The 230686-nt window shown below is 72.6% G+C and carries 183 protein-coding genes and 7 pseudogenes (1 of these 190 cut by a window edge); 98 read left to right on the forward strand and 92 right to left on the reverse strand.

The window, feature by feature from the left end:
* Positions 1 to 430 precede the first annotated feature (430 nt).
* On the forward strand, positions 431 to 1318 hold the full coding sequence (locus AB0E98_RS22410) for a S1 family peptidase (RefSeq protein WP_361705317.1): 888 nt from the start codon (positions 431 to 433) through the stop codon (positions 1316 to 1318).
* A gap of 42 nt (positions 1319 to 1360) precedes the next feature.
* Here AB0E98_RS22410 and AB0E98_RS22415 read toward each other — a convergent pair whose 3' ends face one another.
* Positions 1361 to 2245 carry a helix-turn-helix transcriptional regulator gene (locus tag AB0E98_RS22415; RefSeq protein ID WP_361705320.1) on the reverse strand — a complete coding sequence of 295 codons (885 nt, stop codon included), beginning with the start codon at positions 2243 to 2245 and terminating at the stop codon, positions 1361 to 1363.
* 119 nt (positions 2246 to 2364) lie between these two features.
* On the opposite strand from AB0E98_RS22415, the gene AB0E98_RS22420 reads away from it, so the two are divergent.
* Positions 2365 to 3417, forward strand: coding sequence for an NAD(P)-dependent alcohol dehydrogenase (locus AB0E98_RS22420; RefSeq protein ID WP_361705323.1), 1053 nt, complete (start codon positions 2365 to 2367; stop codon positions 3415 to 3417).
* A 198-nt stretch (positions 3418 to 3615) separates the two neighbouring features.
* Here the strand turns inward: AB0E98_RS22420 and AB0E98_RS22425 are convergent, their stop codons facing one another.
* From AB0E98_RS22425 to AB0E98_RS22435, 3 genes are read right to left on the reverse strand one after another with little or no spacing between them, the layout of a single operon-like run.
* Complete coding sequence (locus tag AB0E98_RS22425; protein WP_361705325.1) at positions 3616 to 5853, reverse strand: MMPL family transporter; 2238 nt, start codon at positions 5851 to 5853, stop codon at positions 3616 to 3618.
* Positions 5850 to 7076, reverse strand: a complete 1227-nt coding sequence (locus tag AB0E98_RS22430; RefSeq protein ID WP_361705327.1) for a beta-ketoacyl-[acyl-carrier-protein] synthase family protein — start codon at positions 7074 to 7076, stop codon at positions 5850 to 5852. Before AB0E98_RS22430 ends, AB0E98_RS22425 begins: the two co-directional genes overlap by 4 nt.
* Positions 7073 to 7363, reverse strand: coding sequence for a phosphopantetheine-binding protein (locus AB0E98_RS22435; RefSeq protein ID WP_361705330.1), 291 nt, complete (start codon positions 7361 to 7363; stop codon positions 7073 to 7075). The genes AB0E98_RS22430 and AB0E98_RS22435 overlap by 4 nt, the downstream gene beginning before the upstream one ends.
* 294 nt (positions 7364 to 7657) lie before the next feature.
* Here AB0E98_RS22435 and AB0E98_RS22440 point away from each other — a divergent pair, with 294 nt between their 5' ends.
* The 10 genes from AB0E98_RS22440 (at position 7658) to AB0E98_RS22485 (ending at position 19490) form a co-directional block, all read left to right on the forward strand.
* On the forward strand, positions 7658 to 8392 hold the full coding sequence (locus AB0E98_RS22440) for a Mut7-C RNAse domain-containing protein (protein ID WP_361705332.1): 735 nt from the start codon (positions 7658 to 7660) through the stop codon (positions 8390 to 8392).
* Between the two features lie 87 nt (positions 8393 to 8479).
* Entirely contained in the window at positions 8480 to 8749 is a 270-nt protein-coding gene (locus AB0E98_RS22445; RefSeq protein ID WP_311608455.1) for a DUF1876 domain-containing protein, read from the forward strand.
* Between the two features lie 91 nt (positions 8750 to 8840).
* Positions 8841 to 9281: an MscL family protein gene (locus AB0E98_RS22450; RefSeq protein WP_361705335.1), complete on the forward strand. Its 441-nt coding sequence runs from the start codon at positions 8841 to 8843 to the stop codon at positions 9279 to 9281.
* Between the two features lie 139 nt (positions 9282 to 9420).
* Positions 9421 to 11130: a histidine kinase gene (locus AB0E98_RS22455; protein WP_361705338.1), complete on the forward strand. Its 1710-nt coding sequence runs from the start codon at positions 9421 to 9423 to the stop codon at positions 11128 to 11130.
* A gap of 32 nt (positions 11131 to 11162) precedes the next feature.
* Positions 11163 to 11816 carry a response regulator transcription factor gene (locus AB0E98_RS22460; protein ID WP_361705341.1) on the forward strand — a complete coding sequence of 218 codons (654 nt, stop codon included), beginning with the start codon at positions 11163 to 11165 and terminating at the stop codon, positions 11814 to 11816.
* Positions 11817 to 12111: 295 nt separating this feature from the next.
* The gene (locus tag AB0E98_RS22465; protein ID WP_361705343.1) at positions 12112 to 13383 is read left to right on the forward strand and encodes an AMP-binding protein; all 1272 of its coding nucleotides are present in this window, start codon (positions 12112 to 12114) and stop codon (positions 13381 to 13383) included.
* Entirely contained in the window at positions 13380 to 14690 is a 1311-nt protein-coding gene (locus AB0E98_RS22470) for an MFS transporter (RefSeq protein ID WP_361705345.1), read from the forward strand. Before AB0E98_RS22465 ends, AB0E98_RS22470 begins: the two co-directional genes overlap by 4 nt.
* Positions 14687 to 15832, forward strand: coding sequence for a GNAT family N-acetyltransferase (locus AB0E98_RS22475; RefSeq protein ID WP_361705347.1), 1146 nt, complete (start codon positions 14687 to 14689; stop codon positions 15830 to 15832). Before AB0E98_RS22470 ends, AB0E98_RS22475 begins: the two co-directional genes overlap by 4 nt.
* A complete protein-coding gene (locus tag AB0E98_RS22480; protein ID WP_361705349.1) occupies positions 15829 to 16986 on the forward strand; it encodes an acyl-protein synthase in 1158 nt (385 codons plus the stop codon). Before AB0E98_RS22475 ends, AB0E98_RS22480 begins: the two co-directional genes overlap by 4 nt.
* A complete protein-coding gene (locus AB0E98_RS22485; protein WP_361705352.1) occupies positions 16986 to 19490 on the forward strand; it encodes an acyl-CoA reductase in 2505 nt (834 codons plus the stop codon). The genes AB0E98_RS22480 and AB0E98_RS22485 overlap by 1 nt, the downstream gene beginning before the upstream one ends.
* Before the next feature lie 66 nt (positions 19491 to 19556).
* Here AB0E98_RS22485 and AB0E98_RS22490 read toward each other — a convergent pair whose 3' ends face one another.
* The gene (locus AB0E98_RS22490) at positions 19557 to 21107 is read right to left on the reverse strand and encodes a Na+/H+ antiporter (protein ID WP_361705354.1); all 1551 of its coding nucleotides are present in this window, start codon (positions 21105 to 21107) and stop codon (positions 19557 to 19559) included.
* 256 nt (positions 21108 to 21363) lie between these two features.
* Between AB0E98_RS22490 and AB0E98_RS22495 the strand changes: the two genes are divergently transcribed.
* Entirely contained in the window at positions 21364 to 23931 is a 2568-nt protein-coding gene (locus AB0E98_RS22495; protein WP_361705356.1) for an ATP-binding protein, read from the forward strand.
* On the opposite strand, the gene AB0E98_RS22500 is transcribed toward AB0E98_RS22495, so the two are convergent.
* Positions 23932 to 24639: a triacylglycerol lipase gene (locus AB0E98_RS22500; protein WP_361705358.1), complete on the reverse strand. Its 708-nt coding sequence runs from the start codon at positions 24637 to 24639 to the stop codon at positions 23932 to 23934.
* 165 nt (positions 24640 to 24804) lie between these two features.
* Here AB0E98_RS22500 and AB0E98_RS22505 point away from each other — a divergent pair, with 165 nt between their 5' ends.
* Complete coding sequence (locus tag AB0E98_RS22505; protein WP_361705361.1) at positions 24805 to 25332, forward strand: hypothetical protein; 528 nt, start codon at positions 24805 to 24807, stop codon at positions 25330 to 25332.
* Positions 25333 to 25341: 9 nt separating this feature from the next.
* Here AB0E98_RS22505 and AB0E98_RS22510 read toward each other — a convergent pair whose 3' ends face one another.
* The 4 genes and pseudogenes from AB0E98_RS22510 to AB0E98_RS22525 form a co-directional block, all read right to left on the reverse strand.
* A complete protein-coding gene (locus AB0E98_RS22510) occupies positions 25342 to 26205 on the reverse strand; it encodes a hypothetical protein (protein WP_361705364.1) in 864 nt (287 codons plus the stop codon).
* 115 nt (positions 26206 to 26320) lie between these two features.
* The gene (locus AB0E98_RS22515; protein ID WP_361705366.1) at positions 26321 to 26731 is read right to left on the reverse strand and encodes a nuclear transport factor 2 family protein; all 411 of its coding nucleotides are present in this window, start codon (positions 26729 to 26731) and stop codon (positions 26321 to 26323) included.
* A 64-nt stretch (positions 26732 to 26795) separates the two neighbouring features.
* Positions 26796 to 28256 (reverse strand): NADP-dependent phosphogluconate dehydrogenase, encoded by a 1461-nt coding sequence (gene gndA, locus AB0E98_RS22520; RefSeq protein WP_361705369.1) that lies wholly within the window; start codon positions 28254 to 28256, stop codon positions 26796 to 26798.
* A gap of 589 nt (positions 28257 to 28845) precedes the next feature.
* Positions 28846 to 29700 (reverse strand): annotated as a pseudogene (locus AB0E98_RS22525) (IS110 family transposase); the annotation flags it as partial.
* A gap of 420 nt (positions 29701 to 30120) precedes the next feature.
* Between AB0E98_RS22525 and AB0E98_RS22530 the strand changes: the two are divergent.
* Together AB0E98_RS22530 and AB0E98_RS22535 are read left to right on the forward strand one after the other, a co-directional pair.
* Positions 30121 to 30351, forward strand: a pseudogene (locus AB0E98_RS22530) (transposase); the annotation flags it as partial.
* Between the two features lie 142 nt (positions 30352 to 30493).
* Positions 30494 to 30748, forward strand: a complete 255-nt coding sequence (locus AB0E98_RS22535; RefSeq protein WP_361705371.1) for a hypothetical protein — start codon at positions 30494 to 30496, stop codon at positions 30746 to 30748.
* A gap of 19 nt (positions 30749 to 30767) precedes the next feature.
* Here AB0E98_RS22535 and AB0E98_RS22540 read toward each other — a convergent pair whose 3' ends face one another.
* Complete coding sequence (locus tag AB0E98_RS22540; protein WP_361705374.1) at positions 30768 to 31220, reverse strand: peptidoglycan-binding protein; 453 nt, start codon at positions 31218 to 31220, stop codon at positions 30768 to 30770.
* Between the two features lie 212 nt (positions 31221 to 31432).
* Positions 31433 to 32767, reverse strand: a complete 1335-nt coding sequence (locus AB0E98_RS22545; protein WP_361705376.1) for a hypothetical protein — start codon at positions 32765 to 32767, stop codon at positions 31433 to 31435.
* 256 nt (positions 32768 to 33023) lie between these two features.
* Here AB0E98_RS22545 and AB0E98_RS22550 point away from each other — a divergent pair, with 256 nt between their 5' ends.
* From AB0E98_RS22550 to AB0E98_RS22570, 5 genes are read left to right on the forward strand one after another with little or no spacing between them, the layout of a single operon-like run.
* The gene (locus AB0E98_RS22550; RefSeq protein ID WP_361705378.1) at positions 33024 to 36572 is read left to right on the forward strand and encodes a CHAT domain-containing protein; all 3549 of its coding nucleotides are present in this window, start codon (positions 33024 to 33026) and stop codon (positions 36570 to 36572) included.
* A 31-nt stretch (positions 36573 to 36603) separates the two neighbouring features.
* Positions 36604 to 37029 carry a hypothetical protein gene (locus AB0E98_RS22555; RefSeq protein ID WP_361705381.1) on the forward strand — a complete coding sequence of 142 codons (426 nt, stop codon included), beginning with the start codon at positions 36604 to 36606 and terminating at the stop codon, positions 37027 to 37029.
* Positions 37026 to 37991, forward strand: a complete 966-nt coding sequence (locus AB0E98_RS22560; protein WP_361705384.1) for a hypothetical protein — start codon at positions 37026 to 37028, stop codon at positions 37989 to 37991. The genes AB0E98_RS22555 and AB0E98_RS22560 overlap by 4 nt, the downstream gene beginning before the upstream one ends.
* Positions 37988 to 38278 carry a DUF1330 domain-containing protein gene (locus AB0E98_RS22565; protein WP_361705387.1) on the forward strand — a complete coding sequence of 97 codons (291 nt, stop codon included), beginning with the start codon at positions 37988 to 37990 and terminating at the stop codon, positions 38276 to 38278. Before AB0E98_RS22560 ends, AB0E98_RS22565 begins: the two co-directional genes overlap by 4 nt.
* A complete protein-coding gene (locus tag AB0E98_RS22570) occupies positions 38188 to 38778 on the forward strand; it encodes an IS3 family transposase (RefSeq protein ID WP_361705390.1) in 591 nt (196 codons plus the stop codon). Before AB0E98_RS22565 ends, AB0E98_RS22570 begins: the two co-directional genes overlap by 91 nt.
* Positions 38779 to 38953: 175 nt before the next feature.
* Here AB0E98_RS22570 and AB0E98_RS22575 read toward each other — a convergent pair whose 3' ends face one another.
* The 4 genes from AB0E98_RS22575 to AB0E98_RS22590 form a co-directional block, all read right to left on the reverse strand.
* A complete protein-coding gene (locus AB0E98_RS22575) occupies positions 38954 to 41908 on the reverse strand; it encodes a galactose oxidase-like domain-containing protein (RefSeq protein WP_361705392.1) in 2955 nt (984 codons plus the stop codon).
* A 981-nt stretch (positions 41909 to 42889) separates the two neighbouring features.
* Positions 42890 to 43132 (reverse strand): hypothetical protein, encoded by a 243-nt coding sequence (locus tag AB0E98_RS22580; RefSeq protein ID WP_361705395.1) that lies wholly within the window; start codon positions 43130 to 43132, stop codon positions 42890 to 42892.
* Positions 43133 to 44292: 1160 nt separating this feature from the next.
* Positions 44293 to 45894, reverse strand: a complete 1602-nt coding sequence (locus tag AB0E98_RS22585; protein WP_361705396.1) for an alpha/beta fold hydrolase — start codon at positions 45892 to 45894, stop codon at positions 44293 to 44295.
* Positions 45895 to 46071: 177 nt separating this feature from the next.
* The gene (locus AB0E98_RS22590) at positions 46072 to 46242 is read right to left on the reverse strand and encodes a hypothetical protein (protein WP_361705397.1); all 171 of its coding nucleotides are present in this window, start codon (positions 46240 to 46242) and stop codon (positions 46072 to 46074) included.
* 280 nt (positions 46243 to 46522) lie between these two features.
* Here AB0E98_RS22590 and AB0E98_RS22595 point away from each other — a divergent pair, with 280 nt between their 5' ends.
* From AB0E98_RS22595 to AB0E98_RS22620, 6 genes are all read left to right on the forward strand, one after another.
* A complete protein-coding gene (locus AB0E98_RS22595) occupies positions 46523 to 47416 on the forward strand; it encodes a DUF6545 domain-containing protein (protein ID WP_361705399.1) in 894 nt (297 codons plus the stop codon).
* On the forward strand, positions 47377 to 47589 hold the full coding sequence (locus AB0E98_RS22600; RefSeq protein WP_361705400.1) for a DUF6545 domain-containing protein: 213 nt from the start codon (positions 47377 to 47379) through the stop codon (positions 47587 to 47589). The genes AB0E98_RS22595 and AB0E98_RS22600 overlap by 40 nt, the downstream gene beginning before the upstream one ends.
* The gene (locus tag AB0E98_RS22605; RefSeq protein ID WP_361705403.1) at positions 47586 to 48767 is read left to right on the forward strand and encodes a cytochrome P450; all 1182 of its coding nucleotides are present in this window, start codon (positions 47586 to 47588) and stop codon (positions 48765 to 48767) included. Before AB0E98_RS22600 ends, AB0E98_RS22605 begins: the two co-directional genes overlap by 4 nt.
* Positions 48768 to 48931: 164 nt before the next feature.
* On the forward strand, positions 48932 to 49135 hold the full coding sequence (locus AB0E98_RS22610; protein WP_361705406.1) for a hypothetical protein: 204 nt from the start codon (positions 48932 to 48934) through the stop codon (positions 49133 to 49135).
* 589 nt (positions 49136 to 49724) lie between these two features.
* Positions 49725 to 52679 (forward strand): AfsR/SARP family transcriptional regulator, encoded by a 2955-nt coding sequence (locus AB0E98_RS22615; protein ID WP_361705408.1) that lies wholly within the window; start codon positions 49725 to 49727, stop codon positions 52677 to 52679.
* 227 nt (positions 52680 to 52906) lie between these two features.
* Entirely contained in the window at positions 52907 to 55774 is a 2868-nt protein-coding gene (locus tag AB0E98_RS22620) for a BTAD domain-containing putative transcriptional regulator (protein ID WP_361705410.1), read from the forward strand.
* A gap of 98 nt (positions 55775 to 55872) precedes the next feature.
* Here the strand turns inward: AB0E98_RS22620 and AB0E98_RS22625 are convergent, their stop codons facing one another.
* The 3 genes from AB0E98_RS22625 to AB0E98_RS22635 are packed head-to-tail and all read right to left on the reverse strand — an operon-like array spanning position 55873 to position 58807.
* Positions 55873 to 56919, reverse strand: a complete 1047-nt coding sequence (locus tag AB0E98_RS22625) for a basic secretory protein-like protein (protein ID WP_361705412.1) — start codon at positions 56917 to 56919, stop codon at positions 55873 to 55875.
* A 39-nt stretch (positions 56920 to 56958) separates the two neighbouring features.
* Positions 56959 to 57885, reverse strand: coding sequence for a peptidoglycan-binding domain-containing protein (locus AB0E98_RS22630; protein ID WP_361705415.1), 927 nt, complete (start codon positions 57883 to 57885; stop codon positions 56959 to 56961).
* 25 nt (positions 57886 to 57910) lie between these two features.
* Positions 57911 to 58807: a CAP domain-containing protein gene (locus AB0E98_RS22635; protein ID WP_361705417.1), complete on the reverse strand. Its 897-nt coding sequence runs from the start codon at positions 58805 to 58807 to the stop codon at positions 57911 to 57913.
* A gap of 376 nt (positions 58808 to 59183) precedes the next feature.
* Between AB0E98_RS22635 and AB0E98_RS22640 the strand changes: the two genes are divergently transcribed.
* Positions 59184 to 60206, forward strand: a complete 1023-nt coding sequence (locus AB0E98_RS22640) for a peptidoglycan-binding protein (RefSeq protein WP_361705419.1) — start codon at positions 59184 to 59186, stop codon at positions 60204 to 60206.
* Positions 60207 to 60348: 142 nt separating this feature from the next.
* Positions 60349 to 60864: an isochorismatase family protein gene (locus tag AB0E98_RS22645; RefSeq protein ID WP_361705421.1), complete on the forward strand. Its 516-nt coding sequence runs from the start codon at positions 60349 to 60351 to the stop codon at positions 60862 to 60864.
* Between the two features lie 37 nt (positions 60865 to 60901).
* On the opposite strand, the gene AB0E98_RS22650 is transcribed toward AB0E98_RS22645, so the two are convergent.
* The 3 genes and pseudogenes from AB0E98_RS22650 to AB0E98_RS22660 form a co-directional block, all read right to left on the reverse strand.
* Complete coding sequence (locus AB0E98_RS22650; RefSeq protein WP_361705423.1) at positions 60902 to 61462, reverse strand: BlaI/MecI/CopY family transcriptional regulator; 561 nt, start codon at positions 61460 to 61462, stop codon at positions 60902 to 60904.
* Positions 61459 to 61821, reverse strand: a pseudogene (locus tag AB0E98_RS22655) (ATP-binding cassette domain-containing protein); the annotation flags it as partial. The gene AB0E98_RS22650 and the pseudogene AB0E98_RS22655, both read right to left, overlap by 4 nt.
* Positions 61785 to 61925: a hypothetical protein gene (locus AB0E98_RS22660; protein ID WP_361705425.1), complete on the reverse strand. Its 141-nt coding sequence runs from the start codon at positions 61923 to 61925 to the stop codon at positions 61785 to 61787. The gene AB0E98_RS22660 and the pseudogene AB0E98_RS22655, both read right to left, overlap by 37 nt.
* 572 nt (positions 61926 to 62497) lie before the next feature.
* On the opposite strand from AB0E98_RS22660, the gene AB0E98_RS22665 reads away from it, so the two are divergent.
* Both AB0E98_RS22665 and AB0E98_RS22670 read left to right on the forward strand, forming a co-directional pair.
* Positions 62498 to 66508, forward strand: coding sequence for a GDSL-type esterase/lipase family protein (locus AB0E98_RS22665; RefSeq protein ID WP_361705955.1), 4011 nt, complete (start codon positions 62498 to 62500; stop codon positions 66506 to 66508).
* Positions 66509 to 66691: 183 nt separating this feature from the next.
* Positions 66692 to 67267: a cupin domain-containing protein gene (locus AB0E98_RS22670; RefSeq protein ID WP_361705426.1), complete on the forward strand. Its 576-nt coding sequence runs from the start codon at positions 66692 to 66694 to the stop codon at positions 67265 to 67267.
* On the opposite strand, the pseudogene AB0E98_RS22675 reads toward AB0E98_RS22670, so the two are convergent.
* The 3 genes and pseudogenes from AB0E98_RS22675 to AB0E98_RS22685 all read right to left on the reverse strand — a co-directional run.
* A pseudogene (locus AB0E98_RS22675) lies at positions 67235 to 67654 on the reverse strand (SsgA family sporulation/cell division regulator); the annotation flags it as partial. The gene AB0E98_RS22670 and the pseudogene AB0E98_RS22675 overlap by 33 nt on opposite strands.
* A gap of 23 nt (positions 67655 to 67677) precedes the next feature.
* Positions 67678 to 70458 (reverse strand): AAA family ATPase, encoded by a 2781-nt coding sequence (locus AB0E98_RS22680; protein ID WP_361705428.1) that lies wholly within the window; start codon positions 70456 to 70458, stop codon positions 67678 to 67680.
* A gap of 93 nt (positions 70459 to 70551) precedes the next feature.
* Positions 70552 to 71040 carry a TetR/AcrR family transcriptional regulator gene (locus AB0E98_RS22685; RefSeq protein ID WP_361705958.1) on the reverse strand — a complete coding sequence of 163 codons (489 nt, stop codon included), beginning with the start codon at positions 71038 to 71040 and terminating at the stop codon, positions 70552 to 70554.
* A 228-nt stretch (positions 71041 to 71268) separates the two neighbouring features.
* Between AB0E98_RS22685 and AB0E98_RS22690 the strand changes: the two genes are divergently transcribed.
* Positions 71269 to 72711: an aldehyde dehydrogenase gene (locus tag AB0E98_RS22690; protein ID WP_361705429.1), complete on the forward strand. Its 1443-nt coding sequence runs from the start codon at positions 71269 to 71271 to the stop codon at positions 72709 to 72711.
* A gap of 81 nt (positions 72712 to 72792) precedes the next feature.
* Here AB0E98_RS22690 and AB0E98_RS22695 read toward each other — a convergent pair whose 3' ends face one another.
* A complete protein-coding gene (locus AB0E98_RS22695; RefSeq protein ID WP_361705431.1) occupies positions 72793 to 73152 on the reverse strand; it encodes a hypothetical protein in 360 nt (119 codons plus the stop codon).
* 407 nt (positions 73153 to 73559) lie between these two features.
* On the opposite strand from AB0E98_RS22695, the gene AB0E98_RS22700 reads away from it, so the two are divergent.
* Positions 73560 to 73985, forward strand: coding sequence for a peptidase inhibitor family I36 protein (locus tag AB0E98_RS22700; RefSeq protein WP_361705432.1), 426 nt, complete (start codon positions 73560 to 73562; stop codon positions 73983 to 73985).
* A 144-nt stretch (positions 73986 to 74129) separates the two neighbouring features.
* On the opposite strand, the gene AB0E98_RS22705 is transcribed toward AB0E98_RS22700, so the two are convergent.
* Positions 74130 to 74561, reverse strand: a complete 432-nt coding sequence (locus AB0E98_RS22705) for a winged helix-turn-helix domain-containing protein (protein ID WP_361705960.1) — start codon at positions 74559 to 74561, stop codon at positions 74130 to 74132.
* Between the two features lie 96 nt (positions 74562 to 74657).
* A pseudogene (locus tag AB0E98_RS22710) lies at positions 74658 to 74804 on the reverse strand (helix-turn-helix domain-containing protein); the annotation flags it as partial.
* A gap of 183 nt (positions 74805 to 74987) precedes the next feature.
* Here AB0E98_RS22710 and AB0E98_RS22715 point away from each other — a divergent pair.
* A complete protein-coding gene (locus AB0E98_RS22715; RefSeq protein ID WP_361705434.1) occupies positions 74988 to 76178 on the forward strand; it encodes a cytochrome P450 in 1191 nt (396 codons plus the stop codon).
* A 28-nt stretch (positions 76179 to 76206) separates the two neighbouring features.
* On the opposite strand, the gene AB0E98_RS22720 is transcribed toward AB0E98_RS22715, so the two are convergent.
* From AB0E98_RS22720 to AB0E98_RS22740, 5 genes are all read right to left on the reverse strand, one after another.
* A complete protein-coding gene (locus AB0E98_RS22720) occupies positions 76207 to 77223 on the reverse strand; it encodes a sporulation-delaying protein SdpB family protein (protein ID WP_361705436.1) in 1017 nt (338 codons plus the stop codon).
* Positions 77217 to 77756: an SdpA family antimicrobial peptide system protein gene (locus AB0E98_RS22725; protein WP_361705438.1), complete on the reverse strand. Its 540-nt coding sequence runs from the start codon at positions 77754 to 77756 to the stop codon at positions 77217 to 77219. The genes AB0E98_RS22720 and AB0E98_RS22725 overlap by 7 nt, the downstream gene beginning before the upstream one ends.
* A 213-nt stretch (positions 77757 to 77969) precedes the next feature.
* On the reverse strand, positions 77970 to 78659 hold the full coding sequence (locus AB0E98_RS22730; RefSeq protein ID WP_361705440.1) for a hypothetical protein: 690 nt from the start codon (positions 78657 to 78659) through the stop codon (positions 77970 to 77972).
* Positions 78660 to 78866: 207 nt separating this feature from the next.
* Positions 78867 to 79229, reverse strand: a complete 363-nt coding sequence (locus AB0E98_RS22735) for a GntR family transcriptional regulator (protein WP_361705443.1) — start codon at positions 79227 to 79229, stop codon at positions 78867 to 78869.
* Between the two features lie 2 nt (positions 79230 to 79231).
* Complete coding sequence (locus AB0E98_RS22740) at positions 79232 to 80221, reverse strand: DUF1648 domain-containing protein (RefSeq protein WP_361705445.1); 990 nt, start codon at positions 80219 to 80221, stop codon at positions 79232 to 79234.
* 463 nt (positions 80222 to 80684) lie between these two features.
* Between AB0E98_RS22740 and AB0E98_RS22745 the strand changes: the two genes are divergently transcribed.
* The 3 genes from AB0E98_RS22745 (at position 80685) to AB0E98_RS22755 (ending at position 85099) form a co-directional block, all read left to right on the forward strand.
* Positions 80685 to 81497, forward strand: a complete 813-nt coding sequence (locus AB0E98_RS22745) for an SDR family NAD(P)-dependent oxidoreductase (RefSeq protein WP_361705448.1) — start codon at positions 80685 to 80687, stop codon at positions 81495 to 81497.
* 198 nt (positions 81498 to 81695) lie between these two features.
* Entirely contained in the window at positions 81696 to 82496 is an 801-nt protein-coding gene (locus AB0E98_RS22750; RefSeq protein WP_361705451.1) for a GNAT family N-acetyltransferase, read from the forward strand.
* A 122-nt stretch (positions 82497 to 82618) separates the two neighbouring features.
* Positions 82619 to 85099 carry a DUF4118 domain-containing protein gene (locus AB0E98_RS22755; protein WP_361705454.1) on the forward strand — a complete coding sequence of 827 codons (2481 nt, stop codon included), beginning with the start codon at positions 82619 to 82621 and terminating at the stop codon, positions 85097 to 85099.
* Between the two features lie 67 nt (positions 85100 to 85166).
* On the opposite strand, the gene kdpC is transcribed toward AB0E98_RS22755, so the two are convergent.
* From kdpC to AB0E98_RS22790, 7 genes are all read right to left on the reverse strand, one after another.
* Positions 85167 to 85820 (reverse strand): potassium-transporting ATPase subunit KdpC, encoded by a 654-nt coding sequence (gene kdpC / locus AB0E98_RS22760; protein WP_361705457.1) that lies wholly within the window; start codon positions 85818 to 85820, stop codon positions 85167 to 85169.
* A 27-nt stretch (positions 85821 to 85847) separates the two neighbouring features.
* Positions 85848 to 87938, reverse strand: coding sequence for a potassium-transporting ATPase subunit KdpB (gene kdpB, locus AB0E98_RS22765; RefSeq protein WP_361705460.1), 2091 nt, complete (start codon positions 87936 to 87938; stop codon positions 85848 to 85850).
* Positions 87938 to 89602, reverse strand: coding sequence for a potassium-transporting ATPase subunit KdpA (gene kdpA / locus AB0E98_RS22770; RefSeq protein WP_361705463.1), 1665 nt, complete (start codon positions 89600 to 89602; stop codon positions 87938 to 87940). Before kdpA ends, kdpB begins: the two co-directional genes overlap by 1 nt.
* Positions 89602 to 89691: a K(+)-transporting ATPase subunit F gene (gene kdpF, locus AB0E98_RS22775; RefSeq protein ID WP_361705466.1), complete on the reverse strand. Its 90-nt coding sequence runs from the start codon at positions 89689 to 89691 to the stop codon at positions 89602 to 89604. The genes kdpA and kdpF overlap by 1 nt, the downstream gene beginning before the upstream one ends.
* A 439-nt stretch (positions 89692 to 90130) precedes the next feature.
* Positions 90131 to 90760: an ABC transporter substrate-binding protein gene (locus AB0E98_RS22780; protein WP_361705470.1), complete on the reverse strand. Its 630-nt coding sequence runs from the start codon at positions 90758 to 90760 to the stop codon at positions 90131 to 90133.
* Positions 90761 to 91006: 246 nt separating this feature from the next.
* Positions 91007 to 91231 (reverse strand): translation initiation factor IF-1, encoded by a 225-nt coding sequence (gene infA / locus AB0E98_RS22785; protein ID WP_311608363.1) that lies wholly within the window; start codon positions 91229 to 91231, stop codon positions 91007 to 91009.
* A 53-nt stretch (positions 91232 to 91284) separates the two neighbouring features.
* A complete protein-coding gene (locus AB0E98_RS22790) occupies positions 91285 to 92082 on the reverse strand; it encodes a GNAT family N-acetyltransferase (RefSeq protein ID WP_361705473.1) in 798 nt (265 codons plus the stop codon).
* A 317-nt stretch (positions 92083 to 92399) separates the two neighbouring features.
* Here AB0E98_RS22790 and AB0E98_RS22795 point away from each other — a divergent pair, with 317 nt between their 5' ends.
* Together AB0E98_RS22795 and AB0E98_RS22800 are read left to right on the forward strand one after the other, a co-directional pair.
* Complete coding sequence (locus tag AB0E98_RS22795; protein WP_361705962.1) at positions 92400 to 92684, forward strand: hypothetical protein; 285 nt, start codon at positions 92400 to 92402, stop codon at positions 92682 to 92684.
* 52 nt (positions 92685 to 92736) lie between these two features.
* The gene (locus AB0E98_RS22800) at positions 92737 to 93411 is read left to right on the forward strand and encodes a hypothetical protein (RefSeq protein ID WP_361705475.1); all 675 of its coding nucleotides are present in this window, start codon (positions 92737 to 92739) and stop codon (positions 93409 to 93411) included.
* A 9-nt stretch (positions 93412 to 93420) separates the two neighbouring features.
* On the opposite strand, the gene AB0E98_RS22805 is transcribed toward AB0E98_RS22800, so the two are convergent.
* The 5 genes from AB0E98_RS22805 to AB0E98_RS22825 all read right to left on the reverse strand — a co-directional run bounded on the left by AB0E98_RS22805 (position 93421) and on the right by AB0E98_RS22825 (position 98052).
* Complete coding sequence (locus AB0E98_RS22805) at positions 93421 to 94377, reverse strand: hypothetical protein (RefSeq protein ID WP_361705476.1); 957 nt, start codon at positions 94375 to 94377, stop codon at positions 93421 to 93423.
* 34 nt (positions 94378 to 94411) lie between these two features.
* A complete protein-coding gene (locus tag AB0E98_RS22810) occupies positions 94412 to 95119 on the reverse strand; it encodes a hypothetical protein (protein ID WP_361705479.1) in 708 nt (235 codons plus the stop codon).
* 228 nt (positions 95120 to 95347) lie between these two features.
* A complete protein-coding gene (locus AB0E98_RS22815; protein ID WP_361705480.1) occupies positions 95348 to 96103 on the reverse strand; it encodes a PE-PPE domain-containing protein in 756 nt (251 codons plus the stop codon).
* Between the two features lie 147 nt (positions 96104 to 96250).
* Entirely contained in the window at positions 96251 to 96985 is a 735-nt protein-coding gene (locus tag AB0E98_RS22820) for a DUF6585 family protein (protein ID WP_361705483.1), read from the reverse strand.
* Positions 96982 to 98052, reverse strand: a complete 1071-nt coding sequence (locus tag AB0E98_RS22825; RefSeq protein ID WP_361705486.1) for a BTAD domain-containing putative transcriptional regulator — start codon at positions 98050 to 98052, stop codon at positions 96982 to 96984. Before AB0E98_RS22825 ends, AB0E98_RS22820 begins: the two co-directional genes overlap by 4 nt.
* Before the next feature lie 223 nt (positions 98053 to 98275).
* Here AB0E98_RS22825 and AB0E98_RS22830 point away from each other — a divergent pair.
* Positions 98276 to 98365: pseudogene (locus AB0E98_RS22830) on the forward strand (helix-turn-helix transcriptional regulator); the annotation flags it as partial.
* 693 nt (positions 98366 to 99058) lie between these two features.
* Positions 99059 to 101161, forward strand: coding sequence for a hypothetical protein (locus AB0E98_RS22835; RefSeq protein WP_361705963.1), 2103 nt, complete (start codon positions 99059 to 99061; stop codon positions 101159 to 101161).
* 25 nt (positions 101162 to 101186) lie between these two features.
* Here the strand turns inward: AB0E98_RS22835 and AB0E98_RS22840 are convergent, their stop codons facing one another.
* Genes AB0E98_RS22840 through AB0E98_RS22850 form a run of 3 tightly spaced genes read right to left on the reverse strand, consistent with a single transcriptional unit; the run spans position 101187 to position 103551 of the window.
* A complete protein-coding gene (locus tag AB0E98_RS22840) occupies positions 101187 to 102422 on the reverse strand; it encodes a beta-ketoacyl-[acyl-carrier-protein] synthase family protein (RefSeq protein WP_361705488.1) in 1236 nt (411 codons plus the stop codon).
* On the reverse strand, positions 102419 to 102688 hold the full coding sequence (locus AB0E98_RS22845) for an acyl carrier protein (protein ID WP_361705490.1): 270 nt from the start codon (positions 102686 to 102688) through the stop codon (positions 102419 to 102421). The genes AB0E98_RS22840 and AB0E98_RS22845 overlap by 4 nt, the downstream gene beginning before the upstream one ends.
* Positions 102689 to 102711: 23 nt before the next feature.
* On the reverse strand, positions 102712 to 103551 hold the full coding sequence (locus tag AB0E98_RS22850; RefSeq protein WP_361705493.1) for a class I SAM-dependent methyltransferase: 840 nt from the start codon (positions 103549 to 103551) through the stop codon (positions 102712 to 102714).
* Between the two features lie 216 nt (positions 103552 to 103767).
* Between AB0E98_RS22850 and AB0E98_RS22855 the strand changes: the two genes are divergently transcribed.
* The 3 genes from AB0E98_RS22855 to AB0E98_RS22865 all read left to right on the forward strand — a co-directional run bounded on the left by AB0E98_RS22855 (position 103768) and on the right by AB0E98_RS22865 (position 109625).
* Complete coding sequence (locus AB0E98_RS22855) at positions 103768 to 105129, forward strand: hypothetical protein (protein WP_361705495.1); 1362 nt, start codon at positions 103768 to 103770, stop codon at positions 105127 to 105129.
* Between the two features lie 37 nt (positions 105130 to 105166).
* Positions 105167 to 106582, forward strand: coding sequence for a condensation domain-containing protein (locus tag AB0E98_RS22860; RefSeq protein ID WP_361705965.1), 1416 nt, complete (start codon positions 105167 to 105169; stop codon positions 106580 to 106582).
* A 385-nt stretch (positions 106583 to 106967) separates the two neighbouring features.
* A complete protein-coding gene (locus AB0E98_RS22865; RefSeq protein ID WP_361705496.1) occupies positions 106968 to 109625 on the forward strand; it encodes an amino acid permease in 2658 nt (885 codons plus the stop codon).
* 3 nt (positions 109626 to 109628) lie between these two features.
* Here the strand turns inward: AB0E98_RS22865 and AB0E98_RS22870 are convergent, their stop codons facing one another.
* From AB0E98_RS22870 to AB0E98_RS22880, 3 genes are all read right to left on the reverse strand, one after another.
* Positions 109629 to 110135 carry a CAP domain-containing protein gene (locus AB0E98_RS22870; RefSeq protein ID WP_361705498.1) on the reverse strand — a complete coding sequence of 169 codons (507 nt, stop codon included), beginning with the start codon at positions 110133 to 110135 and terminating at the stop codon, positions 109629 to 109631.
* A 277-nt stretch (positions 110136 to 110412) separates the two neighbouring features.
* The gene (locus tag AB0E98_RS22875; RefSeq protein ID WP_361705501.1) at positions 110413 to 110604 is read right to left on the reverse strand and encodes a hypothetical protein; all 192 of its coding nucleotides are present in this window, start codon (positions 110602 to 110604) and stop codon (positions 110413 to 110415) included.
* 123 nt (positions 110605 to 110727) lie between these two features.
* A complete protein-coding gene (locus AB0E98_RS22880) occupies positions 110728 to 110940 on the reverse strand; it encodes a DUF6480 family protein (protein ID WP_361705504.1) in 213 nt (70 codons plus the stop codon).
* Between the two features lie 402 nt (positions 110941 to 111342).
* Here AB0E98_RS22880 and ctaD point away from each other — a divergent pair, with 402 nt between their 5' ends.
* Complete coding sequence (ctaD, locus tag AB0E98_RS22885) at positions 111343 to 113025, forward strand: cytochrome c oxidase subunit I (protein ID WP_361705507.1); 1683 nt, start codon at positions 111343 to 111345, stop codon at positions 113023 to 113025.
* Positions 113022 to 113411, forward strand: a complete 390-nt coding sequence (locus AB0E98_RS22890; protein ID WP_361705509.1) for a cytochrome c oxidase subunit 4 — start codon at positions 113022 to 113024, stop codon at positions 113409 to 113411. The genes ctaD and AB0E98_RS22890 overlap by 4 nt, the downstream gene beginning before the upstream one ends.
* 24 nt (positions 113412 to 113435) lie before the next feature.
* Here AB0E98_RS22890 and AB0E98_RS22895 read toward each other — a convergent pair whose 3' ends face one another.
* Positions 113436 to 115070 carry a cytochrome bc complex cytochrome b subunit gene (locus AB0E98_RS22895; protein ID WP_361705968.1) on the reverse strand — a complete coding sequence of 545 codons (1635 nt, stop codon included), beginning with the start codon at positions 115068 to 115070 and terminating at the stop codon, positions 113436 to 113438.
* Between the two features lie 216 nt (positions 115071 to 115286).
* Between AB0E98_RS22895 and AB0E98_RS22900 the strand changes: the two genes are divergently transcribed.
* Positions 115287 to 115865: a hemerythrin domain-containing protein gene (locus tag AB0E98_RS22900; protein WP_361705512.1), complete on the forward strand. Its 579-nt coding sequence runs from the start codon at positions 115287 to 115289 to the stop codon at positions 115863 to 115865.
* A 144-nt stretch (positions 115866 to 116009) separates the two neighbouring features.
* Positions 116010 to 116246 (forward strand): hypothetical protein, encoded by a 237-nt coding sequence (locus AB0E98_RS22905; protein ID WP_361705514.1) that lies wholly within the window; start codon positions 116010 to 116012, stop codon positions 116244 to 116246.
* Positions 116247 to 116269: 23 nt separating this feature from the next.
* Here the strand turns inward: AB0E98_RS22905 and AB0E98_RS22910 are convergent, their stop codons facing one another.
* The 3 genes from AB0E98_RS22910 to AB0E98_RS22920 all read right to left on the reverse strand — a co-directional run bounded on the left by AB0E98_RS22910 (position 116270) and on the right by AB0E98_RS22920 (position 119080).
* Positions 116270 to 116605: a thioredoxin family protein gene (locus AB0E98_RS22910; RefSeq protein WP_361705517.1), complete on the reverse strand. Its 336-nt coding sequence runs from the start codon at positions 116603 to 116605 to the stop codon at positions 116270 to 116272.
* 106 nt (positions 116606 to 116711) lie between these two features.
* Positions 116712 to 118352 (reverse strand): glutaminase A, encoded by a 1641-nt coding sequence (gene glsA / locus AB0E98_RS22915; protein ID WP_361705519.1) that lies wholly within the window; start codon positions 118350 to 118352, stop codon positions 116712 to 116714.
* A gap of 179 nt (positions 118353 to 118531) precedes the next feature.
* Entirely contained in the window at positions 118532 to 119080 is a 549-nt protein-coding gene (locus AB0E98_RS22920; RefSeq protein ID WP_361705522.1) for a hypothetical protein, read from the reverse strand.
* 238 nt (positions 119081 to 119318) lie between these two features.
* Between AB0E98_RS22920 and AB0E98_RS22925 the strand changes: the two genes are divergently transcribed.
* From AB0E98_RS22925 to AB0E98_RS22935, 3 genes are all read left to right on the forward strand, one after another.
* Positions 119319 to 119708, forward strand: coding sequence for a hypothetical protein (locus tag AB0E98_RS22925; protein WP_361705524.1), 390 nt, complete (start codon positions 119319 to 119321; stop codon positions 119706 to 119708).
* A gap of 97 nt (positions 119709 to 119805) precedes the next feature.
* Positions 119806 to 122331: a DUF6185 family protein gene (locus AB0E98_RS22930; RefSeq protein ID WP_361705526.1), complete on the forward strand. Its 2526-nt coding sequence runs from the start codon at positions 119806 to 119808 to the stop codon at positions 122329 to 122331.
* Positions 122332 to 122414: 83 nt separating this feature from the next.
* A complete protein-coding gene (locus tag AB0E98_RS22935) occupies positions 122415 to 123269 on the forward strand; it encodes an aldo/keto reductase (protein ID WP_361705529.1) in 855 nt (284 codons plus the stop codon).
* Positions 123270 to 123286: 17 nt separating this feature from the next.
* On the opposite strand, the gene AB0E98_RS22940 is transcribed toward AB0E98_RS22935, so the two are convergent.
* The 4 genes from AB0E98_RS22940 to AB0E98_RS22955 form a co-directional block, all read right to left on the reverse strand.
* Positions 123287 to 123574: a DUF1876 domain-containing protein gene (locus AB0E98_RS22940; RefSeq protein WP_361705531.1), complete on the reverse strand. Its 288-nt coding sequence runs from the start codon at positions 123572 to 123574 to the stop codon at positions 123287 to 123289.
* A gap of 65 nt (positions 123575 to 123639) precedes the next feature.
* Positions 123640 to 123909: a dsRBD fold-containing protein gene (locus AB0E98_RS22945; protein WP_361705970.1), complete on the reverse strand. Its 270-nt coding sequence runs from the start codon at positions 123907 to 123909 to the stop codon at positions 123640 to 123642.
* Positions 123910 to 123936: 27 nt separating this feature from the next.
* Positions 123937 to 125304, reverse strand: coding sequence for a phosphoribosyltransferase (locus tag AB0E98_RS22950; protein WP_361705532.1), 1368 nt, complete (start codon positions 125302 to 125304; stop codon positions 123937 to 123939).
* A 140-nt stretch (positions 125305 to 125444) separates the two neighbouring features.
* Complete coding sequence (locus AB0E98_RS22955; protein WP_361705534.1) at positions 125445 to 125858, reverse strand: HIT family protein; 414 nt, start codon at positions 125856 to 125858, stop codon at positions 125445 to 125447.
* A 45-nt stretch (positions 125859 to 125903) separates the two neighbouring features.
* Between AB0E98_RS22955 and AB0E98_RS22960 the strand changes: the two genes are divergently transcribed.
* From AB0E98_RS22960 to AB0E98_RS22985, 6 genes are all read left to right on the forward strand, one after another.
* Positions 125904 to 126668 (forward strand): DUF72 domain-containing protein, encoded by a 765-nt coding sequence (locus AB0E98_RS22960; protein ID WP_361705536.1) that lies wholly within the window; start codon positions 125904 to 125906, stop codon positions 126666 to 126668.
* 94 nt (positions 126669 to 126762) lie between these two features.
* Positions 126763 to 128055: a cytochrome P450 gene (locus tag AB0E98_RS22965; protein WP_361705538.1), complete on the forward strand. Its 1293-nt coding sequence runs from the start codon at positions 126763 to 126765 to the stop codon at positions 128053 to 128055.
* A gap of 213 nt (positions 128056 to 128268) precedes the next feature.
* The gene (locus AB0E98_RS22970; RefSeq protein WP_361705541.1) at positions 128269 to 129816 is read left to right on the forward strand and encodes a CocE/NonD family hydrolase; all 1548 of its coding nucleotides are present in this window, start codon (positions 128269 to 128271) and stop codon (positions 129814 to 129816) included.
* Between the two features lie 130 nt (positions 129817 to 129946).
* Entirely contained in the window at positions 129947 to 131398 is a 1452-nt protein-coding gene (gene zwf, locus AB0E98_RS22975) for a glucose-6-phosphate dehydrogenase (RefSeq protein WP_361705973.1), read from the forward strand.
* The gene (locus tag AB0E98_RS22980; protein ID WP_361705543.1) at positions 131395 to 132135 is read left to right on the forward strand and encodes a beta-phosphoglucomutase family hydrolase; all 741 of its coding nucleotides are present in this window, start codon (positions 131395 to 131397) and stop codon (positions 132133 to 132135) included. The genes zwf and AB0E98_RS22980 overlap by 4 nt, the downstream gene beginning before the upstream one ends.
* Entirely contained in the window at positions 132132 to 134510 is a 2379-nt protein-coding gene (locus AB0E98_RS22985; RefSeq protein WP_361705545.1) for a glycosyl hydrolase family 65 protein, read from the forward strand. The genes AB0E98_RS22980 and AB0E98_RS22985 overlap by 4 nt, the downstream gene beginning before the upstream one ends.
* A 125-nt stretch (positions 134511 to 134635) precedes the next feature.
* Here AB0E98_RS22985 and AB0E98_RS22990 read toward each other — a convergent pair whose 3' ends face one another.
* On the reverse strand, positions 134636 to 135880 hold the full coding sequence (locus tag AB0E98_RS22990; protein ID WP_361705975.1) for an FUSC family protein: 1245 nt from the start codon (positions 135878 to 135880) through the stop codon (positions 134636 to 134638).
* Between the two features lie 122 nt (positions 135881 to 136002).
* Between AB0E98_RS22990 and AB0E98_RS22995 the strand changes: the two genes are divergently transcribed.
* Positions 136003 to 136659, forward strand: coding sequence for a PhzF family phenazine biosynthesis protein (locus AB0E98_RS22995; RefSeq protein ID WP_361705547.1), 657 nt, complete (start codon positions 136003 to 136005; stop codon positions 136657 to 136659).
* 29 nt (positions 136660 to 136688) lie between these two features.
* Here the strand turns inward: AB0E98_RS22995 and AB0E98_RS23000 are convergent, their stop codons facing one another.
* Complete coding sequence (locus AB0E98_RS23000; protein WP_361705548.1) at positions 136689 to 138536, reverse strand: glycoside hydrolase family 15 protein; 1848 nt, start codon at positions 138534 to 138536, stop codon at positions 136689 to 136691.
* A gap of 96 nt (positions 138537 to 138632) precedes the next feature.
* A complete protein-coding gene (locus AB0E98_RS23005) occupies positions 138633 to 139016 on the reverse strand; it encodes a hypothetical protein (RefSeq protein WP_361705553.1) in 384 nt (127 codons plus the stop codon).
* A gap of 312 nt (positions 139017 to 139328) precedes the next feature.
* On the opposite strand from AB0E98_RS23005, the gene AB0E98_RS23010 reads away from it, so the two are divergent.
* The 3 genes from AB0E98_RS23010 to AB0E98_RS23020 all read left to right on the forward strand — a co-directional run bounded on the left by AB0E98_RS23010 (position 139329) and on the right by AB0E98_RS23020 (position 142482).
* Positions 139329 to 140255, forward strand: coding sequence for a DMT family transporter (locus AB0E98_RS23010; protein ID WP_361705556.1), 927 nt, complete (start codon positions 139329 to 139331; stop codon positions 140253 to 140255).
* Between the two features lie 82 nt (positions 140256 to 140337).
* Positions 140338 to 140709 (forward strand): VOC family protein, encoded by a 372-nt coding sequence (locus AB0E98_RS23015; RefSeq protein ID WP_361705559.1) that lies wholly within the window; start codon positions 140338 to 140340, stop codon positions 140707 to 140709.
* Positions 140710 to 140805: 96 nt separating this feature from the next.
* Positions 140806 to 142482, forward strand: a complete 1677-nt coding sequence (locus tag AB0E98_RS23020; protein WP_361705561.1) for a bifunctional 3'-5' exonuclease/DNA polymerase — start codon at positions 140806 to 140808, stop codon at positions 142480 to 142482.
* A gap of 2 nt (positions 142483 to 142484) precedes the next feature.
* On the opposite strand, the pseudogene AB0E98_RS23025 reads toward AB0E98_RS23020, so the two are convergent.
* The 3 genes and pseudogenes from AB0E98_RS23025 to AB0E98_RS23035 form a co-directional block, all read right to left on the reverse strand.
* Positions 142485 to 142769 (reverse strand): annotated as a pseudogene (locus tag AB0E98_RS23025) (IS5/IS1182 family transposase); the annotation flags it as partial.
* A gap of 556 nt (positions 142770 to 143325) precedes the next feature.
* Entirely contained in the window at positions 143326 to 144855 is a 1530-nt protein-coding gene (locus AB0E98_RS23030; protein ID WP_361705563.1) for an AMP-binding protein, read from the reverse strand.
* Positions 144856 to 145077: 222 nt separating this feature from the next.
* On the reverse strand, positions 145078 to 145599 hold the full coding sequence (locus tag AB0E98_RS23035) for a TerD family protein (RefSeq protein WP_361705565.1): 522 nt from the start codon (positions 145597 to 145599) through the stop codon (positions 145078 to 145080).
* A gap of 393 nt (positions 145600 to 145992) precedes the next feature.
* Here AB0E98_RS23035 and AB0E98_RS23040 point away from each other — a divergent pair, with 393 nt between their 5' ends.
* Positions 145993 to 147075 carry an SH3 domain-containing protein gene (locus AB0E98_RS23040; protein WP_361705977.1) on the forward strand — a complete coding sequence of 361 codons (1083 nt, stop codon included), beginning with the start codon at positions 145993 to 145995 and terminating at the stop codon, positions 147073 to 147075.
* Positions 147076 to 147191: 116 nt separating this feature from the next.
* Positions 147192 to 148337 carry a methyltransferase gene (locus AB0E98_RS23045; protein ID WP_361705567.1) on the forward strand — a complete coding sequence of 382 codons (1146 nt, stop codon included), beginning with the start codon at positions 147192 to 147194 and terminating at the stop codon, positions 148335 to 148337.
* Between the two features lie 62 nt (positions 148338 to 148399).
* On the opposite strand, the gene AB0E98_RS23050 is transcribed toward AB0E98_RS23045, so the two are convergent.
* Positions 148400 to 149422, reverse strand: coding sequence for a peptidase (locus AB0E98_RS23050; RefSeq protein WP_361705569.1), 1023 nt, complete (start codon positions 149420 to 149422; stop codon positions 148400 to 148402).
* A gap of 258 nt (positions 149423 to 149680) precedes the next feature.
* Between AB0E98_RS23050 and AB0E98_RS23055 the strand changes: the two genes are divergently transcribed.
* Entirely contained in the window at positions 149681 to 151024 is a 1344-nt protein-coding gene (locus AB0E98_RS23055; protein WP_361705571.1) for an NAD(P)/FAD-dependent oxidoreductase, read from the forward strand.
* Between the two features lie 40 nt (positions 151025 to 151064).
* On the opposite strand, the gene iscX is transcribed toward AB0E98_RS23055, so the two are convergent.
* Positions 151065 to 151280: a Fe-S cluster assembly protein IscX gene (gene iscX, locus AB0E98_RS23060; RefSeq protein WP_311608225.1), complete on the reverse strand. Its 216-nt coding sequence runs from the start codon at positions 151278 to 151280 to the stop codon at positions 151065 to 151067.
* A gap of 295 nt (positions 151281 to 151575) precedes the next feature.
* A complete protein-coding gene (locus AB0E98_RS23065) occupies positions 151576 to 152190 on the reverse strand; it encodes a TetR/AcrR family transcriptional regulator (RefSeq protein WP_361705573.1) in 615 nt (204 codons plus the stop codon).
* A 173-nt stretch (positions 152191 to 152363) separates the two neighbouring features.
* On the opposite strand from AB0E98_RS23065, the gene AB0E98_RS23070 reads away from it, so the two are divergent.
* Positions 152364 to 153236 (forward strand): NAD(P)-binding domain-containing protein, encoded by an 873-nt coding sequence (locus AB0E98_RS23070; protein WP_361705575.1) that lies wholly within the window; start codon positions 152364 to 152366, stop codon positions 153234 to 153236.
* 73 nt (positions 153237 to 153309) lie between these two features.
* Here AB0E98_RS23070 and AB0E98_RS23075 read toward each other — a convergent pair whose 3' ends face one another.
* The 3 genes from AB0E98_RS23075 to AB0E98_RS23085 form a co-directional block, all read right to left on the reverse strand.
* Positions 153310 to 154737 (reverse strand): FAD-dependent oxidoreductase, encoded by a 1428-nt coding sequence (locus tag AB0E98_RS23075; protein WP_361705578.1) that lies wholly within the window; start codon positions 154735 to 154737, stop codon positions 153310 to 153312.
* A gap of 182 nt (positions 154738 to 154919) precedes the next feature.
* On the reverse strand, positions 154920 to 156095 hold the full coding sequence (locus tag AB0E98_RS23080) for an acyl-CoA dehydrogenase family protein (RefSeq protein WP_361705580.1): 1176 nt from the start codon (positions 156093 to 156095) through the stop codon (positions 154920 to 154922).
* A gap of 208 nt (positions 156096 to 156303) precedes the next feature.
* Positions 156304 to 157353, reverse strand: coding sequence for a questin oxidase family protein (locus tag AB0E98_RS23085; protein ID WP_361705582.1), 1050 nt, complete (start codon positions 157351 to 157353; stop codon positions 156304 to 156306).
* 219 nt (positions 157354 to 157572) lie between these two features.
* On the opposite strand from AB0E98_RS23085, the gene AB0E98_RS23090 reads away from it, so the two are divergent.
* The gene (locus AB0E98_RS23090; protein WP_361705584.1) at positions 157573 to 158823 is read left to right on the forward strand and encodes a cytochrome P450; all 1251 of its coding nucleotides are present in this window, start codon (positions 157573 to 157575) and stop codon (positions 158821 to 158823) included.
* Positions 158824 to 158858: 35 nt separating this feature from the next.
* Here the strand turns inward: AB0E98_RS23090 and AB0E98_RS23095 are convergent, their stop codons facing one another.
* Positions 158859 to 159599, reverse strand: coding sequence for an acyltransferase (locus AB0E98_RS23095; RefSeq protein WP_361705586.1), 741 nt, complete (start codon positions 159597 to 159599; stop codon positions 158859 to 158861).
* A gap of 204 nt (positions 159600 to 159803) precedes the next feature.
* Between AB0E98_RS23095 and AB0E98_RS23100 the strand changes: the two genes are divergently transcribed.
* From AB0E98_RS23100 to AB0E98_RS23115, 4 genes are all read left to right on the forward strand, one after another.
* Positions 159804 to 160361: a L,D-transpeptidase family protein gene (locus tag AB0E98_RS23100; protein WP_361705588.1), complete on the forward strand. Its 558-nt coding sequence runs from the start codon at positions 159804 to 159806 to the stop codon at positions 160359 to 160361.
* A gap of 150 nt (positions 160362 to 160511) precedes the next feature.
* The gene (locus tag AB0E98_RS23105) at positions 160512 to 161474 is read left to right on the forward strand and encodes a hypothetical protein (protein ID WP_361705590.1); all 963 of its coding nucleotides are present in this window, start codon (positions 160512 to 160514) and stop codon (positions 161472 to 161474) included.
* Between the two features lie 7 nt (positions 161475 to 161481).
* Positions 161482 to 162210, forward strand: coding sequence for a hypothetical protein (locus AB0E98_RS23110; RefSeq protein WP_361705593.1), 729 nt, complete (start codon positions 161482 to 161484; stop codon positions 162208 to 162210).
* Positions 162194 to 163093 (forward strand): inositol monophosphatase, encoded by a 900-nt coding sequence (locus AB0E98_RS23115; protein ID WP_361705596.1) that lies wholly within the window; start codon positions 162194 to 162196, stop codon positions 163091 to 163093. The genes AB0E98_RS23110 and AB0E98_RS23115 overlap by 17 nt, the downstream gene beginning before the upstream one ends.
* A 13-nt stretch (positions 163094 to 163106) precedes the next feature.
* On the opposite strand, the gene AB0E98_RS23120 is transcribed toward AB0E98_RS23115, so the two are convergent.
* A complete protein-coding gene (locus tag AB0E98_RS23120; protein ID WP_361705599.1) occupies positions 163107 to 164309 on the reverse strand; it encodes an SLC13 family permease in 1203 nt (400 codons plus the stop codon).
* Positions 164310 to 164379: 70 nt separating this feature from the next.
* Here AB0E98_RS23120 and AB0E98_RS23125 point away from each other — a divergent pair, with 70 nt between their 5' ends.
* Entirely contained in the window at positions 164380 to 170352 is a 5973-nt protein-coding gene (locus AB0E98_RS23125; protein WP_361705601.1) for a TIR domain-containing protein, read from the forward strand.
* A 16-nt stretch (positions 170353 to 170368) separates the two neighbouring features.
* On the opposite strand, the gene AB0E98_RS23130 is transcribed toward AB0E98_RS23125, so the two are convergent.
* A complete protein-coding gene (locus AB0E98_RS23130; RefSeq protein ID WP_361705603.1) occupies positions 170369 to 171580 on the reverse strand; it encodes a hypothetical protein in 1212 nt (403 codons plus the stop codon).
* A gap of 236 nt (positions 171581 to 171816) precedes the next feature.
* On the opposite strand from AB0E98_RS23130, the gene AB0E98_RS23135 reads away from it, so the two are divergent.
* Positions 171817 to 172221 (forward strand): hypothetical protein, encoded by a 405-nt coding sequence (locus AB0E98_RS23135; RefSeq protein WP_361705606.1) that lies wholly within the window; start codon positions 171817 to 171819, stop codon positions 172219 to 172221.
* Positions 172222 to 172275: 54 nt separating this feature from the next.
* Here the strand turns inward: AB0E98_RS23135 and AB0E98_RS23140 are convergent, their stop codons facing one another.
* Together AB0E98_RS23140 and AB0E98_RS23145 are read right to left on the reverse strand one after the other, a co-directional pair.
* Positions 172276 to 174423 carry a 3-hydroxyacyl-ACP dehydratase gene (locus AB0E98_RS23140; protein ID WP_361705609.1) on the reverse strand — a complete coding sequence of 716 codons (2148 nt, stop codon included), beginning with the start codon at positions 174421 to 174423 and terminating at the stop codon, positions 172276 to 172278.
* A 272-nt stretch (positions 174424 to 174695) separates the two neighbouring features.
* Positions 174696 to 180701: a beta-ketoacyl synthase N-terminal-like domain-containing protein gene (locus tag AB0E98_RS23145; RefSeq protein ID WP_361705612.1), complete on the reverse strand. Its 6006-nt coding sequence runs from the start codon at positions 180699 to 180701 to the stop codon at positions 174696 to 174698.
* Positions 180702 to 180987: 286 nt separating this feature from the next.
* On the opposite strand from AB0E98_RS23145, the gene AB0E98_RS23150 reads away from it, so the two are divergent.
* The 3 genes from AB0E98_RS23150 to AB0E98_RS23160 all read left to right on the forward strand — a co-directional run bounded on the left by AB0E98_RS23150 (position 180988) and on the right by AB0E98_RS23160 (position 183120).
* Positions 180988 to 181524 carry a hypothetical protein gene (locus tag AB0E98_RS23150; RefSeq protein WP_361705614.1) on the forward strand — a complete coding sequence of 179 codons (537 nt, stop codon included), beginning with the start codon at positions 180988 to 180990 and terminating at the stop codon, positions 181522 to 181524.
* Positions 181525 to 181692: 168 nt separating this feature from the next.
* Positions 181693 to 181980, forward strand: a complete 288-nt coding sequence (locus AB0E98_RS23155) for a hypothetical protein (RefSeq protein ID WP_361705617.1) — start codon at positions 181693 to 181695, stop codon at positions 181978 to 181980.
* 150 nt (positions 181981 to 182130) lie between these two features.
* On the forward strand, positions 182131 to 183120 hold the full coding sequence (locus tag AB0E98_RS23160; protein ID WP_361705619.1) for an alpha/beta hydrolase: 990 nt from the start codon (positions 182131 to 182133) through the stop codon (positions 183118 to 183120).
* A gap of 50 nt (positions 183121 to 183170) precedes the next feature.
* Here AB0E98_RS23160 and phsA read toward each other — a convergent pair whose 3' ends face one another.
* From phsA to AB0E98_RS23175, 3 genes are all read right to left on the reverse strand, one after another.
* Positions 183171 to 185033: an O-aminophenol oxidase PhsA gene (gene phsA, locus AB0E98_RS23165; protein ID WP_361705622.1), complete on the reverse strand. Its 1863-nt coding sequence runs from the start codon at positions 185031 to 185033 to the stop codon at positions 183171 to 183173.
* A 112-nt stretch (positions 185034 to 185145) separates the two neighbouring features.
* Positions 185146 to 186582 carry a glycoside hydrolase family 47 protein gene (locus AB0E98_RS23170; RefSeq protein ID WP_361705625.1) on the reverse strand — a complete coding sequence of 479 codons (1437 nt, stop codon included), beginning with the start codon at positions 186580 to 186582 and terminating at the stop codon, positions 185146 to 185148.
* Between the two features lie 112 nt (positions 186583 to 186694).
* Entirely contained in the window at positions 186695 to 189088 is a 2394-nt protein-coding gene (locus tag AB0E98_RS23175) for an MMPL family transporter (RefSeq protein ID WP_361705979.1), read from the reverse strand.
* Between the two features lie 244 nt (positions 189089 to 189332).
* Here AB0E98_RS23175 and AB0E98_RS23180 point away from each other — a divergent pair, with 244 nt between their 5' ends.
* The 3 genes from AB0E98_RS23180 to AB0E98_RS23190 all read left to right on the forward strand — a co-directional run bounded on the left by AB0E98_RS23180 (position 189333) and on the right by AB0E98_RS23190 (position 193986).
* Positions 189333 to 189740, forward strand: a complete 408-nt coding sequence (locus AB0E98_RS23180) for a rodlin (RefSeq protein WP_361705627.1) — start codon at positions 189333 to 189335, stop codon at positions 189738 to 189740.
* Positions 189741 to 190246: 506 nt separating this feature from the next.
* The gene (locus tag AB0E98_RS23185) at positions 190247 to 191728 is read left to right on the forward strand and encodes an amino acid permease (protein WP_361705630.1); all 1482 of its coding nucleotides are present in this window, start codon (positions 190247 to 190249) and stop codon (positions 191726 to 191728) included.
* A gap of 200 nt (positions 191729 to 191928) precedes the next feature.
* The gene (locus AB0E98_RS23190) at positions 191929 to 193986 is read left to right on the forward strand and encodes a phosphocholine-specific phospholipase C (protein ID WP_361705632.1); all 2058 of its coding nucleotides are present in this window, start codon (positions 191929 to 191931) and stop codon (positions 193984 to 193986) included.
* A 65-nt stretch (positions 193987 to 194051) separates the two neighbouring features.
* On the opposite strand, the gene AB0E98_RS23195 is transcribed toward AB0E98_RS23190, so the two are convergent.
* Positions 194052 to 195098, reverse strand: a complete 1047-nt coding sequence (locus AB0E98_RS23195) for a type III polyketide synthase (protein WP_361705633.1) — start codon at positions 195096 to 195098, stop codon at positions 194052 to 194054.
* A 510-nt stretch (positions 195099 to 195608) separates the two neighbouring features.
* Between AB0E98_RS23195 and AB0E98_RS23200 the strand changes: the two genes are divergently transcribed.
* The 4 genes from AB0E98_RS23200 (at position 195609) to AB0E98_RS23215 (ending at position 199779) form a co-directional block, all read left to right on the forward strand.
* Positions 195609 to 196601, forward strand: coding sequence for a TauD/TfdA family dioxygenase (locus AB0E98_RS23200; RefSeq protein ID WP_361705634.1), 993 nt, complete (start codon positions 195609 to 195611; stop codon positions 196599 to 196601).
* A gap of 66 nt (positions 196602 to 196667) precedes the next feature.
* Positions 196668 to 197435, forward strand: coding sequence for a TSUP family transporter (locus AB0E98_RS23205; protein WP_361705636.1), 768 nt, complete (start codon positions 196668 to 196670; stop codon positions 197433 to 197435).
* Positions 197436 to 197469: 34 nt separating this feature from the next.
* The gene (locus AB0E98_RS23210) at positions 197470 to 198555 is read left to right on the forward strand and encodes an alpha-hydroxy acid oxidase (protein WP_361705637.1); all 1086 of its coding nucleotides are present in this window, start codon (positions 197470 to 197472) and stop codon (positions 198553 to 198555) included.
* Positions 198556 to 198675: 120 nt separating this feature from the next.
* On the forward strand, positions 198676 to 199779 hold the full coding sequence (locus tag AB0E98_RS23215; protein ID WP_361705638.1) for a PLP-dependent aminotransferase family protein: 1104 nt from the start codon (positions 198676 to 198678) through the stop codon (positions 199777 to 199779).
* Positions 199780 to 199830: 51 nt separating this feature from the next.
* Here AB0E98_RS23215 and AB0E98_RS23220 read toward each other — a convergent pair whose 3' ends face one another.
* Positions 199831 to 201663: an FAD-dependent oxidoreductase gene (locus AB0E98_RS23220; protein ID WP_361705640.1), complete on the reverse strand. Its 1833-nt coding sequence runs from the start codon at positions 201661 to 201663 to the stop codon at positions 199831 to 199833.
* Positions 201664 to 201984: 321 nt separating this feature from the next.
* Between AB0E98_RS23220 and AB0E98_RS23225 the strand changes: the two genes are divergently transcribed.
* Both AB0E98_RS23225 and AB0E98_RS23230 read left to right on the forward strand, forming a co-directional pair.
* Positions 201985 to 203163, forward strand: coding sequence for an Ig-like domain-containing protein (locus AB0E98_RS23225; RefSeq protein ID WP_361705643.1), 1179 nt, complete (start codon positions 201985 to 201987; stop codon positions 203161 to 203163).
* Positions 203164 to 203282: 119 nt separating this feature from the next.
* Complete coding sequence (locus AB0E98_RS23230; protein ID WP_361705646.1) at positions 203283 to 204485, forward strand: damage-control phosphatase ARMT1 family protein; 1203 nt, start codon at positions 203283 to 203285, stop codon at positions 204483 to 204485.
* Positions 204486 to 204506: 21 nt separating this feature from the next.
* On the opposite strand, the gene AB0E98_RS23235 is transcribed toward AB0E98_RS23230, so the two are convergent.
* Positions 204507 to 205175, reverse strand: coding sequence for a phosphatase PAP2 family protein (locus tag AB0E98_RS23235; protein WP_361705648.1), 669 nt, complete (start codon positions 205173 to 205175; stop codon positions 204507 to 204509).
* 82 nt (positions 205176 to 205257) lie between these two features.
* Here AB0E98_RS23235 and AB0E98_RS23240 point away from each other — a divergent pair, with 82 nt between their 5' ends.
* Both AB0E98_RS23240 and AB0E98_RS23245 read left to right on the forward strand, forming a co-directional pair.
* Positions 205258 to 205677, forward strand: coding sequence for a BlaI/MecI/CopY family transcriptional regulator (locus AB0E98_RS23240; protein ID WP_361705651.1), 420 nt, complete (start codon positions 205258 to 205260; stop codon positions 205675 to 205677).
* The gene (locus AB0E98_RS23245; protein ID WP_361705653.1) at positions 205674 to 206630 is read left to right on the forward strand and encodes a M48 family metalloprotease; all 957 of its coding nucleotides are present in this window, start codon (positions 205674 to 205676) and stop codon (positions 206628 to 206630) included. The genes AB0E98_RS23240 and AB0E98_RS23245 overlap by 4 nt, the downstream gene beginning before the upstream one ends.
* A gap of 123 nt (positions 206631 to 206753) precedes the next feature.
* Here AB0E98_RS23245 and AB0E98_RS23250 read toward each other — a convergent pair whose 3' ends face one another.
* Positions 206754 to 207896: a ricin-type beta-trefoil lectin domain protein gene (locus AB0E98_RS23250; RefSeq protein ID WP_361705655.1), complete on the reverse strand. Its 1143-nt coding sequence runs from the start codon at positions 207894 to 207896 to the stop codon at positions 206754 to 206756.
* A 401-nt stretch (positions 207897 to 208297) separates the two neighbouring features.
* On the opposite strand from AB0E98_RS23250, the gene AB0E98_RS23255 reads away from it, so the two are divergent.
* The 7 genes from AB0E98_RS23255 to AB0E98_RS23285 all read left to right on the forward strand — a co-directional run bounded on the left by AB0E98_RS23255 (position 208298) and on the right by AB0E98_RS23285 (position 215469).
* On the forward strand, positions 208298 to 209119 hold the full coding sequence (locus AB0E98_RS23255; protein ID WP_361705658.1) for a hypothetical protein: 822 nt from the start codon (positions 208298 to 208300) through the stop codon (positions 209117 to 209119).
* A 138-nt stretch (positions 209120 to 209257) separates the two neighbouring features.
* Positions 209258 to 210301, forward strand: coding sequence for a ketoacyl-ACP synthase III (locus AB0E98_RS23260; protein ID WP_361705661.1), 1044 nt, complete (start codon positions 209258 to 209260; stop codon positions 210299 to 210301).
* On the forward strand, positions 210298 to 211047 hold the full coding sequence (locus AB0E98_RS23265) for a glycosyltransferase family A protein (protein ID WP_361705663.1): 750 nt from the start codon (positions 210298 to 210300) through the stop codon (positions 211045 to 211047). The genes AB0E98_RS23260 and AB0E98_RS23265 overlap by 4 nt, the downstream gene beginning before the upstream one ends.
* Positions 211047 to 212534: a class I adenylate-forming enzyme family protein gene (locus tag AB0E98_RS23270; protein WP_361705665.1), complete on the forward strand. Its 1488-nt coding sequence runs from the start codon at positions 211047 to 211049 to the stop codon at positions 212532 to 212534. The genes AB0E98_RS23265 and AB0E98_RS23270 overlap by 1 nt, the downstream gene beginning before the upstream one ends.
* On the forward strand, positions 212531 to 213727 hold the full coding sequence (locus tag AB0E98_RS23275; protein ID WP_361705668.1) for a cytochrome P450: 1197 nt from the start codon (positions 212531 to 212533) through the stop codon (positions 213725 to 213727). Before AB0E98_RS23270 ends, AB0E98_RS23275 begins: the two co-directional genes overlap by 4 nt.
* Entirely contained in the window at positions 213724 to 214686 is a 963-nt protein-coding gene (locus AB0E98_RS23280; protein WP_361705671.1) for an NAD(P)-dependent oxidoreductase, read from the forward strand. Before AB0E98_RS23275 ends, AB0E98_RS23280 begins: the two co-directional genes overlap by 4 nt.
* 192 nt (positions 214687 to 214878) lie before the next feature.
* Complete coding sequence (locus AB0E98_RS23285) at positions 214879 to 215469, forward strand: hypothetical protein (protein WP_361705674.1); 591 nt, start codon at positions 214879 to 214881, stop codon at positions 215467 to 215469.
* A gap of 23 nt (positions 215470 to 215492) precedes the next feature.
* On the opposite strand, the gene AB0E98_RS23290 is transcribed toward AB0E98_RS23285, so the two are convergent.
* From AB0E98_RS23290 to AB0E98_RS23305, 4 genes are all read right to left on the reverse strand, one after another.
* Positions 215493 to 215708, reverse strand: coding sequence for a DUF5133 domain-containing protein (locus AB0E98_RS23290; protein WP_361705676.1), 216 nt, complete (start codon positions 215706 to 215708; stop codon positions 215493 to 215495).
* Positions 215709 to 215815: 107 nt separating this feature from the next.
* The gene (locus tag AB0E98_RS23295) at positions 215816 to 216262 is read right to left on the reverse strand and encodes a nitroreductase family deazaflavin-dependent oxidoreductase (RefSeq protein ID WP_361705679.1); all 447 of its coding nucleotides are present in this window, start codon (positions 216260 to 216262) and stop codon (positions 215816 to 215818) included.
* A gap of 155 nt (positions 216263 to 216417) precedes the next feature.
* Positions 216418 to 218778 carry a collagenase gene (locus tag AB0E98_RS23300; protein WP_361705682.1) on the reverse strand — a complete coding sequence of 787 codons (2361 nt, stop codon included), beginning with the start codon at positions 218776 to 218778 and terminating at the stop codon, positions 216418 to 216420.
* 260 nt (positions 218779 to 219038) lie between these two features.
* Positions 219039 to 220004, reverse strand: a complete 966-nt coding sequence (locus AB0E98_RS23305) for a LysR family transcriptional regulator (RefSeq protein ID WP_361705684.1) — start codon at positions 220002 to 220004, stop codon at positions 219039 to 219041.
* Positions 220005 to 220105: 101 nt separating this feature from the next.
* On the opposite strand from AB0E98_RS23305, the gene AB0E98_RS23310 reads away from it, so the two are divergent.
* A complete protein-coding gene (locus AB0E98_RS23310; protein ID WP_361705687.1) occupies positions 220106 to 221305 on the forward strand; it encodes a M6 family metalloprotease domain-containing protein in 1200 nt (399 codons plus the stop codon).
* A gap of 78 nt (positions 221306 to 221383) precedes the next feature.
* Here AB0E98_RS23310 and AB0E98_RS23315 read toward each other — a convergent pair whose 3' ends face one another.
* The 5 genes from AB0E98_RS23315 to AB0E98_RS23335 are packed head-to-tail and all read right to left on the reverse strand — an operon-like array spanning position 221384 to position 227079.
* Positions 221384 to 222376: an ABC transporter ATP-binding protein gene (locus AB0E98_RS23315; RefSeq protein ID WP_361705688.1), complete on the reverse strand. Its 993-nt coding sequence runs from the start codon at positions 222374 to 222376 to the stop codon at positions 221384 to 221386.
* The gene (locus AB0E98_RS23320) at positions 222373 to 223392 is read right to left on the reverse strand and encodes an ABC transporter ATP-binding protein (protein WP_361705691.1); all 1020 of its coding nucleotides are present in this window, start codon (positions 223390 to 223392) and stop codon (positions 222373 to 222375) included. Before AB0E98_RS23320 ends, AB0E98_RS23315 begins: the two co-directional genes overlap by 4 nt.
* Positions 223392 to 224378 (reverse strand): ABC transporter permease, encoded by a 987-nt coding sequence (locus AB0E98_RS23325; RefSeq protein WP_361705694.1) that lies wholly within the window; start codon positions 224376 to 224378, stop codon positions 223392 to 223394. Before AB0E98_RS23325 ends, AB0E98_RS23320 begins: the two co-directional genes overlap by 1 nt.
* Positions 224375 to 225313, reverse strand: a complete 939-nt coding sequence (locus tag AB0E98_RS23330) for an ABC transporter permease (RefSeq protein WP_361705696.1) — start codon at positions 225311 to 225313, stop codon at positions 224375 to 224377. The genes AB0E98_RS23325 and AB0E98_RS23330 overlap by 4 nt, the downstream gene beginning before the upstream one ends.
* Positions 225314 to 225327: 14 nt before the next feature.
* Positions 225328 to 227079: an ABC transporter substrate-binding protein gene (locus AB0E98_RS23335; RefSeq protein ID WP_361705698.1), complete on the reverse strand. Its 1752-nt coding sequence runs from the start codon at positions 227077 to 227079 to the stop codon at positions 225328 to 225330.
* 131 nt (positions 227080 to 227210) lie between these two features.
* Here AB0E98_RS23335 and AB0E98_RS23340 point away from each other — a divergent pair, with 131 nt between their 5' ends.
* The 4 genes from AB0E98_RS23340 to AB0E98_RS23355 all read left to right on the forward strand — a co-directional run.
* Entirely contained in the window at positions 227211 to 228581 is a 1371-nt protein-coding gene (locus tag AB0E98_RS23340) for an aminopeptidase P family protein (RefSeq protein WP_361705700.1), read from the forward strand.
* An 84-nt stretch (positions 228582 to 228665) separates the two neighbouring features.
* Entirely contained in the window at positions 228666 to 229814 is a 1149-nt protein-coding gene (locus tag AB0E98_RS23345) for an FAD-binding oxidoreductase (RefSeq protein ID WP_361705703.1), read from the forward strand.
* A 140-nt stretch (positions 229815 to 229954) separates the two neighbouring features.
* A complete protein-coding gene (locus tag AB0E98_RS23350; RefSeq protein ID WP_361705705.1) occupies positions 229955 to 230269 on the forward strand; it encodes a (2Fe-2S)-binding protein in 315 nt (104 codons plus the stop codon).
* On the forward strand, positions 230250 to 230686 hold the start of the coding sequence (locus tag AB0E98_RS23355; protein ID WP_361705707.1) for an NAD(P)/FAD-dependent oxidoreductase. It continues 1117 nt past the right edge of the window; 437 of the gene's 1554 nt are visible here — the first part of the coding sequence; the start codon lies at positions 230250 to 230252; its stop codon lies off the right edge, out of view. The genes AB0E98_RS23350 and AB0E98_RS23355 overlap by 20 nt, the downstream gene beginning before the upstream one ends.

The following is a 230686-nucleotide window of genomic DNA, read 5'->3' on the forward strand; positions in this document are numbered from 1 at the left end:
GGGGGGGGGGGGCGCCCGCCCGCCCCCGGGGGGGGGGGGGGGGGGGGGGCCGCCCCCCCCCCCCCCCCACGCCCCGGAGGCGCTTGCCACAGAGATCGGGGCGGGGGGAGCGGCGGTTACCGGACAGTCGCGGCCTTCACCGTCCGTTATGCGCACAGGGTGCGCGAGGTGGTCCGTCATGCGCGATCGTGCGCATGACCTCTGAGGCTCGTCCGGCGGTCCATCGGCGGAGCCGGGTCGGATGCGCGTTTCTGAGTGGTCGTGCGCGACCGGATGTCTTCTTGTGCGTCGGCTTGTCCGGACGGGACACTCATCCGGCAACTCTTGGCATGCACGCGACGTGCGGTCGCTGCTGTGCCGTACGAATCCTCCGGGCCCGGACGCGCGGTGCGCGCGACGGGCACACCCCCACTCGCAGGAGGTCGACGAGTTGAACCACTCACGCATACCCGGGCGCCGCGCCGCCCTGGCCGTCGCCGGAGCCGTGGTCCTGACCACGGCCTCCCTCACCCTCCAGAGCGCCCAGGCGGTGCCCGTCCCCTCCGCCGCCGAGCTGGCCTCCGCCAGAGCGGAACTGAACGCCCACGCCGCCGTACCCGGCACCGCCTGGGCGGTCGACCCCAAGCTCCACAAGGTCGTCGTGACCGTCGACAGCACCGTCAAGGGCGCCCGCCTGGACCAGGTGCGCAAGGCCGTCGCCGACCTCGGCGACAAGGCGGCCATCAAGCGGACGGCGGGCGTCCTCCGCCCGCTCGTCGCCGGCGGCGACGCCATCTGGGGCAGCGGAGTGCGCTGCTCGCTGGGGTTCAACGTCAGCAAGGGCGGCCAGCCGTACTTCCTCACCGCCGGGCACTGCGGCAAGGCGTCGGGCGACTGGTCCGACTCGCAGGGCGGCGGGTCGATCGGCTCCACCGAGACCGCCGAGTTCCCCGGCCACGACTACGCCCTCGTGCGCTACACCGCCGACGCGGACCACCCCAGCGCCGTGGACCTCTACGGCGGCGGCCAGCAGAGCATCGCCAAGGCCGGCGAGGCGCGCGTCGGCGAGCACGTCCGGCGCAGCGGCAGCACCACCCAGGTCCACGAGGGCGTGGTCACGGCCCTCAACGTCACCGTCAACTACCAGGAAGGCCAGGTCGACGGCCTGATCGGCACCAACGTCTGCGCCGAGCCCGGCGACAGCGGCGGCGCGCTCTTCGACGGCGACACCGCGCTCGGCCTCACCTCCGGCGGCAGCGGCGACTGCTCGTCCGGCGGCGAGACGTTCTTCCAGCCGGTACCCGCCGCCCTCCAGGCGACCGGGGCCCAGCTGCCCTGACCCCGACCCCGTACTCCAGGGAACGGCCCCGGCGCGCGACCGCTACGCGCCGGGGCGCGGCACGGGGAGCGAGGACTCCGTACCGCCCGGAGCCGTCTCCATCGTCCAACTGGCCAGCAGGCGCAGCGACTCGGCGGACCGCGAGCCCGGCTCGGCGTGGTAGGTCACCATCACCTGGTCCTGATCGGCGGGCAGGACGAACGTCTCGCACGCCAGCGTCAGCTCGCCCACCACGGGGTGCAGCAGCCGCTTCACGCCATGGCCCTTGTCCCGCACGTTATGGGCCGCCCACAGGTGGCGGAACTCCTCGCTCTTGACGGACAGCTCGCCCACCAGGGCCGCCAGCTTGGGATCGTCCGGATGCCGCCCGGCCTCCAGCCGCAGACAGGCGACGAGGTCGGCCGCCTTGGCCTCCCACTCCACGTACAGCTCGCGCGCGGCGGGGTCGAGGAAGAGCTGCCGGATCATATTGCGCTGCTGCGGCGGCACGGAGGGGAAGTCGCCGAGCAGCGCACACGCCAGCCGGTTCCATCCGATGACGTCCGTCCGCCGCCCCAGCACATACGCCGGCACACCCTCCATGGTGTCCAGCAGATGCTGCACGGTGGGCCGGACGCGCTGCGGGCGCGCGACGCGCGAGCGGCTCGGGACGGGCCGGACCAGATGGCCGAGGTGCTCCCGCTCCGTCCGGGTGAGCCGCAGGGCGTCGGCTATCGCCTCCAGCACCGCCGCGGACACGTTCTGCCCGTGCCCCTGCTCGAGCCGGGTGTAGTACGCGACGCTCACCCCGGCCAGCTGCGCCAGCTCCTCGCGCCGCAGCCCCGGCACCCGGCGCCGGCCGCCGTACGGCGTCAGCCCGACGTCCTCGGGCCGCAGCCGGGCGCGACGGGAGCGGAGGAACTCGCTGAGCTCGGTGCGCTGATCCATACCCACCAGTATGCGGGCGGCGCCCGGACCGGAGGGTGTCCCTGCCAGTGGTAGGAACGGCGAACGTACTCTCAGCCGGGTTCTGGTTACCCGGGAGAACCCGCCGGATGATCGACCGTATGACGCACAACACTGTCCACGCATACGCGGCACCCGCTCCCAAGGCCCCCCTGGAGCGCACCACCATCGCCCGCCGCGCGCTGGGCGAGCACGACATCCTGATCGAGATCAAGTACTCCGGCATCTGCCACTCCGACATCCACACCGTCCGAGGCGAGTGGGGGCACGAGACCTTCCCGATCGTGCCCGGCCACGAGATCGCGGGCGTCGTCGCCGAGGTCGGCACCGGGGTCACCCGCCACACGCCCGGCGACCGGGTCGGCGTCGGCTGCTTCGTCGACTCCTGCCGCGAGTGCGACAACTGCCGGGCCGGACTCGAGCAGTACTGCACCGGCGCGAGCGGCCCGGTCGGCACCTACGCCGCCACCGGCCACGACGGCGAGTTCACCCAGGGCGGCTACTCCACGCACATCGTCGTCGACGAGAACTACGTCCTGCGCGTACCCGACGGCATCCCCCTGGACGCCGCCGCGCCCCTGCTCTGCGCGGGCATCACCCTGTACTCGCCCCTCGCCCACTGGAAGGCCGGCCCGGGGAAGAAGGTCGCCGTCATCGGCCTGGGCGGCCTGGGCCACATGGGCGTGAAGATCGCCCACGCCATGGGCGCCGAGGTGACCGTCCTCAGCCAGTCCCTCCGCAAGAAGGACGACGGCCTGCGCCTGGGCGCCGACCACTACCACGCCACGTCCGACCCGGCCACGTTCGAGGACCTGGCGAACAGCTTCGACCTGATCCTCAACACCGTCTCGGCCGACCTGGACCTCAACGCCTTCCTGGGCCTGCTGCGCACCGACGGCGTCATGGTCCAGCTCGGCGCCCCCGAGAACCCGCTGCCGGTCGTCTCCGGCTCCCTGTTCCGGCAGCGCCGCACCCTCGCCGGGTCGATGATCGGCGGCATCCGGGAGACCCAGGAGATGCTCGACTTCTGCGCCGCGCACGGCATCGCCGCCGACATCGAGCTGATCGGCGCGGAGCAGATCAACGAGGCGTACGAGCGGGTGCTCGCCAGCGACGTCCGGTACCGCTTCGTCATCGACGCGGCGACGATCTGACGCCTGCCCGGACGGACGCCGGCCGAGCCCGGAACCGGTGGGAGGGTGCGGGGCGGGGCAGGCCCCGGTGGGGGCGTGAAGCGCTCTTCGCCGCCGGGGCCGGGTGCGGGGCATCCCGTACGCATGACCAGGCCCCGCGAAGAGCGCGGCCCCCATCGGGGACCGCCCCGACCCGCACCCGCCCCGGGGGCGCCGGGCTCAGCGCCCCCGGCCCGCCCACGCGGCGACCCGCGCGTGGAACCGCCCCAGCCATCCCGGCGCCCACCAGTTCAGCCGTCCGGCCACGGTCAGATACGCCGGTACGAGAACGCCCCGCACCAGCACCGCGTCGACCAGCACCGCCGTGGCCAGTCCCGTCCCCAGCAGCTTGAGCTGGGTCACCCCGGAGGTGACCAGCGCACCCGTGACCACGGCCACCGCGAGCGCCCCCGTGGTCACCAGCCGCCCGGTCCGCGCGACGCCCTCCACCACCGCCCCCCGGTTGTCACCGGTCAGCAGATAGTGCTCCCTGACCCGGGAGAGCAGGAAGATCTCGTAGTCGATCGCCAGCCCGAACGCGATGGCGAACAGCAGCAGCGGCATCGTCATGTCCACCGTCCCGGTGGCCGTGAAGTCACCCACCACGGGGCGCAGATGGCCGTCCTGGAAGCCGAACACCATCGCCCCGAAGCTCGTGCCCAGGCTCAGCGCGCCGATGAGCAGCGCCTTCAGCGGGAGCACCACGCTGCCGGTGAGCACGAACAGCATCGCCCAGGTCGTGGCCGCCGCGATCCCCGCCGCCAGCGGCAGCCGGGCCAGCACCGCGTCCTTGGTGTCTGCCAGCAGCGCCGCCCGCCCGGTGACCAGGTGCTCGCCCGGCGGGCCCGGCAGGGCGCGCAGCGTCCGCACCAGGTCCTGCGCGGCCTTCGCCTGCGGCTCCCGCGCCCCGGCCACCAGCAGCACCGCGCCCCTGCCGGACCCGGCGGTCGCCTCGGACCGGGCCCAGCCCACCGAGCGCACCGACCGCTGGTCCGACACGTCGCGCTCGTACGCCCACAGGGCCGCCGCGTCCCGCATGGGATCCACGTCCGGCAGCACGATCGCGAGGGTGCGGTCGGCGGGGGCGGCGAAGCCCGCGCGGATCGCGTCGGCGGTGCGGTGCGCCTCGGAGCCGGCGGGCAGCACCCGGTCGTCCGACAGACCGAAGCGCACATGGGCGAACGGCGAGGCCATCAGCAGCAGGACCGCCGCGCAGACCCCGCCGAACAACAGCGGCCGCCCCGTCACCGTACGCGCGACCCGCCGCCAGAACGGGCTGTCCGGGCGCGGCGGCCCCGCCGCCCGGTCCCGGCGCAGGGCGCGCAGCGGGTCCCAGCGGTCGATCCGGGTGCCGAGGAGCGCGAGCACGGGCGGCACCAGCAGCGTCGCCGCGGCCGCCGAGAACAGCGCGACGGCCATGCCCGCGCAGGCCATCGACCGCAGGAAGGGCAGCGGCAGCACCAGCAGGGCCGACATCGACAGCGCCACCGCGCAGGCGGACACCAGGACCGTGCGCCCCGCCCGGCGCGCGGTGCGCCGCACCGCGTCCTCCACGGGGTGCCCGGCCCGGAGCTCCTCCCGGTAGCGGGTGACGAGGAACAGTCCGTAGTCCACGGCCAGCCCGAAGCCGAGGGCGCTGGTGAGGTTCATCGCGAACACCGACACCGGCATCGCGTAGGTGAGCAGCCGCAGCACGGCGATCGTGCCGACGACCGAGACGGCGCCGATCAGCAGCGGGACCAGCGCGGCCACCAGCGACCGCAGCGCGAGCACGAGCAGCAGCAGGGTCAGGGGGGCCGCCACCAGCTCGGCCCGCACCAGGTCCGTTCCGCTGTAGCGCTTCGCCTCCACACTCACCCACGCCGGCCCGGTCGCGGAGACGGTCAGCGCGCCGTGGCTGCCCGTGAGGCCCGGCACGAGCGCCTCGGCGGTGCGGGCCGCGTCCCGGTCGGCCCCCGCCAGATCGGCCGTGACCAGCGCCGCCGTACCGTCCTCGGCCCGCAGCCCCGCGTCCTCGCCCGCCCAGTACGACCGGACGCTCGCCACCCCGGCGGAGTCGGCGAGCCGTCGCGTCAGCCGCAGCCCCTCCTCCCGCGCACGCTCCGCGTCCACGCCGCCCTCGGCCCGGACGAGCAGGACGAGGTCGGGCGCGCCGGCGCCGAAGCGGTCGGCCAGCAGCCGGTCGGCGCGCGCCGACTCCGTACCGGAGGCGAAGTAGCCGCCGTTGGCCAGCCGCCCGGAGGTGCCCGCGCCCACCGCCGCCAGCAGCAGCGTGAGCACGGCGGCCGCTGCCGGGACCAGCCACGGGCGCGCCCGCCGCAGCCTTTCGGCTGCGGGCCCGCGGGCGCGCGGAGGGGCCCCGCCACCGAGGGAACCCGGTGTCAGGGCCGCCGCGTCGAGGTCCCCGGGCGGCGTCACGCGGCCCGGAAGAACAGGACGGCGTTCTGGCCGCCGAAGCCGAACGCGTTGCTGAGCGCGCCTTCCATGCGGTGCCGCCGGGGCACCTTCGTCACCACGTCCAGGTCCATCCCGTCGTCGAGGCGGTCGAGATTGGCGGTGGGCGGGACGAGCTGCCGCTCCAGGGCCAGTACCGTGCAGGCGGCGTCGATCGCCCCGGCGGCGCCGAGCGAGTGCCCGAGGACGCCCTTGAGCGAGGTCACCGGCGGCGGGGCGCCGCCGAACACCGTGCGCAACAGGGTCGCCTCCACCCGGTCGTTGAGGGGCGTCGAGGTGCCGTGCGCGTTGACGTGGTGGACCTCGGAGACGTCGGCGCGGGCGTCCGCGAGGGCGGACTCCAGCGCGCGCCGGGCGCCCGCCCCGTCGGGGTTGGGGCGGGTCGCGTGGTAGCCGTCGCTGGAGGCCCCGTAGCCGGACAGCAGGCCGCGCGTCCGGGCGCCCCGGGTACGGGCGTCCCGCGGCCGTTCCAGGACGAGCATCGCCGCGCCCTCGCCCAGGACGAAGCCGTCGCGGTCGGCGTCGAACGGCCGGGACGCCCCGGCCGGGTCGTGCCGGCGCTGCGACAGCGCCTGCATCCGGTGGAAGGCGGCCGCGGCCATCGGCACCCGGGCGCACTCGGCGCCCCCGGTGAGCGCGATGTCGCAGGCGCCCGAGCGCAGCAGGTCCCGGGCCACGCCGATGGCCGTCGCCCCCGAGGCGCAGGCGGTGGACGTGGTCAGGCACGGGCCCAGCGCCTGGAGGTCCGTGGAGACCTCTCCCGCGGCCATGTTGGGCAGCGAACGCAGCAGGACGGTGGGTGAGATGGCGTCGATCCGGCCCTCGGCCAGGTTCTTGTACTCCTGGGGCCAGCAGTCGCCGCCGTTGCTCGCCGCGCCGATGACGACCGCCACCCGGGCGCCGTCCCAGGACGCGGTGTCCAGCGCGGCGTCGGCGATCGCCTCGCGCGCGGCGACCATCGCCAGGTGGATGAAGCGGTCGCTGCGCCAGGTGATGCGTCTGCCCACCAGCGCGCCGCCGTCGAAGCCGGGCACCCGGCAGGAGAAGTCGACCGGGAGCCCGGCCAGTTCGTCGTCGTACGCGCCGAGGCCCACGCCCGCGCACAGCCCGTCCCAGGTCGCCTCGCGGCCGATGCCGGCCGGGGTCACCATGCCGATCCCGGTGACCGCGACCTCCCGCTCGCTCACCGTCCCGGCCGGGACGGCGCGGCGGACGGGGCCCCGCCCTGCGGCTGGGCGCAGATGCCCGCCCGCAGCAGCCGTTCGACCCAGGCGGCCGTCTCGCCGAGCGTGTCGCCTGCGGGCGCCTGGTCCAGGGGCCGCTTGAGGTGGTCCTCGAGCCGCGTCACCAGCTCGACCTTGGCGAGCGAGTCGATGTCGAGCTCCTCGAAGGTCGCGTCCGGGGTGATCTGCTCCCCGGGGACGCCGAAGTGGTCGGTGAGCAGACGGGCCATCAGTTCGTACGCGGTTTCCATCGATCGTTCTCCTCGATCGGGACCGGACATCGGGACCGGACTCCGGACACCGGGCAGCAGACATATCGTTCGTCTGATGCCATAGGCATCTTTTCCGGTTGATTGGTGCGCAGCAGCGTCCCACCGGCGACGGGCCCGGCCACCGGCGACACGCGCGCGGCCCGGGGGCGAGTCACCCGTCCTGCCGACCGGACGGGCGGTGCGGGGGCGGTGCCCCGGCGGCCCTGCGGCGGCCCTGCGGCGGGCCGGAAAACCCGGGGCGCCCCGGCCCCGCGCGATGGCATGCTGTGGGGCGTGAACGGTCCCGTGATCTTTGTCAGCGTCGCCCCTGAACTGCGGCTTTTCGTGTCCCCCGAGCGCCGGGCGGCGGCCGCGCCGGTGGTTACCGACGGCGTCTCCACCCTCGGGCACGTGGTGGAGTCCCTCGGCGTCCCGCTCACCGAGGCGGGCCGGCTGCTCGTCGACGGGCGCCCGGTGCCGGTCTCGCACGTGCCGGCCGAGGGGGAGCGGGTGGAGGTCCGGGCGGTGTCCCGGCCGCAGGGGGTGCCGGGGGCGCCGCTGCGGTTCCTGCTGGACGTGCACCTCGGCACGCTCGCCCGCCGACTGCGGCTGCTGGGCGTCGACGCGGCGTACGAGAGCGAGGACATCGGCGACCCCGCGCTGGCCGCGCTCTCCGCCGCCGAGCGCCGGGTGCTGCTCTCCCGGGACCGGGGGCTGCTGCGCCGCCGGGAGATCTGGGCCGGCGCGTACGTCTACAGCGACCGGCCGGACGAGCAGCTGAAGGACGTCCTGGGCCGGTTCGCGCCCCGGCTCGCGCCCTGGACGCGGTGCACCGCCTGCAATGGCCCGCTCCAGGACGCCGACAAAGACGCCGTCCGCGAGCACCTGGAGCACGGGACGCGCCACACCTACGACGTCTTCGCGCAGTGCGTGGCCTGCGGCCGGGTCTACTGGCGCGGCGCGCACCACACGCGGCTGGAGGCGATCGTCGACGACGCGATGCGTGAGTTCGGGGCCGCCGCGGCCTGAGGGGCTCCCGTGTCCGGTGTCGCAATCGGGCCGCCTGGTGCACGCTGGAGGAGTAGCGGACAAGGGGCGGGCCAGGAGGTGGACGCCATGACGCAGGTAGCCGGCATGCACGTCGACGTCGAATTCGACGAGGTCGACAAACGGACCCGGGCGGCCGCGCTGCTCAGACTCCCGGACGGCACCGAGATCCGGGCCAAGGGCAAGGCCGTCAGACACCCCGACGACCCCGAGCAGCAGAGGGTCGGCGAGGAGGTCGCTGCGGCACGGGCCCTGAACAAGCTGTCCCGGGAGCTGCTCGACAAGGCCGGGCACGACATCGAAGAGGTCACCCACATCACGGCGCACCCGGCGATGTGAACCCCACCCCGGGGCTTGCTCCGGGGTGAATCCCGGCACCGCTCCCGCGCCGTACAACTGGGAAAAGTGGGACAAAGAGTAGCTTTTTCCTGTGCTCAAGGGATTCAAGAACTTCGTCATGCGCGGTGACATCGTCACCGTGGCCGTCGGCCTGATCATCGCGCTGGCGTTCTCCACGCTGATCAAGGCGTTCACCGACTTCGTGGTCAACCCGGTCATCGCCCGGCTCCAGGGCGGACACGGCATGGGGCTGGGCTGGCAGCTGGGCCGCGCGGGCAATCGCGCCACCTACCTCGACATCGGGTCCTTCATCTCGGCCCTGATCTACTTCGTCATCTTCATGGCCGTCGTCTACTTCTTCATCGTCGTGCCCTACAAGCACGTCCAGGCGCGGCGCGGGGTCGTCGTCTTCGACGAGCCCGGATTGCTGAAGACCTGCCCGGCGTGTCTCTCGGAGGACCTTCCGGCGGCGGCCGCGAAGTGCCGGCACTGCGGCACGGACCAGCCGTCGGGCACGGCACGCCCCGCCTGACGGGCGGCCCGCCCCCTGCGGTCCGCCTCTGCCTCGTCGGCCGCCGGGCCCTTCGGCCGGGCCGGCGTCGACTTTCGTCGTGCGCCCGAGCGACCTTCGGCGCATGTGCCGGGGCGGGGGGAGTGCCTAGAGTGCGGGGGTGAACGCGACATCGTGGGCCCGTGAACTGTGGGGGCGGCTGACCGACCCGGGGCTGTGGACCCGGCGCAGGCTGGTGGGGGAGTGCCTGCTCGCCGTCGCCTTCGCGCTGCTCGCGGGGGTGGCCGAGGCCGGTCACGGCTGGCCGCGGATGGCCGCCGTCGCCCTGGCGGCCGCGGTGCTGTCGCTGGCGCGCCGGGCCCTGCCCGTCACCGCGCTGATCGCGACGTCGGCCCTGTCCGGGGGCACCGAGGGCGGCGCGAGCCTGCTGCTGATGGCCGTGGGCTGGTCCGCCGGACACCGGATCGCCGGGGTGCTGCGGGCGTCGGTGGCCTTCGGTGCCTCCTTCGCGCTCTATCTGGGCCTGAGCATGTGGCAGGCGGAGCTCTCGCCCGCCGGGACGGTCACGCTCGCCACGGTCTTCTTCGTGGTGACAGCGGTCTTCCCCGGCCTCGCGGGCCGCTACTGGACGCAGCGGCGCACCCTGCTGGACACCCTGCGGCTGCGCAACGCCCAGCTGCTGCGCGAGCGGGAGATGATCGCTGGGCAGGCGCGGATGCGGGAGCGGCAGCGCATCGCCCAGGACATGCACGACAGCCTGGGTCATCAGCTCGCGCTCATCGCGGTGCAGACCGGTGCGCTGGAGGTGGACCGCGAGCTGACCGGCCGTCAGCGCGAGGCGGTCGGCGTGCTGCGCGAGGCGTCGGTGGCCGCCATGCGGGAGCTGCGCGAGGTCGTGGGCATCCTCAAGGACGGTGTCCCGGACGAGGAGCAGCTGGGCTCCCGGGTGGTGGCGGGCATCGAGGGCCTGGTCGAGTCCGCCGTGTCGGCGGGCATGAAGGTGACCCTGGAGCGCTCGGGCGAGCCCCGGCCGCTGGCGCCCGCCACCGACCACGCCGGATACCGCGTCGTCCAGGAGGGCCTGACCAACGCCGCCAAGCACGCCCCGGGCGCCGCCATCGCCGTCGGCGTGCGCTACGAGCCGGACGCGCTGGTGGTGGAGGTGGCCAACGGCCCGGTGGCCCTGACCGTCGCGACGGAGCCCCGGCCGGACACGGTCAGCGGGGGAGAGGGGCTGACGGGGCTGCGGGAGCGGGCCCGGCTGGTCGGCGGCATGGTGTTCACCGGCCCCGGGGCGGGCGGCGCGGGCTTCCGGCTCGCGGCCGTGCTGCCCTACGACGCGGCGGAGGTGAGGGAGGCCCGGGGGAGCGCGGACGACGCGACCTTCGTCGGCGCCGCCGACGACTTCCGGCGGCAGACCTGGGCGGGGGCCCCGGGCGAGGGTGGAGCGGTCATCGACCGGCTCGACCCTCGCGAGGAGTTCAAGGACATCATGGGCACGAAGAAGAGCAACGGCTGCCTGCTCGGCTGCGGAATCGCGCTGCTGCTCCTGGTGGCGCTGGTGGTGGCGGCCGTCTTCACCATGGGCAAGGTCATCGACGAGGCGGACAAGGGCATGATCGACCCGAGCGTCTATCAGTCCGTCAAGGTCGGGGACCCCGAGCGGGACGTCCGGGAGAAGCTGCCGTCCGGCAAGTCCGTCCTCACCTCCGACGCCAAGGACAAGATACCGGCCGCCCCCGCCGGGACCAGCTGTCTGACCCTGCTGTCCACCGACGACTCCCGGGGACTGTCCGTCGACACGGTTTACCGCTTCTGCTTCAAGGACGGCAAACTGTCCGACAAGCGCGAGTTCCACGTCAAGAGCTAGCGAACAGCACACCATCACAGGAGAAGACACCGGTGATCCGCGTCCTCATCGCCGATGACGAGCCGCTCATCAGGGCCGGCATCAGGATGATCCTCACGTCCGCCGACGACATCGAGGTCGTGGCGGAGGCGGTGAACGGACGGGAGGCCGTCGAACTGGCCCAGCGGCACCGGGTGGACGTCGCGCTGCTCGACATCCAGATGCCGGTCCTCGACGGTCTGACGGCCCTCGGCGAACTGGGCCGCCACACCCCCGGCGTGCGGGTGCTGATCCTCACCACCTTCGGTGAGCCCGACAACGTCCTGCGCGCGCTGCGCCAGGGCGGGGCCGGCTTCCTGCTGAAGGACTCCGCGCCGGGCGAGCTGATCGGGGCGGTCCGGGCGGCAGCGGCGGGCGCCGCCTATCTCTCCCCCGCCGCCACCCGGCACGTGGCCGACTCGCTGGCCGCCGGCCCCGTCGCCACCCGGGGCGAGGAGGCGCGGCGGCGCGTGGCGGAGCTCAGCGAACGGGAGCGCGAGGTGCTGGCCCTGCTCGGCGAGGGGCTGTCCAACGCCGACGCCGGCCGCAGGATCCATATGAGCGAGGCCACCGTGAAGACGTACGTCAGCCGGATCCTCGCCAAACTGGGCTGCGAGAACCGGGTACAGGCCGCCCTGCTGGCCCGGGACGCCGGCCTGGGGGCATAGGACGCCGCTCGCCATAAGAACTCCGGTAAGAACGGCTTTCAACAAAAGAAACAGAGGTTTTACGCCACATCCACCTGACATGTGGTGAGCGCATGGGTGATTCTGCGATATCTTCTGTGGCGTTCCCTCGTGACCGAGCGTCAGACACCGACGCCGGAGCGACGTCGAGAGCAGTAACGCACGCCTCTCGCGGAACGAACCGGCACCGGCACGTGGCGAGCGCATCGCACTCCTCGCCGCGCCTTCGCCATGCCCGGGACACCACCCCCGTCCGTATCACCTAGGCAAAGGCCGCATGTCCGTTCACCCGCTATCGGACCTCATACGTTTCACCCGCCGGAACTCCCCCTTCTACGCGGAGCTCTACGCCGGCCTCCCACCGGAGGTCCGGCATCTGACCGATCTGCCCGTCGTGGACCAGAGCGCCTTCTGGGCGGCGAACACCCTCGACGACAACCGGGTGCTGACCGCGCCCCTGAGCGAAGCCGTCGTCTACAAGACCGGCGGCACGACCGGCGCCCCCAAGTTCTCCTGCTTCACCCGCGAGGAATGGCGCGACTTCGTCACCGCTTTCGGCGGGGGACTCGTCGAGGCGGGGCTGAGCCCCGGCCACCGGGTCGCCGACCTCTTCTACGCGGGCGAGCTCTACGCCAGCTTCCTGTTCGTCCTGGACTCGCTCGCCCACGCGCCCGTCGACAACGTCCGGCTGCCCATCGGCGGCGGCGCACCCCTTGAGACCACCGTCCCCACCCTGGAGGACCTCGGCGCCCAGGTCGTGGCGGGCACCCCGACCACCCTGTGCCGGCTGGCCGAGCACCTGATCGCCACGGGCCGTCAGCTCCCCGCCGTGGAACTGCTGTTCTTCGGCGGCGAGGCGCTCTTCTCCGACCAACGCCGCCTGCTCGCCACCGCCTTCCCCAACGCCGAACCGCGCTCCCTCGGCTACGCCAGCGTCGACGCCGGACTCCTCGGCAGCCCCGTACCCGGCCCCGACCCCCGGGTGCACCGCGCCTTCACCCCGCACACGATCGTCGAGATCCTCGACGAGACCACCGGGGAGCCCATCCACGAGCCCGGCCGCCCCGGCCGCGTCGTGGTGACCCAGCTCTTCCGCCGCCTCATGCCCGTCATCCGCTTCCCCGCCGGCGACCGCGCCGAATGGACGGACACCGAGGCCGGGTACTTCCGCATCCTCGGCCGCGCCGAGGAAGGCGTCCGCGTCGGACCCGTCTCCCTCTACTCGCAGGACGCGCTCGACGCCGTCGCCGAGGCGGACACCGACGGCCGGGTGACCGGCACCCAGCTCGTGGTACGCCGCCGCGACGGCCGCGACGGCCTGGTGCTGCGCCTGGCCACCGCCCCCGGCGACGACGACCCCACGGGCCTGGAACCCCTCGCCAAGGCCGTCGTCGAGCGGCTGAACACCGTCCGTCCGCTCTACCCCGACAGCGTGGCCGCCGGCTTCGTCCACCCCCTGACCGTGGAGTGGGCCCGCCACAGCGACCTCGTCGTCAACTCCCGCTCGGGCAAGCTCGTCCGGGTCATCGACGAGAGGCCCACCGCATGACCGCCGTGACCACGAACGAGGGCCGCCGCCCGCCCCTCGTCCTGCGCAACCGCGCCTTCGGCACGGTCTGGCTGGCCCAGGTGCTCACCCAGGCCGCCGTACGGATGTTCCAGGTCGGCGTCTCCTGGTGGCTGGTCGCCTACGCCGTCACCGGCGGACGCGGCCTCGCCTCCGGGCTGTTCATGGCCGTCAGCACGCTGCCCGCCGTGGCGCTCGCGCCCGTCGTCGCCAGGGCCGTCGCCCGCTTCGCGCACCGCTCCGTGCTGCGCGCGGCCGCCGGGGGAGCGGGCGTCGCCGCCGCGGCCCTCGCCGTCTGGGCGTACGCCAGCGGGCTGCCGCTCGCCGCCGCCTACGCCGCGACCCTGGCCCTGGCCGCCTGCCAGGCCTTCTTCGACCCCTGCCTGACCACCTCCGTGCCCGAACTCGTCGACGACGAGGACATCGAGGCCGCCACCGGCTTCGAACTGTCCACCCAGTCCCTGGCGAGCCTCGGCGGAGCGCTCATGGGCGCCCTGATCGTCGACGGTGCCGGAGTGGCGGGCCTCGCCGTCGGCTGCGCGGGCGCCTATCTCGTCGCGGCCGTGCTGATCACGACCGTACGGTTCCGCACCCCGGCCGCGCCCGGCGCGGACGACGGCGCCGACGCGGGTGCCGGCCACCGGTCGCTGCGGGGGATCCTGGCCGGGCTGCCGTTCGTCCGCCGGATCCTGCTCTGCTTCACCGCGGCCAACCTCTTCACCACCGCCGTCTTCGTCGTCATTCCGCTGTACACCAAGTCCGTGCTGGCGGACGGCGGTTCCACCGTCGCCCTGCTGGAGGCGTCGCTGGGCGTGGGCACGCTGATCGGCTCGTTCACCGGCGCCCGCGTCCCCGGCCGGCCCACCACCCTCGGCGCGTGGCTGCTGACCCTGATGGCCCTGGCCCTGGCCGCGCCCGGCCTGTTCGCGAGCCGGTTCGTCATCGCGGGCTGCCTGGTCGTCGCGGGCTGGTGCGTCGGTGTCATCGGCGTACGGTTCGTGGCGCTGTTCCAGCGGCTCGTCCCCACCGCCGACAAGCCCGGCTTCTTCGCCGTGATGCAGGCCGTGCTCGGGGCGACCTTCCCCCTGGCCTCGCTGCTGTTCGGCCTGCTGGGCGACCGGCTCTCCCCGCAGACCCTGTGCCTGATCCAGGCGGCCGGACTCCTCCCCGCGGCCTGCGCGCTGGCCCTGCTCCGCGACAACGAACAGAACGAACAGCAGGACGACGCGGACGTCCAGGACACGCAGGCCCACCCGACCGAGCCCGTGGCCACCGGAGGACAGCGATGACCGCCACGATCGACCGGGCCACGCCCGCCGACATCGCCGAACTGCGCCAGCTCTACTACGCCGTCTACGGCCCGCACTACCCCACCGCCCTGGGCACCGACCCCGCCGAGATGTCCCGGCTCATCGCCGACCCCCACACCCTCTGGCTGGTCGCCCGGCACCCCGGCTCCGGCGGGCTCGCCGCGTCGGCGGCCATCCACGGCGAGGCCGGCAGCCGCGTCGGCCGGCTGGAAGGGCTCGCCGTCCACCCCGAGCGCCGCTCCGGCGGCCTCGCCCACGCCCTGACCGACGAGCTGTGCCGGCGGATGCTGGACACCGGACGCCTGGACTCCGTCTACGCCACGGTCCGCACCGTCAGCGCCGGCCCCCAGCGCGTCGTGTCCCGCAACGGCTTCCGCCCCATGGGCGTCCTGCCCAACGCCGTGGACCTCAACAGCCGCGAAAGCCTCGCACTCTACGCGCGTCACTCGCCGGGGGTGCTGGACCGGCGCCTCCCCGTCGCCGAGGTCCCCACCCCGCTCGCGCCCCTCCTGCGCACCGTCGGCGCGAGCCTCGGCACCGACTACGGGCACACCCGCTTCACCGCCCCGAAGACAGTGCCCGCCCGCACCACGGGGGCGGCGCGGCTGGAGATGATCGAGGCGCCCTCGTTCGTCCGCCGCCGCTTCCACGAGCGCTTCCCCGACAACGAGCGCTGGTTCTACCCGTTGCACACCCCCAACGCGCTGCTGGCGTCCGACGACGACAGCTTCGAGGTCTACGCCTACCTCAACCGCACCGGGCGCTACTGCTCCCTGATCGCCGCCGCGCCCGACCCGGCCGCGGCCGCCGACTACCTGGAGCCCATCACCCGGACCCTCACCCGCGCGGGCGCCGGTTACGTGGAGGCCCTGGTACCGCTCTCCGAGCACGGAGCGCTCTCGGCCTTCCTCGCCCAGGGCTTCATCCCCAGCGCCCTCTACCCGGCCATGCGCCCCGAGCCCGACGGCGACGGCTTCCACGACTACGTCGTGATGTCCCGCACCGCCGAACAGATCGACTTCCGTGAAGTGGTCGTCGACGCTCCCCTCCAGCCGTTCCTGGACGCCTACGCGGCGGCCTGGGCGTCGACCTACCTCCCCACCCTCGAGGTTTCCTCATGACATCCGTCAATCCCCATCTCGCACCCGTCGACGTCCCCGACCCCGCGCTGCTGCCGCACGTCCAGCGCCTGTGCGACCTGACCGACCCCTACACCTCCGGCCCCGCCGAGGAGGAGCTCTTCGCCGCCGCCATGGCGGAGATCCACGCCTGGCACACCGAACGCTCCCCGTTCTTCAGCTCGCTGTACGAGGGGACCGCCCCCGAGGAGCCCTACCGCGCGCCCCTGGTGCACGCGAACTTCTTCAAGCGGCACGAGGTGCTGTCGATCCCGCGCGACGACGTCCACCTCCACCTCACCTCGTCCGGCACCACCGGGCAGAAGTCGCAGATGTTCTTCGACGAGTGGACCATCCGCTCCGCCCAGCGCATGGTCGCCCGGATCTTCGAGCGCAACGGCTGGATCACCCCCGACCAGCCCGTCAACTACCTCCTCTACAGCTACGAGCCCGCCCCCGACCTCAAGCTCGGCACCTCCTTCACCGACAACTACCTCTGCGACTTCGCCCCCGCCCGCCGGGTCGAGTACGCCCTCCGCCACACCGGCGGCGGCCACGAGTTCGACCCCTTCGGCTGCGTCGCCGCGCTGCTCCGCTTCGCCGAGGAGGACGTACCCGTACGCATCCTGGGCTTCCCCGCGTTCCTCTGGTTCACCCTGGAGCGGATGCGGGCCATGGGCCTGCCGCCCCTGAACCTCCCCGAGGGCTCCCTGATCGTCCTCGGCGGCGGCTGGAAGGGCCACACCGACCAGCAGATCGGCAAGCACGAGCTGTACGCCCGCGTCACCGACCAGCTCGGCGTCCCCTCCGAGCGGATCCGCGACACCTTCGGCTCCGTCGAGCACTGCATTCCCTACATCGAGTGCTCGCACCACAACCTCCACGCGTCCGTCTGGTCCCGCGTGTTCATCCGCTCCACCCGCACGCTGGAGCCGCTCGGATACGGCGAGCGCGGCTACCTCCACCTGGTGTCCCCCTACATCACCTCCGTCCCCGCGCAGAGCGTCGTCATGGGCGACCTCGCCTCCCTGCACCCCGGCAGCGACTGCGGCTGCGACCTGGACACCGACTGGTTCACCATCCACGGCCGCGCCGGAGTGAGCCGCAACAAGAGCTGCGCCGTGGCCGCCGCCGAACTGATGAAGGGCATGTCCTGATGACCACCCACGCCACCGATCACCAGCACTACTGGCAGGGCTCCTTCATCGACGACGAGGAAGCCGGCCGGCGCCTCGCCACGCTGCCCACCGCCGTCGAGGACGCGCTCGCCGAACCTCTGGACACCGAGACCGTCCTCGCCGCCTGCGACGCGCTGTCCACCGCCCTCCTCGACCCCGCCCACCCCACGTACGCCCGGCTCGCCGCCCACCTGCCCGAGGGCGAGGACGGCACCCTCCTCGCCGAACTCGGCGCGTTCCTCGGCCGCCCGGAACTCACCCGCAAGCTCCGCAGCGAACTCGGCGGCGCGGCACCCCAGCGGCTGAACCGCCCCGACGCCAAGGAAACCGTCTACGAGGCCTGGGCGCCCGTCGGCCTCGTCGCCCACATCGCCCCCGGCAACGCCGCCTCCGTCGCGCCCCTGAGCCTCGTCGAAGGACTGCTGGCGGGCAACGTCAACATCCTCAAGACGTCCGGCGCCGACACCCTCCTCGCCCAGCACCTCCTCGCCGAACTGGCCGCGCTGGACGAGAGCGGAGCCATCGCCCGGCGCGTCATCGTGCTGCGCTTCTCCTCCTCCCGGCAGGAGTGGCTGCGCCTGATGTGCGCGCCCGCCGACGCCGTCGCCGTCTGGGGCGGCGAGGCCGCCGTCGAGGGCGTGGCCGCCCATGTGCCGCCCGGCTGCCGCCTGGTGGAGTGGGGCCACAAGATCTCCTTCGCCTACCTCGCCCGCGACGCCTGGCAGGACGAGGCGACCCTGGCCGCCCTCGCCGCAGACGTCTGCCTGCTGGAACAGCAGGCCTGCTCCAGCCCCCAGGTCGTCTACCTCGACACCGACGACGACAAGGAGGTCCTCGCCTTCGCCGAACGCCTCGCCGGCGCCCTCGCCACCTTGCCCCCGGGCCCGTCGGGCGACGAACTGAGCACCGCCGAACAGGCCGAGCTCACCACCACCGAGCTCATCGCCCGCCTGGAGGAGCACCTCGGCCTCACCCGCGTCCACACGGCCCCCGACGGCTCCTGGCGCGTCATGGCCGATACCCGCCCCGCGCTCACCGCCTCCCCGCTCCACCGCAGCGTCTGGGTCAAGCCCCTGCCCCGGCAGCGGATGCTCGCCACGCTGCGCCCCATGCGCCGCTACCTCCAGACCGCCGGCATCGCCGGCACCCGCACCGACGTCGCGGAGCTCTCCCGCCTCGCCCTGGCCGCCGGCGCCACCCGCGTCACGCCCGTCGGCGGGATGCTGGCCGGCTACGCGGGCGAGCCCCACGACGGCGTCTACGCGCTCCAGCGCTACAGCCGCCGCGTCGCCGTCCAGGCCGACGAGCGCTTCGCCACCGTCGCCTGCCTCGACGACCTGGTCCGCCCGGCCGCCCTCCCCGCACCGGGCGGGCCGCTGCTGGACAAGGCCGCCGTCCAGGAGCTCAACCGTTCCGTCGACCGGCGCGACGCCGAGCTGTACTTCCGCAGCGGCGGCAGCACCGGCACCCCCGCCCTGTCCCTGTTCACCTACGACGACTACGACACCCAGATGAGCGCCGCCGCCCGCGGCCTGCTCGCCGCCGGGTACGACCCCAAGCACGACCGCACCGCCAACCTCTTCTACTGCGGCGGCATGTACGGCGGCTTCATCAGCTTCTTCTCCATCCTGGAGCGGCTGGGCGGCACCCAGATGCCCATCGCGGCCGGCCCCGACCACCGCGCCACCGCCGAGGCCCTGGTCGCCCACGAGGCGGACACCCTCTTCGGCATGCCCTCCTACCTCTGGCAGCTCCTGCACGACCAGAGCGATCTGCTGCGCTCCTACGGCGGCATCCGCAAGATCTTCTACGGCGGGGAGCACTTCACGGCCGAGCAGCGCCGCGTCCTCGCCGAGAACTTCGGCATCGAGACCATCCGCTCCATCACCTACGGCAGCACGGACCTCGGCCCGCTCGGCTACCAGTGCGTGGAAAGCGCGGGCGGAGTCCACCACCTCCACGCCGACCTCCATACGCTCGAAATCCTCGACGTCAACGCCGACCGCCCCGTGGCACCGGGGGAGACAGGCCGCCTCGTCTTCACCACCCACGCCCGGCGCGGCCAGCGCCTCGACCGCTACGTCATCGGCGACCTCGGCCGAGCCGTCCCCGGCCGCTGTCCCTGCGGCAACCACGCCCCGCGGTTCGAACTGCTGGGCAGGCTCGGCGACGTGATGCGCGTCGCGACGTACTTCCTCAACCACCGGCGGTTCGTGACCATCGCCGAGGAAGACCTCGGCTACGCCGGGGAACTCCAGGTAATCGTCGAGAACGGCACGGCCCGCGAGCGCCTCACGGTACGGGTGGAGCACTCGGTCGACCCGTCCGCCCTGCGGACGGCCCTGCTGGCCGGCTACCCGGAGCTGCGCTCGGCGGTGGAGGAGCGGCTGCTCGACATCGAGATCGAGACGGCCGCGACCGCGGACTTCGTCCGCACGGCGACCACGGGCAAGCTCCGGTCGGTGGTGGACGGCCGCCACTGACCGGCCCGGCGGGGGTGCCAGGGGGCGGCAGCCCCCTGGGAAACGGCGAAGGGGCGGGGCCGGGGCTCACTCACCCAACCCCGCCTCCTCCAGATCCAGCCCCCGCTGCACCCTCCTCCGCGTCATGTCGCTGATGCGATTCCCCTCGTACAACCGCCGCAGCTCCGCGCTCTCCGCCGCTATCACCGCCCGCCGCAGCTCGCGGTAACCGGTCGCCGAGACGCCGTCGTCACCACGATCCGCGTCCGCCTGATCCAGCCGCGCCAGCAACCCCCGCCGCAGCTGGTCGATGACGGTCGTGGAGGCCGCCTCCAAGGACTCCAGTTCATCGAGACAGGCAAGCCCCGCCTTGGCGAGCGCCGCCCGGCAACGGGCCTCCTCGTGGGCGGTGTGCTCGGGTTCGAGCGCGATGCCGGACCAGCGGACCACCGGGGCCAGGGTGAAACCCTGGAGGACGAGCGTGAGGACGACGACGCCCGTCGTGAGCACCAGGAGCAGCGGACGGTGCGGCAGCGGCCCGCCCCCCTCGACCGTGAGCGGGATCGACAGCGCGGCGGCCAGCGGCATCACCCCGCGCGTCCCCGCCCACGACACCACCGCCGGGACGCGCCAGGACACCCGCCCGTCGCCCCGCCGGCGCTGCGTCAGCAGGGACAGCGGCAGGACCCCGAGCAGCCGTGTCGTCAGGACCGTGCCGGCCATCGCCAGCACCCCCAGCGGCCAGTCGTCCCCGGCGGAGCCGAGTTCGTGGACGAGCGCCGGCAGCTCCAGCCCTATGACGGCGAAGACCACACTCTCCAGCAGGAAGACCACCGTGCCGTAGACGGCGTGCACCTGGAGCCGGGCGGCCGCGTTCGTCAGCCGGTGGCCCGTACTCCCCAGCACCACGCCCGCCACCACCACCGCGGTGACCCCGGACGCCCCCAGGTCCTCGGCGACCACATACGCCGCGTACGGCGTCACCAGCGCGACGACCGTCTCCAGCACCGGATCGGCCGCGCGCCGCCGGATCAGCGCCGCGACCCCCGCCACCGCACCGCCGACCAGCACCCCGCCACCGCCCAGGAACAGGAACGCGCCGCCCGACGCCGCCGGTGAGACCGCGCCCGCCGTCACGGCCGTGGCGACGGCGACCTTGAACAGCACCAGCGACGTGGCGTCGTTGAACAGACTCTCCGCCTGCACCAGCACCTGCACGCGCGGCGGCAGCGACAGCCTGCGCCCCAGCGCCGTGACCGCCACCGGGTCCGTACTGGCCAGCACCGCGCCGAGGACGAACGCCGTGGTGCCGCGGAGCGGGGTGACGGCGGCGGCGACCACGCCCACGGCCGCCGCGGTGGCCAGCACCAGCCCGAAGGCCAGCACGGTCACCGGCCGCCACACCGGCCGCAGTTCGCGCCACGGTATCTCCTCGGCCGAGGCGAACAGCAGGGGCGGCAGCACCACGACGCTGATCGTCTCCGGGGCGACCCGGATCGCGGGCACCCAGGGCAACGAGCCGATCAGCACCCCGCCCACGACCAGCAACGACGGCGCGGGGACCCGCCAGTGCCGGGCGCCCGTGGCGATGAGCGTGGCGAAGGAGACGAGGAGGAGAACAGCGGTCAGAGCGGTCACGTGAGGTTTCCCGTCGACGCGGTGGAGCGGCTCGCGCCGCACTGCCGCCGACCAGGCTTCCCGGCACTCCCGGAAGAAATCCACCGGCTTACGCCCGCCCCCCGCCCCGCCCTCACCCCGCCCGTGACCTGCCGAAGTCAGGAACGCGTCAACGTCCGTCCCCGCACCTCCGCCCACGGCCCGGATCGGCCGACGATGGCCATGTACCCCTCCGCACCGGGCGATTTCGACCCGCCCCCGACAAGAAGGAACACCCATGACCCAGGCCGGCGCTCCGCCTGAAACTCCGGGCCCCCGCCCCGGCAGACTGAAGGTCTTTCTCGGCGCTGCCCCCGGAGTCGGCAAGACGTACCGCATGCTGGACGAAGGATGGCGCCGCGCCCTGCGCGGCACCGACGTCGTGGTGGCCTACGCCGAGTGCCACCACCGCCCGCACACCGAGGAGATGCTCGAAGGACTGGAGGTGCTCCCGCGCCTCCACCGCGACCACCGGGGCATGGAGTTCACCGAACTCGACCTCGCCGCCGTGCTCGTCCGCCGCCCCGCCGTGGTCCTCATCGACGAACTCGCCCACACCAACGTGCCCGGCACCGGCAACACCAAGCGCTGGCAGGACGTCGAGGAACTGCTCGCCGCGGGAATCGACGTGATGACCACCGTCAACATCCAGCACCTGGAATCCCTCAGCGACGTCGTCGAGAAGATCACCGGGGTGCCGCAGCGGGAGACCGTGCCGGACGACGCCGTACGCCGCGCCCACCAGATCGAGCTCGTCGACATGGCCCCCGAGGCGCTGCGCCGCCGCATGGCCCACGGCAACATCTACGCCCCCGAGAAGATCGACGCGGCGCTCTCGCACTACTTCCGCGTCGGCAACCTCACCGCCCTCCGCGAGCTGGCCCTGCTGTGGCTCGCCGAACGCGTCGACGAAACGCTTCAGCGCTACCGCGCCGAGCATGGCATCGGCGGCGTCTGGGAGACCCGGGAACGCGTCGTCGTCGCGCTCACCGGCGGCCCCGAGGGCGACACCCTCATCCGCCGGGCCGCCCGGATCGCCGCCCGTTCCTCCGGCGGCGACCTGCTGGCCGTGCACGTCACCCGCAGCGACGGGCTCGCCGGCGCCTCGCCCGCCGCGCTGGCCGGGCAGCGCCGGCTCGTCGAGAGCCTCGGCGGCACCTACCACACGGTCGTCGGCGACCGGGTGCCCACCGCGCTCATGGACTTCGCCCGGGCCGAGAACGCAACCCAGCTCGTCGTCGGCGTCAGCCGCCGCGGCCGGCCGGCCCGCGTTCTCGCCGCGCGCGGCGTGGGCGACAGCGTCGTCGAGATGTCCGGCGACATCGACGTCCACATCGTCACCCACGAGCGTGCCGGCCGGGGGTCCGGCCCGCCCGTCCCGGGCAGCGGCCTCTCCCGCGCACGCCGGATCTGCGGGCCCGTGGCCGGACTGCTCCTGCCCTTCCTGCTGACCGCGGTCCTGCGCGCGGGCGCGGCCGCCGAGGCCCTCGGCCTCAACCTGACCAGCGAGGCCCTGCTCTTCCTCGTCGCCGTCGTCGGAGTGGCCTGCATCGGCGGGGTGGTCTCCGCGCTGCTGGCCTCCCTGACGGCCTCGCTCCTGCTCAACTACTACTTCATTCCCCCGGCGGGCCGTTTCACCATCCACGGCGCCAACAACATCCTCGCGCTCGTCGTGTTCGCCCTCGTCGCCGTCACGGTCGCGGCCGTGGTGGACCGCTCGCTGCGCCTGAGCCGCCGCGCCGCGAGCGCCACCGCCGCGGCCGAGACCCTGTCCTCGCTGGCCGGCGGCATCCTCCGGGGCGAACAGGAAGTACCCGACCTGCTGGAGCGCACACGCCGGACCTTCGGCATGGAGTCGGCCGAGCTGCGCCCCCGGGCCCGCGACCGCGAGGCCGCCCCGGCCGCGGCCCGCGACGGCTCCGGGCGCGCCTCGGCCGAGGAGATCAGGACGCCGATAGGGGAGGACGCCGAACTCGTCCTGCGCGGCCGGGCGCTGCCCGCCTCCGACCGCCGGGTGCTCGCCGCCTTCGCCGCCCATCTGACGGCCGCCGTGGAGCGCGCCCGGCTGGCCGAGGCGGCCGCCGAGATCGAACCGGTGCGGGCCGCCGACCGGATGCGCACCGCCCTCCTGGCCGCGGTCAGCCACGATCTGCGCACCCCGCTCGCCAGCGGCTGGGCCGCCGTCAGCTCCCTGCGCAGCCGGGAGGTCGACTTCTCGCCCGAGGACCGCGAGGAACTGCTGGCCACCGCCGACGAGTCGATGACCAAGCTTAACCGGCTCGTCGACAACCTCCTCGACATGAGCCGCCTCCAGGCGGGCGCCCTGACCCTGAGCCTGCGCCCCACCGCGCTCGTCGAGGTCCTGCCCCTGGCCCTGGACAGCCTGCCGGAGGCGCCGGAGTGCCGGGTGGCCGCCCAGGACCTGGAGCGGGTTCCCGACGTCCTCGCCGACCCGCCCCTGCTGGAGCGCGTCCTGGCCAACCTGGTGGCCAACGCCGCCCGGCACTCCCCGCCCGGCCGCCCGGTCACCGTCGCGGCCAGCGTGCTCGCCTCCCGGGTGGAGCTGCGGGTCGTCGACCGGGGCCCGGGCCTGCGGCCCGCCGACCGCGAGCGCGCCTTCGCGCCCTTCCAGCGGCTCGGGGACACCGACAACACCACCGGGCTCGGCCTGGGCCTCGCGCTGTCCCGGGGCCTGACCGAGGCGATGGGCGGCACGCTCACCCCCGAGGACACCCCGGGGGGCGGGCTGACGATGGTCGTCTCCCTGCCCGCCGCACCGGCCCCGGCCCGGGATGTGCTGACGTGACTACTGTGGACCGGTGGTGAGGAAGGCGCGGACCTGTCGTGCCACCTCGCCGTCGGCCAGCAGGTCGTTGTGCTTCAGACAGTTGGCCGTACGCGTGTTGACGGCGCCCGCCAGCGCCGTGCTCTCCACCGGGGCGATCTGCTCGTCGCACGACGACCGCCAGGTGGCGTACCGGACGGAACCGGGCGTCTCGTCACCGGAGTTGAGCTTCCGCAGCATGTACGAGCCGGGCGTCATGTCGCGGCATCCCTGGTCCCACAGCGCGCACGCCCAGGCTAGTGACGTCCCGTGGTTGGGCCCGGCCAGCGACGCCCAGTGACCGACCCGGCCGGCCGCCGCCCCACCGCCGAACGCGAGGTACCAGCGGGTCGGCAGACTGCCCAGGCTGTGCGCCACGACGTCCACGCGCGTGGCCCCGGTCCGGGCCAGTACCTCGTCGACATAGGCCGCGAACCGGCCTGCCAGTACCTCGTTCGACGACTGACTCGTGTCGTACGACCACGCATAAAGCCGGTCCTCCGGGTAGCCGTTCCGGGAGAAGTCCGCGCGCATCCCGCCCCAGACGCCCGGCCCCGCGTTCCGGCCGTGCACGAAGATCACCGGATCCGGCGGGGCATGGCCGACGGCGGCCGGCGCGACGACGAAGAGGGAAAGAAAGGAGGAGGCAACGGAGAGGAGGACGACGAACGCTCTTCGCAGGACGCGCATATGGCGGACACCTTTCTCTTCCCGTACCCCTGACGGGGTGTCGGCTTCAGGAGTTGAGGAGTTCGGGAGTTCAGGAGGGAACTGTTCCGTCAACTCGCCCGCTGTACAAGATGAATACGAGAACCCGGGTGCCGCAAAGAGACACCCGGCGACCGAGGGGGAGCCATGCGTAAGACCCGATCCACCTGGCGCTCCGGGGCGGCATTCGCCCTGCTGGCCGCGCTCACCGTCCCGGCCGTCGCCTTCGCGGCCTCCGCCGGGGCCTCCACCCGGCCCGCCGCCACGGCGGCGGACGACGCTCCACAGACGCGACAGGGAGGCACGTCCTCGGTCGTCGACCGGGTGGCGTCCTTCTACGGTGCCTACGTCGACGCCCGTACGGGCACGCCCGACACCACCCTGTCCAACGCCCTGCGCGCGCACTACCTCACCAAGGAGTTCCGCACCCGTCTGGAGACCTGGGAGCGGAAGAACGCCGCGGACGGCGTGCTCCGCGCGCAGAACACCCCGCGCGCCTGGCAGGTGACCTACGACAACAGCGGCGCCGGGCACACCTGGACGAAGGTCCGGCTGACCTGGGGTGACGAGAAGAAGCCGACGTACACCTACCTCAGCGTGCAGTCGGACATCGCCACGAAGGCGATCTCCGACATCAAGGAGGGCACGGCGACGGGCGGCGCCGTCGACGACTGACGGACGGCCCTACGCGGGCGGGGCGGCCCGCCGGACGAAGGACATCCCGTACGGGCCGCCCGGTCCGGCGCTCGCGCCCGAGACATAGCCGGTGTTCGCGCCGTGCCAGTACAGGGAGTCGACCCGGAGGGGCTCGTCCAGGAACCGCGCGGGCGTCAGCGCCACACCCCCGAGCGGGTCGCGCTGCCGGTCGTAGGACCAGCGCTGGACCTCGGACTCGCGCAGGGCGGCGCCCCAGGACATGCCCCGGTCGAGATCCGCCAGCCGGAAGCCGATGAAGGCCCCTTCCAGGGTGATCTCGCGGCGTACGGTCAGCTCGGCGGGACGGCCGTCGAGGTCGCCGACGTAGCCGCCGTCCCCGGCGTACCAGTCGCGGTAGTCGCGGAACGGCCGGTTCTGTACGTAGCCGGGGCCCGTGCCGGAGCGGCGGAAGGACAGGGGGAAGCCGCGGCCGTCCCGCACACCCGTCCCCGAGAGCCGGTCGGTGTCCTGGGTGTGCACCATCAGGGCGCGCAGGGTGAGGGCGGCGGACCCGCGCAGCGTGATGCCGCCGGCCAGGTGGGAGGTCGCGGGGACGTCCTCAAGGCTGCCGGTGAAGGCCTCGTCCCGGTCGAGGTCGGTGAGGGTGAGGTAGAGGGTGTGCCGGGTGCTGGGGGACTGCCGCACGACGACGATCCTCAGCCGTGCCCGCCGGCCGTCGTACACCCCTTCCCAGGTGCCGTGGAAGGCGCGTACGTCCCGGAAGACCCCGCCCTGCCCGGCGGACCGTCCTGCCGTGACGGCGGCCGCGGCGGGACTGGTGCAGCCCAGGGCGAGGGCCGTGCCGAGGGCGGATCTGAGGGCGGTGCGGCGGGACGGTGAGCGGTGCTGCATCGGACCTCCCGGATTCGGTGCGCGGAAATCTCCCGCGTCGAACGACGCCGCTCATGATGTGCGCTGTCACGCGAGCAGCACAGTCCCCGAATAAGCCGACCGAGCCGACCGGGTCTCAAGGCCTCTCGTAGCAGTCGTAGTTGCGCTGCGAGACGATCCTTCCGTCCCGGAATTCCAGGAACGTCGCGATGTGGGCGCGCAGAACGTGCCCGGCGGGCAGCTCCCCCAGGGGCACGCCCAGCGTGCCCGACCAGACGACCTCCAGGGCCACCCGGTCCCCGGCCGCGACCGCGCCCGTCACCTCGAAGCGCTGCTCGGCGAGGAGGTCACGGCCCCGCTCCGCCGCGGCCAGGATCGCGGGCAGATCGCGCACGACGCCCTCGGGGAAGAGGGCGTTGGGCAGCTCGTGGTGGACGGCGTCCTCGTGGAAGAACCGGGCGAGTTCCCCGCCCGTGGCGAAGCGGGCGACGGCCTCGTGATAGCGCAGGGCCGTTTCGACATCGGGGTGCTGCGGCACGTCCGGCATGGCCCGACCATAGCGGTGCCCCGCGGCGCCGGAACGCCGCGGGGCACCATCGCCCACGGATTCGTCAGGCGGTCCGCTCCTCGCCGCGGTCACCGCTCCAGAGGGTGTGGAAGGAGCCCTCGCGGTCGGTGCGCCGGTAGGTGTGGGCACCGAAGAAGTCCCGCTGCCCCTGGGTCAGGGCGGCCGGCAGCCGCTCGGCGCGCAGCGCGTCGTAGTAGGCCAGGGCGGCGGAGAAGCCCGGCGTCGGCACCCCGCGGCGCACGGCGGTGGCGACGACCTCGCGCCACGCGTCCTGGGCCCGGCCGACCTCCTCGGCGAACTGACGGTCCGCCAGCAGGGTGGGCAGCTGGGGGTCGGTCGCGAACGCGGCGCGGATGCGGTCGAGGAAGGCCGCCCGGATGATGCAGCCGCCGCGCCAGATGGCGGCCATCGCGCCCAGGTCGATGTCCCAGCCGTACTCCTCGCTCGCCTTGGCGATCATGTTCCAGCCCTGGGCGTAGGACACGACCTTCGACGCGTAGAGCGCCTCCTCCACGCGCGCGGCGAACTCCTCGGCCTCGGCGGGGGAGAGGGGCTCTGCCGACGGACCGGGCAGACCGTTCGCCGCCTCGCGCAGCTCCTTGTGCCCGGAGACGGAACGGGCGAACACGGCCTCGGCGATCCCGGACACCGGCACCCCGAGGTCCAGCGCCGTCTGCACCGTCCACCGGCCGGTGCCCTTCTGCTCGGCCTCGTCCGCCACGACGTCCACGAACGGGCGGCCGGTGGCGGCGTCCTTGTGGGCGAGCACCTCGGCGGTGATCTCGATGAGGTACGAGTCCAGCCGCCCGGCGTTCCAGGTGCGGAAGATCTCCGCGATCCGCTCCGGCGAGAACCCGCCGACCGAGCGCAGCAGGTCGTACGCCTCGGCGATCAGCTGCATGTCGGCGTACTCGATGCCGTTGTGCACCATCTTGACGAAGTGCCCGGCGCCGTCGGGGCCGACGTGGACGGCGCAGGGGGTGCCGTCCTCGGCCTTGGCGGCGATGGACTCCAGGAGGGGACCGAGCGACTTGTAGGACTCGGCCGAACCGCCGGGCATGATGGAAGGCCCGTTGAGGGCGCCCTCCTCGCCACCCGAGATGCCGGCGCCGACGAAGTGGATGCCCTTGTCGCGGAGGTCCTTCTCGCGGCGTCGGGTGTCGGCGAAGTGGGCGTTGCCGCCGTCGATGATGACGTCGCCCTCGTCGAGGAGGGGTGCGAACTCGTCGATGACGGCGTCGGTGGCCTCGCCGGCCTTGACCATGATGATGATGCGGCGGGGCTTGACGAGGGAGGCGACGAATTCCTCGGCGGTCTCGGAGGGGACGAAGTCGCCCTCGTGGCCGTGCTGGTCGACGAGGGCCTTGGTCTTGGCACTTGTGCGGTTGTGGACGGCGACGGTGTGGCCGTGACGTGCGAAGTTGCGGGCGAGGTTGCTGCCCATGACGGCGAGCCCGGTGACGCCGATCTGTGCGGTTGCCGTGGTGGCGGGGGTGCTGGGCATTGCGGTGGTCCACTCCTGTCGCTGTGCGGTCGAAGGCTGGTGCGAGCGTCAACGCCACGGGGGTCGGGGATCTTCCCCGGTCTTCCCCGTGGGCGTCCGGGCATCGCCCGGCCATCGTGGCACGCGGCACTCGAGGGTGGCTGGGTGCGCGCTGGAGACGACTTCGGGTCCGTCGGCTTCCTCGAGCGGGAGAGCTTCCGTGTCGATGGTCGGATTGTATGAATCCAACGAGGAGCGGAGTCGGGTGTGCGGCCTCCCGGTCAGCTCCTGGGGGTCGGGCGGAACCCTGATGACACGATCTGGCGATCACGCGTTCTTGGCGCCTATGGGCGGTCCGTGTCGGGTTCCGACGGGTCCGATGCTGACCTATTGCTGACCTAGCTGATGGGTGGTCAGGCTCTCTGGGCGTGTGGTGTGACGCCGGAGAAGGGCGATGGCGACGCCGCGGCCGATGGTGACGGAGCGTGATAGGGGGAGTGAGGTTGCGGGCGCTTCGGTGTTGCGTAACCTCGCGAGGTTTGTTCCTGGGTGGGCGCGTGCCGTCATGGCTTGTTTCTGGCCTGATATCTCTCCGAAGTCCGCCACGGCGGATGATCGGTGCGTCCGGATGCTCCTCGAAGGCGTGTGTGGCGGCTTCCTCGAGCTGGTCAGCGTTGCCGCAGGCGGTGTTCAGCTGCCTGAGCAGAGCGGAAGTCTGGTGCCCGAGAGCCGCCTCGACCTGCGGGAGCTGGTGGAGGTAGTCGCGTTTGAAGACCTCGTGGAGCCTTTCGGCTTCGGCCTGGATGCCGCGGACCCGGCCGGCCTGCTTGAGCAGGGACTGCAGGCGCCGCCGTGTCAGCTTCGCAGCCATGCCCGGCGTCGGAATCGCCGCCAGGATGGTGCGTGCTTCCCTCGAGCGCAGGCCGTGTTTGTGCGGGGCGAAGGCGTCGAGGATCGCCGGGTAGAACTCTCTGAGCTGAGAATGAAGCTTGTTGTGGGCCTGGCCGCGGGCCCAGACGGCGTCTTGTTGGGCCCGGGCGAGCACGGCAATGGCCTGCACGAGCTCGGAGTCGTTCGGCAGTGGCCGGTGGGCGGCCATGTCGGTTCGCAGGATGTTGGCCAGGGCCGCGGCATCGACGGCGTCTGACTTCTTGCGGGCGACGGAGTGGCGGTCCCGGTAGTGGGCAGTTGCCAGCGGATTGATCGCGAAGACCGGCCGGCCGGTGACCCGCAAGCAGGCGACAAGCAGGCCGCGTGACGTCTCGATCGCCACCGGGATCGGGGCGTCCTCTCTATCGCCGTGCTCAGCCAGCAAGGCCATGAGCCGGCCAAACCCTGCAGCATCGTCGCTGATCCGCACCTTGGCGAGCTGCATTCCGCCCGCATCGACCGGCGCGATGTCGTGGTGGTCTTCGGCCCAGTCCACGCCACAGAACACTGGCGTCGGTAACCCGGTGATCTCCATCTGTTTCTCCTTCGGCATGACTCTTTTCCCAGGCCAGAGCCTGTGCAGGGTGCGCGTGCTCCCTAAAGGAAGTGCTCAAGGCACGTCATCCCACCAGCCGTTCGCAACCCCAGCGAGTCAAACGGTCCTCGGTCCGTGTCAGAGCTGAAAGCTCAAGGCAGAGCTGAGAGGTGATCCGCACAACCGGCTCGGACTACGGACAGCAAACCGCCCGGTGGTCGCAGACGGTCCTGCCCGCAGCAATAGGACCGCTTCCATGCCCATACAGACAGAACCGCACCTGGTTCCGAGCACTCACGTTCAGACTGCTGGACGCGAGCCAGCCTCGTCTTGTCAACAGGGCTCTCAGGCCCGGGCATACTCAAAGGCTCGGCTCGCGCCCCAGAACGGCAGCTACCGCCGACGTTCGCTTCCCATTAGGCGTACTCCTCACGCGCCATTCGCGACCACCTGACGAAGCGCAGCATCCGAGCGGTGATCCCCGTCCCGGCGGACCAGCAGGGTCATCGACCGCGGAGAGGCAGCCGTGGCGGCCGGCCACACGCCTTCGACCGCGAGGCATACAAGCAGCGCAACACGGTCGAGCGGTGCATCATCCGCTTGAAGCAGTGGCGCGGCATCGCCACCCGCAGCCGCCGTTCGGCGGCATAGCCCGGCAGTGCCTCGTCCACGGCCGCGGGAGTTGGCGGCCCGGGCTCGTGTTGAGGAGCTCCGGGGACGGATCGAGGAGCTGACCCGGCAGCTTGCGGCAGAGGAGGGGCGGCTGGATCGGCTGCGGATCACGCGGGAGACGGTGGATGAGGTCCTCGCCGGAAGCGGCTCGCAGGCCGTGCCGGAGGCAGTGGAGAACGAACCTCGGGTGTCTGTGCCGGGTCCGCGTTCGGTGATCGGCGTGCTCACGGTGCCGCCGTGGGAGCCGGTCCTGGATGCGGCGTCCTACCAGGACGTGCTGGAGGCGTTGGCCGATGTGGGCACGCCGCTGAGGGCGAAGGAGGTCGCCGTGGGTGTCGGGCTGGGAACCGAAAACCTCATGGGCACAGGTCAGTAGCCCGAGGCTCGGGGTTGGCTCAGCAGCCCGTGGCGTTGTAATTCCAGAACGCGGCCCTGGTTTGTGGTCCGGCGATCCCATCGAGGGCTCCGGCGTTGTAGCCAACGGCGTTCAGGAACCTCTGCAGCGCCGTGATCGTATTGGGCCCGACGATCCCGTCGACGGTACCGGCGTTGTAGCCCCAGGCGTTGAGCATCCCCTGCGCTGCCTTCCAGCTGTTGGTGCCCAGCTGCCCGTCGACGGTTCCGGCGTTGAAGCCCCAGGCGTTCAGGCAGCTCTGCCAGTTCATGGCCCTGGCCGTGTCCAGTCCGAGGTTGTTCACTGCGAGGGGGGCGACGCGCGGGCTGCTGACCGCGGGCAGGGCAGCCTCCTGGGGGGCCGCGAAGCTCGCACTCGCGCCCGCAAGACTCCCAGCGGCAATCCCGACGACGGCAGCCGTGGTGACGAGCGCCCTTGTTAGAGAAGATCGCATTACTTCCTCTTTCAGTCGGATTTTGCATGACCTTTGACGCGACTGCCGTCGCCGGCCATCTGCACCGGCCCAAGGGTTGCCGGTCTCGTGCGGCTGGAGCTAGTACGAATACGGCCTACTGCCACGTAGCGCCCAGTTCAGGTCACGTGCCAAGCGTCTGCCCCGACTGCCCCAACCCGTCCCTCGAAACGAGCTACACCCTTCTCAGGACCTCATGTGAGGTGGCGTACGAAGAGGCCGATCACGGGGTAGGGATTGCCAGGCGTGGCCAAGGCCGACTGGCCGCTGAAGAGCACGCTGTCCCCGCTTCGGTCGACCCCCAGCAGGACAGTGATGTCCGGCCGCTGCGCTCCGTCGGTCCCGACACTGACGCGCTCGACAGTGTCGGTTGCGAGGTCCCGTACGAAGACGTCGTCGGCTTTGTTGGTGTCGTCCGGTACGAGGTTGGTGGCCCGGGAGCTGAAGAAGACCCTGCGGTTGTCGGCGCTCATGAGGGCGCCCGTGTACGAGCCCGAGTTGGCCAGTTCGCCGTCCGGGCCGGTGCTGACACGCTGGGTCTTGCCGGTGACCAGGTCCGTGGCGAAGGCGTCGGTCACGTCGTGGGTGTCGCCTTCCACCATGCCCGGTGCACCGGTCGAGAAGAGTGCGTAGCGGCCGTCGGGGCTGAGGTTGAACCAGGCGGCTTTGACGGGAGTGCCATCGAGTGCGTGGGCGGCGAGCTGTGTACGGCCGGTGCGGATGTCGTGCACGTAGGAGTTGCGGTACGGATCGCTCCCGTGTCCCGCCTTGGGCCGTGCGGCCGGCTTGTCGGTGAGGTCAGCGTTGGTTCTGAACCCGACCTTGCTACCGTCCGCGCTGATCACCGGTGAGAGGAAAGTGCCCCACGGCGGCCGGCTGCCGTCGCTGTTCACGGTCACCCGCTGGGTGGTCTTCTTCCAGCGGTCCCGGAGGTACACGTTGGTCGTGCTGTCGCCGTCCTGGACCAGGTCCTTCCGGTTGGAGACGAAGGCGACGTAGCGGCCGTCGTCGCTGATCTTGCCGGTCAGGCTGTGGGCGAAGTCGGAAGTATCCGCGCTCTTGACGAGGATCTCGGTCCGGCCCGTCCGCCGGTCGCGCACAAAGACATCGGACTTGCGGGCGCCCGTGCGTCTGTCTTCGGTCAGGTCGGTCGCGTACGACGAGAAGACGACGTAGCGGCCGTCCCCGCTGATGCTCTCCGACCACGAATCGTCGGTGGCGGGCTTGCCGTCGACGGTGGTGCTGATCAGCTCGATCCCGCCGGTCCGCAGGTCCTTGACGAAGACCTTGACGTGGTTGTCGGCGGCGCCGGGGACGAGGTTGGTCGCCCGGGAGGAGAAGGTCACGTAGCGGCCGTCGGCGCTGATGCTGCCGCCCTCCACGTAGTCGTTCGCCGGAGTGCCGTCCGCGGCGGTGCTCACCTGCTCGGTCGACGGGTGCCGTTCGCGTGCATCGGCAGCCGTCGGCAGGGTCGTGGCGCAGGCGCCCAGGAGCACCGCCACCACGGCGGCGTGTCTGAGGTGACGCATGGGTTCCCCCTCGCGAAATCGCGCATATGCAGCTGGCTGATGCGGAGGGCAGCCAATCCCTCGCGGATGCCGGAGTCAATGGAGCGGAGGCGCGATCCGGCCATGGGAACGGTGTCCGCGGCACCAAGCCGGCGGACGTGTCGCGAGGTTCGCCACGACCGAGGGAAAGCCGAAGGGAAAGAGGACGGTCTCCGATTCGCCGGCCAGTTGCCGCCTTCCTGGTCCATAAGGTGTTCCGATGCCTCATTATCTCCCCATGACCGGAAGAGAGTTCGAAAGCGAACTTCCGTCCCCGCAGAGGGAGTTCGTGGCGTGCCTTCGCGGCTTCGCGGGGCGCGAGGGGGAGGCGGCGCGACCGGCGCTGTTACGGGGCGCGGCCATGGAATCGGCGCGGGCGGAGCTGCTCGCCGACACCGAGTACGGCCGCTGGAGCGACATCCTGAACGTACAGCTAATGGGGCTGCTGGCGTGGTGCCGGGCCCTGGACGGCGGGGACCGCGAGGAGCTGCGGTTCGCCGCCGACTGGCTGGAGATGACCTTCCGCTGCGCGCCCGGCCTGCTGCCGGAGCCGCTGCGCTCCGCGCGGCGCGAGCAGTTCACCGTGGACGGGCTGTCGGCGCTGGCCGACGACCACGGTGAAGCCCTCGACCAAGCAGCGCGCTTCGTACGGGAAGGACTCGGCTGGGGCGGCGTGTGGCAGGAGGTCGCGGACCACATCCGGTCCAGGAAACTCCTGCGGGCGGACCCGCCGGACTACGCCGCCTCGGCCGATCTGGCGCGGCGGGTCACCGCGCGGGTGCCGGGCGGCCACTGGCTCGGGCTCGTGGCCCGAGTGCGTGTGGCCCGCAGCCTCGGGGGCGTCGCGATCGCGGCCGGCAGGATCAGCTCCGAAGAGGTGCTGCGGGCGGCGGAGGAGGCCGTCGCCGTGATCCCGGAAGGGCATCCATGGGAAGCGCAGGTCCTGTTGATCCTGCAGATGCACCTGAACGGGGCGGTCCTTCAAGAAGGGCTGGTCTCCGCCACTCCTGGGCTGCGCCCGCCGCCCTTCGACATATGCCTGAGAGCGGTGGAGGCGGGGCGTCGCGCGCTGGCCGTGGTGGAGGACGACGACACGGACCACCTGCTGATGCTCCACACGCAGACCGCGTCGTTGGGGCAGTTGCTGCTCGCACGTCCGGAGGATCCTGTGATCCGGGACGAACTGCGGCGGCACAGCCGCCTGGAGGTCGCCCAGCAGCACGATGCCGTCGGGCGGTCGTCCACCTGGCTGCAGCTGGCCACGCACATGTTCGTCCTGTTCGTGCATACCGGTGACGCGTACTTCTTCTCCGAGCAGGCCACCGCCGCCGAGAACGCATACCGCTGCGCGCCGCCCGGGTCCGTGGAACACGCGCGGGCCGCGCGGGCACTCGGCAAGGTCAAAACCATGGTGGCGAGCCGCTCGCCGGACCCGGCGGCCTTCGACGAGCCGGTCGACTTCTACCGTTCCGTCATCGAGGGCGTCGGACGCCCGGTGGCCACCGACCCGACCGAGGACGCTGCCGAGCGCGCCATCACGCTCGCCGACGCCCGCGGAAGTCTCAAGGAGGTGCTCGAAGCGCGCTACCAGCGGATCGGGGAGGGGGATTCCCGGCTGGACGTGCTGTTCACCGCGAACGCGGCCGACGCCTCGGCACCCGCCCCGCGCGCCGTCCTCGCCGCGGAGGACGTGACCGGCCGGGCGAACCGCAGGCACTGGATCACCGCGGCTTTCTGGGAGGCCACGACCTCCTTGTTCAGCAAGACCGAGCAGGCGCTGGAGGACAGGAATCCGGCGGCCGTACGGGCGGCGTGCGGGGAATTCCTCGCTCGTGTCGATGAACTGGCCGCCCTCGCCCCTGACGATCGGCAGATCCAGGAGAGCGTCGCCGGACACCGGCGTACGGCGCAGTCGACCGAGGCCCGGGCGCGCGCGCTGGAGACCGGTGAGGAGCCGCCGCTCGAGGAGCTGATCGCCCTGGGGCGGCAACACCGGGACTGGATAGCGCCCCGCCTGGGAACGCCGGCTTCCCCCGCCGGTCCGCTACGCCTGGAGGAGGGCGAACAGGACCGCTTCCAGCGCCTCTCCGTACACCAGCTCAAGGACCACGAGGTCGCCAAGGCCCTGGAACTGGTCGCCCGTACCGAGGTATTGCAGGCCGTCAACACCGAGGGGGAGGAGTCGGCGGACGCCTGGGCCCGCGCCCAGGAGACCAGCCGGCAGCTCACCGGGCTCCCGGCCGTCTCCCCGCTGACGCTCGTGCTCCACGCCGGGATCATGGCCGGGGCCGCCGGGGACCTCGACGACTGGCCCGCCGCCGCCCCCGCGCTCGCCACCGCAGTACGGGCCGCGGGGGAGCTGGTGTCGCCGCGGACCGCCCCCGGCGACCGGGAGCGGATGCTGGCCCTGTACACCGGCGGGCTGGCCGACCAGGCGTGCGCGGCCGCCCTGCTCGCGGGGACCGGCCCCGAGGAGGCGCTCGTCCTGCTGGAGTCGGCGCGCGGGCTGCTGTCGGCGGCGCGGCTCGGCTCGATGAGCGATCTCGGCACGCTGCGCCGCGCGTTCCCGGCCTCAGCCGACCGGTTCGAGGCGGCCTCGGCCGAGCTGGAGGCAGCACGGAACGACTCCGTCCGGCGGCGCCGGGCCGCCGCCCGCTGGGAATCCGAACGGGAGCACATCCGCGGGCTCCCCGGCTTCGAGGACTTCCTCGGCCTCCCCACCGGACCGCGTCTGCGCGAACTCGCCGGCGCCGGACCGCTGGTGGCCGTCACCCTGCACCAGCGCCGGTCCCACGCCCTCCTCGTCACCCCGGACGGCGTCGACGCCGTCCCCCTGCCGGGCGTCAGCCGCGAACAGGCGGGCGACTGGGTGTCCCGGCTGACCGAGGCCACCGCCGAGGCGGTGCGCCACGTGCTCACCGAGCTGTGGCAGGGCCTCGCCGGGCCCGTGCTCGACGCCCTGGGGCACCCCGCGCCGCCCGCCTCGCCCGACGACCGGCCCCGGCTGTGGTGGATCCCCTCCGGCCCCGCCGCCTTCCTGCCCCTGCACGCGGCCGGGCGGTTCGCCGGAGACGTACCGGTCGCGGGGGAGAGCGCCCTGGACCGCGTCGTCTCCTCCTACGCGCCCACCCTGCGCTCGCTGCGGCACGCCCGGCTGCGTACGGCACCGGACGGCCCGCCGAGCGTGCTCTCCGTCGCCGCGCCCGGCGCCACCGGCCATCCCCGGCGGCTGAGAGCGGCCGTGGAGGAGGCCGAGGACGTCCAGGAGATCGTGCGCGCCGGGCACGTCCTCCTCGCGGACGAAGCCCGCAAGGAGGACGTGCTGGCCGCCCTGCCCGGTCATCCGTGGCTCCATTTCGCCGGCCACGCGATCGCCGCGCCCGACGGCGGCCGGGCCACCGCCGCCGGCGGTCTGGTCCTCGGGGACGGCAAGCTCCTGTCACCCGAGACCGTGGACGGGCTGTCCCTGCCCGACGCCGGCCTCGCCTTCCTCTCCGGCTGCGGAACGGCCCGCGGCGCGACGGCGCTGGCCGACGAGTCGCTCCACGTGACGGCCGCTCTCCATCTCGCCGGATACCGCGACGTGATCGGCACCCTGTGGCCGGTGCGCGACGCCGCCGCGAGCGCGCTCGCCCGGGCCTTCTACCAGCAGCTGATCCCGAAGGGAACGACTCCCGCACGAGCCCCCGGCCCCGCGCACGCTCTCGACTCCGCCGTCCGCGCGGCCCGCTCCGCCGCCCCCGGCCGACCCGAACTGTGGGCCTCGCACCAGCACGTCGGCCCGTGACGTCCCTTCCACCGGACAAGGAACAGACTCCGTGCCCCTGGACGAACTACGCCACCGCTACCGCGCGTTGATCGACCCGAGCGCCGATCCCGGCACCCGTGCCCCCACCGTCTTCCGTATCGACCTCACCGACCCGCCCCTGCGCGGCGACCTCCGTGAATCGCTCACCGCGCTCTTCGCACGGGACCCCGGCATCGACGTCGTCGCCCTGGCCGCCGACGGCACCACCATCGGACTCGTCCCCCGTGACGTCGTCGACGATCCCGACGAGCCGCCGCTCCGCTCGGACGGCGACACCGGAGGCGCCCTGCCCGGCTACTCCACCGGCTACGAACTGCTCTACTTCACCTGCTCGCAGTGCGCCGGCCTCCAGGTCCTCACACACCTGGACGACGACGAACCGCCCCTGTGCGCCAGGGCTCCCGAGCACGGCTCCCTCACGCGGATCGAGCGATGAACCTCGACTTCCTCACCCAGCCCGTCACCTCCGCGCTCACCAGACGACTCGTCCTGGTGTCGATCCTGCCGACCGCGGCGGCGGCCGCCTTCCTGCTCACCCTGCGCTGGGCCGGCGCCCCCGGCCCCGTACGGTTCTCGCGGGCCTGGCGCACGGCCGAGTACCTCGCCACCGGCGAGGTCCTGTCGCTCCTCCTCGTGGTCCTCCTGGCCGGGCTGGTCACGATGCCGCTGCAACTGCCTCTCGTCCGCTGGCTGGAGGGCTACTGGCCGCGCCGGCTGGCGTGGCTGAGCACCCGGTGCGTCGCACGGCAGAAGCGCCGCCGCGACGCGGTCGGCGCCAGGCCCGTACCGGACACGCTGACACCCGCCGACGCCCGGCACCTGGCGCAGCGCATGGGTGAGCACGGCGAGCGGCAGCGCGCCCGCTTCCCCGTCCGCGACGAACTGCTCCGGCCGACCGCCCTCGGCAACGCGCTGACCGCCGTCGAGGCCCGGGCCGGACGACGGTACGGGCTCGACGCCGTCGTGGTCTGGACCCGGCTCGAACCCCTGCTCGGCGACCGGATCGCGGCGAGGGTGGCCGAACGCCGCACCAGCATGGACGCGGCCGCCCGGCTCAGCGTGACCGCCGCCCTCTGCGCCCCCTTGTCCGGCTGGCTGCTCTGGCGCTCCGGCTGGTGGCTGCTCCTCGCGGCCGCCCTCCTCGCCGCCTCCCGGATCGCCTACACGGCGGCCGTGCACGCCGCGATCGAGTACGGGGAATCTGTGGCCGCCGCCTTCGACCTCCACCGCTTCGACCTGCTCACCGCCCTCCACCTGCCCCTGCCCGCCGACCTCGACGAGGAACGCGCCGCCAACCGGGCCCTCAGCACCCTCTGGCGCCAGGGCGATACGCGGGACCACCCTTTCCGCTACGAGCACCCCGACCCCGTCGGCCCCGACGACCGGAGAACGCCATGACCGTTTACGCGATAGCCCAGCTCTCCATCCACGACCGTCCCCGCTACGAGTCCTACGCGGCCCGGTTCGCGTCCGTACTCACCCGTTACGGCGGCCGGCTGCTGGCGGCCGACGAGCGGCCGCGGGTGGTCGAAGGACAGTGGGACCGGGACAAGGTCGTCCTCCTGGCCTTCCCGGACCACGACGCGTTCACCGCGTGGGCGGACTCGCCCGAGTACCAGGAGATCTCCCGGGACCGCCTCGCCGCGGCCGGGGGACCCGTCCTCCTGGTGCGCGGTGTGACATAGCCCGGGCGGCGGGCCGCAGAGCCCCGGTCACTTGGGCTGACGCTGGAGCCAGGTGTGAAGAAGGATGGCTGTACCTGGCCACCGTCATCGACATCGCCTCCCGCCGGGTGGTCGGCTGGGCCACCGCCGGGCATCTGCGGACCGAGCTGGTCTCCGAGGCCCTCAAGGCTGCCTGCCGCCAGCGCCGCCCGGCCCAGGCGGTGATCTTCCACTCGGACCGTGGATGCCAGTACACCATCGCCGAATTCGCCGCTCTGAGTGCGGAGTTCGGCATCCGACTCTCGGTCGGTCGCACTGGACAGTGCTGGGACAACGCGCTCGCCGAGTCGTTCTTCGCCACCATCAAACGGGAGTTGCTGGGCACACGTCCCTGGCCCAGCCGGGCCCTCGCCCGAACGGCGGTCTTCGATTTCATCGAGGGCTGGTACAACTCACGTCGTCTGCACAGCAGCCTCGGCTACCGCAGCCCCGCCGAATACGAAACCGACCTCGTGCCCTGACCGACACAACCAACATGTCCGTCAAAACGGAGCAAGCTCATGGAGAACAAACCACAGTCGATGTGGGCGTCCCCTTCGAAGGGGCGGATCTCCTCACGCTTCCAGCCGTGGGTGAAACCGTCGGAGAGCTGGTGGGGGGAAGAAGTGGACGGCGGAACCGCCGTCTTCCAGTGGGTCATGTGCTGAGGTGGACCCAGCGGGCGCAGGAGGGCAGACGGTTGTGGTCGACGATGGTGAGCATCCACCATCCGGGCGGGGCCAGGTTCGGCTTGTCCGTCAGCGTGATGGTCAGCTCGCAGAGGCCGTTGACCGTGAAGGGGATGTCGAGGAGGCGTTGCTGGCTGTCGGTCGAGTGGGTCGTGGCCATCGGGCGCATCAGTTGCACCCACATGGTCTCGCGTGCTTGCGGGGTGCGCAGGATGTACTGGCCTCCGTAGCGCATCTCGGTGGGCGCGTCCTCGATGTGCGGGCGCGCGCCGCGGAAGAGGTACGGAGGGTGGAAGAGCTCGATGCGCAGTTCGTCGTCTCCGCGGTTGGGGTTGGACCCGGCTGTTGCGACGCGGCCGTCCGGGAGCAGGGCTGCCACCGAGTGGTAGAGGCGTGGCACGGTCGCGGTGGCCGCGAGCGTCCACGTTCCGGTCTGCGGGTCGTAGATCTCGGACTGCAGGACGGGGGCCGCCTCGCCCTGGGCGCCGCCGCCGCTGACGAAGACGGTGCGGTCCGGCAGTAGCACGGCGTTCAGGCGGGTGCGGCCCAAGTGCATGGGGGCGGTGGGGGTGTAGTGGGGGTTCGGGCCCGAGAGGTCGGCGATGTCGGCGTTGGGGGTGGCGCCGGTGCCACCCAGGCCGCCCATCACCATGACCTTCTGGTCCTGGGCGGGCGGGAGCAACACGCTGGCGGCCTGGTCGCGGTTGTCCGGGAGGGTCAGCCCGGGGACGGGGGTGGTTGTTGTCGAGCCGAGGCTGATGGTCTGGGCGGGCAGTCCTGTGGTGCCGAGCGAGGCGCCGGTCCAGAAGATCCGGCCGTCGCGCAGCAGGAAGAGGTGCGGGTAGAGGGGCCAGCCGGGTGTGCGGGCGGTGGTCGGGGTCCATGTATTGGTGGCGGGGTCGTAGATCTCGGGGGTGTCGTTGCCCCCGCCGGTCTTGTTGAGGCCGGAGACCGCGAGGACGCGGCCGTCCGCGAGCGAGACCAGGGTGGGATACCAGCGGCCGTCGGCCATGTCGGCGACGTTGGTCCACGTTCCCGCGGTGGCGCTGAGGATCGCCGCGTTCGGCAGGCCGTGGAACGGGTCGTACTGCTCGGTGCCGCCGGCCGCGAGCAGGTCGCCGTTGGGCAGGGTCGCCTGGCCGCAGCAGAACGTGTCGTAGCTGATCGGCGGCTGGGTGAAGGCGCCGGTGCGGTAGTCCCACAGCACCGAGCCGTTGGTGTGGGAGTCGTGCCGCGGCGGGTAGTTGCCGGATCCGGAGAAGATGGCCAGCTTTCCGGTGTGCAGCAGGGCGAAATGCACGGCGAGGGTGATCGAGTCGCAGGGCAGCAGTTCCCACATGCCCTGACTCGCGGCCGTGGCCAGCACCGCGTCGGTGCTCATGGCACCGTCCATGGCGGCCATGACGCCGCCCATACCGGCCATGGCGTCGCCCATGCCGGGCATCGCCATCCCGCCGCCCGGGCCCGGCACGTCCATGCCCATGCCCGGCATGTCCATGTGCGTCATCCCCGAGTCCGGGCAGCCGCGGGTGCCGTCCACGTCCGGACCGCAGTCGTCGACGTCGGCGTACGGGAGCAGGATCTCGCAGGCGTCGACGGCGTGTGGGGTGAGCCACAGCTGCTGACGGGCTCGCACCAGACCGGCCAGGCCCTGCATCATGTGCGATTCGATGTGGCAGTGGAAGAGGAAGTCGCCGGTGATCGTCTGTCGGCAGGCGTCGTGCGGATGCTGGTGCTGAAGGGCCTCGATCTCGGGCGGCAGCACCGGGAAGGGGGTGGGGACGACGGTGTCGATGGTGAAGCCCTCGGTCGGGCTGAGCGGGTGCACGTCGGCCGAGCCGCCCGGCGGGGTGGGGATCTTCCACCTCGCCGCGTGGGTGTGGACGTTGTGCCACTCGGTCGCCAGGTCGAGGTTGATCAGGTACCAGCGCAGGCGCTGCCCGGCGTCGGCGACGATGGTGGGCGTGTTGCCGACGTAGCTGCGGCCGTTGAGGCACAGCGAGGAACCACCCGCGCCGGGCGCGAAAACGATGTGCTCGTGCTGGCCGGCGTTGGTCCACACCACCTTGCCGCCCGGCGCGACCTGGACGGCGGCGGGATCGAAGAGGTTGTCCTTGGCCGTGACGCCGACGGTCGCGGGGGCGCCCGCGACCACCTGCACCGTCCCCGACATCGTGACGCCATGGATCTTGCAGTGGTACGGATACGACGTCTGCTGGTTGTCGAAGACATGCTCAAACTGCTGACCGGTCCCCAGCGTCGGACTCTCGAAGCCGGAGACCGCCGCGTCTCCGGCGAGACTGTGCACGAACAGCGGGATCTCGTGATCCACATGGGGTGCCGCCGCCCGCTCACGGACGATGAGCGCACCGAACAGCCCGCGCCGCACCCACCGCTGGACCTCCTGGTGATGGTCGTGGAACGCCCAGACCCCGACCGTCTCGGCGGTGGCCTCGAAGCGGTATGTCCAGTCCTGCCCGGGCAGGATCTCGTCACTGCGCCGCCCGTCGCGGCTGCGCACCCCCAGTGGCCACGCCCCGTCCGAGGCGATTCCGTACAGCAGCCCGTGGAGGTGGAAGCTGTGGCAGGCGTCCGGGTCCGCGTTGCGTACGTGGATGTCGAGGGTGTCTCCGATGTCCGCGTACAGCACGCACCCCGGCACCCGGCGATCCCAGGCCGGCTCGTTGATGTCGGCATCGATGAGCTTGTCGGTCACCGGCATGGTGTAGGCGGGGTCCCGGTACTGGCGGTAGACCAAGGCGTCGAACGTCGACGCGAAGATCTCCTGGGCGGACACCCGGCCGATCTCGTGGCCCGGGTTCCGCATGAAGTCCCGCCCGAAGTACCGCGCACAGGGTTCGGGAGCCAGAGGGCTGTACCCGGCCACCGGCTCGATGCGCAGATAGATGTCCCGATGCACCATGCAGACCCTCTCCTGGCACAGCGCAGCCGGACGGCGATGCGCATGCAGGTGATCCGGCTGTTGCCGGCACCATGGACCGCTTGCCTTCGCATCTACCGTGCCCAGCGCCCAGCCTGTCGGTCCGGGTACGAAAGCCAGTTCATCCGATCGGAGGGGAGTGTTCTAGCGGCAACGCCACCCGAATCGAACGCGCGACGTGCCCTGTCCCGGCGGCCTTGGTGCATAGCCCGTAGTGTGCGACATCCCGGGGTGCGCCACGAGGCGCCATGAAATCGAGTGAGGGTCAAACGCGCACAACGGTGAGAGCAGCCCCGGCAACGTACGGGACGGGTCGGCACTGTCAGACGGCCCGGGTCCGGCTGGCGGCGAGGAGAAGGTGTACGCGAGGAACCACTGCCCGAAGCCCTGTAACTGTCGCACTCGGCTCAAACCTGACGGATACGGGTCGAGATGCAGCGCGTGACCGTCGCTCGTTTGGTGACGTTCAACTCCGAAGCCGGATCGCGGGTCCGGCGGGGAGGCCATGTTGAAAGCCTGCGGCGTAGGCATGTCGAGGCTGCCGGGGTATAGGTGGACACCTCCCTCCTTGATCGATTTCGTGGTGAACGTGGGAACCATCCGCAGCCGCCCTTCCCACCGGACAACCAGTCCGGTGGCGGGCAGGTCCGTTGTCGGCCGAAGGCTGTCGGGTGGGGCGGAGGGCGTACCCATGTTCGGGCCCATGCTGCGCTTCGTCGTCGGCACCGCATTCGCCGCCCGCCGCATCACCAGACACCTCGAACGCCATGCGCCACGCCGGTGACAAAGGAGCATGACGACTGGGGGAGGGCGCGGGTCAGAAGGTGCGGCGCTGGCCGGGTACGAGTAGCCGGGCCGGAGGCGGTCGCGGATGACCTTCTGCCAGTTCTGGGTCTCGAAAGAGACGTTGATCTCCTTGCCCTCCACGTCGCGGTCGGGGATGGAGTCGCGGGCCGGGGTGCGTTACGCCGTCGCGTGCTCCAGCGCATCCAGGACGCTCGCGTCCTCGCTGGTGGCCTTCAGCCCGATCACGCCGGTCAGGTCGGACATCACCGGCCGGTCCGCCTTGAGATGCCCGTGCGGCAGCACCTCCCAGTTGTCGCCGTGGTGGGCGGAGACCTTCTCGATCTGCGCGTACTGGGCCTCGAACCCGCCCAGTCGCTCCACCGCCGACAGCAGCGAGCCCAGGCCGTTCGCCTGCACCATCAGTCCCTCGGCCAGCACCAGAAACGCCGGGGAGACCTTCCCCTCCAGGCGCTTGGCAACCTCGGCCGCACTGGCGTCCTCCTCCAGACCCTCCAGCGCGTCCAGGGCCTGCTTCGTCAGCGCCGCCGCCCTCGCCCGCGCCGTCTGCGCGGGCCCCCTCCTTGTCGACCTGCTGGAGCAGGGGGCTGTAGTTGCCGATCAGGGCCTCCACGATCTCCTGCTGCTGACGGTGGATCTCCGCCAGCTCCTCGTGGGACTTCTTCGCCTTCGCCGCCATGCGTTTGCAGAACATCGTGGCGATGTCGTCCCGGGCGCGCATGCGGGCCTCCAGACGAACACGCCCTGTACTGCCAGTACATGTGCCAGGACTGCAGCGGAGGGGTGTGCTCCCAGCCGTACTACGTCTACTCGGCGTGCGGTAGCTGCTGACGACGCCACGTGACAGCCGGGTCCGTGGGTGGCGCAGAGCCTGCGGGCCCGGAGAAATGTGCGTATTCAGTGCATCGACTCCGTAGACCATGAGCCCTGCATCCGACGCGAGATGTACCTACGGGGATAATTTGCTACGGAGTTTCTAGGATTTGCTGTTTATTCGGTACAGCATGGTTTGATGCCGATTCTGTGGCGGGTCGGCCGCCGGTGGGGCTCGCTGGCGGCCAAGACGAGGCCCACGTCGAAGCGTTGTACGGGGCGGTGGGCCGTGAGCGGCCGCACTCCACCGGCGTTGAGTCCACGATCCAGTGGATATTGAACCAGAAGTCCGTGTCCGTGGTCGGCAGCCGGATGGCCTTCTTGACCAGGGCAACGCTGCTCGCAGCCACTTGTTGTACCCGGACTGCTGCGGCAGGCATGTGATCGCGAGCACGGCATTGCTCCACCGCAGCATCAGGGACACATAGGGCTTGCTCTGCTTGTAGATCACCTCGAACCCCAGCGCCTCGTAGAACGTCAGGGTCTCCCCACTGACGCGCACGGCATCAACGGCACCGTCGTCTCGTTCGGCCGAACCGCGGGCTCATTCACGTCATTTCCCCTTCCAGGTGGCTCGGCGATGCTCGCACCTTTGGGCGGGATCCGCACATGAGCCGTTCCGGAAGGCTCGCCTCACGCCACCGACGGCCAACGTTGATATCTGGGTGCGCCGGACGACGCCGACCAGGTCATCGCCGTGGGACGCGGCCCTGTGAAGCGACGGTCGGGATCTCCGGCGAAGTGGTGGGCTTGGAGTGGCCCATGCGTTCCGGACGGCCGGCAGCGCACTTCAGGTCGGCCGGGGGCAGGTTGCCGCTCGCCAGATAGGCGTTGATGGTGTCGTTCACACAGGCGTTGCCGTAATCGGCGCCGTAGACCGCGTGGCGGAACGAGTCCGTCACCGTGATCATCCGGGACGAGGGCCATCGCGTGTGCATGGCCCTTGCCTCGTCGTACGGCACCCGTGGGTCCCCGGTGGCGTTGACCATCAGCGCGGCGGTGTCGCCGCCGATGGTGGTGGGCCGCTCGCGTGGTGGGGCCCAGAAGGCGCACGGGGTGGTGTTGTTGAGCAGCGGGCCGAACAGAGGGTGCCTCTGCCGCGAGCGTTGCACCGCGTGCCAGAATACTTCCGTATCGCGCGGTCCGGGTGTGTCGGCGCACAGGAACGCCGTCTGCGCGCTCGCGTACGCCGAGCCCTGGGCGGACAGCAGGGACGGCAGCAACTCGGCGAGTCCGGGGTCGGGTTCGGCACGTCCCGTCGTGGCGGCTTGCCTGAGGGTGCCGGTCATCACCGCGATCTGCGCGTCGGTCGCCTCGGTATCGTCGCCGAGCACCCCGTAGAAGAGCACGGGCACCACGTGTTCGTCCAGCAGGTAGTCACCGACGCGCAACGGCCGCTGGGCGGATGCCGCGGTGATCTGAGCGACGGTGGAGAGTACGGCGTCGGCGCTCACCCCCAGCCCGTACGTGCCGTTCCGGGCGGCGGCCCAGGTGGCCCAGTGCCGCAGCGCCTCCTCGTTGACGCTCTCGGTGCCGTACTCGGGCCAGGGGGCAAGGTGGCCCGGTTCGTGCACGCCGTCCAGGACCATCCGGTCGGTGCGGCCGGGGAACATCGCCGTGTACACCTCGCCCAGGTACGTCCCGTAGGAGATCCCCAGGTACGAAAGGCGCTGCTCGCCCAAGGCCGCGCGGACCAGGTCCAGATCACGGGCGACGTCACGGGTCGAGGCGAAGGGCAACAGGTCCCGGGCGCCGGCGCGGGCGCGGCAGCGTCGCGCGAGGTCCTGCTCAAGGGCGGCCGTGCGTCGGAAGCCGGCCCGGTCGTGGCCTGCCGACCGGAAGTAGCTGCCGGTGTCCCAGCCGCAGTCCAGCGGGGTGCTCCGGCCGGTGAACCGCGGATCGACACCCACCAGGTCGAAACGGGCGCCGGTGGTACCCAACGCCGCGCGACGGGCGGGGAGGAAGTCGATGACCGGATCCCCAGGGCCACCCTCGTTGACCACCAGGGCGCCGACGCGGTGGGCCGTGTCCGCCGCCGGGATGCGGGCGAGGGCGACGGTCAGGGTCCGGCCGCCGGGTCGTGTGTGGTCCAGTGGGACGGCCAGCTGCGCGCACCGTGCGCCCGCCGCCTCCAACTCCCTGCCCGCGCTGTCGTCGGAGCCACGCACACAGCTACCCCACGCCGGCTGTTGAACTGCCGAGGCGGCAGCAGTCGTTCTCGGCGCGGCGATCAGGGCGAAGACGGTGGCGAGCGCGGCGGCAACTGCCCGGCCACGCAAATGGCGTGTCATGCCGCCGACGGTAGTGCGTACGGGCCCGGCCCGCCGGAGCACGTTCCCACCGGGCCGGATGCGCCCCCGGCGTGCGGAAGCCCGACCGGCGATAGGGGTGCCCCACACGCTCGCGGTTGTCGCCAGTCGGGCGCCACATGTCTCGACGCCCGCGACGACAGGGCATGCCAGGAAACGTCAGGCCATTGCCCGCGCGGCGCGTCGCTCGCCGGTGCTCAGCCACCCCACGCTCGCCGCGATGACCACCGCGAGGACGAGGCTGACCGGCCCGGTGCCGAGGTCCAGGCCTCCGCGCTCGCGGCTGAGGGCGAGCTCTTCGGCAAGCTCGCGGCGGAGCGCCTTGAGCATGTCTTCGCCCGGCTCGAAGCGGTGTGCTGCCTATGACCAGCCGGTCATTAGCTATACGTGACACCTTGGCCCAAGGTGGCCCCATCGGAATGGTCCGCTTGAGGCTGCGCGTGGACGCCGGCCGGGCGAGGCTGGGATACGGGCTGGTGAGGAGAAGCGCGATGACCGGTCACCGTGATCAGCCGGGCCCGGCCGATCCGCTGGGTGAGGAGCCGGCAGCGGTCGTGCACGCACCGGTGCCGCGTTCGGGGCTGTCTACTTGCGGGATCCGAGGGAGCCCGTGCTGGTCCTGACGGTGGTCTGCGGGTTGCCGGTCGAAGCGACCGTTCCGTACCGCCGAGTGCTGTTGACCACGCCCGGCCCCGCTGCGGACGCAGTGGGCGAGGGGCGTCTGGTGTGGGTGGGGTGCCAGGAGGGCATGGCCCGCCGCTACCCACGTGTCGCTGCGTACTTCCCCTACCGGCTCGGGGTCGCGAACGCCCCCCTCAAGGCCGGGCGCCACTGCTGGGGCACACTGGGCCTGGTGTGGCCGGCTGATCATTCGTCCCGTCTCGGTCTCCGCGAGCGTGAGCGCATCACCGGCGCCGCCCGGCGCATCTACCGAGGTAGGCAACTGCCGCCCAGCCGGCCGAACGACCGAACCGAACGCCGGGTAGCCCTCTTCGCCCACTTCCCCCGTTTGTGCCTGATTTACCTGGCCTCCGCGGTTTCCGTGATGAGCGGGCTGTTCATCGTCGGAGAACAAGACCGGTTCGCCCCCCAGCTCTACGCGCTCCACCTCTTCGGCTACGTCACCTACTTGGGCATCACCGTCGGCGAATTCCTCGTCCAGGCATGGCCCCTCGGCCAGTTGGCCCGTAAACGCTGGGAAACCCGCTCCTTCAAAGCCCTCGCACCCCTGTGGAGCGAGCTCGTCGAGGTCGGCCCCGACATCGACCCTGCCGCCACGGCCGCCGGTGAAGTGGCCGAGGACGACGGGGACGTCTTCCTCCACCGCCGCGTCATCGAGATCAACGACGGCATACTGACCCTGCGCTCCTACCGCTCCGGCCGGGTCCAGCAGGCCACCCGACACACCCTGGCCCGGCTCGGAGAGGCCGCACGCTACGTGGGTATGCCACCGTGGAAGCGGCTGTGCTCAAAGACGCTGTCAGGGCCAGGCGCCGTGGCCTGAAACCGAACGGTGACATCGCCCGGCCCGCACCCGGCACCGACGAACGAGAGGGCAACCTGAGAGCCGAGACCGAGTGGCTGCTGCTCGTCGCCCAGGCATACGCCAACAGCGACGTCGTACGCGCGACCACCACCGAGACCGCCCAGGAAAAGGAAGCAGTCCCGACACCATGAGCGACCCGCTGTCGTGCCCCGAGTTCCTCCAGAACCCCTACCCCTTCTACGACGATCTCCGGGCGGCAGCCCCGGTGCAGCAGGTGAACACCGGCTCCGGGGGCAGGTCCAGCTACCTCGTGACGGGCTACGCCGAAGCGAAGGCAGCCTTCACGGAACCGGGACTGTCCAAGGACACCGCCCGATTCTTCGCCGGCCGCTCCTCCGGCCGCAACCTCCATCCCGCGGTCGCCCACACCATGCTCGCCACCGACCCGCCCGAGCACACCCGCCTGCGCCGCCTGGTGACCAAGGCGTTCACCACCGGCGCCGTCACCCGCCTGCGGCCGTACATCCAGCACACCGTTGACCGTCTCCTCGACGCCCTCCCGAAGAACGGTGAAGCCGACCTCGTCGCCGGTCTCGCCATCCCGCTGCCGGTCACGGTGATCTGCCAGATGCTCGGAGTGCCCGAGGCCGACCGAGCCCGGGTGCGCACGTGGTCGAACGACCTCTTCGCTGCCGGGCAGCCTCAGCGGATCGACGAAGCCTCCCACGCCATGGCCGGTTACATGGCTGATCTCATCAAGGCCAAGCGTCGCGTACGGGACGACAGCCTTCTGCACGGCCTCATCGCCGTCCGGGACGAAGGCGAACAGCTCACCGAAGACGAGCTCGTCTCTCTCGCCGTCCTCCTGCTCATTGCCGGTCATGAAACCACCACGAATTTCATCGGCAACGCCGCCCTGGCCCTCCTCCAGTACCCCGCCCTCCTCGACCGGGTACGAACCGATCCTGGCCAGATGGGCAGCATGCTGGACGAACTGCTGCGCTACGACTCACCAGTCGGCATCGCCACCTTCCGCTACAGCACCCAACCGATCACCCTTGGCGAGACCGAAATCCCCACCGGGGTCCCCGTGCTCATCTCGCCCGGAGCGGCCAACCGAGACCCAGCCCAGTACCAGACTCCCGGCTGCCCCGACGCCGACCGCGACGCCAGGGGGCACCTGGCATTCGGGCACGGAATCCACCGGTGCCTGGGCGCGCCACTGGCCCTGGCCGAGACGGAGATCGCCCTCCGTGCACTCCTGACCCGATTCCCCGGACTGCGCCTCGCCGTAGCGGCCGAAGAGCTCCGATGGCGCCGCACGCGACTCATGCGGGGACTGGAATCCCTTCCGGTATTCACGCGGTAGAAGGTCCCATGCCGGCAGACCGGAAAGGCCCGACAACGTCCGAGAGCGCTGCCCAGTGTTCTCGGCACACCAAGATCGGGTGGCGAACCAAGCGGCAAGCAGACCACTGTGATGCGTTGGGCAGAGCTGGTGGCGGGTCGGGAAGGGCGCGCGAGCCCGGTGCCGTGTTCACTCTCGAGGCGCTCGCCGCCCGCCTCGGCCGCAGCAGTGCGGGGGTCACCGGCACGCTGTCCATGCTGAGTCAGGTCACCCACTCCGTCCACGGGCGCCGGAACCGGCCGCTCCACTGGCGGGAGCAGGGCAACGAGTATTCCTACGCGCTGGACGAGGCAGTCGCCTTGAGCTGGCGGAGCCTGCGAGGGCTGTAACCGTACCCGGGCCGGGCACGGCAACGGGGCCCGGGGGATCGCCCCCCAGCACGCCCCGCCGTCGCAGGGCCTCGCCCCGAGAAGCCGCGATGAGGCCCCAAGAAGCTCTGCGTTGTGTTCCGACTCCTTGGCATCCGGCCACGGACCTCGCGCAAGAACCCGTTTGGCGGACCATCGCGACCACTGCTACGCCTCCGGAGGCCGTGCGAGAGATTGAGGAGCTGGTACCCGTGTACGCAGTATCGACGTGGGTGCTCCCCTCCGGGGTCACGATCGGGCGGTAGGTCGTCCGGGAGCGCCGTAGAGTGCACTCCTGAAAAGGCACGACCATGCATTTCACTTCTGAGCAGCGTCTCGATGACGGTGTCATCGAGCGCGAATTCACCCTCGGCGGCGGGCCCGCCCCGCCGCGGCGTGGCGCGCGCCTCGATGGGTGGCCCGGCGACGCTAAAGGACGGATTGTCCACAGGTAATATCCAGGCAAACGCACACCGGTGGGGCGGCGTGCCGAGCGCCCGGTGGGAAGACGGGGCCGGCCCGCTGCCCCCTGGCTTGTGTGCCTGAAGGCGTCAATGGGGTGGGGCGGAAGATGGTCACCGGGGATACCGGGGATACCGGGCTGCGGTTCGCGCTGCTCGGTCGGCTGCGCGCGTGGCGCGGCGACAGGGAGCTGGAGCTCGGCTCCCCGCAGCAGCAGGCGTTCCTCGTGGTGTTGCTGCTGCGCCAGGGGCGGGGCGCCTCGGTGGCCGACGTCGTGGAGGCCCTGTGGGGCGGGAACCCACCGCCCCGTGCCGTGGGGGCCCTGCGGACGTACGCCTCGCGGCTGCGCAAGCTGCTGGAGCCGGAGCGGGCCGCGGGCGAGTCCCCCCGGGTCCTGGTGTCCGTCCCCGACGGCTACGTGCTCCACTTGCCGCGCGAGGCCGTGGACCTCGCCCGGTTCGAGGACCACGTCGCCTCGGCGGGCCGGGCCCGGGCGGCCGGGCGGCTCGCGGAGGCCCGCGCCCGGCTGCGCCTCGCGCTGGAGCCCTGGCAGGACGACCCCCTGCCGGGCGTCCCCGGCGCGGCCATGGACGCGCACCGCGCCCGGCTCGCCGAGCAGCGCCTGACGGCCCTCGAAGCCCGCCTGGAGCTCGACCTGGAGCTGGACGGCCCGCGGTCGGTCCTCGCGGAGCTCGCCGGCCTGGCCGCACGCCATCCCCTGCACGAACGGCTGCGCGCCCTCCAGATGCGGGCGCTGCACCGTGACGGCCGGTCCGCCGAGGCGCTCGCCGTCTACGACGAGGCCCGCCTGCTGCTGAGCGAGGAGCTCGGGCTCGAACCCGGCCGCGACCTCGCCGAGGCGCGGGATCTGCTCACGGCGCCGGACGCCACCGGCGGCACCGGGCTCCCGGACCCGGCCGCGCCGCCGCTGCCCGCCCAGCTCCCGGGCGACCTCGCCGACTTCACCGGCCGCGCCGCGATCGTGGCGGACCTGTGCGCACTGCTGACGTCCGAACGCCCCGGGGCCGCGGCTGTGGTGGCGGTCTCCGGAGCCGGCGGGGTGGGCAAGAGTGCCCTCGCCGTGCACGTCGCGCACCGGGTGCGGGAGTCCTACCCGCACGGACAGCTCTACACGGACCTCCAGGGCGTCGGCGGCCACCCGGCCGACCCGGCCACCGTACTGGGCTCGTTCCTGCGGGCGCTGGGCGTGGACGACGCCGCGATACCCGAGGGCCTGGCGGAACGCTCCGCGCTCTTCCGCGCCCGGCTGGACGGGCGCCGTGTGCTCATCCTCCTCGACAATGCCCACGGCCCCCAGCAGGTGCGGGCCTTCCTGCCCGGGCCGCCCTCGTGCGCCGTCCTGGTCACCAGCCGTGCCAAGCCCGCGGGACCCGCGTCCGCGCGCCTGGTCGACCTCGACGTCATGACCCCGGGCGAGGCACTCGAGCTCCTGGGCAAGGTCATGGGCCGGGACCGCGTCGCCGCCGAGGCGGACGACGCCGCCCGGCTGGTGTCGGCCTGCGGCCACCTGCCGCTGGCCGTACGGATCGTGGCCGCCCGGCTGGCCACGCGCCCCGCGTGGCCGCTCGGCGCGCTGCACGGCCGGCTCGCCGACGAGCAGCACCGCCTGGCGGAACTGCGCGTCGCCGACCTGACCGTCGAGGCCGCTTTCGCGCTCGGCCACGACCAGCTCCGGCCGGCCCAGCAGCGCGCCTTCCGGCTGCTCGCCCTGCCCGACGGCCCGCACGTCTCGTCCGCCGCCGCGGCCGCTGTCCTCGGCCTGCCGGAGCCGGAGGCCGAGGCGCTGTGCGAGTCCCTCGTCGACGTCAGCCTGCTGGAGTCCCCCACCCCCGGCCGCTACCGCTACCACGACCTGCTGCGCCTTTACGCGCGCGGCCGCGCGAGCGCGGAGGAGCCCCCGGAAGGGCGGGCCGCCTCCCTGCACCGCCTGCTGGAGTTCCTGGTGTCCACGGTGCGGGCCTCGTACCCCGGCGCCCTCGACAGGGCCGAACGCCTGGGGATGACCGCGACGGTCCCCGGACTGTCGTTCGCCACGGCCGAGGACGCCGGCGCCTGGCTGGCCGAGGAGGCGCCATGCCTGGTCGCGGCGGTGCGCCAGGCGGCCAAGGCCCCCGACGGCGCCCTCGCCCCGGCGGCCGACCTGCTGCTCATGACGGAGGAGCTGCTGGAACGCGGGCGCCCCGGGCCGGAGTTCGAGCAGGCGGCCGAGGAAGTGGTCGCTGCGGCGCTCCGCCTGGGCGACCGGCGCAGCGCGGGCCGCGCCTACCTGGCCCTCGGCCACGGCCACTACTACGCGGCCCGCCTCCGCGAACTGGTCGTGGTCTACCGCCAGGCGGTGGCGGCGAGCCGCGCGGCCGGCGACGCGCTCGTCATGGCCGACGCCCTGGTACTGCTGGCCCGCTGCTTGTACCACCTGCGCCACCACGACGAGACCCGTGCCCTCCTCACCGAGGCCTTGGCGGTCTTCCGGGCGCACGCCGACCGGCTCGGCGAGGCGAACGCCCTCGGCGCGCGCTGCCGGGTGCGCCAGGAGGCGGGCGAGACGGCCCCGGCGGTCGCGGACGCAGAAGAGGCCCTGGTGCTCCATCAAGGTCTGGGCAACGGCCGCCGGGTGGGGTTCGCCCTGTACGAACTGGGCGTCGTCCTCGGCGCCGCCGGACGGACCGCCGAGTCCGCCGCACGCCTCACCGAGGCGCTGGCCTTCTTCGGCGACCGCCGCAACCGGCTGTGGGAAGGGCTCACCCTCTCCCGGCTCGCGGAGAACCGGCTTGCCACCGGCCGCGCCGAGGAGGCCGCCCAACTGGCCCGGACCGCGGCCGCGACGCTGGAGGAGGCCAGGAACGACCGCGGCCGCGCCCACGCCCTGGCCGCGCTCGGCTCCGCACTCGGCCGCATCGGGGACCACGACGGCGCCCGCGCGCACCGGCGCACCGCGCACGAGATCTGCGTCCGCCTGGGCATGCCGGAGGCCGACGACCTCCTCGCCCTGCTCGGCGACGAGCCCGGGCGCCGGGACGGAGCCGAACCGGCACCGGTCCCCTGACGAGAGCGGCCTGCTCTCCTCGTATGCCGGACCCGTCACGGCGGAACCGGTGTCACGGGCGATTCGCTCCCCCCCCCGTGACCTCTCGTCAAAAGGTCCTCGCGCCAAGTGGTCCTCACGTCATTCGGAGACATCCCATGCCCTTCACTGCCTCTCTTGGCCACTCCTCCGGTGGCGGATCCGGGCGAACCGCCACCTACCGGTTCACCGTTCTCGGTCCCCTTCGCGTGTACGACGGGCCGGCCGAGGTGCCCGTCGGCGCGCCCCGGGTGCAGGCGGTGCTCGCGGTCCTGCTGCTGCGGGCGCGCACCTCCGTGTCCGCCCGGGAACTGATCGCCGCGGTCTGGGGCGACGAGGCCCCGCCCGGCGCGCTGGGGTCGTTGCGCACCCATGTCTTCACCTTGCGTCGGCTGCTGGAGCCCGGCCGGGCACCCCGCGCCGCCGCGCGCACGCTGCTGACGACGGGCGACGGCTACACCCTGCGCGTCGCCCCGGAGGACGTCGACCTGACGGTCTTCGAGCTCCGCACGGCCGAGGCACTGCGGGACCGGGCCGCCGGCCGGGCCGAACGGGCACGGTCATTGCTCGTCTCCGCGCTGGACCTGTGGCGCGGCGGGCCGCTCGCCGGCGTGCCCGGCCCGTACGCCGACGCCCAGCGCACCCGGCTGGAGGAGCTCCGCCTGTCGGCCGTCGAGGCTCGCTGGGAGGCCGAGATCGCGCTGGGCGGGCACGACAACGCGCTCGGTCCGCTGCGCGCGCTCGCCGCCGAACACCCGTGGCGCGAGCGGGTCCACGAGCTGCTGATGACAGCGCTGCATCACGCCGGACGACAGGCGGACGCACTCGACGTCCACGCGCGCGTCCGCCGTGCGCTCGCCGAGGAGCTGGGCACCCGACCGGGTCCCGGCCTGGACCGGCTTCAGCAGAAGATCCTCACCGCCGGACCCGGTCGGCGGGCGGGCGACGCGACCGGGCTCCGTGCTCCGGTCCGGTCCGACGGCTCGGCCCGGCTGCCCCAGGACACCGCCGACTTCACAGGCCGGAACGACGAGGCCGACCGGCTGTGCACCGCGCTGGAGAGCGGCCGGACCGTCGCCCTCAGCGCGGTCAGCGGGATGGGCGGCATCGGCAAGACCGCACTCGCCGTCCACGTGGCCCACCGGATGCGCCACCGCTTCCCGGACGGGCAGCTCTACGCGGACCTGAGGGGGACCGATCCCCGGCCCGCGGAGCCCATGGAGGTGCTGGGCCGCTTCCTGCGCGTCCTCGGCGTCCGCGCCGGCCACCTCCCGGCGCTGCCCGGGGAGCGGGCCGCCCTCTACCGCTCCATGCTCGCCACCCGGCGGGTGCTCGTCCTGCTGGACAACGCCCGCGACCTGGCCCAGGTCCGCGACCTGCTGCCCGGCGCACCCGGCAGCGCGGTGCTGCTCACCAGCCGCTCCCGGCTCGCCGGGCTGACCGGGGCCACCCTGGTGGACCTGGGGCCCATGGCACCGGCGGAGGCCCTGGAGCTGCTGACCCGGATCGTCGGCGAACGGCGCGTGTCCGCAGAGTCGGAGGCCGCCGCCGAGGTGCTCGACGCCTGCGGCCGTCTGCCACTCGCCCTCCGCATCGTGGCGTCCCGGCTGGCCGCCCGGCCGGACCACACCCTCGCGGAGACCGCCACGCTGCTGGCGGACGAGCGGCGCCGTCTCGGCGCGTTCACGGCGGAGGACGCCGCCGTGGAGACGACCTTCCGGCTCGGCATGGAACCGCTCGACGCCGAGCACGCCCGCGCCTTCCGGCTGCTGGCCCTGCCCGAGGTGCCCGAGGTGAGCGTGCCCGCCGCCGCGGCGCTGCTCGCCCGGCCGGAGCGGGAGGCGGAGGAGCTGTGCGAGTCGCTGGTCGACCTGAGCCTGCTGGAATCGGTCGCCCCCGGCCGCTACCGCTACCACGACCTGCTCCGGCTCTTCGCCCGTCAGACCGCGGTCGCCGAAGTGCCGGACCACGAGCGGACCGCCGCGCTCACCCGCCTGCTGGAGTTCGCCCTCGCCACCGCCCTCGACGCCCACCGGGCGTCGCTGCCCGACGACCTCTTCCCCGGGAACGCGGCCCCGCCGCGCTCCGCGGGCCTGGTCTTCACCGGCCCGCGGGAGGCCACCGCCTGGCTGCTCGACGAACAGTCGTCGCTCCTGGGGCTCGTCGAACAGGCCGCGGGCGACGCCTCCCTGTCGCTGACCGTCTGCTCGGACCTGCTGCTGGCCGCGGACCCGCTCGGCCGCCTCGGCGCGCAGCCCTACGGCATCGAGCGCGCCGCCCGGACCCTGGCCGAGGCCGCGCGCGCCGCCGGCCACCGCACCGCGGAAGCACGCGCCCTGTACATGCTGGGCGGCTCCGTGCAGCACCGCTTCGCCATGCGGCTCGGCGCCCCCGTCCTGGACCGGGCCATCGAGCTGTGCCGGGCGGCCGGGGACCGGACGCTGCTCGCCCACGTCCTGATCACACGGGGCGGAGGCGCGCTGGCCCTGCGCGACTTCACCACCGCGCACGCCATGCTGACCGAGGCGCTGACCCACGGCAGGGCCCTGGCCAGCCGTGGCACCGAGGCGTACGCGCTCGGCTTCCTCGGCCTGGCCCTGCTTGCCACCGGCCGGGCCGAGGAGGGACTGGCGCACTGCCACGAGGCCGTCGCCATCACCCGGGCGACCGGCGACGTCGCGGGCCAGGCCAACGCGCTGCACAACCTCGCCCAGGTCTGCCTGTGGACCGGGCGGACGTCCGAGACCTTCGACAGCCTGCACGAGAGCCTGCGCCTGTGGCGGCAGACGGGCTCCCGTTTCCGCGAGGGCCTGCTGCTCGGCGCGATCGCCGAGGCACACAACCTCTCGGGACGCCCCGCGCAGGCCGCCGAACACGCCGCGCGGGCACGGGACATCGCCGAGGCGCGCGGCGACGCGGGCATCCTCGCCCGCGCCCTCGCCCAGCTGGGCCACGCCCACCGGGCACAGGGCGACACCGACGAGGCCCGGGAGCACTACCGTCGCGCGGAGAGCGTCTTCCGCGAGCTCGGCCTGCCCGACGCGGACGACGTCGCCCGGCACCTCCGGGATCTCTGACCCGTGGCGGGCGGGGACGGAAGCCGCGCCCCCCGGCTGGGGGGACCGGGGGACGCGGCGCCTCGGCGGGACGGGGGAAGTCGTCCCGCCGAGGGGACTCAGCGCTTGGGGATCTCGTCCCACAGCTGCTGAGCGGTCTTGCCGGTACGGGCGCTCCACCACGCGTCGTCGCCGGCGTACGAGCCGTCGTGCCCGGCCACGTTCAGCTTGCGCACGATGTCGGCGTCGTAGTGCGTGGCCACGTGGTTGAGGAAGTACGCCGTCGTCTTGTAGGCGTCGGTGTACTTGTCGGAGGACCGGACGTAGGGGAGCCCGCCGTTCTCGAAGTGGTAGTTGCGCACCCAGTCGGCCACGCCCTCCACGAAGTGCCCCGGCGCGGTGCGGTTCTGCTGGATGATGTGGACCTGCTCGTGGATGAGGAAGCCCGCGTCGCCGGGGTTGCGGCGGACGTAGTCGGGGTTGACGCTCACCGTGCCGCCCGAGGCGTAGGCGACACCGGTGTTGGAGCGGTCGAGCACGATCCGGTACTCGGTGGGCGCCGCGTAGGCATCGCCTATGATCAGCGCGACCGTCTTGGGGTACCAGGTCTCCAGCACCGGCTTCTGGGCCTCGAGCCAGCCGGCCAGGTCGGGGGCCTGCCCGGCGTCCAGCGTGATCCGCACGCCCCGGCCGCCGGGCTGCTGCGGCTGGGAGCCGACGGGCAGCAGCTCCCAGCGCTGGCCGGGGTCGCCCCCGTCCGGGCTCCGCAGCGCCAGCGCGATGCCCTCGCCGACGGCCGTCAGGTAACGGTCACCTTCGTTCCCGCGCACCGTCTTGATCCGGTACCAGCCGCTGCCCGCGTCCTCGAACAGCCAGCGCTGGTTGGCGTCGCCGTGCTCGGAGAACAGGTGGGTGACCCCTGCGCTGAAGTTGTAGTCGAGGGCCATGGCCCGGCCGGGGCCGTGGGTGCCGTGGGTCAGACCCGTCTCCAGCAGCCACGAGCCGTTGTCCTTGGCCCAGAAGACCCACTGCTGGGCCTTCGACCCGTTGGGCTTCCAGCCCTGGATCTTCGTGCCCGGTGCCGTGTTGCTGTGGTCGACGTCGACGGTCAGGCCGTTGGCGGACCGGAGGGTGAACAGCTGGCCGTTCTGTGGAACGACAGACATGCCGTGTCGCCTTTCTTAGGGGTGAGGAGTGCGAAGGGTTCAGTCGGCGACGCGGAAACCGTGCTCCGCGCCCAGCTTCTCGAGGGTGGTACGGCCCGGGACGCCGTCGGCGTCGTCGCCCTCGTAGCCGCAGCGGTTCTGCCACTCGGCATAGGCGTCCTGGGTCTTCGTGCCGAAGGATCCGTCGACCCAGTCCGCGGACAGCAGGCCCTCGGCCTGGAGGGCCCGCTCCACGACGAGCACGTCGTCGCGGTGGGAGGTCGCGCCCTGCGGGGCGTCCGGGTCGCTCCCGGCCGCGGCCACGACCTTCGCCAGGCTGACGTCGGCGACCCCGGCCGTGGACGGGGCACCGGACTCGTCGTCCGCGGCCTCGGTCGTGGACGGGGCAGGGGCGTCGCCCGAGCCCGCGGCGAGGATCGCCGACCGGTCGATGGCACCCGGGTCCCAGTGGTCGTTGCCGGGGACGTTGGCATGCCCGTAGTGGCCGCCCTCGGAGTGCCAGGTGTCGCTGTCCCGGTCGGTGGAGTCGGAGCCGTCGGCGGCGAGGTCGCCCGCCGGCCAGGCGTCCGGGACGCCCCAGGAGCGGGCGGCGCCGAGCAGCGCGGCGAAGTTCGGCCCCGGCTGCCAGTAGCCGGTGAAAGGCTCGCTCGCCCGGGCCAGCACCTCGACCTGGATGCAGACCCTGCCGGTGCGGTTGGTGCGGTCGTCGCCGTCGTTGCGCAGGGCGCGGGCGCTCTCGTCCAGCGGGCCGAACTGGCCGATGCGGTCGGTCGTGGGGTCGTAGAGCACGTGCGGCTCGGCGCCGATCTCGATCAGGTAGTCGGCGGTGGAGTCGAACTCCGCGTCGCCGGCGCCGCTCTCAGTGGTGTGCCAGACGATGCGGGGCGGCTCGTCCGGGGTGTCCATGCCGCCGCCGATGTCACCGTCGCCGAGGCGTTCGGCACCGGGGATCCAGGTGATGCCCATGGGGGTGGTGTCCTCTCAGGTGTCGTCAGCCGGCGAAGGTCTGCGTCCAGCGGCCGCCGCTGCCGGGGGAGAAGGCCGCCCCGAAGCGCCGGAAGTCACGCCCGAGGATGTTGTTGCGGTGCCCCTCACTGCGCATCCACATGTCCATGGTTCCGCGCACGTCGGAACCCGTGGCCGCGTTCTCGGCCATGACCACGTTCGCGATGCCCGCGTCGTTGATCCGCTTCCACGGCGTGCTGCCGTCCCTGCCGTCGTGGCCCAGGAAGTTGTTGCGCGCCATGTCGTCGGAGTGCCGCTGCGCCGCCGCGCTCAGCCGACCGTCGAGGACCAGGCCCGGCAGGCCGGCCTTCGCCCGCTCCTGGTTGACCAGGCCGAGCATCAGCTCGACCGCCGAGCCGCCACCGCCGCCGCCACCGGGCTGCGGCTGGGGCTGGGGCTGCTGCCCCGGCTGCGGCTGTTGTCCCTGGCCGGAGGAGGAGACGCTCTCCAGCCGCCACCGCTGGGCGTCGCTGCCGGAGTCGGCCTTCCACACGCCAAGGAAGTTGCCGCCGCCGTCGGCGGTCAGATAGGCGTCGCCGCCCTCCGCTCGCAGGCTCTTGAGGCGCACGTAGCCGTCGCCGGCATCCTCCAGCCGCCACAGCTGGTTGGCCTGCCCGTGCTCCTTGACCAGGTGGGCCCGCCAGTTGGTGAAGTCGTAGTCGAGGACCATGGCCTGGCCGGGGCCGTGGGTGCCGTGCGTCAGGCCGGTCTCCAGCAGCCACGAGCCGTTGTCCTTGGCCCAGAAGACCCACTGCTGGGCCTTGGAGCCGTTGGGCGACCAGCCCTGGATCTTCGTGCCCGGTGCCGTGTTGCTGTGGTCGACGTCGGCGACCATACCGGTCGCCGACCGGAGGACGTATATCTGGCCGTTCTGCGGGGACATTTCTCTCTGCCAACCGTTCTGGAGCGCTACGCATTCTTCGGCGCAGCGTCGTGTGAATTGCTCTGGGAGCAGCCGAACCTTTTCGGCGTTCATCATGCTGCCGAGTCCTGATTCACGGTGGGTCAACGTGAAATCAATGCCGGTCAACGCGGATCAACGCGCCGGTCAACGCCTCCCGGAAAAGCGTTCACGGGAGTCCGGAAGAGCATGTCCGGCCTCGATGTGGCATGGTGATCGACAGCTCGCGGCCCACGTCGGAGGCGGTGCACGTCCATGCCGTGCCCTCTGCGCGCCATCGCGCGAGCGTTCATTCCACTGTGGTCACGTCACCGACGCCACGGAAATATTCATGTTCAAAATCCAGGAGGGGTAAACCATGTCCGGAGCAAGGGAATTCATCAGCGTCGCCCGGGAGGAGATCGGATACCAGGAGGGCTTTTCCGACGGGCACTGGGACAACGACAACAAGTTCGGCCGCTGGTACGGCATGAACGAGGAGGCGTGGTGCGGCATGTTCGTGAGCTGGGCCGCGGACCGCAGCGGGAACGGCGACATCGTGCCGCGCTACGCGTGGTGCCCGGCGGGCGTGGAGTGGTTCCAGGGCCGTGACCGCTGGAGCGCTTACCCGGCCGTCGGCAGCGTGGTCTTCTTCGGCCCCGACGGCGGCTCGCACACGGGAATCTGCATCGCGTACACGGACGACGAGATCACCACCATCGAGGGCAACACCAACGACTCGGGCTCGGCCGAGGGCGACGGTGTCTACCTCAAGACCCGGCCGCGCAAGTCGTCCTACGTCTACGGGTACGGCATCCCGGACTTCCCGGAGGGCGCCGTCGTGGCCGACCCCGACTGGCAGGGGCGCCCCGGCGTCGTCTACTTCGGCGAGCAGGCCGACGAGTCCGACATCCCGGCCGGCGGCGACACCTCCTCCCGGCCCGCCGCCCGGGAGGAGGACCGGAAGGAAGACCGGGACGGGGGGACGCCGGAGGACGGCGACTCCTCCCGCCAGGTCGTGATCGACGGCCTGGCCTACGGCCCCGGGAGCAGTGGCGAGCACATCACCCGCCTGGGAGAGATGCTGGTGCGGGCCGGCTGCGGCGCCTACGAGGAGGGCCCCGGCTCCGAATGGACGGAGGCGGACACCGAGTCGATGCGCCGGTACCAGGAGAAGATCGGCGACACGGGCGCCGACGCGGACGGCATCCCGGGCCCCAGGCAACTGGCGCGGCTGACCGCGGAGTACGGCCGGGCCCGCACCGTCACGGTGCGGGAGGGCGACACGCTCTCGTCCATCGCGGCGGCGAACGACGTCCCGCTGTCCGAACTGACGGCGGCGAACCCGCAGATCGAGGACCCCGACACGATCACCCCGGGAGAAACGGTCACGCTTCCGTAACCATCGGCCGCCCGGGCGCGGAGCGGCACCCCCGGGCGACCCCGCCGGCCCGGTTCCCCGGCCAGGGCTCCCTCGACGCGGCGGCGGCCGCAAGGACGCGGTCGGGCCGGATCGGCAGGTCCCGGTGGCGTACGCCGACCGAGTGCCGGACGGCGTTGGCGACCGCCGCCGCGGACCCCACCGCGCCGATCTCGCCGATGCCCTTGATACCTCGCTCCGAAGTGACCTGCGCCTTCTGGATCTGACGCGTCTACTCGCCTGGCCGACTGCTGTCCGGCGTCGGCCAGGACGGGATCGATACCGGGCTTCACAAGATGGACCGCAACTTTGCGGCCGGCTGGTGGAGCCGGTGGTGATCAAGCAGTTCCCCAACGCCTTCCACAACACCGACCTGGAAAAGACCCTGCGCAACCTGGGCTCCGGACCCGACCTGGTGCCGGCCGGATTTATGACGCACATGTGCGTCACCTTCACGGCCCAGGGCGCCTTCAACCTCGGCTACCGGACCACCGTCGTCGCCGAGGCCACCGCAACCCGCACCCTCGCCGCTCCCGACGGCACCGCGCTGCCCGCAGCCGCCCTCCAGGCCGCCGCCCTGACCACCCTCGGCGACCTGTTCGGCCTCGTAGCACCCCGAGTGCAAGACCTCACCGCCTGACCCACGCATCGCCACTCACGCGGCTCCGAGCGGAACTTCAGCCGGCGTCGGCAGACTCCACGAGGGTGTACATGACCGACCGCTGCTGCTTGTGGCGTTGGACGCGTCCCTTGGCGACCAGGGACTCAAGGGTGTTCCGTACCACCTGCGGCGTGGGACTGCGGCTCGGGTCCTTCTCCAGAAGCTCGTCCCGCAGTTCTTTCGCCGAACGGGGTTCGGCATGACCGGCGAGCAGCTCCATCAGCAGGTCGCCGAGCAGAGGCCGGGGCGACTTCCTCTCCGCGCCGCTCTTCGTCCTGGTCCCCGCCGGAGCCGTGCTGCTCGGCGTCGAACGCTGCGTGGTCGCTCCGGCTGCGCTTCGGCGCTTCGCCTTCGCGACCGCGGGCTCGTCCTGTGCCTGCTCCGGCAGACGTGAGGCATCCGCGAAACCTTCGTACCGCTCGGCGAGGTTGAGGATGTCCGACAGCAGGGCTTCCTCCTGCTTCAGCAGCTCGATCTTCTTCGCCAGCTCCTCCTGGCGCCTGCGGTTCTCCTCCAGCTCCGATGCGACCTGTTCCACGTACCGCGATCGGAGCTTGGCCGCTGATTGGCTGCTCACACCCGCTCACTCCCTTGATATGGATGATGCTGCGCATGGTACCCACGCCGAGAGCCCCGTGCGGATGGGTGCCGACGCCGGACGGCGCGTCGAACATGTTCGCTCTTCACCATAAGCGCAAATGTGCCTCTGCACGTGGGCACGCCGGCCTCCTCCAGTTCATCGCACAGGCGCGGGGAGAGATGGTTGGTGGGCTCGTCGAGCAGCAACAGCTGGGGTGGGCGGGCCACCAGAAGGGCCAGCGCGAGCCTCCGGCGCTGCCCGACGGACAGCTGGGCGACGGGCTTGTCCACCTCTTCCGCGTGCATCAGACCGAGGGAGCTCAGCGGCACATCCTGGGCCCGCCCCGGGCCCAGCGACCGATGCGGTGGCCGGGGGATGCGGTCAGGGAGACGCCGTCGAGGACACGGCGGCCGCCGAGGTCGCGGACGAGGTCATGGGCGAGGAGAGCGGGCTGGGACACAGAGATCCGTCCAACAACGTGGTGGGTGGTGGGCCCGCCGGGCGCAGGGCTCTGCCCCGGGCAGGGTGTGGAAAAGGGGTACGACGAACAGGCCACGGCGGCAGCGCTCTCGCAGCGCTGCCTGACAGCCGGTCACATCCGGAGATGTCGTCTTCACCCACCACGTCTGCGACTCCTCGATCAAACAGTCCAAGGTCGCTGACACCGTAACAGGTGTCGAACGTGATGCATGTGTGTACGTCGACATGTGTGAACGGTGACTGATATTTCTCGGTCACACTTATCTTCTGTTGACAGCCTGAAGTCACACATGTCAGCATCGCCACCCGTTGACGCGATCTGGACCCGCGAGCGCGGTTTCCACCGTCGGTGTCCACCCCTTTCTTCCGCTCCGGTCCGGTGGAGCCGTCAGGTCATGTATGGGCGCCAACGCGCGCACCCGCTCCAGCGCAGTCGCCCGAACCTTCACAAAGAGAGACGGCCAGTTGTCCATACATACGCCGGGACGCAGGTCCCGGGGCAGATCGAGCCCTCGGCGGGCGGGCGCTGTTGCACAGGCCCTGTGCGTGGCGATGCTCGCCTCGCTCGTCACGCTGTTCACGCCGTCCGCGCCGGCGCAGGCGATCGAGGACGTCGGCAGGCCGGCCATCACGTTCAATATGCTCGGCGGCGACCGTTGGGGCCACGTCAGGTCGAATCTGATCAAGGACGCCGACATCGTGGCCCTACAGGAGGCCACGACTGCTCCTACGGATTTCACCAAGAGCGAAGTGATCACCGACAACCTCACCGACACCGCGCAACCCCCGAGCAGCCGTTTGAAGTACCGGGTGTACGCACAGCGATGGGGTGATCGAAAAACAATGGGGGTTCTGCTCTACCTGGACATCCTGGGCAAGGACACCTGGGGCCCCGGCGCCGACCCCGATGATCCGGACTCGCAGAACAACCACCAGAAGTCCATGGCGATCTGGCTGCGGGACGCACCCGAAGACCTCAAGGACCTCACGGACCGCGTCAAGGTATTCCCCGCTCAGGACGCGGGCAACAAGTGGCTCCGGTCCCGTCCGGCGTTCGGCGTGAAGGTGGACAACACCTGGTACTTCGACATCCATGCCGCGTCGATCCGTTCCGGTGACAAGCCCAACCCGCATACCGTCGCCCTGATCACCACGATCTCCCAGACCATGGCCGGCCAGCGATGGCGGGCTCTGGGCGACTTCAACAGCTCGGCGGCCCCCACCCGGACCAGGTTCCCCAACACGTTCTACGCGACGCAGAACGGCAAGCCGGACGGCACGCCCGTCACGACGCAGCTGAGTGGCTTCGCGCTGGACTACATGATCGCCAGCGATCAGCTGAAGAACCTCGACGTGTCGATAAGCAGCCGGAACGGCACTTCCGACCATTTTCCCGTCAGGTTCGCCCCGTGGAGAACAGCCCCATGCAATAAGAGCTGGAGCCAGCTGACAAGCTACAACCACGACGACGCCCGGCTCGCCGCGCGTGCCGCGGAGGACGCGTGCGGTCCGCCGCCCGCGGTCGTCTCCATGGGGGACAGCTACATTTCGGGCGAAGCGGGACGGTGGGCCGGGAACGCCCCCGCCTCCGCGGTCGGCTCGGCGTGGGGCACCGACCGGGCCGCGGTGAACTGCAACGGTGAAGAGAGCGTGTGCGACCACGACCCGTCCAAGGTGTACGGCGACACGTCGTACGACAACGGCGGAAGCGCGTGCGACCGGTCCGACTCCGCCGAGATCAGGGGCCTGACGGTCGACGACGTACCGCTGGAGCGGCGCTTCAACATCGCCTGCTCGGGAGCGACGACGGACAACGTCACCACGACCGGCTTCAAGGGCCGGCGTCCCCAGATCGACGATCTGCGCGACATCGCCCGGAGCAACGAGGTGCGACTGGTCGTGCTGTCGATCGGCGGCAACGACCTGAAGTTCGCCGACATCCTCCAGGACTGCGTCAAGGCGTACTTCTACCCGTCCCTGTTCAACAAGGGCTGCCGCGGCGCCAAGGAGAAGGAGTTCGCCGACGGTCTCGACCCCGCACGGGCCAAGATCGTGAAGTCGGTCGAGGCGATCCGGACGGTGCTGCGCGAGGCCGGGCAGGAGGACGGCTCGTACCAGATCGTGCTGCAGTCCTACCCCAACCCCCTGCCGCTCGGCCGTGACTACCGTGACCAGGAGAACGCGCCCGTGCCGCCCGCCAACTACAGCCGGTACTTGAGCGGCGGATGCCCCTTCCTGGACGCGGACAGCGACTGGGCGCACACCTCCGTGGTGCCCCGGATCAGCGCCATGCTGCGCGGCGCCGCCAACGAGGCCGGGGTGTCCTTCCTGGACCTTCAGGACGCGTTCGCCGGGCACGAGCTGTGCGGCAGGACGACGCAGCAGGCCAAAAAGGACCACAAGCTCTCCTCCCCGCTCCCCGCCGAGCGCGCCGAGTGGGTGCGGTGGGTCCCGTACCTGGTGGACGGCCTCAAGGACCTGCCGTGGCAGGCCCAGGGGAACCAGCAGGAAGCGATTCACCCCAACCACTACGGCCAGCTCGCCCTGTCCGCCTGCCTGACCAAGATCACGGCAAAGCTCGGCGAGTCCCCGGTGACCTCGTCCTGCGTGGGCAGACCGTCCGGTGCTCCCGACTCCGTCGACGGGAGCGTCGACAACGGTACGGCGCTGAGCAAGAGCAACCGCCGTGCCCCCGTGGCCGGGCTGCCGGACTGGAGCCGGGCCGGATACCGTGCCGGTGAGGTGCTGCCCGGTGCCGCTTCCCGTGCCTCCGACCCCACCTGCCGCATCACCCCGTCCGAGCTCGAGCAGCGGTTCAAGGTGAAGCCCGACGACGGGCAGGACGACACGGCGGGGCTGCAGAGCGCCATCGACCAGATCCGCGATTCCTGCACGCCGAGCGCGGGTCCCAACAGGCTGTCGGTGATCGAGCTGCCCAAGGGCAAGCTGAACGTCAGCAAACAGCTCGCCGTGGACGCCTCCTATCTGGTCGTCCGTGGACAGGGCGCGGACCCGGATGGCGGCTCGCGGATCGTCTTCCGCCCCGACGAGAACACCCGCTACGACAAGCTGACCGAGAAGGGCGAGCGCTGGAACCAGGGGGCGATGGAACACAAATGTGAGTTCACGACGGGCAACAACGTCGGCACGGGCGGCTGGATATGGCCCGGACGCGGACTGTTCCGGGTCCAGACCCGCGAGGTCGCCGACAAGTACCTCAAGATCTGCGGCTACCCCTCCAAGATCCCGGAGAACCGACGTGACCTCTTCGAGGGCTCCGTCAACCAGCACTGGGAGTCGGGCGTGGCCGTGGCCGGATCCCCGGCCGACGCCAAGTACGCCGCACACCAGGGCGACCGGGTGATCCAGCTGAACCCCAAGGCGAAGATGGACGCCTTCAAGCCGGGCGGTGATCTGTGGGTGGGCGCCGCCAACAGCCTCAAGTTCTACCAGTCCCAGGAGGTCGCCGGGGCCGCGGCGGACGACGGCCGGCTGGAGAACCTCCACATGCGCCAGCAGGTGTTCACCATCGCCTCGGTGGATGCCGCCCGCCACACCGTCACGATCGACAAGCCGCTGGAGTTCGACGTCCCGGTCGACTCCACCTCCGACGGCTCCCCACCGCTGGGGGTGAACGGCAAGCCCTACACCAGCAAGGTCACCGCGCTGAAGATGATTACCGACGTGGGATTCGAGGACTTCTCCTTCACCGAGGACTTCAACGGCCTGCCCAAGCTCGGCGGCGGTACATATCAGCTCAGCCCGGCCGACGCGGTCCACAATTACGGCAACATGGCACCCGAGTACGCCATGCACGGCATCGTCTTCAAATGGGCCTCCGACTCCTGGGTGCGCGGTGTCCGCGCCGACATGACCGGCTCCCACCCGGTCGTCACCGAGGTGGCCAGGAACATCCAGATCGAGCGCAACGTCTTCGACGGCGCCTGGAACAAGGGCAAGGGCGGTAACGGCTACCTGCGCGGATCCCGCGTCTGGGACTCCCTCTACGCCTTCAACACCAGCCGAAACCTGAGGCACTTCACCTTCCAGTGGTCGGCTTCGGGCAACGTCGCCATCGGCAACGACTTCGACTCCGACCTGAACCTGCACGGCGGATGGGAACGCCGCAACCTGTTCGAGAACAACACCGTGCACGTTCCCTACAACCACTCCTCCGGCGAGTGCGCCAGCAACTGCGGCGGTGAAGGCGGAGCCGGCGACAAGGGCACCTGGTGGCCGATCTACTGGGCCGCCGGCAGCAAGGGCATCGGCTGGTCCGGATCCACCGGCCCACAGAACGTCTTCTTCCGCAACACACTCACCAAACAGACGACCTCAGGAGGCCCCTACGAGCCTTACCAGCCCTACGCCGACACCTCCAGGATCTTCCAGTTCGGTTCCGCCGCCGGCGACGCGAGCGTCTTCCAGCACCTGAAGGGCTCAGGCGGCCCCATCCAGGACTGGGCGGACAACGAGCGCAACGACTACACCGGGGGCGACGGCGTCAACGCCTCCAGGGCCGACGCCGGTAGTTCCCTGTTCCTGCGCGACTACCACTCCTGAGTTCCGGCCCGCGGCCATGCGCGCCCGTTCCCGGCGAACCGAGGTTCGCCGGGAACGGGCGCGCCGCGTTGTCACACGTGCGTGGTGGTGTGCCATGCACACGATGAGATCGAAATGGTCATACGTGTGTGTTGGCCGACTTCGCTCTTGTGTGTGTTTCAGGGGCATGGTTGCCTAAGAGACATGACGATCAACCGACGCCTTCTTCTGCGTACGAGTAGCGCTGCGGTGGCCGGCGCGCTCGGCGCGGCCGCTCTGTCGGACACCGCCGCGGCGGCCGCCATGGGCTCCGATCCGACCGGGGGCGTCACGCGGACCCTCCTCCAGAAGCACCCTTCGCCCGCCGAGGGGTGGGATGCCGTGCAGACACTCGTGCAGATCCCGCGGCACAGGGAGTCGGGACGGCACAGTCATCCCGGTGTCGAGGTCGGTTACATCATCCGCGGTGATGTCCTGATGGAGTTCGACGACAGGCCGCCTCTCCGTCTGCGTACGGGGGACCCGTTCTTCATCCCGGAGGGCGCGATCCACAACGCCCGCAACGTCGGCACGGTGACGACGATGATGCTCTCCACGTATGTCGTCGACGGGGCGAAGCCCCTCGTGACCACCTATCTAGGGGTGCAGAAGGTCGGCGGTGGCGACGTCCCAGTCGACTCCGGAGAGCTCATGACCGGCGGGAACGAGCCTGTAGGTGTGCTCGAGCCACTCCGAGAGCGGTGGTATCGGCAGTTCGAACAGCGCCGCCATGTCGCCTGAGACCAGCTGAAGCCACGCGGTCGCCCGGTTCTCCAGGTTCGACGGCCAGATCTGGATGTCGCCGATTCCGCTCTTCGAGTACAGCCCCTGCCGGAGCAGATCCCGCCCGATACGCCATAGGACACGGGGGCCGCCGTCGATGCCGAACTCCGCACACACGATCAAGGGGGTTCGCGGGTCGAAACCGAACTCGGCCCTGATCGCCTGGCGCGCGGAGACGCCCAGCATCCGCTCGATGTCCAAGGTCAGGTGAGGACGACGGTGCTGTGCCGTTCGGTCGGCCTGTACACCTGGTTCGTAGCCGCTCATGACGCGTGGGTCCTTTCCTGTGGCGAGGAGCTGGCTCGACCCACTCTTGCCCCCGGCGGGGCGCCGTGCGTAAGTCATTCGACTGTCGTCCCCGGCCGCAGTCACACGTTCTGTTCGTCGGGAATGTTGCCCAGGGCGTCGCGCAGCGCGGCCCGGGAGGTGATGCCGAGTTTGGGGAAGACCCGGTAGAGGTGGGAGCCGACGGTGCGTGGCGACAGGTGCATGCGTGCGCCGATCTCCTTGTTGGTCAGGCCGCCGGCGGCGAGATCCGCTATCCGGCGTTCCTGCCACGTCAGTGTCGCGAGATGCGCAGTGGAAGTGGGGGTGGACGCACCCGTGGCACGGAGCTCGGCCCGGGCCCGTTCGGCCCAGGGGGATGTGCCGAGGCGTTCGAAAGCTTCGGCGGCGAGCGTGAGGGAGTGGCGTGCGGCTTTGCGCCCTTGGGCGTGGCGGAGACGGATGCCATGAGCCAGGCGGATACGGGCGGATTCGAAGGGGAAGAAGGCGGCGGCGGGGTGGGTTTCGGCGCGGTGGTACATGTCGTCGGCTTCGGTGGGGTCGGTGGCGGTCATGGCGAGGGCGCCGTAGGTGACGAGGGCGAGGCGTGGGGAGACGGCGGGGAGACCGGCCCGGCGTGCGGCGAGGGCGTGGCGGCGCGCTTGTTCGGTGCGGCCGGTGTGGAGGGCCGCTTCGACGAGGTCGAGGAGGGTGCGGGAGGCTTGGTGGGCGTAGGGAGCGAAGGTGCCGGGGGGCGTGATGCCGATGGCGTGGAGGTACGCGGCTTCGTAGTCGCCTTCGGTGAGGGCGGCGGTGGTGCCGATGGCGTCGGCGATCTGGGTGAGGAAGCCGACGCCGCGGGGGCGGGCCCAAGTGTCGACGGCGGCCTGGAGCTCCCGTGCGCGTTCGGTCCGGCCGCGCATCGCGGCGAGCAGGCCGAGATACCCACGTGTGTGGTGAACGAACAACGCGTAGTCGTGCGACGCCGTCAGGTCCAGGGTGCGCTGTCCGGTCCGTTCGGCCTCGTCCCACTCACCGACTGCCATCTGATCGAGCATGACCAGGTGCAGCATGGTCATGCCCGACGCCACGGCCCCGGTCTCCACCTCGCGGTCGACGGTGCGCTGGAGGTGCGGCCGGTACTGGCTGAGGGTGTCGACGTGGTAGGCGGCGACGCCCAGGCGGGTGATCTCCCACGGTTCGAGTGTGCGGAGGCCGGCGAGGGCGCGCTCCACCCGCTCGTGCACGCCGGTACCGCGACGCACCACGTCACCCCAGGCGTCCTGGTAAATACGGGAGTGCGGGGACACCAGACCGCCCAGGGAGCCGAGCAGCTCGTGTGTCCGCTCCCACGACGTCTTGTCGCTCGCGTACTGGCTGATGGCCAGGAGCAGGTTCACCAACCGTGTGAGTACTTCGTTCGGCTCCCGCGCTCCGCTGTCACGGATGTTCTCGATCGCCGCCAGGACCTGGCGCCGCGTGGACCACACGTCCCCGTCCTCGTACAGCGCGACGTAGGCGGATGTGAGGACCGCGGCCGGGGACTCGCTCATTCCTGACGCGGTGTCGGAGCGGACCAGTTGCTGAGCCCGGTCCAGCAGACCGGCCTGCCCGGCGACGAATGCCGCGTCGCCCAGCCTCCGGGACCGTTCCTCGTGGCCCTCGCTCAGCTCCGCCGCCCGGGTCAGCCAGGACACGGCGGCCAGCGAGGCGCCCCGCAGGGTGGCGGAGTCGGCGGCCGCCTCCAGCGCGGCCGCGACCTGTTCGTCGGGGTCGACCGCGGAAGCCGCCAGGTGTATGGCGCGTCGTTCCACGTCCTTGCGGTGCACGTGCGCGAGGACCGCGTGGGCGGCGCGCCGTTGACCGGCGGTCGCCGTCTGGACGACCGTCGACCGCACCAGAGGGTGCCGGAAGACGAAGTCACCACTGAGCGGATCCATGTCCAGCAGGCCGCATGCCGCTGCCTCGTCGGCGTCCACCATGCGGTAGCGCGTGTCGCGGGCGTGTCCGGTCGCCGTGCCCGCTCCGACGCCGTCGAGGGCACCGCGCAGCAGTTCTGTGCGTACGGCGTCACCGAGCGACCCGATACGGGCGCCGTACACATGCTGAAGGCGAAGGGGCAGGGGAATGCCCGTGCCCGTGTATCCGGGCAATTCTTCCCGGTTGCTCGCTGCCAGGCCCCGGCCCCCGCGCATCACATGGGGCGGCAGCTCCAGCAGAGCCAGCGGGTTGCCCTGGGCCTCGTCCAGGATCAGACGACGGATCCGGGGATCCAGCCCGGGGTTGCGCATGTCCAGGAGTTGCTCGGAGGCCTTCTCCGACAGTGTGGTCACGGGAAGTTGCGGGAGCGCGGCCGTGTCGAAGCCGGAAGGCACGTCGGAACGCAGGCCGACGAGGAGCCTGACCGAGCCACCGCTGAGTCTTCGTCCCACGAACCCGCACACCTCGATACTGGAGGTGTCGAACCACTGGCCGTCGTCGAGCACCAGCAGGAGGGGATTGTGCGACGCCGTGAGGGAGAGCAGGTCGAGGACGGCGATGCCGAGTGCCATGACCGAGGGTGGTGCGCCCTCGCCCCCGCCGAAGACGACGTCGAAGACTCGGCGGTGGCTGTCGTCCAACTGGTCGATGCAGGGGAACAGCGGGTACAGGAGCTGGTGCAGGCCGGCGAACGGCAACTCCGACTCGGCCTCGACACCGGTCGCCCTGATCACTCTGTGCTCCTTGCCCAAGGCAAGGTTGGTGACGTGGTCCAGGAGGGCGCTTTTGCCCACACCTGTGTCGCCCCGCAGGACAAGAGCCCGGCCCCCGGCGGCCGTCACGAAGCCGGACAGCACCTCCTGCTCGGGCTCGCGGCCGATCAGCGCCCCGTCGATCGACTCCATCGTCCCCACTTCCTCCTCCGCGATGTTCTTGATGCGTGCCCTCCCCTCCGGATGGCGGCCTCCGCCATGTGTGAAGCCGATGGCCGCACTGTGTCAGGACGCCCCGAGGCCGTGGAGCAGGGTGTCGACGACGATGTCCGCCGCCTGACCGGGGCTCAGTTCGGGCATTTGTCGTGACACCAGATGCATGAGCTGAGGCAGTAGCGCGCTCGCCCATCCCTCGGGTCGGTCGCGGCGCAGGAGGCCCTCGTCGGTGGCCCGCTGCAGAAAGCCGTCGACCTCGCGGACGGACACATCCCTGCGTTGGCGGATGGCGTCGTCGGTGAGCATGCGGGCGAGATCGACGGGCCAGGTGCGGTTGACGGCGATGACGTTCTCGACGTAGCGGTGCAGGGCGACGGCGACGGGTGCTTCGCGCAGTCGGGCATCTTCGATGGCCCGCTCGACGGCTGTGAGGCGGGCTTCGTGGATGGCGGTGAGGAGTTCCTCGCGGGAGGCGAAGCGCCGGTAGACGGTACGCCGGTCCACGCCTGCCTCGGCGGCGATGCTCGCGATGCTGGCGCCCGGATCGGTGGCGAGCATGCGGGCTCCGGTGGTCAGGACGGTTTCCAGGTTGCGTGCTGCGTCGGCTCTCACCGCACCGAGTCTAGTCGTGAAGTGTGGAATCTGATGCGCCTAGTGCCACAAGTAAGTGCAACTTAAGAGTGGATCAACGCGTCCATGTGTGACTGGCAAAGGTAAGTGCTACATTGATGTGACAGTTAGATGGAGTGCCGGAACGAACCGGCACCACTGGAAGAGGGGAAGCACGTGATCACCTACGGTCGGCTTTTCATCGGGGGCTCCTGGGTCGAGCCGAGCGACCCGGACCTGCTCGACATCGCCTCGCCCCACGACCGGTCGGTGGTCGGTCGCGCCGCCCAGGCGCAGCCGGCGGACATCGACCGAGCGGTGTCCGCGGCGCGGGCGTCCTTCGAGGCGGGCGTGTGGCGCCTGGCCCCGCCGGCTGAACGGATCGCGAAACTGCGGCGGTTCAACGCACTGCGCGAGGAGAACGCGGAGGAGATCGCGCACCTGATCTCCCTGGAGAACGGTTCGGCCGGATGGTTCACCCGCGCCGGACAGCTCGGCCTGACCCGGCAGGCGAACGCCTACCTCAAGGCGGCGGAGGAATTCGGCTGGGAGGAGACGCTCGTCCCCTCCGACCCGGCGTCCCCCGTGCGCAGCGTGGTGCGCCGTGAGGCGGTCGGCGTCGTGGCCGCGGTGATCCCGTGGAACTCGCCGTTCTCCTCGGCCACCTCGAAGATCATCCCCGCTCTGGCCGCCGGCAACTCCGTGGTCCTGAAGGTGTCCCCGGAGAACTCGCTGAGCATGGGCTTCCTGGCCGGCCTGCTGGAGCGGGTGGGCCTGCCCGAGGGCGTGATCAGCGTCCTGCCCGCGGACCGGGAGACCAGTGAGTACCTGGTGTCGCACGAGAAGGTCGACAAGATCGCCTTCACCGGCTCGACGCGGGCCGGCCGCCGCATCGCCTCGATCGCGGGCGAGCAGCTCAAGCGGGTCAGCCTGGAGCTGGGCGGCAAGTCCGCCGCGATCATCCTCCCCGACGCCGACATCGAGAAGGCTGTCGCGGGCATGAAGTTCGCCTCCCTGCTCAACAACGGCGAGTCGTGCATCGCCCAGACCAGGATCCTGGCTCCGCGCGGGCGCTACGAGGAGGTCGTGGCCGCGCTGAAGGAACTGGTGGAGTCGCTGCGGGTCGGCGACCCGAACGACCCCGACACCTTCATCGGCCCGATGATCCGTCCCGATCAGCAGGAGCGCGTGCGCGACTACATCCGGCTCGGCATCGAGGAGGGCGCCCGCCTGGTCACCGGCGGCCCGCAGATCCCCACGGGCCTGGAGAAGGGCAACTACGTCACACCCACCGTCTTCGCCGACGTCGACAACTCCATGCGTATCGCACAAGAGGAGATCTTCGGCCCGGTCCTGGTCGTCATCGCCTACGACGACGAGGACGACGCCGTCCGCATCGCCAACGACTCCGAGTACGGCCTCTCCGGCGGCGTCTGGTCCTCCGACGAGGAGCACGCCCTGGCGGTCGCCCGCCACGTCCGCACCGGCACTGTCACGGTCAACGGCGCCTCCGTCGGCTTCGACGGCCCGTTCGGTGGCTTCAAGGCCAGCGGCATCGGCCGCGAGTACGGCGCGGCCGGCCTCGGTGCCTACACCGAGTACAAGACCATCACGATGTGACCCGTCGTTCGGTACAGGCGGGTCTCGGCTCGCGACGTGTGCCATGTCGGCGGGCGCCGGCGGCCGGCGCCCGCCGACTCGTTACGCGGGGACCACGCGGTAGCTCAACGCCGCCCACGGAAGGTCGTCCTGGAGGAGGGACCCCGTGGCGAACGCGTGGGTACCGGTGCAGCCGGCCCCGGGGTACAGCACCACGGACGCGGAACCGGAGATGATCTGAACGGAACGGGGCGGCACCGGCAGGGCGTGGCACGTACCGAGGTCGGTGAGGTCGACCGTTGACACCGTCCCCGTGCCGTGGGTTCCCGAGTAGAGGTACGCGCCCTCCCGCAACGGAGGCCAGTCCGTGGCGTTCGCCGTCCCGGCCCCGAGGCCGATCAGGGCCATGGCCGTGGTGGCGGCAGCGGCGGCACTACGGAGTTTCGCTCTGGGGATGAACATGCAAACACCTTTCGTGTGTGTGGTGAGACCGGTGGAGGCATCGGCACGCCCCTTCGGGGGAGTGCGGCCGTTGGCGAACTCTTGCATGTTCAACCGTGTGTCGGTGAGTGCAATACCGGTCACACATACGTGTGATGACCGGTTCGGCTGACGCATCGTCGGCTTCCCGGCGCGGGTCCGGCGCCCGCCGGGACATTGCGGTCGAGCCGCACTCGGGAATATGTATCTTCTGCTAACGTGTGGTCACATGTCACATGTGGCACCCCCCATGCGTTCCAGGTGTGACGCAGCGAAGGCAGCCGGCCGGATGTGATGTTGGCCGAAGGTGTGGTCCACCGGATTGCTGCGGCTCAGTCTCGATACGACCCAGAGAGTGGAAACCTATGACACTGAAATCGTCCAGGCCGATGGTTGCCGCTGTCGCAAGTGCGTTTGCCGGAGCGGCGCTGCTCTTCTCGGCGGGACCGGCATCCGCGGACAGCCCTCCTTACAGCGGCTGCCCGGGGTGGGCGCTGTGCCTCTACCAGAACGGAGGCGGAACGGGTTCGAAGGTGGTTGTCACCCCTCCTCCGGCCGGCGGCAACACAAAGATAGTGAGACTCACGAACACCCATTTCCTGAACGGGGAACTGGCCGACAACCAAGTCTCGTCCTGGTTGAACAACTCGCAGTGCCAGGTGCAGTTCTGGGACGATCCCAACGGGGAGCTCCACCCTTCTGACGTGGATTTCGCGCCGTCATGGCAGTGGGGTCTGAAGGGTGACTACGCCTCCGGGACCTCCAAGGCGTACAACAACGACAGGATTTCCTCCCTCCGGTTCTACTGCCCGTAAGGAGTCCAGTCCGGGGGTGCTCTTCGGTGCCCCGCGCACCCCCGGCACACGAAAGAGCCGGGGGTGCCTTGTGGGCCGCCGGAGTGGTCGGGCGTGGGATATCGGGGCAGTCGGCCGCTGCCCGGCGGCGAAGCCCTCGAACTGTCACGCCAGGAGGGTGCGCCAGCGGTCGGCCGATTCCACCAGGTCCAGGGTGATCCGCTCCAGGAACGCCCCGCACCTGGCCATCCGCTGCCCCACGGGGGTGTCGAGCCCGACAGTCTCCGCCCCCGTCATCGCGGCCCGCGCCGACTCGAGCGTCAGCCGCGCGCTGATCACGACCGAGTGGTACCAGGCCTCGTCATCGACGACGTAGATGTCGCGACGCCGCCGCGGATCGCGCTCGCGCCGGACATATCCCTGCTGGACCAGGAAGTTCACGGCCACGGAGACCGAGGCCGGGCTGACCTTCAGTCTGCGGGTCAGCTCGGCCGCGGTGCGTCTGCCGTCCTCGGACAGCAACAGGTCGACGTGCACGCGCGCCGTCATCCTCGGCATCCCCGACCTGACCGCCAGCTCGACGATCTCCTCTTCCATCGTGCCGCCCGGCACTGTGGCCGCGCGTGGGGGTGCCGGTGTGCCACGTCGCGCCCGCTGGACCGTCGCCTGGTGCGCCTGCTGGGACCGGTAGCCGCCGGGGCCGCCGTTGCGTCCGATCTCCCGGCTGATCGTCGAGGTCGACCGGTCGAGCCGCCTGGCGATCTCGGCGTAGGGGAGCCCCTCGGCCAGGCCGGCCGCGATGCGCTGGCGGTCCTGCTGGGTCAATCGTCCTCCTGGCATGCCGTCAGTATTGCCTTCGACGTCAGTCATTGCAACATGGCATTGCGTTCGATCCCAGCGTCATTGCATCAATTTCCCTGCTCTGACCTGGAGGTATGCTCTCCAGTCGATTGACGCCATTCTGAACGCAACGTAGCTTTCGAGCAGCGGCAAACACGTAATATCGCGAGATGAGGAATGGTCATGGGTGAAACCGTCCACACCGTCACCACGCTGCCGACGGCGCGTCAGCCCGGCTGCCCCTTCGACCCGCCGGCAGAGCTGACCGACGCCCGCCGGCACGGCTCCATCAGCCGCTGCACCCACCCCGGCGGAACACCCGGCTGGCTCGTCACCGGGTACGACCTGGTCAAGTCGGTCCTGGCCGACTCGCGGTTCAGCTCGCGCAGGGAGCTGATGAACGTGGCCGACTTCGAGATACCCCCGGCGCCGCCCGGCGAGTTCCTCCTCATGGACGATCCACAGCACAGGCGCTACCGGAAACCGCTGATGGGCAAGTTCACCGTACGGCGGATGCGACTGCTCGCCGAGCGCATCGAGCAGATCACCGCCGACTGCCTTGACGCCATGGAGAAGGCCGGGCCGTCGGCGGACCTGGTGACCGCGTTCGCCAAGCCCATCCCCACCATCGTGATCTGCGAGCTGCTGGGAGTGCCGTACGAGGACCGGGGCTCCTTCCAGGAGCAGATCGACACGTTCATGGGCGGGGAGACGAGCGACGAGGAGCTGATGGCGGCCTACACCGCCACCCAGAACTACCTCGCGGAGCTGGTGGCCGCCAAGCGCGCCAACCCCACCGACGACGTCCTCAGCGAACTCACCGACAGCGATCTGACCGATGAGGAGCTGAAGGGGATCAGCCTGATCCTGCTGGCGGCCGGGTTCGACACCACCGCGAACATGCTGTCGCTGGGCACCTTCGCGCTGTTGCAGAACCCGGAACAGCTGGCCGCGCTGCGCGCCGACCCCGCGCTCACCGACCGGGCCGTGGAGGAGCTGCTGCGGTATCTGAGCGTCGCCAAGCAGTTCTGGAGGACGGCGCTGGAGGACGTCGAGCTGGGCGGCCAGACCATCAAGGCCGGCACGACGGTCATCCTGTCGTACAACACAGCCAACCGCGACCCCGAGCGCTTCGCGGATCCCCACGTGCTCGACCTTCAGAGGCAGGACGGCGGCCACCTGGCCTTCGGACACGGCGTCCACCAGTGCCTGGGCCAGCAACTGGCCCGCGTCGAGATGCGCGTCGCGTTCCGCGCGCTGTTCGAGCGCTTCCCCACGCTGCGCCTGGCCGTACCGGCTGAAGAAGTCGCCCTGCGCCCGGAGACCGCGGACATCTACGGGGTGAAGAGCCTCCCGGTCACCTGGGACGTGTGACCACGAGCCGGTGACGGGCCCTGATCGCTCAGGGTCGCCCGGCAGCGCTTGTGGGACGTACCGCGTCGGGCGACGCCTGGACGCCGCCCCGCCGTTTCCCGGCGTCGACGGTCACGGTGGCGCGCGGGCGTGGGAAGTGGTGGCCGATGGGGCTGAGCAGGAGGAAGAGGCCGGCCGCCATGGCCAGGGCGAAGCTCCACAGCCCCATCAGGAGGGCGATGCCGAGATGGAAGGCGACGCCGAGCGGCAGGAGCACCCAGCGGGCTCGCTGCGACATCAGCGGGGAGGCGGCCAGAGCGAGTTCGAGGGCGATGGGCAGCCAGCTGAGGGCGGCGACGCCGACGGGGGAGTGGACGACGGGGTCGGTGAGGGGTCGTATCCACTCGGGGAAGCCGAAGGAGGAGTTGTTGGCCCAGTAGTACATGGCGCTGCCGTCGGCCCACTCCGTGTGGGGGAGCTTGGCCACGCTCGCCTGGAAGTAGAGGAGGGCCATTTGGAGGCGGGCGACGGTCCACGCGCTGGTGCCGAGGAGTGCCCAGCCGCGGGTGACACGGGACACCGGCTCGTCTTCGGCCACGTGGCCCCGGCCGTCGTCGGCCGCGCGTCCCCGGGGTGTCCGCCAGTGCCAGCGCCGTCCGTCGCCGAGCGCGACGAGGGCCAGGAGGAGGGAGAGGATCCAGGTGATCTGGTCGCCGCCGTCGCCGATGGCGATGCCGGAGAAGACGCTGAAGCTGATGTAGGCGTGCGGCAGGGCGGTGATCCGGGGCCGCCAGCCCGAGGCGACGACCAGGAGGACGGCGACGCACAGCCAGCGCAGCGGGTCGAACTGCCCGCGCGGTACGAGACAGAAGGCTCCGCCGGCCGTCACGCCCTGGCACAGCGGGTACTCGCCGATCGTGACGACGGGCCGGAAGAGCGTGGCGGAGCTGCTGAAAGCCAGGGTTCCGGCGGTGCCCAGGGCGAGCAGGGCGCGGGCGAGGCCGTAGGCGTTGCCCCAGGGGAGGGGGACGCCGCGGGTACGGCGGAGAGCCGGGATGTTCAGCATGTGACGTCCATGGCGAGGTAGCGCTCGGGGGTGGCACGCTCGTCGACGAGATTGCGCCAGGCCCATGGGACGGGTTTCTCCTGGACGAGCGCGACGCGCCCGCAGACGGTCGGTTCGGGTGAGGGGTTCTTCACCTTCCGGGACGACCGGGCGTTCGCCAGGCAGTCGGCGAGGCTTTTCTCCTCGCACTCCTTCCACTCCTTCTTCTCCGCAAGATTGAGCAGGAGGGAGATCTCGATGCCCTGCGAGCGGGAGGCGCGGTCGAGGCCGAAGGCGTTGCGGGGGCTGGAGTGCGGTGTCAGCGCGAGGGAGGCCCATCCGCCGTCGGCGGCCTGCCGGTAGGGCAGGACCTCCACGTCCCGGGGGGACTTGGTGAAGAACGCCCAGCCCTGCGGCGCGACGTTGGCCACCGTGGCGCGGACCTGCTTCTGACCGGGCAGGGAGAGCACGTTCTTGGGCACGTGGACCTGCGCCACGTACAGGACGGCCACGCTCCAGGCGATGACGACGGCCAGCACCGAGCGACGGGACACGGGGACGCGGCGAGGCTCCGGGCCTTGCGCGGCTGAGTGGAGGAAGCGGCGGAAGCGACGGACTCCTGATGTCCGTTCGGGCCGTTCTCCTGTGGTGGGTCGGGCGGGTATCACGTCGTCTTCCCGGTCGTCTGGGTGTGCTGGCGCGTGGGCCGGGCGGCCGGCGTGGCCCGGCCCACGGTCAGGGGTGTGTACTGGTGGGGACGCGCCGGGTCAGGCGGTCTTGAGGATCTTCGTCACGGTGGCGACGGCCTCGTCGTGGCCCAGGGCGGTGGTGTCGTCCTTGGGCGCCACGCTCCAGAACCAGTTCTTGGCCTTGACGAAGTTGGCGCCGACCGCGACGGTCACGGTGACCGCTGCGGCGGCGGCCGTCACGGCGGCGGCGATGTGGACGACCGCGCCGGCGACGGCGACGAAGGTGCCGCACATCTGGCCGTTCTGGACCGGCTGGGCGGAGCTCTTGGCGTCGGTCGTCCGCACCGTCGACAGCAGCTTGGTCTGCGCGTCGTTGACGGCCGCCTCGACCTTGCGCGGGTCGCCGCTGCGGGCCTTCTTGCCGAAGGCCGCGAAGAAGCCGGGGTGCTTGGTGTCCACGGCGTCGGTGACGATCCGGGCCACGTGCGCGGAGTCCTGGGCGTCGCCCTTGGCGAGTTCCTTGCGCATGTCGCTGAACAGCGGGTTCTTGGCGAGCTCGGCGCCGACCGCGCCCTGGCCGAAGAACAGGCCCTTGAAGACGGCCTTGCCGTCCTCGGCGGCGTTCGGGGCCGGCTTCGCGGCCGCGGCCCGCACGGTCCGCGCGTGACCGGCGGAGCTCGGCGCCGCGGCGGCCGTGGCACCGGTGACGCAGACGGCGGTGGCGGTCAGGCCGGCGATGATGCCGGCGGTGCGCCGGGTGATCTTCATGGAGGTTCCCCCTCGGGTGTGGGCATGTCCGCTGTGGGCATGTCCGCTGTGGGAATGGCGATCCCGCGGCAGGGACGGAGGGCACCTGCCGCGGGGCTCGTGATCTTCGGCCGGAACGTTTCCATTACCCGTGGGTCAGGTCACCGTCCGCCGGGGGTTCCTTATGCGATCTTGATGGCTGGGAACTGCCGTCTTAACGGCGGAAGTTCAGGTTCCGTCGGTCAGAGAAGCCCTGACGAGGGCGAGCACGTCGTCGTCGGTCATCCCGAGCGTGCGGGCGTCGGCGACCAGCTGGTGGGCCTGGGCCGCGAGCCGGGCCCGTTCGGCGGTTCGTCCCGCGGTGACGACGGCGCCCCGGCTGCGGCGCAGTTCGAGCAGCCCTTCCTCGCGCAGTCGCCGATAGCCGCGCAGGACGGTGTGCATGTTGACGCCGAGGGACGCGGCGACGTCGCGGGCGGAGGGTAGACGTTCGCCGGTGCGCACGGTGCCGTCGGCGATGGCGCCGCGGACGCAGGCGGCGATCTGGTCGCCGAGGGGGAGTGGCGAGGAGGGGTCGACACGGAAGAGCACGGTCACCCTCCGGCGGCGGTGCGGCGTTCGCGGTCGGCGAGGGTGTTGAGCAGCGCCGCCGCGGTGGCGGCGTCGTCCACGGTCACCACGAACTCGCTGCCGGTCGTCAGCCGGGCGGAGATGGCGTCGCCGGAACGCAGCACGATGCCGCTTGCCCCGGGCCGGGCCCGGTAGCCCCAGCCGCCGAAGTCGCGCACGGGGTTGACGGTGCGGTGGCCGGCCTCGGCGATCCTTTGCAGCGGCACATTGAGCCGGGGCCAGGGGGCGAGGGAGGGGGTGACGGTGATGCCGCGCCGGTCGGCGGTGACGCGGGCGCCCGTCAGCAGGGCCATGGGGACGCCGGTGATGACGAGCGGCAGCGCGGGCACCCACCCGGTGGTGAACCCGATGACGACGCCGGCGGTCACCACCAGGATGCCGGTGACGGGCAGCACGCGGGATCCGGCGACGCGGGTCCAGCCGGCGGTCTCGGAGTCTGCGAGCGTGAGGCGCTCGGCGCCGGCGGAGGGGCCGGAGACGGACTCGGTCTCCTCGGCCTTGCCGCAGATCAGCCAGCCCACTGCCGCGTAGCCGGCCGCTGCCGCGAAGGCGAGCGCGGCCTGCGCGCCGGGCAGGGTCGCGGAGGACGCGTCGGTGACATCGGTGTTGGCCAGCAGCACGGCGACGATCAGCCATCCGGTCAGCACCGCGACGGTGCCGCCGATGACGGCGAGGACGCGCTGGACGCCGGGAGTCGTCCGTATCCAGTGGGCCAGTGCGGCGAAGAGCACGCCGTCGCCGAGCAGGACGCCCAACGCGGTGGTGAGGAAGGCTCCTTGTCCGGAGAAGCCGTCGGCGTTCCCTCCCGGTCCGATATGGACGGCCATCCGGTCGGGTAGCCGGTCCCGGACGGACAGGAAGGTCGCCAGGACGGCGACGGCGGCGAGCGCGGGCGGTACGGCGGCGACGAGGACGCGGCGGGCGTTGACGGACGCGGGGTGCGACTGCGGCATGGGACTACCTCCACTTGTTCGTGTATGAGTAGAACAAGTGGAGGTGGTTCGGGGAAGGTGCTCGCCTGCTTCCTGACGAGGTTCGAACGCCCTTGGCGGCGGGCGCCGTTGTGGCGTGTCAGAAGCGCGTCAGGGAAGCGGCGTGTCACTTGCCCAGGGCCACCCGGCCGCTTTGGATGGTGTCCGTGAACAGCCACCTGCGCCACGACGACCGGCCGCCTCATACGGCGCTGTCCGGCACCGCGCGCTGTTCACTTCCCGTGCGCTGAGCACATCTTTCTCCCACGACACGGCGACATCACGACGCTGCGGAGCGCACCCTCGTGATGTCCTCGCACCTCACCCGGCCCGTCGACGGTCACGTTCACGTGCGCCGCCACTGACGTCGCCTTCTGTTCGCACGGCAGTCCGCCAAGGGGCGGATCCAGCTGCCGCTTTGCTCGCATTCCCGGAGTGGATTCCCATGTCTTCTGCTGTCTCGCCCGCTCCCAGGACCGTTCTGGTCACCGGTGCCACCTCCGGCATCGGCTGGGAGACCGCCCGGCTGCTCGCCGGCCGGGGGGACACGGTCATCGTGCACGCCCCCGACCGGACCTCCGGCGACGACGCCGTCTCCCGCCTGGTCGCGGCCGGCGCTGACACCCTGCGGCTGCGCCTGGTCGTGGCCGACTTCTCCCGGCTGGACGAGGTCCGCGCCATGGCCGCCCGCGTCGCCGAGGATCACCCGGTGCTGGATGTTCTCGTCAACAACGCGGCCGTCGTCGCGCCCGAGCGGCGCACCGTGACCCCCGACGGCAACGAACTCTCCTTCCAGGTCAACTTCCTGGCCGCTTATCTCCTCACCCACGAGCTGTCCGGCCCACTCGGTGCCCGCCCCGGCAGCCGCGTGATCAACGTGTCGTCGTCCATGCACCGCACGGCGTCCATCTCCTGGGGCGACCCCCAGCGCGCCAAGCGCTACTCCCGCATCGCCGCCTACGCCCAGTCCCAGCTGGCGCTGACCATCTTCGCCCGTGAGCAGGCGCCGTGGACGTCGGTCAGCGTGCATCCGGGTGTGTGCGACACGGCCCTGCTGCCGCTGTACGCGCACGAGGGCGACTCCGCCTCGCAGGGCGCCGAGCGCGTCGTACGGCTGTGCGATCCGGCCATCGAGCTCGTCCCCGGCGCGTACTACGACTGCACCGCCCTGTCCCCGGCCGCCCCCGTCGCCATGGAGGACCGCACGGTACGCCGACTGTGCAAGCTCGCCGACGGGCTGGTCGCCCGGACGGCCTGACCTCCGTAACACCCCCGCATCCCGCTGCCGAATGAAAGAAAGAAGGAACCGCATCCGTGTCCAAGCGCGCCCGTAAGAAGCGAGACCGCCGCAAGAAGAAGTCCAACCACGGCAGCAAGGCCTGCACCTGACCGCAGGTCGTCACCACCGGGGCGGGCGGTGTGGCACCGCCCGCCCCTCGGGTTCTCCGGAGCCGTCATGCCGAACACCAACACCCTCCGCACAGCGCCGGCCGCCCGGGCACGGCACCCCTGGTTCCCCGCCGGCCGCCCCGGTGTCGGAGCCTTGCCCGAACACGCCGCCCGCACCGGGCTGGGCACCTGGTGGGCCGACCACCGGGCGCGCCCGCGGGCGGCCGCCGTCTCCTGCGCCGGGTACGCCGTCCTCGCCGGCGACCCGCGTACGACGGCCCCGGGGGACCTCGCGCATCTGGCCCACTGCTACGTCGTCACCCCGGACCCCTTCCTGCCCGTGCTCGGCCGCGCGTTCACGCGGATCGTCCCCTGGGAACGCATGATCTGGGCCTACGACGATCCGGCGCCTGCCGCCCGGCAGGGCCCCGGCCTTCTCGTCCGCCCCCTCGTGCCCGCCGACGCGCCGGCCGTACGGGCCCTGGGCCCGGGCCTCGCCTGGATCGCCGAGAGCTGGGGCGGCCCGGCCGGGCTCGCCGCGTCCGGCCACGGCTGGGGCGCCTTCCGCGACCGGCGCCTGCTCTCCCTCGCCTGCACCTTCTTCGCCGGCAGCCGCTACGAGGACATCGCCGTGGCCACCCTGCCCGCCGAGCGCGGCCAGGGCCTGGCCACCGCCTGCGTCCGGGCCCTGTGCGCCGGCATCACCGCCCGGGGCCGTGTCCCGTCCTGGACCTGCTCCCGCGACAACCACCCCAGCCGCCACCTCGCGGCGAAGGCCGGATTCCAGCCGATCCACACTTACGTGCACTACGCGCTCGGAGCCCCGGTCGCCGGCACCCGGCCTCCCGCGGAGGCCACCCGACCGTAGGTGGCGGCGGCCGTAGGCGGCGGGCGGCCGCCCCAGCCGCGGCGCACCATGGAAACGGAGGACCGCCGGTCCGGAGAGCGGCCCGGCCGGGGACTCCTGGACGAGCCGACGGGAGTCCGTCGATGGAAGCGCGCGGAAAACTGCGGATCTACCTCGGGGCCGCCCCCGGCGTGGGCAAGACCTACGCCATGCTCGAGGAGGGCCGGCGGCTGCGCGCCCAGGGCACCGATGTGGTCATCGGCTTCGTGGAGCCGCACGGACGCCGGCCCACGGCGGCCATGGCCGAGGGGACCGAGACGGTCCCGCGCCGGGCCGTGCTCCATCGCGGGGCGGAGTTCACGGAGATGGACGTCGACGCCGTGCTGGCCCGTCGACCGCAGGTCGCCCTGGTGGACGAGCTGGCCCATACCAACGTGCCCGGCAGCCGCAACGCCAAGAGGTGGCAGGACGTCGAAGAACTCCTGGACGCCGGAATCGACGTCGTCACCACTCTCAACGTCCAGCATCTGGAATCCCTCAACGACGTCGTCACACAGATCACCGGGGTCCGGCAGCGCGAGAGGCTCCCGGACGAGGTGGCCCGCCGGGCCGACCAGATCGAACTGGTCGACCTGCCGCCCGAAGCGGTGCGCCGCCGCATGACGCACGGCGACATCTACCCGGCCGACCGCATCGAAGCGGCCCTCACCCACTACTTCCGCGTCGGCAACCTCACCGCGCTGCGCGAACTCGCGCTCCTCTGGCTCGCCGACCGGGTGGAGGAGGGCCTTCAGCGCTACCGCGCCGAGCACGGGATCGCCGCACCGTGGGAGACCCGGGAACGCGTCCTGGTCGGACTGACCGGCGGCCGGGAGGGCGAGACGCTCGTCCGCCGCGCCGCCCGCATCACCGCCCGGACACCGGGCAGCGAACTGCTGGCCCTGCACGTCACACCGGGCGACGCCCTCGCCGACACCGATCCCACGCTCCTCGCCGGACAGCGCGCGCTCGTGGAGTCCCTGGGCGGCAGCTACCACCAGACCACCGCCGACGACGTCGTCCAAGGGCTGCTCGGCTTCGCCCGCGCGGAGAACATCACACAGATCGTTCTCGGCGCCGGCCGCCGGGGCCTTCTCGGATCCCTGCTGAGGGGCGATGTGGGACGCCGGACGATCCGGGAGTCCGGCCCCATCGACGTCCACGTCGTCACGCACGAGGAAGCGGCCGGAGCCGCGGGCCTCGCGCTGCCACGCCCCGGCCGGGGAACCGGCCGCAAACGGTTCCGGCTGGCCATGGCCGGGGCGGCCGTACTCCTGCCCGCGCTGACCGCCGTCCTCACCGCACTGCGCGACCGCCTCGACCTCTCCAGCGACCTGGTGCTGTACCTGCTGGCGGTCGTCGTGGTCGCCCTCGTCGGCGGCCTCGGCCCGGCCCTGCTCGCCGCGTTCGCCGCAGGGCTCCTCGCCGACTACTTCTTCACCGCGCCCGTGCACACCTTCGGCATCGAACGCGGCAACGACATCCTCGCCCTGACGGTCTTCGTCGTTGTCGCGACGCTGGTCGGCACAGCGGCGGGCGCGGTCACGTGGCGCACGTACCAGGCCACGCGCGCCACGGCCGAGGCGCGCGCCCTCAGCCGACTGGCGACGGCCATGATGCACGGCCAGGACCTCCCCGCCCTCGTCGAGCAGCTGCGCGAGAACTTCGGCCTCGCCGCCGTCAGCCTGCTCGAACGGGACCCCGGCTCCGCGGCACGGCCCCGCTGGTTCGTCGTCGCCAGCGCAGGCGAACGCCCTCCCGAGCGCCCGTACGACGCGGACCTGGAGAGCCCCGTCGACGAGCATCTGACCCTGGCCGCGCGCGGACACGGCCTGAGCGCGGAGGACCAGGGCATCTTCGCGGCGTGCGCCGCCCAGCTGGGCATCGCCCACGCCCATGGCCGCATCGCGCCCCGGGCCGCCGGGACCGGCACCGGGGAGGCCGCGGAACGAAGCCGAGCGATGTCGCTCGCCATGGCCGTCCGGGACCTCCGGGCATCGCTGGCCGCGATCAGCGCGTCACTCGCCCGGCTGGCGGACCGGGCCGGGAGCCGACCGCCCGGCGAGCGGACGCGTCTGCTGACCGCGGCACAGCGCTCGGCGAGACGCGCCGAGCGACTGGCCGGCGACCTCGACGACCTCGGCCGGCTGCACGCGGGCGCCCTGGAGCTGCACCTCCGCCCGGTCGACGTCGGCGAGGTGCTCACCACCGTCATGGACGACCTGGGGCCCGGCGGACGCACGATCTCGGTCTCGTTCCCGGAGGAGCTGCCGGATGTCATCGCCGATGCCGCCGTCCTCGCCCGCGTCCTCACGACCGTGGTGGCGGACGCCCTGCGCCGCGGCGGCCCCGGCACCTCGCCCGCTCTGACGGCCGGGGTGTCGGACGACCGGCTGGTCATGCGGATGACCGCCGCCGGAGCGGAGACGGACGCCGGAAGCCCCTCCTTGCGGCCGGCCCGGGATCTCACCGAAGCCATGGGCGGCACACTGTGGGCCCGGGCCGGCCGGCACCGGGGAACGGGGTGGGCGGTCACCCTCACCCTGCCGTTGGTCGCACGGCACCGACGGGCTCCCGGGCGGTGAACGGCGGGTACGCGCACGCGGGTCCCGCCCTCGCCACCGAGGCCGGGACCCACTGCCTGACCGGGGATCACGCGGGGAGGCGACCCAGGGCGTGGTTGAGCTCGATCACGTCGACCCGGTCCTCCCCGAGGAAGCCCAGGACCCGGCCGCGTACGTGATCGGCCACGAGTGTCCGGACCCGCTCGGCCGGCAGGCCACGGGCTTTGGCGACCCTGGCCACCTGTTCGTACGCGTAGGCCGGGGAGATGTCGGGATCGAGACCCGAGCCGGAGGCGGTGAGCGCCTCGACGGGGACCGACGCCGGGTCGACGCCGTCGAAGGCGGCCACGGCCGCGCGCCGTTCGGCGACGGTCGTCACGAGCCGGGGGTTGTTCGGGCCCAGGTTGGAGGCGCCCGAGTAGGTGGGGTCGTACGGGCCGGCGCCCTTGCCGGCGTCGGCGGCCGACGGGCGGGGCTGGAACCACTTGGGGTCGGGGCGAAGGGGTTCCGAGATGTCGTCGGGGTTCTTCTTCGGCAGGGCGAAGTTCTGGCCGAGGAGGCCGGAGGCCACGGGTTTGCCGTGGTCCTCGATCAGGGAGCCGTCGGCCTGGTGCTCGAAGGCCAGCCGGCCGATTCCGGTGACCGCGAGCGGATAGACGATGCCCGTGACGACGGTGAACGCCAGGAGCATGCGCAGGGCCGACAGATGCTGTCGCAGCGTCGGCGGTAGGTGGAGGAACATGGGTGCCGCCTCTTCTCCGCGGTCCGGTCAGTGGAGGCCGGGGACGAACCGCACGGCCAGGTCGATGAGCTTGATGCCGACGAAGGGCAGGACGAGCCCGCCCAGTCCGTAGACCCAGATGTTGCGGCTGAGCAGTGCCGCCGCGGAGGTGGGCCGGTAGCGGACACCGCGCAGGGCGAGCGGGATCAGTGCCACGATGATCAGAGCGTTGAAGACGATCGCGGAGGTGATGGCCGACGTCGGGCTGTGCAGGCGCATGACGTTGAGCTTGTCGAGGCCGGGGTACACCGCGGCGAACATCGCCGGGATGATGGCGAAGTACTTGGCGACGTCGTTGGCGATGGAGAAGGTGGTCAGCGCGCCTCGGGTGATGAGCAGTTGCTTGCCGATCTCGACGATCTCGATGAGCTTGGTGGGGTTGGAGTCCAGGTCGACCATGTTCCCGGCCTCCTTGGCGGCGGAGGTGCCGGTGTTCATGGCCACGCCCACGTCGGCCTGGGCGAGCGCCGGGGCGTCGTTGGTGCCGTCGCCGGTCATGGCCACGAGCTTGCCGCCGGCCTGCTCGCGCTTGATGAGCGCCATCTTGTCCTCGGGCGTGGCCTCGGCCAGGAAGTCGTCGACTCCCGCCTCCTCCGCGATCGCCCTGGCCGTCAGCGGGTTGTCACCCGTGATCATGACAGTCCTGATGCCCATGGCGCGCAGCTCGTCGAACCGCTCCCGGATGCCCTCCTTGACGACGTCCTTGAGGTGCACCAGGCCCAGGACCCGCGCGCCGTCCGCGTCCCGGACGGCGACCACGAGCGGGGTGCCCCCGTTCCGCGAGATGCGTTCGACGGATTCGTGGACGTCCTGGCCGACCGTGCCGCCGGCCTCGCCGACCCAGGTGCCGACCGCGGCTGCCGCGCCCTTGCGGATGCGGCGGCCGTCCACGTCCACTCCGCTCATCCGGGTCTGCGCGGTGAACGGCACGAACGTGGCATGCGCCAGTTCGCCCTCCGTGCGGGCGCGCAACGCGTGCCGCTGCTTGGCGAGGACGACGATCGAGCGGCCCTCGGGCGTCTCGTCGGCGAGTGAGGACAGCTGGGCGGCGTCCGCGAGCTCGTCCGCGCCGACGCCGCCGACCGGCAGGAACTCGGCGGCCTGACGGTTTCCCAGCGTGATGGTGCCCGTCTTGTCGAGCAGAAGGGTGTTGACGTCCCCGGCGGCCTCGACGGCACGCCCCGACATGGCCAGCACGTTGCGCTGCACCAGGCGGTCCATGCCGGCGATGCCGATGGCCGAGAGCAGTGCGCCGATCGTGGTCGGGATGAGGGCCACGACGAGCGCGACGAGGACGACGATGCTCTGCTCGGCGCCCGCGTAGATCGCGAAGGGCTGGAGAGTGACGACGGCGAGCAGGAAGACGACGGTGAGCGACGCCAGCAGGATGTTCAGCGCGATCTCGTTCGGCGTCTTCTGCCGCGCCGCGCCCTCGACCAGCGCGATCATCCGGTCGATGAAGGTCTCGCCGGGCTTTGAAGTGATCTTGACGACGATGCGGTCCGACAGCACCTTCGTGCCGCCCGTGACCGCCGAGCGGTCGCCGCCGGACTCCCGGATGACCGGGGCCGATTCGCCGGTGATCGCCGATTCGTCCACGCTGGCGACGCCCTCGACCACGTCGCCGTCACCGGGGATGATCTGCCCGGCCTCGACGACGACGTGGTCGCCCAGGCGCAGCTCCGCGGCGGGTGCCTCCTCCTCCGCGGGGGCTGTCGTCCCTGGCCGCCAGTCGGTGAGGCGGCGTGCGGTGGTCCGGGTCCGGGTCCGGCGCAGCGTCTCCGCCTGGGCCTTGCCCCGGCCCTCGGCCACCGCCTCGGCGAGGTTGGCGAAGACGACGGTGAGCCACAGCCACACCGTGATGACCCAGGAGAAGACGCCCGGGTCCTTGGCGGCCGACAAGGTGGTGAGGACCGCCCCGACGCCGACGACGAACATGACCGGGTTGTGGACCATCAGTCCGGGATCGAGCTTGCGCACGGCGTCGGGGAAGGAGGAGACGAGCTGCCGGAGGTCCAGCAGACCGCCCGAGACCCGGTGCGGCTGGTGGGACGGGTTCGGTGCAGGCGGGACGGACATCAGTGGAGCCCTTCCGCGAGGGGACCCAGCGCCAGCGCGGGGAAGAAGGTCAGGCCGACGACGATGAGGATCACGCCGGTGAGCAGGCCGACGAACAGGGGCCGGTGGGTGGGCAGAGTGCCCGCCGTCACCGGCACGGGACGCTGCCCGGCCAGGGCGCCGGCGAGTGCCAGGACGAACACCATCGGCAGGAAGCGGCCGAAGATCATGACCAGGCCGAGGGCGGTGTTGTACCAGACGGTGTTGACCTGTAGACCGGCGAAGGCGGAGCCGTTGTTGTTGGCCGCCGAAGTGAAGGCGTAGAGCACCTCGGAGAAGCCGTGCGAGCCGGAGTTCGCCATCGCGGCCCGCTCGCCGGGCAGCGCCATGGCGATGCCCGAGCCGACCAGGACGATGGCGGGCGTGGTGAGGATGTAGAGGGAGGCGAACTTCATCTCCCGGCTGCGGATCTTCTTGCCCAGGAACTCGGGTGTCCGGCCCACCATCAGTCCGGCCACGAAGACGGCGACGATCGCCAGGACCAGGATCCCGTACAGGCCGGAGCCCGTGCCGCCGGGGGCGATCTCACCGAGCATCATGTTGAAGATCAGCAGCCCGCCGCCGCCCGGCGTGTACGAGTCGTGGAACGAATCGACCGCGCCGCAGGAGGTGAGGGTGGTCGACACGGCGAACAGGGCGGAGGCCCAGATGCCGAACCGCTGTTCCTTGCCCTCCATCATGCCGCCCGCAGCATGTCCGGCCGAACTGCTCACGCTGTGCAGCTCGTTGGCGGTCACGGCGGCCACCGAAGCCGCCCAGATGATTCCCATGACGGCGAGGACGGCGTACCCCTGCCGACGGTCGCCGACCATCGTGCCGAAGGCCCGGGGGAGGGAGAAGGGGATCACCAGCAGTAGGTAGATCTCCAGGAGGTTGGTGAGGGCGGTGGGGTTCTCGAAGGGGTGGGCGGAGTTGGCGTTGTAGAAGCCGCCGCCATTGGTGCCCAGCTCCTTGACGGCCTCCTGGGAGGCGACCGGCCCGCCGGTGACGCTTTGGTGGTCGCCGGCGATCGTGGTGACCGTCTGTACGCCGTGGAGGTTCTGGATCACTCCTGCGGCGAGCAGCGCGATCGCGAAGACGAAGGCGATCGGGAGCAGCACGCGCAGCACGATTCGGGTGAGGTCGGCCCAGAAGTTGCCGACCCGGCTGGTCCGCTTGCGGGTGAAACCGCGGACGAGGGCGGCGACGACGGCGATGCCGACCGCCGCGGAGACGAAGTTCTGCACCGCGAGGCCGGCCATCTGCACCAGGTGGCCCATCGTCGACTCGCCCGAGTACGACTGCCAGTTGGTGTTGGTGACGAACGAGGCCGCGGTGTTGAAGGCCTGGTCGGCGGGGACGGGCCGCATGCCCAGCGACAGCGGCAGATGGTCCTGGACTCGCTGGAAGCCGTAGAGGAACAGCATCGACACCAGCGAGAACGCCAGGACGCCGCGCAGGTAGGCCGCCCATGTCTGGTCGGCGTCCGGGTTCACCCCGCCCGCCCGGTACACGACGCGCTCGGCGCCGAGGTGCCGGGAGGTGGTCAGACAGCGGGCGATGTGGTCGCCGAGCGGCCGGTAGGTCAGGGCGAGCGCGGCCACCAGGGCGAGGATCTGCAACCAGCCCGCGAGGGTGTCGTTCATCAGAACCTCTCCGGGAAGAGCAGGCAGAACACCAGGTAGACCAGCAGGGCCAGGGCCGTGACCAGCCCTACGACGTTCTCCGTGCTCACAGCCGCTCGACCCCCTTCGCGATGAGGTGGAGAACGACGAAGGAGGCGAGGACGAGACCGACGAAAGCCAGATCTGCCATAGGCGATGCACTCCGTTGATTCGAGAGGAGCGGTGAAAGGGCAGAAACCGTTGGTGCGTGTGTGGACAGTGGGGACGCGGCGACCGGGCGGCGACAGACCGATCCGTTTGAGCCATCACGAGCGAAGCGCCGAAGATATGGCCGCGACCAGTCCTCTTGTCGCACTTTTAATGTGTGAGGCTGCTTTATTGACGGAGTATTTATTGCGTTCGATGGTCTGTTCTGACTTTTGGCGGTGGCCAGGGCGCGCGGTTTCGGAGGTGGAAGCACGGGCAAAAACGGTAATAGCGGGCACTGCTGGCGGGGCTGAGGAACACGCCAGCCGGAAGTCTTGGCCGACGTGCGACCATCGTGCTCTCTCAGCCGGCGTGGAGGACCCGAAAGCGATCGGGCCCCGCCGGGTCCCGGTCGGCGACTTGTACCGGTGCCCAAGTCCATTGCCACACGCTGATGCCCGGCGTGCGGGAGAACCGGATCGGCCCGCGGGTGCCCTCGACCGCCACACGCGGCCATGACCCGGCGACGGCCGCCCGGCCCGTGCCGAGGAGGAAGTCCGCGTAGATCCGCCAACCGTGGCTCTGCGCCGGGGCCAGGCGCGCGACCCACTCCGTCGGCTCCTCGGTGAGCGCGTCGAGCACCGCGGACGAGCAGAGGAACGGCACGCCGAGGGCGTCGGCCCGGGCGACGGCGGCGCGGGCGACGACGCTGTGGTACTCGCCCGCCACGGCGACCACGCCCAGGCCGGCCAGTTCGTCCACGGCCGCCGCGGCCCGCTCCGGATCGGCCGCGGTGTCCCGGACCATCAGCTCCAGTGGTCTGCCGTCGATCCCGCCGGCGTCGTTGACCTCGCGAACGGCCAGGTCGAGTCCCGCGAGCAGGTGTCGGCCCGCCGTGACCCAGCCGGGCCGCGTCAACGGGACGAGAGCGCCCAGGCGGACGGATGACCCGCCTGTGCGCTCCGCTCCGGACGGCGATGGTGGCGTGTTCACCGGGTGGCGGCTCCCCTGGGACGATGCGGTCGCAGGCCACCCGGAACGCGCGTCGGCCGGGGCCGGCGGTCCGCGTTCAGCACGTCTCGCCGCGGTAGGCGCGCCCGGGTGATCACGCCGGTCATTGGATCCACCACCGTCGCCAAGTGGCAACCGGTTATTTGTTCACCGAGCTGCCAGGCTTCCTCGTCGTCGGTACCGACGAGGGCCTGTGCCTCAGGAGTTCACTCCGGCCGGCTCCTTCCGCTACGACCGGTACCGGAAGCGGATCCGGCCGCGGGTGAGGTCGTAGGGGCTGAGTTCCACGAGCACCCGGTCGTACGGGAGGATCTTGATGTAGTTCTTCCGGATCTTCCCGCTGATGTGGGCGAGCACTGTGTGCCCGTTCTCCAGTTCAACCCTGAAGGTGGCATTGCGAAGGCACTCGACGACGGTGCCTTCGACGTCTATGCCTCCTGATGATTTCGTCATGGTCTCTCACTTCTCTCGTTCTGTGATGGTGCGGGACTCCCAGGCGTGGGGCGTCAGTGGCGGACGAGCTCCAGGGTGCTGCCCGCGCGGCGGGCGCCGATGCCCTCGAAGAGGGCGGTGGCCGCCGCGTTGGACTCGTCCACCTCGGCCCATGCCGAAGCCGTCCCGGAGTGGTGCAGCGAACCCAGTGCGTGGGCCAGCAGCGCCCGGGCGATGCCGCGGCGGTGGCTGTCGGCGCGGACGGCGATCAGCCCGATCCGTGGCCGCCGGGTCAGCGGTGTCACCCGGACCAGGCCCACGTACTGGTCGAAGTGGCGCGCCACCGCGTACTTCGACGGGTCGGCCAGGGCGGTGCCCGCCGGGCGGGGGAGCACCTCGGCCGGCATCGTCCGCCAGCCGACGGTGGCCTCGACCTCGTCGCGGATGACGCGGTCCAGGGCGCGCAGCGGGCCCTCCTCCGCCTCGCCGGCGGGGACGATCGTCACGTCCGACAGGGGTCGCACCGAGCCGAGCCCGGTGACCTGCGGGTCGGTGGGTACGTGATAGCCCCACTCGCGGCGTGCGGTGGTGAAGCCGGCCCGCTCCCAGGCGGACCTCGAGTCGTGGTCGGCCTCGTCGACGACGGTATGGAGCGGTGTCGGCAGGTCCGCCAGCATCGCGTCGGCGATGCGGTCGAAGACCGCCTCGTGCCAGGCGTCGACGCTGATGAAGAGCCGTCCGTCGGGTCGGCGCGAAGCGTCGCCGTGGCCTACCACCCGGTCGTCCTCGACGGCGTGCCACTGTGTGTCGGAAACCCGTGTGACCACGGCGGCGCGGTTGCCCGCGTCCGAAGGGGAATGCGAAGAATTCATTGGTGTTGCCTCTCGGGAGTGCCTTGTCTGAGGCGCTCCCGGCGACACCAACTGTCAATCGCCCACCGTGACGAAAAGGGGGAGCACCCACATGGATACGGCCTTCATGGGTCTCACCTCCTCGCGTTCTTTCACGGCTGCCCAGACGGTACCAGCCGGGGACCGGGCCGCCCAACCTATTTGGCGTCGACGGGTTCCGCCGCCATGTGACAGGCCCGCTCGGCGGGGCGCTGACCGGTGGTCGGACCTTCCGTACCGCGACGGCCATGGGGCACGACATCGTCCGTCCGCACCACGTCGGCCATATCGTCGAGGACATGGCGCAGGCGATCAGCCTGTACGAGCGACTGGGCTTCGTCGTTCCACCTCCCAGTTGCCCGGCGATGCCCCGACGCCAAGGTGCGGCGCCCGAACCATTCGGTGCCGCCAATACCCATGCGGATTTCACGAATTCCTTTTTCGAACTCGCGACGTGTGTGAAGGACGGCGACACCGCCCGCCTTCCGGCCGGAACCGGCCGAGCCGCGCTGGGTGCCGCTGTGGTCTTCCGCCCGCGAAGTCTGGACCGTCCGTGCGGCTCCCGGCATGGTGGACGGCGGTAACGTAACGCTCGATCCGAGCACGCTCCCGTATCCATCCGGTCATGGAGGCAGCGTGATCCACATCAGTGAGACCCTGGTGCTACAGACCATCGAGGACTTCCTCGTCGTCGACGAACTCGCCCAGCTCCGCAAGGTGATGGCCGAGGAGCGGCAGGCCACGGGCTGGACGCCGCGCTATCAGGCAGAGGTCGTCCCGGCCCCGGCGGTGGCGCAGGAGATCCTGCGGACGGCCACCGAGCGCGCGCTACCCGCCATCCGCCGGGTGATGCCCTCCATCAGGGCCGCCGCGCCATGGAGCTACACGGAACTCGGCACCGGCGAGCGGGTGCCCACTCACCTGGACGGCATCCACAGTCCGTCGGCGGCGCCCCGCCGTATCGGCCGTATCCGTGTGGTGCTCGAAGAGGCGGAGGACGGAGGGGACTTCTACGTCGAGACCACGTCGAGCGGCTCGGTCTGGACGGGTGAGCCGGCCGGTGAGGCGGAGGGCTTCCAGCCCGGGACGGCTCTGACGCACCGGCTTCCGCACGCTCCCGGCCCCGACACCCATCAGCACGACTCCGAGCCCGCCTGGCTACGGGAAGCCCGTCGTACCCGCTGGACCACCGAGGCCGGGGCGGGCGTCGCCGTCGCCTACGGCGCCCAGGTGATCCATGGCGTTACTTCCGTACGAGCGGGACGTGTACGGAAGTTCGTCACCGACCTGCTGGACACCGAGCGGGACTGACCCCGTCGCTCACAGGGGGAGCCGGTAGCGGTACCAGCGGTCGACGACATGGAAGTCGGTGGCGGCGAGTGCCTCGGCGACGACGGGGTCGCCGAGGTCCTGGACCTCCAGCGCCGTGACGCCGGGGTGCTCCCGGCACAGCGGGCCGATGAGAGCGGCCAGCAGCGCGGTCAGTTCCCCGGCGGAGGTCCCCTTGCGGTGGAAGACCGCGTCGACCTGCGCCACCCCGCCCTCGACCACCGCTACGACCTGGGCGGACACCCGGCCGTCCGGGGCGAGGAGGTCGAGGGCCGTATGCGGGAACGGGCGCACGTCCGCGAGCAGTTCGGAGGCGTCCTCGGCCGTGTACGGCTGCCCGGTGAACTCGGCGAAGAAGTCGGCGTAGGACGAGAGCTGCCCGGGACCGGGGGCCGGCGGCACCGGGCGGGTGGAGACCGCCGGAAGCCCTGCCGGGGCGGTCCACCCGGCCGGCGGGGTGGACAGCGCCCAGCGGCGGTTCAGCTCCTCGGTCGGTGACGCCCCGAGCTCCGCCGCGTCCCGGGCGCCGAGGAGGCGTTCAGGGTCGTCCCATTCCAGCGCGGCGTATCCGGCGGCCCCGGCGCCGGTGGCCACGCCGTGCACGAGGCGGGCCGCGACCGCCTTCTCCTCCGGAGTCGCTTCGCGGGTGACGCCGTGGCCCTGGACGATACGTTCCCGCTCGCGGGAGACGACCACCCACTGGACGGCCGCCACCGGCTGTCCGTCCTCCCGCAGGTCGTACACCTCGGCCCAGCCCAGCAGGCCGCCGTCCGGCCGCCGGGCGACCACGGTCCGCGCGGGGGCCTCGCCGGCCTCCCGCTCCGGGTCGGGCACGGTCACCGGCAGGCCGGCGAACAGCTCCCGGGTCAGACGGACGTCCGCGTCCGGTGCGCGGTCGTCCTCGACGTGGATGTTCAGCGGAGGGTTCGGTGGGTTCGGCGGGTTCATGGGGGCTGGTCCTTTCGTCGACGACGGCCGTGGGTCAGGCGAAGGGGTTGCAGACCGGGACGCCCGCCCATGTCACGTAGACATACAGCTCGTTCTTCCGCGTGGTGCAGAAGGAGACCGCCTTGGAGCCCAGGTCCGCCATGGCGGAGGCGAGCAGGGCGACGGGGAGCAGGCTCCCCAGGGAGGCGATCGAGGCGACGCCCGTCGCGATCCGGACGAGGTCCTCGGTGATGTCCACCCCGGCCTGGACCTTGCTCGTGACGAACGAGTCGAGGTGGATCAGCAGCCCGAACCAGGTGACCTTGACGCTGATGCCCTCCGCGATCCGCGTCGAGCCATCGCCCACGTCGGCCACGCCGGCCGCCGCCGGGTCGACGACCACGCCCTCGCCGTCCTGGCTCACGGCGAGCTTCTTTTCCACCAGCGTGTCCAGGCGGTCGACGGCCGTCCTGGTCGCGTCGACGGCCCGCTGGTCCACGCCCGCGGCCCGCGCGCCCGCGGCGTCCAGCCGGTAGCCGCCGCCGTCGTGGTGGACGAACGGGTCCAGGGCCTCGCGCTCGTCCGCGCTCAGCCAGCCGACGCTCGCGGTGCCGCTTCCGGCGCTCGGCGCGGACGACACGGCCTGCGGCGCGGGGGCCGGCGCGCTCGCGGCCGCGGCGGGCAGCGCGGTCGCCGGCAGGACGACGGCTATCGCCGCGCCCAGGACGACACCGGCTCTCAGGGGGAACTTCAGACCGTGCATGAGGCGCTCCGAGGGGGCTGTGAGCGGGGCGATCACTCCGTTATTGCGAAGTGATCGCAATAACTATCCGGAAGCTATTCGTCCGGATCTATTGTCGGCAACCCGGCGGTAACGTGACCTACGACACTTCCGCACCGTGCACCCGAGCCCGCACGCGTCGGCGCCCGGGGGCGGTGAAGGTCCACCACCCCCGGGCACACCCCCGTGCGTGCCGGCTGGTCGTGCCGGTCAGGGTTCGTACCAGACGACTCCCTCGCCGCCGTCCCGGGCGATGGTCCTCGTCATGATGTTGCCGTCCTGCTGGTACTTCGGGTGCTGTTCCAGGAAGCCGCCGATGGACGTCAGCGCCGTCGCGTCGCACACCCCGTCGGTGCGGATGCAGAAGCGCTGCACCGGGATGCCGTCGAACTTCTCCGGGCCGGGGCCGGGGGAGGTGAACCCGAAGGCGCTCCAGCCCTTGGGCAGCTTGGCCCAGATGCCGGTGCCCGGCTGCATCGGGTCGGAGTAGAGCTTGCCGCTCACCAGCGAGCGGGGTATGCCGGTCTCGCCCTTCGCTATCGTCTGGAGGACCTGGTCGGCCGCCTGGGCGCCCTGCGAGTAGCCGACGATCGTGAGACGGGCGGCGGGGTCGCGGCGGTGGGTGTCCTCCGCGGCGGCCAGCAGGTTGCGGTAGCCCTCTTGGACGCTGGCGTCATAGGTCGGCGCGGTCGGGTCCGGGAACTGGTTGCGGCCGTTGAGCCAGGGGCCGGCGCTCGCCGGGTAGCACACCGGCACCGGAACGCCCCCGCCGAGGTGCTTGTCGGCGAACGCGTAGCTGCCGGTGCAGCCGGGCGCGGGCGCAGCCGCGCCGGTGCCGCCCAACTCCAGGTAGTAGTGGTGCGCCGGATCCGCGTGGGCGACGCCGGGCACGGCGGCCGTCATGGCCGCCATGACCGCTGCCGCCCCGGCGACGATCGCCTTTCTCCACCTGCGGGCCAGGGTCATCGCTTTGTTTCTCCTTGTGCCGAGATGACATGTGTTGAACGAAATGCGGTGAGGTGACGCACAACTGCCTTGTTGCGATTGGACGTTAGGCATTGGCGTTGACATCGTGATGAAACCGCTCGCCAGGCCGCCGCAGGGTGCGGGAAGTCAGCGCGCGCCGTCCCCGCCGAGACGCTCCACGAGCGCGCGCAGGACGAAGAGGTTGGGGATATCGGGGCCTGTGAGGCCCAGTTCGTGCCACGTCCCGTCGACGTCGAGCCGGACGGCTCCCGGCCCGGTCCACAGCCGCCGGACCCGCGGCCACCGCGCGCTGACCTCTCCCCACCCGATCTCCTCCCCGGTGAGCCGGACGGCGCCGAAGGCCAGGCGCTCACCCTTGGCGAGCGCGGCCAGCGCCCGGGGCAGCTGGGCGCGGATGACGCCCTGCTCGATCCCGGACCACCATCCCGGCACCTCGCCCCGCTCCGGCTCGTAGCGCAGCACGACCCGCTCCCCGTCGACGTCGGTGAGCGCGCAGGCCGCGCCCGTGTGGCCGGTATCGGCCGCCCGCGTGGTCTCCGTCCGGAACACGGACGTCGTGTCGTAGCGGACGACGTGGATCCGGCTCTTGACGGCGACCGTCAGCCCGTTCTCGTACAGGTCCAGTCGCGCGGCGTCGCGCGCGTTCGCCGCCCCGGCCCCGGCGGACCCGCCGTGCCGGACGAGGGCCAGCAGACAGCGGATCCCCCGGGCCGGCAGGGCCTTCGCGTGCGCCGTGCGTGCCGTGCGCGCGGCCGCCGCGTAGGTGGCACGCCGCCTGCCGAGCCGCTGGCGGCCGGCCGCCGCCGAGATCCTCGCCAGCAGCAGCTCCTCGCCGCGCGTGCGCCGCATCGGGTCGCTCACCGCGTGGTTCCGGTGAGACCGAGGCGGATGTCGTCCCCGCGCAGAATCGTCCGGTGTGTCTGCCGCAGCGAATGGCCCGGAGAGACCCCCAGATCGTCCGCCAGCCGGCGGCGGGTGCGGTCGTACACGGTCAGCGCGTCGGCCTGCCGGCCGCTGAGGTACAGCGCGCGCATCAGCATCGCGGCCACGGGCTCGTTCAGGGGCTGCGCCACGGTCAGGGCCGACAGCTCGGCGATCGCCTCGGAATGCTGGCCCAGCCGCAACTGCCAGTCGAGCTTCCGCTGCACGATGACGATCCTGCGCTCGGTGAGCCGCAGCCGCTCCAGCTCGGCCAACGGCCCCGGCTGGCCGGCCAGGGGCTCGCCGCGGAACAGGTCCAGCGCCTGGGAGCAGGCGCGGACCGCCTCTGCCAGATCGCCCGCCCGCTCGGCCGCGCCGGCCGCGGTGACGAGTTCCTCCACCTGCGCCACGTCCACGGTGACCGCGCCGGGGAGCAGCCGGTAGCCGCTCCGGTCGCGCTCGATCACCGAGTCCAGGTCGCCTCCCGTGCGCAGGACCTTGCGCAGCCGGTAGATGTACACCGGCACCACGTTGGTGTTCGGGGGCTCCTCGCCCCACACCCCGTCGGTCAGTTCCTGCCGGCTGACCGACCGGCCCGCGCACAGGGCCAGCGCCGCCAGGACGGCTTGCTGGCGCAGGTGCCCCAGGTCCAGGGGCTGTCCGTCGCGCCATGCCCGCAAGGGGCCGAGGACCGAGATCCGTAACCGCGGCCCGGGGACGTGGCGGGCGGTGGCCGGTGGCAGCGGGCCCGTCGCCTGCCTGCGGGGGCCGCGGCCGGGGGCGACGAGGCCGCAGTCGAAGGCGTGGACGATGGCGGCGGCCCGGTCGCGCAGCCCGAGCGCGGTCAGGATCCGCGCGAGGTGGCCGGCCACGGTCTCTTCGGGGATGGCGAGGGCGGTGGCGATCTCGTCGTCCCGCAGGCCGCAGCCGACCGCGTAGAGAACGTCCCGTTCCTGGCGTCCGAGCGTGGTGACGGCCGGTCGGCCGGTGGTCGTGGTGATCGGCATCGTGGCTCCCCGTACGACGGGCCGCTTTCCGCGGCGGATCACCGTCGAAGGTGGCCCCGGGGCGGGAGAACGGACAGGCCAGGAGACCGGCCGTATGCGGCCGGTGGCCGCGCTAGAGTCCGTCAGCTGGGAAAACACATGTCCGAGAGGTCCGAGGGGGAGGCCGTGATCTGTGGCCAGTGAGTTCAGCGCGCTGTTACGGCGGCTGCGGCGCAACGCGGGAATGACTCAGGAGGCCTTGGCGGAACGGGCCGGGGTGGGCGTGCGCACCATCCGCGGCCTGGAGACCGGCGAACGCGCGGACCCCAGGGTGACGACGGTGCGGCGGCTGGCCGACGCGCTCGGGCTGGCGCCGGCGGAGAGCGAGGAGCTACTGGCTGCCGCTGTCAGCCGGACCGGGCCTTCGGCCCGGCTGGACGGGGGGCCTGACGGCCGGTCTGACGGGGGACCTGACGGTCGGTCCGGCGGTCTGTCCGGCGACCGGCCCGACGGTCGGCTCGGCGACCGATCCGGCAGTCGGCCCGGCGAGCGGTCGGACGACCGGTTCGACGGACGGTCCGACGGTGGGTCCGGTCACGCCGAACCGGCCACCGGGCGACCGGCTTCGGCCGGATGGCCTGCCGGGCCGTCGGCTCCGGGCGCACCGGCCACCAGCAGACCGGTTTCGGGCGAACGGGCCACCGGGCCGTCGGCTTCCGTCGAACCGGTCACCGGACAGCCAGGTTTCGTTGAACCGGCTGCCGGTCAGCCGGGTCCGGCCGGACGGGCCGCAGAGCCCTCGGCTTCCGCCGAACCCGTCGCCGGACAGCCGCTTTCGGCCGGATGGGTCGCCGGGCAGCCGGCTCCCGCCGGATCGGCCGCCTGGCAGCCGGTTTCGGCCGAATGGCCCGCCGGGCAGCCGGCCGTCGAACCGGCTACCGCGCGCCCGGTTTCGGCAGACCCCGTCGCCAGGCGGCCGGCTCCGGCCGAACGAGCCGCCGGGCGGTCGGCGCCCGCTCAACCGGCCATGGGGCAATCACCCCCCTCCCCACTCCGTGACACCCTCGCCGACGTCGCCGAGCAGCTCGCGCACGCGGTGGCCGCGCGGTGGCAGCGGGAGGAGGAACAGCGGCAGGTGCACGATCCGTATCCGTTGCCGGTGCGCTGGCGGGCGGGGGCCGAGGAGCTGACCGATCACTGGGCCAACATCCGGCGGCTGCCCGCCGGAGAGGCGCGCGGCACGCACGGGCCGCTGGATCTCGGCGGGCGGCTGGACGAGGTCGTGGACGTGTACCGGCGGATCCCCTCGGGCCGGCTGGTCGTGCTGGGGCGGCCCGGTTCCGGGAAGTCGATCCTCACCACGCGGTTCGTCCTGGACCACATCGCGTCGAGGACCCGCACCGACCCCGTACCGGTGATCTTCAGCATCGGCGGCTGGGACCCCACCGCCATCACGTTCCGGGACTGGCTGGCCGCGCAACTGCTCCGCGACCACCCCGGTCTCGCCGCCCCGGCGCCCGGCGGGTCGAGTCTGGCCGCCGCGCTGGTCGAGGACGGCCGGGTGCTCCCCGTGCTCGACGGCTTCGACGAGATCGCCGGGGGACTGCACCGCCCCGCGCTGGAGGCGCTCAACGCCACCACGCTTCCCGTGCTGCTGACGAGCCGTCCGGCCGAGTACGCCACGGCGGTGTCGGAGACCGACGTGCTCACGTCCGCCGCCGCGGTGGAGCTGACGGACCTCACCCTGGACGACCTGGCCGACTATCTGCCGCGCACCACGCGCAAGGCCCGTGGCGGGGACGCCGCGACGACCGCGTGGCACCCCGTGCTGAGCGCGCTGCGCGAGCGGCCGCGCGGCCGGGGCGCCGAGCAGCTCGCCGCGGTGCTGACCACCCCGCTGATGGTCACGCTCGCCCGCGCCGTCTACAGCGACACCCCCGGCCGCGACCCGGCCTCGCTCCTCGACACCCATCGGTTCGGCGGCCCCGGGGAACTGGAGGACCACCTTCTGGACAACTTCACCGCCAACGCCTACCGCCTGCGGCCGGAGCACCGCCCGGACGGCGCCGCGCGCCACGACTTCGACCCGGAACGCGCCCAGTACTGGCTCGGTTACCTCGCCCACCACCTGACCCGGCTCGACACCCCCGACCTGGAGTGGTGGCGGCTCGGCTCGGGACTGCGCGGCCCGGCGCGCACCCTGGTGACCGCGCTGGTGACCTGCCTGGTCGTCGGGGTCGTCGACTGTGTCGTCGGCACCCTCTTCGACCCCCTCCGCTTCCAGATCGCGGAAGGGCTGACGACGGGGTTCCTCTCCGGGCTCATCTGCGTGCTCGCCTACTGGCTCCTGGTCGCGGGCAGGAACACGGCGGTGGCGCCGTCCGGCGTGCGCATGAAGGTGTTCGGGAGGGCCGGCACGCCCGTCCGCAGAGTGGGAGCCCGCACGGCGCTGGGGCTGCTGTGCGGGCTCGTCTTCGGCCTCGGCTACGGCTTCGAGCACGGAGTGCTCAAGGGCCTCTTCTGGGGCACCGGCCCCCTGTCCATGCTGTGGTTCGGCCTCTACGACGCCGTGTTCTTCGGGTTCGTGTTCACGCTGGGAGGCGGTGCCACCCTGGGTCTTCTGGCCTCCCTCGAAACCCCTCTCGACATCAGGTCCGCCGTCAACCCGGTCGGCCTGCTGCGGACGAACCGCCGTACGGTCATCGCCCAGTGCCTGGTCTGGGTGCCCTCCTTCGGGCTCCTGGCCGGCGTCGGGTCCGCGCTGGCGGTCCCGTTCCTGTCGATGTTCCTGGGCCCGCTCCGATGGGGTCTCGACTCCTCGGTCAAGCTCGGCGTCATCAGCGCCCTCGGCGGCGCCCTGGGCTATGCCCTCGCCCTGACCGCCTGGGGTCAGTGGATCGTGTTCTCCCGGATCTGGCTGCCGCTGACGGGCCGGCTGCCCTGGGCCGTCGTCGCCTTCCTCGAGGACGCCTACCAGCGGGGCGTGCTCCGGCAGGCAGGCGCGGTCTACCAGTTCCGCCACGCCCGCCTCCAGGACCACCTCGCCCGCACCTACCGGGCGCGCGGCGCCTCCCGGCGGTCCCCGGCGCGCAGGACTACCGGGCCGGGTGGTGCCGCGCCCACTCGATGACGGCGCCTGCGGTCGTTCGGCGCCGTCACGCGGCGCCGAACACCACCGCCGAGTTGTGGCCGCCGAAGCCGAAGTTCTGTTTGACGGCGACACCGATCGGGGCGGGGCGGCCCATGAGCGGCGTGTAGTCCAGGTCGCAGTCGGGATCGGGGTTGTCCAGGTTCGCGGTGGGCGGCACGTACTTCTCCCGGATGGCGCGCAGCACGCCGATGCTCTCCAGGATCCCGCAGGCGCCGCACGCGTGGCCGATGACCGACTTGGGCGCGGTGATCGCCAGGCGCCGCGCGTGCGCGCCGAACGCCCGCTTGATGGCCGCGGTCTCGGCCCGGTCGTTGAGCGGCGTCGAGGTGCCGTGCGCGCTGACCAGGTCCACGGCGCCGGTGTCGAGGCCGGCGTCGGCGCAGGCCAGCTCGATCGTCCTGGCCGCCACCGCGCCGTCCGCGCGCGGCGCCACGGGGTGGTGGGCGTCGCAGGTGGACGCGGCGCCGAGCACCTCGCCGTGCACGGTCGCGCCACGGCGCAGCGCGGATCGTTCGGACTCCAGTACGAGTACGGCGGCGCCCTCGGCCGGCACCATTCCGTCGCGGTCGCGGTCGAACGGCCGGGACGCGGCCGCCGCCTCCGCCGCCGGTCGCTGGGAGAGCGCGTCCAGCAGGCGGAACGACGCCAGGGCAGGTATGTCCAGCCAGCTCTCCACACCGCCGACGAGGACCACGTCGGCGGTGCCGTCCCGCACCGCGCGCAGGCCCGCTCCGATGGCGTCCGTCGAGGCCGCGCAGGCGGTGGAGAGGGTGAGCACCGGGCCGGTGATGTTCATTTCCTGGGCGACCAGCCCGGCGGCCTGGTTGGGCAGCAGGCGGAGCATCCCGAGCCGGTCCATCCGCTGCCACCCGCTCCGGTTCAGCACGGTCACGAGCCGCGCCGTCTCGTCGAGCCCGCCGCCGCCGGTGCCGACGTACAGGGCCTCCGGTGCCGTGCGCAGCCGCGCGTCCTCCCGCGCCTTCATCGCCGCGGCGAACAGCAGTTGCTGGAAGCGCGAGGTGCGGCGGACCTGCTGGGCGGACATGTGCTCGCGGGGGTCGAACCCGCGGATCACGCCACCCACCTGGCAGGGCAGGGGTCCTTCGAGCTCCAGTGGCGAGATCGCGGGCCGCCCCGCGGCCAGGGCGTCCCACAGCTCGCCGGGTGTGCCGCCCGCGCACGACTCGACGCCCATGCCGGTCACCAGCACGCGATGGCGCGCCGCCGCCCGGGGTGTCACAGCGCGCCCGCCATCGCGTCGGCCACGTCCCCGACCGTGTGGAGGTCGGCGATCCGGATGCCGGTGTCCGCCAGCTCGACCCCGAATTCCTGCTCCAGCACGGTGAGCAGCTCCAGCGCCTCCATGGAGTCGAGGCCGAGCACCGGCCTGCCGGGATCAGCCGAGTAGAACAGGGCGGAATCGCGGGTGATGACCGTTCCGGATTCGCCGAGTTCCGGCCGGATGCCGGTGATGGCCCGGGTGACCACGTTCCATACCTCGGTCATGACGAATTCCTTTCGTGGGTGTTTCACGGCCGGGTGGCGGAGAAGTAGACGCAGCGCCGCATGATGGTGAACGGGGCGCGCTCGTGCAGTTCTTCCAGCGTTTCGGTGAGCAGTTCCGCGGCGGTGTGCCGCGCTACCCCTGGTAACGCGGCGGTGGCGAACATCGGGGTCGAGCACAACGCGGTGAGAAAGCGCGGGCCGAGGGTGAACGCCCGCTCGTCGGTGACGACATCGGTGAACCCGGCCGCCGCGAGGGCGGCCTGGTAGTCCTCGACGGTCCTGCGCAGCCCCGAGGGCCGGCCGGCGACCGACCTGGCCAGCGGGAGCCCGCGCCTGCGGGCGGTGGCGCGGGCCGTGCCGACCAGTTCGGCGTACCGCGGCAGATCGGCCGGGGACTCCGCGCCCGAGTAGAACGCCGAGTTGAACACCAGGCGCCCGCCGCCGGCGAGGACCCGCCCGATCGCGTCGAGCGCCTCGGCGAGGTCCGGGACGAGATGGACGCAGTTGGCCAGCACGACGACGTCGAAGACGTCCGGCGGGAACAGCCGGGAGACGGAGGACGCGTCACCCACGACGAAACGGGCCCGGTCGCCCAGCCGGGCCCGCGCCGCCTCCAGCAGCGCCGGGTCGGGGTCGACACCGGCCAGGGACATGGCCGGGTCGCGCAGCAGCAGTTCCTCGCTGACGGCCCCGTCCCCGCACCCCACGTCGAGGACGGCCGGCGCCGAGCCCGTCGGGACCAGGTCGAGCAGCGCGCGGTTCAGTCCGGCGTATTCCGGGTCGCGACGCAGCGCGGCGTAATCCGAAGGCGGTTGCGCATCGCCCGTGAACGGGGCGGACCCGGTGTCCGCTCGTACATTCATGAATTGACCCTCCGTCGGCGCGGCCGGGAAATGCCGCGGTGCGGACCGAATGACGGGGGCAGACGCTAGCAGCGCGTTTGGCGGGCAACAAGGGAAGTCATCCCCACGATGACGGCCCGGCCTTCGTGATCAGCGAAAACATCACTTCTTCATTTTTGTTTCATCGCTCCCGGATAGCTTCCGCAGGCCGCACCGGGGATTTATGGAGGAGCGAATTTGGAATTCACAGAATTGGGCGACGGCACGGTTCCCGCCGGCCGGCTGGTCTTCTGGACGCCGACCGCACCGGCCTCGGCCTGGGCCGATGATCCCCGGGCGCCCGCGCTCGTCCACGAGCACCACGTACGCACGGCGGCCGCCGGAGGGCCGGGGCATATGGATCCGGCGTGGATCGGGGTGTCGTTCGGCGTGGGCCGGGCCGGGCGGCACCGGCTCGGTGCCGCGCTCTCGGCCTGGCTGCGCGGACACGAGCACCTGCGCAGCACGCTGGTGCCGACCCCCGGGCGCTGTGTGCGCCGTACGCTCCCGGCGAGCGCCGTCACGCTACGACAGGAGGACGTCGGCGTCTTCACCGACGGCGCCTCGGTCCGGCGGCAGATCGAGGCCTTCTTCGACCGGAGGGCCACCCCGCTGGGCTGGCCGCAGGTGGTCTTCGCGACGGTCGAGGGCGCGGACGGGACGACGGTGTTCGCCGGGGCGGATCACGGCGTCATGGACGGCTACACGCTCGCCATGGTCCCGGGACAGATCCGCGACGCCCTGGCCGGCCGCGCCGGGGACGTGCCCGGGCCGACCTTCCTGGACTTCGGGGCCGAGGAACGGAGCCTGGTCGGCCGACTGCCGACGGGACCCGAACACACGGCCCCCTGGCGGACCCTGCTCGGCGACGCCCGCGGCGGGACGCCCGCCTTCCCCCTGCCCCTCGGCGCGTCCGAGGCACCGGACACACAGCGCAGCGCCTACCGCTGGCTGCTCGACGCTCCGGCGGCCACCAGGTTCGCCGCCGCGTCCCGCGAGGGCGGAGGCACGACCGCCGCGGGGCTGCTCGCCTGCCTCGCGCTCGCCGCCGCACAGGTCGCCGGTGAACGGCACCTGTCCGTGGTCAGCCTCGCCAACGCCCGGCCCGACCGGTGGCGTACGGCGCCGGGCTGGTTCGTCGGCCTCCACCCGGTGCGGATCCCGGCGGCTCCCGGGGCGGCCTTCGCCGACACGGTCGCCCACGCCGCCGCCGAACTGCGCCGCCGCGGACCGGGACCGGGCAGTTCGCTGCCCCACCTCAGCCGGATGCTGCGCCGGGAGATCCATCCCCGCTTCGTCGTGTCCTATCTCGACGTGCGCCGTGTGACGGGCACCCCGCCCCTGCCGCGGGACACGATGCTGCGCAGCCGGATCCACAGCCCGGCCGAGGTGTACGTCTGGCTGACCCGAAGCGACCGCGGCGTGCACCTGTCGACGCGCTTCCCCGACACGGCCGTGGCACGCGCGAACGTCGGACGCTTCGTACGGGCCGTCGCGCACGCCGCCACCCGCGCCGCCGAAGGCCGCCGGGCGGCCGAAGCCGTACCCACGCCCGCCTAGCCGGCCGTCCCCATCGAGAAGGAGACCCCCTGTGCGTATGACCGAGATCCTCGACTGGCGACCCCAGCCGGGCGAAGTGGTGGAGTTCGAGCTCACCACCGACCGGGCGCCCGTACCGCACGACGTTCCCGCGTCGCACTTCCAGCGGGCGCACCTGCGCCTGGCGGCCGCCAACCGTGCCGCCGGACGACGTCAGTCGCCCTGGGTGGCCATGGCGTTCGACCTGGAGGGCCGGGCCGATCTCGATGCTCTCACCGAGGCGTGGCAAGGGCTCGTGCGCCGGCACGAGGCGTTCCACACCTGGTACGAGCCCGGCCCCGAGGACCTGACCGGGTTCCGAATACCACCCGAGTCCCTCACGGTGCGCCCCGTGCGCGTGGGCGACTTCGCCGGCAGGGACGAGCTCCGCGCCCACCTCCACCGGCGGATCGACGAGCGGACCTCGGCGAGCGGGCTGGGGATGCTGGCGGGAGTGATCCGCCGGGACACGGCGTCCACGGTGTACTTCGCGATCGACCACGCCTACACCGACGGTCACTCCGTGGCGCTGCTGTTCCACGAGCTCCGCGCCCGCTACCACGCCGCCCGTATCGGCGCCCCGGTCGACCTGCCGCCCGCACCCGGCTATCTGGACCTCAACCGCCGTGAGCGGCGACGCTCCGAGTCGCTCACGAAAGCCTCGCCGGAGCTCGCCGCGTGGTCGGAGTTCCTGGCCGTGAAGGACGGCGGCTTCCCCGCCTTCCCCGTCGAACTGGGCAACGACACCGGGGAACTGCTGGCCGGCACCCGGCTCGAGTACCCGGTGTTCACCGGCGACGAGGCACGCGCGTTCCGCGCCTATTGCGCCCGGCACGGCGGCGGACTGGGCGCGGGCTTCTTCGCCGCGCTGGCCCTCGCGCAGTGGGAGTTCACCGGCAACGACGTCTACCGCGTGCTCACCGCCGTGTCGACCAGGGCCTACCCCCGGCTGCTCCGCGCGCACGGCTGGCTCGTCAACCTCGTGCCCCTGCTGTTCCGGTTGCCAGGCTCGCCGACCCTCGCCGACGCGATCGCCGTCGCGCAGCAGGGCTTCCAGCGGGCCCGCGAAGGATATGACGTCCCGCTGCACCGGGCCCTCGAACTGCTTCTCGAGGACGGTGACGTCCCCGACATCCCGCCCATGGCGTCCTATCTGGACGGACGGTCCGCGCCGGGCGCCCGTGACTACCTGGACGCCGACGCGACCGTCCTGACCGGCCCCGACAACGCCGGCGGGGTGTCGCTGTGGCTGAACTGGTTTCCCGACCGGGCCGACCTGGTGGTCAGCATGCCGGACACCCCGCAGGCCGCGGCGGGCGTGCCGAAGTACCTGGACCGGGTCAGGGAGATCATGCTCACCGCGGCGGCAGGCTCGCCGCGCCCGCCCGGCCCGGTGGGCCTCGTCAGCGGACGGCGGGTCGCGGAGGGGGTGTGAATCCGGTTCCGTCGGGCGGGAGCCTGTTCCCGTGGAGAGGCGACGCCGTACCGGGGAGCCGGCCCGGCGGCTGACCCGATCGGCGGCGCTCTCCCTGCGCGCGCGTACGCCCGGTGCCACGGTGAGTCCTGGAGACGGAGGTGGGAGTGGTGCCCGCGGCGGCCGTCGGCTCGTGCGCCGGCCGCCGCCGGCCGCGCGTGTGAATCCCCGGTGAGGCCCGCCCGAGCACGCCCGAAGGGAGAACCATGTCCGCCAAGGGGTCCGACCATGTCAAAAGCGACAGCGACAGCGACCGCGGCGCCATGGTGCGGCAGGGGGTCAGGGCGAGGATCCAGGAGATGCCGCCCGGCGGCTCTCCCCGCGAGCCGCGGAGCCGGACGCGGGGGTGAACGTCTCCACCGGTCCGGCCGAGCCCGCCGTGCCACTCGCGCCCGGCCCCGGGGCCGGCACGAAGGGGCTCAGGGCCGGTGCCCTGGGGCTGTTCTCCTCGGTCGCCATGGGCATGGCCTCCACCGCCCCGGCGTACAGTCTGGCGGCCACCCTCGGCCTGATCGTGGTCGGCGTCGGCCTCCAGGCCCCGGTCATCACGATGCTGGCCTTCGTCCCGATGCTGCTGATCGCGTACGCCTTCCGGGAGCTCAACGCGACCGACGCCGACTGCGGGACCACCTTCACCTGGGCCTCCCGCGCCTTCGGCCCGCGCGTCGGCTGGATGGGCGGCTGGGGCATCATCGTCGCCGACATCATCGCCATGGCGAACCTCGCGGAGATCGCCGGCATCTACGGCTTCCGGCTGCTGGGGTACGACTCGCTCGCCGGAAGCCGGCTGTGGACCACCGTCGCCGGGGTCGCGTGGATCGCCGTGACCACCGCCGTCTGCTATGTGGGCATCCAGGTGTCGGCCCTCCTCCAGTGCTGGATGGTGTGCGTCGAGGTCCTGGTGCTGGCCCTGTTCGCGGTCACCGCCCTGGTCAGGGTCTACGGCACCGGCGCCCCGCCCACGTCGCTCCCCGTCTCCGCCTCCTGGTTCAACCCCCTCCACGTCCCCTCCGCCAAGGCCCTGACCGAGGGCATCGTCGCCGCCGTCTTCATCTACTGGGGCTGGGACACCGCCGTCGCGGTCAACGAGGAGACCGCCGACAGCAGGAACACCCCCGGCCGGGCGGCGGTCGTCTCCACCGTGCTCCTCCTCGTCGTCTACGCCCTGGTGGCGACCTCGGCGCAGGCCTTCGCCGGGATCGGCACCAACGGCACCGGCCTGGGCAACACGGCCAACTCCGGGGATGTGCTCTCCGGCCTGGGCGGCGCCGTCTTCGGCACCCAGGGGACCGGCTGGTTCCTCACCAAACTGCTCATCTTCACCGTGCTGACCTCTGCGGTCGCCTCCACCCAGACCACGATCCTGCCCCTGGCCCGCACCGTCTTCTCCATGGCCGCCCACAAGGCCGTCCCCTCACGCTTCGCCCGGATCCACCACAGATTCCTCACCCCGACCTGGTCGACCGTCGGCGTGGGGCTCGTCTCCATCGGCTTCTTCGCCCTGCTGACCGCGATCAGCGGCGACGTCCTCGCCGACTCCATCAAGGCCGTCGGCCTCGCCATCGCGTTCTACTACGGCCTCACCGGCTTCGCCTGCGTCTGGTACTACCGCGCACTGCTCACCCGAAGCCCCCGGGACCTGCTCTACAAAGGGCTGCTGCCCGGCCTCGGCGGGCTCATGATGCTCTGCCTGTTCTGCTACGCCGCCTTCGTCGTCTACGCCGACCCGGGCTACGGCGCGACCTCCTTCGACCTGCCGGTCTTCGGACGGACCGGCGGGGTGAGCGTCATCGGCCTCGGCGCCCTGCTGATCGGCGTCGTCCTGATGCTGGTCATCACCCGGGAGCACACCGCCGCCCTCAGCCTCCAGCGCGACCTGCTGCCCCAGCACCTGCCCGCCCTGACCGGCGTCGAGACGGCCAGCCGCTACGTACCCGCCGACAGCCGCTCCGGGGTGGGCGGCGACTGGTTCGACGTCATCCCGCTGTCGAGCACCCGGGTCGGCCTGGTCGTCGGGGACGTGATCGGCCACGGGCTGAGCGCCGCAGCCACCATGGGCCGTCTGCGCACGAGCGTGCGCGTCCTGGCCCGGCTCGACCTACCGCCGGACGAACTGCTCGCCCGCCTGGACGACGTCGTCGGCCAGACTGCCGAGGAACGGGCCGCCGAGGAACGGGCGCGCGGCCACGGCCGGGACGGGCCGGGCACCGGCCGCGACGAGGCCCTCGGAGTCACCTGCCTGTACGCGGTGTACGACCCGGTGTCCGGGCGGTGCAGCATGGCGCGCGCGGGACACTCACCGCCCGCCGTCGTCGACCCGGCCTGCGGCGCCGTCAGCTACCCGGACCTCCCGGCGGGCCCGCCCCTGGGCCTGGGCGGCGCACCCTTCCAGAGCACCGACCTCCAACTCCCCGTCGGCAGCCTGCTCGCCCTGTTCACCGACGGGCTCGTCCATACTCCGGACCACGACACCGAGACCGGCCTCGGCCTGCTCAGTGGCGTCCTCGCCCACTGCCGGCGCCCCCTGGAGGAGCTCTGCGACCGCACCGTCGCGGCCCTGCTGCCCGGCCCGGTCGACGACGACGCCGCCCTGCTCCTCGTCCGCACCCGGATGCTCGGCGAACACCAGGTGGCCGTCTGGGAACTGGACGCCGAGCCCGCGTCCGTCGCGGACGCCCGCGACGCCACGACCCGCCGACTGCGCGAATGGGGGCTCGACGACCTGTCGTTCACGACCGAACTGATCGTCAGCGAACTCGTCACCAATGCCGTCCGCTACGCCGCCGGCGGACCGGTCCACGTCCGCCTGATCCGTGACCGCAGCCTCGTCTGCGAGGTCTCCGACACCGGCCACACCTCGCCCCACCTGCGCCACGCCGCCGTCGACGACGAGGGCGGCCGGGGCCTGTACATCATCGCCCAGATCACCCAGCGCTGGGGCACGCGCTACACCCCCACCGGCAAGACCATCTGGACCGACCAGCCCCTGCCGACGGCGGAGTGAGAGCTACTCCCGGCTTCCGAAGTCCTGGGTCCAGAAGGGTCCTTCGGGCGGCGTGGCGACACCGACGCCCATCTCCTCGAAGGAACAGTCGAGGATGTTCTCCCGGTGGCCCGCGCTGCGCATCCAGGCGTCCATCACCGCGGCCGAGGTCGCCTGGCCGCGGGCGATGTTCTCCCCGTAGGCGTCCCAGCGATAGCCGGCGGCGGATATCCGGGTCCCGGGGCCCGCGCCGTCGGGGTCGGTGTGGCTGAAGAAGTGCTCGTCGGCCATGTCGTCGGAGTGCTTCTGAGCGGCGGCGGTCAGCTGGGGACTGATGCGCAGCGGAGCACAGCCGGCGGCGCGGCGACGGGCGTTGACGAGGGTGACGACCTGCTGCCGGAGGGCCGCCCTGGGGTCGGCCTTGGCCGGTGCCGCCTGGGCGGCGGGCGGCCGGGCGAGGCCGCCGGCGGTGACGGTGGCGAGGACGAGCGAGGCCAGCCCGAGGACGTGGATCGCCGGACGAGGACGCACGAGGACTCCCGGAGGTCGAAGCCGGCGCTTCGCGGGAGGACGGGACGGGCGAAGCGGCCGGAGCGGTGTGAGGGCGGTTCCAGGATTCCCGGCGCTCCGGGTCCGGTGAACCGGCGTTCCGCCGCTGACGGGGGCGCGTGGCGGGGCCCGTGCGAGGCTGCGTGCGATGAGGCCGCTTGGTGCGACGGCTGCGACACATGGGGTAGCGGGGCGGTCAGGCGCGTCAGGCGCGGTCGGCGACCTCCGGCCTGTCGTGCGTCACCTGCCCGAGGGGGGCTCAGCTCTGGCTGTCGCGCCTCAGCTTCGCCGCCCGCTCGACGGCCTTGAGAGCCCGGTCCAGGGACTCGGCGGTTCCCCGCCTCGCCTCGCGCATCGCCAGCTCTTCCAGCTCCGTGATCTCCTCGGACCTGTGGGCGGCATCGGATGGCGCCGTCTTCTCGTCCTTGTCGGGCTTCTTGCGCTCCGCCATGACCATCACTCCATCGACCGGGGGATCGGTACCCCTCCAGCCAACATCGCACGGTCCGTCCCACCCCGCCAACGCACACATCGGGCCCGGTTCGGACTCGGCGCGGTGGGCGGAATCCCCGCGTCACACGATCGCGGCCCAGATGAGCACGGTGATGGCGAAGATCACCACCAGGGCGCCGATGACGAACACCGGCCCCTTGGCCCAGCCCCGCGTCATATCGTCGCGCGGGCCGATGCCGCCGGTGCTGTCCTCGCCGGGCGGGGTCTCGCCGGGCGGCACCCCGCCACCCGGCTCCAGGCCGGGGGTGCGCTCGGGTTCGGGATCATGGGTCATGATGGTGCCCCGTTTCCTCGGTGCGCGGGCCCGTGCGGGTCCGGATCCTGTGGGCGTACCGTGCGGTCCACCTTCACATGAAGCGGCCCGGGACGCGCGCCGGGTCGCGCGGGCGTGTGAAGCCCCGTCGTCCGGACGGGGCGGGCGTGGTGGGCGCGGGGCCCGGGCAGGTGCCGGCGTGACCGGTGGGGACGGCACGCTCGTGGGAAAAAGCCTGAAGTTTCATGATATCTCCGACGGAGTGCACCGGAAGGCACTCCTCGCCCTCCATGCCTGCGACCGGGGTGGTCACCGCCCGGAACCCGACCCGCATTCCTCGGGCGCGAACGGGTGACACGCCCGTGCCCGACGGCCCAGCGCCCCGTTTACCCGGTCACCGATACCGAGCGTCTCGGAGAGACGATGCCGCAGCTGGAGACCGACCGCATCCTGGAGCCCCCGGAAGGCCCATCCGACCCGGGCGGCGGCCTGGGCGGCAGGGTCAGGGAGTACCTCACCACGACCGATCACAAGACGATCGGGAACATGTATCTGGCGACGTCCTTCGGGTTCTTCCTGCTCGGAGGAGTACTGGCGATGCTGATGCGGGCGGAGCTCGCCCGGCCGGGACTCCAGCTATTCAGTACCACGCAGTACAACCAGCTGTTCACCATTCACGGCACCATCATGATGCTGCTCTTCGCGACCCCGACGTTCACCGGGTTCGCCAACGCCGTCATGCCGCTCCAGATCGGCGCTCCCGACGTCGCCTTCCCCCGCCTGAACGCGCTGACGTACTGGCTGTTCCTCTTCGGAGGGCTGATGGTCGTCTCCGGGCTGGTCGTGCCCGGAGGGGCGGCGTCCTTCGGCTGGTTCGCCTACGCGCCGCTGAACGGAGGCGTCTACTCGCCGGGCGCGGGACCCGATCTGTGGGCCATGGGGCTGGTGCTGACGGGAGTGAGCACCACGCTGGGCTCGGTCAATTTCATCGCCACGATCCTGTGCCTCCGGGCCCCCGGAATGACCATGTTCCGGATGCCGCTGTTCACCTGGAACGTCCTGCTCACGGCGGTTCTGGTGCTGCCCGCCTTCCCCGTGCTGACGGCGGCCCTGTTCGCGCTGGAGGCGGACCGGAAATTCGGTGCGCACGTATTCGACGCCGCGAACGGCGGGGCCCTGCTCTGGCAGCACTTGTTCTGGTTCTTCGGCCACCCCGAGGTCTATATCGTCGCCCTGCCGTTCTTCGGGGTGGTGACGGAGATCGTGCCGGTCTTCAGCCGCAAGCCCGTCTTCGGCTACGCCGGGATGGTGGGCGCGACCATCGCCATCACCATGCTCTCGGCCACGGTCTGGGCACACCACATGTTCGCCACCGGCGCGGTGCTGCTGCCGTTCTTCTCGCTCATGTCCTTCCTCATCGCCGTCCCGACCGGCGTGAAGTTCTTCAACTGGATCGGCACCATGTGGCGGGGCAGCGTTTCCTTCGAGACACCCATGCTGTGGGCGGTCGGCTTCATGGTCACCTTCCTGCTGGGCGGGCTCAGCGGAGTCGTCATCGCCTCCCCGCCCCTGGACTTCCATCTGACCGACAGCTACTTCATCGTCGCCCATCTGCACTACGTCCTCTTCGGCACCATCGTCTTCGCCATGTTCGGCGGCTTCTACTTCTGGTGGCCCAAACTGACCGGGAAAATGCTGGACGAGCGCATCGGCAAAATGCACTTCTGGACGCTGTTCACCGGCTTCCAGACGACCTTCCTCGTCCAGCACTGGCTCGGCGAGATGGGCATGCCCCGCCGCTACGCCGACTACCTGGCGGCCGACGGGTTCACCGTCCTGAACACCGTCTCCTCCATCGGCGCGTTCCTGCTCGGCCTGTCCACGCTGCCGTTCCTCTACAACGTCTGGAGGACGGCGCGATTCGGCGAGAAGGTCGAGGTCGACGACCCCTGGGGGTACGGGCGCTCGCTGGAGTGGGCCACCGGCTGCCCACCGCCCCGTCACAACTTCGAGGCGATCCCACGGATCCGCTCCGACTCGCCCGCCTTCGACCTCCACCACCCGGAGGTCCTCGCCCTGCCGGCAAGGGGAGGGCAGAGCCGATGAAGACGGAGGCCTGTCTCTTCGCCGGTGTCGCGGTGTTCTTCCTCCTCACCGACGCGGTCTACATGTGGCTCTCCCGGGAACCGGCCGGTGGCGCGGCACTGACCGTCTGCTTTCTCATGGCGTCGGTCATCGCCTTCTTCTGCGCCGTGAACCACCGCCGGAAAGGCGGCAGACCGGAGGACCGCCGCGACGGGCGGATCCACGAGCGGGCCGGCGCGCTGGACTTCTTCCCGCCGCACAGCGGCTACCCGCCCCTCACCGCCCTGGGCGCCGCCCTGCTGCTGCTCGGCATCGTCTACGGGCTGTGGCTGTTCATCATGGGAGCCGCCGTCACCGCGGCCGGAATCCTCGGGATGGTGTTCCAGTTCGTCGACGTGGACGACTGATGCCGGGTGTCGGTCGGGTGGTGCCTATTCCTCGTCCACCTGGGCGAGCGGCCCCATCGTCCGGCCCGACACCTGAAGCCGCTGCTCGGTGGTGGCCGGCATCTCCACCCGGTCCCGGTAGTACCAGGAGCTCAGCGCCGCCCGGAGCCGGTACCGGCGCGGCGACCCCACCGCCGGGCGGGGCAGGGGCGCCGGGACGTCGCGCACCAGCAGCCGGTAGCGGTACGCGGCCTCCAACGGCCGGGTCCCCTCGCGCATACGGCCCTCCGGCGACTGGCTGACCGCCCCCGTCTCCACGCCCTCCCTCAGCAGCCGCCGGTCGTGGGCCTGGAGCGCCAGACAGACCCGCTTGGTGACGAGGAAGGCGATCAGCGGCCCGACGATCACCGCCACACGGTAGATCCAGATCAGCGCCTCCAGCGAGACCCGGAAGATCATCGCCGTCACATCGTTGCCGGCGGCCGCCAGCAGCACCGCGTAGAACACCACGGCCGCCACACCCAGCGCGGTGCGCACGGGGCGGTCCCGGGGACGGTCGCACAGGTGGTGCTCCATGAGGTCCCCGGTGACCCACCTCTCGAAGAAGGGGTAGAGGTAGAGCACCAGGAAGAGCACACCGGGCAGCACCACCGCGGGCAGGAGGACGTTCCACATCAGGGTGTGACCGCCCACCACGTTCTCCCACGGCGGCATGAGCCGCAGGGCGCCCTCCAGGAATCCCACGTACCAGTCCGGCTGGGCGCCCGTGGACACCTGGTCGGGCCGGTAGGGCCCGTACAGCCAGACCGGGTTGATCTGAGCGATGCCGCCGAGCAGCGCGAGCACACCGAAGACCGCCAGATTCAGCCCCATCGACCGCGTGGCGAACTGCGGGAACATCGGCATGCCGACCACGTTGCGGTTCGTCCGTCCCCGCTCCGGCCACTGCGTGTGCTTCAGATACACGATCAGCACCAGGTGCGCCCCGAGCAACGCGATCAGCAGGCCCGGCACGAGCAACACATGCGCGATGTACAAGCGGCGCATCACGATGTGTCCCGGGAACGGCCCGCCCCACACGAGGAAGCTCAGATACGTGCCGACCACCGGGATCGACAGCACGATCGTATTGGCCGTCCGCAGCCCCGTGCCCGACAGCAGGTCGTCCGGCAGCGAGTAGCCGCAGAAGCCCTCCAGCAGCGCGAGCATGAACAGCGTCACGCCGATCATCCAGTTGAGCTCGCGCGGCCGGCGGAACGCGCCGGTGAAGAAGACGCGCAGCATGTGCACCCCCAGGGCCGCCACGAAGACCAGGGCCGCCCAGTGGTGCATCTGCCGGATGAGCAGCCCGCCGCGCACGTCGAAGCTGATGTAGAGCGTCGAGGCATAGGCGCTGGTGGTGAGGAGCCCGCGCATCGGCCCGTACGAGCCCTGGTAGACCTGCCCGTTCATGTCCGGGTCGAAGAACAGCGTCAGATAGGTGCCGGTGATGAGCAGCACCAGGAGGCTGTAGAGCGCGATCTCGCCCAGCAGGAACGACCAGTGGTCCGGAAAGGCCTTCCTGAACAGCGCCCTGACGGCTTCGGAGACCGGGGCCCGGCGGTCGAGACCCACATACCCGGTGAAGGCGGCCTGCCGCGCCCGGGCCTTGACCATCGCCCTCCGCTTCCGCAGCAGCAGCATGCGTTCACCACGCTCCCTCGGGACCGGTACCGCTTTCGACAGATAGATCACGGCACGGACCGTGCCGTGCGCCGGAGAGCCCCGGCCCGACGGGCCGGGCGTTCCTTCCAACGGGTGCTGCCGATCGGCCCAACGGGCGCGCGGTTCCGGGCGGCGGGGGGAAGAGGTGAGGCACACGAGGCATAGGCATCCACCACCGCCGGAAGGAGCACGGTGCCCAGGGACCCCGCGGACGCGGACCTCATCGGCGAACTCACCGCCGATCACCTGAAGGTGCAGCGTCTCTTCGAGCGCCTCCGCGCCGCAGCTCCGGGCAGCGCGGAGCGGAAGGAGCTGACCGAACGGGCCACCATCGAGCTGGTGCGCCACGGGACCCTGGAAAAGGAGCACCTGTACCCCGCCGTCCGCGAGCATCTGCCCGGGGGAGCGGAGTGGGAGGGGCGGGAACTCGCCGAACACGCCGGCATCGAGCGGGTCCTCGCGGAGCTGGAGCGCCGGGGGCCCGCCGAGGAGGAGTTCGACCGCCTGCTCCTCGCGCTCGTGGACCGGGTGACCGCGCATGTGCTGGAGGAGGAACAGCGGCTCTTCCCCCGGATGCAGGCCGTCTGCCCGGCCGGGCTGCTGCGGGAGCTGGGCGGGAAGGTCCGCGCGGGCAGGGCCACGGCCCCGACCCGGCTCCGGCCGCCCGCCCCGCGGACCGTGCCGGCCGTCAGACCGCCGGCGCCCGGCACGGGGCTGCTCGACCGGGTCCGGGACCTCCTGACCGGGCGGGGGCGGCGGGCCTCCGGGTGAACCGTCCGGCGGCCCGCCGAGGGTCTTCGACGCCGCCGTCCTCGTCGACGCCGTACCGCGCGGCGGCCCCCGGGCACCCTGTACGTCCTGGACATCGACGGCCCCGACCCGGGCTTCGCCCCAGCCGCCCCCGAGGCGCACGGCATGGACCCGGTGAAGGTCCTGGCCACCGCGCGCGAACTGGCCGGATGGGAGGGCCTGGCCTTTCCCCGCGTGGTGCTCGTGGGCTGCGAGCCGCTCGTGCGGATGCGCGGTGACGAACCCGACGTCGTCCACGGCCTCAGCGACCCGGTCCGCGCGTCGGTCGGCGAGGCGGTACGGCTGCTGGAGACGGTGGTCGCGGACCTGCTCGGGTGCGCGACCGAGCGGCTGCCGGGCTGACGGGGCCGAGACCCGCGCGTCGTTCAGACGGCCCCGGCGGCGACCCCGCCGATCAGCTCCCGCAGCGCGTCCGGGGCCGGCGCCACGACCTCGGCCAGCCTGCTGCCGCCCCGGAAGGCGATGAAGGTGGGCACGGGGCCGACGCCCGCCTTCTGGACGACGTCGTACGCCTCGTCCACGTCGACGCTGTAGAAGCCCACCGTGCGAGTGAATTCGGGGAGCCCGGAGAGCTTCTCGAAGACCGGGACGATCGTCCGGCAGAGATTGGCCCAGGTCGCGCAGAAGCACACGACCACGGGCCGCTCCAGGGCGATGGCCCTCTCGAACTCGTCCAGGCTCGTCAACGACGTGACCGACATGCTCTCGCATCCCCTCGCGACGGATCGGCTCTCGTGATGGCCCGCGGGGCCATGCAAAACCGTTCCACGACTCCGGCCGCGCCGCACCCCGACAGGGGCGCGGCGGTCACGCGCCGCCCGGGCGCGCGGACCGCGTGGCGCCCGCGGCCCCGGCCAGCAGCCGGGCCAGTTCCTGGTATCCGGACCGGTCCGCGTCGTCCAGGGGGGTTCCGCCCCAGCGGTCCACCGGCCGGGGGTCGACCCCTCTGGACAGCAGGAACTCCACCACGTCCCGGTGCCCTTCGGCCGCGGCCAGGTGCAGGGCGGTGCGTCCGTCGTAGTCGGCGGCGTCGAGGGGGACATTGCAGGCGGCCAGCCGACGGATCTCGTTGACGTCGCCCCGGCTGGCGGCGAAGCACAGGCCCACGATGCCTTCGGTGGCGCTCTGGTGGCGCTTGAGACGGGGGTCGCGTTTCCCGGACTCCGCGCCGGTGCCGGTGAGCAGGTCGTAGGTGTGGACGTTGTAGCAGTCGACCAGCCGTCGGCAGACCTCGATGCCCCGGACCGAGTTCCCGTGGCCGTCCAGCCGGGGCGACCAGATGGCGATGCCCATCAGCTGGGGGACGACCAGCATCAGTGCGCCCGATACGCCGCTCTTGGCGGGCAGGCCGATGGTGAAGGCGAACTCGCCGGAGAAGTCGTACATCCCGCACGAGGACATCAGCGACAGGCAGTGGCGCACGGTCTGCGTGGAGAACACCGGGTCCTCCGTCAGCGGGCAGACCCCGGCGTTGGCCAGCGAGGCCGCCGCGATGGCCAGTTGGCGGGCGTCGACCTCGATGGAGCAGCACTGGATGTAGAACTCGAGGGTGGCCAGCAGATCGGTACCGGGAGGGAAGGCGCCGCGTTCGCGCATCGAGTAGCCGAGGGCGAAGTTGCGGTCGGCGGTGCTGCGCTCGGACAGGTAGACGGAGTTGTTGAATCCGACGCTCCGCCCGCCGGCGAGCCGCTTCCAGGTCTCGGCGACGAAGTCGAAGCGGTCCGCGGCGTCCAGGGTGCGCTGGATGAGCGCGCAGCTCATGATCGCACCGGCGTTTATCATCGGGTTGTGCGGCAGCCCGGCCTTGTTGAAGGTCAGCTCGTTGAAGCCCTGGCCGCTGGGCTCCCTGCCCATGTGGCGGTGGACGGTGTCGGGCCCGTGCTCCTCAAGGGTGAGGCAGTAGCCGACGGTCTTGGACACCGACTGCAGGCAGAAGTTGACGTCCGCGTCGCCGATGGAGAACCGCTGCCCGTCCACCGTGCACACCGAGATCGCGAACTGGTCCGGGTCCACCCGCGCGAGCTGGGGGATGTACGCGGCGACGGAGCCGCTCCGGTCGGCGCGGACCTCCTCGTGGATGCGCCGCAGGTCGGCCACCAGCGCGGGGAAGTCGGGAACCGCGAGTTCCCCGCAGGCGGCCCGCTCGATGATGCCCCGGTTGTGCTGGGTCGCGGCGGTGAACTCCTCGGCGGTCAGCAGTAGCGGCTCGGTCGCCGATGGTGCGGGCCGGACGCGGTCCAGATGGGCGACGGTCTCGGCGATCCTGGGGTCGTCGCGGAGGATGCCCGCCTCGCCCAGCACCTCCAGCAGCCGGCCGGGGGAGAGCCGGCCGGACGCGTCCAGGGCGAAACAGCCGAGGACGTCGGCTTCCGCCTCCCCGCTCCGGTCGGCGGCCCTGGGCGCGCAGGAGACAGGCGTGGTTCGCTTCCCGCTCTTCGCAGCAGGCATAGCACCCCTCCGGCCCCGGGAATCTCCATCGCGCCGACGATTCCCGGCCACCGGAGGCGAAAACCAGCCGGACCGCGGCCCGTTGACCCGGGCCGGTGGTGCGGTGGTGAACACCGGTGCGCGCTGAGTCGCACGCGCCGCACGCCCCCGGAACACTACGGCGCCGCCGGAGCCCCCGCTCAGGACGGGCGCTTTCGCGCGGTGACGTAGCTGAACGGCGCGGAGACCCCGGCGCTGTGGTAGCCGGCGGCCGTCAGCGCCAGGGACAGACGCGCCCGGGGCTTGAGACCGAGATCCGCGGTGGCGTGCAGCGCGCCGAGCGCGAATTCGCCGCCGCACCCCACGGCCGCGTAGCCGTCGGCGGGTTCGGCCATCTGATAGTCGTCATAGACGGTGAACAGGCGGCCGTATATGCCGACGAGGAACGTCCCCGCCTGCTCCTGCTCGGAGTCCTTGCGCGCCCAGCCGCCGTCCTTGAGGCAGGCGCGCAGCTTGTCGACGAAGACGGTGGTCATGAACCTGTCCAGGTCGCCCTTGGGCCTGGGCGCCCTGAACGCGTGGTGCAGCAGTTGTCCCATGCGGAAGCTGGTGGTGAAGCCCATGGCGTAGGGGCCGTTGCGAAAGACCTTGGGATCCCTGCGCACGGTGATTCTGAGACCGGCGACACCGGCCGAGTCCCCACCCAGATACACCCGCCCGTTGTGCGCGAGCCCGACGATCACGGTCATGGCCTCCCCCTCCTCGGTGACTCCCCTTTCGATACTTCGCCGGGGGGAAACGGGCGGAAACCGGGCAGCGGCACCGGCCCCCTGTTCGGTTCGGGCGGCACGGCCGGGTCGATGACGCCACGCCCGGTTCCGGGACCGCGAAGCGGCCGGCGACTCGCCGAAGCGTCTGGATTGCGGTGAGTAATGTATATGCCTACGCTTTTGTCTACCCACTGAACGTCTCAGCAAGGAGTGAGCCATGGGAAACCGGACGACCCCTCCTGACCGGATGCTGCCCTCCTTCGAGGAGGCCGAGGGCCTGGGGCCCGAGGACAGCCAGTTCGTACGCGACCTGGTGGCCGTGCTGGAGAAACACGGGAACCTCGACCGCTTCGGCCTGTGCCTGCTGCACGACCACTTCCCCGTCGCCGCCGACGAGGTCCTGGTCGAGACCCACGACATCGCGGCGCGCACGCTGCGCATCCAGGTCGACAAGGCCGCGACCACCAGCCACACCCGGCCCTCCCAGTGGCGGTTCGTCAAGACAGGCGGCGATGGCGGCGAAGAGGCCGCGGGGCATGTGTGCCAGGTGATTCTCCAGTGCACCCCCGTCAGCGGCTGCCCGGCCGACAGGAGCATGCCGTCGTGAGAACGTACCGGGCGCCGCACGGCGGCGGACGGTGTGAGGGCGTACCCGGAGGGCGGCGCATGCCGTCGTGACGCGGGGCCCATGGCGGCGCTGTGCCGTGGTGCTGCTCGCCGGCCTCGTCTGCTGGGCGGCCGGGTGGCCCGCATGGGCTCACGCCGCCGAGGCCCCGCGGGCCGACGACTGCCATACGGCACAACTGGCCGATGCCCACACACAGGTCGATCTGCGGCTGGCGAACCACGCCCATTCCGTCCCGGAGGCCAAGGGCCTGATGACGGTACAGGTACCGGCGAGCTGGCCGTACGCCGACGACCTGTTGCTGAGCGAGGATTCCGCCGACTACCGGCGTGCGATGCGCTGTCTCCTGCGGGACCCGCGGTCCATGAAGCGACCCGAGGAGTGGCGCCCGCACAGCCCGCAGGTCAAGGCCGGGGCGTCCCGGGTCGAGGTCCGCTACGAGACGCTCTTCTTCTTCAATTCCGGCGGCCCCTTCCACGTCGGGCCGTGGGGTGTGGGCGTCCACAGCAAGAAGTGGGACCTGGAGCTCATCGCCCCACCGGCGCTCAAGGGCGCCCACTGGGACCGCGTACAGATCGACCCGGGCGGCCTCGGCGCCTCCAAGGTCGCTCCCATGCCGTCGGGCGAGAGCAACGGACGCATGGTGTGGACCGGGCTCGGCGCTTCCGCCGGGCCGCGCCCGATGGTGTCGGTCCAGATGGTGCCGCCCTGGCAGCGGGGCTGGGCGGCCAGCGACACCACCGCGACGTTGCTGGTCGCCAACGCCGTCGGTGTGACCACATGGTGGCTGGGCACATCGGTCGTCATCGTCCTGGCGGCCCTGCGAGCCCGTCGCCAGCCCGCCGGACCCGAGCTCACCGGTCTGGAACGGAACAGTGGCACCACCCTGTGGCAATGGGGCGTGCTCAAGGCCGTCCTGGGCGTCATGGTCCTGCTGCTGTACAAGGTGATCCTCGCCGTCGTCGACGTTCCCGCCCTGAAACGCCCCGACTGGATCGGCGACAGCGTGCTCATCGGCCTCCTGGCCGGCTGGCTGTTCGTCGTCACCGCCCGGCCGAGGAGGTCCTTCGTGGTGGCCTCGTCGGTCGTCGCGTCGGCGGCGGGACTGGTGGCCATGGCGCCGTCCCTGTTCGGGCTCCCCACGCAACTGGCCGATGTCGAAGGCCGGACCGACTCCGCCGGCTTCGCCGTGCTGGTGGCGCTGGCGGCGGCCGTGCAGTGGCTGTGGCTGGCGGGCTTCGTGCTGTGGGGCTGGACGCTCGTCCACAAAGGCGGGCTGCTCCGCCCGGAGGCGGTCCCCTGGCGGCTGCGCCGGCTCGGCCCCGTACTCGTCGTGGTCGTCGCCCTGTTCGTCATGTGGGCGGTCTGGTTCGACGAGCACAAGTGGCAGCGGACCACTTGGCTGATGGACCGCGGTGCCGGCGGCTACCACTCGGTCCATGTCGCCGCACTTGTCTATGACGCGGTCCACTACGCGGCTCAGGTCCCGCTCTGGTACTACGCCCACGTCTGGGTCCTGACCGGTCTCGCGATCGTCGCTCTGCTCCGGGCCAGGGACCTCGCCCCCGCCGTCCCCTACGCCAGCCCCGGCCCCCTCGACCGTCTTCTGCTCGCGGTGTTCTTCGCCGTCGTGGTCGTCTGGCGCCAGGGCTCCTACGCCGGGGTCCAGGCCTTCACCCCCCTCTGGTTCGTGCTCGGGATCGCCGCGCTCTACGGACTGCTCGCCGTCGGCGGGCGCCGCTCGGTGCTCGCCCAGCACTTCGAGGGGTGCGGCGACGGCTCTCCGCAGCTGTGCGAGACCATCACCGAGGCCGAACGCAGCCGGCTCATCGCCCGCGCCCGCCGGTTCCGTGAACTGACCGTCGCCCTGCGAGCCGGGGACCAGGGCGGAGCCGACGCGGCCCTGCGCCGGCACGCGCTCGAGAAGGAACTCAGCGGGCTCCACCGCTGGCGGCCGAACCACGACATCGGCGGCGGTGCCGCTCGGCCCCTGCTGCCGTCCCACATCACCGTCGTCGACGTCGCCCTGAGCTGGGGGCCGCACGCCAAGTGGTGGGACAACGCCCGCCACGCCGCAGTCCTGGCGGCCGGCTACGGCCTCCCCGGCAGCGCCCTCCTCGTCTGGCTGTTCTACGGTCCCGAGGAGCAGTGGATGCGATGGGGGATGTACTTCTTCGGCGCTCCCGACCTGCTCTGGAGGTTCGTCTACTGGGAGCTCGTCTGGGCCGGCGCGGGTCTCGTCCTCGGAGCGCTCTGGCGGCTGCTGCCGGGCCGCCGGGGTCCCGCCCGGGCCCTGAGCCTGACCCTCGCCTACACCCTCCTCATCGGCCTGGGCGTGCTCGGCAGCCTGATCGCCGACCAGGACTTCGGCAACGTCGCCGTCGCCGTCTCCCTCATGCTCCTCGTGCTCACGCTCACCAGCCTGGCCATGGACGCCGACACCTTCCGTTCCGAACGGCGCTTCTGGCCCAACCGCGTGGGGCTGTTGCTGTCCATCTACCAGATCCGCGGCTTCTCCGCGCAGGTGGCCTACGTCCTGATGCAGTTGGTCGCCGTCCTGACCATCCTCAGGTTCTTCGCCCAGGGCGAGGGCACCTTCAAATAACCGCCCCTCTGTTCGGTTCGCGGCTGTACCCTCCAGGACCGGCTCCACGGAATCCGTCGAGAACCCATCGAGAGGGAACACCGATGACCTTGGCAGTGCCCCGGCGAACGGCCCGCAAGGCGGGAATCGACCTCCCCGCGATCGGACTCGGCACCTGGCGCACCTTCAACCGCCCCGATCCCGTCCCGCTCGCCGGGGTGCTGCGCGCCTCCCACGAGGCCGGCGTCGACCTCGTCGACACCGCGCCCGTCTACCTCCGCGCCGAACCCAACCTCGCGGCGCTGCTCCGCGCCGACCCGGAGTTCGAGGAGTTCTTCGTCGCGACCAAGATCTGGCACAGCGACCCCGAGAAGGTCGAGGCCGTCTTCGGCAAGCAGCTCCGCGCCTACGGGCGCTCCTCGATCGACCTGCTCCAGATCCACAACCTCAACGGCTGGCGCGCCAACCTGGAGTGGCTCGGCCGGCAGAAGGAGGCGGGCCGCGTCCGGTTCACCGGCGCCACCTACCAGTTCGACGGCGCCTACGGCGTCGGCGGCACCCGCGCCGACCTGGCCCGGATAGTCACCGACGGACTGGTCGACTTCGTCCAGGTCAATCTGAACGCGGCGGAGCCCGGGCTGGCCGAGGACATCCTGCCGGCGGCCGCCGAAGCCGGCATCGGCGTCCTCGTCATGCGCCCGTTCGGCGAGGGCGGGCTGCTCGCCTCGCCCCCGCCCGCCGGGCAACTGCGCGAGCTCGGCTGCGCCACATGGAGCGAGGCCCTGCTGCGCTGGGTGCTCACCCGGCCCCAGGTCACGTCGGTGCTCACGGCGACCTCCCGGCCGGAGCACCTGCGCGCCAACGCGGCGGCGGCGCGGTCGGGCCCGCTCGGCCCGGACGAGGCGGCCGAGGTCGCCGCGCTGGCCCGGTCGCTCACGGTCGTCCCGCAGCGGGGGTGACCGCCCCCCTCACATGCTCACATGGTCCAGCCGTAGGGCGTCGACTCCCTGGGGGAGGGAGCGGCGCCCCTGGCCTCCACGTCCCGCTCCGCGGTCCGCAGGAGCTTGCCGCCGAGGTCGCGCAGGGCGCGGGCCGCGGCGAACTCGTCGCCGATGTCCGGCACGTCCCGGTCGCCGGGGGCGCACTGGGCGGTGCCCGTGCCGGTCAGGGAGGACGTGCCCGTCTCCAGGACCGCTCGCGCCGTCGTCCTTCCGTCGTCCTCGAAGAGGTGGAGGCTGACCTTCCAGTCGGCTGTGTGCGGCATGGTCGCTCCTCGGTCTCGGGTCCCGCCGGCGTTCGGTGACGCCCGTCGTACTCAGCGCGTCGCGCTCAATGCGTCAGTTGCGCGTCCTCGTGCATGACCTCCCTGATGTCGTCACCGGCCTTGCTCAGCAACTGCTCGGCGAGGTTGTTGAGGGCGCGGGCGGCCGCGATCTCCTCGCCGACGCGCTGCTGACGGCGGTCGTCCGGATTGCGGTTGGCGATGCCCTGGGCGCTCAGCCCGGAGCCGTCGTGCATCCGGAGCCGGACTGCCGCCTGGGTGGTGGCGTCGATCTCCCGGAACTGCATGTCGATGGCGCAGTCGACGATCTTCTCCATGGTGCTCACCTGCCGTATGACGAAGATTCAGCCTGCCGGGGCGGGCGGTGCCGCCAGGTGCCCGGTGAACCACTCGCGGGCGAGGTCCGCCACGGTGTCCAGGGCCCCGGGCTCCTCGAAGAGATGGGTGGCGCCCGGCACGACGGCCAGGCGGTTCTCGCAGCGGAGCGCGGCCGCCGCCTGCCGGTTGAGGTCGAGGACCGTCTCGTCCCGGCCGCCGACGACGAGCAGGGTCGGCGCGGTGACCTGGGCCAGCCGGTCGTTCCCGGCCAGGTCGGGGCGGCCGCCCCGGGACACCACGGCGGTGATGTCCTCGCCCTCGCCCCGCGCGTGCTCCTCCGCCGCGTCGGCGGCGGCCAGCAGGGCGGCCGCCGCGCCCGTGCTCGCGCCGAAGTAGCAGACGGGCAGGGCGGTCCGGCGCCGCAGCCAGTGGGTCACCTCGGTCAGCCGGCGGGCCAGCGGCCCGACGGCGAAGACGTTCGCCCGGTCGGCCTCCTCCTCCGGGGTGAGGAGGTCGAACAGGAGCGTGCCCAGCCCCGCCTCACCCAGCGCCGCGGCCACCGCGCGGTTGCGGGGGCTGAAGCGGCTGCTGCCGCTGCCGTGGGCGAAGACGACGACGCCGGGGGCTCCGGCGGGCACGTCCAGATCACCGGGCAGGCGGACGCGCCCGCCCGCCACCGGCAGCTCGACGGGGCCGCTACGGGCCGGGCCCGGGCAGTCCCCGTCGCCCTCCTCGCCCCCGTCGCCGTTCCCGCCGGTCTCCCGGGCGCTCCGGTGCAACAGGTCGACGACCTCCTCGTCGGCGGTCTGGGAGAAGTCGCGGTACCACTCGCCCACGGCGGAGAAGAGGGGTGGCGTGCTCAGACAGATCAGCTCGTCCACCTCCGGGCCGATCCGCTCGGCCGCGTCCGGGGGCGCGACGGGCACGGCGAGCACGACCCGGGCCGCCCCCTCGGCCCTGGCCACCCGGCAGGCGGCCGACGCGGAGGCGCCGGTGGCGATGCCGTCGTCGACCACGATCACGGTCCGGCCCGTCAGCGGGATCCGCGGCCGTCCGCCCCGGAAGCGCTCCGCCTGCCGGACCAGCTCCGCCTCCTCGGCGCGCTGCACCTCGGCGAGGTCGTCCTCGTCGACCCGGCTCATCCGCATGATGTCCTCGGAGATGACGCGTATCCCGCCCTCGCCGATCGCGCCGAACCCCAGCTCCCGGTGGTAGGGGACGCCGAGCTTCCGGACGAGGATGACGTCCAGCGGGGCGCCGAGCGCGTGCGCGACCTCGAAGGCGACCGGGACCCCGCCGCGCGGCAGACCCAGCACCACCGGGCCGACGTCGCGGAGGTCCTCCAGCCGGGCGGCGAGACGCCGGCCCGCGTCCACTCGGTCGTCGAATCGCATGGGTACACCTCCGGCCCCCGGGGCCGGGCTCCGTCATCCCGTAAATCCCAACGTATTTCCAATATGACCGGATCGGGGGTGATAGTCCACGTGGCGCCGCCCCTGGTCTAGTCCTCGTCCAGTCCTCCTCCAGTCCTCGTCTAGTCCTCCAGGGCCGCCCGGATCCGGGCGGCCACCTCCGCCGCCTCGTCCTGTGACGCGTAGCGCCCGCGCGGCCAGAAGAAGCCGCGCAGACCGTCCTTGCGGTTGCGCGGCACCACATGCACATGGAAGTGCGGCACGGACTGGCTGACCCGGTTGTTCGCGGCCACGAACGACCCGGCCGCGCCCATGCCGCGCTCCACCGCGCCCGCGATCCGCTGGACCCGGGCGAAGAACGGACCGATCTCCTCCGGCAGCAGATCGGTGAGCGTCTCGACGTGCCGCCGGGGTACGACGAGCACATGGCCGGGGAAGAGCGGACGCGCGTCGAGGAACGCCACCGCCGTCCCGTCCGCGAGGACCCGGTGTCCGTCGGCCTCGCCGGCCGCGATCGCGCAGAAGAGGCATTCCACGCGGACCAGTGAACTACGCCCGCCGCCCCGGGGCAGGGAACACCCATGCCCCTTCTCGTCGGAACCTCGGGATGGCAGTACAAGGACTGGCGCGGCGACCTCTACCCGGCCGACGTGCCGCAACGGCTGTGGCTGGAGGAGTACGCGGGGCACTTCGCCACCGTCGAGAACAACAACGCCTTCTACCGGCTGCCCACGCCGGAGACCTTCGCGAACTGGCGCGACCGCGTCCCCGAGGGGTTCGTCATGGCCGTCAAGGCCAGCCGCTACCTCACCCACATCAAGCGGCTGCGCGACCCGGAGGAGCCCGTGGACCGGCTGATGCGGCACGCCGCCGGACTGGGGGACCGGCTGGGACCCGTGCTGCTCCAGCTCCCGCCCACGCTCCGGGGCGACGCCGCCGCCCTGGACACCGTCCTCGGCTGCTTCCCGGCGGGCACCCGCGTGGCCGTCGAGCCCCGGCACGACAGCTGGTGGACGGAGGAGGTCCGCTCCGTCCTCACGGACCACGGCGCGGCCCTGTGCTGGGCGGACCACGGCTCACGGCCGGTGACCCCGCTGTGGCGCACGGCGGACTGGGGGTACGTCCGGTTCCACGTCGGCGCGGCCGAGCCGTGGCCCCGCTACGGCCGGCAGGCGCTGGCGAGCTGGGCCGGGCGGATCGCCGACACCTGGCCCGACCGGGCCCACGTCTACTCGTACTTCAACAACGACCCCGGCGGCGCCGCCGTCCACGACGCGGCCGCCTTCGCCCGGGCCGCCGCCCGCCTGGGCCGCACGGTGAGCCGCACCCCGGCCATGTCCGCCTGAGCGCAGCGCTTTGTAGGAACCGCACAGGTCAGCCCCCACAGCGCTGACAAGGCCCCGGGGCCGGGAACGCACCGTGATCGGTGAGGATGAGCGGGTGCCCGAAACCCTGAACCCCGCGGACCCCGGCTTCGCACACGACCCGTACCCGTACTACGCGCGGCTGCGCGCCCGGGGACCCGTGGCGCGGGTGGCCCTCGCCAACGGCACGCACGCCTGGCTCGTCACCGGCTACGACCGGGCGCGGGAGGTCCTCGCCGACCCCCGGTTCTCCAACGTGCCGCCGCCCCGCGCGGGCCGCCCCAAGCCGGACTCCCAGGCCCAGCGGGCCCGGGCCTGCCTCGCCCGCCACATGCTCAACTCCGACGCCCCCGACCACCTCCGGCTGCGCCGGCTGACCACGGCCGCGTTCACCCCGCGCCGCGTGGACGCGCTGCGCCCGAGGATCGAGCGGCTGACCGACGGCCTGGTCGCCGAGGTGTCCGGGCTGCTGGCGCGCGAGGGGACCGCCGATCTGGTGGACTCCTTCGCCTTCCCGCTGCCCGTGCTGGTGATCGGCGAGGTGCTGGGCGTGCCCGAGGCCGACCGGGCGGACCTGCGGGAGTGGACCTACCGGGTCGGCTCGCCCGCCGACGCCCTGGAGCGGGGGGCGACCGACGAGGCGTGGGCCGCGCTCCACGCGTACTTCACCGCGCTGATCGCGCACAAGCGCCGCTCCCCGGGTGACGACCTCTTCAGCGCGCTGGTGCACGACGCGAGCGAGGGCGGCCTCGACGACGGCGAACTGCTCGCCATGGCGTTCCTGCTGCTCTTCGCGGGCTACGAGACGACCATGAACCTGCTGGCCTCCGCGTCGCTGCTGCTGCTCACCCACCCCGGAGAGCTCGCCGCCGCCCGGGAGGGCGGCGAGGCGCGCTGGGCCGCCGTGGTCGAGGAGACCCTGCGGCATGCCAGCCCCCTGGAGGGCACGACCTGGCGGCGTACGACGGAGCCCGTCGACCTCGGCGGGGGAGCGGTGATACCCGCGGAGGAGTCCGTCCTCGTCGTGCTCGCGGCTGCGGGCCGCGACCCCGAGCGCTTCCCCGACCCGGACGCCTTCCGGCCCGCCCGCTATCTCACGGACGCGGACGCCGGCCCGGCGGTGGACGGCGGTGCGGAACGGACCGCCCCGCACCTCGCCTTCGGCCACGGACCGCACTTCTGCCTCGGCTCGCGCCTGGCCCGGATGGAGGCGGCGATCGCCCTGCCGCGCCTCTTCGGCGCGCTGCCCGACTTGGCTCTGGCCACCGAGCCGGAACGGCTGCCGTACCGCCCGGGGCTCCTGGTGCGCGGCCCGCGCGAGCTCCCCGTCACCCCTGTTACCCCCGTCATCCCCGCCGCCCGGCGTTGAGGCCCCCTGCCCCTCCGCGCCAACACCCAATCCCCGGGCGGGTGTTGTTCATCAGGACGGGTGGCCCGGCACCCGGATGCCTTGTCGGTCACCCTCCGTGTCCGAGACGCTCCGGTCGGTAAGCATGCCCGTCGTGTCGCGGGCTCCCACGGGGCGCCGGACCGACGGGCTCCGGTGACCCGCGCCCGTTTCGAGCCCGTCGGCAGGTGACTCATGCGAGCCGTCCGGTCCGCCCTGGCCGCCCTGGTGGTGGTCCTCCTCGTCACGGTGTCCGCCGTGGCCGCGCCCGCCGCCGTGCGGACCGCCACCGGCGGCCCGCACGGCACCGCGATCGAGGTCGCGCCCGGAGTGCGGCTCCGGGCGGAGGTGTACGAGCCCGCCGGCCACGGACCGCACCCGCTGGTCGTGATGCCGGCCTCCTTCTTCCCGGAACCCTTCTTCCCGGACCCCGCCGTCCATCAGGGCCCGGCGGCCCGGCGACTGGCCGCCGCCGGGTACGTCGTCGTCGGCTACCGGCCGCGCGGCCTGCCCGGCTCGGGCGGCACGTTCGGCATGGCCGGGCCGGAGGACGTCGCCGACGCCTCCGCGGTGATCTCCTGGGCGCTCGCCCGCACCCCGGCCGACGCACGGAGGGTGGGCCTGTACGGCACGGCGTACGGAGCCGGCATCGCACTGCTGGCGGCCTCCGCGGACCGGCGGGTACGGGCGGTGGCCGCCCTCGGGGGCTGGGCGGACCTCCTCGACGGGCTCTACGGCGGCGGCACCAGGCGGCGGGCCCACCCCCTCTTCCACGCCGCGGCCCGGCCCGGTGCGGTCCGGCCGGGCCCGGAAGTGCTCCGCGCCCTGCGGGAGTACGCGGAGCACCCCGACCCCACGCCCGCCTTCCGCTCCTTCGCCCGCGCCCGTTCGCCGATGACCCACCTGGACCGGCTCAACGCCCACGCCCCCGCCGTCCTGCTGGCCCAGACCTGGTCCGGGACCGTCGAGTCCCCCAACCAGAACGGGCGGTACTTCAGCCGCCTCCGCACGGCCAAGCGCCTGGAGTACCGGCGGGACGACCACGCCACGGAAGCGCCGCCGGCGAGCGCGGAGCGCTGGTTCGACCGCCACCTGCGGGGCGGGCCCGGCGGCACCGGCACCGAGCCGCCCGTCTTCCTCGAGGCCCGGGGGCGGCCTCCCGGCCACCCCGGGGAGCAGTACGACGACCTGTGGGCGACCGCCTCCGGCACCCACGTCCCCCGACTGGAGCCGAGGACGGGCCCCGACCCCGTGATCAGCACCGGCCCGGCCTCCGGCCCGCGCCCCGACGCCCCGTACCGGGGCCCGCACGCCGACGCCCCGTACCCGGCCCCGGACCCCGGCCCGCACGCCGACGCCACGTCACCGGGCCGCCGCACCGCCGCCGTCTGGTGGACGTCCCCCGGCCGTCGCCCCCGGCGCCTGCGGGGCATTCCCGCCCTGCGCACTCGGGTGACCCCCTCGGCGGCGGAGGGAACCCTCGTCGCGAGCCTCTACGACATGGACCCCACCGGCGCCGGCGCGCTCGTCACCCACGCCCCGTACTCCTTCTCCCACCGCACCCCCGGGACCCCCTTCGAGGCGTCCTTCGACCTCTTCGCCACCGTCTACGACCTGCCCGCCGGCCACCGGCTCGCCCTCGTCGTCACCGGCACCGACCCGCTGTACGTGCCGCGCAACCCGCCCGGAGCCACCCTCACCCTCCACTCCGCCGCGACCGGACTGGCCCTGCCCGTCCGCTGACCGCCCCGCCACCGTCCCGCGCCGTCCGAACGGGTGACGCGAATCGCGCGCGGGCGGGGGCTGCCGGAAGGTAGGGGATGTGAAGGCCACCCCCACGCGAGCGGATCCCGCGCCGGACGCCGGGACCGGGATCGTCACCCCGGACGACCACGTCATCGTGCTCTTCGGCGCCACCGGCGACCTCGCCCGGCGCAAGCTCCTCCCCGGTCTCTTCCGGCTCGCCCTGGCCGGCCTCATGCCCCACGCCTACCGCATCGTGGGCTCCTCGCCCGCCTCGGACGCGCTCACCGACGAGGACTTCCGGGCGCGAGCCCGGGACGCCGTCGCCGAGTTCTGCGCCGCCGAGCCCGCCGGCGCCGAGTGGGAGGCCTTCGAACGCACCCTGAGCTTCGGCGCCGCGGACCCCGGGAACACCCGGCCGCTGCTCGACGCCGTCCGCGCGGCCGAACGCGACCTCGGCGGCAGCCCCCGCCGCCTCCACCACCTGGCCGTACCACCCGTCGCCTTCGCCTCCGTCGTCGAGGAACTCGGCCGCACCGGACTCGCCAACGGCGCCCGGGTCATCGTCGAGAAACCCTTCGGCACCGACCTCGCCTCCGCGCGCGCCCTCAACGACACCCTCCACACCGTCTTCGACGAGGAACGGGTCTTCCGCATCGACCACTTCCTCGGCAAGGAGTCCGTCGACAACATCCTCGCCCTCCGCTTCGCCAACGGCCTCTTCGAGCCCATCTGGAACCGCGACCACATCAGCCATGTCCAGATCGACGTACCCGAGACGATCGGCATCGAGGGCCGCTCCGCGTTCTTCGAACAGACCGGCACCTTCCGCGACATGGTCGTCACCCACCTCTTCCAGGTGCTCGGCTTCGTCGCGATGGAACCGCCCGTCGACCTCGGCGCGAAGGCCCTGCGGGACGAGAAGAACAAGGTGTTCCAGGCGATGCGGCCGCTCGACCCCCGCCGGGCCGTGCGCGGCCAGTACGACGGCTACCGCGCCGAGCCCGGCGTCGACCCGCACTCCGGCACCGAGACCTTCATCGCCCTGCGCGCCGAGATCGACAACTGGCGCTGGGCCGGCGTCCCCTTCTACCTGCGCTCCGGCAAATCGCTCGCCCGCCGGCGACAGGTCGTCACCCTCCACTTCAAGGAGCCCCCGCTGCGGATGTTCCCCGAGGCGTCGCCCCGGGCCGATCTCCGCGCCAACACCATGGTCGTCGACTTCGACGACCCCGGCTGGATCGCCGCCCGCTTCCTCGTCAAACAGCCCGGCCCGAGCATGCGGCTCGGCCCGGCCCGGATGACGTTCCGCTACGCCGACTCCGTCCGCCGGCGGAACGGACTGGAGGGCTACGAGCGGCTCATCCTGGACGCCATGCTCGGCGACCAGGCCCTCTTCACCCGCTCCGACGGCATCGAACGGCTCTGGGAGGTCTCCGCCCCCCTGCTGGAGACGCCCGGCGAAGTGCTCCCGTACCCGCCCGGCTCCTGGGGACCCGACGCCGTCCACGACCTGATCGCCCCGCACCACTGGTACCTCCCGGATGACACCGACGGCGGCGGGGAAGGCACCGCATCATGACCCGCCTCGGCCTGCCCGACACCGTCCGCGCCTGCCTCTTCGACATGGACGGCGTCCTCACCCGCACCGCCACTGTCCACGAGGCGGCCTGGAAGGAGACCTTCGACGCCTTCCTGCGCCGCCGCGACGGAGCGGCCTTCCGCCCCTTCGACCACACCGACTACGACCGCTACGTCGACGGCATGCCCCGCGCCGACGGCGTCCGCTCCTTCCTCGCCTCGCGCGACATCCACCTCCCCGAGGGCGCCGACGACGACCCACCCGACCACGACACCGTCCACGGCCTCGGCAACCGCAAGAACGCCCTGGTCCTCACGAAGATCAAGGAGCTGGGCGTCGAGGCCTTCCCCGGATCGGTCCGCTACGCCCAGGCCGCCCGGGACGCCGGACTGCGCCGCGCCGTGGTCTCCTCCAGCGCCAACTGCCGGGCCGTACTGGCCGCCGCGGGCATCGAGGACCTCTTCGAGGTGCGGATCGACGGTATCGTCGCCGCCGAACGGCACCTGCCGGGCAAGCCCCACCCCGACACCTTCCTCGCCGCCGCCCACGCCCTCGGCACACCCCCCGAGGCGGCCGCCGTCTTCGAGGACGCCCTGGCGGGCATGGAGGCCGGCCGGGCCGGCGGCTTCGGCTTCGTCGTCGGCGTGAACCGGGCCGACCAGGCCGGGGAACTGCGCCGGCACGGCGCCGACGTCGTCGTCGACGACCTCGCGGAACTGCTGGGGGAGGCCCCGTGATCACCCATCCGTCCTATATGGTCGAACCCTGGTGCCTGCGCGAGACCGAGCTCTCCATGGACGTGCTCTCCCAGAGCGAATCGGTCTTCGCCCTCTCCAACGGCCACGTCGGCTGGCGGGGCAATCTCGACGAGGGCGAGCCGCACGGCCTGCCCGGCTCCTATCTCAACGGCGTCTTCGAGTTCCGGCCGCTGCCGTACGCCGAGGCGGGCTACGGCTATCCGGAGTCCGGCCAGACCATCATCAACATCACCAACGGCAAGCTCGTCCGGCTCCTCGTCGACGACGAGCCCTTCGACCTGCGCTACGGGAAGTGCCACAAGCACGAGCGGCTGCTCGACTTCCGGACCGGGCTGCTCCACCGCACCGCCGAGTGGACCTCGCCCAGCGGCCGCAGCGTCCGCGTCCGTTCCACCCGGCTGGTGTCCTTCACCCAGCGCGCGGTGGGGGCCGTCTCCTACGAGATCGAGCCCCTCGACGACGAGATGCGGATCGTCGTCCAGTCGGAGCTCGTCGCCAACGAACAACTGCCCGGCGCCGAGGGCGACCCGCGCGCCGCCGCCGTCCTGGAGACCCCGCTGGTCGCCGAGGAGCACGCCGCCCACGGCGCGCGCATCCGGCTGCTGCACCGCACCGCCCGCAGCGGTCTGCGGGTCGGCGTGGCCGCCGCGCACTTCGTCGACGGCGCCAAGGCCGAGACCGCGTCGGAGAGCAGCGACGACCTCGGCCGCTTCACCGTCACCTCACGGCTGCGGCCGGGCCAGAAACTGTGCGTGGAGAAGATCGTCGCGCACGGCTGGTCCGCGGTGCGCTCGGCGCCCGCCGTACGCGACCAGGTCGACGCCGCCCTCGCCGCCGCCACCAGCACCGGCTGGGCGGGCCTGGCCGCCGAACAGCGCGCCTATCTGGCGGAGTTCTGGGCGGGTTCCGACGTCGAGGTGGACGGTGACGCCGAGATCCAGCAGGCCGTCCGCTTCGCCCTCTTCCACGTCCTCCAGGCCGGCGCCCGCGGCGAGGCCCGCGCCCTGCCCGCCAAGGGACTGACCGGCCCCGGCTACGACGGCCACTGCTTCTGGGACACCGAGACCTTCGTCCTGCCCGCGCTCACCTACACCGCGCCCCAGGCCGTGGAACAGGCCCTGCGCTGGCGGTACAACACCATGCCCGAGGCCCAGGAACGGGCCCGGCAGCTCGGTCTGGCGGGCTCGGCCTTCCCCTGGCGGACCATCAACGGCAGCGAGTGCTCCGGCTACTGGCCGGCCGGCACCGCCGCCTTCCACATCAACGCCGACATCGCCGACGCCGTCGTCCGCTACATCCGCGCCACCTGCGACGACACCTTCGAGCGCGAGGTGGGGCTGCCCCTGCTGGTGGAGACCGCCCGGCTGTGGCGCTCCCTGGGCCACCACGACCACCACGGCGACTTCCACATCGACGGGGTGACCGGGCCGGACGAGTACAGCGCCATCGCGGACGACAACGTCTATACGAACCTGATGGCCCAGCACAATCTGCGGGAGGCCGCGGCCGCCGCCGAACGCCACCCCGACCTCGCCTCGGCCCTGGGCGTGGACGACGAGGAGACCGCCGCCTGGCGGGACGCGGCCTCCCGGATGACCCTGCCCTACAACGCGGAGCTGGAGGTCCACGAGCAGTCCGAGGGCTTCACCCGCCACCAGCTCTGGGACTTCGCCCGCACCCACGCCGAGCGGTACCCGCTGCTGCTGAACTTCCCCTACTTCGACCTCTACCGCAAACAGGTCGTCAAGCAGGCCGACCTCGTCCTCGCCATGTGTCTGCGCGGGGACGCCTTCACCCCGGAGGAGAAGGCCCGCAACTTCGCCTACTACGAGCAGCTGACCGTGCGCGACTCCTCGCTGTCCGCCTGCGGGCAGGCCGTGATGGCCGCCGAGGTCGGCCATATGCGGCTCGCCTACGACTACGTGGGCGAGGCCGCGATGATGGACCTCTCCGACCTGGAGGGCAACACCCGCGACGGCATCCACATCGCCTCCCTCGCGGGCACCTGGTTCGCCCTTGTCATCGGCTTCGGCGGGATGCGCGAGGACGACGGGCTCATCGCCTTCAACCCCCGGCTGCCGGAACAACTGGGCCGCCTCGCCTTCACCGTCCAGTTCCGGCAGCGCCGGGTGCGAGTGGAGATCACCGGGACCACCGCCACGTACACCCTGCTGGACGGCGACAGCCTCGACATCCGCCACTGCGGCGAGCGCATGACCCTGGTCTCCGCCTCCCCGGAGTCCCGCCAGATCCCGCCCATCCCCACCGGCCCCGCCCCCGAGCAACCGGCCGGCCGCGCCCCGGCCCGCCGGGGCCGCGCGACCGGCCACCCGGAGGGGGAGGGGGCGCACTAGGGTGTGCCGGGTCGTCGTCGGCGGGCAGGCTGGTGTGGCTCAGGTGCGGCGGCCGGATGATCCTGCGCTCCGGTTCGGCGGTGAAGGGGACGGGGCGTCCACCAGTGCGGCTGCCGTCTCCGCCGTCAGCCACGTCCGCGCTCCCCGCCCGTGGCGCTGCGCCAGCCGTAGCCCGTGCTGCGGAGGCGGCGCTGGACGCGGTGGAGTGTGGGGTGGCGGTCGCGTTGCTCGCGGGCGGCGCGGTCCAGTTCCTCGGCCAGTCGCTCGGTGCGTTTCTCCACGTCGAGCTCGTCCAGGATCCGGTCCACCTCCGCCAGCAGCGCCCCGTGGAGCTGCCACTGGCCCGGGTGCCGCCGGACGCCCTGGAGGAGCAGCTCCGCGGCGCGGTCGCGGCTCGTACGGCCGGCGGCCAGTTCGGCGACGAGCCGGGACTCGGCCTCCTCGGCGTTGGCGCTCACCTGAGTGGTGATCAGCACGGCGAAGCTCTCCACCGCGCGGGCGAGGTGGAGGAACACCTCCCGCATCGCCTCCGCCACATCGGAGGCGAACAAGGGTGCCCCGGTGCGTTCCTTGGCGAGGTCGGTGAGCGTGCGGCAGATGACGCGCAGGACGACGGCGGCGATCTCCAGGGCGTCGAGGCCGGTCCGCAGCACGACCCGGTGGAGCAGCCCCTCCCTGACCCGGGGGTTGAAGCGCAGGCTGTCCTCGGCCTGCCGCAGGGCGGCGTCCACCTGCACGATCTCGTGGTCCAGACGGCGCGCCTCGTGGAGCCGGGCCGCCGCCTCCGCGACCGGGGTGTGGCCGCCGAGTTCCTCGCCGACCCGCTGGAGGAGCCGTCCCATCCGGCGGGAGAGGTGCTCGATGGCCTCGCTGGCGGGCTGCACCCACACCGGGGGGACGAACAGGATGTCGAACAGCAGGCCGACGACGGCGCCGATGAGCGTCTCCAGGACCCGGTCCCAGGCGGTGTAGCCCACCCGGGTCACCCCGAGGACCAGCATGGCGCTGATCGCCACCTCCGGCACGAATTCACCCGCGCGGACGAACCGGCCGATGATCAGCGAGGCCAGGATGATCAGCCCCAGGCTCCACCAGGTCAGGCCCACGACGACGCTGAAGCCGATGGCGATCAGCACGCCCGCCACCACGGAGTTCACCCTGCGGATGCCGGTGGTGAGGGTGGAGTAGAGGGTGACCTGCACCACGAGGATCGCGGTGAGCGGGGCGGTGAGCGGCGCCGGCTCGCTGCTCAGCTGGAGGGCCACCACATAGGAGATCACCGCAGCCAGCGTGGAGCGGACCGCCTGGACCACGGCGGGCTCCCGGTGACGCCGCACCAGGGTCGTCAGGGGGTCGGACAAGTCGGGCAGCACGCTGTGCCTCTTCCTCGCCCGGGCCTCCCGGACACTATGCCGTCACCGGTGTGGAGCAACCGGCCGGTCCGGCCGGGCCCACGGTCGTCCCCTCTTCGGGAGCTGCTTCAATCACCCGCATGGCTGATCACACAGTGGTACGGGTGTTCATGGGACCGAAGGGCGAAGGCGGCAATCCGCTCGCGATCGTCGAGGACGGCCCCGGGGTTCCCCCGGAGTCCCGGCAGGGGCTCGCGGCGGAACTGGGCTTCAGCGAGACGGTGTTCGTCGACGACCCCACCACCGGCCGTGTCGACATCCGGACGCCCGGTGCCGTGCTGCCGTTCGCGGGGCATCCGCTGGTCGGCCTCGCGTGGTGGCTGCGGCGGCGGGGGCGGGCGGCGGACGTGCTGCGTCCACCGGCGGGCGAAGTGCCCACGTGGCAGGAGGGGGAGACGGCCTGGATCCGGGCGCGGGCCGGATGGGCGGCCGGGCGGCGCACCCAGCGGTTCGCCTCGGTCGCCGAGGTGGACGCGCTGCCCGCGCCGCCGCCGGGGGAGGGCTGGCTGTATGCCTGGGCCTGGGAGGACGAAGCGGCGGGGCGGGTGCGGGCCCGGGGCTTCCCCCGGCGTGGCGACGGGATCGTCGAGGACGAGGCCACCGGCGCCGCCGCCCTGACCCTCACCGCCGAGCTCGGGCGGGACCTGGTCGTCCGGCAGGGCGTGGGCTCCGTGATCCTGACGCGCTGTCACGGGGACGGCACCGTGGACCTCGGCGGCCGGGTGGGCTTCCACTGACGGCCGGCGGGGCCTGAGCCCCGGCGGGGTCAGAGCCGGCAGTGCCGGGACGCCGGCGCGCGGTTGGCGGTGACGGCGCGATCGAGGTTGGTCGCGGCGCTGATGAGCGCGAGGTGGGTGAAGGCCTGGGGGAAGTTGCCCAGGGCCTCGCCCGCCGCGCCGATCTCCTCCGCGTACAGGCCCAGGTGGTTGGCGTGGGTGATCATCTTCTCGAAGACGTACCGCGCCTCGCCGACCCGCCCGGCCCGGGCCAGCGCCTCGACGTACCAGAAGGAGCAGAGGTTGAACGTGCCCTCCCGGTCGCTGAATCCGTCGGTGCCGTCGGTCCGGTAGCGGTGGACGAGGCTGTCGCTGACCAGCTCGTCCTCCAGCCGCCGGACCGTGGACAGAAATCGCGGGTCGGACGGGCCGGCGAACTTCACCAGCGGCATGACCAGCAGGGACGCGTCCAGCGTGCGGCTCTCGGCGTACTGGACGTACGCGCCGAGCTCCGGCGACCAGCACTCCTCCTGGACGTAGCGGTACGCCGTGGCGGCGGCGTCGCGCCAGCGCTCCACGGGGGCGGGCATACCGCGGTGGCGGGCGATGCGCATGGCGCGTTCGAAGGCGACCCAGGTCATCAGCGCCGAGTAGGTGAAGCGCCGGCGGCCGCCGCGCGTCTCCCAGATCCCGTCGTCCGGATCCTCCCAGTGCTTCTCCAGCCATTCGAGCTGGCGGCTCAGCGCCTCCCACAGCTCGTAGGAGATGGGCTCGCCGTACTTGTTGTAGAGGTAGACCGAGTCCATCAGCTCGCCGTGGATGTCGAGCTGGAGCTGGTTCGCCGCGGCGTTGCCGATGCGCACCGGGCGGGAGCCGCGGTAGCCGGCGAGGTGGTCGAGGACGGTCTCGGGCAGCTCGGAGCGGCCGTCGATGCCGTAGAGCACCTGGAGGCCGGTGCCCGGTGGCGCCTCCATGCAGCGGTGGTGGAGCCAGTCGATGAACGCCGCCGCCTCCTCCGTGAACCCCAGCCGCATCAGCGCGTAGAGCGTGAACGCGGCGTCCCGGACCCAGGTGTAGCGGTAGTCCCAGTTGCGGCCCCCGCCCACGAACTCGGGCAGTGAGGTGGTGGGCGCGGCGACGAGGGCGCCCGTGGGCTGGTGGACGAGGAGCTTGAGCACGAGCGCGGAGCGTTCGACCGCCTCCCGGTAGCGGCCCTGGTAGGTGGAGCGGCGCAGCCAGCCGTCCCAGTAGCGCAGGGTGTCGTCGAGCAACCGGGACGCCTCGCCGGGGGCGAACGGGCGGATATCGCCGCCCCACTGGGCCGCGAGCTCCAGCGTCCGGCCCGGCTCCAGGACGACGGTGGCCACCGCGGCGTCCCCCTCGGCGCGCAGCGGCACGGACGAGCGCAGCACCATCGTGCCGGCCGGGCCGGCGAAGACGGCGCCGACGCCCTCGACCACCTCGACCGTGTGCGGGGCGCGGGCGTAGTCGAACGCGGGCCGGCACTCCACCTCGACCGTGGCGCTCCCGCGCACCATCCGCACCTGGCGGACGATCTGGCGGACGCTGCTCGCCGGGCAGGTCGGGTGGTCCGGCACCATGAAGTCGTACAGCTCCGCGACCGCGGCCTCGGCGAGGAACCGGGTCAGCAGCACATTGGAGTCCGGCAGGTACATCTGCTTGGTGCGCTCCACGTCGCGCACCCGGACGGAGAACAAGCCCCCGCGCTCGGTGTCGAGGAGGGCGCCGAAGACGGAGGGCGCGTCGAAGCGGGGCAGACAGCACCAGTCGATGGTGCCGTCGACGCCCACCAGCGCGACGGTGTGCAGATCGCCGATGACGCCGTGGTCCTCTATGGGTGGCGCGATGGTCTGCCGTGGCCCGATGTCGTGTTTCATGACCGACCCTCCTCGGCGGAGGCGCGACACCACCCGTTATACCTCCGGGGGCGCGGTCACGACAGCGCGCGGGCTCGGCGGCGGCGCCGGGCCCGGCTATGCGTCGGGGTGCGAGCCCAGCTGGAGCCGTACTTCCAGCTCGTGCTCGCCCGGCACCGTGCCGTGGTCCTCCACCCCGAAGACCACGCCGAGCTCCTCCTTGACCTGGCGCACCGGGTCGGCGGCGCCGAAGAGGTCGACGGTGACCGGCGAGGCCAGCCGGGCCGGTGCGACGGCGCGCGGGGTGGCACGGGTCCGCGCGTCGACGACCATGCACCACACCGTGGCGTCCTTGGCCCCCGCGGTGGCCGGCGCCTTCTCCTCCGGACCGCTGACCTCGGGGAACGCCGCTTCCAGGGCACCGAACACGGTGCCCGCGTCCTCCTGGCCACAGCCGGTGAGATGAACGCTGACATGGTCCGCCGTCTCGAGGCCGCTCATCACCCGGTGCTCCTCTGCCGTCCGCTCGTCCGCTGTCCGTCCGGTGTTCGCTGTCCGTCCGGTGTCCGTTGCCATCCGGTGTCCGTCCGTGGTCCGACCGTACGAGAGGGCGGGCCGCGCCGCCCGGCGGCGGGGGCCATCCGGACGGCTCCCGTGCACCGACCCAAAGGATTCCTTTGATCCAATGACGGAATCCTTTATTCGACTTATGGAGCGAAGCTCTGTAGCGTCGTTGATGTTGGCTTTCCCGACCCGTCAGAGGCGGTGTTTCCGTTGGTGGGCGAGCGCCGAGTGGCGACCCCTTGGAAGTTCATGGCCGCGACCGCGATCCTGTGGGGTTCGGCCTTCCCGGCGATCCGTGTCGCGCTCGACGGCTACGAGCCGACCGCCATGGCCGTGCTGCGGCTGGCCGTCGCCGTCGTCCTCCTGCTGCCGTTCCTGTTCACAGGCCGAATCAGCAGGCTGCGCCGTGGCGACGTGCTGCGGATGGCGGGCTTCGGACTCACCGGCATGACCGCCTATCAGCTGCTGCTCTACGCCGGCGAACGGCACGTCGAGGGCGGCACGGCCGCCATGCTCGTCGCCACCTCCCCGGTGTTCGCCACCGTCCTGGGCATGCTCGTACTGCGCGAGCGGCCCGGCGCCTGGGGCGTCGGCGGACTCCTCGTCGCCCTGACCGGTGCCCTGGTGGTCGCCATGTCGGGCGGCGGCGGGGGCGGTTCGCGCTCCGGCATGGCGATGGTCGTCCTCGCGGCGGCCGCCCAGGCGACGTCCTTCATCCTCCAGAAGCCCCTGCTGCGCCGCTACTCCGGCATGGACTGCATCTTCTACGGCAGCCTCTTCGGCCTGGTGCCCCTGCTGTTCTTCGCCCCGAAGGCGGCGAGCCAGGTGGCGGCGGCCGGCTGGCAGCAGAGCACCGCGGTGGCATGGCTGGGCCTCGGCTGCACGGTGCTGGCCTTCTGCACCTGGTCGCGGGTGCTGGAGGCGGCCACGGCCTCGACGAGCTCCCTCGTGCTCTACGCGGTGCCGGTCGCCGCGCTGGCGCTGGACGCGGCGCTCATGGGCGTCCTGCCGAGCCCCCTGGCGGCCGTGGGCGGCCTGATCGTCCTGGCCGGCGTCGGCGTCGCCGCCATCCGCCGGCCGTCCGGGCGCAGCCGAGTGGTGGCCGGTTCGGCCCCGCGCGAGAAGGCCGGCGCGGGGGGCGCGGCCGACGCGCCGAAGGCCCCCGCCACCCGCTGAACCGGCGTCGCCGGACACTACATTCGGTGTCCGGCGATGTCCGGCGACGCGAAGGCGCGCCGCCCGCGCGAAGGAGGCGGCCATGTTCCGGGACACCGAGGCGTTCAGCGGCTTCTCCGTGGACGACATCCCCGCGGCCCGGGCCTTCTACGAGCGAACCCTGGGGCTGGCCGTCGCCGAGGAGCACGGCATGCTCCATCTGCGCCTCGGCGGTGGCGCCACGGTCCTCGTCTACCCCAAGGCCGACCACACGCCCGCCTCGTTCACCATCCTCAACTTCCCCGTCGACGACATCGAGGCGGCCGTCGCCGAGCTGTCCCGGCGCGGCGTCGAGTTCGAGCGCTATCCCGGTCTGGAAGCGGACGAGAAGGGCATCTTCCGCGGCGGCGGACCCCTCATCGCCTGGTTCACGGACCCCGCCGGGAACGTCCTGTCGGTCCTCCAGGAGACCTGACCCCCTCGCCGTCCCCGGCCCCCGATGACCGTGGGGTGGGCGGCCGCGGACCCGTGCGGACCGTGATTGTCAGACCCCGGTGCGACACTCTCCGTCATGAGATGGGCGGTGGCCGAGACGGCGGACGGGAGCGCGCGCCTCTGCCCGGTCGACGGGGAGGGGCGGGCCGCCGGGCCCGTCGAGACGGAGAAGAGCCTGGCCGAAGCGATCCGGTCGCGGCCCGGGGTGGACCGCTGGGTGTGGCGGTCCACGGCGGAGGCCTACGGGCGGCTGCTCGCGGCAGGCGTCCGGGTCGACCGCTGCTACGACGTCGAGGCCGCCGAGTCGCTGCTGATCGGGCACGAGGAGGGCCAGTCCGGCCAGCCCCGGTCGCTGCCCGCCGCCTGGGCGCGGCTGCGCGGGCTGCCCGTGCCGGCCGACCCGCCCGCGCGGGCGGCGGAGACCCAGCCGTCCCTGTTCGCCCCCGGCCCGGTGCCCCTGCCGCCGGGCACGGACGAGCTGACGGCCCTGCTGGAGGTGTACGCGGAGCAACTGGCCCGGACGGAGCGGACCGCGCACCCCGGGCGGATGCGCCTGCTGACCGCCGCCGAGTCCGCGGGCACCCTGGTGGCCGCCGAGATGGGCCGGGCGGGGGTGCCCTGGCGGGCCGACGCCCACCGGGAGCTGCTGCTGGAGCTGCTGGGCGAGCGCTATCCGGGCGGCCAGGAGACCCGGCGGCTGGCCGAGCTGGCCGACGAGGCGTCCCGCGCCTTCGGGGACGGTGTGCGCGTACGGCCCGACCTGCCGGCCGACATCGTGCGGGCCTTCGCCCGCGAGGGCATCGCCCTGTCCTCCACCCGGGCCTGGGAGCTGAAGGAGATCGACCACCCCGCCGTCCCGGCCCTGCTGGAGTACAAGAAGCTCTACCGGCTGCACACGGCCCACGGCTGGGCCTGGCTCCAGTCCTGGGTGCGCGACGGCCGCTTCCGGCCGGAGTATCTGCCCGCCGGCACGGTCACGGGCCGGTGGACCACCAACGGGGGCGGGGCGCTCCAGATCCCCAAGGTGGTGCGGCGGGCCGTCGTCGCCGACCCGGGCTGGTGCCTGGTCGTCGCCGACGCCGACCAGATCGAACCCCGGGTGCTGGCCGCCGTCTCCCGCGACCCCGGGCTGATGGACGTCGCGGGCAGCGGCCGCGACCTCTACGCCGATCTGGCCGAGCGGCTCTTCGCGGGCGACCGGGAGCGGGCCAAGCTCGCCATGCTGGGCGCCATCTACGGGCAGACCTCCGGCGACGGCCTCAAGCACCTGGCCGACCTGCGCCGCCGCTTCCCGGCAGCCGTGGCCTTCGTGGACGACGCGGCCCGCGCGGGGGAGGAGGGCCGCCTGGTGCGCACCTGGCTCGGCCGCACCTGCCCGCCCTCCACCACCGCCGGCGTCCCCGACGAGGCGGGCCTCCCCCAGGAGGACGAGCCCACCGCCCCCGGCGGCACGGCCGGCGCCCGCGCCCGGGGCCGGTTCACCCGCAACTTCGTCGTCCAGGGCAGCGCCGCCGACTGGGCGGTGATGGTCCTCGCCCTGCTGCGCCAGTCCATCGCGGACATGGGCGCGGAACTGGTCTTCTTCCAGCATGACGAGGTGATAGTGCACTGCCCCGAGGAGGAGGCGCCCGCCGTCGTGGAGGCCATCCGCGCCGCGGGCGACCGCGCCGGGCGCGTCGCCTTCGGCGACACACCCGTGCGCTTCCCGCTCACCACGGCAGTGGTGCGGTGCTACGCGGACGCCAAGGACTGACCTCAGGTCTCTCCGGCGGATCGCGACCGGAGCCGGAGCCGGATCGAGACAACGGTGACGGTGCCGTGGAAAACGTAGGCGCGTTTGTCGAGCCTCGTCGCCACGGCCCGGAAGTTCCTCAGTGCGTTGATCGTCCGCTCAGCCTCGTTCCCGCGTTGGTAGGCCGTCTTGTCGAAGCCGGCGGGCCTGCCGCCGTGGCTGCCGTGTCTCTTGCGGTGGGCCCGCTGGTCTTTCGGCTCGGGGATGGTGTGCTTGATCTGGTGCCTGCGCAGGTAGCGGCGGCCTCTTGCGTGCTCGACGCGGGCGCGGAGACCTGTTTGTTCTCAGCAGGTCCCAGCGGCGGCTGACCGTGGAATGGCTGACACCGAAGACCGGACCCGCGACCTCCTGTGTGAGGTTCTTACGCATCAGGCGGACCACCGGCATCGCCGATTGGTACAGCCCGATCGCCGCGGGCCGTCCGCTCGGCCTCGCTGCCTCGCCGAGCAGCTGCGCACACCGCCCGTACAGGATCTGATGCTGCCCGTCTGACCTTGTGTCATTCCCGAGTCGGCGCACGGACCCGACGTCCACCAGCCATTCGAACCCGCCGCCCGGCGGGAGTGGCCACACGCACGACGGTCTCTCCTCGATCCCGAAACCCTCGCGGCCGGCTTCGTCGTCGACTGGTCCGGCCTCCGCCGGACCGGAGCCCACCGCCGGGCCGACCGGTCCGGGGGCCCGGCGGTGACACAAGACCGCGCCGCCGCTGAGTGACGGCGCTTCGCACAGGGCGGCCGCGCCGGGCGCGTCGTCTTCGGCGACGCGCCCGTGCGGTTCCCGCTCACCACCGCCGTGGTGCCGTCAGGCCGTGATCGGCTTCGCCTCGCGGCGCAGCCGGTTCTTGTCGGGCTTGCCGGCCTCGGTCAGGGGCAGGGTCTCGGTGAAGGAGATGCGCGCAGGCTCGTACATGGCGCCGCGGCTCTCGCGGACCAGGGTGCGCAGTTCCTCCTCTTCGGCGTCGGCGCCCGGGCGGCGGACGACGACGGCGTGCACCTGCTCCATGTTGTCGGCGTCGCGGACGCCGAATACCGCGCTCTGGGCGACGTCCGGGTGGGAGTTGAGGAGGTCCTCCAGCTCGGTGGTGTAGACGTGGCCGCCCACCACGATGATCATGTCCTTGAGGCGGTCCACGACCGTCAGGAAGCCCTCGTCGTCCAGTCGGCCCACGTCGCCGGTGTGCAGCCAGCCGTCGCGCAGGACCTCCGCGGTCAGCTCGGGCTGCTTCCAGTAGCCGCGCATGATGTGCGGGGAGCGGACGCAGATCTCGCCGAGCTCGCCGTTCGGCAGCACCCGTCCCGACTCGTCGCGGATCTCGACGTCGACGCCGGGCAGGACCTGGCCCGCCGAGCGCAGCAACTCCGGCCGCGCCAGGTCGTGCTGGTCGGGCATCAGCATGCTGATGCCGCCGACCTCGCTCTGGCCGTAGAACTGGACGAGCACGGGGCCGAAGCGTCGCATCGCGTCGGCGAGCCGCGCGGGGGAGGCCTGGCAGCCGCCGTAGACCAGGGCGCGCAGGCTGGAGGTGTCGGTGGTGTCCGCGTCCGGGTGGTCCATCAGCCGGTAGAGCAGCGGCGGCAGGAGGAAGAGGTCGGTGATCCGCTCGCGCTCGACGGCGGCGAGCACCCGGGCGGGGTCGAAGTCCTCCTGGAGGGCCACGAAGCCGCCCGTGCTCAGGGTGATGTCGGTGAACAGGCCGCCTATGTGCGCGACCGTGGTGCAGACCAGTTGCCGGCGCGGGTAGTCCTGGGGCGAGGTCCGGTAGCCGGCTATCTGCTCGAAGGTGGTGCAGATCCCCTTGGGGTGGCCGGTGGTCCCGCCGGTGTGGCGGATGGAGCAGATGTCTTCCGGCCGCGCCTCGCCGGCCAGGGGCTCGGCGGACTCGGCGGCGGCGAGCTCCAGGAGGTCCGTGCCGAGGGGCGCGGGCCCGAGTGTGAGGACGTCCGCCACCGGCGCCTGCGCGATCAACTCGGCGGCCCGCTCGGCCCAGCGGGGGTCGACGATCAGGGCGCGGGTCTCGACGTCCTGGACGATGGCGGCCTGCGACTCCGCCGACAGCTTGTTGTAGAGGTGGTTGACGGCGCAGCCGAGGAGGTTGGCCGCGTACCGGGCGGCGATGACCTCGGGGAGGTTGCCGCTGAGCAGGGTGACGGTCTGGCCGCGGCCTATGCCGCGCTGCCGCAGGGCGCGCGCCATGCGATGGACGAGGGAGCGGAGTTCGCCGGCCGTGATGGACCGGCCCTCGTGGTGTAAGGCCTGTCGGTCCGGGGCGGTGTTCAGCGCATCGAGGATGTCCTCCACGTAGCTGCGGAAGGCGATGGGGGTGGCGGTCATCGGGGTTTCCTCCTGGCGGCGGCAGGCGATCCGGGCCGCCGCTCCATATGGTTTCCTAGGGCAATCATATGAACGATCCGCCCCGTCGATCAATTCCAACCGGAGGTCCGGTTTCCTCGGCCCCGTCGTGGTCCTGTCCGAGGTCCTGCCTCCACCCTCCACCCCATGACACACCCGTGCCCGGCGCCGCCCGGGACGGCGGCGCCGGGCACGGGCACGGGCTCACTGCCCCATGATCCTCGCGAAGGTCGCCGGATCGGCGTCGAAGCCGCGCACGCCGCCCCGGAAGGTCCAGGCCCCCGAGGCGTCACGGACGAACTCCGCGACCGTCGCCGCCGTCGCCCCGCCGACCCCGGAGAAGTCCTCGTCCGCCAGCTGCTCACGGTCCGCCCGGACCCGCACGCCCGGCCCGGCGACGCCCGCGAACGTCAGCCGCCCGTCGCCCTGCTGTATGGCGACGCCCACGACGACCCGGACGTAGCCGGGGCTCAGCCGGTCGAGCTCCAGCGTCATGACCTCGTCGTCGCCGAAGCCCTTGCCGTCGGGGCTGTCCCGGTTGAGCGTGATCGTGCCGTCGGGCGAGCGGCTGTCGAAGTGCACGAGGTAGGCGGGGTCGCCGTGCGGGGCGCCGGCGCCGTACGTCGCCGCGATCAGGTCCAGATCGTGGGGAGCCGCGCCCGGAGGACTCGGATCCCATCTGAGGGCCACCACGACCCGCTCCAGCCCCTTGTTGAGACCAGGCATAGGACTCTTGTTCAGGCCGCTCACAGGACCTCCCCATTTTCCTCGGCGCGCCGACCCTCCATGGTGCCACGACGGACCCGCGCGCCGACGGCCGAAGGCCCACCGCCCGGGCGGGGTTGACGGGAAACCGGCCCGGGACGGTAACCCCGGGGGAAGGGGGACGGACGGGGTGTGAACACCGGAAATCCCCCGGCCGTATTCGACGCTGACCGAATACCGGTGACCGCGCGCCCGCCGCACCCCACCATCCGGAGAGGATCCCCCACCACCGCGGCACCCCGCGGAGCCGGTCGCATCGCGGGGATCGCCGTCCGGGAGGAGAGCGCGTTGCAGATCCGCTTCATCGGTGTCCTGAGGCCGGTGGTGGTCCTCACCGTCCTGGCCCTGGCCGCCCTGTGCACGACACCCGCCGTCGGCGCGGCGCCCTCCGCGCGCCAGGCGGCCATCGGCCTGCCGGCCGGAGTCAGCGCGGGCATCGCGGTGTTCGACCGGCAGACCGGCACGTTCACCGAGCAGCGGGGCGCCCGGGCCCGGTTCCGGTCCGCCTCGGTGGTCAAACTGCTGATCGCCCTCGACTACCTCTGGGACCGCGGCCCCTCGTACCCCATACCCGACGCCGACCGGGCACGGCTGGACGTCATGCTGCGCAGCAGCGACGACGGCGCGGCCAGCGCGTTCTGGGACCGGAACGGGGGCGGCGCGATCGTCGAGCGGATGGTGACGCGGCTGAAACTGGCCGACACCGCGCCGCCACCGGCCGACCGGCCCGGATACTGGGGCTACACCGCGCTCTCGGCGGCGGACACCGTCCGCGTCTACCGGTACCTCCTCGACGAGGCGCCCGCACCCGTCCGCGACTACATCATGGGCAACCTGCGCGCCTCCACCCGCTGCGGCACGGACGGCTACGACCAGAGCTTCGGCATCGCGGCCGTCTTCGACCGGCCCTGGGCCGTCAAACAGGGCTGGTCCGGCTTCGACTCCAACGGCTGCACGACCGATACGCCCGCGACCGGGAAACAGGCACCGGCGGCACGCACCGCCCCCGCCGACGGCGTGGACCTGCGCCGCCCCGCCCTCCACACCACCGGCACCGTGGGTGCCGCCGACCGCACCATCGTCGCCGTGTTCACCCTCCACGCCGAAGGCACCCCCTACGGCAAGGCGTACTCCGACCTCGGCAAGGTGGTGCGCCGGCTGAACGTACCCGGCGGCACCCCCACCCCCGGCGGCTGGTTCGGCACCTGGGGCTCCGGGGTGCGGGTGAGGGCCCAGGCCACCACCGACTCCGCCGTGCTCACCACGCTGCCCGCGGGCGTCGAGGTCCTGGCCGGCTGCCAGAAGCGGGGACAGACGGTCACCGTCCCCCCGTACACCAACGACTGGTGGGCCTATCTGCCCAAGTACGGCGGCTACATCACCAACATCTACGTCTCCTCGCCCGGCGACAAGCTACCCGGCGTGCCCGACTGCTGACCGCGCGACGCCGCCGGCCCCGCCCGGCCCGGGACGCCACCCGGACCGGGACGCCGCCCGGCCCGGGACGCCACCCGGACCGGGCCCGGCGGCCACTCGGCTAGCCTGAAAGCACAATGAACCGTTTCACGACGTCACGGGGTGAGTACGAACTCACCCGCTTCCCCGAGGACCCCCGCGACACCCTGCGCGCCTGGGACTCCGCCGACGAGTATCTGCTGGAGCACCTCGCGGAGGCCGGCACGGACCTCTCGGGCACCGTGGTCGTGGTGGGCGACCGGTGGGGAGCCCTGGTCACCGCCCTCGCCGGGCACCGGCCCACCCAGATCTCCGACTCCCACCTCGGCCAGGAGGCGACCCGGGCCAACCTCGCGCGGGGCGGCGTCCCCGCCGGCGACATACGGCTGCTGTCCACCCGCGACACCCCGCCCGGCCGGATCGACGTCCTGCTCGTCCGCGTGCCCAAGAGCCTCGCGCTCCTGGAGGACCAGCTCCACCGCCTCGCGCCCGCCCTCCACGAGAACACCGTCGTCATCGGCGCCGGCCGGGTCACCGAGATCCACACCTCGACGCTCCGGCTGTTCGAGACGATCCTCGGCCCCACCCGCACCTCCCTGGCCGTGAAGAAGTCCCGGCTGATCTTCTGCACGCCGGACCCGGGCATCGCCCGCCCCGCCAACCCCTGGCCGCACCGCTACGCCCTGCCCGACGACATCGGCCCGGCCTCGGGGGCGACCGTCACCAACCACGCGGGCATCTTCTGCCCCGACCGCCTCGACATCGGCACCCGCTTCCTCCTCGCCCACCTGCCGGACCGCCGGGGCCCCGAGCGCGTCGTCGACCTGGGCTGCGGCAACGGCGTGGTCGGCACCGCCGCGGCGCTGGCCAACCCCGAGGCGGAGCTGCTGTTCACCGACGAGTCCCACCAGGCCGTGGCCTCCGCCGAGGCCACCTTCCGGGAGAACACCGGACCGGACGCCGTCGCCACCTTCCGCGTCGGCGACGGCCTGGAGGGCGTACCGGCCGGGTCGGTGGACCTCGTCCTGAACAACCCGCCCTTCCACAGCCACCAGGCCACCACCGACACCACGGCCCGGCGGATGTTCGCCGGGGCCCGCGCCGCGCTGCGCCCCGGCGGGGAGCTGTGGGTCATCGGCAACCGGCACCTGGGCTACCACGTCCGGCTGCGGCGCCTCTTCGGCAACTGCGAGGTCGTCGCGAGCGACCCGAAGTTCGTGATCCTGCGGGCCGTCAAGCGCTGACCCTCGCCCGTACACGGACGTCCCGTCCCCGCGTGCCGGGGACGGGACGTCGCGCGCCGGCGTCAGGTGTTCTGCGCCGTGTCGTAGAGGTTCTTGGCCTCGTCGCCGAAGTAGGGGCCGAACATCGTGTTCGGCAGGAACGTGTAGCCGAAGCTGTTGACCGAGGACTGGAGCCCGGCGCCGGTGGACTCGTCGAAGGACGTGAACCACGGGCCGCCGCTGGACCCGCCGGTCATATTGCAGCCCAGGCCGTGGTCCTGGGTGAGCAGGAAGTCCTTGGAGGACGTCCCGCTGCAATGGATGAGCTTGCTGCCGTCGTACGGGGACGCCGCCGGGAACCCGAAGGCGTACATGTCCTTGTTGTAGCCGCCGTTGAACTCAAGGCCCTGGCCGCCGACGACGTCCGTGAGCCGCTTGCCGTCCACGGGGCCGACGACGGCGGCTCCGATGTCGTTGTTCATGTCCTCGCCGGCGGTCCACTGGGGGGTGGAGAGCGTCTTGGCCGCCGCCCAGGTGCCGTAGGGCGACTGCCCGTCGTGGTAGCCGGGGACGAAGACCCAGTTGGTGTGCCAGCTCCCCTGGTACTTCACACAGTGCCCGGCGGTGAGGACGACGCTGCCGTTCTTGCTGGTCACGGCGTCGCCCGAGCAGGAGGCGGTGCGGTTCTGGAAGGTGAAGAACACCCGGCCGATCGTGTGGACGACGGCGCCGCCCCCGGTCCAGGGCCCGCCGGCCTGCGGGAAGGACTTCACCCGGACGGACGGGCCCGTCGGCGTCGCCGGGGCGGTGGGCGCGACGGTGGACACCGTGCCGCGTGATTCCGCGGCGGGGCGGGCCGCCGGGGCCGCGAGGCCGTCCGGGGCGCCGCCGGGCAGGTCGAGCGGGGTGGCCGAGCGCATCCGCTCGGGGGTCCAGAAGGCGACGGCGCCGCGCTGGGCCGCGGCCGTGTGCGTCGTGTGCGTGGTCGCCGGGGCCCGCCCGGCCCCGGCCGGCTCGGCGCCGGACGCGGTGGCCGGAGCGCCCAGGGCGACCAGGGTGCCGACGGCCAGCAGGACGCCGGAGGTGCTGCGGTGGGGACGTCTCACGCGTACTCCTTCTGCCGAGGCCGGGCGCGTTACGGGCGCGGGGCCGTGTGGGGGACCGGACCGGCTGCCGGGGTCCGGGCAGACGAGTGGTGCGGATTCGACGGTGCGTCAGGAAGCGTGCCACGCACGGCGTGGGATTGACAGGGGCGTGTCAATGGCGTGCGGTCGGCCCGTCCGTTTTCCGCCGTGTGATCCCTCCACGGGCCGGCGACCGCAGTGCTCCACCGGCGGTCGCGGCCCATCGCTTACGGTTCCGGTATGAAGATCTCGGAGTCGCACCCTGACGTTCCGGCCGCTCCCGCCGACGGCCGTAGGACCCTGGTCCTCGGCGCGGGCATGGCCGGGCTGTACGCCGCCCGGGAACTGCGCCGCGCCGGCCACTCCGTGACGGTCCTGGAGGCCCGGGAGCGCGTCGGCGGGCGGCTGTGGACCGAGGAGTGGGAGGGCCTCCGCGTCGACCTGGGCGCCTCCTGGATCCACGGCGTCGAGGGCAACCCCGTCGCGGAGCTCGCCGAGGAGGCCGGCGCCGCCACGGTCGTCTACGACGTCGGCACCCTCGACTACGGCAGCCAGGACGGTACCGTCTCGTACGCCCCCGGCGGCCGGCGCGTCGCCCGCGCCGAGGCGGAGACGCTGGAGAAGGACCTCAAGGCCGTCGGTGCCGCGCTGGAGGACCTCGCCGCGCGGGCGGAGCCGGGGCTGTCCCTCGCGGAGGGGCTGCGTGCCGTGCTGGGCGTCGCGGGCCTGGAGCCGGAACGGGCCAGGCGGGTCGTCGAGGCGTGCGGCCGCATGGCGGAGGACGACTGGGGCGCGGGCATCGGGGAGCTGGCCCTCGTGGCCGTGATCTGGGGCAAGGACTACGAGGGCGTCGAGGCCGTCTTCCCCGGCGGCTACGGACAGCTGACGGACCATCTGGCCGGGGGACTGGACGTACGGCTGGGCCACCGCGTCACCCGCGTCGAACACGGTGGCGACCGGGTCGAGGTCCACACCGAAGGCCATGGCGTCCTCACCGCCGACCGGGTCGTGGTCACCCTGCCGCTGGGCGTGCTGAAGGCCGGCGCCGTCACTTTCGCGCCGGAGCTGCCCGAGGCCAAGGCGCGCGTCATCGAGCGCATGGGCATGGGCCTCTACGACAAGCTCTACCTGCGCTTCGCGGAGGCGTTCTGGGACGACAGCGACGTGATCCGCCTGGAGGACACCCCGCACGGTGCCTTCGCCAACTGGTTCGACCTCCGGCGCGTCACCGGCGCCCCGGTGCTGGCCGTCCTCCACGGCGGGCCCGTGGCCCGCCGCCTCGAAGGGCTGGACGACGCCACCGTGGTGGGCGATGCCCTGGCCGCCCTGCGCGGCGTCTACGGCGACGGGGTGCCCGACCCCCTGGCGTACCGGCTCACCCGCTGGGCGGCCGACCCCTTCGCCCGGGGCTCGTACTCCTTCCCGGCCGCCGCCTTCGAGCCCGGCGACCACGACGTCCTGGCCGAACCCGTCGGGGACCGCCTGTACTTCGCGGGCGAGGCGACGAGCGCCGACCACAGCAGCACGGTCCACGGCGCGCTGCTCTCCGGCCGCCGCGCGGCCCGGAGCGTCCTGGCGGGCTGAACGGGCTGGGGGACCCCGGGGGTCGTCGCGGGCCCGGCGGTCAGCTGGCTCTGTCCTCCCGGGTGACGGTCCTGTCGCTCCACGCGAGCTGGATCGACTCCAGGAGCCGGGCGTTGCACCGGGTGGGGTCGTCGCTGAAGCCGGTCAGCCCGGCGGCCCAGTTCTGGATCTGGGCCAGATCGGTCGTCACCGGCCTGGTGGTGGGGTGCTGTTCGGCGAGGCCCGCCGCGATCTCTTCGATGTCCGTCCATCGCATGGGCCAGAGTGTGGCGGAGGGTGCCCGCCAGGTCCAGGGAGCCCTCCCGCCGGGCGGGCGGAAACGTCTGCCCATCGTCCGGTCATCGTGGTTGTCCTGCGGCGATGACCGGACGATGACCGCACGGTGGGCACGGGTTGGGTGACTCCGCGTTACGGTCGGCACGGGGTTGACGCGCGGTCAAGTGCGTCGGCGGGCACCCGTCCCGAAAGAGAGCATGAGCACCATCGTCCTGGCACGGCCCACCGGAGAACGAGGCCGCTTCGCCTTCTCCGCCAGTGGGCCGGACGCCTGCTTACCGATAGGTGCGGATCAGCCGGGCCAGGTGCCGGCCGGCCGTCAGCAGCGGCTCCTCGCTCCGCAGCACCTGCGCCGTCATCTCGGCGCCCTCCAGGGTGCTGATCGCCGCGCAGGCCAGATCGCGGGCGGTGTCCTCGTCGAGACCGCCGCCGCGCAGCTTCTCCGCGACCAGGTCGGTCCAGTGGCCGATGGCCTCGGCGCAGGCCTGCTGGATGGCGGGGGCGCGCCCGACGGTCTCGAGGGCGGTGGCCGCCACGGGGCAGCCGTCCATCCAGTCGGACTCCCGCAGGGAGTCGGCGAGCAGCCGGGTGCAGGCGCTCATCGCCTCGGCCGGGTCGTCGTCGGCGGCCAGTCCGGCGCGCAGGATGTCGGCGAACTCGTGCTCGCCGTGCTGGATCGCGGCCACGGCGAGCTCCTGCTTGCCGCCGGGGAAGAAGTGGTAGACGGAGCCGAGGGTGGCTTCGGCGTCGCGGGCGATCTGTTTGATGCCCGTCCCTTCGTAGCCCTGGCGCTGAAGCAGCCGGGCTGCCGCCCGGACGATCCGGTCCCGGGTGCCTACGGCGGCGTCCGTTCCCTCGGTGGCGTCGTGTCGCGGCTTGGTGGTCTGCATTCCATGAGTTTAACGGATAGAGCGTTCGCTCTAGTGCTGTGCTATGTTGATTCTGGGTAGAGCGTTCGTTCTAGAAAGAGCGGACCGTCGCCCCTCCGTCCTGCTGTACCCCCGTCAGGACGGCGGAGCGGACACCCGGCGGTATCAATCGCGGTAACGACCAAGGAGAACCAGTGAGCAAGCAGGCAGTGACCGTCATCGGGCTGGGCCCGATGGGCCAGGCGATGGTGACCGCGTTCCTGGAGAACGGCCACCCTGTGACCGTGTGGAACCGGACCGCTAGCAAGGCCGACGAGCTCGTCGCCAAGGGCGCCGTCCTGGCCCCCTCGGTCGAGGACGCCCTCAAGGCCAACGAGCTCGTGGTGCTGAGCCTCACGGACTACGACGCCATGTACGCCATCCTCGAGCCGGCCACGGCCGCCCTCGACGGCCGGGTGCTGATCAACCTCAGCTCCGACACCCCCGACAAGGCCCGCGCGGCCTTCGAGTGGGCCGCCGGCCACGGCGCCAAGCACGTCACCGGTGGTGTCCAGGTGCCCCCGCCCCTGATCGGCAAGGAGGGCTCCTCCACCTACTACAGCGGCCCGCGCGACGTCTTCGACGCCTACCAGGAGACCCTCGCGGTCATCACCGCCACCGACTACCGCGGTGAGGACCCGGGCCTCGCGGCCATGTACTACCAGGCCCAGATGATCATCTTCTGGACCAGCATGCTCAGCTACTACCAGGCGCTGGCGCTGGGCAAGGCCAACGGGGTCTCCGCCAAGGAGCTGCTCCCCTACGCCTCCAACATGATGACGATGATGCCGCACTTCCTGGAGCTCTACGCCCAGCACGTCGACAACGCCGAGTACCCGGGCGACGTGGACCGGCTGGCGATGGGCGCGGCCAGCGTCGACCACATCCTCCACACCAGTGAGGACGCGGGCGTCGACACCGTCCTGCTCAAGGCCGTCCAGGACATCTTCCAGCGCGGCATGGGCAAGGGCTTCGAGGCCAACAGCTTCTCCAGCCTCATCGAGGTCCTGAAGAAGCCCTCCGCCTGATCCGGGTGAAACCGCGGAACGCCCCCCGCCGAAGCCTTCGGCGGGGGGCGTTCCGCGTCAGCGGTGAGGAAGGTCAGCCCGCGAGGGCCGCCGCCTGCTGCGCGGCGCGCAGACCCGACTCGATCGCGCCCTCGATGAACGCGCCGTGCCAGCCCTTGGCGATGTCCGCGCCGGCGAACACGATCCGGCCGTGCGGCTGCTCGATCTGCGGGAACAACTGGAGGAGCTGGTTGGGACGGCGCATGCCCCAGCCGCCCATCGCGTACTTGTCGGCGTGCCAGGCCGTGGCCCGGTAGTCGGCCACCTCGGCCCCGGGCAGGAACGCCTGGACCGCCGTCTGCACCTTCGCCTTGTCGTTGGTGTCCAGCGACGGACCGCCGAAGGCGACGAAGAGGCGGCCCTCGGGAAGCTGCTGCTGCGGCACCAGCATCAGGATCGGCGAGCCCTCGGGGGCCTGGCCGTAGACCGCGTCGACCTTGCCCTTGACCAGCACCCAGATCTTGGTCGCGTGCGGCACGCCCATGCCCTGGGTGGTCGCCTGGGTGTGCGCCTTGGGCAGCCCGGGGTTGAAGGTGATGGACTTCCAGACGTTGGCCGGGGTCGCGACCACCGCCACCGGAGCGGAGTACGCGCCGCCGCCCTGGACCTGGACGGTGACCCTGCCGTTCGCCTCGGTGATGGAGCTGACCGGGGAGTTGAGGCGCACCATGGCCTTGGAGTCGGCGAGCATCGCCTTCAGCAGCGCGCTCATGCCGCCGACGGGCTTGATGCCCATCGTGGACTCGAAGCCCTCGTAGGTGCCGCCCGCGAGCTGGTACCACTGGGCCATGCTGGTCAGCGCGGCCCAGGAGCTCGAGCCGCCGGCGTAGACGGCGGAGCCGCCGTTGAGCCACTTCAGGTCGACGGGGGAGAGCGACAGCTGCCGCAGCCGGTCCTCGAGCGAGAGCGGGTCGACGGCCGCCAGCAGGTCCTTGCGGAACAGCGGGTCGCCGGGGTGCTCGAAGTAGGACTCGGAGCCCTTGAACAGCTCCTTGAACAGCCCGCTCAGCTTGCTGGAGACCGTGGGGAGGTCCACGCCGACCAGGCCGTCGGCGCCCGGCATCATGGCGCGGTCACCGGGGGTCTCGTAGAAGGTCTTGATCCCGTAGCGCGCCACCTCCTTCTGGGCGAGCTCCTGCTGCGGGCCGAGCCAGCCGCCGCCGAAGTCGACGGTCTGGCCGGCGAAGCTGCCGGTCCATATCCGGCCGCCGATCCGGTCGCGGGCCTCCAGGACCATGGTCTTGAGGCCCTTGGCCCCCAGCTCGCGGGCCACGGTGCCGCCGGCGTAGCCCGCGCCGATGACGATCGCGTCGAGCCGGGTCTCCTCGGTGGCTCGCGCGGTGCCGGCCAGGACCGGGCTGAGGGAGGCGGCCAGCGAGGTGGCGCCGACGGCTTTCAGCAGCGTCCGGCGGCCCAGCCGACGATCGGTGATCTTCACTGAGCCTGCGTCATGAGCGTTCATGGCAATCCTTCGATGCGGTGCGGTGTCGAATGGCCGTGCCGACGGCGCACGCCGACGGCACGACGGAAGAGAGCACGACGGAAGAGAGCAAGACGGAAGAGAGCAAGGGGGGTACAGGCAAGGACCGGCGGAAATGCCCGCCGGTCCTTGCCCGTTCACGCCACGGGTCGCGCGGCGGTGGATCAGAGGTAGTCGGTGCCCGGCTCGAGGCCGAGGAGGACGCGGCCGTGCGCCTCCAGGGAGCCGACGGGCGTCAGCAGGCCGTGCAGCGACAGCGCGGCGATGTCACGGAAGCTCCGCTGGAACGGCGCGCTCCGCAGGATGGCCGAGGCCGAGCTGATGTTGAACAGCGTCTCGACGGCCTCCTTGGTCGCCTGGACGACATAGCCGACCTGGCCACGGACGGCGGCCTTCTCCTCCGTGGTCATCTTCTCGCCGGCGTCGGCGGGACGCTGCATGTCCTCCAGCCAGACGCTCTGGAGCGCCTCGCACGCCGCGATCTTGTTGGCGGCGTGACCCACCTGCACCTGGGTGTAGGGGTGCTCGGCCTGGTCGGTCCAGTTGCTGTAGGCGATGGCCTTGCCCGGGGTGCGCTCCAGGAACAGCTCCAGGGCGCCCTTCGCCAGACCGAGGTACACCGGGGCGCAGGTGGCCAGGATGTAGCTGGTGAGGTTGTAGTTGCGGCCCTTGAGGTCGGCGTTCCAACGGTCACGGGTCGAGGCGTCGTACACGTCGACACCGACGATCCGGTGCGCCGGGACGAAGACGTCCTTGGCCGTGGAGGTGGCACTGCCGGTGCCGGAGGCGCCGAAGACGTCCCAGTCGTCGGCTATCTCGATCTCCGAGGTCGGCACGATCGCGAAGAGCTCCTCGTGCTCACCGTTCTCGTGCTCCACCAGAGCCGCGTGGACGTTCCACTGGGCGCCGGGGACACCGGTGTTGAAGCGCCAGGTGCCGTTCAGGATGTAGCCGCCGTCCACGGGCTTGAGGGTGCCGCCCGGGGTGAAGCCGCCGGAGATGCGCACCGAACCCTCGGCGAAGATCTCCTCCTGGGCCTTGTCGGGGTAGAGGCTGGCGATCCAGGCGGTGGAGATCCACACCATGGAGACCCAGCCGGTCGAGCCGCAGCCGCGGGAGATCTCGGAAATGATCTCGGCCTGCTCGGCCACCGGGAGGTCCAGGCCGCCGAATTTCTTGGGCACGGCGATACGGAACACGTCCGCCTTTTCCAGCAATTCGATGTTGTCGGCCAACAGCCAGCGCTGGTCCTCGGTCTTGCGGCCGTTTTCCCGGAGCGTCGGAACAATGTCCCGGACCGCTGCCAGCACCTCGGCGGCACCGATTTCTGACGCGCTCATCCTGCCTCCTGGCATTGATAATTGATACATGGTCCGCCCTGACGGGCGTACCGGTCAGTCCAGCGGCGACTGTACCTGCGCCGCGCATCGAAGTCGGGCGCGGACGGTAACGCGGCGGTCATCGCAGGAAGGGCCGATGAATGCGCGATTACCGGCCGGTGAGTCCCCGGTGGGGAATTCCGGCCGGTCCGGTCGAGGCGTATACCCGCTAGTCGTCGCGATCAATGAGCCGAATGGCGTTCAGTGCGGCCGCAAGGGCCCGTTCGTCCCCTTCATCCGCCGCGGCCGCCACATCCAGCGCCGTGTCCGCGAATTTGATGACATGTTCGTCGCCGTGCTCGACGGCGCGTTCGAAGACCTCCTCCGGGACGAGCGAGGAGGCGTCCGGCGCGGGCCGGGGGGCGTCCGCCGCGTAGATGGAGGTGATCGCCGCCGTCACCGCCCAGGCCGTGGTGAGCGACGGCGCCCACAGCTCCTCGGGCAGCGCCGGCAGTGTGCGCAGCACCGCGTTCGGCGCGGTCGCGGCGTGCACCAGCATCACGCCGTTGCCGTGCCCGAATTCGCCGTAGTGGAGGGTGGCGGCCCGGACCAGCGCGGTCAGCTGCTCCCGGATCTCCTCCGGGGTGCCGGGCACGCGCACCGACTCGACGGTCTCCCGCCAGCCGGGCGTGCCGGGCAGCTGGGCGTACCCGCGCAGCGGCAGGCCGCCGCGCTCGGCGACGCGCGGCAGGTCCGGCAGGGCCCGCGCGGGTGTCGAGTGCCCGGCGGGAGCGACCTCGGCCGGCAGGGGGGTGTGCCGGGCCGCCCAGTAGCCCAGGGCGTGGGCGAGCTCCGCCAGGACCGCCTCGTCCTCGCCCCCTTCGCCGAGTGCCCGCACGGCGTGGCCGACGCGGATGACCGGGTGCGCTGCGGCGCCGGCGATGCCGGGCAGCAGCCGGGGCCACCATTCGGCCAGGACCTCGCGCCAGGGGCGCTCGGCGATATGACGGGTGAAATAATCGCTCCAGTCGGCCGCCCGGCCGGTGTCGCCGAGCGCCTCGCGCCATTCCGCGTCGGTGATGGGGGCCAGCCGCCGGGGTACCTCCTCCAGCCGGGTCGTATATCCGTCGAGCCAGCGGTGGACGGCGTTCTCCCGGCCGTGCCGGACCAGTGCCTCGACGGCCATGGGGCCGTGATTGGCGAGAAAACCCCGGAATTCGGGTCCGGAACGGTGCAGTCGCCGCAGGGCCTCGTTCAACGTGCCGTTCGTCGATTCCATGGGCCGAGGCTAGATCGCCGCCGCGGCCGGGGTAACGGTCCTGAGCCCTACACCGGAAGTCCTACGGCGGCCCCGCGCGGGCCCGCCCCCTCACACCTGTGGGTGTATTCCTCGGCCCGGCGAATGCCCCTTTCCGGGGCGGGAATAGCCAGTATGTCCGGGACTGTTCCGTCGGGCGACCCGGCCGGCCTCCGGCATGAGATGAGGACGTGAACGAGCATGACCGTTTCCTTCCCGGAGCCGTCCCCGGCCGAGGGGGCCGCTCCCGCCCCCCGCCCCGGCGGCGCGGTGCACGACTGGTCCGTGGACCCGCTGCCCGCCCTCGAATTCGACCCCCTGCTCCACCGGTTGCTGCGGGAGGAGCCCATCGCCCGCGTCCGGATGCGCTTCGGCGAGGGGGACGCCTGGCTGGTGACCCGGTACGAGGACGTCAAGACCGTCGCCTCCGACCCCACGCTCAGCCGCGCCCTGACCGTCGACAGGCCGGTCACCAGCATGACCCCGCACGTGGTGGCCCCCGCCGGTGGCATCGGCCGCACCGACGCGCCCGACCACACCCGGCTGCGCCGCCTGGTCGCCCAGACCTTCGGGCGCAAGCGGGTGGCCGCCCTGCGCTCCCGGGCCCAGGAACTCGCGGACCGGATGACCGAACGCATGGCCCGGCTGGGCCCGCCCGCCGATCTGACGGAGTGCCTGACCGGGCCGCTGCCCGCCCAGCTGATCGGCGATCTGCTCGGCGTGCCCACCCGCGACATCGACCTCCTCCAGACCTGGCGCGGCGTCATCCTCTCCAGCGACCACACCCAGACGGAGAGCGAGGCGGTCAAACGCGAGATCGCCGGCTACTTCCGCGCCCTGGCCGACCGCCGCCTCACCGACCCCGGCGACGACCTCTTCAGCGCCCTGGTCGCCGCCCACGCGCAGGAGGAGCTCAGCCGCGCCGAGCTGGTCTCGCTCGCCGTCATGCTCGTCCTCAACGGCATGGACGCGGTGCGCAACCAGGTCTCCAACATGGTCTACGCGCTGCTCACCCACCCCGGACAACTGGAGCGGCTGCGCGCCGAACCGGAGCTGCTGCCCGGGGCCGTGGAGGAGCTGCTGCGCTACATCCCCCACCGCAACGGCGTCGGCCTGCCCCGGATCGCCACCGCCGACCTGACCGTCGCGGACACCACCATCCGCGACGGCGATGTCGTCTACGTCTCCTACCTGGCCGCCAACCGGGACTCCTCGGTCTTCACCGGACCCGACCGGCTCGACCTCGGCCGCGACGAGGCCCCCAACCTGTCCTTCGGCCACGGCGCGCACTACTGCGTGGGCGCGCTGCTGACGCGGATGGAGGCCGAAGTCATGCTCTCCACCCTGCTGGAGCGCTTCCCCCGGCTGCGCCTGGCCGTCGAGCCGAAGGACATGCGCTGGCGGCGGGGTTCCATCAACAGGGGTCCCGAGACCCTGCCCGTGGCCTGGTGAGCGCGGGCGGTCGTGGCCCGGCGAGTGCGCCGCCCTCAGCCGCCGTCCGCCGGGTCCGGCGCCAGCCGCTTGAGCTGATCGGCCGTGACGCCCTCGGGGACCGGCACCGGAGCCGGCGTGCGCAGCGGCGGCTGCCAGCCCGTCTCCCGGTCCCAGGTGCGTACGATCCGGGCGGGCGCCCCCGCGACCACCGCGTGGTCGGGCACCTCACCCCGGACGACGGCGCCCGCCGCGGCGACCACGTTCCGGCCGAGCCGTGCGCCGGGCAGGACCACCACCCCGGTGCCCAGCCAGCTGCCGGAGCCGATCTCCACGGCCTCGCTGCGCGGCCACTGCTTGCCGACGGGCACATCGGGGTCGTCGTAGCTGTGGTTGGTCGTCGTGATGTACACGCCCGGACCGAAGAAGCAGTCGTCCCCGATGGTCAGCGGCGCGTCGGCGATCACATGGCTGCCGCGCCCCAGCACCACGCCGTCGCCCAGCCGCACGATCGTCTCCCGCCCCAGGTCGAGCCCGGGCAGCATCCCGGCGGTGAGCGTCACGTCCTGGGCGATGACGCAGTGCTCGCCGATCTCTATCCACGGCTCCCCGAAGATGGTGCCCTGCGGAAAGGCGAGCCGGGAGTGACCGCCGAGCCGGCGGAAGCGGTACGGGCCCGGGCGCTCGGCGGTCACGGCCCCGGCCTCCCGCACCCAGCGGGCGCCGCGGTGGACGGCCGCGGAGGCGGCCCGGCGCCGCCAGCGCGCCAGGGTCGGGAACAGGTTCTGCTTCGGCACCCGCTCACCGTACTCAGCGCGCCACCGGCCGAATCCCGCCCCGGCCTGTGATCTTCGCCCCACCCCGTCCGTCCGGTGGCCGCCGACGGGATCGCACGACCGGGTGAAGCGGGACGAGCAGGCCGTCGGCGCCCGCACCGTGCGGTAAGGGTGGCCGCGACGGGAAGCCTCGTGCCCATCGGCCACCTCCAAGGAGACCTCCTCATGCCACGTCCTCCGTCCTCCTCGCTCCGCGTCGCCCTCCTGCGCGGCGCGCTGGCCGCCGCGCTCGCCACCACGGCCCTGCTCGCCCCGGCGGACCGGGCGACGGCCGGCGGGGGCGGCACCTACCTGAAGTTCACCAAGCACACCCCGGACGACTCCCGGCTGACCTACGTCCGGCACGGCCGGCCCGTCGTCACCTACCGCGCCGGCTCGGGCAGGGTGCCCGACGAGTGCCTGCGCGGCCGGGGCTGGCTGCCCGACGGCACCTACACCCTGGGCCGCCACCACACCGCGTACGACGGCAACCTCATCAAGGGCTACGCCGTCGAGCTCGGCACCAAGCAATGCCACGACGGCACCGACCGCACCGAGCTGTTCATCCACAGCCAGATGACCCGCTCCGGTGGTCAGGGCCGGGGCGGCTACCAGCGCTGGGACGGTCCCGGCGACTACACCTCCCACGGCTGCGTGAAACTGCGCCCCACCGATATCAAGGAGCTCTACCGGATCCTCGACCGCCACGGCTGGCCCGCGACCCTGCGGGTGACCGGCGGCTGAGCCCAACGCGCCCCCGCCCCCGGCCGGTTCGCCCCCGGCGCCGCACCGGAGCCGCCCTGGCGCGGAACGTACCTGTCACCGGGTATATGCCTGGCCGCCCGCCGCACCCGGCTCCTACGATTGACGTAACCGGGGGAGAGGCTGGGGGCCATGGCGGGCACTGCGGCACGGCTGGGACGGGGCGTGGAGAACGCCGTCGCCTGGACCATCAGGAACCTCGACGGCGTCATCGCCCTGGGCGCGGCCCTCGCCATCGGCACCCTCGACGTCCTCGACATGCCGGTCAAGGACAACATCACCTCCGGGGTGATCCTGCTGGTCCTGGCCGCGCTGGTCCTCGGGACGCTCACCGAGCGGCGGCGGCGTACGGCCGACATCCGCGCGGCCATGAGCGGCACCCGGCACGCGCTGGAGGACCTCACCATGGTGCGCTCGCTGTCCGCCGCCGAGCTGGAGGCGGCCCTGGACCGGGCCCGGCTGAGCACCGACCGCTGGGTCTTCAAGGGCGGCACCGGCACCTATCTGCGCGCCGTGACCCTCCCCGTCTGCGTCCGCGAGGCCCAGCGGCAGCGCCGCTCCCTCACGATGAAGATCGACATCGTCAGCCCGGCCGACGAGCAGGCCTGCGCGGCGTACGCGCGCTTCCGTCAGACCTTCGCCCACCGGCTGCACTCGGTGCCCGCGGAGGCATGGACCGCCGACCGGACCCGCAAGGAGTCCCTCGCCACCGTGCTCGCCGCCTGCTGGTACCGGCAGCGCCTCGACACCCTGGAGATCGACGTCCATCTCTCCTCCGTCGTCCCCACGCTCCGCTTCGACCTCTCCAGCTCCTGCCTGATCATCACTCAGGACGACCCCCAGCGCGTCAACCTGCTGGTGGAGCGCGACCGTCCGCTCTACGACTACTACGTCACCGAGCTCCACCAGAGCCGGGAACAGGCCCACACCCTGGACCTCACCCGCACCGTCCCGCTCGGCGACGAGCCCACGGTCGACGAGGTCGTCCGGCTCTTCGAGGGACTCGGCCTGCCGCTCCCGGCCTCCTGCACCGACCGTGACATCGGCGACATCATCGACAAGGCCCTGCACGCGGAGAACCCGTACCGGAGGTGAGCTTCCAGTGCGCAGCCCCGTGGACTACCGCCGCATCGAACAGGCCATGGCGAGGGGGACGAGAGACGGGTCGGCGGCCGGCGAGCTGTTCGCGGCGGCCGCGACGGTCCTGGAGGAGATCGCCTCCGGACGGCGGGCCCTGCGCGCCGTCCGCCATCCGCTGGGGTTCCTCTGCCTCCCGGTGCGGCGCGAGGGCGACCGGGGGGTGTGCGTCCATGTCTTCGACGACGCGGTGGCGGAGCCGCCGCCCACCCGGCCGACCACCTCGCCCGTGCACGCGCACAGCTGGGACCTGGCCAGCTGTGTGCTGTACGGGCAGGTCGGCAATCTGCGGGTCCGGGTGCGCGACGACCCCGAACGGCCCACGCACCGGCTCTTCGAGGTGCACAGCACCGCGCCCGGCACCCACCCGGCCGGCGGGATGGACGACGCCCCCGCGGTGGACGAGATCCGGCCGACTCCACGCCTGGTGAGCGCTGCGCCCGGCCCCGAGGAGACCGGCGTCGCCGGCGGGATCTACCGGCTCCCCGCGGGGGAGTTCCACACCACCGTCGTCCCCCCGGGCACCGCCGCGGCCACCCTGCTGCTCGGCCGCTCCCTGCCCGGGCGCCGCGACCTCGTCCTCGGGCCGGTGCATGGCCCCGCGCACCGGGTGGTACGACAGACATGCGACGCCGCGCAGACCGCCCGGACGGCCCGCACTGTCCTGAGGAGGATCGATGGACACCACTGCTGATGACGACGGCCGCGCCGGGTCCCCGGGCCCGGACGGGCCGGCGGGTTCCCTGGCGGCGGAGCGCCGGGTGGCCGTCGGCGCCGCCCAGGAGGCGGGCGCGCTGCTGCGCTCGCGCTTCCACGACGACTACGACGTGCGGGCCAAGGACGACCGGGGCGACGTGGTCACCGAACTCGACCTGCTGGCCGAGCGCCTGGTGGTCCGGCGGCTCCGGGAGAGCTTCCCCGGCGACCGGATCCTCTCCGAGGAGGCGGGCCCCGTCCCCGCCGCGCCCGGCGCGCGGACCGGCCGCACCTGGCTGGTGGACCCCCTCGACGGCAGCAACAACGTCGTCATCGGCCTGCCCGCCTACGCCGTCGGCATCGCCCTGTGCGTCGGCGAGGCGGCGGTGCTCGGCGTCGTGCACGACCCGGTGACCGACCGCACGTGGACGGCCTCGGCGGGCCTCGGCGCGTACGGGCCGCGCGGCCGGCTGACCGGGCCCGCGGGCCGCCCGTCCGCCGCCGGGCCCCTGCTGGCCTGGACCCAGGGCCACGCGGTCGCCCGCCGGGACCCGGTGGCGCGCGCCCTCAAGGACGCCCTGGAGGCGCGCTCCCGGCGGGTGCTCCAGCTGTGGGCGCCCCTGCTGGCCTGGGCGATGCTGGCCCGCGGCGACATCGACGGCTTCGTCGGCTACCGCGCCGAGGCCATCGACCTGCCCGCCGGGGCGCTGCTGGCCGCCGAGGCGGGCCTGGCCATCCGGGCCCTGGACGGCGGCGCCTTCCACGGCGGCGTCGGCGGCCCCGACACCGACCGCAGCTTCGTCGCCGGACGGCCGGAGGTCCTCCCCCACCTCCTGGAACTGGTCGCGGAGGGCCGTTCCACGACGGCGCCCACGCCGTAGGGGCACGAGGCGGTCACCTCGTTACGGTGAGCGCGCAGACGGACGCCAGCAGGGCGCCGACGGCCAGCACCGCGCCCGTCCCCATGAACCGGCCCGGGGACACCCGCACGCCCTGCGCGTGGCAGCGTTCGAACCACAGCAGCGTCGCCAGGGAGGCCCAAGGGGTGATCACCGGGCCGACGTTGGTGCCGATCAGCAGGGCCAGCAACTGGTCGTGATTGCCCACGGGCACGGCCGACTCGCCCGCCAGATAGACCGGCAGGTTGTTGAGCGCGTTGGCCAGCCCCCCGCCCACCCCCGCCGCCCGCAGCATCCCCGGCAGGCCGCCGTCCGTGCCCACCGCCCGCGCCAGCAGCTCGTGCAGCCCGTTGACATTGACCGTCTCCACCACCAGGAACAACCCCGGCACCAGGATCAACAGCCGCCACGGCACCAACGACAGCCGCAGCGCCGCGCGTCGCCGTACCGCGAAGGCCGCCACGGCGAGCGCGGCCGCCACCGCCGACGCCGTCCACAGCGGCACCGCGTCGATCAGGATCGCCAGCAGGAAGCCCGCGCAGGCCACCGCGCACACCCGGAACAGCACCCGGTCGGCGGGCCGGTGGACCTCCGGTGGAACGTACCGCTGCGCACCCCGGCGGTCACGGCGCCAGTAGAACAGCCACAGACACCCCATCGTCACCGCGACCGACGCCAGTTGGGGCGCCCACATCCGCTCCGCCAGCCCCATGGGGGAGAGCGCCACCCGGTCCGCCGCCAGCAGATTCGTCAGGTTCGACACCGGCAGCAGCAGGCTCGCCGTATTGGCCAGCCACACCGTCGTCATCGCCAGTGGCACCGCCGCGATCCCCACCCGGCCCGCCAGCGCCAGCATCACCGGAGTCAGCAGCACGGCCGTCGTATCGAGATTGAGCGTGATCGTGGTGACCGACGCGAACACCACGCATAACACGAACAGCCTGGCGTAACTGCCCCGCCCGACCCGTGCCACCCCCGAGGCCACCACGTCGAACACCTCGGCCCGGCTGGTGAGTTCGGCCAGCACGATCACCGTGCCCAGGAACGCCAGCAACGGCGCGATCCGCCGCATCGCGTCCCCGGCGGACCCCGCCGGAAGCAGCCCCGTCGCCAGGAACAGCAGACCACAGGCCAGGATTCCGCCCGCCAGCCAGTCCAGGGGATGCAGGCACGAGGACAGCCGTCGTAAGACACGCACGCCCCGAGGATGGCACAGCGTTCATGGCGAACACAGTGACCCCGGGGAAGTCCGTTCCTAGGATGGAGTCATGGTGGCACGCCAGGAAAGCGACGGACGACAAAGGCCGTTGGACTTCTTCATCAGCTACTCCCCGGCGGACGAGCGCTGGGCGGCCTGGATCGCCTGGACCCTGGAGGAGGCCGGTTACCGCACCGTCCTCCAGGCCTGGGACTTCGTACCGGGCACCAACTTCGTCGACTTCATGGACCGCGGCGTCAGTGAGTCCGTCGCCGTCATCGCCGTCCTCTCCCGCAACTACGAACGCTCCCGCTACGGGCGCATGGAGTGGCAGGCCGCGCTGCGCGCCGACCCCGACGCCCCCGAGCGCAGACTGATCACCGTGCGCGTGGAGGACATCCCCGTCGAGGGACTCCTCGCCACCATCACCTACGTCGACCTCGTCGGCGTCCACGACACCGCCGCCGCCCGTGAACTCCTCCTCACCCGCGTCGGCCACGCCCTCGACGGCCGTGCCCGCCCCGATCGCCACCCCGGCTTCCCCGGCCACCCCCAGAGCCCCGCGCCCGCCCCCGTCCCGAGCGTGCCGCCCGCCGGGCCCGGCCCCGGCAGCCCCGGCTGGGCCGGCCGCCGCCGCCCCGCGACCGCCCCCGGCTACCCCCAGGGCGCCACCGGTCAGCGTGCCCGGGACACCGTCTCCGTGCTCCACCTCGCCGGCCCCGCCTTCGGACGCGGCGCCGACCCCGCCGAGCTCCAGGCCGCCGTCTGGGGCGACCTCGTGGAACTCACCGACGCCGGGGCCCCCGCCCCCGACCTCCTCGTCGTCACCGGCGACCTCACCGCCTCCGGCAGCCCCCGCGAGTGCGACCAGGCCCTGAACTTCCTCACCGGCCTGCGCGCACGCCTCGGCCTCGCGGCCGACCGGCTCGCGATCGTCCCCGGCGGACAGGACGTCAGCCAGGCCGCCTGCCGCGCCTACTTCGCCACCTGCGAGGCCGACGAGATGCGCCCCCGGCCGCCCTACTGGCCCAAGTGGCGCCACTACGCCCGCCTCTTCCGCGAGCTCTACCAGGGACTCGACGCCGTCTTCGACGGCGACCAGCCCTGGACCCTCTTCCCCGTCCCGGCCCTGCGCACCGTCGTCGCCGGCCTCAACTCCTCCATGGCCCACAGCCACCGCCCCGAGGACCAGTACGGACTGCTCGGCCCCGAACAGGCCGCCTGGTTCGCCCAGGCCCTGCGCTCCTACGAACGCGAGGGCTGGCTGCGCCTCGGCGCCCTGCGCCACGCCCCGGAGACCCGCGGCGCCCTCGCGCCCGCCTCCGGCACCGCCCCCGACCCCGCACCCACGGCCCCCGCGCCCGGCCGCGCCCTGGGCTACGACCCCGGCCGCGCCGGCGGCCCGGTGGCAGGCCGGCGCCCCGCCGCCGCGACCCTGCGCGACACCGACGTCCTCACCCGGCTCACCGCCCCCCGGCTGCACCTGCTGCTCCACGGCCCGGCCACCACCGCCCGCCCCACCGGCACGGCCGCGGCCACCGCCGCCGTCCTGCCCCTGACCGGCCGCGACCTACCCGTCCTCGGCGCCGCCGCCCCCGGCCGCTACCGCCTCCTGGAGATCACCCGCGACGGGCTCACCCGCTGGCCCGAGAACCCCGGCGAGGCACCCCGCCGCTACACCCTCGGCTGGCGCGGCGCCCACCATGTCTTCGGACCCGAACAGCCCGTCACACCCACCCCCGAGGACCCCGCCGCCACCACCCCCGGCACACCGGCCGGCGCGACCGACGAGGCCCGCGCCGTCGAAGGCCCTCAGGAGGCCCTGCTCTCCCGCGTCGCCGAGGTCTGCCGCATCCGCCACCAGAACGTTCAGCTCCGCCGCCTCCCCGGCGACCCGCCCGGCCTGCTCGTCACCTGGACCGAGTCCGGCTTCGTCCGCCAGCAGCGCGTCGGCGTCCTCGTCGGTACCCCGCGCGCCGAGGACGTCGACAGCTTCATCGACCACGTCCACGCCTCCGGCACCGACCCCGACGCCGAACTCGTCCACGACGGCCCGCCGCCCCCACGGGAGCTCCGCGAACACGCCCGCCGCCGCGGCGTCCTCGTCCGCAGCTTCACCGAGTTCCAGGGCCTGCTGGACCTGCGCGGCTACGTCGCCGCCCAGACCGAGCGGCTGAGCGCCGACCCCCAGTACCAGCCCTCCCTCTACCTCCCCCAGCGCTACCGCGAACTGGAACGCCCCGGCGGCACGGAACGCGACGGGCTCGTCGACGACGTGCTGCGCCTCCTCGACGCCGACCACGGCCGCTTCCTGCTGCTCCTCGGCGACTTCGGGCACGGCAAGACCTTCGCCCTGCGCGAGATCGCCCGTCGGCTACCCGCCGAACTGCCTCACCTGGTCCCGGTGCTCATCCAGCTCAGCGGGCTCGACCGGGCCCACACCCTGGACGGGCTCGTCGCCGCCCACCTCGCCGGCCAGGGCGTCGACACCATCGACCTGCGCGCCTTCCGCTACATGCTCGGACAGGGCCGGATCGTCCTGCTCTTCGACGGCTTCGACGAACTCGTCAACCAGGTCACCTACGACCGGGCCGCCGACCACCTCCAGGTGCTCCTCGACGCCGCCGTGGACAGCGCCAAGATCGTCGTCAGCAGCCGCACCCAGCACTTCCGCTCCCAGGCCCAGGTGCTCACCGCGCTCGGCGAGCGCGTCGGGCTGCTCCCGCAGCGCCGGGTGCTCGCCGTCCAGGAGTTCACCCCCCAGCAGATCCGCTCCTACCTGGTGAACCGCTACGGCGACGAACAGGCCGCCGACCGCCGGCTCCGGCTGCTGGAGGGCATCCCCGACCTGCTCGCCCTGTGCCGCAACCCCCGGCTGCTCAGCTTCGTCGCCGACCTCGACCACGACCGGCTGCGCGCCGTCGCCGGCGCCGGCCGGGCGCTCAGCCCCGCCGGGCTCTACGAGGAGGTCTTCACCTCCTGGCTGCGCTTCGAGGCCCGGCGCGGCCAGGGCGGGCCCGGCGGCGCTCCCGGCCTGGACCTGACGCAGCTGTGGCAGGCCGTCACCACCCTCGCCCTGCGGCTGTGGGAGAGCGGCGAGAGCGCCCTGCGCCTGGACGAGCTCAACGACGTGGCCGAGACCCTCAGCGAACTCGCCGACTCCCGGCTGTCGGTGCCCCAGGCCGCCCACTCGGTGGGATCCGGCAGTCTGCTCGTCCGCACCGACGACGGACTCTTCCGGTTCATCCACGGGTCCGTGGCCGAGTGGCTGGTGGCCCGCGAGGCCGCGGTCCGGCTCGGGCGGGGCGAGACGGGCGAGGCCGACCTCCTGGCCCGCCGCCCGCTGAGCCGGCTGGCCGTGGAGTTCCTCTGCGACCTCGCCGACCACCGCACCTGCCAGCAGTGGGCCGAGCGGGCCCTCGGCGGCGAGGACGGCGCGGCGGAGGGCGCGGCCGGCGAGACGGCCAGGGCCAACGCCATGAAGATCCTCAGCAGGCTGCGGATCCCCGCCCACACCGATCTGCGCGGCGCCGTCCTCGCCGGGGAGGACCTGTCCTACCGCGACTTCTCCGGCGTCGACCTCACCCGCGCCGACCTCACCGACGCCGGGCTGACCGGCGCCGACTTCTCCGGCGCGATCCTGCGCGACACCCGCCTCGCCGGCGCCCGCCTCGACGACGCCGACCTCCGCGGCGCCGATCTGCGCGGCGCCGATCTGCGCCGGGCCCGGCTCATCGGCACCGATCTGCGCGGCGTCCGGGTCGGCGGCGGCAGCTGGCACCGCGCGGCCCTGATCAACACGGTCGCCGAACCGGCCGTCCTGGACACCCCCGAACTCCGTGCGGCCGCCGTCGCCCCCGGCCTGACCGCCGAGGCGGGGTTCCGGCCCGCGGCGGTCGGCGTGCCCTACGGCTTCGACATGCGCACCAGCCGGCTGCCCGAACCCGTCTCCTTCAGCCCCGGCGGCGAACTCCTCGCCCTCGGCGGCGAGGACGGCGGCGTCCTGGTCTGCGACGCCGCCACGGGCACCGCCCTGCGCACCCTCCACGGCCACACGGGCCGCGTCTACGCCGTCAAGTTCCGCGGCGGGGTGCTCGCCACGGGCGGCTCGGACGGCGCCGTACGGCTGTGGGACCCTGTCTCCGGCCGGAGCCTCCACCGGCTCACGGTCCACTCCGACGGCGTCTGGCCCGTCTCCCTGGACCTCGGCGGGGAGCGGCTGGCCACCGGTGACGCCGACGGCACCGTCACCCTCTGGGACGTCGCCACCGGAACCGTCACGCACCGCCTCCCCGGCCACAAGGCGCCCGTCTACACCGCCGTGTTCAGCCCCGACGGCACCGCCTTGGCCACCGGCGACGCCGCCGCGTGCGTACGGCTGTGGGACACCCGCTCCGGCCGGCTCCTCGGCGAGCTCGACGGCCACCGGGGCGCCGTCTACCGCGCCCGCTTCAGCCCCGACGGAACCCTGCTCGCCACCGGCGACATGGGCGAGGGCGACGGGGGCACGGTCCGCATCTGGGACGTCGCCACCCTGCGCCGGCGGCACACCTGCACCGGCCATCCGGGCCGCGTCTACACCCTGGACTTCCACCCCTCCGGCACCTTGCTGGCCAGCGGCGACACCGAGGGCCACGTCATGCTGTGGGACCCGCGCACGGGCGAGGCCGCAGGTGCCCCGCTGCGCGGCGGCGGGGCCGTGTACCAGGTGGTCTTCGACCCCGAGGGCGGCATGCTGGCGGCCGGCGGCAGCGACGGCTCCGTCCGGCTCTGGCGGATCACCCAGGCCACCCCGCCCGCGGCCGGCTGGACGGCCGCGCCCCTGCGCCGGCAGCCCGCCGACCACCAGGGATCGGTGTGGGCCTGCCGCTTCCGGCCCCACGGCGGCCCGGCGGTCCCGGAGTCGGGACCGCTGCTGGTGTCGGCCGGCAACGACGGCTCGGTACGGCTGTGGGACACCACCACCGGCCGTGGCCGCAACGTCCTGCGCGGCCACGGCCGCAAGGTCGTCGGCCTGGCCTTCAGTGCCTCGGGCGGCCAGCTCGCGGCCTGCGGCAACGACGGCGTCGTCCGGATCTGGGAGCCCGCCACCGGACGCCGGGTGCGCGAGCTCACGGGCGACAACGACCGGCTGGTCTCCGCCGTGTTCAGCCCGCGCGGACCGCTGCTCGCCACCTCCAGCAGCGACGGCGACGTCTATGTGTGGAACGCCGACACCGGCGAGTACCAGCGCGAGATCGACGCCGAGACCGACCACGTCTGGGCCGAGACCTTCAGCGCCGACGGCGAGTTCCTCGCCACCGCCAATGACGACGACACCGTCCGGCTGTGGTACCGCAGCACCGGCGCGCATGTGACCACCCTCGGCCAGCACCGGGGCCGGGTGCGCTCGCTGTCCTTCACCGCGGACGGCACGGGGCTGGCCACCGGCTGCGACGACTCGTTCGTCCGCCTGTGGGACCTCACCGAGAGCCGTCTCGTCGCCGAACTCGCCGGCCACACCGACCGGGTGTACGCGGTCGTCCACGGTCCGGGCGACGCCTGGCTGGCCAGCGCCTCCTGGGACGGGCAGGCCATCGTCTGGCAGGACGGCGCCGTCCGGCACCGGCTGCGGGGCCACACGGGACGGCTGTGGACGGCTGCCGCCCACCCGGGCCGCTCCCTCCTGGCCACCGCCGGCGACGACCGGACCATCCGGCTGTGGGAACCCCTGACGGGCACCGAGACGGGCCGGCTGACCGGGCACACGGGCCGGATCCTCACCCTCGCCTTCAGCCCCGACGGCTCCCTGCTGGCCAGCGGAGCCGAGGACGGCACGGTACGGCTGTGGTCGCTGCCGGAGGACGGCGCCCCGGCCGCGCGGGCCACGCTCATCGCCGTCCCGGGCGGCTGGGCCGCGCTGAACCCCTCGGGGGGCTACAAGTTCGACGGCGACATCGCGGGCGAGTTCTGGCACGTCGTGGGCATGTGCCGGTTCGAGCCCGGCGAGCTCGACGACCACCTGCCCGGGGTGCGGCGGCTGGCCATGGACGCCGAGCTCTGACGAAAGGGACGGGAGGTCAACGGGCGGTCCGGATCCGCAGGAAACGGGGGCGGTAGACGCTCGCCCGGTCGATCACGTCCTGGGGGGCGAGGCTGTTGACGTTGTAGGAGACGACCAGTTCGTCCGTGCCGTGCTCCAGCTCCGGGTGCTCGTGCGGGTTGTACGCCAGGACGTTCGGGTTCCGGTAGCTGCCGCCCGGCCCCGCCTCCGGCGCCGTGTACACCGTGCGCGGCGCCGTGAACGGTCCGCCGGGGGAGCGCGCCCAGGCCAGCCGCAGCTCCGCGCTGAACGGCACGTCCGCCCGCTGGGTGACCAGGGCGTACCAGGCCCCGTGCCGGACCACGCTGAGCTCGTCCGAGACCCGCAGCGCCGCCCCGCCGGGGCCGGTGAGCCGGGCGGCCCGGGACTCCTCGCGGGACCAGGAGCCGTCGGCGGCCCGGTACCGCCAGGGTCCGCGCAGGCCCCGGCCGTCCACCCGGGCCAGATGGAGGTGACTCCCGCCCGAGGGGGCCGCCTCGGTGCCGTAGACATAGGTACGGTCCCCCTCCCGGGCCAGCCACGCGCCCCAGGAGATCCCGGCCGACGACGGCAGCGGTGTGACCGACTCCGGCCGCGAGAGCCGCCCCTCGCCGAACCTCGCCACCACGGAGCCGCGCCAGGCCAGGTCCAGCGGCCCCGTGCCGGTCCGCGCGTAACGGGCGTAGACGACCGCGACGCCCCGGCCGTCGGGGATCCCGGCCCGCGCCCAGTACCACTCGCCCGCGGCCGGCGGCGACACCAGGGAGCCGGGCCGCCCGGACCGGTCCCGGCCGGTCACCGTGCGCGGGGCGCCGGAGGAGGGCCACAGGACGAAGCTGTTGTGGACGAACGGCGTCGTACCGCCCGCCCCGGCGACGGGGGAGCGGGAGCCGTCGGGCCGCACCGTGCCGAGGAACGTGTCCGAGAAGACCCACAGTTCACCGGCGGGCGTCGGCACCGAGTACGTACCGTCCCCACCGGTCCAGTGGCCCGGATCGCGCACCCGGTCGGCGTACGCCCCGAACGCCTCGTCGAGCGCCGTCAGCGGCCGCGCCGAGACGACCCCGGGCGGCCCCCCGGCACCCGGCGCCGCCCCCGGTGGCAGAAAGGCGCAGACCGCGGCGGCGGCCACGAGCAGCAGCCGGGGTACGGCCCGCCGGCGGGGGCGCACCGGCACCGGCGCCCGGTTCGGCATCCATGGAATCCGCATGGCGCACAGTCAACCGGCGGGACACCACCCCTGTCGCGGGAATACCGCCGGGGGCGACGCCCGGTCACGCGCCGGACCCCGGCGCCCCTTCCCGTCCCGGCGATCGGCCGAGCGGGTGATAAATGGCAGCACGGTCAGAGTGCACAGTGACGGCCGCGCACCCGGGGCGCGACGATGCCGTGGGCCGGGACCGTACGTGTGGTCCCGGATCCCCCCGTCCGTTCGTGGAGGTGTCCGTGTACGCAACCGACTTGGCCGTCAAGGCGCTGGAACCGACCCCCGAGGAGGAGCGCCTGGCCGAGGACTACGTCACCATCCTCGGCTCGCTCTCCGCCATGGAGCAGGCAGTGCGGGACGGCGCCTGGCACCGTCTGCGCGACGAGGCGGACGAGCTGATGAGCGCCGCCGAGGAGATGTGGGCCGGTCTCCCCGGTGCGGACGACGACGAGGCCGTCCCCGTCCAGGCCGTCCATGTGCCGTCCCAGGCCGACGGCGCGAAGATCCGCCAGCTGATCGCCGTGTACGCCCAGCACTGCGCGCTCGGCCGCGCCCTCTACCCCACGAGCCTCATCCAGGACGCCCAGCTGCGCCGGGCGGTGGAGGAGGAGCACGCGGAGGCGGAGCACCCGGCCGTGGAGTGAGGACGGCCCCGCCGGCGGGCGGCGGGGCGTTCCGGCCACAGGGCGGGCGCCCCCTCACGGCGTGCCCCGGCGGGCGTCCGGCAGGGCCACGGCGATGTTGTCGGCCCGGTAGATCCGCAGGCCGTCGCGCCACACACTGCCGTCGGCGCGCAGCAGCACCGTGCCGCCGGCCGCGCGGACCTCGCGGATGTGGACCTCGCCGCGCACCCGCCGGTGCCCGCGCAGGACCTGACCCTGGTAGGCCCAGCGCAGCTCCTCACCCGGCACGGTATCGGGGCCCGGCCCCGGCCGGTCGGCGAGCCCGGTGTACAGCGCGAAGGCCCGCACGGCCTGGAAGAGCATCTGCACCCCGACCGACCCGGGCAGCACCGGGTCGTGGGGGAAGTGCCGGCCGAAGAACCAGTCGCCGGGGTCCACCGCCTTGGCGCACAGCACATAGCCGGCGCCGTGCTCCCCGCCCCCGGGGACCAGCACCACGTCCTCCAGCAGCGCCAGCCGGCCCCGCCCGAGCCGGGCGTCGCGCCGTACGTCCAGCCGCCGCGTCCCCGCCGGGGCGACGGGCCGCCGCTCCAGCCACGGGGGCGTCTCCCGGCCGCCGTCCAGGCCCTTTTGCAGGGCGAGGACCTCGGACGTGAGATAGCCGTGCGTCGCCTCGCCCTCGAAGAAGACCTCGCCGCCGGTGCTCAGCGAGAAGCGGTACCGGTCGATCACCGCCCCCGGCAGGACGGTCGCGGACAGCAGCACGGCCTCCTGGACGACCGTCGACGAGCGCGGGTCGCACGCGCGGGTCAGCCGTGCCCGGCCCTCGAGGTTGCGGCAGACGAACGCCTGGTCGGGGTACATCCACAGGAGGCCGGAGAGCCCTCCGAGCAGTCCGAGGGGCTGAAGGGCCATCTCCATCAGGGCGAAGGCCGGTACGCCACCGCCGTGTTCCCGGCGGTACCAGGGGTCCGCCGGGACGTCGTGCTCGGTGATCAGCCGGGCGCCCGCCCGGTCCGGCCCGTCGCCCTCGTGCAAGGCGACGCCCCGGTCGACCGCTCGCAGCCCCGCGCGCGGCAGACGGGGCCGGACCGGTGTGGTGATTCCCTCGCCGCGCGCGTCCAGCACCGACGGATGGCCCTCGACGCCCTGGGCGATGTGCAGCTCGTGGAAGCGGGCCCGGGCACCGGAGGACGTCTTCCGGCAGCTGGGCCGGTCCGGGTGCGGCATCAGGCCGGCGCCGGGCCGCTCCCGTACCGTCGCGCCGAGGCCGTGCAGCCGTGCCACGACCCGCCCGCCGGAGGCGATCTCGCAGTCGGCGACCGCGTACGGGTGCGGCAGCGAACCGAGTTCGGTCACCTCCACGGTCAGCCGCCACGGCTCGCCGCCCGTTTCCGGCCCGGTCGGGCCGCCCCGCCACTCGACACGCACGGGACGGCCGGGCAGCGGGAGCACCCGGGCCCCGGGCAGACACAGGTGCAGCCCCTGGTGGAAGGCGTACACGCGCAGCGCCTCCAGGGCCGCCGCGACCGGGTACGGCCACTCCGGGCCGCCGTCCCCGATGGTCGTCGGCCGCGCCGTGGCGGTCAGCAGGCCCTGGCCGTACCGGCCCGCGCGCGGGCCGACCGTGATCTCCTCCAGCAGCGGGGCCGGCCAGGGCGCGGGCAGCTCGTCCGGCTCCAGGCCGCGCTGGTCGTGGGCGGGACCGAACACGCCCGCGACGTCCCCGGCGGCGAGCGCGTCGAGCTCCGCGCGGGTCAGCCGGTGGACGTCCGTCACCGCGTGCGGGTGGAACTCCTCCGGGAACCGTGGGACGTGACGCCGTGGCGGCTCCTCGTCCGTCGCGCGGAGCGTAAGGATGCCGCGCGCGCCGTCGAGGACCTCGCAACTCCCGTCCGGTGCCGAGTGGGCGCGGAGCGGGGTGGGCGCGTACGGCACGGGATCGTGCCAGGTCGCGGTGAACGTGTCGGGGCACGGGCGGGGTGCCGTGGCGTCGGCCAGCGCACGGGCCCCGGCGCGGAGCGCCAGCGCGGGGCCGCCCCATCGTTCCCACGAGTCGGGCGCGCTGTCCGGGTGAGGGGGCGGAGCGGGCGCCCCGGGAGCTCCGGGAGCCGCCGGGGCGAGGACGGTCCCGGCGGCGACGAGGCCGGTCTGCCAGGCGCTGATGGCCCGGTGAGCGACGAGCGCCGCCGCGTGGGCCTGCTGCACTGAGTGTGCGAGCATCCTGGCCACGTCCGTGGGGGCGGCCGTGCCGTCCGGTGCCGGTGCCGCCGGGGGCGGCACCGGGCCCCCGCGGGGGGGGGGCCCGGCCGGGGCGGCTCCCCGGCCGGGGAGCCGCCGGTCGCCGTGCCGTGGGCGTCGTCGGTCGCGGGTGCGGCCGGCGGGTCGGTGTCCGGGGCCGTGGGGGCCGGGAACGGCCGATGGGGTGGCTCCAGGGGGACGCCGTCGAAGCCGAGTCCGTCCATCGTCGTCCTCACCGTCGGTCTGTCAGTCCGTCAGCCCGCCGCCGCCCCGGCACCCGGGGCGGACCGGAGCGCGGTGAGCCGGGCCTTGAGCTCCCTTCCGGTGAAGGGGACCAGCGTCAGCCCCGTCCAGCGCTGGAGCACCCGGCCGTCCGGGTCGCACGCGGTGACGTCGCACCGCAGGTCGACGACCGACACGGACCCGAGCTCGGCCACGACGACGAACGGTCCCCCGTCGGGCAGCGGGGCGAACAGCTCCACGCGCTCGACGCTGACGGGCGCCGGGGCGTGCCCGAAGCGTGCCAGCCCCAGCAGCGCCCCCGTCTGGACCAGCAGATCGGCGAGGCAGGGGCTGTACAGCAGCCCCCCGAACGCGCCGTGGGCGAGGCCCGGGTCCCGTAGCGCCGCCCCCACGACCAGCCGGTCCGGGCCCTCCTCCAGCACGGCCTTGAGCCCCCGCAGGGACGGCCCGTGGAAGAGGCCGCCCGTCGCGTAGACGGGGTGCGTCTCGTCCCGGAACGGGTACGGCGGCAGGTCCTCCCGGCGGGGTGGCTCGGGCGCTCGCCCGGACCCCCGGTAGCGGCCCTCGTAGAGCACCTGGGTCTCCCGGCCGTCGTCCACCGCCCGCATCGTGACCACGGCGGCGCCCGGCTCCGCCGGGTCCGGCGTCAGCCGGGCCAGGGCGTGCCCCGGCTGGGAGCCGTCGAGGTACAGGCCCCGCCGGACGCGGAAGTCCCGGCACTCCGTCACCGGCCCGGCCTCTCCCCGGCACCGCTCCAGGACGTGGAGGCCCCAGCCGACGGCGGCGGTCAGCGGCAGTAGCGGAGCCCCCGACCAGCGGTGGTCGCGCAGCGCCGGCTCCGCCTCCAGGCCGGCCAGGTCGCGCCGGGCGGCCAGGCCCGCGCCGGGCGGCTCGGTGATGATCGTGAACGGCGCGCGCAGCGGCCCGATGACGACGGCACCGTCGACGTGGTCCGGGCCCATCAGGCCGACGAAGCGCTCGCAGCCGGTGCTCCGTGTCAGCACGGGGAAGCCCTGCTGGAGGAAGAACTCGCGCAGGTGCGCGGCCATGCCGCCCTCCCACGGGCCCCAGACGACGGGGGTCACCCGGCAGTGGGGGCGCGCCGCCGCGAAGGCCAGGCCGTAGCGGGTGAGCGCCTCGTTGGCCAGGGCGTAGTCCGTCTGCCGCACATTGCCCCAGTAGCCCGACACGGAGGCGAAGAGGACCAGCCGCCGCAGCCGGTCCGGGTCGAGGCAGGAGAGCACGTTGTGCAGTCCGGCGAGTTTGGTGTCGACCACGCGGGCGATGGAACCGGCCGCCAGCTCCCCGAGCGTCGAGTCCCCGAGCACCCCGGCCCCGTGCACCACCCCCGTGACGCGGCCGGCGTACGGGGCCAGAGCCGTGGCCAGCGCGGCGGCGTCGCGGACGTCCGCCGCGACGTAGTGGGCCTCGGCGCCCCGGGAGCGCAACTCCTCGACCAGGGAACGGATCCGGCGGTGCCGCAGCGGCTCGTCGACCTGGCCGGCGGCGTCTCCGGTGCTGCGCTCCTGCTCGGACCGGGCGTCGCGCGGCGCGTCCGGATCGTTCGGGCCGGCGGCCCGGCCGGGCTCGTCGGCGAGCCCGGTGCGGCCCAGCAGGACGAAGCCGCAGGGCCGTTCGGCGGCCAGGGCGGCCACGCACCACGCGGTGATGCCGGAGGCCCCGCCGGTGACCAGCATCAGGTCGTCGGCGGAGAGGTCCGCCGGATCCGGTCGCGCGGGCACCACCGGCTCCGGGGCGTCGGCCAGCACGGGGGTGCGGCGCAGCGTGCCGTCCCAGCCGACCTCGCGGACGTCGGTGGCGCAGTCGGAGACCTCCGCAAGGAAGGCCGCGCCGATCGCGTCGGCGGACAGCTCCGGGGCGACGTCCAGCGCGCGGCAGAAGAGCGAGGAGGCCTCCAGCGCCACGGACTTGACGAGGCCGCCCAGGCCCCCGGCCAGCGCCGCCACCGGGTCGCCGCCCGCGCCCGTGTACCCGAGGCGGCCGTCCAGCCCGGTGAGCGCGACGAAGGCGGCCCGGGTGCCGCGTACGGCGGATTCCCTCAGGGGAGGGCACAGGTGCTTGGCGACGAGGACGGCGTGCCGCAGCCGGGCGATCACCTCGCCGGCCTCCGCGCCGGCGGGGCGGCTCATCGCGATCGCGCACAGGTCGACGCGTTCCGCCGCCGTCAGCAGCGCGCCCACACCACGTACGAGCGCCTCCTCGGACAGGTCCGTCAGGACCCGCACGTCCGCCGCCGGCGCATCGGCCCCGGCCCCGGACGTGGTCCCGGCCCCGGGCAGCAGCAGCCGGAGGACGCGCCAGCCGGCGGGGCGGAGCGCCCCGGCCGCCGCCGCGCAGAGCGCGCCGCCGTCGTCCAGGAGGACGGCGCACGGCCGGTCCGGGTAGGCGTCCGTCCGTACGTCCACGGCGGGCAGCGGGCGGAGGACGGGGAAGGCGCGCCCGAGCGGGACGTCCTCGGTGTGGCGGAGCGCGCGGTCCGGAGCGGCGAGGACGCGTTCCAGCATCTCGGTGAGCTCGGCCACGGTCCGGGCCTCGCTGAACCGGAAGAGTTCCTCCCTGGTGATCATCGGGTAGCGGCGCCAGACCTCCGCCGCGATCTCCACCTGCTTGAGCGAGTCGATGCCCAGGTCCTCCTGGATGGAGAGGTGCGGCTCGATCATGTCGACGTCGTAGCCGGTCCGCTCGGCGACCACCTGGTGGAAGACCCGCTCCACTTCCTCCCGGTCGACGGCCGGCGGTCGGCCGGTCGACGGGCGGTCGGGCTCGCCGCTCCGGTGGGCGGCGACGAGTTCGGCGAGGGCGGAGCGGTCCGGTGCCGGTGCGTCCGGGGCGGTGACGGGCGGTGTGACGGGCGCGGTGGCCTGGGGGAGGGCCGGGGTGTCGGAGGTGAGCAGCCGGGTGACGACCTCGCTCGCGCGCGTATGCGCCTGCCCCACCGCCATGTTGTGATCCGCGATGGCTTGAACGGCCGTGGCCAGGGCGGCGTCGACCCCGCCGTTCGCCGCGCCCGCGCGCAGCAGCCTGCTCAGCTCCTCCGACGTGGCCAGTTGGCCGTCCAGGAACCGGGTGTGGGCGGCCAGGTGCTCGGCGGCGGCACGTGTCAGGGCAGCCGCGTCCACCGAGGGGACCGCCGCGCCGGAGGCGCTCCCGGGTGTGGCCCGCCAGGAGGCCGTTCGTTCCCCCGCCTGCCGGTCCGCCGCCCGCTGCGATGCCACGGCGGCGAAGTTCGGGCCTTCCAGCCGCCGGGCGACCTTCGAGGGCGCCGGCCGTCCGGGCGCGGGAGGGGCGTCGTAGCGGTTGGGCCCGACGAGCGGGAGGCCGAGCACGGCGAGCCGGAGCGCCGCCTCCTTGAGGGCGGCCGCGCCGTCGGCGTCCGGCCCGGTGTCACAGGCGACCGTCTCCACCCGCCGCCCGGCGAGTGTGCGTTCCACGAGCGCGGTCAGTACGTGCCGGGGGCCGAACTCGACGAACACCCCGACACCGTCCTCGTGCATCTCCCGTACCCGGGCGGCGAAGTCCACGGGGTTCCGCAGCTGCTCGGCCAGCGTCCGGCGGTCGGCGTCCGGGCCGTGCCCGTACGCGGCGCCCGCCGTGTTCGCGTACACCCGCAGGCGCGGCGCGGCGAAGTCCGTGGCGGCGCACACGGCGGCGAAGGCGTCGTGTGCCCGCGCGACGAACGGGGTGTGGAAGGCGGCGGCGACCGGCAGCCGCCGTACGGGCACCGAGAGCTCGGCGCAGTGCGTCACGAAACGTTCCAGCAGGGGTGTGGGGCCGCCGAGGACCTGTTCGTCCGGGGCGTTGCGGCAGGACACCGCCAGCCCCGGGTGCGTGGCGAGGAGCTCCCGCATCCTCTCCTCCGGGGCGCGCACCGCCACCAGCGCTCCCGGGTCCGTCCCCCCGGTCGCCTCCTCCATCGCCAGCCCCCGGGCCCGCGCCAGGGCCGGGAGGGCGGCGTCGTCCAGGACACCGGCCGCCCACAGCGCCGTCAGCTCGCCGAAGCTGTGGCCGAGGGCCGCGTGCGGGGCGAGGCCCAGCTCCGTCAGGAACCGGTACTGGCCCATCGCCAGCGCGCCGACGGCGGGCTGGGCGTAGGCGGTGCGGCGCAGGCGCTCCTCGGCCCGCCGGGGGTCACTGGCCGGGCACGGCGGCGGGAACACCGTGCGCGCGAGGGTGTCCGAGGGCGGGAAGAGCGCGCCCGCCGCGTCGAAGGCCGCGCGCACCGGGGGCACGGCGAGCAACGCGCCCAGTCCCATCCCCACGTACTGGCTGCCTTGCCCGGCGAACAGCGCGCCCACGCGGGTTCCTTCGGGGAGCGCCGTCCGCCGGTAGTGGACGCCACGCTTGTGCCGCCACGCGTCGCGCCCGGGGCTGTTCCGCAGTTGTTCGACGGCGGTGGCCAGGAGCGCGGCCCGGTGCGCGGCGTCCGCGGCGACGAACCCGAGGCGGGCGTGCCCGGGCGGGACAGGCCCCTCATCGGGGTCCTCGCCGCGCTCCAGCCGGGCGAGGAGCTCGGCGGGGCCGGGCGCGTGCCACAGCAGGGCCCTTGGGACGCGGTGCCCGGCCGGGGGCTCCGCGCCGGACGCGGGCCGGTGCTCCTCCAGTACGGCGTGGTAGTTGACCCCGCCGAACCCGAAGGCGGACACCCCCGCCCGGCGGACCGGGCGCCCCGGGTCGTGGATCCAGGGGCGCGCGGCGGTGTTGAGGTACAGGACGCTGTCGGCGCGGGCCGCTTCCGGGCCGGGCCGTTCCACGTGGAGGGTGGGCGGCAGCACCTTGTGGTGCAGGGCCAGGGCCGCCTTGATGAGCCCGGCGGCCCCGGCCGCCGCCTTGGTGTGTCCGATCTGCGACTTGACGCTGCCGACGGCGACGAACCGGTCGCCCTCGGGCGGATCATCCGCCGGGCCGAGGGCCATGAGCCGGTTGAGCGCGGCCAGTTCCACCTCGTCCCCGGCCGGGGTGCCCGTGCCGTGGGCCTCGATCAGCCCCACCGAGCGGGGCGGGCAGTCCGCGTCGCGGTAGGCGCGGTGCAGCGCGGTGAGCTGCCCGTCGCCGCAGGGCGCGTAGATGCTGGTGCCCCGGCCGTCGCTGGAGCCGCCCAGCCCCCGCAGGACGGCGTAGATCCGCTGGCCGTCCCGTTCGGCGTCGGCGAGGCGCCGCAGCGCCAGCATGCCGACGCCCTCGCCGATCAGGGTGCCGTCCGCCCCGGCGTCGAAGGGACGCACCCGGCCGCTCGGGGAGAGCGCGGGTGTTTTGCTGAAGCATATGAACGAGACGATGGAGTTGTCGGCGTCGCAGCCCCCGGTGATCATCAGGTCGGCCCGGTGGGAGACCAGCTCGTCGACGGCGGCCCGCAGCGCCGCCAGCGAGCTGGCGCAGGCCGCGTCCACGGTGTGATTGGCCGCCCCCAGGTCGAAGCGGTTGGCGATCCGGCCGGCCACGACGTTCCCCAGCACCCCCGGGAAGGAGTCCTCGGTCCACTCGGGAAGGCGTTCCAGATACGTCCTGACGATCCGCCGGGCCTCCTCCTCCGGCGCCCCCCGCGCCGCGACGGCCCGGGCGAGGGCGGGGCCCAGCAGCCGCGCGGCCAGCGGTATCAGGGTGGAGTTGGTGCCGCACACGCCGAGCACCACCCCGGTGCGGGCGGGCTCGTACCACGCGGCGCCCGGGCAGCCGGCGTCGCTCAGCACGTCCTCGGCCACCATCAGGCCGAGCAACTGGACCAGGCCGGTGGAGTCCACGGCCCGCGGTGTCATCCCGAACGCGCGCGGGTCGAACAGCGGGGGCGTCAGGAAAGCGCCGCGGCGGGCGTAGGTACGGTCCGGGGCGAAGGGGTCCGGGTCGTAGTGGTCGTCGAGGCTCCACCAGGCGGGCGGCACCTCGGCCGTACAGTCCCGGCCCGAGACGACGTTGTCCCAGAACTCCCGGACATCATTTGCCTCTGGGAACATTCCGGCGATGCCCACGATCGCGACGGGGGCGGCGGCGAGCGGACGCATGAGTCGAGTGTTCAGCGACCGGCGGCCCGCCCCAATAGGGCGGTCGGTAACATTCACGACTTCCGCGCATAAACATATAAAGGGGCATGTTGCGGAAGTGTTGTTGGCGCGCTCCGGCCCCTCTCGCCGTGCCCCATCAACACATCCCGGCCAACTTCGCACACCTGTCCCCATGCGTCATCGGGCCACGCACCAGCAACGTACGTCACATCGCCGGGCTAAACCTTGGCTGATCCTCATCCGGGGGTGCTGTCAGGCCGGGGTCGTGTGTCTACTGTCCTCGGCCATGCGCTCACAGAGATTCAGACGCCTCGGTCTGTCCGCCACTCTCGCCCTCGCCGCCGGCCTGACCTGCATGGCCCAGCCGGCCTCCGCGGCCCCCGCCGCGCCCATGACGGTCACCGTCGACAAGGCGACCGCCAAGCCCGGGGACACGGTCACCGTGACCCTCACCTTCACCAACGACCAGACCACGAACGCCCAGTTCGTGTACCAGTCGATCCAGCCCACCTGGAACACCACGCAGGACCCCGCCCTGAAGTACGCGTTCAAGACCTGCGCGGGCGACACCGTGCAGTGCGACGTGGCCAACCAGAGCGGCACCCTGCGCTACAACGTGCCGATCCTCCCGGGAGCCACCCGCACCGCCAAGCTGACCTACCAGATCGCCGCCGACTCGGCCTGCGGCCCCAGCCGGAAGATCGAGTTCTACTCGTACCTCTACTTCGAGTACCAGGGCGGCCAGGCGAAGAAGGACGGCGTCTACCAGACGAGCACCGACGTCGCCTGCGCCACGCCCGCCCCGGCGGCAGCGCACAAGTAGGCCGGTGGCACCCGGCCTCCGGGCCGGGGGCGACAAGCGGTGGGAGCGGCTCCGGCGGCGGCCGGGCCGCTCCCGGCAAAACCCTTCTGAGCTGGGGCGATTGTCAGTGCCCGGCAGTAGAATCGGGGGTGTGGAGAAAGGGTCCACGACCCCTAGAGGAGGACGCCCATGGCCGCTGTCGCAACACCGCATCCGCATCCGAATCTGCCGAGCCTTCCCACCCTGCCCAAGAAGCGCCTGCCCGCCGGGCAGCCGCGCGACTGGTACGAGACGTACAACCGCCAGCTGAAGGCGATGCGCCTGGCCATCGCCCTGCTGCACTCCGGCGTCTACACCCCCGACCGGGCGACGGACGGCAGGATACGGACGGCGGCGGCCCAGATCGGGGTGCGCGAGCCCTCCGCGACCACCTGCCGGCTGGTGCGCGCCCTCGTCGCCCGCGGCACCCCGTCCTGAACCCGGAGCCCCGCCCGATTCCGGCCGGTGGTCCCGGGAGTTCCCGGGACCACCGGCCGGCCCGGTCCTGAACACCGGGGCGGAACAGCCGGATTCCCTCTACCGTTGACCCGAGACGGCACGTTTCGCAGGTGAATCGCAGGAGGGCATGTGACCAGCGCGGTCGAGCACAGCACTGTCGAGGTCAACGGCGTCAGGCTGCACATCGCAGAACAGGGGCGGGGGCCGCTGGTCCTGCTGCTGCACGGCTTCCCGGAGAGCTGGTACTCCTGGCGCCACCAGTTCGGGCCGCTGGCCGAGGCCGGCTATCGCGTGGTCGCTCCCGACCAGCGCGGCTACGGCCGCAGCGAACAGCCCGAGGCCATCGACGCCTACAGCATCTTCCATCTCACCGGTGACGTCATCGGCCTGATCCACGCGCTCGGCGAGGAGAGCGCGGTGGTCGTCGGGCACGACTGGGGCGCCCCCGTCGCCTGGCACACCGCCCTGTTCCGCCCCGACGTCGTACGCGGCGTCGTGGGCCTGAGCGTGCCGCCGGTCCCGCGCGGCCCCGTACCGCCGCTGACCGCCCTCGGCTCGGTGCTCGGCGACGGCTTCTACCAGATCTACTTCCAGGAGCCCGGCCGCGCCGACGCCGAACTCGCGGCGGACCCCACGGCGGTCTTCCGCCGGCTGCTCGTCGGCGCCTCCGGCGACAGCCCCGTCACCGACCCGCCCCGCCCCTGGGTCGTCCCCAAGGGCGAGACCCTGCTGGACTCGATGCCCGAGCCCGACGGGCTCCCCGGCTGGCTCACCGAGGACGACATCGCCACCTTCGCCCGGGAGTACGCCAACCACGGCGACCACGCCTTCACCGGCGGCCTCAACTGGTACCGCAACATCGACCGCAACTGGGAGCTCACCGCCCCCTTCCAGAACCGGGCCGTCGACGTGCCCGCGCTGTACCTGACGGGCGACCGCGACGTGGTGCGGTCCTTCCCCGGCATGGACCAGGTCCTCGCGAACCTGGCGCACCTGGCGCCGAAGCTCCACCGCGGCGTGACCCTGCCGGGCTGCGGCCACTGGACGCAGCAGGAGCGCCCCGACGAGGTCAACGCCGCGCTCCTGGACTTCCTCGGTACGCTGCCCGCCGCGAAGTGACCGCCGCCGGCACCGCCCTGCCCGGGGCGGTGCCGGCCGGACGATACCGGTCAGCCGCCGTGACCACCGTGGCCGTCATGACCACCGCCGTCATGACCACCGCCGTCGTGGCCGCCTCCGTCATGACCGCCGTCGTGGCCCCCGCCCATGCCATGGTGGAAGGCCATCACCTCGCGCGGCATGACGACATACGGCCGCATCATCCCCATGTCCTCGTGCTCCAGCAGATGGCAGTGGTACATGAACCGGCCCTTCGCGCCCTCGAACCGGCCGATGACCTTCACCAGCTGACCCGGCGGCACCTGGATCACGTCCTTCCAGCCCGCGTCGCTGTCCGACACCGGCGCCGCCCCGCCATACTCCAGCGGGGTGCGCGTACCGCCCAGCGCCTGGTCGAAGCCGCTCCCCGCGCCCGTCGGATACAGCTCCCGGCCCAGCACCTGGAAGTCGATCAGATGGATGTGCATCGGGTGCATCGGGCCGCCCAGGTTGACGAAGCTCCACTGCTCCCACGCGCCGTGCTCGACCATGAAGCCCAGCGCGTCGTCGAAGGCCGTGGCGCCCCGGCGGTAGGTGCGCACCGTGCCGTCCGGGCCCTTGAGCTGGATCACCCCCTCGCCCGGCACGGTCACCGAGCCGGGCTCCACCGGATGCATCTCCCACAGCCCCGGGTGGCCGTTGCCGGCCGTGCCGGGCGGGGTGAGGACGAGCAGCCGGTGGCCGTGCTCCGGCACGGTCTCATGAGTGAGACGCCGGAACGAGGCGGAGACGACCTCCGGCAGCGCGAACGGGTCCCGTACCTCCTCCTCGTCCACCCGGAACTGCATGATCTGCGGGTGGCGCACCCCCGCGGCCGCGTTGACCAGCCGGACCCGGCGGCCGCGCAGCGCGCCGAAGTCGATCAGTACGTCGAGGCGCTCGGCGGGCGCCACGGGCAGCGGCTCGTCCAGCGCCACGGGCCGCGGCAGCAGCCCGCCGTCCGTGCCGATCTGCCACATCGCCCCGCGCACCGGCTCGCCGGTCTCGTCGTCGACCAGCCGGAGCAGATACGTCCGGGCGTTGGCGGCGTTGAGGACCCGGAACCGGTACCACCGGGCCGCCACGTCCAGATGCGGCCAGATGACGCCGTTGACCAGCGTGTACGGGCCGGTGAACGCCCGGGTGAGGTTCCCGCCCCCGGCGTCGTGGCCCACGACGACGGTCTTGTGCAGCAGCCCGCCCGTCAGCCGGCCCTCGTCGTCCTGGTCGAGGTTGCGGTCCTGGACGATCAGCGGGATCTCGTACGCGCCGCGCGGCAGCCGCAGGGCGTCCTCCTCGTCGTCCCGCACCAGATACATCCCGGCCAGGCCCGCGAAGACGTTCCAGCGGGTGATGTCCATCGCGTGGTCGTGGTACCACCAGGCCACGGCCCGGTGGTCGTTGGGGTATTCGGAGAGCTGGCTGTCGCCGGGCGAGACGGCGTTCTCCGGCCAGCCGTCGTTGCCGCCCCCGGTGTTCGCGCCGTGCAGATGCGTGACCGTCCACGCGGGCAGCGCGGCCACCTCGGCCAGTGGCAACGCTCCGCCGCGTCCCGGCTCGTCCGCCGGGTCGGGCCCGCCCGGTACGGGGACGGCCTCGACGGCCACCACCGGGTGCGCGCCCGTCAGCCGGTTGCTCCAGGTGACGCGGAGCCGGCGGCCCCGCCGCACCTCGACGGTCGGCCCCGGGAAGTGGCCCCCGTACGTCCACACCCGGGTGGGCGGCAGCTGCGAGTGGAGTCGCACCCAGGTGACGGTCTGGTCGATCTCGATGCCGCTGCGCGCCTCGGCCCGGCCGGGCCGCAGCACCGGCGGGACACGCAACGCGTCCAGGAAGGGCGTGATTTCCGCTGCGGCTTCCTGCTTTCCGGCAGCGCCGATCACTGTCTCGGTCATGCGGTACCCCCGTACACGCTTCCCCCGTGCCGCCGGCCGGATCCCGGCGGCAGCTGTCACCACTCAAGACGCATTGGCGCACAACAGGGTTGCATATAAACGGGAGTTCGAGTCAGAGCCAGCCGAGCCGGGAGCGGGCGGGCGGCCGGGCGCCGCGCAGCACTTTGCCCTCCGTGCTCAGGTACCCGCGCGCGTAGTCGAAGCGGGGGGTGCCGGAGAAGGTGAGGTAGAGCCATTTGAAGTTCTCGGCGAAGACGTACGCGGGACAGTGGTCGCCCTTGGCCATGGGCCGGCGGGTGACGTCGGAGACGATCGTGTAGCCGCCGGGGACGCGGTGGTGGGCCTTGAGGTTCTGGAAGTAGCGCCACGCCGTGGTGCGGTAGAAGGGGTCCCCGGTCTGCCAGTACAGCTCGAAGGCGCAGTTGGCGTACTCGGGGCGCAGCTCGTTGCGGGGGTCGGTGGCCTTGAGTCCCGGATAGTCGATCTCCTCGGGGATGACGGCGTACTTGTCGAGGACGGCGGTCCAGGAGCGGTAGTAGTCCGCCGCCAGGGCGTTGTCGCCGCCCACCGGGAGGACCGCGACGGCCAGCGAGGACTGGCGCCGCCCCAGCGGGGCGCCGGTGCGGAAGTCCACCTGCCGGAACCACAGCAGCTCGCCCGACCGCTCCGCCTGGTGCTTTTTGATCGCTGCCGTGAGCGTCCGGAACCACTCCCGGCAGTCCTCGTCCCGGAACATCGTCCAGGCGCCCCACAGATACTCGTAGAAGGAGTCCACCGGGGGATTGACGGCGATCGCCGCCCGGTCCGCCCACTCGCCCGTCTCCACGTTCATGGTGGTGGCGAGCAGATCGAGCGAGGACCGCCGCCGCACCACCGCGCCCAGTGCTCCCTTGGCGGCCCGCAGATAACGCGGGTCACCGGTGAGTTCGGACAGCAGACCGAATTCGAGGATGTGGGTGCCGATCTCGGCCAGCGGCGTCGTACGGCCCGAGACCGCGCCCGTACGGAGGTTGACGAAGCGGTAGGGCATGCCGGTGGGGGAGCGGGTGAAGGCGGGCAGCAGCCGGTCCGCCAGATCGGCGCACAGCTCCAGCAGCGCCCTCCGACCGGTGACCAGATACCCCGCGAGCAGCCCGCCGACCAGCCGGATGGTCGTCTCGAAGACCTGGAAGGGGGCGTCGATGTCGAGGTCCAGCCGGTCGTCGATCCAGTCGAGGCACAGTTCTACCTCGTCGTCGAGCCCCATCAGGAAGTGGGTGTCGAGCGCCTCGACGATCGACAGCCCGACCGGGTGCCCGGCGGCGAAGAACTCCCGGTGCCCGCCCGAGACCGGCAGCACCTCGTCGTGCCCCCACGCGAACCGCTTGTAGCCGTCCCAGGCGTGGAGGAACTCGGCCCGGATCTCCCGCGCCTTCCCCGCGTCGGCCCCGGCCTCCCGCCCCCGCGCCGCCGCCCCCGGCCCTCCCCCCACGGCGACCCCGCCGACGGCCGCCAGCGCGTACAGCAGCCTGCGGCGGGTCGTGCTCACGGCGAGCGATGTGCTGATCATGACACGCGGCCCTCCTGACGCCCCGGTTCCGGTCCGGCGCCGTGATCGCAGTATGCGGCCGCCGGGCCGCTCCGGGCGGCAGGCGGGCGTGACGCGCCGCCGAGGGGCGGGTTCACGCCCCTCCGACGGGCGTCGGCGCCGGGTGACCGGACCGGCCCGCCGTGTCGGGGCCGGAGCGGCCGCGGGCGCGGTGGCGGGTGGCGGGCCACCAGTTGGCACGGCCGGCCAGCGACATGATCGCGGGGACGAGCAGGGCGCGGACGAGCGTGCAGTCGAGGAGCACGGCGACGGCCAGCCCGAAGCCGATCAGCTGGAGCATGACGAGGCCGCAGGCGGCGAGGGAGCCCATGACGACGGCGAAGACCAGCGCGGCCGAGGTGAACAGCCGCGCGGTGCGCTGGAGCCCGACGGCGACCGCGAGATCGGTGGGGCTGCCCCGGCGGTGCTCCTCGAGGATGCGGGAGAGGAGGAAGACCTCGTAGTCCATGGAGAGGCCGAAAGCGGTGCAGAACATCACCACGGGGATGACCACATCGGTGGTCCGGGGACCGTCGAGCGGCCCCAGCAGCCCGTCGAGCCGGCCCTGCTGGAAGACGGCGACGATGATCCCGAACGTCGCCGCCAGGCTCAGCGCGTTGAGCAGCACGGCCTTGACGGGCACGAGCAGGCTGCGCGTGTAGGCGAACAGCAGCACCAGTGTGGCGGCCACGGTGATCAGGACGGCCGCGGGCAGCCGGTCGCCGAGCGCGTCCTCGGTGTCGGTCAGCCGGGCGCCCGGCCCGCCCACCAGGGCCGCCGTGGGCGCGGGCTCCCGGCGCAGCCGCTCCGTGAGCAGCCGGCCGTCGGGGGAGAGGACGGAGGCGGCGCCGGGCGTCACGCTCAGCCAGGTGCCTGCGGGGCCCGTGAACCCCGTCGCCCAGGGGCCGGGCTCCGCCGTGCGGCGGCCGTGGGCGTAGACGCCCGTGGCCGTCCGCACCTGCCGTACGCCGGGGAGGCGGGAGAGCCGTGCGGCGTAGGTGTCCACGGCGGCGGTGGCGGCGTCGGGCGCCCCGGACGAGCCGCCGGTGCCCGCCCGGCCCGCCGGTTCGTCCGAGGCGGCGTCCTCGGGGGCTGCCGGGCCCTCCGGGGCCGTCGTGCCTTCCGCTCCGGCCGCCACGGCCGGGGCGGCGGCCGGCGGGGGCGTCACGAGGACGCCCGGGAGGACGACGCTCGCCGCGTTGCCGCTCTCACCGTCGAAGTCCGCGCGCAGCCGCTGCGAGGCCCGGGCGACCGGCGAGGACGCCGGGAGAATCCGGTCGTCGTACATGCCGAACCGCACGTCCGCACCGGGCGCCGCCAGCAGCCCGAGCAGCAGCAGAGTGCCGAGGGCGACCACCGCGGGCCGCCGGGTCACCCACATGGCCAGCCGGTACCAGCGGCCCTCGGCGAAGGCCCGGCGGCCGCCCCGGCGCCAGCGGGCGAAGACGTCGTAGCGGTTGACCCGGGGGCCGAGCAGCACCAGCAGCGCGGGCAGTACCAGCAGCGCCCCGGCCGCCGAGCACACCGCGACGGCCGCGCCGCCCAGGGCCAGCGAGCGCGTCAGCGGCAGGGGGAAGACCAGCAGGGCGCCCAGCGCCGCCGCCACGGTGGTCGCCGAGAAGGCGACGGCCCGGCCCGCGGTCGCGAGGACCCGCTCGGCGGCCCGTACGGGCGTCGCCCCCGCCGCGAGCTCCTCGCGGTAGCGGCTGACCATCAGCAGGCAGTAGTCGACGGCCAGCCCGAAGCCGAGCGCGGTGGCGATGTTCAGGACGAAGACCGAGACCGTCATCACCTCGCTCAGCAGTCGCAGCAGCGCGGTGGTGGTGACGACGGCGAAGGCCCCGACGACGACCGGCAGGAGCGCCGCCACCAGGCTCCCGAAGATCCACAGCATGATCAGCAGCACCAGCGGGGCGATGATCATCTCGGCGACCGTGGCGCCCTCGGTGCTCAGCCTCTCCATCTCGGCGAACAGCGCAGCCTCACCGGCGACCGTGATCTCCAGCGGCCCCGCCCGCCCGGACTCGCGGGCCGTGACGGCCTTGGCGGCCGACCGCACGGCCCGCTCGTCCCCGTGGAACCGCACCCCGACGACGGCGGCGCGCCCGTCCCGGCTGCGCAGCTCGGGCCGGGCCCGCGGCCAGTAGCCGCGCACCCAGGCGGTGTGGGGGTCGGCGGTGAGCCGCTCGGTCAGCGCCCGGCCCGCCCGGGCGGCCGCGGGATCGTCGACCGGCCCCGGTGCCGTGACGACCAGGACGAGATGGGGCTGCCCGGCCCCAAAGCGCTCCGCCAGAAAGGCGTCGGCCCGGGTGGACTGCGCCCGGGCCGGTGTCCAGCCGCCCGGGGCGAGGCGCTCCCCGACCCCGTGGCCCCCCACCGCCGCGACCAGGGCGACCAGCCCCAGCAGGAGGAGCGTGCCCAGGGCACGGCGCGGGGTGCCGTAGGCACATCGCACGAGGAACGACTTACGGGGCCGGTGGAGGAGCATCACGGGGGCGTCCTTCGCGGGTCGGCAAGCGCGCGTTCGTAGCCTCATAACATAGCGTCAAAATCGGGAAATATGCTGTCTTTGGGTGCGGCGTGGGGCGTGCTGTGCCCGCTAATAGGAGGAGTCGGTGCGTCTTCCGGGGGCCACTGGGACGAATGAGTGAGTGGTCGGAACCTCTCCGAAATGCCGGAGTTACTCAGGTCGCCTCCCGCTCGGGAGGAACACTCGACCGAAAGGCAGGGACGTGCTCCACAAGGTATTCGCGACGGTCGCCCTCACGGCTTCGGCGGTCGGGATCGCCGCCGCCCCGGCCGCGGCGCTCGATCGTGACGGTATGACCACCGTGAACGGCAACGGGTCCGAAACCGAGCACGGGGCCACGGTGACCGGCGGTCACGAGAGCCCGCAGATGACCGCCGTCCAGGGCAGCCTCGACAAGCTGTGCATCGGCGTGGGCAAGGTCAACCTGCAGTCGCTCGTGGGGCTGCTGCTCGACGTGGGCGTCCAGGACGTCCCGGTCCTCACCTCGCAGCAACAGCAGCAGTGCACGGACAACTCCACCATTCAGGACGGCGACGACCCGCTCTCGCACCTCGTGGAACAGATCCCGGTGGTCAGCGGCAACGGCTCCGGGAACGAAGAGGAGCACTGAGCGCAGGGATATGTGACCCTGGTCACCAGGGTGTGGAAGGACACAGGGGCCCCGGCAGTGCCGGGGCCCCTTTCGGCGCCCCGGGGCGGGTGCGGGAGCGCCGTAAGGAGCCTGTAAAGGGCGGCCCCGCCCGGGAATTGCCCGGGAATCGCGGAGATAGGTGGAATAGGCAGCGATATCCACACGCCGTTCACGGCTCGTAGCGGAAAGTTAAAGGGCCGTGCGCCGGGCTCCGCCTAGTCCGGGCTTTCGAAAATGTCAACTTTCCGTTAACCCTTGACGGAATCCTTGCGCGCCTCTCACCATTCAGCGCATGACCTCGTGAAACACCACCGAGGACCGGCGTCGCCAGCCGGTTCCCGGAAAGAACACCGGGCCATCGCCGGGAAGCCCCGGCGATGCAGGGGAGAGGGCCGTGCGCGGCCTTTCCCCGGGCATGGAGGTCACCCCCACATCAGCGTGCGGCCCGGTCCTGCCTCCCCCACGGAACGAAGGCGAAGAAATACATGAGTGACCGCACCCTCACTGCGGCCGACACCCCGGCTCCCGCCGCGACGTCCTCGCACGTCGACGCGGGCGACGCGGGCTACAGCAAGGACCTCAAGTCCCGCCACGTCAACATGATCGCGATCGGTGGAGCGATCGGCACCGGCCTCTTCCTCGGCGCCGGTGGCCGTCTCCACAACGCGGGCCCGTCCCTTTTCATCGCCTACGCGGTGTGCGGCCTCTTCGCCTTCTTCGTCGTCCGGGCGCTGGGCGAGCTCGTTCTCTACCGGCCGTCCTCCGGCGCGTTCGTCAGCTACGCCCGTGAGTTCATGGGGGAGAAGGGCGCCTTCACGGCTGGCTGGCTCTACTTCCTGAACTGGGCCACGACCGGTATCGCCGATATCACCGCCGTCGCGACCTATACCCATTACTGGAAAATGTTCAGCGACATCCCGCAGTGGGTGCTCGCGCTGATCGCCCTCGCGGTCGTCCTCACGGTGAACCTGATCTCCGTGAAGTACTTCGGTGAGATGGAGTTCTGGTTCGCGATCATCAAGGTCGCCGCGATCACGATCTTCATGGTCGTCGGTATCTTCCTGCTGGCCAGCAGCCACAAGGTCGGCGACAGCACCCCGGGCCTTTCCAACATCGTCGACCACGGCGGGATCTTCCCGACCGGTGTGATGCCGATGCTGCTCGTCATCCAGGGTGTCGTCTTCGCCTACGCCTCCGTCGAGCTGTGCGGTGTCGCCGCGGGTGAGACCAAGAACCCCGAGAAGATCATGCCGAAGGCGATCAACTCGATCATGTGGCGTGTCGGCCTCTTCTACGTCGGCTCGGTCATCCTGCTCGCGTTCCTGCTGCCGTACACCGCCTACCACGCCGGCGAGAGCCCGTTCGTCACCGTCCTGTCGAAGGTCGGCATTCCGGGCGCGGCGGGTGTGATGAACCTCGTGGTCCTCACCGCGGCGCTCTCCAGCCTGAACTCCGGCCTGTACTCCACCGGCCGCATCCTGCGCTCGATGGCGATGTCCGGCTCCGCGCCGAAGTTCACGGGCCTGATGAACAAGGGTCAGGTGCCCTACGGCGGCATCCTGCTCACCGCGTTCTTCTGTGTCCTGGGTGTCGGCCTGAACTTCGTCGTCCCGGCGGACGCCTTCGAGATCGTGCTGAACTTCGCCGCCATCGGCATCATCGGCACCTGGGGCATGATCATGGTCTGCTCCCTGCTCTTCTGGCGCCGGTCCAAGGACGGCCGGGTCACCCGCCCCGGCTACAAGCTCCCCTGGGCCCCGTACACCCAGATCATCACGCTGGTCTTCCTGGCCGTCGTGCTGGGCCTGATGGCGGCCGAGCCGGGCGCCGGGCGCGACACGGTGTTCTGCCTGCCGCTCATCGTGGCGGCCCTGGTCGGCGGCTGGTACCTGGTCCGCGGCCGGGTGGCCCGCGCCCAGCAGGAGGCCGCGGCCGAGAAGGCCGTCGCCACCGGCGACGACGCCTGATCCGCCACCGCCGCCTCTGACGGCTCAAGGGGCCGGACACCCATCGGGTGTCCGGCCCCTCGCCGTTTTCCGGCCCCGCACGCCTGTTCCCTCCGTGTACCACCCGCCGTCACACTGGCGACACCACCGCTTCCCCGGCGCTGGATGCTCTTGGACCACTCCGCTGCTACCAGTCCTCACACCCAAGAGGTCCCTCACCCATGGCTGAACTCAATCGACGGCGCTTCCTCCAGATCGCCGGCGCCACCGCGGGCTTCGCGGCCCTGTCGAGCAGCATCGACCGGGCCGCCGCCATCCCCGCCCGCCGCCGCTCCGGCACCATCCAGGACATCGAGCACATCGTCGTCCTGATGCAGGAGAACCGGTCCTTCGATCACTACTTCGGCTCCCTCAAGGGCGTCCGCGGCTTCGGCGACCCCCGCCCGATGACCCTGGAGAACGGGAAGACGGTCTTCCACCAGCCCGACGGCGCCAAGGACGTCCTGCCCTACCACCCGGACGCCGAGGACCTGGGCATGCAGTTCATCGCGGGCCTCAACCACGACTGGGGCGGCGGGCACAAGGCCTGGAACAACGGCAAGTACGACCGGTGGATCCCCGCGAAGTCCGCGGGCACGATGGCGTACCTGACGCGCGAGGACATCCCCTTCCACTACGCGCTCGCCGACGCCTTCACCGTCTGCGACGCCTACCACTGCTCCTTCATCGGGGCCACCGACCCCAATCGCTACTACATGTGGACGGGCCACACCGGAAACGACGGCAAGGGCGCCGGCCCGGTCCTCGGCAACGAGGAGGCCGGCTACGGCTGGACGACCTACCCCGAGCGGCTGGAGAAGGCCGGGATCTCCTGGAAGATCTACCAGGACCGGGGCGACGGCCTGGACAAGGCCGGATCGTGGGGCTGGATCAACGACGCCTACCGCGGCAACTACGGCGACAACTCCCTCCTCTACTTCGACGCCTACCGCAACGCCAAGCCCGGTGACCCGCTCCACGAGAAGGCCCGCACCGGCACGGACGTCAAGAACGGCGACGGCTACTTCGACATCCTCCGCGCCGACGTGAAGGCGGGCCGGCTCCCGCAGATCTCCTGGATCGCCGCCCCCGAGGCCTTCTCCGAGCACCCCAACTGGCCCGTCAACTACGGCGCCTGGTACATCTCCCAGGTCCTCGACGCCCTCACCTCCAACCCCGAGGTGTGGAGCAGGACTGCCCTGTTCATCACCTACGACGAGAACGACGGCTACTTCGACCACGTCGCCCCGCCCTTCCCGCCCGCCACCGCCGCGCAGGGCCTCTCCACCGTCGACACCGCCCTCGACGTCTTCGAGGGCAACGGCCACTACGCCGCCGGCCCCTACGGCCTCGGCCAGCGCGTCCCGATGATCGTCGTCTCCCCGTGGAGCACCGGCGGCTTCGTCTGCTCCGAGACCTTCGACCACACCTCGATCATCCGGTTCATGGAGTGCCGCTTCGGGGTGGCCGAGCCCAATGTCTCGCCCTGGCGCCGCGCCATCTGCGGCGACCTGACCTCGGCGTTCGACTTCCGGCTGAAGGACACGGAGCCCGCCGACCTGCCGGACACCGACGGCTACGCCCCCAAGGACCGCGAGCGCCACCCCGACTACGTGCCGAAGCCGCCCGCCAGCCCCGCCATGCCCCGGCAGGAACGGGGCACCAAGCGCACCCGGCCGCTGCCCTACGCGCCCCTGACGGACGGCGCCGCGACCCCCTCGACCGGGCGCTTCACCCTCACCTTCAGCGGGGGCGAGCACGCCGGGGCCGCCTTCACGGTCACCTCCGGGAATCGTACGGACGGCCCGTGGACGTACACCGCCGAGGCCGGCAAGAAGATCTCCGACACCTGGAACACGGTGTACTCCAAGGGCGCCTACGACCTGTCGGCGCACGGCCCCAACGGCTTCCTGCGTGTCTTCAAGGGCCCCGGCACCACCGCGGCCCCCGAGGTCACCGCCCGCCACGAAGGCCGCCACGGCCGCCTGGAGCTGACCCTGACCAACCCGGGCGGAAAGGACCGGCGGCTGACCGTCACCGACGCCTACGGCGGCAGGCCCGAGACGATCACGGTGCGGGCGGGCCGGACCGTGACGCACACCGTGGACCTGCGCCACGGCAAGCGCTGGTACGACCTGACGGTGGCCTCCGAGGCGGACCCCGGCTTCCTGCGCCGGTTCGCCGGACACGTCGAGAACGGCGAGCCCGGCGTCAGCGACCCGGCACTTCTCACGGACTGAGCCGCGCCACCGGACGGAACCGGGCCGCCCTCGCGGGGGCGGCCCCGTTCCGTCTCCCGTGCTTGCTACGGCGCCACCCACGTGCCGGTCACGGCCACCGTGGTGACCCCGGGCCCGAACGCGACGACCAGCCCCTGGGCCCCGGCGCCCGGCGGGTCGTCGAAGGTCTGCTCCAGCACGTCGAGGACGACGACGCTCGCGGTGTTGCCACGCCGGGCGAGGGAGTTCTCGCTGAGCTCGAACATGGCCGGCGGGATGCCCAGCCCCTTGCTGACCTCGTACATGATGCGCGGCCCGCCGGTGTGGCCGATCAGGAAGTCGGGCTGCGGCGCGAGCACGGGCGTCTCGTCCTCCAGCCAGCGTCTGAGGCCGGGCATCGCCTCCGCGACCACCCGCGATATCCGCGGGTTGGTGTCGAAGTGGAAGCCGAGCTCGTCGACCTCGTAGGAGATGTGGCCCAGAGTGTCCGGCGCCAGGTCCTCGTAGGAGGCGTCGAGCCGCAGCCCGGGCCGGTCCTCCCGGACGACGCAGGCCGCCGCCGCGTCGCCGAAGAGCGCGGTCGAGACGAAGGAGGCGATCCTGTCGTCCCCCGCCTGGTACGACAGCGAGCACAGCTCGACCGCGACGACCAGGGTGACGGACCCCGGGCGGACGGCCGCCAGCTCCCGGGCCCGCGCCAGCGCGTACGCGCCGCCCGCGCAGCCGACCTGGGTGAAGGCCAGCCTGCGGACGTCCCGGCGCAGCCCCAGCCGGCCCGCGACGTGCGCGTCGAGCCCCGGCAGCAGATACCCGGTGCACGAGACGAGCACGAGGTGGTCGACCTCGTCCGGCGCGGTGCCGGCCTCGGCGAGCGCGCCCAGGGCGGCCCGTACGCCCAGGTCCGTGCCGGCCTCCGCGTAGCGGCGCATGCGCTCGCCGAACGTCCGGGAGCGTATGACGTCGGCGAAAGGGTCGACGAGGTGCCGGGTACGCACCGAGGTGTTGCGCATCAGCCGCAGGGCCGTGCCGATCCTCGGATGGCCGGAGTGCAGTGCGCCCATATGGGAGACGGCCTCGTCGAGGGTCACGGTGTGTTCGGGAAGGCAGAGTACGGGGCGGCAGACGGTGGACACGGAACTCCCTGGAAAAAGGGCGGGAAGGGGAACACGGATGACCTTGGAAAGCCAACCACGCGTGCGACGGCACGTCAGGGGACCCCGTGTTACAAGTTCCTTACGCCCATCCCTCGCGCCTTGTGCGATAACACCAATGCATTGCCGGAATTTTACATTCCGTAAATGTGGCTGGCTGAAACGCTTCGTCGATGGCTCCTGGAATCCCGGTCGCGCGTCGCGCCGGCTGCCCTCGTCGTCGCAGCTCAGGGCCATGATCCAGAACCGGGGGAGAGGGTTGTGGGGGAAATGTGGCTTCGGGAAATACCCTCGTTCCCTGTCCGAAACCTCTCGTTGACATGATTTGACCCGCCCGGATAGCGTGATCGCACCTTTCCCGCCACCGGATTCCCGATCCCCCCACATCTTCTCCGCACTTCTCCTCCCCTTTTCCACGCCGCCATTCCTTGTGCCCGGCGTGTTCCGGAAAAGCGCCTGCGCCCGTGTTCGCACTTGCCTGGAGGAAACACCGTGGCCCTCGTAGCGGAAATAAAACGGACCCACCGGCTGAGCGCGCCGGACCGGGAGAAGTTATGGACGCTCTCCGAAATAGCCGCCCGCTTCCCCGACGCCGGCGCCAACGCCATGTCCTTCCTCCGGCTGGACCTGCCGCAGGCCCTGCGCGAGACCCTCCTCGACTTCGCCGAGGGCACCTCCCCCCATGGTCACGTCCTGCTGCGCGGCATCGAGGTCGGAAACGTCCCGCCCACCCCCGCCGGCCATGGCACCGCCGCCCTCGACGGCCACCCGACCGACGGGACCCTCACCCTCGTCGCAGACCTCCTCGGCTCGCTCGTCGGATACCAGGACGAGAAGTCCGGCGCCCTCATCCACGACGTCCACCCCGTGCCCGGCGAGGAGACCCGCATCGAGAACAGCGGCTCCGTGGCCTTCGACTTCCACACCGAGAACGTCCACCACCCGCTGCGCCCGGACTTCCTGGGCCTGCTCTGCCTGCGCCGCGACCACGACGGCGTCGCCGCCACCCGGGTCGCCTCCGTCCGCGAGGCGATCGCCCACCTGACGCCCGAGGACGTCGAGGCGCTGCGACTGCCCGTCTACCACAGCGCCTATCCGTCGTCCTTCACCCGCGACGCCGCCTCCGGGCCGTCACCCGTCGCCGGCCCCCACCCCGTGATCTTCGGCGACCCGGGCCGGGCCTTCCTGCGCTTCAACTCCCACCACACCCACGCCGCCGACGCCCGGGGCGCCCACGCCCTGGAGGCCCTCGCGCGGGCGCTGGAGACCGTGTGCCAGGACATCGTCCTCGAACCCGGTGACCTCGTCATCGTCGACAATCACGTCGCCGCGCACGGCCGTTCGGCGTTCGCGCCGCGCTACGACGGCGCGGACCGCTGGCTGCGCCGCTTCTACTCGCTGCGCTCCACCCCGCTGTGGGCCCGGCGCATGATGCGACGGCCGCGTGTGATCCCCAGGATGGCCGAGATCCGGGGCGTGGTGTGATCAAGGTGCCCGCCGGGCCGGCGGCGGGCACCCGGCATCGTTCCGGCACGTGAAATCGAGGACGACATGGACTGGTACGACGTGGCCGGGCTGCTCCTGGCCGCGGGCGCCGCGGGCTGGGTGGACGCCGTCGTCGGCGGCGGGGGAGTGCTGCTCATCCCCGTACTGCTGCTGACGTTCCCGCAGTTCCCGCCCGCCACCGCGCTGGGCACCAACAAGATAGCCGCGATCATGGGCACGTCCACCGCGGCCGTCATGTACGCCCGCCGCACCGAGCTGGACCGCTCCGTCGTACTGCCGGCGGCCGGACTGGCCGTCCCGTCGGCGGCGCTCGGCGCGCTGTCCGCCGCCAGCTTCCCCACCGACTGGTTCCGCCCCGTCATCATGGTGCTGCTGGTGTCCGTCGCCCTCTTCGTCGCCTTCCGCCCGAACTTCGGCGTACAGAGCCTGGAGTCGGCCACGAGCACCCGCCGCCGCATGGGCGTCATCGCCGTCGCGGGCTGCGGCATCGGCTTCTACGACGGCCTCTTCGGGCCCGGCGTGGGCACCTTCCTCATCATTCTCTTCACCTCCCTGCTGGCCAAGCAGTTCCTCGAGAGCGCCGCCATGGCCAAAGTCGTCAACGCCGGTTCCAACCTCGGCGCCCTGGCCGTCTTCGCGGTCCAGGGAAACGTCCTGTGGACCCTGGGACTCGGCATGGCGGTCGGCAATATAACCGGCGCCCTGCTGGGCTCCCGCATGGCGCTCAAGAAGGGCTCGAGATTCGTCCGCACCGTCCTCGTCCTCGTGGTGACGGGCATGGCGGTGAAGATGGCCTTCGACCAATTCGGCTGACCAGAGAAAGTCCCTTCTCCCCGGAGGACATTCAGTGGCTGCACACACGGAACTCGCCGGACTGCTCACCTTGCCGGACTTCGAACGCGCCGCGGAGGCCACGCTCTCCGCCGACATCCGGGCCTATGTGGCCGGAGGCGCCGGCACCCAGGAGACCGTCCGCGCCAACACCGCCGCCTTCGACCGGGTGTGGCTGCGCCCCCGCGCCCTCGCGACCGCCGGCACCACACCCGACACCCGCACCGGCGTCCTCGGCCAACAGCTCTCCCTGCCCGTGCTGCTCGCCCCCACCAGCCCCCAGCGGCTGCTCCACGAACACGCCGAGATCGCCACGGCGCTGGCCGCCGAGGACGCCGGCACGATCTCCGTCGTCAGCACCGACAGCCACTACGCCTACCCCGAGATCGCCGAATCCGCGCCCGGCGGAAGCTGGTTCCAGCTCTACGCCTACCGCTCCGCCGACGACGTCGCCGCCACCGTCGCCCTGGCGGAGAAGGCCGGGGCATCGGCCCTCGTCGTCACCGTGGACGCGAGCCACGCGGCCCGCCGCGTCTCCACGCTGCGCTCCGGCTTCCGCACCCCGCCCTTCGTCGACTTCGGCACCCTGCGGGCCCTGGGCATCCTCGAAGGCGACATCCCCGCCAACGCCCGCATCGACCGGCTCCCCCTGACCTGGGACGACCTGCGCCGGATCCGCGAGCAGACCACGCTGCCGCTGCTGGTGAAGGGCATCCTCGGCCCCGAGGACGCCCGCCGCTGCTTCGACCTCGGCGCCCAGGGCGTCATCGTCTCCAACCACGGCGGCCGCCAGCTCGACGGCGAGATCCCCAGCCTGGTCGCGCTGGACCAGGTCGCCTCCGCCGTGGGCGACCGGGGCGTCGTCCTCGTCGACGGCGGCATCCGCTCCGGCGTCCACGTCGTCAAGGCCCTCGCCCTGGGCGCCGACGCCGTGTGCCTGGGCCGCCCCTACCTGTGGGGCCTCGCCCTCGCCGGGCGCGGCGGCGTCCGCGCGGTGCTGGAGCTGCTGCGCCACGAGATCGAGGACACCCTGCTCCAGCTCGGCGTCGAGAGCGTCGCGGACATCGGCCCCGACCTCGTCGTACCGGCCGGTCACCACTGAGCGCTCCGCGGGAAGCGGAGTGCGTCATCTGCGGGCCGGTGGTGGCTGGTCGCGCAGTTCCTCGCGCCCCTTCGGGGCGCGTACCCCAACAGCCGTCCCCCCCCGACAACGGAGGCACCCGTGTTCCCCTTCTCCCGTGGCATCCCCCCGCGCGAGGCCATCCCCGCCCGGGAACTCGCCGCCCAGGCCGCGGCCGTCCTCGCCGACCAGCGGGACGACGTCTTCCAGTACGCGCCCATCGGCAACCACACCGGCGACCTCGCCCTGCGCGAGGAGCTCGCGAAGTTCCACGCCGCCGACCCCGAGCGGATCTTCGTCACCAACGGCTCCCTCCAGGCCCTCGACCTGCTCGCCGCCCACCTCCTGCGCGACACAGGGCCGGACGTCTACGTCGAGGCTCCTACCTACGACCGCGCCGTGCAGATATTCGAGCGCCACGGCGCCCGGGTGACGGGCATCCCCCTCCGCCACGACGGCCTCGACCTCGGCGTCCTGCGCGAGCGCCTCGCCGAACGGACGCCCGCCTTCGTCTACGTCATCCCCGACTTCCAGAACCCCAGCGGTGTCACCACCAGTGAGGACAAGCGCCGCGAACTGGTGGGCCTCGCCGAGGAGCACGGCTTCGTCGTCGTCGAGGACATCCCCTACCGGGAACTGCGTTTCGAGGGGACCGCCCCCGCCTCGCTGGCCGAGCTCTCGCCCGGCGGGCGCGTACTGACAGTGGGCTCCCTGAGCAAGATCCTCAGCCCCGGGCTGCGCGTCGGCCATGTCATCGCCGAGCCCGCCACGGTGACCGCGCTCGCCGCCCTCGCCGAGGGCACCTACCTCTCGCCCGCGCCCCTGCTCCAGGCCGTCGCCGCCCGGAGCCTGGCCGCCGGGCTGGCGACGAGCAACATCGAGCGGACCCGCCGCTTCCTGAAGCCCCGTCATGACGCGGCCGTGGCCGCCGTCCGCCGGCACCTCGGGGACGACGCGCTGATCGCCGTGCCCGAGGGCGGCTACTACGTCAGCGTGCACCTGCCCGTCCCCACGGACGAGACGACCTTCCTGGCGGCCGCGAAGACGGACGGCGTGCTCCTGACCCGGGGCTCGGCGTTCTACCCGGGGTCCGCCGCCCCGCCCGCCGGCACGGTCTTCCTGCGCCTGCCCTTCCAGGCCCTGACGCCCGACGAGTTCGCCGCCGGCGTCGAGAAGCTGGCCGCCGTCACCGCGCGCCTCGGCTGACACCACCCGCGCTCCCCGCCCGGGCCGCCGCCGGGGAGCACGGACCGGCCGTCACCGGCGCCCGGTGTCCAGGACGTGCGGCAGCCCGCGCCGCCAGCGCTCCCGGTCCTCGTGCTTGAGCACGGCGAACTCCGGTGCCTCGTACCCCCGGAACGTCCGCACCTCGGGAGCCTCCGAGGCTCCGGCGGCGGCCAGCACCCCGGCGGCCGCCCGCCGGCCCGCCTCGTTGGCCGTCTCCATCGAGGTGAAGTCGACATTGGCGTACGCCCGGACGTAGTCCGCGGCGAGGAACAGATTCCCGACGGCGGTCACGGCGTCCGGGCGCAGCTCCCAGGAGCCGGTGCTGTTGAGGAGGTACGGGTCGTCCTGGCGCAGTCCGTCCGGGCCCTCGGTGACGGCCTCGTCCAGGTACCACGAGTGCAGCAGGGAGTCGTCCAGGACGGACCGGCCGGCCCGGCCGAGGTGGGCGCGCATCTGCGCCCACACCTCCCGGGCGACCTCCTCGCGGGTGCAGTGCCGGGCGGGCCTGCCGTAGAGGATGCCCGGCGTCTCCCAGTCGGAGACGTCCACGGACAGCGACTCCCGCACCCGGCCGTCGCCCCACGTCCGCGCGTACGGCGCGCGCCAGAGCTTCGACTGGCTGATCGACACGAGCTTCCACGGGGAGTCGACGTGCACGATGTGCCCGGCGATGACCGGCGCCGGCTCCCGGAGGAAGTACTGGATGCCGTCGCACCAGGTGTGCCGCAGCCCGTCCATGGCCGTCAGCCGGGGGTCGGCCGCGCGCAGAGCGGCGTCCCACAGCCGTACGGCCCGGTCGGCGGGGACCGCCGCGACGAACCAGTCGGCGTCGATGCGTTCCCTCGTGCCCCGGTGGTCGCGGGCGGTCGCGGAGACGACGCGTCCGGCGCGGCACTCCAGATGCTCCACCGTCCGGCCGAAGGCGAACCGGACGCCGAGGGAGCGCAGGTGGGCGACCCAGGGGTCGATCCACTCCTCGCTGGTGGGCCCGGCGAAGACCCGGTCGGCCGGCCCGTCGCTGCCGAGCCCGAGCAGGTCGTAGAAGATGGCCTCCAGGCCCTGGCCGCAGGTGCGGGCGCTGGCGGTCGGGGGCCGTAGGGCCTGGAGCAGCTGGACCCCGCCGCCGAGCAGCCGTTGATAGTCCTCGGACATGCGGTCCGCCTGGATGTAGTCCCACCAGGCCAGGTGTTCCCACTGGCCGAACCGGCGCTCGTCGCAGCTGGTGAACAGCATCACGGCCAGCCGGGCGAAGTGGGCCGCCTCCCACGGCGGCAGCCGCAGGCCCTCCGTGAGCAGCCCGCCGAGCGTGGCGACCAGCAGCGGCGCGCCGGACAGGGAGAGCGAGCCGGGTCTGACGGGGAGGGGGATGTCCGGGCGGTTCCCGGTGCGGGCGAGCTCGATCCAGGTCACCGGTGTGAGCCGGCCGAAGACGGTGCCGCCGCCGGGCAGCGGGATCCGCCGGAGGGTGTCGGGGAGGTTGTGGTAGAAGCCGAAGACCCCGCGGTGGCCGTGCTCGCCGGGCAGGTCGCGGCGGCCTCCGGTGCCGCTGTGCGGGACGTACAGGGAACGGGCCTTGCCGCCGGCGACGGCGCGGCGCTCGACCACGGTCACCTCGAAGCCGCGCTCGGCGAGCTCGTGCGCGGTGGTCAGCCCGCCGACTCCCGCGCCCAGCACGGCCACCCGGCGGCCCCCGCGTCGCGCGCTCCCGCCGCCGCGCGGGGCGGCGAACGCTCCGGCGGGCCCGGCGAGACCGGCGGCGCCGACCCCGGCCGCGCCCGCCGCCCCGTACCGCAGGACGTCACGGCGGGGCAACCGCCCGCCGTCCGGCCCGGCTCCGGTGGCCTCCTTGTGTTCAGTGGTCATGTCCCCGTCCCCCTCGGTGAGCCCCGGGCGTACTCCGCACACCGTTCACGACCGGACGGTACGCGTCCGGTCAGTGCTCGGGGGAGCGATTCGGGGCGGGATCCGTCGATCGGGTCGTGGACGCCGGGCGGAGGTTTCGGCGCGGGGATCAGGGGCGCTCGGGGGCCGTGACGTCCCGTGAGGTGACGTACGAACAGGGCGTCCGGCCGCCTACTGGCTGTATCGCGCAAATGTTTCGTTTCTCCGTGCAACCGTACAAGCGTGCAGATCATCTGTAGAGGTGTCTGTCACTGCGAGAAAGTGCGAGAAAGGTTGATTCACGTGCACGTCGGAACGGGCCGTCGCTCCACCCTGTGGGCCTCCGCCCTCATGGGCTCCCTCGTCCTCACCGCCTGCTCGGGCGGCTCCGGTTCCGGGGCCGACGCCGGGGCGGAGGCCAAGGTGACCATCACCCCCGGGACCGGGACGGCCGTCAAGCTCGGCTCGCCGATCTCGGTGAAGGCCGACGGCGGGCGCCTCACCGAGGTGGAGGTGAAGGACGCCAAGGGCAACAAGGTCGAGGGCAGTCTCTCCGGTGACGGCGCCTCCTGGACCTCGGCCGGCAAGGTCGGCCCCGGCGCCACCTACACCGTGCACACCAAGGCCAAGGGCGGGAAGAGCGGCAAGGGCAAGGAGTCCGCCGCCTCCGCGACCTTCTCCACCGAGCAGGCCGAAAAGGTCAACAAGCTCACCAACACCCCCGGCAACGGCACGACCGTCGGCACGGGCATGCCGGTCTCCATCCTCTTCGACCACCCCGTCGATGCGGACAAGCGGGCCGAGATAGAGAAGTCCCTGACCGTCACCACCCAGCCGAAGGTGGAGGGCGCCTGGGGCTGGGTCAAGGACTGGTCGGGCCAGGACCGCATCGACTGGCGGCCCAAGGACTACTGGCCCACCGGCACCAAGGTCTCCGTGAAGGGCAACCTCTCGGGCGTCGACTCCGGCGAAGGCGGCTGGTTCGCCCGGAACTACGACTTCGGCTTCACCATAGGCGCCGACCACAAGGCCGTCATCGACGTCGCCGCCCACAAGCTGACGATGTACGAGAACGGCAAGGAGGTCGGCCACATCATGGGCTCCGCCGGCTCCCCGACGGACCCCACCCGGGGCGGCATCCACACCGTGCGCAGCAAGAACGCCGCGGAGACCATGGACTCCGCCACCATCGGCTACGGCAATCAGTGGATGCTCGACTCCAAGTGGGTCACCCACCTGACCGCCTCCGGCACCTTCCTCCACTCCGCGCCCTGGAACAACTCCATCGGCGTGGAGAACAACAGCCACGGCTGCTTCGGCATGACCACGAGCGACGCCAAGAAGATCTACGACTTCCTGCTGATCGGCTCCACCGTCGAGGTCAAGAACACCGACAGCACCAAGATCACGGACGTCGGCAACGGCCTCGAGGTCTGGCAGGAGAACTGGGACCAGTGGAAGAAGCGCAGCGCCCTCAAGTGACGCGGCGTCCTCTCCTGACGCCTCGTACGACGCCTCGTACGGTCTGACGCGCCGGGCCCGGCGGACCCGCCGCCGGGTACGGTGCGGAGCAGCCGCACCGTGGAGGAGAAGTGAAGGCCATGCCCGCACCCGACGACGCCCCCGTGATCCGGAGCGACGAGCCCGGCTCGTTCGCGTGGGAGGTGTGGGCCAAGCGTCACCCCGCGCTCGTCCAGCGGCTGCGCGATGCCTCTCCTTATGGGCCGGACCAGCACCGGGCCCTCGACGCCCTGCTCGCCGGGCTCGCCGGCGGAGTGATCGAGCCGCTGCCCGCCGGCGCCCACGACCTCGACCGGTGGCGGGACTGGGACCGGGGCCACCTCGGCACCTCGTGGTTCGCCGCGCCGTTCCTGTGGGCCGAGAGCTACTTCTACCGCAGGCTCCTCGACGCCGTCGGCTACTTCGCGCCCGGTCCCTGGCAGGGCGTGGACCCCTTCGCCCCGTTCAAGCACGCGGAGCTCGCGGGCCCGGCGGTCGACGACGCACTGGCCGTCCTCGACGAGCTGGAGGAGGCGGACCCCGCCGCGCGCGACGCGGCCCTGCTGCGGGCCGCGCTCTGGGGCAACCGCGCCGATCTGGGCTTCCGCATCACCGCCGGCGACATGGCCACCGCCGGTACGGACCCGGCCCTCGTCGCGGACGACAGCGCCCTGCTGTGGTCCCTGCTGCCCGAGGGCCGCCCGGCCGAGGTCCACCTCGTCGCGGACAACGCCGGCCCGGAGCTCATCCCCGACCTGGTCCTCCTCGACCACCTCCTGCGCGGCGGCCGGGCCCGCCGTGCCGTGCTGCACGTCAAGCCGTACCCGTACTACGTCTCCGACGCCACCACGGCCGACGTCGCCGACGCCCTGCGCCGGCTCCGCCGGGCGCCGGGGAGGAGCGCCGCGCAGGCGGGCGGGCGGCTGTGGCGGGCGATGGCCACCGGGGAACTCGAGGTGCGCGCCCACGCGTTCTTCTGCGCCCCGCTGCCGTACGAGGAGATGCCCGGGGACCTGCGGGCCGAGCTCGCGGCGGCGACGGTGACCGTCATGAAGGGCGATCTGAACTACCGCAGGCTCGTCGGCGACCGGCACTGGCCGGCCACGACGCCCTTCACCGGGCGGACCGCCCACTTCCCGGGGCCGGTCGCCGCGCTGCGCACCCTCAAGTCCGATGTGATCACGGGCCTGGACGAGGCGACGGTGACCGTGCTGGAGAGCGGCGGGGCGCCCTGGCGGACCAGCGGCACCCACGCCCTCGTCCAGGTCGACGCCCGGGGCCGGGCCGACGCCCGGGATCGCTGACCACGACCGCCGGGGGCTGCTTCAGTCGGCGGCCAGCAGTGGGCGCAGCCTGCCGCTCCGGGCGCGTTCCACCCAGGGCGCCGCCCGGCCGGAGGCCGCCGCCAGGGGCAGTGCGACCAGTACGCCCACCAGCGCTCCGGCGGCGACGTCGTGCGGATAGTGGGCGCCGACCCAGATCCGGGAGAAGCCCATCGCCACGGCCGCCAGGAAGGCGAGCGCCCCCAGCTTCCGGTCCAGCAGCAGCAGCGCCGTGGCGGCGGAGAAGGCGATGACCGTGTGATTGCTGGGGAAGGCCCAGTCGGACGGCGCCGGGCAGGACTCCAGCGTGAAGCTGTGCGGGATCGACCGGCAGGGCCGCACCTCGCGCACCACCGACTTGAGGATCATGTCCACGCCGTAGACGAGGACGACCACGAGGGGCACGGCCAGGGCGCGGGCCATCGTCGCGGCGTCCGCGCGCCGCGCCCGCCACCACACCACCAGCATCAGCAGCGCGAACAGGGCGAGCCCGTAGGAGGACCACGCGGACATGACGTCATTGAGCAGGTGGCCGGAGTGCCGCGCCAGCTGGGTGACGTCCGTGTACCAGCCGCCGTCGATCGTCGAGCCGTCGAAGGCGAGCGAGGTGCCCGACGGCGCGGACGCGACCGGGACGGGGGTGGCCGGAAGGGCGGAGGGTGGTGCGAGCATGGGGCGCGGGGCCTCCCATAATCGAGGGCGGGCGGGCGTGCCCACGGGCACGCCATCGTCTACATTCCGATAGACGGTCTACATGACGGTAGACGATCGCGACGAGAGGACGGTTCCGGTGACCGAGGACATACGCCGACAGGCCGGTGAGCTGGAAGCCGCCGTACTGGTCGTCCTCTGGGCGGCCGACCGCCCGCTCACACCGCCGGAGGTCCAGGCCGCGCTCACCGAGCCCCTCGCGCGCACCACGGTCGCCACCACCCTGGCCCGGCTCCACGCCAAGGGCACCCTCGACCGCGTCCGGGCCGGGCGCGCGTACGCCTACAGCCCGGCTGTCGAGGACCGGGCCGCCCTCGCCGCCCAGCGCATGCACACCGAGCTGGACAAGGGCGACGACCGGCAGGGCGTGCTCGCCCGCTTCGTCTCCCGGCTCTCCTCCGCCGACGAGGTCGTGCTGAGGGAGCTGCTGGAGCAGGCCGCCGAGCCGGGGAACCTGCCGTGACCTGGGCCGTCTGGGCGCCGCTGATCATCCCCTTCCTCGCCGTGCCGGCCGCACGCCGGCTGGCCGCCGTCCTGCCGCCGCGCCCGGCCGCGCTGCTCCTCGTCGCCACCGCCGTCACCCTCGCCTGCCTGTCCGGGGCGGCTCTGGCGCTGCTGGCGGGCGCGGCGGTGCTGCGGCTGCCCGTGGTGGCGTCGCTGGGCCATCTGTCCGTGCCGCTGCTGGAGCGCCTCGCGCCCGCGGCCGTGCCCGTCGGCGTCGTGGCGGCCCTGGCCGCCGGGGCGGTGGCCGCCGGTGTCGTCCGGGTGCTGCACGGCCACCGTGTCGCGCGGGCCCGTGTCGCCCGGGAGCTCGCCGGGCACTCCCGCGCGGGCGACCTCACCGTGCTGCCCGTCGAGGGGGCCGACGCCTACGCCCTGCCCGGCCGGCCGGGCGGTGTGGTCGTCACCGCAGGCATGCTGCGCGGCCTCGACGCGGACGAACGCGCCGTGCTGCTGGCCCACGAGCGGGCCCATCTGACGGGCCGGCACCACCTTCTGCTGCTGCTCGCGCGGCTCGCCGCCTGCGCGCACCCCGCGCTGCGCGGCCTGCGCGAACCGCTGGCCTTCCAGGTGGAGCGGTGGGCCGACGAGGCCGCCGCCGCCTCGGTCGGCGACCGCAGGCTGGCGGCCCGGGCCGTGGCCCGCGCGGCGCTGGCCGCCTCGGCCGCGCCCACCGGCCGGGCCCGCCCGGCCGGCGCGCTGGCGGCGGCCGCGGGGCCGGTGCCCCGCCGGGTGGCGGCGCTGCTGTCCGCGCCGCCGGCCACGCGGGTCTCCTTCGCCCGGGCGCGGAGCGTGGCGGCCGCGCTGCTGGTGTGCCTGCTGCTCTCCGGGGCGGCTGCTGCCGAGGCGACCACCGATCTCCACGAGGACATCGAGTCTGCCCAGGCCGGGAGCGCGGCGCCCGCCGGTTCGTAGCCGGGGAAGGGGCCCGGTCAAGGGGCCCGGTCAAGGGGCCCTGTCCGCGAAAGGGGTGCGCCCCCTGTCCGTCCGGCGTGCACCGGACGGACAGGGGGCGCGGTTTGCGTGGCGCGGTCCGTGTCAGACGCGCTTCCACTTCTGGTGGTTGCCGCCGTTGCAGTACCAGAGGCCGACCGGGGAGTCGTTCTCGGTCGCCTCGTGCGACACGTCCACGCAGAGGTTGGAGGGGACGCCGGTGATGCTGCCGTCGGCGTTGAGGTTCCACTTCTGGTTGGCGCCGCCGTTGCAGGACCAGATGATCAGCGGGGTGCCGCCGGCCGTGCCGCCGCCGGCCGCGTCGAGGCACATGTCACCGAAGACGCGCAGCTCCTTGTCGGCGGTGTAGGTCCACTTCTGGTTGTTGCCGCCCCAGCAGTTCCACAGCTGCGGCGTGGTGGTGCCCTTGTCGCTGGGCATGTCCAGGCAGCGGCCCGAGCCGACGCCCACCAGGCTGGTGGTGTTCTTGACGGTGGTGCGGATCCAGTCGCCCAGGTCGTCGGTGCGGGTGGCGACCGCGCCGGTGCGGGTCTCGCCCGGAGCGGCGCCCAGGCAGCCGCCCTGCCAGGAGCCGACGTTGACGCCGACCAGCTCGGCCTTGCCGTCCTTCTCGCGCAGCAGCGGGGCGCCCATGTCGCCCTTGCACAGTGAGTCGTCGAGGCTCTTGCCGGTGATGTTCACGGTGGTGGCGGCGAGGCCGTCCACGGTGGCCGTCGCGGTGTGCGCCTTGTTCGGCACCCACTCGGTCTTCGTCCGGCCGAATCCGACGGCCTTGAGGACCTCGCCCTTGGCGGGCGCGGCGGCGGCCAGGGCCACGGGGGCGACACCGGCGACCGGCTGGGCCAGCCGGGCCAGGACCAGGTCACGGCCGGCCTGGGGCGCCAGCTCCACGACCTCGGTGACGAGACCGGCGTCGGTGCCGAGGTCGGCGCGGCCGACGGTGGCCGTCGTCTTTGCGGACGGCTTGCCGTGCGCCAGGGAGGTGGCCTGCTGGGCGGTGTCGGTGAAGCAGCTCGCCGCCGTCACGACCCACTGCGCGTCGACCAGCGCGGCCGAACAGGACCGCTTGCCCTCGCCGATGTCGAGCTTGGCGGTGTAGGCGTAGGCCCCGTCCTTGGCCTCGGGGCCCGTGACCGCGCCCGCGGGCGCCGCGGCGAACAGCCCCGCGGCCACCGTGGCGGTGACGAGACCGGCCGACCACACCGAGCGTGAAACCCTGCCAGACATATGTCTTCCTTAACGCTTTGCGATAACGCTGAATTAAAACGCCGTATAAAAACGTGTAAAGATGCGAAGGAAGGAATCCGTGAAGGCAAGCGAAAGTGCTTGCGTGTGAAATAACCGTCCGGCATGAAGCCGGTCCCCCCGATTTTCCCCCGGTCGCGCGGCTCATTTGTATCACCCCGGAAGTCCCGGATGTCATGGAAGATCCCGTGAGGCTGCTCACAAGAAGTCCGGAACGGGAATGCGCGGGTGCACGCCTGACGAAGGGTCAAAATATCGACTCCTAATGGAATTTAAAATTCCGCCGGGCCGTCCGGCTGTCGTCGGGCCGGCGGCGGCCGTTCCCTGGTCCGTCCCGCCGCGAACTGGTGTGTGAAGTGGCCCTGGTGGGGTAGGAGTTGGCCATGGGGAGATCACTCAAGGGTTCCTTACGTGCCGTCGCCGCCCTGGCCCTCGCCTGCGCCGGAGTCCTGGCGGTCGCGCCGCCGGCCCCCGCGGCGCCGCCCGGCCCACGGGCCACCGCCGCGAGCGGCTGCGCCATGGACAACGGAGCGCGGGGCGTGGCCGGGGGCGCGGCGGGCGACCCGGTCTCCGTGACCCGGTCCGACGGCCGCGTCGACCAGTTCCAGGCGTTCTACGACAGCACGGCCACCCAGGGCCTGCCCTTCGTCTGGCACCGCGCGCAGAGCGGGCCCGGCGGCGCCTACGGAGCCTGGGAGCGCGTCAGCGCCGGCACCGTCGGCCCCAAGGCCTCCTTCCTCACCGCCACCGAGAACGCCGCGGGCGGCCTGGAGCTGTTCTGGCTCGACCACGGCGGCTTCTGCCACTCCGTCCAGGGCCCGGACGGCGGCGCCTGGTCCACCCCCGAGGGCTTCGGCCTGACCCCGTTCCCCTACCACGGCTTCCTCGTGCTCTTCACCCGCTCCGACGGCACGCTCGTCGCCATGGCCTCCTCCCGCTCCACGCAGAGCAGCATGGAGTCGCGCACCCAGTCGCCCGACGACGGGGTCTGGCAGCCGCCGGCCCCCATGGGCAAGGTCCCCGAGACCGACGTCGGCCTGAGCCAGCCGAGCACCGTCACCGAACTGCCCGACAAGCGGCTCAAGGTGACCGCCCGCGAGTGGAACCGCGACCGCTACTGGACGATCACCGAGAACGCGCCCGGCGGCGGTGCCCCCGACTGGCCCGGCCAGTGGCGGCTGTGCGCCACCTCCCGCTGCGACTGACCCGCGCGCCCCGTACCCGTCCGTATCCGTCCGTATCCGCAGCTCAGAGCGGAGCCCACCGTTCTGCCTGATCTCCTCAGCCGCACTTGAGTACGCGTACTCACGCCGTCACCCGGGAGGGACCGGAAGCTTGACGGCATGTGCGAGAACAGCAAGACCGTGTGCCGGACCCGGGGCGGGGCCGGCATCACCGCCACCGGGTCGTACCTGCCCGAACGGACCCTGACCTCCGAGCGATTGCAGGAGGAGGTGGCCCGCGCCGCCGGGCTCCCGCTGCCCCGGGGGCTCTTCCGGCGGACCACCGGCATCGTCACCCGCCGCGTCGCGGCCGACGGCGAGTACGCCTCGACGCTCGCCCTCGGCGCGGCCCGCCGCGCCCTGCGCTCCGCCGGCCTCCACCCGCTCGACATCGACCTGCTGATATACGCCTCCGCGACGCGCGATGTCGCCGAACCGGCCACCGCGCACATCGTCCAGGCCGCCCTGGGCTCCACCGCGCACTCCCTCGACGTCAGCAACGCCTGCAACAGCTTCCTCAACGGCATCGACACGGCCCGCGCCATGATTCTGGCCGGCCGTGCCCGGCGCGCCCTGGTGGTCACCGGGGAGACCCCCAGCCGCGCGATACGCCGCGCCCCCGCCGGCCCCGAGCAGTTCCGCGACGGCTTCGCCGGCTACACCTTCGGGGACGCCGGCGCCGCCGTCGTGATCGAACCGGTCGACCGGGGCGGCATCCTCGACGTCGGCACCGAGACCCACTCCGAACACTGGTCCGTCGGCGGCATCTTCGGCGGCGGCTCCCGCCACCCGCGCTCCGAGGAGCACACCTACTTCCACGGCGACGGCCGCGAACTGCGCGAGGTGTTCGAGAAGAGCGGCACCGCCGTCCTCGACCGCGTACGCCACCGCACCGGCCTGGACTGGGACGACTACCGGCACGTCCTCGTCCACCAGGTGACCCTGCCCTACCTGGAACGCTTCGTCGAGCTCAGCGGCGTCCCCCGGGACAAGCTCGTCCTCACCGTGCCCGAACTCGGCAACATCGCCAGCGCCACCCTCGGCGTCCAGCTCGACCGGATCCACGGCGCACTCGCCCCCGGCGACCGCGTCCTGTTCGTCGGCCTCGGCGGCGGCATCAGCGTCATGACCATGGTCTGGGAGAAGTCGGAGGCGGTCGCGTGACCACCGAACTGTGGGTCGTCGTCCCCGCCCACCAGGAAGAGGCCCGCATCGACGACACCCTGCGCGCCCTCGCCGCCCAGCACGACCGCGACTTCACGCTCGTCGTCGTCGACAACGCCTCCACCGACGGCACCGGCCGGATCGCCCGGGACTTCGCCGCCCGCGCCCCCTTCCCCGTCCACGTCCTGGACGAGCCCGAGAAGGGCGTGGGCTGCGCCGTCGACACCGCCTTCCGCCACGCCATCGACCACGGCGCCGCCTACCTCGCCCGCACCGACGCCGACTGCCTGCCCCGGCCCGCCTGGACCGCCGCGGCGCACGCCGCCCTCACCCGGCGCCCCGGCCCCGGGCTCGTCTGCGGCCGCATCGACGCCCGTCGCGACGAACACGGCCCCCTCGGCCGCGCCGCCTTCCGCGCCGCCGTCGCGCTCGCCGCCGCCTTCGGCCGGCTGCGCCCCGCCCACGCCCGCCGGCACGGCTACCTCGCCCCCTACCGGATGCACGCCGGCAACAACATGGCCATCACCGCCGCGCTCTATCTGACCGTCGGCGGCATGCCCCGGCGCCCCTCGCCCACCGACCGGGCCTTCCTCAACCGCGTCCGCCGCCACACCACGGCCATCACCCACGCCAAGGACATGGTCGTGGAGAACTCCACCCGGCGCCTGCGCGCCTACGGCCTCGCCGGCACCGCCCGCTGGTACCTCGACAAGGGCTGCGGCCCGCTCGGGGAGGACCCGCGCTGATGCTCGACCGCCTCGACCACGCCCTGCGCCGCCACCCCCACCACCCCGCCGTCCTCACCACCACCCGAACCGGGACGATCCGCGTCCGCGCCACCCGGGGCGACCTCGCCGACCTCGCCGACGCCTACGCGGCCGCCCTCCACGCCCGGGGCCTCGCAGCCGGCGACACCATCGGCGTCGCCGTACGCCCCGGCCCCCGCGCCCTCGCCGTCCTCCTCGCCGCCGACCGGCTGGGCCTGCGGGCCGCCGTCCTCGACCCCGGCGCGGGCCCCGACGTGCTGCGCGCCCGCCTCGCCCTGGCCCGGCCCGGCCTCGTCCTCGCCGACGCCACCGCCCAGGCCGTCGCCGGCTGGGCCCGGCCCCTGGCCCGCCGCGTCCGCCTCGCCCTCCCCGACCTGGGCGAGCTCGGCCCCGTCGCCACCCTCGGCCCCCGGCTCCCCGGCTGCGCCGTGCCCCTGGACCTCACGGCGCCGCGCACCGCCCTGCCCGCGCGGCCGGACGACGACGGCGACGCGGCCGTCGTCTTCACCTCCGGGACGACCGCGCGACCGCGCGCCGTGGTGCACACCCGCTCCTCCCTCGCGGCGGGCATGCGCGCCGTCACCGGACTCGTCGCGCCCCGCCCCGGCCGGCCCGTGCTCGGCGGTACCTTCTTCGTCCTCGTCCCGTCCCTGGCCCAGGGCGCCCCGGTAGCGCTCCCCGCCCGCCGGCCGCGCGTCCTCGCCCGCCAACTGGCCCGGCTCCGCCCCCAGGCCACGTACCTGACACCCCCGCAACTCCGGGCGGCGCTCGGCGTCGGCGCCGCCTTCACGGGCGGCGTCTGGACGGGCTCGGCGCCCGCGAGCGCCGAACTGCTCACGCGCGTCAAACGCGCCGGGGCGGCCGAGGCGTGGGGCGTCTACGCCCTGACGGAACTCTTCCCGGCCGCCGCCGTGGAACAGGCCGAGAAGGCCGCGTTCACGGGCGACGGCGACATCGTGGGCACCCCGTTGCCCGGCGTCGAAGCCCGCCGCGACACCGGCGGCGAACTGCTCCTGTCCGGGGCCGCCGCCCGCCACCGCTACCTCGGCGAGGACCCCGACCCCTGGGTCCGCACCGGTGACCGGGCGCGCATGGACGCGGGCCGGATCGTGCTGGAGGGCAGGAGCAAGGACATGGTGCTGCGCGGCGCCGAGAACATCTACCCCGGTCTGTACGAACCGGCCCTGCACGTCCCCGGCGTCGAACTCGCCCTGCTCGTCGGCGTCCCCGCGCCCGACGGCGACGAACGGCTCGCCGCCCTCGTCCAGCCCCGGCCGGGTACGGACCCCAGCACGCTGCGCACCGCGCTCGCGGCGCCCCTCGCCCGGATGGGCACGGCCCACCCCGACGCGGTCCTGTTCACGGACATCCCTCTCGCGGGCCGCTCCCGCAAGCCGGACCGCGCGGCCGCCGCACGGAAGGCGGCGGCGTTGCTCGCGGGGCGGGGAGCGGGTGGGGTGCGGTGACGGCGCCGCCTCGGGGGAGCGGTGGGGGCCGCGCCCCGGCCGGAACGGGCGGTGCGGGCGCCGCACGCAGGCGGGACCGGTGGGTCTACCGGGCGGGGCATCCCGTCCTCTTCGCCCTGCTCGCCGTGGCGCGCCACAAGCCGGTCCTCCGCATCGGCCGGACCGTGCTCGTCCACGACGTCGACGCCCTGCGGCACGCGCTGACCCGTCTGCCGCTGGACCGGACGGCCGCCGGGACGACCGGGCGGGCCGCGCGGTCCGCCCTGGAGCCGGGCGATGGGGCCCTCACCGGCGGTGTCCTGTTCGACCAGCAGGGCGCGGCCCACCGCGCCGCGCGGCGAGGGCTCGCCGACGGGTTGTCCGCCGCGGGCGTGGCCCGCCTACGGCCGCTGTGGCAGGACACGCTGGCGCGTGGCCTCGCCCCGCTGGCCGAGGGGCGGGACGTCGACCTCGTGGCCCTGGCCCGGGAGGCGGCCGGGGTCACGGCGTGCGCCCTGTTGGGAGTGGACGCCGACCCGCTGCGGCTCGCCGACGCCGCCGCCGGTGCCGCCGCGGCGGCCGTACGGGAACACCTCCCCTCCCTGCCCCGGCCCTGGGCCCGTTCCGGGAACGGCGCCGTGGACGCCGCGCGGCGGCTGCGCGACATGCTCCACGAACCCGGCCGCGACCCTGCCGAGGACGCCGCCGCCCGGGCGATGCTCGCCGTCGCCTCCGTCACCACCGTCGTCGCCGCATTGCCCCGTGCCGCTGCCTGGTGCGCGGACGCCGGCTGGTGGGACCGGGCGGCCGACGACACGTTGCGCCCCGCCCTGGCCCGGGAGCTGCTGCGCGTCACCGCGCCGTCGCCGCTGCTGCCCCGCGTCGCGGCCGGACCGGGCACCCTGGGCGGCCGCCCCGTACGGGCGGGCGACCGGCTGCTGCTGGTCGCCCGTCACGCCGTCCGCGCGCACACCGACGACCCCGACTGCCACCACCCGGCCGAACCCGCCCTGTCCCGGCTCGTCTTCGGCGCCGGACCGCACGCCTGCCCCGGGGCCCGGCTCGCCACCGTCCAGCTGGAGGACTTCCTGTACGCCCTCGCCCCCTACCGCCCCGTCGTCGTCCGTGCTCGCGCCGACCGCCGGGCCGCGCTGCCCGGCTGGCGCTCGCTGGTCGTCCGGCCGGACGCGAACCCCGCACCGGAGCCGGTATGAGCCCGGCACCGCCGTCGCTCCGTATCGCCGTCACCGGGGCGAGCGGCTTCTGCGGATCCCACATCGCCCTCGCCGCGGCCCGGTTCGCGGACGTGGTGTGCGTGGGGCGCCGCCCCGGCCCCGTCGGCCGGCACGTCCCCTGGGACGCCGCGCGCGAGGCGCCCGGCCTCGCGGGCGCCGACGTGATCGTCCACTGCGCGGCCGCCGTCGGCGACCCCGCCCCCGGCTCCCGCGCCGAGGCCCTGATGCGCGCCGTCAACGTCGACGGCACCGCCCGCCTGATGGACGCCGCCGCCGGGCGCCCCGTCGTCTGGATCAGCAGCGCCAGCGTCTACGACCCCCGAGCCGACCGCTCCCTGGTCCGCGAGGACCACCCGGTCTCCGGCCAGCTCAACGCCTACGGCCGGACCAAGGCGGCCGGCGAGCGCCTCGCCCTGGACGCCGGCGCGGTCGTCCTGCGGCCCCGGGCCGTCTACGGCCCGGGCGACCCCCACCTGTTGCCCCGGCTGTGCTCCCGCGTCCGCGCCGGCACGCTCCTGCTGCCCGGCCCGGACGTACCGCTGAGCCTGACGGCGGTGGAGAACCTCGCCGACGCCGCGCTCGCCGCCCCCGGCTGGCCGCCGGGCGCCTACAACATCGCCGACGCCGTCGCCCACGGCCGCGACGCGGCCCTGCGCCGGGTGCTGCGGGCCCATGGCGTCCGGGCCCGGATCCGTCATCTGCCGCTGGGCCTGGCCCGGTCCGCCGCCCGTGCCGCCGAGGCGGCGGCGCGGCTGCGCCCGGACGCCGAGGCCGCGCTCTCGCGCTACGCCGTGGACCAGCTCGCCCACCCGGTCGTCCTGGACACCGGCAAGGCACGCGCCCAGGGCTGGTTGCCCCGCCGGACCCTCGACGACCACCTGGCGGACGTGGCCGGGACGGCCGGGAGGACGGGCGACCACGACCGCGACCGCCCGTGACCGCGTCCCGGGCGGCGATCCGGCCGACTTGCCGCCGCCGTCACCCGGGGTGCGCCGCATGAACCCTGGTGGACACCTGGCGTGTTTGCCCGCCCCGGCCGGTCCTCGCCCTGGCCACGCGCGCGTCAGCTGCGGTAGGCAGCAGGGGGCAACCGCCCGCACGCGCACACCCGTCCCTCGGTTGGAGGACCCATGCGCACATCCCACAGAGCCGCGCTCGCCGCGGCCGTGGCCTTCGCCGGACTGTCCGCCGCCATCGTGCCGACGAACAGCGCCGCCGACACGCGGTCCGCCTTCGCGGACCAGGCCGTCCGCGCCGGCCTGACGGCCGCCCAGACGGCCGGGCTCCAGCAGCGCGTCGCCGCGTACCTCGACGCGACGGGCGGCCGCCGGATCGCGCTCAACAAGATCGCCGCGAAGGGCGGCACCATCCTCGTCACGGTGCCCGGCGAGACGTACGCGCGGGAGCTGAACGGCGCGCTGGACCGCTCCGCCCCCGCGAGCGCCCTGGCGGCCTTCTCGGTGGACTGCCCGTATCTGTACTTCTGCGGCTGGAAGGGCGCCAACCGCTCCGGAGACCAGTGGAACATCTCCAAGTGCGGAGTCCAGCAGGAGATCCCGGACGGCTGGAACAGCGGTGGTTCCTGGCAGAACAACCAGTCCAGCGGCACCCGGGCCCGGATGTACGGCAAGAGCCGCAATCCGATCTACACCACTCCGCCGGCCCCCTACGGCCCGGTCAACGGGGACTGGGCACCGGTCTGGTACGTCCAGGCCTGCTAGCGCCGCGCCGACGGTGGCGGGGGTCAGTCCGCCGCCCGGCCCGCTCCGGGCACCCGGCGTCGCGCGGCGGCCAGGGCCGCGTCGATGTCACGGGTGCCCGTCGACACGCACAGGGTGTAGACGACGTCCTCCAGCCGCCGCCGGTTCGTGGGGTCCTCGGCACCCGATGCCAGTGCGCGCTCGAGCGTTGTGTACCGCCGGACGAGCTCGTCGAGCACGGCAGGGTGGGCGAGCAGCATGGAATCTCCTCCGGGTGGGCCTGGACGACAGTTCGTCGTGCGTCTGCCCGGACGTCCCGGTCCCATGCCACCCGAGCCGGGTACCGCTCCCGCCGCCGGGAGGAGCGTCAGTGCGCGATGAGGGAGGGCTCCAGGACGAAGACGGGGATCTCCCGAGAGGTCTTCTCCTGGTAGCCGGCGTAGTCCGGCCACACCTCGACCGCCCGCGCCCACCACAGGGCCCGCTCCTCGCCGGTGACCTCACGGGCCGTCATGTCCTGGTGCAGCGTGCCGTCCCGCAGCTCCACCCGGGGGTCGGCGACAAGGTTGTGGTACCAGACCGGGTGTTTGGGGGCGCCGCCCTTCGAGGCGACGGCGGCGTACACGCCCTCGTGCTCCACCCGCATCAGCGGCGTCTTGCGGAGCTTGCCGCTCTTCGAGCCCAGGGTCGTCAGGAGAATGACCGGGATACCCCGCAGGGTCGTTCCCTTGGCACCCCCGGAGCTCTCGATCAGTTCGACCTGGTCCCGCACCCACTCGGCCGGGCTCGGCTCGTACTCGCCCTTCAGTGGCATGTCATCGTCCCTTTCTCCGTCCGGGAACCCCCGCGCGGATCCGTACCGCGCGTGCCGTCCCATCAAATACCGAAAAGCATGCGGCTATTCCCGTTCCGGAGGAAGATGTCCGGACGTCGCCCCCGGCCCGGCGGGGGCGACGTCACCCGGGTGGGTCAGCCGCGCAGCGGTCCCTCACAGCTGTAGTCCGCCGTGCCCGCGGCGCGGCCCGGCCACACGTCGACCGTGCCGAAGGAGCAGTTCATGTCGGCGAGGTTGGTGGATCCCGCCTTGGCGCGGTCGAGGACGAAGTAGTCGACCGTCCCGGACATGTCCTTGAAGACCGCGTCGGAGTCGCCCGGGCTGCTCAGGTTGGCGGTGATCCGGCCGGTGCAGACGAACCGCGGCCGGTCGGGGGAGCCCGCGGCCCGGCAGTCGGGCGTCTGGCCCGTCGCGGCGGCGAAGGACGAGCGGACGGCCGCGGCCGAGGCGTCGCGCAGCCGGTTCACGGGGGTGAACGTGGTGGACGGCACGTACAGGTCCTTGACCTTGCCGATCTGCCGGTCGAGGAAGGCGTCGTAGCCGCGCTGCACGGACCCGTCGCGGCTCATGCGGTCGCGCCAGGCGTCGTAGCCCGCCACGTCGTTCGCCCGCAGGCGGTCGTACATCTCGCGCAGCAGCGACGGCCGCTCGCTCCACAGGTACTCGAAGAACGTGCCCGCGTAGTTGTAGAAGCGGAAGCCGTCGCGGTCGTATTCGGCGTGCAGCAGCTGGTCGACGGACATGCGCGGCTTGCCGCCCGCGGTGTCGTTGACGATGCCCTGCACCAGCGACTTGCGGACCTTGATGCCGCCGTCGCGGGTCGAGCCGGCGAAGAACTCGGCGGTGCCCTCGTCCATGGCGGTGGTGCGGTCGTTCCGGTACCAGGGGCCCTCGCCGAAGCTGCCGGGCACGGCCCAGCGGCCGTTGAGGTAGTGGGTGTACTCGTGACGGAAGAGCTCTTCGAGGGTGAGTGTGGAGTCCTGCGGCACGCGGCGCTCGTAGGTGTAGAAGGTGGCGCCGTTCTCGATGTAGATGCCGCCGTTGTTCGTGCTCATGCCCGTCAGGAGCGGGTGGTAGATCTCGTAGTCCGAGCGGGAGGCGTACAGCACGATGTTCAGCGTGGAGTTGGTGTCGCCGGCCAGCGGCCGCTCGGTGCCCAGCACGCGGTGGAACTGCGCCTTGACCTGCTTGCTCGCGTAGTAGAGCCGGTCGACGGCGGCCCGGTCGAGCGCGGTGCGGACCTTGATGCCGCCGTTGTCGTAGGTGTAGGCGGACGGGAAGAGGCGGCGCTCGATGTCCTCCTTGCAGACCCCGTACTGCTTGCACAGGCCCAGGGTGTTGAGCCAGCCGACCGTCTTGCCCCACGGCTCGCTGCCCTGGCCGAAGTTGCGGACGACGGTGTCCAGCAGCCCGCCCAGGGAGGAGGTGATCTCGCTCTTCACCGCGTCGACCTGGCTGAGCCGGCCGTATTCGTTGAGCGCGTCGCGCACGACCCAGGCGTTGTCCGTGCCCTTCAGGTGGGTGTATCCGGCGAAGGCCTTGAGGGCGGACCGGTAGGCGGGGTCGGCGGCGACGGCCGCGTCGAAGGCCGGGTCGTCGTTGTACACGCCCAGGTAGCCCACGGACAGCGCGCCGAGTGCGGCGCCGCCCCAGCCCGGGTCCTTGGCGGTGTCGGGGTGGGAGCCGTCCATCATGGCCAGCACCCGCTTCATCAGCGGCAGCTGGTACTGGCGCAACTGCGGTGTGCCGGCGGCGTAGAGGGCCTCGCGCAGGGTCTCGCCGTTGACGCGCGTGGCGTCGAAGGTGTGGGAGCCGCTTCCGAAGTAGTGGACCGCGCGGCGGACGGCCTCCACGGTCGTCGCGTCCGAGAGGTCGATCTCGTCGTGCGAGAAGTCGTGGTAGGCCGCCGCGTGGAGGTAGGTGAACATCTCCAGCAGGTGGGAGGTGTTCTTCCCGTCGTGCCAGTAGCCGTAGCGCTCCGCGCGCTGGGCGACGGCGCGGACGTTCTCCCTGGAGAAGACCCGGGGCATCCGTGAGTCCCACGTCCACAGGACCTCGCGCAGACAGCCGTCGGCGGTGACGGCCGGGTCCATGAGGAAGTCGGCGAACTGCTCGGGGTTCAGCCGGGAGATGCCGTCGACGGTGCAGGGCACGCTTGTGCCGCCGACGGTGACGCGCGGGGCGACGGACTTCGCCGAGCCCTTGGCGGAGGCCTTGCCGTCCTTGCCCTTCTGCGGCCCGGGCACGTGCCCGTCGGTGAGGCCGCCCGGCGCGGCGGGCGGCTGACCGGTGGGCTTCGGTGCCTTGGCGAGGCGGGTGACCTCGTCGAAGGGGTTGGGGGTGAGGGCGTCGGAGCGTACGGCCGCGGTGGGGGCGGCGGCCGGTTTCGCGGGGGTGGGGGAGTCCGCGTGGCCGGTCTGGACGGCCGTGGCGCAGAGGGTCACTGCTATGGCGGTGGTGAGCAGGGATCTGCGCACGGTTGTGGAGTGGAACACCGATGAACTCCTGTGGGAGGTGTGGGAGGTGTGGGAGGTGGAGCGGCGGCGTGCGACGACAGGCAGCGCGCACGCCGGAAGACGACGACGCACCGGACATCAACCGCCCTGTGACAGGCGGTACGTGGGGGACCGGTGAGACGCCATGTGATGTGTAACGTAGTAATGTGAAATGGCACTGACAAGCCCTCAGAACCATCCGATTTCCGGAAGGGGTGAGACGGGGGGTCGGATTCCAGGAGTTCGGGCGACGTCTCGGATCACCGTGCCAACTGCGCTGACCTGGGATGACGTTCACGCCACCGGGCATATACGGGACTGCTCGCGCAGGCCGCCAGATAGTCCGCGCCGACCCTGCGCACGATCTCCCCGCCGCGGCCGGCCAGCGGACCGTCGCGACGCCAGCCCAGCACATGGCGGTACCACAGCGGAGCGCCGGCCAGCGGGCGCACCACCACGCCCGGCACCTCCAGGAAGGTGGCCTGGCACAGACTGACGGCGAGCCCCGACCGCACGATCTCGATCAGCTGCCGGCCCTCCGCCTCATAGGGCGTGCGCGGCCGACGGCCCGTCAGGGCCAGTGCGGTCGACCAGTATTCACGGGTCCGGTCGCTGTCGGGACGGGGCACCGCCCATTCCTCCTCGACGAGCCGGCCCAGGCTCACCTCCTCCCGGGCGGCCAGCGGATGAGCGGCGGGCAGCAGCGCGAAAACGGGCTCGCTGACCAGCGGGTGCAACTCGACGCCGCCCGGCGGCGACAGCTCCTGCCCCGGGCTGTCGCCGAGGACGGCCGCCTCCAGGCGCTCGGCCGCCAGGTCGTCGAGCAGCGGCGCGGGGGCGTACTGACAGCGTGCCGTCACCTCGGCCCCGGGCAGCAGCGCGCGTATCGTGAGGATCAGATGGCCCAGCAGCGGCGCGCCCACCGACCCGACGCGCACCCGGTCCGGAGCCGCCCGGTGGCGCGCGGCCCGGGCGGTGTCGGCCAGCAGACCGTCGACGCCCGGCAGGACGGCACGGGCCCGGGCCAGGACCAGCTCCCCGAACGGGGTGGCCGCGACACCCGAGCGCCCGCGGTCGAAGAGTGCCCCGCCCAGCATCGCCTCGATCCGCCGGAGCTGGGCGCTCAGCGCGGGCTGGGTCGTGCCCAGCGACGCCGCGGCACGCGTGAGGCTGCCCGCCTCCTCGATCGCGCACACCACCCGCAGGTGCCGTAACTCGAGATCCATGCCGCGGATGTTATGAACGGGCGTGAGCTTCCCGACAGGCCCGGGTCGTCAGCACCCTTATGCGAAACATCACACGTGAGTACGAGGGGAGTTCACGACCCATGAGGAGATTCCCTTCCTCCGGACCGGCACGGTCCGCACTGTTGCCGACGGCGTCGGCAGCCGCCCTGCTCCTCCTGTGCACCCCGCCCGCCTCGGCGGGCACGGCGGCACACGACAGACCCTCGGCGTGCGCCTTGCCCGGCACCACGGGCTGGACCGACGAAGGGCACGACACCGACTACTCCGTCTTCAAACGCCCCTCCGGGCCCGTCCGGGTCGCCATGATCTTCGTCGACTTCCCCGACGCGCCCGCCACCGAGTCCCCGGCCGACGTCGCAGCCGGGATCACGCCCGGCGCGGACTGGATGCGGAAGGCCTCCTACGGCAAGGCGTGGCCCGCCCTCACCCAGTACCGCCGCTGGGTGCGCATGCCCCACGCGGCCGCGGACTACGGCTGGGCCCGAGGGCTCAGCCACGAAGCCCACGAGGCATACGTCAAGGACGCCGTGACCGCGGCCGACCCGCACGTGGACTTCTCGCGGTACGACACGGTCTACGTCGTGCCGACCCGGAACGCCTCCGCCATCTCCTTCTCGCCCACCTACATTTACGAGCCCGGCACGCCCGGCGTCGTGGCCGACGGGCACCGGATCAAGTGGGCGGTGACCTTCGGCCAGGACATCTGGCACTGGGGCCCCAGGATCGTGGGCCACGAGACGGCCCACACCTTCGGCCTGCCCGACCTCTATGCCTTCGACACGGGCGGTGACGCCCACCGCTTCGCCGGCGGGTGGGACGTGATGGGCCTGATCGGCGGGGCCGCGCCGCAGTACTTCGCCTGGCAGTCGTGGAAGCTCGGCTGGACCCGGGACGGCCAGGTCGTCTGCCGGGCGTCCAGGGGCGGCGACACCGTCCGCCTGACCGCCGTCGAGTACGTGGGCGGCACCAAGATGGCCGTCGTCCGCACCGGCCCCACGACCGCGTACGTCGTCGAGTCACGGCGGGCGACCGGGACGGACGCCCGCGCCTGCGCGACCGGCGCGCTGGTGTACAAGGTCGACTCCTCCGTGGAGACCGGCAAGGGCCCCATCCGCGTGATGGACGCCCGGCCCGGCGCCACCCCGCCGAGCGGCTGCCGGCCGCTGGACGATGCCCCCTACCGGGCGGGTCAGTCCTTCACGGACCCCGCCGCGGGCGTGCGCATCGACGTGCTCACCTCCGGCTCCCGCGGTGACACGGTGCGCGTCACCAGGACGTGAGCGGCACGCGCCGGACACGGCTGTGCCCTGGATCCACGGAGGGATCCAGGGCACAGCCGCGTGCGGACCGGCCGTTGTTCAGAGCGCCTCGGCTCCCACCGCCGGGAAGTGACAGGCCACCTCCCGTGCCTCGCCCGGCACCACGGTCCTCGGCAGCGGGGCCTCGCTCCGGCAGACGTCCCGCGCCCTGGGGCAGCGGGGGTGGAAGGCGCAGCCGGGCGGGGGAGCCGCGGGGCTCGGCGGGTCACCCAGGAGCACGATCCGCTCGCGGGCCCGTTCCGCGGCCGGGTCGGGCAGGGGGACCGCCGAGAGCAGGGCTTGCGTATAGGGGTGTGCGGGGGCCGCGTACACCCTTTCCCTGTCGCCGACTTCCACGATCCGCCCCAGGTACATGACGGCGACCCGGTCGCACACCCGCTTGACCACGGACAGGTCGTGGGCGATGAAGAGGCAGGCGATGCCGAGTTCCCGCCGCAGCTGCTCCATGAGATTGACGATCTGGGCCTGTACGGAGACGTCGAGGGCCGAGACCGGCTCGTCGGCGACGATCAGCCGGGGGCCGGTGGCGAGGGCCCGGGCGATGCCGATGCGCTGGGCCTGGCCGCCGGAGAACTCGTGCGGGTAGCGGTCGATGTGCTCGGGGATGAGCCCCACCAGCTCCATCAGCTCCACGGCCCGCTTCCGGGCGTCCGCCGCCGGACTGCCCTGCACCAGCAGCGGGTCGGCGATGATCCGGGCGACCGTCTGCCGCGGGTTGAGGGAGGAGTGCGGGTCCTGGAAGACCATCTGCAGCTCTTTGCGGAGCGGCTTCAGCTCGCGCTGCCGCAGGCGGCTGATGTCCCGGCCGTCGTAGGCGATCGACCCGGAGGCCGGCTCCAGGAGCCGTACGATCGCGCGGCCGGTGGTGGACTTGCCGCAGCCGGACTCCCCGACCAGGCCCAGGGTCTCACCGGCCGCCACGTCGAAGGAGACGCCGTCGACGGCCCGTACGGGCGCCGTGCGGCGCCGCCTGCCGGGGAAGGTCACCGTCAGGTCGCGGACGGAGAGCAGGGGACGGGCGGGCGCGGTCATCGGGTACCTCCGCGGGCGTCGGCGCCGGAGCGCAGGGGGAGATGGCAGGCGACGAGCCGCCCGTGGGAGAGCGCCGGCTCGGGCCTGGTCTCCTCGCACCGGCGCCGCTCGGCGTCCGTCGCGGCCGCCGCGACGGGGCAGCGCGGTGCGAAGGGGCATCCCGGGGGCGGGGCGAGCAGTGAGGGCGGGTTGCCGGGGATCGCCCGCAGAGGTGCGTCGCCGGTGTCGTCGAGGCGGGGGAGGGAGTCGAGCAGGCCCTGGGTGTACGGGTGGGCGGGGGCGGCGAACAGGGCGTCCACCGACGCGTGTTCGGCTGTCCGGCCCCCGTACATCACCAGCACGTCCTGGGCGATGCGGGCGACGACGCCGAGGTCGTGGGTGATGAGGACGACGGCGAGCCCGCGCTCCTGCTGGAGCCGGGCGATCAGCTCCAGGATCTGGGCCTGGACGGTGACATCGAGGGCGGTGGTCGGCTCGTCGGCGATGAGCAGGTCGGGCTCGCAGGCCAGCGCCATCGCGATCATCGCGCGCTGGCGCATCCCGCCGGAGAACTGGTGCGGATACTCGCCCGCCCGGCGCGCGGGCTCCGGGATGCCGACCTCGCCGAGCATCTCGACGGCCCGTCTGCTGGCCGCGGCACGGCGGGAGCCGAAGTGGACGCGGTGGTGTTCGGCTATCTGCTCGCCGACGGTGTAGTAGGGGTGGAGGCTGGAGAGCGGGTCCTGGAAGACCATCGCCATGCGCCGCCCGCGCAGCCGGTTCAGCTCGCGTTCGGGCAGGCCGACCAGCTCGCGGCCGTCGAGGACGACGGATCCGGTGACCTCGGCTGCGGAGTGCAGGCCCAGCACCGCCAGGGACGTGACGGACTTGCCGGAGCCGGATTCGCCGACGATGCCGAGGGTCCGGCCGCGGTGCACCGAGAAGCCGAGGGAGTCGACGGCCCGCACCGGTCCGTGCCTGGTGGGGAAGGTGACGGTCAGGTCCGTGACGGACAACAAGGGCCGTTCGGCGGTCATCAGTACCTCACTCGCGGGTCGACGACGGCGTAGAGCAGGTCGACGGCCAGATTGGCGACGACGATGAAGGCGGCGGCCAGCAGCGTGACGCCGAGGACGACCGGCTGGTCGCCGGTGGACAGCGCGCCGTAGAAGAGCCGGCCGATCCCCGGCAGCCCGAAGATGGACTCGGTGATGACCGCGCCCGCGAGCAGCCCGCCCAGGTCCATGCCGAAGAGGGTGAGGATCGGGGTCATGCCCGCCCGCAGCCCGTGCTTGACGACGACGGTGCGGCGCGGGAGGCCCTTGGCGCGGGCGGTGCGGATGTACGGCTCCGCCATCGCCTCGATCATCGAACCGCGGCTCTGGCGGGCGTACATGGCGACGTACAGGACGGCAAGCGCCAGCCACGGCAGCAGCAGGTTCGACGCCCAGTGGACGGGGTCGTCGCCCAAGGACACGTACTGCGGGTACGGGAGGAGGCCGGCCGTGCGGATGAGCCCGTAGATCAGCATCATCGAGGTGAAGTAGACCGGCAGCGAGGCGGCGGCGACGGCCCCGGCCATCAGGGCGCGGTCGGTGAAGGTGTCCTTGCGCAGGGCCGCGGTGACCCCGGCGGTCAGGCCGAGGAGCAGCCAGAGCACGGCGGCGCCCAGCGCCAGCGAGGCGGAGACCGGCAGCCGGTCCATCAGCAGGTCCCAGACCGCCTCGGAGTTCTCGTACGAGTAGCCGAGGCAGGGGAAGCCGCAGTGGAGGGTGTACTGGCCGGTGCCCAGGGTGCGGCCGGTGAAGATGCCGGTGACGAAGTCCGCGAACTGCCGCCACAGCGGCTGGTCGAGGCCCATGTGGGCGCGGATGGCGGTGAGCCGCTCGGCGCTGCACGACTTGCCGCAGGCCGCGGCCGCGGGGTCGGAGGGCAGGACGTAGAAGATGGTGAAGGTGACGGCGGCGACGGCGACGAGCACGCCGGCGACGCCGAGGAGCCGGCGGCCGAGGTAGAGGATCATGCGCGGGCGCTCCTGGGGTCGAGGACGTCGCGCAGCGCGTCGCCGAGCAGGGTGAAGGCGAGCACGGTCAGGAACAGGCAGGTGCTCGGGATGACGAAGTACATGGGGTCGGTGTCGTAGAAGGCGACGCTCTCGGCGATCATCTGGCCCCAGGAGGGCGTGGGCGGGCGGACCCCGACGCCCAGGTAGCTCAGCGCCGCCTCGGTGGCGATCATGCCGGGGACGATCAGGGTGGTGTAGGCGATGACGGGTCCCGAGACGCCGGGGAGGACGGCGTGGGTGAGGATCCGCCAGGGCCCGGCGCCGCTGACGCGCGCCGCGTCGACGTACTCGCGGCGCTTGAGCGAGAGGGTCTGGCCGCGCACGACCCGGGCGACGCCGGGCCAGCCGAACAGCCCGATGACCGCGGTCATCAGCACGACGCGGTTGACGTCCTTCGCCACCGACAGCATGGCGATCATGAAGATGAGGGAGGGGAAGGACATGGTGAGATCCATCAGCCGGGAGAGCACGGCGTCGGTGCGGCCGCCGAAGTAGCCCGCCGCGATGCCGACCGCCGTCCCGGCGACGACGACGATCGCGGTGGCGGTGAGGGCGATGAGCAGCGAGACCTGGGCGCCGTGGACGACGCGGGCGAAGAGGTCGCGGCCGGTGACGGGCTCGACGCCGAGCCAGTGGTCGGCGGAGATCCCGCCGAGCGGGCCGATGGGCTGGCCGCCCAGGTAGGGGTCGACGGCGGTCTTGTCGAACTCCTCGGGCGAGAAGCCGCACAGCGCGCTCAGCAGCGGGGCGCCCGCCGCCATGAGCAGGAAGAGCGCGACGACGCCGAGGGAGATCTGTACGGAGGCGCGGCGGCGCAGCTCCGCGCGGGCGAGCTGCCAGGGGCCGCTGCCCGCGGGCAGGGCGGCCGGGGCGGGGGTCGTGGTGGTGGTCATCGTGGGGCGCCCTCTCAGCTCCGGCTCTTGGCGGGGTCCTTGAGGCCGACCGACGCGTAGTCGAGCTGGCCGCCGAAGGAGGTCTGCCCGTAGGCGCCCGCGATGTTGCCGCCGACGACCAGCGGCCACCGGCGGATCAGCACCGGCACGGCCGGGGCCTTGGCGAGGATGTCGCCGTCCAGCCGTTGCCAGGCGGTGGCCGCCTGCCCGGTGTCCGTCATGGCGGCTATCTCGTCCATCCGCTTCATGGTCGCGTCGTCACGGAAGAGCGAGTGATTGCCGGAGTTGCCCTTCTCCTTGATGTAGCGGCCATCGAAGACGAAGGGCAGGAAGGTGGAGCCGGACGGGTAGTCGGGGCACCAGCCCGTGTACACCATGTCGGTGCGGTTCTCGGTGTCGCCGATGGTGGCGTAGAACGCGGAGGGGTCGACCGTCTCGATGGTGACCTTGATGCCGGCCCGGGCCAGGGACTGCTGGATCGCCTCGGCCCGGCCCTTGTCGCCGGACGAGACGGTGATCCTGGTGGTGAAGCCGTCCGGCTTGCCGGCCTCCTTCAGCAGCTGCCGTGCCTTCGCCGGGTCGCCCGCGGCGGGTATCCCCGGCGTGTCCGGCTGCTTGCCGCCGAAGAGCGCGGCGGGCATGTACGCGGTCGACAGGTCGCTGAAGGCGGGGCCGCCGGACGCGGTCCGGACCGCGTCGCGGTCGAGGGCGTACTGCACCGCCTGACGTACCTTCACATGGTCGAAGGGCGGTCGGCCGGTGTGCATCTGGACCATGTCGGTGCAGCTGGTGGACTCGGCCACGAGCCGCTTGCGCACCGCCGCGTCGGGCAGCACCTTGACCGCGCTCTCCGGCCGCAGCGCGTACCAGGGCACGGCGGAGGCGTCCGCGCCCCGGTCGGCGATCATCCGGTCGTCGATCTGGTTCGCCTTGAGGCCCATCACCACGACCAGCCGGTCCGGATAGGCCTTGCGCACCTCGTCCGTCCTCGCGTCCCAGTGCTCGTTGCGGACCAGGACCAGTTTCTTGCCCCGCGCATACGAATCGATCTTGTAGGGCCCGGAGGAGAACGGACGGCTGTCGTACTGCGGGCCCTTGTCCCGGGCCTGCGGCACGGGGGCGAAGGCCGGCATCACGGTGGCGTCTGGGAACTCGGCGAAGGGCTTGCGCAGTTCGAAGACGATGGTGTGGTCGTCGGGCGTTCTGACCGAGTCGAGGTGCCTGCCCCGGGCGGGGCCCTGGTAGCCCTCGGCGCCGGCGAGATAGCGGGCGGCGTAGTCGGAGCCGCCGGGCAGGTCGGGGGAGAAGGACCGCTCGACGTTGTACTTGACGTCCTGTGCGGTGACCGGCGACCCGTCCTCGTACATCACCCCCCGCTTGAGGTGGAACGTCCAGGTGCGGGCGCCGTCGGAGGGGGTGCCGAGGTCGGTGGCGAGGTCGGGCACGAGGCGGCCGCCCTGCCCTCCGGGGGCCGCCTGATAGGTCACCAGGGTGCGGTAGAGCAGCCGCGTCCCGAAGTCCATGTCGCTCATGACCCAGTTGCGGGCGGGATCGAGGTGGGTGAAGTCCTGGTTGGAGAGGACGGTGAGGGTGCCGCCCCGTTGCGGCGTGCCGCCGATCACGGTGCCTTCGCCGGCGACGGCGGGATGCCCGGTGCCGTCCCCGCCTCCTCCTCTCGCGTGCCTTCCGCCGGAACAGCCGGAGGCGCCGAGTGCGAGGGCGGCCGCCAGGGAGGCGGCGAGAGCGGTACGGGTGCGCTTGTTCATCAGTGGTCACTCCGTGAACAGTCGAACAGCCGAACTGCTGGCTGAAATGTGACCCGTAACATAGTAATGTGAAATTGCACTGACAAGGTGTCAGCCGCTCCGTTACCCACCTGTGCCCGAGGAGGAGTCCCATGAACGAACCGGCGCCCACCGCGCTGCGGACGGTAAGTCACGACCTGCCCGTATCAGTGGAGTTCGAGCGCTTCATGGCCGGCGACTGGGCGGCCACCCCGCTGCCCGCCGGCATCCGGCTGCCCGTCGCGGACCTCGCCGCAGCCCGCCGGGCACGCCTGTCCGCCCGCTTCCCCGGCGAGCGGCTGATCGTCCCCGCGGGGGAGCTGAAGGTCCGCTCCAACGACTGCGACCACCGCTTCCGGCCGCACAGCGCGTACGTCTGGCTCACCGGCCTGACGGGCGAGGAACAGGCGGGCCACGTACTGGTCATGGAGCCCGACGGGCCGCACGGCCACGAAGCTGTCCTCCATGTGCGGCCCCGTTCGCCGCGCACCGGCGAGGAGTTCTACCGGGACCGCCGCTACGGCGAGTTCTGGGTCGGCCGGCGCCCCGACCTCGCCGAGGCCGAGCGCATGACCGGCATCCGCTGCGCCTCCCTCGGCGCCCCCGACCGGCTGCCGCCGGGCCGCGACGCGGCCACCGACCCCGAACTCGCCGCCGTCCTCAGCGAGCTGCGCCTGGTCAAGGACGCCTGGGAGGTCGAGCAGCTCCAACTGGCCGTGGACCACACCACCGCCGGATTCGAGGACGTCGTCCGGGCACTGCCGCGCGCCCTGGCCCACCCGCGCGGCGAGCGCTGGATCGAGGGCGTCTTCGGCCTGCGCGCCCGGGCCGAGGGCAACGGCACCGGCTACGAGACCATCGCCGCCTCCGGCGCCCACGCCTGCGTCCTGCACTGGATACGCAACGACGGCCCCCTGAATCCCCGTGAACTGCTCCTGCTGGACGCCGGCGTGGAGACGGACACCCTCTACACCGCCGACATCACCCGCACCCTGCCGCTCTCCGGCCGCTTCTCGCCCGTCCAGCGCCAGGTGTACGAGCTGGTCCTCGCCGCCCAGGACGCGGGCATCGCCGCCCTCAAACCGGGCGCGAGCTTCCGCGACTTCCACCGGGCCGCCATGCGGGTCATCGCGGAAGGCCTCGCCGAGTGGGGCGTACTGGCCGGCGCCGAGGGCGACTTCCACCGCCGCTACACCCTCTGCAGCAGCGGCCACATGCTCGGCCTGGACGTCCACGACTGCGCCCAGGCCCGGGCCGACGCCTATCTCGACGGCGTCCTGGAGGAGGGGCAGGTGCTCACCGTCGAACCCGGGCTCTACCTCCAGCCCGACGACGAGACGCTGCCGCCCGGACTGCGCGGCATCGGGGTGCGGGTCGAGGACGATCTGGTGATCACGGCCGAGGGGGCGCGGCTGATGTCGGGGGCGCTGCCGCGCACGCCGGACGGAATCGAGGAGTGGATGGGGGAGTTGACCCAGGGCTGATCCCGGGAAGGCATGGGTGAGGCCTTGGCGGAAATGCCCGGGCAAGGCCTTGGCACCGGCAGTGCAATGTGAAATATTACTGCCGTGTTCATGAGCGACTCCCCGGACGTCATCGTCGTCGGAGCGGGCGTGGTCGGCGCGGCCTGTGCCTTCTACGCCGCCCGCCACGGCCTCTCCGTCACCGTGCTCGACCGTGGTCCCGTCGCGGGCGGGACCACGGGGGCGGGCGAGGGCAATCTGCTGGTCTCCGACAAGGAGCCCGGCCCCGAACTCGAACTCGCCCTGTTATCCGCCAAGTTGTGGCACGACCTGTCGCAACAGCTTCCGGAACGTGTCGAGTACGAGCCCAAGGGCGGCCTGGTCGTCGCCTCCGCCGACGCCGGCATGAAGGCGCTGCGGGACTTCGCCGCGGCGCAGACGACGGCGGGCGTCACCGCCCACGAGATACCCGCGGACCGCCTGGCCGACCTGGAGCCGCACCTGGCCCCGGGCCTCGCCGGCGGTTTCCACTACCCCCAGGACGCCCAGGTCCAGCCCGCCCTCGCCGCCGCCCACCTGCTGCGCGCCTCGGGCGCCCGGGTGCGTACCGGCGAGGAGGTCACCGCGATCCTCACCGGCCCGGACGGCGGGGTGTGCGGCGTCCGCACCCCGGCCGGCACCGTGCGCGCCCCGCTCGTCGTGAACGCGGCCGGTGCGTGGGGCGGCGAACTCGCCCGCCTCGCCGGCACCCACCTGCCCGTCCTGCCCCGCCGCGGTTTCGTGCTCGTCACCGAACCGCTGCCGCGTCTGGTGCGGCACAAGGTGTACGCGGCGGACTACGTCGCCGACGTCGCCAGCGACTCGGCGGCCCTCCAGACCTCGGCAGTCGTCGAGGGCACCCCGGCGGGCCCGGTCCTCATCGGCGCCAGCCGCGAACGGGTCGGCTTCGACCGCACCCTGTCCGTCGAGGCGCTCCGTTTCCTCGCCGCCCGGGCCACCGCCCTGTTCCCGGTCCTGGCCGGGGTGCGGGCGATGCGGACGTACGCGGGATTCCGCCCGTACCTGCCCGACCACCTGCCCGCCATCGGGGCCGACCCGCACGTACCCGGGCTGCTGCACGCCTGCGGCCACGAAGGCGCCGGCATCGGCCTCGCCCCGGCCACCGGCCTGATCATCGCCCGGCTCCTCACGGGCGCCGAACCCCCGCTCGACGCCGGGCCGTTCGAGCCCGGTCGTTTCGCTCCCGCCGCGTGACGCTCGTCGCTCGGCCCTCGTCGCCCGCCGTCTGTTGCCCGCCGTCCGTCGCCCCCTGCCTGTTGTCCGTCGTCCGTCGCCCGCCACCCGTCCATCCAGGGTTCCGTCCCCGTGCTCGTCCCCCCGAGAGGAGGCCCGCAGTGGCCCGTACCCCCGCCGACCTCGTCGGGGCGGACCCCGGCCCGCCGTTCGCCATCACCTTCGACGGTCGCGCCGTCCCCGCCCTGTCCGGCCAGACCATCGCCGCCGCGCTCTGGGCGGCGGGCATCCTCGCCTGGCGCACCACCCGCGACGGCGGGCGCCCGCGCGGCGCGTTCTGCGGCATCGGGCAGTGCTACGACTGCCTCGCCACCGTCAACGACCGCCCCAACCGCCGCGCCTGCCTCGTGCCCGCCCGCCCCGGCGACCGCGTCACCACCCAGGAGGGACACGGCCGTGCCGATCTCGCCGTCTGAGCCGGCCTCGCCCGCCTCGCCGTCCGGGCGGTCCGCGTCGTCCAAGGCGTACGACCTCGCCGTCATCGGCGCCGGGCCCGCCGGCCTCGCCGGAGCCGTCGCCGCCGACGAAGCGGGACTGTCCGTCGCCCTGCTGGACTCCGCCGCGCACACCGGCGGCCAGTACTTCCGCCACCCCGACCCCGCCCTCGGCGCGACCCGGCCGCAGGCCCTGCACCACGACTGGCCCGCCTTCGCCCGGCTCCGCGGCCGCCTCGCCGCCGGCGGCGTCACCCACCTCGCCGGACACCACGTGTGGACCGTCACCCGCGAGGCCGAAAACCGCTGGACCGTGCACGCCCTCACCGGCGCCGACGGCGAGGCCGACGAACCGGTGACCGTACGGGCCCGCGCCGTCCTGCTCGCCACCGGCGCCTA

The sequence above is a fragment of the Streptomyces sp. NPDC037389 genome (assembly GCF_040636475.1).
In the GTDB taxonomy this organism is placed as follows: Bacteria; Actinomycetota; Actinomycetes; order Streptomycetales; family Streptomycetaceae; genus Streptomyces; species Streptomyces hesseae.

Coding starts and splice junctions, on each gene's coding strand:
- AB0E98_RS22415 (WP_361705320.1), bottom strand. CDS start 2,245: ATGGATCAGCGCACCGAGCTCAGCGAGTTCCTCCGCTCCCGTCGCGCC.
- AB0E98_RS22420 (WP_361705323.1), top strand. CDS start 2,365: ATGACGCACAACACTGTCCACGCATACGCGGCACCCGCTCCCAAGGCC.
- AB0E98_RS22435 (WP_361705330.1), bottom strand. CDS start 7,363: ATGGAAACCGCGTACGAACTGATGGCCCGTCTGCTCACCGACCACTTC.
- AB0E98_RS22445 (WP_311608455.1), top strand. CDS start 8,480: ATGACGCAGGTAGCCGGCATGCACGTCGACGTCGAATTCGACGAGGTC.
- AB0E98_RS22465 (WP_361705343.1), top strand. CDS start 12,112: ATGTCCGTTCACCCGCTATCGGACCTCATACGTTTCACCCGCCGGAAC.
- AB0E98_RS22470 (WP_361705345.1), top strand. CDS start 13,380: ATGACCGCCGTGACCACGAACGAGGGCCGCCGCCCGCCCCTCGTCCTG.
- AB0E98_RS22475 (WP_361705347.1), top strand. CDS start 14,687: ATGACCGCCACGATCGACCGGGCCACGCCCGCCGACATCGCCGAACTG.
- AB0E98_RS22480 (WP_361705349.1), top strand. CDS start 15,829: ATGACATCCGTCAATCCCCATCTCGCACCCGTCGACGTCCCCGACCCC.
- AB0E98_RS22485 (WP_361705352.1), top strand. CDS start 16,986: ATGACCACCCACGCCACCGATCACCAGCACTACTGGCAGGGCTCCTTC.
- AB0E98_RS22495 (WP_361705356.1), top strand. CDS start 21,364: ATGACCCAGGCCGGCGCTCCGCCTGAAACTCCGGGCCCCCGCCCCGGC.
- AB0E98_RS22500 (WP_361705358.1), bottom strand. CDS start 24,639: ATGCGCGTCCTGCGAAGAGCGTTCGTCGTCCTCCTCTCCGTTGCCTCC.
- AB0E98_RS22505 (WP_361705361.1), top strand. CDS start 24,805: ATGCGTAAGACCCGATCCACCTGGCGCTCCGGGGCGGCATTCGCCCTG.
- AB0E98_RS22510 (WP_361705364.1), bottom strand. CDS start 26,205: ATGCAGCACCGCTCACCGTCCCGCCGCACCGCCCTCAGATCCGCCCTC.
- AB0E98_RS22515 (WP_361705366.1), bottom strand. CDS start 26,731: ATGCCGGACGTGCCGCAGCACCCCGATGTCGAAACGGCCCTGCGCTAT.
- gndA (WP_361705369.1), bottom strand. CDS start 28,256: ATGCCCAGCACCCCCGCCACCACGGCAACCGCACAGATCGGCGTCACC.
- AB0E98_RS22540 (WP_361705374.1), bottom strand. CDS start 31,220: ATGCGATCTTCTCTAACAAGGGCGCTCGTCACCACGGCTGCCGTCGTC.
- AB0E98_RS22545 (WP_361705376.1), bottom strand. CDS start 32,767: ATGCGTCACCTCAGACACGCCGCCGTGGTGGCGGTGCTCCTGGGCGCC.
- AB0E98_RS22550 (WP_361705378.1), top strand. CDS start 33,024: ATGACCGGAAGAGAGTTCGAAAGCGAACTTCCGTCCCCGCAGAGGGAG.
- AB0E98_RS22560 (WP_361705384.1), top strand. CDS start 37,026: ATGAACCTCGACTTCCTCACCCAGCCCGTCACCTCCGCGCTCACCAGA.
- AB0E98_RS22565 (WP_361705387.1), top strand. CDS start 37,988: ATGACCGTTTACGCGATAGCCCAGCTCTCCATCCACGACCGTCCCCGC.
- AB0E98_RS22575 (WP_361705392.1), bottom strand. CDS start 41,908: ATGGTGCATCGGGACATCTATCTGCGCATCGAGCCGGTGGCCGGGTAC.
- AB0E98_RS22580 (WP_361705395.1), bottom strand. CDS start 43,132: ATGGTGCAGGCGAACGGCCTGGGCTCGCTGCTGTCGGCGGTGGAGCGA.
- AB0E98_RS22585 (WP_361705396.1), bottom strand. CDS start 45,894: ATGACACGCCATTTGCGTGGCCGGGCAGTTGCCGCCGCGCTCGCCACC.
- AB0E98_RS22590 (WP_361705397.1), bottom strand. CDS start 46,242: ATGCTCAAGGCGCTCCGCCGCGAGCTTGCCGAAGAGCTCGCCCTCAGC.
- AB0E98_RS22605 (WP_361705403.1), top strand. CDS start 47,586: ATGAGCGACCCGCTGTCGTGCCCCGAGTTCCTCCAGAACCCCTACCCC.
- AB0E98_RS22615 (WP_361705408.1), top strand. CDS start 49,725: ATGGTCACCGGGGATACCGGGGATACCGGGCTGCGGTTCGCGCTGCTC.
- AB0E98_RS22625 (WP_361705412.1), bottom strand. CDS start 56,919: ATGTCTGTCGTTCCACAGAACGGCCAGCTGTTCACCCTCCGGTCCGCC.
- AB0E98_RS22630 (WP_361705415.1), bottom strand. CDS start 57,885: ATGGGCATCACCTGGATCCCCGGTGCCGAACGCCTCGGCGACGGTGAC.
- AB0E98_RS22635 (WP_361705417.1), bottom strand. CDS start 58,807: ATGTCCCCGCAGAACGGCCAGATATACGTCCTCCGGTCGGCGACCGGT.
- AB0E98_RS22640 (WP_361705419.1), top strand. CDS start 59,184: ATGTCCGGAGCAAGGGAATTCATCAGCGTCGCCCGGGAGGAGATCGGA.
- AB0E98_RS22665 (WP_361705955.1), top strand. CDS start 62,498: ATGCTCGCCTCGCTCGTCACGCTGTTCACGCCGTCCGCGCCGGCGCAG.
- AB0E98_RS22670 (WP_361705426.1), top strand. CDS start 66,692: ATGACGATCAACCGACGCCTTCTTCTGCGTACGAGTAGCGCTGCGGTG.
- AB0E98_RS22680 (WP_361705428.1), bottom strand. CDS start 70,458: ATGGAGTCGATCGACGGGGCGCTGATCGGCCGCGAGCCCGAGCAGGAG.
- AB0E98_RS22685 (WP_361705958.1), bottom strand. CDS start 71,040: ATGCTCGCCACCGATCCGGGCGCCAGCATCGCGAGCATCGCCGCCGAG.
- AB0E98_RS22695 (WP_361705431.1), bottom strand. CDS start 73,152: ATGTTCATCCCCAGAGCGAAACTCCGTAGTGCCGCCGCTGCCGCCACC.
- AB0E98_RS22700 (WP_361705432.1), top strand. CDS start 73,560: ATGGTTGCCGCTGTCGCAAGTGCGTTTGCCGGAGCGGCGCTGCTCTTC.
- AB0E98_RS22705 (WP_361705960.1), bottom strand. CDS start 74,561: ATGGAAGAGGAGATCGTCGAGCTGGCGGTCAGGTCGGGGATGCCGAGG.
- AB0E98_RS22715 (WP_361705434.1), top strand. CDS start 74,988: ATGGGTGAAACCGTCCACACCGTCACCACGCTGCCGACGGCGCGTCAG.
- AB0E98_RS22720 (WP_361705436.1), bottom strand. CDS start 77,223: ATGCTGAACATCCCGGCTCTCCGCCGTACCCGCGGCGTCCCCCTCCCC.
- AB0E98_RS22730 (WP_361705440.1), bottom strand. CDS start 78,659: ATGAAGATCACCCGGCGCACCGCCGGCATCATCGCCGGCCTGACCGCC.
- AB0E98_RS22740 (WP_361705445.1), bottom strand. CDS start 80,221: ATGCCGCAGTCGCACCCCGCGTCCGTCAACGCCCGCCGCGTCCTCGTC.
- AB0E98_RS22745 (WP_361705448.1), top strand. CDS start 80,685: ATGTCTTCTGCTGTCTCGCCCGCTCCCAGGACCGTTCTGGTCACCGGT.
- AB0E98_RS22750 (WP_361705451.1), top strand. CDS start 81,696: ATGCCGAACACCAACACCCTCCGCACAGCGCCGGCCGCCCGGGCACGG.
- AB0E98_RS22755 (WP_361705454.1), top strand. CDS start 82,619: ATGGAAGCGCGCGGAAAACTGCGGATCTACCTCGGGGCCGCCCCCGGC.
- kdpC (WP_361705457.1), bottom strand. CDS start 85,820: ATGTTCCTCCACCTACCGCCGACGCTGCGACAGCATCTGTCGGCCCTG.
- kdpB (WP_361705460.1), bottom strand. CDS start 87,938: ATGTCCGTCCCGCCTGCACCGAACCCGTCCCACCAGCCGCACCGGGTC.
- kdpA (WP_361705463.1), bottom strand. CDS start 89,602: ATGAACGACACCCTCGCGGGCTGGTTGCAGATCCTCGCCCTGGTGGCC.
- infA (WP_311608363.1), bottom strand. CDS start 91,231: ATGACGAAATCATCAGGAGGCATAGACGTCGAAGGCACCGTCGTCGAG.
- AB0E98_RS22790 (WP_361705473.1), bottom strand. CDS start 92,082: ATGAATTCTTCGCATTCCCCTTCGGACGCGGGCAACCGCGCCGCCGTG.
- AB0E98_RS22795 (WP_361705962.1), top strand. CDS start 92,400: ATGGCGCAGGCGATCAGCCTGTACGAGCGACTGGGCTTCGTCGTTCCA.
- AB0E98_RS22805 (WP_361705476.1), bottom strand. CDS start 94,377: ATGAACCCGCCGAACCCACCGAACCCTCCGCTGAACATCCACGTCGAG.
- AB0E98_RS22810 (WP_361705479.1), bottom strand. CDS start 95,119: ATGCACGGTCTGAAGTTCCCCCTGAGAGCCGGTGTCGTCCTGGGCGCG.
- AB0E98_RS22815 (WP_361705480.1), bottom strand. CDS start 96,103: ATGACCCTGGCCCGCAGGTGGAGAAAGGCGATCGTCGCCGGGGCGGCA.
- AB0E98_RS22825 (WP_361705486.1), bottom strand. CDS start 98,052: ATGCCGATCACCACGACCACCGGCCGACCGGCCGTCACCACGCTCGGA.
- AB0E98_RS22835 (WP_361705963.1), top strand. CDS start 99,059: ATGGGGCAATCACCCCCCTCCCCACTCCGTGACACCCTCGCCGACGTC.
- AB0E98_RS22845 (WP_361705490.1), bottom strand. CDS start 102,688: ATGACCGAGGTATGGAACGTGGTCACCCGGGCCATCACCGGCATCCGG.
- AB0E98_RS22850 (WP_361705493.1), bottom strand. CDS start 103,551: ATGAATGTACGAGCGGACACCGGGTCCGCCCCGTTCACGGGCGATGCG.
- AB0E98_RS22860 (WP_361705965.1), top strand. CDS start 105,167: ATGACCGAGATCCTCGACTGGCGACCCCAGCCGGGCGAAGTGGTGGAG.
- AB0E98_RS22875 (WP_361705501.1), bottom strand. CDS start 110,604: ATGGCGGAGCGCAAGAAGCCCGACAAGGACGAGAAGACGGCGCCATCC.
- AB0E98_RS22880 (WP_361705504.1), bottom strand. CDS start 110,940: ATGACCCATGATCCCGAACCCGAGCGCACCCCCGGCCTGGAGCCGGGT.
- ctaD (WP_361705507.1), top strand. CDS start 111,343: ATGCCGCAGCTGGAGACCGACCGCATCCTGGAGCCCCCGGAAGGCCCA.
- AB0E98_RS22890 (WP_361705509.1), top strand. CDS start 113,022: ATGAAGACGGAGGCCTGTCTCTTCGCCGGTGTCGCGGTGTTCTTCCTC.
- AB0E98_RS22905 (WP_361705514.1), top strand. CDS start 116,010: ATGGACCCGGTGAAGGTCCTGGCCACCGCGCGCGAACTGGCCGGATGG.
- AB0E98_RS22910 (WP_361705517.1), bottom strand. CDS start 116,605: ATGTCGGTCACGTCGTTGACGAGCCTGGACGAGTTCGAGAGGGCCATC.
- glsA (WP_361705519.1), bottom strand. CDS start 118,352: ATGCCTGCTGCGAAGAGCGGGAAGCGAACCACGCCTGTCTCCTGCGCG.
- AB0E98_RS22920 (WP_361705522.1), bottom strand. CDS start 119,080: ATGACCGTGATCGTCGGGCTCGCGCACAACGGGCGGGTGTATCTGGGT.
- AB0E98_RS22925 (WP_361705524.1), top strand. CDS start 119,319: ATGGGAAACCGGACGACCCCTCCTGACCGGATGCTGCCCTCCTTCGAG.
- AB0E98_RS22935 (WP_361705529.1), top strand. CDS start 122,415: ATGACCTTGGCAGTGCCCCGGCGAACGGCCCGCAAGGCGGGAATCGAC.
- AB0E98_RS22940 (WP_361705531.1), bottom strand. CDS start 123,574: ATGCCGCACACAGCCGACTGGAAGGTCAGCCTCCACCTCTTCGAGGAC.
- AB0E98_RS22945 (WP_361705970.1), bottom strand. CDS start 123,909: ATGGAGAAGATCGTCGACTGCGCCATCGACATGCAGTTCCGGGAGATC.
- AB0E98_RS22950 (WP_361705532.1), bottom strand. CDS start 125,304: ATGCGATTCGACGACCGAGTGGACGCGGGCCGGCGTCTCGCCGCCCGG.
- AB0E98_RS22960 (WP_361705536.1), top strand. CDS start 125,904: ATGCCCCTTCTCGTCGGAACCTCGGGATGGCAGTACAAGGACTGGCGC.
- AB0E98_RS22970 (WP_361705541.1), top strand. CDS start 128,269: ATGCGAGCCGTCCGGTCCGCCCTGGCCGCCCTGGTGGTGGTCCTCCTC.
- AB0E98_RS22980 (WP_361705543.1), top strand. CDS start 131,395: ATGACCCGCCTCGGCCTGCCCGACACCGTCCGCGCCTGCCTCTTCGAC.
- AB0E98_RS22995 (WP_361705547.1), top strand. CDS start 136,003: ATGGCTGATCACACAGTGGTACGGGTGTTCATGGGACCGAAGGGCGAA.
- AB0E98_RS23000 (WP_361705548.1), bottom strand. CDS start 138,536: ATGAAACACGACATCGGGCCACGGCAGACCATCGCGCCACCCATAGAG.
- AB0E98_RS23005 (WP_361705553.1), bottom strand. CDS start 139,016: ATGAGCGGCCTCGAGACGGCGGACCATGTCAGCGTTCATCTCACCGGC.
- AB0E98_RS23010 (WP_361705556.1), top strand. CDS start 139,329: ATGGCCGCGACCGCGATCCTGTGGGGTTCGGCCTTCCCGGCGATCCGT.
- AB0E98_RS23015 (WP_361705559.1), top strand. CDS start 140,338: ATGTTCCGGGACACCGAGGCGTTCAGCGGCTTCTCCGTGGACGACATC.
- AB0E98_RS23020 (WP_361705561.1), top strand. CDS start 140,806: ATGAGATGGGCGGTGGCCGAGACGGCGGACGGGAGCGCGCGCCTCTGC.
- AB0E98_RS23030 (WP_361705563.1), bottom strand. CDS start 144,855: ATGACCGCCACCCCCATCGCCTTCCGCAGCTACGTGGAGGACATCCTC.
- AB0E98_RS23035 (WP_361705565.1), bottom strand. CDS start 145,599: ATGCCTGGTCTCAACAAGGGGCTGGAGCGGGTCGTGGTGGCCCTCAGA.
- AB0E98_RS23045 (WP_361705567.1), top strand. CDS start 147,192: ATGAACCGTTTCACGACGTCACGGGGTGAGTACGAACTCACCCGCTTC.
- AB0E98_RS23055 (WP_361705571.1), top strand. CDS start 149,681: ATGAAGATCTCGGAGTCGCACCCTGACGTTCCGGCCGCTCCCGCCGAC.
- iscX (WP_311608225.1), bottom strand. CDS start 151,280: ATGCGATGGACGGACATCGAAGAGATCGCGGCGGGCCTCGCCGAACAG.
- AB0E98_RS23065 (WP_361705573.1), bottom strand. CDS start 152,190: ATGCAGACCACCAAGCCGCGACACGACGCCACCGAGGGAACGGACGCC.
- AB0E98_RS23075 (WP_361705578.1), bottom strand. CDS start 154,737: ATGAACGCTCATGACGCAGGCTCAGTGAAGATCACCGATCGTCGGCTG.
- AB0E98_RS23080 (WP_361705580.1), bottom strand. CDS start 156,095: ATGAGCGCGTCAGAAATCGGTGCCGCCGAGGTGCTGGCAGCGGTCCGG.
- AB0E98_RS23085 (WP_361705582.1), bottom strand. CDS start 157,353: ATGGAATCGACGAACGGCACGTTGAACGAGGCCCTGCGGCGACTGCAC.
- AB0E98_RS23090 (WP_361705584.1), top strand. CDS start 157,573: ATGACCGTTTCCTTCCCGGAGCCGTCCCCGGCCGAGGGGGCCGCTCCC.
- AB0E98_RS23100 (WP_361705588.1), top strand. CDS start 159,804: ATGCCACGTCCTCCGTCCTCCTCGCTCCGCGTCGCCCTCCTGCGCGGC.
- AB0E98_RS23105 (WP_361705590.1), top strand. CDS start 160,512: ATGGCGGGCACTGCGGCACGGCTGGGACGGGGCGTGGAGAACGCCGTC.
- AB0E98_RS23115 (WP_361705596.1), top strand. CDS start 162,194: ATGGACACCACTGCTGATGACGACGGCCGCGCCGGGTCCCCGGGCCCG.
- AB0E98_RS23125 (WP_361705601.1), top strand. CDS start 164,380: ATGGTGGCACGCCAGGAAAGCGACGGACGACAAAGGCCGTTGGACTTC.
- AB0E98_RS23130 (WP_361705603.1), bottom strand. CDS start 171,580: ATGCGGATTCCATGGATGCCGAACCGGGCGCCGGTGCCGGTGCGCCCC.
- AB0E98_RS23140 (WP_361705609.1), bottom strand. CDS start 174,423: ATGCTCGCACACTCAGTGCAGCAGGCCCACGCGGCGGCGCTCGTCGCT.
- AB0E98_RS23145 (WP_361705612.1), bottom strand. CDS start 180,701: ATGCGTCCGCTCGCCGCCGCCCCCGTCGCGATCGTGGGCATCGCCGGA.
- AB0E98_RS23150 (WP_361705614.1), top strand. CDS start 180,988: ATGCGCTCACAGAGATTCAGACGCCTCGGTCTGTCCGCCACTCTCGCC.
- AB0E98_RS23155 (WP_361705617.1), top strand. CDS start 181,693: ATGGCCGCTGTCGCAACACCGCATCCGCATCCGAATCTGCCGAGCCTT.
- phsA (WP_361705622.1), bottom strand. CDS start 185,033: ATGACCGAGACAGTGATCGGCGCTGCCGGAAAGCAGGAAGCCGCAGCG.
- AB0E98_RS23170 (WP_361705625.1), bottom strand. CDS start 186,582: ATGATCAGCACATCGCTCGCCGTGAGCACGACCCGCCGCAGGCTGCTG.
- AB0E98_RS23175 (WP_361705979.1), bottom strand. CDS start 189,088: ATGCTCCTCCACCGGCCCCGTAAGTCGTTCCTCGTGCGATGTGCCTAC.
- AB0E98_RS23185 (WP_361705630.1), top strand. CDS start 190,247: ATGAGTGACCGCACCCTCACTGCGGCCGACACCCCGGCTCCCGCCGCG.
- AB0E98_RS23190 (WP_361705632.1), top strand. CDS start 191,929: ATGGCTGAACTCAATCGACGGCGCTTCCTCCAGATCGCCGGCGCCACC.
- AB0E98_RS23205 (WP_361705636.1), top strand. CDS start 196,668: ATGGACTGGTACGACGTGGCCGGGCTGCTCCTGGCCGCGGGCGCCGCG.
- AB0E98_RS23220 (WP_361705640.1), bottom strand. CDS start 201,663: ATGACCACTGAACACAAGGAGGCCACCGGAGCCGGGCCGGACGGCGGG.
- AB0E98_RS23230 (WP_361705646.1), top strand. CDS start 203,283: ATGCCCGCACCCGACGACGCCCCCGTGATCCGGAGCGACGAGCCCGGC.
- AB0E98_RS23235 (WP_361705648.1), bottom strand. CDS start 205,175: ATGCTCGCACCACCCTCCGCCCTTCCGGCCACCCCCGTCCCGGTCGCG.
- AB0E98_RS23240 (WP_361705651.1), top strand. CDS start 205,258: ATGACGGTAGACGATCGCGACGAGAGGACGGTTCCGGTGACCGAGGAC.
- AB0E98_RS23250 (WP_361705655.1), bottom strand. CDS start 207,896: ATGTCTGGCAGGGTTTCACGCTCGGTGTGGTCGGCCGGTCTCGTCACC.
- AB0E98_RS23255 (WP_361705658.1), top strand. CDS start 208,298: ATGGGGAGATCACTCAAGGGTTCCTTACGTGCCGTCGCCGCCCTGGCC.
- AB0E98_RS23260 (WP_361705661.1), top strand. CDS start 209,258: ATGTGCGAGAACAGCAAGACCGTGTGCCGGACCCGGGGCGGGGCCGGC.
- AB0E98_RS23270 (WP_361705665.1), top strand. CDS start 211,047: ATGCTCGACCGCCTCGACCACGCCCTGCGCCGCCACCCCCACCACCCC.
- AB0E98_RS23280 (WP_361705671.1), top strand. CDS start 213,724: ATGAGCCCGGCACCGCCGTCGCTCCGTATCGCCGTCACCGGGGCGAGC.
- AB0E98_RS23285 (WP_361705674.1), top strand. CDS start 214,879: ATGCGCACATCCCACAGAGCCGCGCTCGCCGCGGCCGTGGCCTTCGCC.
- AB0E98_RS23290 (WP_361705676.1), bottom strand. CDS start 215,708: ATGCTGCTCGCCCACCCTGCCGTGCTCGACGAGCTCGTCCGGCGGTAC.
- AB0E98_RS23295 (WP_361705679.1), bottom strand. CDS start 216,262: ATGCCACTGAAGGGCGAGTACGAGCCGAGCCCGGCCGAGTGGGTGCGG.
- AB0E98_RS23305 (WP_361705684.1), bottom strand. CDS start 220,004: ATGGATCTCGAGTTACGGCACCTGCGGGTGGTGTGCGCGATCGAGGAG.
- AB0E98_RS23310 (WP_361705687.1), top strand. CDS start 220,106: ATGAGGAGATTCCCTTCCTCCGGACCGGCACGGTCCGCACTGTTGCCG.
- AB0E98_RS23315 (WP_361705688.1), bottom strand. CDS start 222,376: ATGACCGCGCCCGCCCGTCCCCTGCTCTCCGTCCGCGACCTGACGGTG.
- AB0E98_RS23320 (WP_361705691.1), bottom strand. CDS start 223,392: ATGACCGCCGAACGGCCCTTGTTGTCCGTCACGGACCTGACCGTCACC.
- AB0E98_RS23325 (WP_361705694.1), bottom strand. CDS start 224,378: ATGATCCTCTACCTCGGCCGCCGGCTCCTCGGCGTCGCCGGCGTGCTC.
- AB0E98_RS23330 (WP_361705696.1), bottom strand. CDS start 225,313: ATGACCACCACCACGACCCCCGCCCCGGCCGCCCTGCCCGCGGGCAGC.
- AB0E98_RS23335 (WP_361705698.1), bottom strand. CDS start 227,079: ATGAACAAGCGCACCCGTACCGCTCTCGCCGCCTCCCTGGCGGCCGCC.
- AB0E98_RS23340 (WP_361705700.1), top strand. CDS start 227,211: ATGAACGAACCGGCGCCCACCGCGCTGCGGACGGTAAGTCACGACCTG.